The organism is Achromobacter sp. T5-5, assembly GCF_055397965.1.
In genome coordinates this window covers 5,866,419-6,086,439 of record NZ_AP027919.1, presented here as the reverse complement: position 1 = coordinate 6,086,439, position 220,021 = coordinate 5,866,419, and the positions used below count along the sequence as shown (strand labels likewise).

Below are 220,021 nucleotides of genomic sequence, written 5' to 3'. Positions count from 1 at the left end.
CTGCCGGAACGTGTATCTGTCGCGCGGCGCGCCGTCGCGCGGCGGATCCGCCCGACGGCGCGCCGCGTGAACCCGTTACAGGAATTCCCCCACATGCCCCAGCCGCTAGAGGTCATCGCCACCATTCTGTTCGCCGTGGCGGTCCTCCACACCTTCTCGGTTCCCTTCTTCGCGCGGCTCGCGCATCGTGGCGGACCGCATGCGGGCTTCTGGCATCTGTTCTCCGAAGTCGAGGCCGTCTTCGGCGTCTGGGCCTTCGCGCTGATCGTGACGATGGCGTCGCTGGGCGGGCCCGCCAGCGCCATCGCGTACATGGACACCCGCAACTTCACGGAGCCGTTGTTCGTCTTCGTCATCATGGTCGTGGCCGCCAGCCGGCCGATTCTGGAGCTGGTGGGCCTGCTGGTCCGCGTCGTGGCCCGGGCCCTGCCCCTGCCGCGCGAACTGTCCACCTTCTTCGTGGTGATGGCGATGGTGCCGCTGGGCGGCTCGTTCATCACCGAACCGGCCGCCATGACCCTGGCCGCCATCCTGTTGCGCGATGCCTACTTCCGCACCAGCGGCCGGGCCGGCTTCAAGTACCTGACCCTGGGCGTGCTGTTCGTGAACGTGTCCATCGGCGGGGTGCTGACTTCATACGCCGCGCCGCCCGTGCTGATGGTCGCGGGCACGTTCGGGTGGGATTCCACCTTCATGCTGCAGCATTTCGGCTGGCGCGCCGCGGTCGCGGTGTGCCTGAACGCCGGCCTGCTGACGTTCATCTGCCGCAAGGCGCTGATGGAGCACTCGGTGGGCACCGGCGGCGGCGTGGACGCGCCGCAGGGCGCGGGCAAGCGTGCGCCGGTGCCGGCCATCGTGATCCTGGTGCACCTGGTCTTCCTGATCGCCGTCGTGCTGACGGCGCATCATCCCGCGATTTTTATGGGCCTGCTCATGATGTTCATCGGCTTCTCGGAGGCCTACAAGCGGCACCAGGACCGCCTGATGATCAAAGAGGGCCTGATGGTGGGCTTTTTCCTGGCGGGGCTGGTGGTGCTGGGCGGCCTGCAGAAATGGTGGCTGCAGGACCTGTTGGGCGGGCTGGAGCCGTTCCTGCTGTTCTGGGGGGCCACCGCGCTTACCGCCATCACCGACAATGCGGCCCTGACGTATCTGGGGTCGCTGGTGGAAGGCACCAACGAGACGTGGCGCTACATGCTGGTGGCCGGCGCCGTGACCGGCGGCGGCCTGACGGTGATCGCCAACGCCCCGAATCCCGCGGGCTTCGCCATCCTGAAGAACCATTTCCCCGACGGCAGCATTTCCTCCGGGCGCCTCTTCCTGTGCGCCCTGGCGCCCACCCTGGTGGCCGCCGCGCTGTTCCTGCTGCCGGTGTAGGGCCGGGGCCGCCGGGCCCCGGGGCCGCGCCCGGGGCGGCGGCTTCCGGCCGGCAGGCCGGGCAGGCCTGCGATGCTTTATGAAAAACCGCTAAAATTCAACACTTTCCCGTATTTTTCCGGCCTAGCCCTGCCGCCGAACCCTGCACCCGCGCAGGGCGGACCGGCGGAATTTGATATGCCCGGCTTGCGCCTGGGAGCCCTCGATGCCCATCTACGCCTATAAGTGCAGCGCCTGCGGCCACGCCAAAGACGTCTTGCAGAAGATTTCCGATGCGCCGCTTTCGGATTGCCCCGAATGCGGCCAAAGCACATTCTCCAAGCAGGTGACCGCGGCTGGATTCCAGCTCAAGGGCTCCGGCTGGTATGTCACGGATTTCCGTGGCAATGGCAGCGGCAGCGGCCAGGGCGCCGCGCCGGCCGGTGCGCCGGCGGCGTCCGCCGAAAGCGCCGCGCCCGCCGCGGCGCCGGCTGCAACGCCCGCCCCGGCGGCGCCCGCTGCCGGCGGCACCGCCGCCTAGAGCCCGCGCGATGCGGATGCGCGTCTTCAAGAAGTACTTCATCACCGGCCTGCTGATCTGGGTTCCCCTGGTCATCACGGTGTGGGTACTGGGACTGCTGGTCGCCACCCTGGAAGGGTTCGTGCCCGGTTTCCTGTCGTCCGAATCGCTTTTCGGCGTCGACATTCCCGGTTTCCGCTTCGTCCTGGTCATCGTGGTGGTGCTTCTGACGGGCGTGTTTGCAGCCAACCTGATCGGCCGCACCATGGTGGACCAGTGGGAAAACCTGCTGGGCCGCATCCCGCTGGTGCGCTCCATCTACAACTCGGTCAAGCAGGTCAGCGATACCGTGCTTGCCCCCAACGGACAGGCGTTTCGCCGCGCGGTGCTGGTGCAGTACCCGCGCGCGGGGGCCTGGACCATCGCCTTCGTCACCGGCTCGCCCAGCGGGGAAGTGGCCGCCAGCCTGCCTGGCGACCACATCAGCGTGTACGTGCCGACGACGCCGAACCCCACGTCCGGCTTTTTCCTGATGGTGCCTCGCGAAGAGGCGATCGACCTTCAGATGAGCGTGGACGCGGCATTGAAGTACATCGTTTCCATGGGCGTGGTCGCCCCGGCCCCGGCGGCGACGCCCGCGGTCCGGCCGGCTGCGCTCTCTCCGGCGCCGGGCGTGCACGACGCACCCCGCGCAGATTCGTAACCCTTACGCTCAAACCAAGCACACAACGGAGTCATCCCGCATGCGTACCTGCTACACCGGCCAGGTTTGCCGTGACCATCTCGGCCAGACCGTCACCCTGTACGGCTGGGTGAACCGCCGCCGCGACCACGGCGGGGTCATCTTCATCGACCTGCGCGACCGCGCGGGCCTGGCCCAGATCGTGTTCGATCCGGACAACGCCGCCTTCGCCACCGCCGAGCGCCTGCGCAACGAATTCTGCATCCGCGTCACGGGCCTGGTGCGCGAGCGTCCGGCCGGCACGGCCAACGCCGAACTGGCCTCGGGCGAGGTCGAAGTGCTCTGCAAGGAAGTCGAAATCCTGAACGCGTCGGTCACGCCGCCGTTCCAGCTCGATGACGACAACCTGTCCGAGACCACCCGCCTGACGCACCGCGTGCTGGACCTGCGCCGCCCGCAGATGCAGCGCAACCTGATGCTGCGCTATCGCGTGTCCATCGAGACCCGCAAGTTCCTGGACGAGCTGGGCTTCATCGACATCGAAACCCCCATGCTGGCCAAGAGCACGCCCGAAGGCGCGCGCGACTACCTGGTGCCCTCGCGTGTGAACGCCGGCCACTTCTTCGCGCTGCCGCAGTCGCCGCAGCTCTTCAAGCAGATGCTGATGGTCTCGGGCTTTGACCGTTACTACCAGATCACCAAGTGCTTCCGCGACGAAGACCTGCGCGCCGACCGCCAGCCTGAATTCACCCAGATCGACTGCGAAACCTCGTTCCTGAACGAATTCGAAATCCGCGAGATCTTCGAGAACCTGATCCGCCACGTCTTCAAGGTGGTGCAGGGCGTCGACCTGCCGTCGCCGTTCCCCATCATGCCCTGGACCGAGGCGATGCGCCGCTACGGCTCGGACAAGCCGGACCTGCGCGTGCAGCTCGAATTCACCGATATCACCGACGTGATGCGCGACGTGGACTTCAAGGTGTTCGCCGCCGCCGCCACGGCGCCCGGCAGCCGCGTGGTCGCCCTGCGCGTGCCGGGCGGGGCCGAGATGTCGCGCAGCGAGATCGACGCCTACACCCAGTTCGTCGGCATCTACGGCGCCAAGGGCCTGGCCTACATCAAGGTCAACGACGTGGCCAAGGGCCGCGACGGCCTGCAATCGCCCATCGTCAAGAACCTGCATGACGCCGCGCTGGCCGAGCTGGTCAAGCGCACGGGCGCCCAGGACGGCGACATCATCTTCTTTGGCGCGGACCGCGAGAAGGTCGTCAACGACGCCATCGGCGCGTTGCGCGTGAAGATCGGCCACAGCGAATTCGGCAAGAAGACGGGTCTATTCACGGCCGGCTGGAAGCCGCTGTGGGTGGTCGACTTCCCGATGTTCGAGTACGACGAGGAAGATGGCCGCTACACCGCCGCCCACCACCCGTTCACCAGCCCCAAGGACGGCCACGAAGACTTCCTGGAGTCCGATCCCAGCAAGGCGTTCGCCAAGGCCTACGACATGGTGCTGAACGGCTGGGAAATCGGCGGCGGCTCGGTCCGTATCCATCGCGAGGAAGTGCAGAGCAAGGTGTTCCGCGCGCTGAAGATCGGCGCCGAGGAAGCCCGCGAGAAGTTCGGCTACCTGCTGGACGCGCTGCAGTATGGCGCGCCTCCGCACGGCGGCATCGCCTTCGGCCTGGACCGCATCGTCACGATGATGACCGGCGCCGAATCGATCCGCGACGTGATCGCCTTCCCGAAGACGCAGCGCGCCCAGGACCTCCTGACGCAAGCGCCGTCGGAAGTCGACGAGAAGCAACTGCGCGAGCTGCACATCCGCCTGCGCAACGTCGAGAAGTAGCCCCCCGAAGCGCCTGCGGCGCCTCCCCCCGGGGGGCCCGCTGGCGGACCGGCGGAGCCGGATCCGCGGCGGTGCGCTTGCGGTGCGCTCGCGCACCGGCACCGCAAAGGTGGGAACGGCCGGCTGAAATGGAGTAATCTGGCTGACGCCGCCCGACGTGGCGGCGCCTGGCCAGAGGACCTTCCGGGACCCGGCCGGCGGTTCCCCAGATTTGAAAGGCGCCATTGCTTCCATGTCGCTCATCCGAGTCGTCAGCTACAACATACACAAGGGCCGTTCGGCACTGGGCCGGCGCGACTCCCTGAATGAACTTCGCCTGGGCCTGTACGGCCTGCGCCCCGACCTGGTCTTCCTGCAGGAGGTCCAGGGCCGCAACGAGCAGAAGTCGCTGCTCGATGCCCAGCACGAATCCCTGGCCGCCGCATTGCGGCTGGATGTGGCCTACGGCCGCAATGCGGTCCGCCACGCCACCGACCACGGCAACGCGTTGCTGTCGCGCTATCCGATCATCGAACATGAGAACCTGGACATCTCCGACCACCGGCTGGAGCAGCGCGGGCTGCTGCATGCCCGCATCGACGTCGGGGATCGCGCGGTGCATTGCTTCGTGGTGCACCTGGGACTGTTCGCCGGCAGCCGCAGCCGCCAGATCCTGGCGCTGACCGAGCGCATCAAGCGCATGGTGCCGGACGGCGAGCCCATCCTGATCGCCGGGGACTTCAACGACTGGAACGACCGCCTGGCGCCCCTGTTCGTGCAGCAGCTGGGGCTGTACGAGGTGTTTTCGCACGCCCCGCGCAGCCATGGCGGCGACCTGCCGCGCCTGCGCGACTCGGTCAAGCGGCTGAGCAACGCTCTGCGCGGGCTGCCCAACAGCGGCGTCTCCGTCATGGAGCGCACCAACCAGCTCGGCATGGGAGGCAGTGCGCCCCTGCTGCTGCCGCCGCCGCGCACGTTCCCGGCCGTGTTTCCGTGGTTCCGCCTGGACCGCATCTACCAGCGCGGCTTTGCCGTGCGCAGCGCGCGCGTGCTGCGCGGCCGCGAATGGGCCAAGCTGTCCGACCACTCTCCCTTGCTGGCGGAGCTTGAACTGCCGTGAAGGATGAGCAGGACAAGCTGGAATGGGCGCAGGGCAACGATATCCGTTTGCTTCAGAACGGCGCCGACTTTTTTCCTGCCCTGTGCGCGGCGATCGACGCCGCCAAGGTCAGCGTGCACCTCGAAACCTACATCTTCATGGTCGACCGGACCGGCGCGAAAGTGCTGGAATGCCTGGCGTCGGCGGCGCGCCGCGGGGTCAAGGTGCGCGTGGTCCTGGACGGATTCGGCAGCGCCCTGCACGCCGAGCGGGTGCGCATCGCGCTGACCAACGCCGGCGCGCAGTGCCGCATCTTCCGGCCTGAACCGCGCTGGTTTGCGCGCTTCGTGCCGTCGCGCAGCCGCCTGCGACGGCTGCACCGCAAGGTCACGGTCGTCGACGGCCGCATCGCTTTCATCGGCGGCATCAACATCGTCGATGACTATGACGACCTGGACCCCACGGACGGCCTTACCGGCCCGCGGTTCGACTTCGCCGTGCAGGTGCAAGGCCCGCTGGTTGCGCAGGCCGCCTATGCGCAGGAACTGCTGTGGGTGCGCCTGAACTGGGCGCGGCTGCGGCGCCACCCGCGCGACTGGAACCGCATGCAGCTGCTCAAGCCGCGCGACGTGCCGGTGGAGCCGGGCGGCGTGCTGCGCGCGGCCCTGGTGCTGCGCGACAATCTGCGCTTTCGCCGGACGTTCGAGCGCGCGTACCTGTTGGGCATCTCGCGCGCGCGCCGCGACATCCTGATCGCGAACGCGTACTTCTTTCCCGGCGTGCGCTTTCGCCGCGCGCTGGCCAAGGCCGCGGCCCGCGGCGTGCGCGTGCGGCTGCTGCTGCAGGGCAAGGTCGAATACCGGATGCAGTACCACGCCACGCGCTCGCTGTATGACAAGCTGCTGCGCGACGGCATCGAAATCTACGAGTACATGCCGAGCTACCTGCATGCCAAGGTGGCGGTGATCGACAACGTGGCCACCGTCGGCTCGTCCAACCTGGATCCCTTCAGCCTGCTGCTGGCGCGCGAGGCCAATGTCGTGGTCGACAGCCAGCCGTTTGCCTGGGACCTGCAGGAACGCCTGGAAACCGCCATCCGCGAGGGCGGCCGCTTCATCCGGCCGCTGGACTACCAGCGCCGGGGCTTCCTGCGGCGCTGGATCGACGCGATGTCCTACACGCTGCTGCGGATCGGCGTGGCGTTCACGGGCACGTCGGACAAATACTGAGCGCGCGCGTTCAGCGGCGCGGTTTGAGCAGACCCAGCGCCAGCGCGGTTCCCACCAGGATGATGGCGGCGCCGATCGCGATGGACGGCGTGACGGCCTCGTCCAGCAGCGTCGCGCCCCACACCACGCCGAAGATCGGCACCAGAAAGGTCACGCTCACCGCCGCGGTGGGGCCGACATTCGCGATCAGGCGAAAGAAGATGATGTAGGCCGCGCCGGTGCAGACGACCGCCAGCAGAATCGTGGCGATCCAGGCCGTGGCCGATGCCGGTGTGTCGGGCCAGGCCGGAATGGCGAACGGCAGCAGCACCAGCGACGCGGCGATCATGCTGCCGGTGGCGCTGGCCAGCGCGTCCACGCCGGACAGGAATCGTTTGGTCCAGTTGGCCGCGATGCCGTAGAAGACCGGCGCCGAAATGGCGGCCAGCACGGCCGGCCCGGTGCCGCCGGCGCCGAAGTCCAGCTTGTTCCACACCAGCACCACGATGCCGACCAGGCCGATCAGCAGCCCCAGCGACCGCATCCAGGGCAGCTTGTCCTTGAGCCACAACCATCCCACCACCGCGCCCCAGACGGGCGTCACCGCATTGGCCACCGACAGGAACCCGGCGCCGAGCGACTGGGCGGCGTAGGCATACAGCAGGAACGGCACCGCGGCATTGAGCGTGCCCACCACCAGCAGCGCCTTCCAGTGGCGTGCGATCACGCGCAACTTGCCGCGCCACAGCGCGGCCGGCAGCAGGAACAGCGCGGCCAGGCCCACCCGCAGCTCGATCAGCGCGATGGGGCCGAACTCGGGCACCGCCACGCGCATGAACAGGAAAGAACCGCCCCAGACAGCGGCCAGGAGCAGCAGGTCCATCAGATTGCGTTGACGCATGAGTTGTCTCGGAGGAGCGCCTTATTTCCGGTTCGTGACCAGATTCTTCATCTTGACCCGGTGCGCCAGCAGCGCGCAGGTCAGGGACAGGACGACGCACAGGACCAGGCCGGTGCGCACGCCGTTCAGCACCGTGCTGTGGGAAATCAGGATGCCGACCACGGCGGTGCCCAGGGCGCTGCCGATGGCGCGCGTGGTCTGCACCAGCGCCGAGGCGACGCCGACATCGCGCCGTTCGCTCAGCATCTGCATGAAGAGCGTCAGGTTGGGCAACAAAAAGCCCAGCGCGCAGCCGTTGACGAAGAACGCGCTCAGGATCCACCAGGCCGACGTGCCCGGCGAAATCAGCAGCACCATCAGCGAGCCGGCCGCGAGCAGCCCGCCGCCGAACACCATCAGCCGCTGCGGCTCGGTCCGCTTGGGAAACATGCGGCCGTTGATGATGCTGCCGACCGAGATGGCCGCGACCAGTGGCGTCAGCAGCAGGCCCGCCTGGCTGGGCGTGTAGCCCAGCACCTGTTGCAGCAGCAGCGGGCTGTAGAAGATCAGGATGAACATCACCGCGCCCACCATCATGGCCGCCAGGTTCAACAGGCGCGGTTCGCGCCCGGACAGCACCCGCAGCGGGAAGATCGGCGACTGCACCCGGCGTTCCGTCGGGATCAGGATGGCGATGGCGGCCGCGCCAACCAGCGCCAGCGTCAGGCCCAGCACCGGCTGCGCGTGATCGCCGCTGGCAAAGGCCAGTTCCAGCGCGGCGAGCGGCGCGCCCACCGCCAGCACCAGCAGGATGGCGCCCACCCAGTCGATCTTGCGGTTGCCGTCGTGGATGGGGCGGATGCGCGGGAAGTATCGCGCCAGCAGGAAAAACGCGCCCGCGGCCGCGATCGGCGAAATGAAGAACGCCGCGCGCCAGCCCAGCGCCTGCGTGGCCGCGCCGCCCAGCACCGGACCGATGCCGCTGGCCATCGCGAAGGCTGCCGACACCAGCGCCATCCATCTCACCCGCTGCTTGGCGTCGGGAAAGAGGTCGGCCGGCGCCGCAAACGCGGTGGCGATCATCATGCCCCCGCCGATCCCCTGCAGGGTGCGGAACACGATCAGTTGCGTCATGGACTGCGCCAGCCCACAGGCGATGGAGCCGAGCGCGATGATGAGGACCGACACCAGCATGAGGGGCTTGCGCCCGAACATGTCGCCCAGCCGGCCGAAGATGAGGATGGAGGCGGCGGTGGCGAGCAGGTAGCCGGTGCCGACCCACGCATAGAGCGCCATGCCGTTGAGCGCTTCGGCCACGCGCGGCAGCGTGGTGCTGATGATGGTGGAATCGAACGCCGCCAGCACCACGGTCGCCGATACGCCGGCCATCGCCATCAGCAGGTCCCGCCGTGAACGTGCGGGATCGGCGGCGGGCTGGGGCGGTGAGGGCGGCGGCGTCATGCCGCCAAGGATATCACCGGCACCCTAGGGTTATCACTTGTAAAACGTGTGGTATCCCCAGAAAACCGCGATCACCAGCACCACCAGCATCCACGACCAGCGCGAATTCGCCAGGCCGCGCGGCTCGGGTTCGGGGGGAGGAGGGGGAGGGGCCATGCGCGGCTGCGCCGCCATGTGGTCGATGAAGGCGGTGAAGAACTTGTCGATGATTTTTTCGGCGGCCTTCAGCAGCACGCTTTCCCCGCACTCGGCCAGCTTGCCGCCCGCCATGCCGGCCACCGTGTAGGCCACGCGCGTGCCTTCGTCCTTGGTGGACAGGTTGACCTGGGCGGTGCCGATCGCCAGGCAGGCGGCGCGGCCCTTGCCTTCGAACACCAGGGTGCAGCTATCGGGGGCGTTGACGTCCGACAGCAGGATCTCGCCCTCGTAGTCGGTGTCGATTCCGGCGATCTTGGCGCGCAGCGTGACGGCATATTCGGTCGGGCTGCGCATCGCGACTTCCACGCAGCCCGGAATGCACTTCTGCAGCACTCGCGGGTCGGTCAACGCATCCCAGGTCTGGTGCTGCGTCGAAGGAATCCATTGGGCATCGGCAATGCGCATGGCTGTCTCCTTGTAGGAAGCGTTATGCGTACATTCTCTGCCCAAAAAGCGGGTTTGGCTATCGGGGGGCCGGCGCCAGGCCGGATCAGCGTCCCTGCCTGTCGCCCGCCAGCAGCGAGATCCAGTGCCGGGTGGACTGGTCGTGCGATGGGGCTTGCGGTTCGCCATGCAGTTCGCGCAGGATGCCGCTGGCCATCTTCTTGCCGGCCTCCACGCCCCATTGGTCGAACGGATTGATGCCCCAGATCAGGCCCTGCACGAAGACCTTGTGCTCGTAGAGCGCCAGCAGGGCGCCCAGCGCCTCGGGCGTCAGGCGCGGCAGCACGATCAGCGTCGACGGCCGGCCGCCCTGGTGGTGGCGATGGCGGGCCAGCCATTGCGCGTTGGCCTGCGGCATTCCCTGAGCCAGCAGCGCGGCCTCGTCCGTATCGATGGAGGTGCCGCGCAGCAGGGTCTGGCGCTGGGCCAGGCAATTGGCCAGCAGCATGGCGTGTTCCTCGACCCACTGGTGATCGGCTTCGCGGCACATGATGAAATCCACCGCGGCGCCGTCGGTGCCCTGGTGCAGCCATTGGAAGAACGTATGCTGCCCGTCCGTGCCCGGCATGCCCCAGACCGAAGGCCCGGTCGGCACGCCCACGGGCCTGCCGGCGATATCCACCGACTTGCCCAGCGATTCCATGTCGAGCTGCTGCAGATAGGGCGCCAGGAACTGCAGGCGGGCGTCATAGGCGGCGATGCTCAGCGAGCCATAACCCAGCACACTGCGGTTGGCGACCCCGGCCAGCGCGAGCTGCGCGGGCGCGTTGTCGGCGATGGGGGCCTGCGCAAAGTGGTCGTCCATGGCGGCCGCCCCGGCGCGGATGCCTTCGATCACGTCCAGCCCGACCGCCAGCGCCACGGGCAGACCGACCGCCGACCAGAGCGAGTAGCGCCCGCCCACCCAGTCCCAGAACCGGAAGATCTGGCTGTCGGGAACCCCGAGCTGGGCGGCGGCGGCCGGCCGGGCCGTGATGGCGACGACCTGCCGGTAGGGGTCTGCGATGCCCGCGTCCGCCAGCCATTGCACCGCGCGGCGCAGGTTGGCAAGAGTCTCGGCCGTGGTGAAGGACTTGGACGTCACCACCACCAGCGTTTCGTGGGGGTCGATGTCCTGGACCGCATCCTCGATGGCGTGTCCGTCGATGTTGGCGACGAACTTCAAGGTCCGGCGGCAACCATAGCCGCCACAGGCGTCCGTCGCCAGTCGCACGCCCCAGTCGCTGCCGCCGATCCCGATGTGGATGATGGACTTCCACTGGCCCCGTGCGTCGGCGTCCAGCACGAATTCGCGCACCCGCTGGTGTTCGCGGGCCACCTCCTCGATGGGGGCGGGCGCGCGCAGCATGGTGTGCCAGGCGGCGCGGTCCTCGGTCATGTTCACGGGTTCGCCCGCCATCAGCGCCTTGCGCGCGGCGTCAAAGCCGCGGGCCTCCAGCAGCGCCTCGCCCGCCCGGCGAGCTGCGGGGGAATCCACGTGCGCGCTCAGGTCGATCGTCAGGCCGGCTGCCTGCACGAGGTGCAGCGCGTCGGGGCGAAACGACGCTTCCAGCACGGCTTCGGAATATGCCTTCCATTCGGACAGGTGCAACAGGCTTGCGTGTTCAGCGGGTTTGAAAGGATGCATATATTCGAGAATACGTCTTGATACTGGAATGGTCGGATCTGCCGGCGGCCGGGAGCGCCGGCGGACGGCCTTTCGCCATCTTGCAGATGCGGGAGTTTAGCCGCTCGCCCGACCCTGATGCAGGCCCCTTTTATTTTGCAAGCCTCGTTGCTATTCGTTTGCAAAACTGTGGGTTTTGCTTTCATGGCTTGTCCGCGTCTGACGCTACAATCCGCCCTATTCCAAAAGGCACCCTTCCATGCTGTACGTCCTCGTAGCGTTCCTGGTTTCGCTCATCTCGACCTTGCTGATCGTTCGCTACCGCTCCTGGCATGACGGCCTGACGGCCGACCATGATATGGAAGGGGTGCAGAAGTATCATGCGGCCCCCGTTCCGCGGATCGGGGGGCTGTCTCTGCTGATCGCCAGCGGAGTGACCTGCGCCCTGGTGGCCGTGCGCGAACCCGACGTGCTGCCCAGCATGGTGCTGCTGCTCGCCGCGGGCATGCCGGCGTTCCTGGGGGGATTCGCGGAAGACCTTACCAAGCAGGTCCGCGTGCTGGTCCGGCTGGGCCTGGCGATTTTGTCGGGCGTGGCGGCTTATTATCTGCTGGGTGCGGCGGTCACGCGTGTGGACATTATCGGGATCGACTGGCTGCTGCAGTTCTGGGTGGTTTCGCTGGTATTTACTTCCGTCGCCATCGGGGGCGCGGCCAATGCCATAAACATAATCGATGGATATAACGGCCTTGCCGCCGTGGTTTCCGCGATGATATTGGCCGGATTCGCGTATGTCTCGTTTTACCTGGGTGACCGGTTTTTATTGATCGTCGCGCTGAGCACGCTGGGCGGGGTGATCGGTTTCCTGGTCTGGAATTACCCGCACGGCCATATATTCCTTGGCGACGGCGGGGCGTATTTCCTGGGTTTCATCATCGGAGAACTGTCCGTGCTGATGCTGGCAAGGCACCCCTATGTGTCGGCCTGGTTTCCGCTGCTGCTGTGCATCTATCCGGTGTTCGAAACGCTGTTCTCCATCTACCGCAAGAAGTGGCTGCGCGGCCGTTCGCCCGGCGCGCCGGATGGGGTGCACCTGCACATGCTGATTTACAAGCGCCTGGTCCGCTGGGCCATCGGCTCGCGTGAAATGCGGCATCAGACGCAGCGCAATTCGATGACGTCGCCCTACCTGTGGCTGCTGTCGTCGCTGGCGGTCATTCCGGCGGTGCTGTTCTGGCAGGAGCCCTGGCTGCTGATGCTGTTTACGGGCATATTCTCGACCACCTATGTCGTGCTGTATCGCAAGCTGGTTTTGTTCCGCATGCCGAAATGGATGATCGTGAAGAAAAAGAAGCGGCAATAATCCCCCGCCGCCGGGCCCCGGGGGCCGCCGCCAGGGCTGGCCGAAACCGCGCGCCGGTTTGCGCAGCAATCGCCATTGTTGATGTACAGTTCGGGCTGCGTTGAACGGTGTCCGCCCACATCGGGTCGAGGGCGGCTCCAAGCACCAATCCTTGCCCATGCCCACACGAATTCTCATTGTTCGCACGTCCTCTTTGGGCGACCTCGTCCACATGCTGCCGGCGATCACGGATATCGCCCGGCATGTGCCAGACGCACAGATCGACTGGGTCGTCGAAGAGGCGTTTGCCGAGATCCCCTCGTGGCATCCCGCCGTCAATGAAATCATCAAGGTCGCGCACCGCCGCTGGCGCAAGTCCTGGTGGTCCGCGCAGGTGCGGGCCGAGCGCCGCGCGCTGCGCGAGCGCCTGCGCGCCGTGCGCTACGACGTCGTCCTGGACATGCAGGCCCTGCTGAAATCGGCGTGGCTGGTGCGCCAGACGCAGGGCGTCAAGCACGGCCTGGACTGGCGGTCGGCGCGCGAACCCCTGGCCTCGCTGTTCTACAACGTGCGCCATCGCGTCGAGTTCTGGCAGCCCGCCGTGATCCGCCAGCGCAAGCTGGCCGGGCTGACCTTCGGCTACCAGCACGCCGGCCTGCCGGATTTCGGATTGCAGTCCTTCGCCCGCCAGGCCACGCAGGCGCCCGAGCCGGTCCTGGAAGTGGGCAGCGGCGGCCTGAACACCACCGAACTTCCCCGGCTGCACCACCTGGACACCGACCGCGGCTACGCGGTGATCATGCCGTCGGCCAGCCGCGACGACAAACTGTGGCCCGAAGAGGACTGGCGCGCGGTGTTCCGCCGCCTGCGCGAGGCCGGCTGCATGTTGAAGCTGCTTGCCGGCAATGACCAGGAGGCCGAGCGCGCCCGCCTGCTGGTGGCCGGCATGGACGGCGCCGAGGTCATGCCCCGCATGGATCTGTCCGCGGTGGCCAAGCTGCTGGCCGGCGCGCGCCTCATGGTGGGACTGGACAGCGGCCTGACGCACCTTTCCGCCGCGCTGGGCCGCCCGACCATCGGCATCTACCGCGCCTCCACGCCCGTGCGCACTCCCCTGGTCGGCTCCAACTACACCGCCAGCCTGGGCGACCGCGGCGCCTCGCCGTCGCGCGAGGCCGTCATGGCCTCGGTCGAGCAGGCGCTGGCCGCGCAGTGACATGAACCGCGGCGTCTATACGCTCGCGCTCCGGGCCCTCGCGCCCCTGATCTGGCTGTGGATGGCCCATCGCGCCCGGCGCGCGGGCGGGCGCTGGGATATCTTTTCTCCCGAGCGGTTCGGCCGTGTTGGGCCGTCGTCCGAGCCGTCTCCCCAGCCGTCCCAAGTTGCGTCCCCGATTCCTTCGGAAAATCCTTCCGCGTTGCCCTACGCCGCGCCTGTCTGGGTGCATGCCGTCAGCCTGGGCGAGACCCGGGCCGCGCTGCCGCTCCTGAACGCGCTGCTGGAACGCGGCCTGCCGGTGCTGCTGACGCACATGACGGCCACGGGCCGCGCCGAGGGCGAGCGCCTGTTCCAGGACGCCATCGCGCGCGGCCAATTGCGCCAGGCCTGGCTTCCGTACGACTTTCCGGGCGCCACGCGCCGCTTCATGGCGGCCCACCGGCCGCGCTGCGGCCTGCTGATGGAGCGCGAGATCTGGCCCAATCTGCTGGCCGCGGCGCGCCAGGCGCGGGTGCCGATGGCGCTGGTCAGCGCCCGTTATTCCGAGTCGTCCCTGCGGCAGGCGCGCAGGATGGGCGGCGTGATGCGCGAGGCGCTGGCGGGGCTGGACGTCGTGCTGGCGCAGACCGCCGAGGACGCCGGCCGGCTGGCCCAGGCGGGCGCGCCGCCGGCCCAGGTGACCGGCAATCTCAAGTTCGACCTCGTCCTGCCGCCCGCGCAGGTGCAGGCGGGACGGGCGTGGCGCGCCCAACTGGGCCGGCGTGTCGTCGCCGTGGCCAGCACCCGCGAGGGCGAGGATGCCCCGTTCCTTGACGCGATCAAGCGCCACGCCGCCGCGCCGGACGCGCCGCTCTTCCTGCTGATTCCGCGCCATCCCCAGCGCTTTGACGAAGCGGCCCGGCTGCTGACGGACGCAAAGCTGGCGTTCGTGCGCCGCTCGGCGGGCACGGCCCCCGCGCCGCAGGCCGCCGTGCTGCTGGGCGACACGCTGGGCGAGATGGCCTTTTATTACGCCGCGTCGGACGTGGCGATCGTGGCGGGCAGCTTTGCGCCGCTGGGCGGCCAGAACCTCATCGAGGCCTGCGCCGCAGGCGTGCCCGTCATCGTCGGGCCGCACACGTTCAACTTCAAGCAGGCTGCCGAGGACGCCGTCGCGGCGGGCGCGGCGTGCCGCGCCGAGCGCGAAGGCGCGGCGGTGGACGCCGCCATGGCGTTGCTGGCCGATGAGGCGCGGCGCGAGGCCATGGGCGCGGCGGCGGCGCGATGGTTCCGCAGCCATGCCGGCGCCACGGCGCGCACGATGCAGGCGCTGGACGGGCTGTTGCGCTGAAGCGATCCCTTCAGGATTCGTCGTGGCGGCCGGGGCGGAACACCAGCCATGCCGACAGCACGTACATTGCGCCGCTGTAGGTGGCCGCCGCCGCCAGCTGCGCAAGTACCGGTCTCACGTCGTAGGCCAGCAGGATCTTCAGGATCGCCAGGTTCAATAGAAAACAGACGGCGAAGGTGTAGAAAAAGCGGACGCCCTCGCTGGCCAACCCGCCCTCGCTGCGGAACACGAACTTCTTGGAAAAGAAGAAGCTCTGAATGAACCCGACGGTGTAGCCGATGATGTTTGCCAGGACGGCCGAGACGCCCAGGGCCATCAGGACGAAGATGACGCCAAAGCCGACCAGGGTGTTCAAACCACCGCCCAGCGCAAATCTCGCCAGGCGATGCGCTTCGTTCTTCAATCTAGACATGATGCTCGGGGTTGCTCGCGCTCGAACGGTTTTGCGGCGGCATACCGAACGTCGTGCCTGCGATGACGAATTGCGGCTTGCGATTGACCTTGAGATACGCTCGGCCCAGGTATTCGCCGATCAGGCCCAGGCAAAGAGTTTGAATGCCGCCCACCATCAGAATGGTGGCAATGAGCGAGGTCCAGCCTCTGGGATAGTCCGTATGCAGGAACTCCTGGACGGTGATCACCAGGATCATGATCAGGCTGAAAACAGACATGCAGAAGCCGATACCCGTGGCCAGGCGCAGGGGTAGGATCGAAAAGCTGGTCAGCATCTTGAGCCACAGCGATAGCGACAGCCGCAGGTTGTAGTTGCCTTCCCCGTCGGCCCGCGCCTGATGTTCGATGTCCACCGAGGTGATCGACGCAGTGACGTCCAGGATGAGCCCGTCCACGTACGCGTACGGCCCGTCGTAACGGATCACTTCCTGCACCACTTCCTGGCGCAGCCCCTTGAAAGAGGATAGGTATAGTCCCTTGGGTTTGCGCAGCGCGTACGTGGCGACCATGTCGTTGAACCTGCTGCCCAGCCGCTTCCACAGCGCGTGTTGACGACCGACATACCTCGTATAACAGACGTCGTAGCCGCTGCGCAGCGCTTCGAGCAGTTTTCCGATGGACTCCGGAGGGTGCTGCAGGTCATCGTCCATCAGGATGACATAGCGACCCCTGGCGTAATGCAGGCCGGCCATCACGGCGTTGTGCTGGCCGAAATTCCTGCGCAATGTAATGCCTTTGACAAAGGGGTGGAGGCGGGCGTTGTCGGTAATGGCTTTCCAGCTGTCGTCCGGGCTGCAATCGTTGACCAGCACCAGCTCGAAACGGTTGGACAGGTGCAGCGTGTGCATGGCGTCGGCCACTTTGGCCACGAGCTTGGGCACGATGGTCTCGCTGCGATACACAGGAATGACGATCGACACTTCAAGGCCCTCGCTCTCGGATCGAGCGTCGGCGTCGAATGAGTCAGGATCTTGTCGAGTCGAGCTTGTCATTTCCGAAGTGTTGACTTCTTCCTGTGCTGCTTGTCGTTCGTTATCCAAAGTACCAAGCCGGTGAGCGCCATCAGGGTCGCGTACAGCTTGCCGAAATAAAAGTACCGGACCTCATACTGGTGGACCATGAATATGAGGTAGTAAGCCGATAGGACGGTGACATTGAGCCAGTTGAGCAACGGTGCGAAAACCGACCCCCGCCGCGCCAACGCAATACCCAAGAGGATGGCACCGATGATCGAGGCCAGGAAGTAAATGTTCGTGACGTAATCCGTCACGCTCCGCGGTGATCCCGCCTGGTCCATATCTTGCTGACTGGCGAAGAAATACTTACCGATGATTCCGAACTTCATCGCATGCCACTGGATGGGATGCGTCAGCAGCGTACGGATGAACAGCTTGGCTGCCTCGTCGACCCGTCCGCACGTGCTGGGGTCGATGCGGCATGTCAGGCCTCCGCCCCCCTCGACAATGAATCCCCCTCCCTTGCTCAGCAACTCCTCACGGGTCGTTACCGACGTGGAAAAAGACAATTGCTCGGTATAGACCCACTTGGGACTGCCCATCGTCACCTGGTGGTAGACACGCCACGGCAGCATCAGCACGTGAGCGGAAAGGACGATGACCAGCGCGACGCCCATCCAGCGCGCGCTTGCCGGCTCCTGCTTGCGACGCATCAGATGCCAGAGCCATGCTATCAGCAACCAAAACGTCAAACCGAGCACAAACAATTCGAACTGCGACCGAAAATACGCGGCGAATCCCAGGCTCATGCCCGCCAGGATGGCGAGCTTTCGGGGACGAATCGCGCCGAACGCTTGCAGGGCATACAGCACGCCCAGAAAGAAGAAGGCGATGGAAAACGTTTCCCCGAAGATGACGCGACCGGGCTCCAGGAGGAATGAGCGCGCCACGGGCGGGACGAAGAGCGCCAGGGGCAACAGCCAGGCGAGGGGCGCTGATACCCAGTCGCGCAGCGTCCGATTGAACTGGCACAGGACCAGGGCCCACGCCGCACAGGCCAGTAACTGGATGGCATAGACGAAATGGGGGGTATCCAGCCCCATTACCTTGATCAGGCCCGCTTCGATCAGCAGGAAACCGGGCGGCCAGAAACTGATGATCCAGTTGTTGCTCGGCGCAATCCATCCCTTGTCTGCGATGTCCATGGCCCCCGTGATAAAGCTGCCCGGATCGGAAGGAACGAATTTGAGCAGGTCGCGGGCGGTAGTGTTAAAGGCGTCGATCTGTCCTGCGGGCTGGTGCACTAAGGTGGCGTAGGCGCCGAGAATCAGGAAGTAGCACAGGTACACGAGCAGGATGTGCGGAGCTTGCTCCTGGCTGACCGGGGTGGCTTGGTTCATTTCACTCCTTGATGGCGGCCTGCTTGGCGACCCTGCAACGCAGGCACGCGGGCCGTGGGCTCCTCGGGCGAGCGCAAGCTTGGAGAGGGCGCGTATAAGGCGCAGAAAAGCGCACCGTCACGGATCGTTCCGGGCGGGGCTTTCCAACGCAACGTACAGCAATCTTAGGGGTTCTGCTTGGGCGTCAACGTGACCGCGCCAGGATTCAATTCCTGGCTGAAGCGCCTTGGGTCCCGGCCTTCGTCTTCGGGCCTGGCGCCCAGCCAGCCCTGTCCCAGCGCATAGACGCCCAGGTTCGCAAGCAGAATCAGGATCAATAGCACGCGCATGCCGGGCCTGCGTCAGGGATGAGGGGTCAGCGTGGCGCGCGCGACGGCGGCCAGCCCGTCGAGCACGGGGTGGTCCAGGTAGACCGGCACCGGCGCCGCGCCGAAGGCGCCGCCCGCGTCGGCGAGCAACCGTTCGATCTCCTGGTGGACCTCGGGCCATCCGCCGCCGGCCGCGTAGATCTGCGGGGTCTGGCCGTAGCGCTGGCGGCCCGCCAGCCATTGGCGCACCACGGCGCCGGCCTGGGCGGCGGCGATGCCGGATGCGATGGCCTCGTGCGTGTCCGTGGGGTAGGGCACGACCTGGCCGTTGGCGATGGGCAGGTTGGCCGTGCCATGGGCCAGCGAGGTGCGCATCATGGCCGGGCCCGGCAGGATCAGGCCGCCCGCGAAGACGTTGTCGGGTCCGACGGTGTCGATGGTGGTCGCGGTGCCGAAGCTGGCCAGCACGAAGGGCGGGTGGGTGCCCGGCAGGCGCGACAGCACGCCCAGCAGCGAGGCCCAGCGGTCCGCGCCCAACTGGGTGGGGTTGCGATAGCTGTTGACCAGGCCCAGCGTCGTGGCCTGTGATGGCGACCACGTCACCGCGCAGCCGCGTTTTTGCAGGATGGCCGCGATGGCATCGCCGCGCGCCGCGCCGGCCACGTTCACGCCCAGCGCGCGCCGCGGCGCTTGAGGCAAGCCCGCCACCCAGCTGTCCAGCGCGTCCAGGTCCAGGCCGTCGAACGCGACGACCGCGGGTTCGCGCGGCATGTCCGGATTGCTGGCGTCCAGCCAACCCACTTTGAGGCGGCTGTTGCCGGAGTCGATGAGAATAATCATGCTTGGCGTCGAATCGAAATTTCACCGACCGAGATCGGTGTGGCGCCTTCGGGCGTCTGCACCAGCAGGCGGCCTTGCTCGTCCACGCCACAGGCGGTTCCGCTGAGAAGAATAGCGTCCTTGTCCAGCACGTTCACCTTGCGGCCCGCCAGCGCGTCCACCTGGTCGAAACGCTGCCGGAAGGCGCCGAAGCCTTCGCGCTCGAGCGTGCGCACCGCGTCGTGCCACGCCGTGGCGCTGGCGCAGACCAGGTCGGCGGCGGCCGCGGCGTGCGCGGAAGCGGCCTGCACCTGGGTCCAATCGGCGACCTCGCGGCCCAGCGCGCGCGACAGTTCGGGGGCATCGACGAGATTGACGCCCATGCCGATCACCACGGTGTAGCCGGCGTCGCGGCCGCCGGGGTTGCGGGTGGTCTCGACCAGGATGCCCGCCAGCTTGGCGTCGTGCCATTGCACGTCGTTGGGCCATTTCATGCACAGCGCGCGCGCATCGCGGCCGGCAACGGCGCGCAGGGCTTCGCACGCGGCCACGCCGGCCAGCGGCGACAGCGCCGCCAGTTGCATGGCGGGCAGGTGCACGTCGAACGCGCACGAGAACATGAGCGTGGAGCCCGAGCGGTTCTGCCAGGGACGGCCGGCGCGGCCGCGGCCGGTTTCCTGCAGGTGCGTGCCCAGCAGCCATGGCTTGCCCGGCCCGGCCCCCGACCGCGCGCGGGCAAGCAGGTCGGCGTTGGTCGATCCGGTGCTGGCGGTCCAGGCGATGTCCTGGAAGGCGGGCAGGCGGTCGCCCAGCGTCCGGGCGAGGATTTCCGGGGCGGGCAGGTCGATGGGGCGGACTTGGTCGAGCATGGCGGCGATTGTAGGGCACGCGGGCCGCGCTCGCGGCCGCGCAGCCCCTGCGTATATGATTGACGACACATTTTGCATCGATAACCGGACGACATGCCGCATTCCGCCTTGCTTGCGACCGCCGCCGCGCCTTTTCGCCACGAGGGCGGGGTTTGCCACGTCGGCGGCGACTGGAGCGTGCTGGCGCTGGCCGAGCCGGGCGAGGTCGACCGTCGGCGCGCGGCGCTGGGCCGGGCGGCCCAGGCCGGCGCGCGCTGGGACATGCACGGCATCGACCGGCTGGATACGATCGGCGCGCTGATCATCTGGCAGGCCTGGGGCGAGAAACTGCCCGAGCGCGTGCGCTGGGGCGCCGGACAGCAGGACGTCTTCAACGCCCTGGCGATGAACAAGGGCGAGGCGCTGACCGCGGCGCCCAGGCCCGAGACCTGGGCGTGGGTGCGCGCCATGGGCGGCGGAATCCTGCGGGCGGCCGAAAACGGCAAGGCCCTGCTCATCATGCTGGGCCAGCTGGTGCTGGACGTGGGCGCGATGCTGCGCCGGCCGCGGCTGGGGCCGTGGCGCGAGATCTCGGCGCAGGTGTACCGCACCGGCGCGCAGGCGCTGGGCATCACCGCGCTGGTGGGTTTTCTGATCGGCGTGGTGCTGTCCTACCTGTCTGCGCAGCAACTCCAGATGTTCGGCGCGGACCGCTTCATCGTGCGCCTGCTGGGCGTATCCATCGTGCGCGAACTGGGCCCGGTGCTGGCGGCCATCCTGGTGGCGGGCCGCTCCGGTTCGGCCATCACGGCGCAGATCGGCGTCATGCGGGTCACGCAGGAGCTGGACGCCATGCTGGTCATGGGCATCTCGCACGGGCAGCGCCTGATCCTGCCGCGCGTGGTGGCGCTGGCGGTCACTATGCCCCTGCTGGTGCTGTGGACCAGCGCCATGGCGCTGCTGGGCGGCATGCTGGCCGCGCAGGCGCAGCTTGGCGTGTCCGCGCAGTGGTTCCTGCAGTCGCTGCCCGACGCCATCACCCTGACCAATTACTGGATCGGCATGCTCAAGGGCGTGACCTTCGGCATCCTGATCGCGCTCATCGCCTGCCACTTCGGCCTGCGCATCCAGCCCAACACCGAGAGCCTGGGCCGCGGCACCACCACCTCGGTGGTCACCTCGATCACCGGCGTCATCCTGCTCGACGCGGTGTACGCGGTCATCTTCAGCACGGTGGGCATCTGATGAACAACGCCACCCAGAATCGGCTGTTCACCGAAGAAGGCGTCACCGTCGAGCCGGTCATCACCGTGCGGGGCCTGCGCACCGCCTTCGGCGACCACGTCGTGCACGACAACCTGGACCTGACCGTGTTCCCCGGAGAAATCCTGGTGCTGGTTGGCGGCTCGGGCACGGGCAAGACGGTGCTGCTGCGCCAGATCATCGGGCTGGACGTGCCGGCGGCGGGCACCGTGAAGGTGCTGGGCCACACGCTGTCCGAACTGACGCCCGGCGAACGCCGCCGGCTGTCATACCGGTGGGGCATGCTGTTCCAGGCCGGCGCGCTTTTCTCCGCGCTGTCGGTATTCGACAATGTGGCCTTGCCCCTGCGGGAACTGCGCACGGTGCCCGAGGACCTGGTGCGCGACGTCGTCATGTGCCGGCTGGCCATGGTGGGCCTGTCGTCGCGCGACGCCGACAAGCGCCCGTCCGACCTGTCCGGCGGCATGGTCAAGCGCGTGGCGCTCGCGCGCGCGCTGTCGCTGGACCCGGAATTGCTGTTCCTGGACGAGCCCACGGCCGGGCTCGATCCGCTGCGATCCGACGAGTTCGTGGACCTGGTGCGCAGCCTGCACCGGCAGCTCGGCTTTACCGTCGTCATGGTGACGCACGACCTGGACACGCTGCTGGCGCTGGCCACGCGCGTCGCGGTGCTGGCGGAAAAGCGGGTGATCATTTGCGACACGGTGCCTGAAGTGCTGAAGTTCGATCACCCGTTCATTCATACGTTCTTCCTGGGCGAGCGCGGCCTGCGCGCGCTGGGGGACTTGGCACCGAAGGGAATGCAACATGGAAAACCGTAGTCATGCGCTCATGGCCGGCATCTTCACGCTGGTCCTGCTGGCCGCAGCGGTATTGACGGCCATCCTGATCGGCCGCGACCGGACGCAGTTGCAGCCATACGAGATCATCTCGGCCACGGCCGTCAGCGGCCTGAATCCGCAATCGGCCGTGCGCTACCAGGGGGTGCCCGTGGGCCGGGTGCAGTCGCTCGCGCTCAATCCCAACAAGCCGGGCCAGGTGCGCATCCGCATCGGCGTGGCTCCCAATACGCCGATCACCGAATCGACGTGGGCCGAACTGGGCGTGCAGGGGGTGACCGGCATGGCCAACGTGGATCTGCGCGACGACGGCTCCTCGCTCAAGCGCCTGACCTCCACCGCCGAGAATCCGGCCGCCATTCCGCTGCGGCCCGGCTTCCTGGACCGCGTGGAGCAGCGCGGCGACAAGCTGATTTCCAACGTCGAGGTCGCCACCGAGCAATTGAAGCGCGTGCTCAGCGAACAGAACGTGCAGGCGCTCACCGCCAGCCTGCAGAACGCCACCGATATCTCGCAATCCCTGAAAGAGGCCAGCCGCACCCTGACGCCGACGCTGGCCAAGCTCGGGCCGCTCATGGAGTCGCTGGACCGCACCTCGCGCCAGGCCGACCGCGCCGCCCGCGAAATCGGCGACCTGGCCCAGCAGGCCCGCCAGTCGCTGGCGCGCCTGAATGCGCCGGACGGCCCGCTGGCTGTGGCCACGCGCAGCCTCAACGACATCGCCCTGGCCGCCGCGCGCCTGGATGGCGAGACCCTGCCGGCGATCACCGGCATGGCGACGGACGTCGGCGCGGCCGCGCGCGGCGCCACCAATACCCTGCGCCGTGTGGACAGCACGCCGCAATCGTTCCTGTTTGGTCCCGCGCCCATGGCGCCGGGACCCGGCGAACCCGGCTTTGCCGGATTCGGGAGATAGCCGAAATGAAGATGCGCAGCGCCCTCCTTATCCTGACCCTGACCCTGGCGGGCTGCGGTATCGGCCGCGTCGACGCGCCGCCCAAGGTGTTCGACCTGGGGCTGGACGCCAGGCCCGTGCCCGCCTTGCCGGCGCGCGACCCGATTGCGCTGACGTTCCAGTCCGCGCCCGGCCTGTCGGACACCGGCATGATCTGGCGCGTGGGCGACAGCGCCGCGCCGCGGTCCTACGCGACGTATCGCTGGGCCGCGTCGCCCGCCGACCTGGTGCGCCAGCGCATCGTTGACCGTCTGTCGCGCCAGGGCCCGGTGCTCAATGATCGCGTCACCTTGCAGACGCCGCAGTTGCAGCTATCGCTGGCGCAGTTCGAACAGGTCTTCACCGAAGACGGGCAGTCCAGCCAGGGGCGCATCCTGTTGCAGGCCGTGCTGCTGAATGGACGCGCCGTGGTGGACCAGAAGCGCATCCTGGTGACGGCGCCCGCGCCCACACAGGACGCCGAAGGCGGCGTCGCGGCCCTGCGCGAGGCCACCGACCAGGCCAGCGACCAGCTCGCGCAATGGCTCGGCGCCACGCTGGGGGCGCCGGCGCAGGCGCCCCGCACGAGATGAGCGGTTAACATCGTTCCTTTTTCCGCACGCTGAGTCACGCCATGTCCGCACGCACTGAAACCCACGCTTTCGTCGGCGCCGCCGGCCGCATCGACTGCGCCATCGACTGGCCCGCCGGATCGCCGCGCGGATGGGCGCTGGTGCTGCATCCGCATCCGTTGCAGGGCGGCGCGCGCGAGAACAAGGTGGTCACGACGCTGTCGCGCGCGTGCGTGCAGCACGGGCTGGTGGCGGTGCGGCCCAACTTCCGTGGCGTGGGCCAGTCCGAAGGCGAGTTCGACAAATCCGTGGGCGAAACCCAGGACATGCTGGCCGTCGTGGCGCAGATGCGTGAACGCCATCCCGAACTGGCGCAGGCGCCTTGGGTGCTCGCGGGCTTTTCGTTCGGCACGGCCGTGGCGGCGCAGACTTACGCCGCGCTGGCCGAGCAGGGCGAGCCCGTCCTGCCATCGGCCCTGATGCTCATGGGCCCTGCCGTCAACCGCTTTCAGTCGCACGAAGTGCAAGTCCCCGACGACACGCTCATGGTGCACGGCGAAGAGGACGAGGTGGTGCCGCTGTCCGAGGCCATGGACTGGGCGCGTCCGCGCTCGATCCCTGTCGTGGTGGTGCCGGGCGCCTCGCACTTCTTTCACGGAAAGCTGCTCGTGCTGCGCCAATTGGTGCAGGCTCGCCTGAAGGTCGCGCTGGACTGAACGGTCCGCGCGGCACGCCGCAGGTTGCATCAGGTTGCATGTTTTAGGCGCGCGGGGAACCCCGCGTGGCCGGGATGGGTCTGATCGACTGCCTATAATTGTCAGCCACTTGCCCCGCGCCGGCGGGCGTCATTCCTGGACCCACGTTGCCGATGAAGAAATTGCCTCACTCCGCTCAATCCCCCGTTGTCTTTACCCGCCGCCTCGTTTCAGGCGCCGTGTTGTCGGCGATGCTGGCGGCCTCCATGCCGGCTTGGGCGCAGCAGGCGCCCACCGCTCCCGCCGCCGCGCCGGCCGCGACGGCCCCGGCCCCCACGCCTGCGGGCGCGATCCCTGTCGGCGACGTGTCGGCCGTCCCGGCGCCCACGATCGCGGCCAAGGCCTGGATCGTCGTCGATGTGAACAGCGGCCAGACGCTGGCCGCTTCCAATCCCGACATGAAGGTCGAGCCGGCTTCGCTCACCAAGATCATGACGGCCTATGTGGTCTTCAACGCGCTGGAAGAAAAGCGCCTGACGCTGGAACAGACGGTCCCGGTGTCCGAACACGCCTGGCGCACCGGCGGTTCGCGCATGTTCATCGAGCCGCGCAAGCCGGTCACCGTGGACGAACTGAACCAGGGCATGATCGTGCAGTCCGGCAACGATGCGTCCGTGGCGCTGGCCGAGGCCGTGGGCGGCAGCGAGTCCGCCTTCGCCGCCCTGATGAACCAGGAGGCCGAGCGCCTGGGCATGAAGAACACGCACTTCATGAACGCCACCGGCCTGCCCGACCCGCAGCACATGACGTCCGTGCGCGACCTCGCCACGATGTCCGCCCACCTGATCACCGATCACCCGGACTACTTCCACTACTACAAGCAGAAAAGCTACACGTACAACAAGATCACGCAGCCCAACCGCAACCGCCTGCTGTGGGCCGATCCCTCGGTCGACGGCATGAAGACCGGCCACACCGAATCGGCCGGCTACTGCCTGGTGTCGACGGCCGTGCGCGGCGACCGCCGCATCCTCGTGGTCGTGGTGGGCACCGACAGCGAAGCCACGCGCGCCGAAGAAAGCCTGAAGCTCCTGAACTGGAGCTTCCAGAACTTCGACACGGTCAAGCTGTTCGACAAGAGCCAGCCCGGCATCGACGCCCGCGTCTGGGAAGGCACCGCCGAAAACGTCAAGCTCGGCCCGCCCAACCCCGTCTCCATCGCCGTGCCGCGCGGCAAGGCCGGCGAACTCAAGCCGGTCGCGCAGCGCACCGATCCGCTGATTGCGCCGCTGGCCAAGGGCCAGCAGGTCGGCACGCTGCAATTCACGCTGGACGGCAAGGTGCTGCGCACCGAACCGCTGGTGGTGCAGGACGCCGTCGAGCGCGCCGGCTTCTTCGGCCGCATGGTCGATACCGTCAAGCGCTGGTTCCAGTAAATCTGGCACCGCGGCCCCTGCCGCGGGTGTAAGCTAGCAGCGGGCGTTTCGTGCGCGAAACGCCCGTTTTGCATTCTTCGGGGGCGGGCCGGGCGGCTCGTCCCTGTTCCATTTCAAATTCAGGAGTGCCTCATGATTCCGGGCGTGCCGGGCGAAAGCCAGGTGTATCTCAACGGTGAATTCCTGCGCGTGGACGAGGCCAAGGTCTCCGTCCTGGACCGCGGCTTCATTTTCGGCGACGGCATCTACGAAGTCGTCCCCGTGTACCAAGGCAATGCATTCCGCATGGCCGAACACCTCGACCGTCTCGACCGCAGCCTGGCCGCCTTGCGCATCGCGCAGCCGTTCGACCGCAGCGGGTGGATCGACCTGATCCAGCAATTGCTGGACCGTTCCAACCTGGAAACCTGCATCGTGTACCTGCAGGTGACCCGCGGCGTGGCCAAGCGCGACCACCAGTTCCCGTCGCCCGCCGTGCCCCCGACGGTGTTCGGCATGATCTCGGCCTGGTCGCCGCCGGCGGCCGCGCAGCGCGCCCAGGGCCTGTCCGCGATCAGCATCCCCGACGAGCGCTGGCTGCATTGCGAAATCAAGTCCGTGTCGCTGCTGGGCAATGTGCTGGCCAAGCAGCAGGCGGTGGACGCCCACGTCGACGAAGTCCTGCAGTTCCGCGACGGCTACCTGACCGAAGGTTCCTCCACCAATATCTGGGTCGTCTCGGGCGGCAAGCTGCTGGCCCCGCCCAAGAACAACCTGATCCTCGAGGGCATCCGCTACGGGCTGATGGGTGAACTGGCCGCCGAGGCCGGCATCCCGTTCGAAGCACGCCGCATCTCGCAGCAAGAGGTGGAGCAGGCCGACGAACTGATGCTGTCGTCCGCCACCAAGGAAGTGCTGGCCATCGTCTCGCTGGACGGCAAACCCGTGGGAACCGGCAAGCCCGGCCCTGTTTTTGAGCAATTGCGTGCGGGTTATGATGCCCGCATCGCCGCGCTGTAGTCCCGGCGCGGGGCGGCCCCGGGGCCGCCCGCCCGGCGCCCGCCGGCCCTTGCCGGCGCGCCGCTTGCCCCCATATAAGAACATTCAGGGGCAACTCTTTTTAGGCACATCATGCACATTCCGCCCGAAGATTCTTTGATCGAATATCCCAGCGACTTTCCCATCAAGGTCATGGGCAAGCATCATCCCGAATTCGCGCAGACGCTGACCGAGGTCGTGCTGCAGTTCGATCCGGGATTCGACGCCGCGACCGTGGAAATGCGCCCCAGCAAGGGGGGCAACTACCTGGGACTGACCTTCACCGTGCGCGCGACCTCCCGCGAGCAGCTCGACGCCCTGTATCGGGCGCTGCATGGCCACCCCATGGTGTCCATCGTCCTGTAAGGCAAGATCGCCGTGATCAAGTGGCTCGCGCGGCCGGTGGACTACCTGCCGGTCTGGCAGGACATGCAGGCCTACACCAGCCAGCGCGACGCCGACACGCCGGATGAGATCTGGCTGTGCGAGCACACGCCGGTCTATACGCTGGGCCAGGCCGGCCTGCCCCAGCATGTGCTCAACCCCGGCAACATCCCCATCGTCCATTGCGACCGAGGCGGCCAGGTGACCTACCACGGCCCAGGCCAGGTCATGGCCTATGCGCTGTTCGACCTGCGCCGCGCCGACATGTACGTCAAGGAATACGTCGCCTTGCTGGAATCCGCCGTCATCGACACGCTGGCTCGGTTCGGCGTGAGCGGCGCCTGTCGCAAGCCGGGCGCGCCCGGCGTCTACGTGCCCGACCCCGCCGGCGGCGAACTCGCCAAGATCGCGGCCCTGGGCATCAAGATCCGCAATGGCAGGGCTTATCACGGCGTGTCGCTGAACGTCGAGATGGATCTTGCGCCATTCCTCGGCATCAACCCCTGCGGCTACGAAGGGCTGCGCACCGTCGACATGGCGGCCTGTGGCGCGCGCTGCTCGCCCACCGAGGCGGGCGACGCGCTGGCCCAGAACCTGGCGCAGGCATGGCGTCGTCGAAGGAACCCGAATTGAAGACCTACACCGCGGCCGAGGTCGCCGCCACCACGCCCGAACAGCTCGCGCGCCTGCGCGAATCCGGCCCGCCCGAGGAATACGCCGCGTGGATCCGCACCGCGGCCGAATTGGGGCTGACCGAGGCCCAGACGATCTACGGGCAGATGCTGCTGGACGGCATGGGCGTCGAACGCCAGCCCGCGGAGGGACTGGCGTGGTTCAAGCGCGCCGCCCATGCCGATCACCCCATGGCCATCAACATGGTGGGACGCTGCTACGAAAACGGATGGGGCGTGCCGGCCGACGACACCGTCGCGGCGTACTGGTTTCGCCGGGCCGCCGATGCGGGGCTCGACTGGGGCCTGTACAACTATGCCCACATGCTGCGCAGCGGGCGCGGCGGCGTCACGCAGAACCCCGCCGCGGCGCTGGCCCTGTACCAGCAGGCCGCGCAGGCGGGCCACGTGAAGTCCATCGGTGTGGTCGGCCGCTACTACGAGGCGGGCGACGTGATCCCGCAGGACATGGCGCGCGCGTTCGACTGCTACCAGCGCTGCGCCGAAGGCGGCGACTTTCGGGGCATGTTCCACCTGGGCCGCCTGCTGCTCCTGCAAGGCAAAAAGGAAGAAGCCGTCCAATGGCTCGTCCGCGTGCCCGAAACCGCCACGCCGGCCTTCCTGAAGGAAGCCAACGGCATGCTGCAGGACTGCGGCTTTCCGGCGCTGTATGAGACCGGCGCGTAGCGCGGCTCAGGTGCTCAGCCGGGCCTCGAACACCACTTCCAGCATGTCGCGCTGGCCAGGGCCGCGCTCGCCGTCCAGCCGGTCCAGCAGCAACTGACCCGCGCGCCGGCCCAGGTCGGCGGCGTCCACGCCCAGCGTCGTCAGCCCCTGCACCCATTGCACGGCGCTGCCGTCGTCCGTGAATCCCAGCACCGCCAGGTCCTGCGGCACATGCAGGTCGCGATTGTGGGCCTCCGACACGGCGGCGGCGGCCAGCAGGTCGGACGTGCAGAACACGGCATCGAAGATCGTATTGGTGGCCAGCAGGCGCAAAAAGGCCATGCGGCCGTCGTTCATGTGCTGGACCTCGGGCTGCACGATGTCCGCGACCAGTTCCAGTCCCAGCGCGGCGGCGCCGTGGATGAAGCCCTCGCGCCGGGCGCGTTCCCACGGATTGTCAGCGCTGACGCAGGCGACCCTGGGGTGGCGCTTGTCGGCCAAGTGCCGGGCGGCCAGGCGGCCGGCCTCGGCGTTGTCGATCGCCACGGCGCTGTCCAGCGTCTGCGGGGACGCGCTCCAGGTCTCGACGACCGGAATCTCCATCGCGGTGAGCGCGGCGCGCAGCGCGGCGTCCTCCAGCGGCCCGATGACCAGGGCCGCGGCGGGGCGCAAGGCCTCCAGCAGGGGCAGCGTCCCGGCGTCCTGCCAGGGCGCCGCCGCCAGGAAATAGCCGGCGGGAGCGAGCCGTTCGCCGCAGGCCTGGAGGGCGCGGGCGGCCGGGCCGGCATCCAGACGGGGGGCAATCACGGCGACGGGGGCGGGCGAGGGCAGGGCGGGCATGGAAAAGTCGGGAAATACGCCAGGCCAGACGATAACCCAGGCCCGCGGGCTGCCGGGGGGGCGATCGGGCGGGCAATCGGGCGGCGGATCGGGCCGCGAAGGGTAAAATGCCCTTTTTCTCCCAGACCCGGCCGTCCTGCGCGCCGGTCATGAAGGTGTCCCATGTCTACGCTCGCCGAGTCTCCTGTGCCCTCGAACGAATCCGCCGCCGCGCCCGCGGACGCGGTCTACGATCCGACGCAAAAGCAGAAATCGCAGGCCAAGACGGCGCGCATCCCCATCAAGATCATTCCGGCCGAACGCCTGAAGAAGCCCGAATGGATCCGCGTGAAGGCCGCCGCGCCCGGTTCGCGCTTCTACGACATCAAGCGCATCCTGCGCGAGCACAACCTGCACACGGTCTGCGAAGAGGCGTCCTGCCCGAACATCGGCGAATGCTTCGGCAAGGGCACGGCCACCTTTATGATCATGGGCGACAAGTGCACCCGCCGCTGCCCGTTCTGTGACGTGGGCCACGGCCGGCCCGACCCCCTGGACACCAAAGAACCCGAGAACCTGGCGCGCACCATTGCCGCCATGAAGCTGTCGTACGTGGTGATCACCTCGGTCGACCGCGACGACCTGCGCGATGGCGGCGCCGGCCACTTCGTGGATTGCATCACCCATATCCGCGAGCTGTCCCCCACCACGCGCATCGAGGTGCTGGTGCCCGACTTCCGCGGCCGCCTGGACCGCGCGCTGACCATCCTGAACGCCGGCCCCCCTGACGTCATGAACCACAACCTGGAAACCGTGCCGCGCCTGTACAAGCAGGCGCGTCCGGGTTCGGACTACATGCACTCATTGAAGCTGCTGGCCGAGTTCAAGAAGCTGCATCCGGAAGTGCCCACCAAGTCCGGCCTCATGCTGGGCCTGGGCGAGACCGACGAAGAAATCCTGCAGGTGATGCGCGACATGCGCGAGCACAACGTCGACATGATCACCATCGGCCAGTACCTGCAGCCGTCGGAGCATCATTTGCCGGTGCTGCGCTACGTGCACCCGGACACCTTCGCAATGTTCGAACGCGAGGCGTATGCCATGGGGTTCTCGCATGCGGCGGTGGGCGCGATGGTGCGGTCTTCGTACCATGCGGATGAACAGGCGCATGCGGCTGGGGTGAATTGATCCCACGCAGGACAGCCTGGCGGGCAGGGGTTTCGCACCCTTGCCCATGAACGCGCCGGAACCCGAGTTCCGGCGTGTCGTTTGGCGCGCGTGCGGACGCCGCCGCGCAACATGAACCTATCAACGAGGCGCGACCCAGAGTGGATATGCAAAGTCCGGTTCCCCAGATAGCCGTTGTCATACCGAGCTACAAGGTGTGCGCGCACATTCTGGGCGTCATCGACAGCATCGGGCCCGAAGTCGGACGCATCTATGTGGTCGACGACTGCTGCCCGGAAGGCTCCGGCGACTTCGTGGCGCAGCATTGCACCGACCCGCGCGTCAAGGTGGTCCGCAACGAGGTCAACCGGGGCGTGGGCGGGGCCGTGATGCGGGGCTATCGCGCGGCCCTGGAGGAAGGCGTGGAGGTCATCGTCAAGATCGACGGCGACGGCCAGATGGATCCCGCGCTGATCTCCGAGTTCGTCCTGCCCATCCAGGCCGGCGAGGCTGATTACACCAAGGGCAACCGGTTCTTCGACCTGGAGAAGATCCGCGACATGCCCAGGATCCGCTCCTTCGGCAACGCCGCGCTCTCCTTCATGACCAAGGTGTCCTCGGGCTATTGGGATGTGTTCGATCCCACCAATGGCTACACCGCCATTCACCGGGACGTGGCCAAGCACCTGCCCTTCGACAAGATCAGCAACCGCTATTTCTTCGAGACGGACATGCTGTTCCGCCTGAACATCCTGCGCGCCGTGGTGGTCGACATCCCCATGGACGCCAAGTACGGCGACGAAGTCAGCAACCTGAAGATCTCGAAGATCATCGGCGAGTTTGCCGCCAAGCACGTGCGCAATTTCTGGAAGCGCGTGTTCTACAACTACTACCTGCGCGACATGTCGCTGGCCTCGCTGGAACTGCCGCTGGGCGTGGCCATGCTGGCCTGGGGCCTCGGTTACGGGCTGGTGCAGTGGAGCTCGTCGGCGCATGCCGGCGTGGCTACCCCGGCCGGCACGGTCATGCTGGCGGCCCTGCCCATCATCCTGGGCGTGCAGTTCATTCTTGCGTTCATCGGGTACGACATTGCGTCCGTGCCCAAGCGGCCTTTTCACCGGCGCGTGAGGAGCCTGATGAAGAAAAACAGAAAACCGGTGGATGTCCAATGACTTACCTCGTCGCCATCATCTGCGTGATCGGCATTGCCGTCGGGCAGATTCTTTTCAAGCTCAGCGCGCAGTCGCTGCACAGGACAGGCAGCTTCTTCGACCTGGGCACGCTCACCTTGCTGTTCTCCGCTTTCGCGCTGTATGGCCTGACCACGATCGCGTGGGTCTGGGTCTTGCAGAAGGCGGAACTGGGCCGGGTGTACCCGCTGATGGCGATGGCGTTCGTGCTGGTGCCCATCGGTAGCTACTATTTCCTGGGCGAACGCTTCAATCCGCAATATTTCGTCGGCGTCGCGTTGATCGCCGCGGGCATCGTGATCGCGGTCCGCTCCTGATCATGGGAATGGACCGAACCGATTTGTCCCTGATCCAGGATCTGCACGCAGGGCGCTGCAGCCGGCGGTGGCTGGTCGCCCTGTTCGTGCTGGTGTGCATCACGATGGCCAAGCTCATCCCGTCGATGCAGTCGCCGGACGAGTTCGATCACGTTAAGCGGGCCTACCTGCTGGGCAAGGGCGTCTTCACGCTGCAGAGCTTCGAAGAGCAGGGATCTGGCGGCCTGGTCGACACTGGCCTGATGACGTATTTCAAGGCCTACGGCGTGCTTCCCTACCGGCCGCACCGCAAGCTGTCGCTGGAAGAGAACTACGCCGCCGAGGCCGCCCGCTGGACCGGACAGCGCGAATTCAGCGCCGCGCCGGGAACCGGCTATTACCTGCCCGCCATCTACGTGCCGCAGGCGCTGGGGCTGGCCATCGGCGAGGCCGCCGGCCTGACCATCGGCAATTCCTACGACCTTGCCGTGCTGCTCACCATCCTGAGCTGCGCGGCGCTGCTGTGGGCCGCGTTCGCCATCTATCCAGCGAACCCCGTGGTCCTGGCGCTGCTCATCCTGCCGATGAGCCTTTTCCAGTTTGCCTCGGCCACCATCGACGGCCTGTCGATGGCGCTGACGGTGCTGGCGGTGTCCCTGTTCCTGCGCATCGCCCACGATCGCCGCGCCGCGGCCGCGTGGCTGACGCCGGTCCTGGCGCTGGTGCTGGTCGTCCTGATCGGAAGCCGCATCCATATGCTGCCGGCGCTGCTGTTGCTCGGCATGGCCTGCTTCCATGTGCGCCGCAGATCCGCCTACGTCCTGTTCGCGCTGTCGATCGTCATCATCGCGGCCTGGCTGCTCCACGCCATCGGCAGCACCGTCGACAAGCGCGTCCTGGTGGGGGCGAGCACGTCCGAGGTCGCCCTGCACTACCTGAAGCATCCCTTTGCCTTCCTGCGCGTGCTGCACGCGACGCTGGACCGGCCGGATCTCATGGGCTTCTACATGTCGTCCTTCGTCGGGGTGCTCGGCTGGTTGGACGCGAGCTTCAGGCCGGAGGTGTACCGGCTGGCGTTGGCGGCGCTGGCCGTCATCGGCGTGCTGTCGCTGTCGCTGCGGCGGCTGCGGACGGAATGGCCGCCGCGCGCCATGCTGCTGTTCTGCGCCGTGGCCTCCGTGCTCATGACCTTTTTTGCGCTGCTGGTGACGTGGAACAAGCATCCGGCTGACGTGATCCTGGGCGTGCAGGGGCGGTATTTCACGCTGCCGATGATCCTGCTGGCCTACGCCATCGCGGCGGGCAAGGGCGCCTTTGAAGGCGTGGCGAGGAAGGGCGCGGCCGTCGTGCTGGCCGCCCTGGCGTACCTGTCCGTCACGGCGACGGTCTCGCTGATGCTGGGCCGCTACTATCAGTCCTTCGCGCCCATCGAGTCGGCGTCGGTGTCCGTCAGCCCCACGCCGCCGCTTTCGCCGGACAATCCGATCACGGTCGCCATGAGCCCGCGCTACCTTGCGCACCAGCGCGAGATCACCCGCCTGGGCATCAACTTCGGCACCCACATGCGCACCAACCGCGGCGCCGCGGAACTCCAGTTGTCCACGCCCGACGGCGCAACCGTCCGGGTGCCCATCGACCTGCCGGCGCTCAAGGACAATGAATACGCATTGCTCGACGTGCCCAAGGGCAGCTATGTCGCCGGCAAGATCGTCTCGGTGACGGGCGGCGGCGTCAGCGCCTGGCAGGCCACGCCCGCCACGGGCGGCGCGTCGTCGACCTGCATGGTGTATCTGTACGCCGACGGGACGTCGCAGTTCACGGAAGGCTGCCCGGTTCCCAATTTGCGGTGAGCATTGGCCCGGCCAGGGCCAATCAGCCGCCCTGCCGCGCAAATTTGATCGCGGCGTTGAGGTCTTCCGCCGTGTCGACCTCGGCGAGGTCGAGTGCATAGCCCTTCAAGGGCAAGTGCTCTTCAAGCCGCTCGTATACATAGCCGCTGGCGTTGTGCAGCAGGTCGCTGGGGCCGGATACGATGTTCGCCCATTCGAACTGGCCGGGCACTTTGCGCGTGAAGCCCGATATCCGGACAGCGTCTCCTTCGGGCTCACTCTCCACATACACGGCATTCTCGCTTTTTGCGTCAGTGACGCCGACCAGGATGTCCTCGGACTTCGCCGCCGCCAGAAAGCCGGCCAGGCTTGATGGGGTGATCAGCAGATCGCCATCGATGTAGACGACCTTGCCCTTCAGATGCTCGGCGCCCTTGGCGAAGCTGTAAGCAGTGTTGGTCGATCGGTAATCCGGGTTTCTGACCAACACGACATCGCGATGATGCATCGAGCAATACTCGATGACCATGTCTTCGCGGTAGCCCACGACAAGGTGGATGGTAGCCACGTGCGGCCGGATTGCATTCAACAGCCGAGTCAGGATCGTGACACCATCAATCTCGATCATGCACTTCGGCATACCGAGTCCGATGCGGGACCCCAGGCCGGCGGCTGCGATTACAGCGCTTTCAACAACCTGCATAGCGCAGCTCCTTCGTGAATGATGTAGTCGGATGACGAGACGGCTGGTGGAACCGGCCGGTGAACGCCGCCAAACGCGATGGAGACGTCCGCCGCGGCCAGCATCGGCACGTCGTTGGCGCCGTCTCCCACCGCCACGACGCGGTCATAGCCTTGGGCCCTGATCTTCGTAATCGCGGTCGCCTTGTTCAGCACCTTGCCCAGCGCCAGCTTGCCGTTCTCATAGTCGCCTTGCGACGCGTAGAGATGGCAGCCGCACTTTTCAGCGATCGGCTGAACCCAGATATCGAGGTTGCCCGTCACCAGGAAGCAGTCTGACTGGTTGGCGCTGATGAAGGAAAAGATCGCCGGGTCCAGCGGGATATTGGAAACGATGGACCGAACCAAGTCGGGGGCGACCTGCCCCAGGATCAGGCAGCGCAATCGAAAGGAAGGCTCGAATTCGATGTGGCCGTCCATGGTGGCGCGCGTCAGCGTGGCGATCTCGTCCGACACGCCCAGTTCGGAGGCAATGCAGGGCAGGATCTCCGTGGTGGTGAGCGTCCCGTCGACGTCGAAACAGAAAGCGGTTTTCATCGCTTCAACGCTCAAACAGGAAATAGCGCTGCCGGGTGTCGGCACGGTTGTTGAGCGCCGAGTCCTGGTACACGTCGCCGCTTTCAATCATCCGGAATCCTGCCGGGAGCAACGTGCTGTCGAACATGGCCATGAGTTCCGGCTCGGTGCGATAGATGGCGTTGTAATACTGGTCCATGTCGTCCGAAAAGTGCTCTTTCAGCGTCAGGCGCATGTCCAGGCCGACGGGCTCGCGGAACAGGATGCGGCAGTCGGCGGCGGCGACATCGGCCAATTGCCGAAGCGCCTGCCGGACCTCGTCGTCATTGAGGTAGATATAGACGCCGAACGATACGATCCTGGAGAAAGGGTCCGACGCGCCAATTGCGTCCAGTGATATTGCGTCGATCGAGCAGACCGTAAAGCGCGCGCCCTGGGTCGTGTCGAAGTGGCGCTTCGCAACGTCGATCAGTCCCGGGCTCACGTCGACGCCGTGGTATTCGGCGCCACTGGACAGCAGAAGGCCGGCCCAACGGCCCGTACCGCAGCCTGCGTCGAGCACCCGGTCTTGCGCTCGCAAATCCAGCTTTGGATAGAGAAACGCCTTCTCCGCCGCATCCCGGCGTTCGGCAAGATCCAAGTTCTTGTCTTGGTAGATGACAGCGCGGGTCGCGCCGATCTCACCAACCTTTGCGGCGCGCTGTTCAAAAAAATCCAGGACCGCCTTGCGGTCGATTTCGGGGCTTTGATCGCCGGGCCGGGAGAATGTTCGTGACATGTTCGGATCCTGATAGGGGCGTAGACGCGAGAATCATGCGCGGCCAGGCTGAGCGCCATGATCGTTGGCGAGTTCAAAGATGAAGAGCTTGTTCACCAGATGCTTGTCTTGCGCTTCCGAGATGAGGGCCTCGCTTTTCAGGACGAACCCCTTGCGCAGGATTACCGTCCTGAAATCTTCAACGGATCGGAACTTGCGACAACCTTCCAGCTCCGCGCTCTGCTGCGGGTCATGACGCGTTGAGAGCACTTCGGTCAGCAACAAGGTGCCGCCGGGGCGCGTCATCAGCCTGAGCTTTTCTATGATGTACAGGAATGCGACCTCATCGGCAATAAGGGATGTCGCGTCCACACCGCATATCAAGTCGTACTTCTCGGTGGGGGCAAGGAGCCGCAACTCCTGAGCCAGGATGTGGACGTTGACGAGGCGACTGTCGGCAGCGGCGACTCTAATGGCTTCGCTCGACGCGTAGTCTTGCGCGGTGACGGTCAGGTGCCCCGCGTGCGCAGCGAGACGCGACAGGAGTGCCCCGTCATCGCTTCCAATGAGCAATGCGCGTTTGAAGGTGGGAAACGCGGCAAGGGCCGACTCCAGGGCAGTCATCCGCCGCGACTCATGAGCAGGCGCAAATAGAGACTGGACGGCGAGTTCTCCTTGCGCAGGGAGCGTCTGGCCACGCCCTGCCTGCACACCCGTCGGTTGGCACACCCAGTCGCTTTCGGCGCTCAGCGCCTCGTGGATGTGGTCGCAGATTCTTTCGCCCGCAGTCGACTGCAGGCCCAGACCAAACAGGAAGTCGGGCATCACGGCTTCGCGGTCTTGCTTGCGGGGGTCTTCACCGCGAGCCACCATATCGATGAAAGCGGTGATGTCCGTCTGGTTGTATGCGGCGTACAGCGATTGCACGATCTCGCCGTCGTCGTTCATGCCCAGGCCGCCGTCGCAATGGAGGTATAGAAGCGGCTTGCCAGTCGGCAGGAATTCGAGCACGAACGAACCGACGTCCGCCATCAGTGCATCGGCGAGGGAGAACGCCGTACGGTAGTCGGCGGTTTCGTCCAGGGCAAAATTCTCGGTGGCATTGAGCTTCTGCCGGAAATCCTGTTCCTGTTCGGCATTCCATTCGTTGTGCTCACGCATGGCCTTGAAGAACAGCGGATGCGGGCGCATGAGCAGGAACAGGTCGGTCCGCCGCTGCATTTCTGAAAGGATGAAGTTGCCGTACGTCTTGAAGGTCGCCCACGTAGGAGGATCGCCGACCGAGAAGTGCGGCGTCCACAGTATGACCTTGCGTCCGGCGATGCGGTCGACCAGCGCGCGTGGCGCCGTTTCCGTCAGGGTATCCGTGTTGTCGAACTTGGGATGCCCCGTCACCACTACGTGGCTATTGCCGGCAAGGCAATACTTGCCGAACATCTTTCTGCCTCGTTCCGAGCGAACGAATACACGCCACGCCGAGCGGTGCAGCGCCGTGTCGAACTGCGCGCCAATATTCCAGACGCCACCGCCCAGCTCCAGGCCATACGGGATGTAGGCAACGCGGGCGCCGGCTGCCTTCAACCGTTCGATCCGCAGGTGCGCTGGCCGGGTGTCTTCGTAGGGATTCTGTAGGAAGACGACGTGGGGCTGGGACGATGCCGGGTCGAAATAATCGGCGGTGCAGAAGGGAACGCCTTCGTTGAGCAGGCATTGCTTCATTTCGTCGTAAGTGATTGCTTCCGACGAAAACGGGTGGATGAAGGGCGTGAGGACGACGCGGACGGAAAAGCGAGGATCCGTGCCGGCGGCCTTCCATACGCTGCGCCAGCTCGGCCAGATGGAAGGGTGCTGCACGATGAATGCGATCCGTATGGCCTGGTTCGGCCGGTACTGCGTCGGGGGCGGGTTCGCCAAGGTGGCCGCAGCCTCCTGAGCGGCCCTCGCTTGCGCTTCCATTGCCGCTTGGGCGGCCAGATCGGCCAGCGACGCGTCCAGCCGGGCCTGAACCTCTCTCAGGACTTCGATATCGGCCATGAGGTTGGGCAGTGGCAAGGCGTCCAGCGCTTCGCTCAGTTCGGCCTGCTGGCGCAGCAGGTCCGCGGAGCGCGACGCAATGTCCGAGCGCAGGGACGCGCCCTGGGCATCCAGCCGGTTCTGGATGTCGTCAAGCCGCGCGTTCGTGACGTTCAGTCCCAGTGCGCGCGCTCGAAGCGATTTGATGCGGTCAATCAATGAACTCACTCCGTATCCCGTATTTTTGGCCAAGATGAATCGCATGCGGGTTTGCGGGCGGCTTGCAGCATGTTCATCATCCGCTGGCTGCATCGGGCCGTCATGCACGGCCTTGGCCGGCGGCATATAGGTACCGAAACAGGTCGATTCCCTTGATCGGCCCCTGGCCCGCTCCGGGTTGGTCGAGCAAGGAAATGGCGCGCTCCATCCCCGCCAGCTTCACCTCCTCGCGCTGGTGGGCGAGCAGCAGCACGCTCAGTTCAAAATCCGACAGCGGCTGTGCGGGATCGGCCACCGGGCTCAACAGCCCGGGAAACAGCGGCCGGATCACCTCCGGCCGCGCCAGGTTCAATGCCCGCTTCAGCACCACGGGGATCTCGGCGCGCGCCGCGAAATCGCGCCGGACGGCGGACAGGTTGCCGACGTGGCGCCGGTACTTCACGACCCGGTGATCGAACAGCCCGATGCGAAAGCCCTGGCCCGTGGCGCGCAGCCAGTAGTCGTAATCCTGGAGCTGGATCAGCCCCTCGTGGAAGCCGCCGAGCGTGTCGGTGACGCGCCGGTGCATCGTGGCGGACGGCGCGCAGAAGTAGTTGTCGTCGAAGAACAGGCTCACGAACACGGAATCGTGCCGGCGCGGGTTGAAAAACACGGGGTAGCCCGCGTCGTCCAACGGCTGGCCGTCGTCGTCGATCAGATCCGGACGCGAGAAGACGATGTCCCACTCGCCCGATGACAGGATCGACACTTGGTGGGCAAGTCGGTCCGGCGTGCACACGTCGTCGCCGCCCATCAGGGCGATGATCTCGCCTTGCGCCACGCGCAGCGCCGCATTGGAAGCGGCGCTGGGCCCCTGGTTCTGCTGGCGGATGAGCAGGACGCGTTCGCCGAAGCGGCTTGCGACCAGATCGGCGGTGCCGTCCGTGGAGCCGTCGTCCACGACGATGGCTTGCACGTTGGGATAGCGTTGCGACAGCACGCTGTCGATCGCCTGCACGGCAAGCTCTCCCTGGTTGTAGACAGGGATGATTACCGAGACGAGAGGGGCTTGCATGGCGAAACGTTTCAGCGCATGAACTGCTTGATGTGCGCGATGACTTCGTCCACCTGGGACAAGGGCATCTGCGGCCAGATCGGCAGCGACAGGGTCTGCGCGGCGGCCTGGTTGGCCAGCGGCAGGCTGTCGGCGGCGATCTTCAGGTCTGCGTACGCGCCTTGCTGGTGCGGGGCGATCGGGTAGTGGATGAGGCACGTGACGCCCTGCGCGGCCAGGTGGGCGGCCAGCTCGTCGCGCTTGCTCGTGCGGATCACGTACAGGTGATAGACCGGCGTGGCGCCGTCGACCGATTGCGGCGTGTGCAGGTCGGCGATGCCTTGCAGGGCGGCGGTGTAGCGCTCGGCGATGGCGCGGCGGCGTTCATTGCCATGGTCCAGCGCGGGCAGCTTGACGCGCAGGATGGCGGCCTGCAGTTCGTCCAGGCGCGAGTTTACGCCCGCCACCTCGTGCACGTATTTCTTGTTCGAGCCGTAGTTGCGCAGGCGGCGCATGTCGGCGGCCAGCTGGTCGTCGTCGGTGACGATCGCGCCGCCGTCGCCCAGGGCGCCGAGGTTCTTGCTGGGATAGAAGCTGAAGCCGGCCGCGTGACCGAGCGAGCCGGCGCGCTTGCCCTTGTAGTAGGCGCCGTGCGCCTGGGCCGCGTCTTCCAGCACGAAGAGGTCGAATTCGCGCGCGATGGCGTTGATGGCGTCCATGTCGGCCGGCGACCCGTACAGATGCACCGGCATGATGGCCTTGGTGCGCGGGGTCACGTGATCGCGCAGGCGCTTGGCGTCGATGCCGTAGGTGGCCAGGTCGATCTCGACGGGCACCGGCGTGGCGCCGGTCATGGAGACGGCCAGCCAGCTTGCGATGAACGTCTGCGACGGGACCAGGACTTCGTCGCCGGGACCGATGCCGCGCGCGCGCAGCGCCAGCGCCAGGGCGTCCAGGCCGTTGCCGACGCCGATGCAGTGCTTGACGCCGCAATAGGCGGCGAATTCTTCTTCAAACGCCTGCAGCTCGGGGCCCATGATGATGCTGCCGCTTGCCAGCACGCGCGCGAAGGCGTCTTGCAGGCCGTTGCCCAGTTCGGCGTGGCCGGCGTTGATGTCAAAAAAGGAGATCATGATGGGTTCTTCTCGGCAACGGCTTTCAGGAAATCCGCATAGTTGCGGATGTAGTCGGATTCTTCGTAATGCATGGACGCCAGCACCAGGCAGACGGCGCCGGACGAAAAATTATTGAGCTCACGCCACACCAGCGACTTCATGAGCACGCCCTGGAACGGACGATTGCACGTAATCGTGCGCTTCTCGTAGCCGTTGTCCAGCAGCAGGTCGAAACTGCCGGAGATGCCGATGACGAGCTGCTGCAGGTTGTGGTGCGCATGGCCGGCGCGCATTTCCCCGCTGGGCACGTCGTACAGGTAGTAGACGCGCTGGATATCGAACGGAATGTGCTTGTTGCCTTCGATGAAGGTCAGGTTGCCGCGCGGATCCGTAATCTTCGTGAGATCGATGAGCTGGATGGCGTCATCGAGCGACTGCGAGGGTTTGGAGTTCATGTCGTTTCTCATTTTCTATAGCATCCATTGCTGCGTTGCTGCGTTGCTGCGTTGCCATGGGATGGGTCTAAATCTGATCCAGTATTTTCTGGACGTCAATCGAATAATCGTCGTGCACGCTGTACTTGTCGTCGCGTACAAAGGCCCGCGGGCCCAGCACGCAGGACACGCGCGCCTGCGACACGCGGCCCAGCAGTTCCCACAGGTACAGCTGGTGGCTGGGATGATCCGACGCCAGCACGATGACCTGCGCGCCCGGCTCGGCCCACACCATGTTCGTGAGCTGGGCGCCCGTGGGCGCGACGATGACTTCCGCTTCGCGGAAAATCGCGATCTGCGTCGGGATGTCCAGGTTCTCCGTGCGCATGATCTCGAATCCGCGCGCCGCCAGGGCAGCCTCCAGCTCCTGCTGGTTCGTGAGCTGCCGCAAACCGCCGCTGCGACCAACGTAGATCCTGCGCCCGCGCCCGCCCGGCTGGGCCGGAAAGTGCGCCTTGCAACGTTCGACCGCGGCACGGATGCGGGGTACGTCCAGGACCGACAACCGGTTCGCCTCGCCAGCTTCGTAGGAGTCGACCACCGACGAGACGTCCGATGGGTAAAAAAGCGTACCGACCCGATACATGGTTTCCGATTCCATGGGCAGGATCGGACGGCCCGGCGTGTTGGCCAGTTCCAGCAACTGCAACATATTATTGTGCAATGTGCGCTCGACCAGATAGGGCACGCTGGCAGGCAGTTGCGCTTCCTCGGCCAATATCATCCGGGGCAGCGTTTCCACGACGAAGTGGAAGTAGTTGTTGGAGTACTCGTGCATGAGGTCGATGCCGGCCTCGACCCAGTTCGCGGGCTTGAGCAGGAAATCCAGCATCACCTTGCCGTCCGCATCCAGATGCGCATGGCGGTATTTGACGGCGGCGTCCTTCACGTCGCGGAACGCGGCCATTTCGTCGTGCCGGATGTGTCCGCGCGAGGCGAGGTACCGCGTGCCGCCCAGCGCCAGGGCGTTTTCCACCTTGGCGACATAGGGCAGTCCCGGGTAGGGCGCGAGCGGGGTGGTTACGCCCTGTGCGCTGCGTTCGGCGGCCTGGAACACGCGCTGCCCGCCTTCGGGCGTGGCAACGAGCGACTCGACGCTGGCCAGCGGCAGTTCCAGCGTGCCGGCGACGCTTTCCTGCGAGACCACGGGCGCGGCAAGCAGGCGCGCCAGGGCTTGCTCGTCCGCGAAATCATAGGGGCCGCGCACGGCGGTGCGTTCCTCGCGCGCGCCGGCAAGCACGTAATGCGTGAAGGGCGTACCCGGCCATTTGGCCACGTCCGGATTGCGCAGCAGATACCACTTCGGGTCGAATCCCGGCCCCGGGCGATAGCCCGCGGCTTCGCCGATCTGCACGAAGTGGGTGAGCGGATCGCGCGGATAGTCCGCGACTTCCGGATAGGTCTTCAGATACCAGACCGTGTCGAAATAGGGGTTGGGGTTGCAGCCCTGGCGAAAACCCGTCGTCATGTAATGGCGCAGCGCCCCGCCGTCCTGGACGCGGACGATCGGGTACTTGTGCACGTACCACGGCGCGCTGAAGTAGGCGCATGGGCTGCGCCCTTCCATGGCGCCCGCGCTGACGTAATGCAGTAGCGGATTCGTGCCCGCGGCCGCCACGTCCGGGTTGTGTTCCAGATACCAGGTGGTGTGGAACAGCGGATGCGGGTTCAGGCCCTGGTCGGCGCCCTCGGACAGGTAATGGGCAATCGGGTTTTCCACGCTGGCCAGGTCAGGCCGTTGCGTGCGGTACCAGTCGGCATCGAAGAAGTCCGCGAGCGCGGGCCCCTGCGCGGCCGGCCGGCGGGACAGGCGCGCGAGCGCCCGCTTCAATAGTCTGGGTAGTGCCTTGATCATCGGGTAGCGCCAGGGGGCCGGACAGGGGTCATGGTGATGGCTTCAGGGTTCAATGGCCGAAATAGGCCTGGCTGACTTCCTGGGGCGAGCCGTCCATCTTGATGCGGCCATGCTCCAGCCACAGCACACGGTTGCAGGTGTGCAGGATCAGGTCCTTGGAATGGCTGGCGATGACCAGGATGCGAGTGGAGGCCACCAGTTCGTTCAGGCGCTGCTCGGCGCGGGCCTTGAAGCCTTCGTCGCCGACCGACAGCCATTCGTCCATCAGCAGGATCTGGGGGCGGATGACCGTGGAGACGGAAAACGCCAGGCGCAAATGCATGCCCGCGGAATAGGTGCGAATGGGCATGTCGATGAAGTCGCCCAGTTCCGAGAATTCGATGATCTCTTCGACCTTGTCCTTGATCTCGTTGCGGTTCAGGCCCAGGAGCGCGCCGCGCAGGAAGATGTTCTCGCGGCCGGTGGATTCGGCGTCGATGCCAAAGCCGATGTCGATCAGCGATCCGATCTCGCCGTCGATCGTGGCGGTGCCGCTGGACGGCGCATACACGCCGCTCAACACGCGCAGCAGCGTGCTCTTGCCCGCGCCGTTGTGGCCGAGCAGCCCGACGCGGTCGCCGTCGTTGAGCTGGAAGGTCAGGTTCTCCAGTGCGCGGATCACGACGCGGCCGGATTGGTCGGCGCTGATCTGGCCGCCGGTGGCGACCTGGAACAGGCGCTTTTTCAGCGAGCGCGCACTGGCGTTATAGATGGGAAAGTCGACGCAAACCTGGTCGAATTTGATGGATGCCATGGTAGCCAGAATCTGTGAAGTGAATGCTTAGAGCCAGTAGGCGATGCGGCGGCGATAGCGGCCATACAGGGCCAGCGTGACCAGCCAGCCGACGGCGGCGAAACCCAGGGAAGCCAGCCAGTTCACGGCCTCGGGCGCATAGCCCAGCAAGGGATCGCGGACGATCTCGAGCAGGTGATAGAAGGGGTTGAGCGTCAGCATGTACGTGCCGGCGCGCTCGGGCAGCAGGCTGGGCAGCCACATGATCGGGGTCAGGTAGAAGATGACCTGCATCGCGCTGGCGATGATCTGGGGAATGTCGCGATAGCGGGCGCAGACCACGCCGAGCAGCAGCGAAATCCAGGTCAGGTTCAACAGCAGCAGCAGAAAGCCAGGCACGGCCAGGAACGCGTCCCAGGTGACCGGCTTTTGCACGGCGAGCAGGACCAGCGGGAAGATCACGATGTTGTGCGCCAGGATGATCATGTTGCGCCACAGCAGGCGGAACACGTGCACCGCCAGCGGGATGGGAAGCTGCTTGATGACGGCGTCCGCCGCGATGAAGCTGGTGCAGCCTTCGGTGATCGCGGTGGAAATGAAACCCCACAGGATCAGGCCGATCGCCAGGAACGGCAGGAACTCGTCGATAGGGGACTTGAAGATCTGGCCGAACACGATGCCGATGGTGCCGATCATCACGCCCATGCTGATCGTGAGCCAGAAAGGACCCAGGGCCGAGCGCCGGTAGCGTTGGCGCACGTCCTGCCAGCCCAGCGTTCCGACCAGCGGGTAACGCTTGAGGGCAGTGGCGATGTCTGCGATTGCGTGGGTGATAAACATAATGGGATCAGGAACGGTGAGTAACGCGGGAGCAGGTCAAGGGGGTTGGGCGAAACACGGCGCGCGGCCGGGCGCCGCGGTTCAGGACAAGAGCGGCCTGTACACGCGCGCCATGCCCGACGGGATGTCGGCGGGGGTGTTCACCGGGATCAGCGTGTCAGGCAGGGGGTAAAGGGCGCGCACCGACACCTTGGCCCATTGGTAGCCGCTGGCCTCCACCGAATACAGAAAAGCGCGTTCCACGGCGTGCGCCAGCGTGCCGTCGATCTGTCCCGCTTCGTCGTCGAAGTCGGCGAACGACAGGTCCAGGTTGCGCAGGCCGCGCAGCGCATCGGTGCGGCACCAGAACATCGAGCCGGTGGGAAATTCCAGGAAAATGCCTTCGTGGATCTCCACGCCCATCTTGGTGAGAAGCGCGCGGCTGGAGGCGTAGTTCGCGCCCCAGCCCATGATCGGGCGCAGATAAAAGAGGTGCTGCGGAAACACCATGCCCACGCGGTCGTGCTTGAGCAGTTCGAAAATGGAGGCCACGATCTGCGGCGAGCCCAGCAGGTGCTCGTACAGGTAGTGGCGCCAATCGGCGAGCGGCGTGCCGCCGTGCGGCGATTTTTTGGTGTGCAGGCTGAGGGCCAGGTCATACCGGTCGTAGACATCCGCAAACCCGTACAGCTTGGGCGCGATGTCGCGGCCGCGGTTCTCGAACACGCGGACTTCGACGGAGCCTTTGTCATAGCCCGCGAAAGCGGCTTCGATGGCCTGGCGTTTTTCGTCGGAGGTCGTCGAGATGTACAGGTCGAGCTGTCCGGGAACGTTTTCAAGGTAGCCGCGCATTTCCGCGCACAGCTCCGGGTAAAACGCATGGATGATGGCGCACGCCCGGCGTCCGTCGCGCGCGGCGGGCGCGCGGAACGGCACTTCGAAGGCGTAATCCTCGTTGTCCGCGGGCCGGTTGGACGGCGCCGGCGCGGCCGGGGCGGGGGGGCGCAAGGCCTGTTTGATGCCCTGTACGCCGCCCTGGCGGAACAGCCGCAGCGCCTTGGCGGCGGCCGGCAACAGCCCGCCTTCCGCCCGCGCCAGCTGGCGGGCGCGCCGTAGCGCTGAGAAATACTTGCTGAAAGCCATGGTCAGGGAGCGGTTCCTTCTTGTTGCTGCGCGATGGTCCACGCCCACGTGCGGCGCATGCCTTCGTCGAAAGACGTCTGCGGCTGCCAGCCCAGCTCTTCGCGGGCGAGCGAGATGTCCAGCACGCTGCGGGGAATGTCGACGGACCGGCCTGGCGAGAACTGGACCTCGGGCGACAGGGCGGACACCTGCTTGATGGCGTCCAGGATTTCGAGCAGGCTGCGGCCCTGGCCGGCGCCGATGTTGAACACTCGCGAAGCGCCCTCGTGCTCGGCGGCGCACAGCAGCGCGTCGATCACGTCGGTGACGTACACATAGTCGCGCACGGTCTGGCCATCGCCCCAGATGTGGATTGGTTCATGCGCGGCGCATTGATGCATGAAGGCCGCGATGACGCCCTGGCCTTTGAGGGACGTCTGGTAGGGCCCGAAGGGGTTTGCCACGCGCAGCACGCGGTACTGCAGGCCGTGCAGGTATTCATACAGGCCCAGGTATTTCTCGATGGCGAGCTTGGAGATGCCGTAGGCCGTGACCGGATCCGTCGGGGCGGTCTCCGGGGTGGGCACCTGCTGGGGCATGCCATAGATGGTGCCGCCCGAGGACACGAAGACGATCCGCGTCACGCCGGCCTCGCGGCACGCTTCCAGCAGGCGCAGCGTGGGCGCCACGTTCGATTGCAGGTCGGCGAGCTTGTCGATGTTGGCGCTGGCCGGCGTGGTGGCGTTGACCAGGTGAAAGACGGTGTCGCAGCCCGAGATCGCCGCGGCCACGCTGGTGGGATCGGCGAAGTCGCCCGATATCCATTCAATCCCGTGCAGGGCCGACGGAAAGGACTGGCGGCGGCCGAAGGCGCGCAGGGACGCGACCCGGGGCCGCAAGGCCAGGCAGAGATTGGTGCCGAGAAAGCCGCCGGCGCCGAGCACCGCGCACCGCATGTTGTTCAGGTGGGGCAACGGTCTGTCCTCGTGGTGGGAGACGCAGGCGCCGTGCCTGGCAGGCTGGAAAGAATGGCGCCCAGCCGACGGCCTTCAACGGCCCAGTCGGTTGCCGAGCAGGTGGCAAACCCGCCGACCTTCAGGCGCTGGGCCTGTTCAGGGTGCCGGAGCAGATCGCAGATGGCGCCGGCCAACGCCGGCACGGTCGGCCTTTCCAGGCGGGAATTCTCATCGGTCAGCAGCCATTCCGTGTACGGCGCGCGGTTGCTGACTACCGGCACGCCGCAGGCCATCAGCTCCAGCGGCAGCAGCGACAGGTTCGAGAACGACAGCACCAGCGCCGCATCGCATTGGCAGTAGAGTTCGGGCAGATCGGCCAGATCGACGATGCCGGGATTCTCGTAAGCGAAGGGAATGGCGAATTCGGAGAGGTCCGCGCCCGCCAGCACAACCTGCGTGCCCGGCAGTTCGCGCACCACTTCGGCCAGCACCATGATGCCCAGTTCGAAGGAGCGCCGCGGCGTATTGGGCCGCGCGTAGAAAAACACGCGCTTGAGCTCAGGATTACGGCGCGGCAGCGGCTTGTAGAGATCGCGGTCGTAGGAGAACCCGATCGCGTGGGTCGTCATGCCGTAGTCGCGGTTGAGCACCGAGGCCAGCCAGGTGCCGGCGGTGACGCCCGTGAAGCCAAAGCGGTAAGTTTCTTCGGCGAACGTGCTGGACGAGCCCGAAGGGAAGAACCAGGGCTCGAAGTCCTGCACGAAGTAGCACTTGTGCCGCGTGGACTGGAAATTGCGGACGTCGTAGGCGGTGTGCCAGGCGGTCGCGAAAGTGATGTGCGCGGGCGGGGCCTTGTCGGCGCCGATGTAGACGCGCGCCTTCAGCGGGAAGAACCACGCGGCGATCTCGCGCTCGACCATGGCGGGATCCTGTCCGGGCGCATTGGTGATGACGATCCTGCAGTCGAACCCCTGCTCTTCCAGATAGCGGACGAAACGGAAGATGTTCAGGTGTCCGCCCGAGCCGCGGCCCACCGCCGGGATGAACCAGTTGACGGTGTTGGCCGCCGCGTCGCCGTCCCGATAGGGCTGGCCGACCGGCTTTTCCAGCACGAACGAGAACTGGCTGAAGATGTCGCTTTGGCCGAGCGCGCGGCGGCGCGCCCGCTGCATGGCGTACCGGCACGTCGCCACCAGGCCATGCTGGGCCCGGTATCGGTTCGCGCTCCTGACCAGCTTTGGGATTTTCGACAGTTTCATCGCTGCTTGGCTCCCCCTCCGGCCATGGGCAGGCCGAGCAATAGACGGCGGTCGCGGGACAGCCAGTTCCGCAACCGGACGGGCAGTCGGTCCGCGCGCGAACCGAGGTAATGGCCGAGCGCGCGGGCCAGGTTGTCGAACGGCATCCTGGCCACGGTCCTGCGGTGCGTGCGCAGCATGCCCGTGTGCTTCGCATAGCGCAGGTCATTGACCGTATGGCCGATGCAGCTCTTGAGCATGTGCAGGATGCCGGGCGACAGCACGTAGCCGAACAGGCGGTGCAGGGCGTAGGACTCATCGAAGCTGCGTTGCAGCTTCTCGAACAGCGCGTAATCGTGCGAGTGGTAGACGACGCCGTCCGCGCAATAGGCCTTTTTCCAGCCGGCCTCGATGATCTGCTTGGCCCAGATCTGGTCCTCGGCAAAATCCACGTCCGGGTACGGATGCGCTTCCCACACCGAACGGCGCAGCAGCGCGTTGTTGTCGGAGAAGAAATGCAGGCGCTGCCGGTAGGTTTCGTCGCGGTCGTAGCGCTCCCGGTCGTCCAGCGCGACGACGGGCTCGGCCGAGAAGTTGTTGAAGTGGCCCACCAGGTCCCGCTGGGTGTAGGGGCTGGCACTGGGATACGCGATGTGCCGTCCGAACACGCCCGCGATCCGCGGATCGGCGTCGGCGGTCTGAACCATCGCGCGCAGCCAGTGGGCGTCGGCGGGCAGCGCGTCGTGCGTGATGACCGCCGCATATTCGCCCGTGGTGCTTGCCACGGCGAGGTTGCGCGTCTTGCCGTGGCCGAACTCGGTGGGCGGGATCTGCAGCAGCCGCACGCGCGGATCCGCGAAGTCGCGCACGAATTCCACGCTGCCATCCGTCGATCCGGAGTCCACGACCAGGACGTCGTAGTCGAACGGGGTGTCCTGGCTGCAGACGGCCGTGAGCACCTGCCTGAAGATCGGGCCGGGGTTCTTGGTCGGGATCACCACCGAGGCCTTCAGGGCGCCGGTGGCCGCGGAGGGCGCAGCGCTCTGCTCAGGCGTAGACATGCGCCTCCGTCAGGGATTGGCCCTGGCTGTCCTTGGCCGACAGCGTGGGCTCGCCGTCCAGGGGCCAGTCGATCTTGAGCGTGGGATCGTTCCAGGCGATGCAGCGCTCATGCTCGGGCGCGTAGTAGTCGGTCGTCTTGTAGAGGAACTCGGCGGTGTCGCTCAGGACCAGGAAGCCGTGGGCAAAGCCCGCCGGCACCCAGAGCTGGTGCTTGTTGTCCTCGGAGAGGATGGCGCCGACCCATTGGCCGAAGGTGGGCGACGATTTGCGGATATCCACCGCCACGTCGAACACGCTGCCCTGGACGACGCGCACGAGCTTGCCCTGCGCCTGTTCGATCTGGTAGTGCAGGCCGCGCAGGACGCCCTTCACGGAGCGCGAGTGATTGTCCTGTACGAAATCGAGCCCCATGCCAATGGCGTCCTCGAAGGCTTTCTGGTTGTAGCTTTCGTAGAAAAAGCCACGCGCATCCCCGAACACCTTGGGTTCGATGAGTACGACGTCGGGGATGGCAAGTGGGGTGGCTTTCATCAATAGACCTTCTCGACCAGCAGTCGCTGCAGATACTTGCCGTAGCCGTTCTTGGACAGCGGCACGGCCAATGCTTCAAGTTGTTCGGCGGAGATCCATTTCCGGCGGAACGCGATCTCCTCGGGGCAGGCCACTTTCAGGCCCTGGCGGTTTTCCAGCGTGGCGATGAACTGGCTGGCTTCCAGCAGCGATTCGTGCGTGCCGGTGTCCAGCCAGGCGTAGCCGCGGCCCATGATTTCAACGGACAGCTTGCCCTGTTCGAGGTAGGCGCGGTTCACGTCGGTGATTTCGAGCTCGCCGCGGGCCGAGGGCTTGATGTTCTTGGCGATGTCCACGACCTGGCGGTCGTAGAAGTACAGGCCGGTGACGGCGTAGTTGGACTTGGGCGCCTTGGGCTTTTCCTCGAGCGACAGCACGCGTCCGTCCTGGTCGAATTCGGCGACGCCGTAGCGTTCCGGATCATGCACGTGGTAGGCGAACACGCTGGCGCCGTCGGTGCGCGCGTTGGCGTTGTCCAGCAACTGGTGGAAGTCGTGGCCGTAGTAGATGTTGTCGCCCAGCACCAGCGCCGACACGTCGTTGCCGATGAACTGTTCGCCGATGATGAAGGCCTGCGCCAGGCCGTCCGGCGAGGGCTGGACGGCGTACTGCAGATTCAGGCCCCATTGCGCGCCGTCGCCCAGCAACTGCTGGAAGCGCGGGGTGTCCTGCGGCGTGGAAATGATCAGGATGTCCTGGATGCCCGCCAGCATCAGCGTGCTGAGCGGGTAATAGATCATCGGCTTGTCGAAAACCGGCAAGAGCTGCTTGCTGATGGCGAGCGTGGCGGGGTGCAGGCGGGTGCCGGAACCCCCGGCCAGGATGATGCCTTTGCGTTTCATTTAAGCGTTTCCAGTTTCGTCAATTGATCAATCACGCGGTCGGCGTGGACGCGCCAGTCCGGCAGTTGCAGGCCAAGCGCCTGCGACAGCGCCGTCGCGTCGAGCGTGGAATTTCGGGGCCGCCGGGCCGCCGTCGGGTAGTCCGCCGTGCCGATGGCGTGGACGTCATCGGCCGTCAGCTTGAGTTGCGCGCCATTGTGCAGGGCGCGGCCGATGATGTGACGCGCGAAGGCATGCCACGACGTGGAGCCGCTGGCGGTCAGGTGGTAGATGCCGCTGGGCAGATCGCCCTTGCGGTGCGCGGCGATGGCCAGCAGCGTCACGTCGGCGATGAGTTCGGCGCCGGTCGGCGTGCCGTGCTGGTCAGCCACGACGTTCAGGGTGTCGCGCTCGCGCGCCAGGCGCAGCATGGTTTTCAGGAAATTGCCGCCATGGGTGGAATACACCCAGCTCGTCCGGAAAACCAGGGCCGGGCAGCCGGACTTGATAATCGCGGATTCGCCGGCGAGCTTGGTGGCGCCATAAACGCTTTGGGGATTGGGCGCGTCGCTTTCGATATAGGCGTTCGATTTTTCTCCATCGAACACATAATCGGTCGAATAATGCACCAGCAGTGCGCCGGTGCTGGCGCAATAATCGGCCAGCACGCCGACCGCGTCGGCATTGACCAGGCGGGCGGTGTCCTGGTCGCTTTCGGCCTTGTCGACGGCGGTGTAGGCCGCGGCGTTGACGATGACCTGCGGCGCGGCGTCGCGCAGCACGGTTTCCAGGCTGGCGGGGCTGGCCAGGTCGCATTCGTCGCGGCCGAACGCCAGCACTTCGCCCAGCGGCAGCAATGCGCGCTGCAGCTCGTGGCCTACCTGTCCATTCTTGCCTAATAGAACTATCCGCATGATGGCTATATTTTGTTGAAGACGGCTGCGGCGAGCAGGCCTAGGTTGCCCAGCATGGTCTGGCGATAGATTCCCGACGTGGCAACGCCGAAGACGCGGCCGAACAGGCCTTTTTTCCGGGCTGACGCAAAGCGATTGAACGTCTCACGGTTCTTTTCTGTCAACTGCGCCTGCAGCGGGGAAAGCATCTGTATGTTACGGTCATTCCAGTCCCGCAAATGGCCCTGCAGCAGCATGCGGATCCGCTCCACGCGCGCGCTCATGCTGGCGTTGGCCCCGATCAGGTTGCCGCCATGCTGGCGATACAGCAGCGAAGGGCGCGGATCATAATGGATCTGGCCGCCGCAGCCGCTGATCAGCAAATATACCCACCAATCGTGCGCGACCGCTTTGGGCTGCGGGCCCGCATTGAGCAGCAACTGGCGCGCGGCGTCGTTGAACACCATGGTGTTGCCCCCGCCCACGTTCTGCGTCAAGGCGTTGGCGAAGGACGGCGGGCGCGTGAAGAGCGGCGAATAGCCGATGGGCGCGCCGGCGCCGTCCACCAGTTCGGTGCGCGTACAGTACAGGGCCGGGGTCCCCGGCGCCACGCCGGCATGCCATTGGACGGCGCGTTCCAGTTTTTCAGGATGCCAGATGTCGTCCTGGTCGGAATAGGCGTACAGGTCGGCCTGGACCTGCGGATTGCAGGTCAGCGAAAGAAAGTTCGCGACGAATCCCTTGCGGGGGCCTTCCACCACCTTGAGCTGGCCGGGCGCCCACTTGTCCGCGTAGCGCGCAAGAATGGCGCGCGTGTCGTCCTTGGACCCGTCGTCCGATGCGCACACGATCCAATCGTTGTAGGTTTGCGCTTCGAAGGAATCCAGCTGTTCAGGCAGATATTGCTGGCCCTCATAAGTGCACAAGAGAATGGCGACTTTCTGGCTCACTGGGCCACCTGTACTGATAATGATTGCAAGCCTTTGCGAGGCTGGGGCGGCGTGATGATTTCAGGGATGGAACTGCCTGAAATCCGATGCGTTGCGGGCAGGCTCCGAAACCGGATTCGGGTTGCAGCGTTGATAAGTCAAGCGCGGCAGCGCGCTTTTCCTTATCAACGCTGCAACCCGGCCCGGCTTATATCACGAGGAATATTGGGTATCGACCCAGTTGCGGTACGAACCGCTGGTCACGTTGGCGACCCAGGCGGCATTGTCCAGATACCACTGGACCGTCTTGCGGATGCCGCTTTCAAAGGTTTCGGCCGGGCGCCAGCCCAGTTCGCGTTCCAGTTTGCCGGCGTCGATCGCGTAGCGGCGGTCGTGGCCGGGGCGGTCCTTCACGAAGGTGATCTGCTGCTTGTAGGACTGGCCGTCAGCGCGCGGGCTGAGCTCGTCGAGCAGCTCGCACAGCGTATTCACGACGTCCAGGTTGGCCTTTTCGTTCCAGCCGCCCACGTTGTAGGTTTCGCCCAGCACGCCCTTGTCCAGCACGCGGCGGATGGCGCTGCAATGGTCCTTCACGTAGAGCCAATCGCGGATCTGCTGGCCGTCGCCGTAGATGGGCAGCGGCTTGCCGGCCAGGGCATTGTGGATGACCAGCGGGATGAGCTTTTCGGGGAAGTGGTACGGCCCGTAGTTGTTCGAGCAGTTGGTCGTGAGCACCGGCAGGCCGTACGTGTGGTGGTACGCGCGGACCAGGTGGTCGCTGGCGGCCTTGCTGGCGGAATAGGGGCTGTTGGGCTCGTAGGGGTTCGTTTCGCGGAAGGCCGGGTCGTCCTTGGCGAGCGAACCGTAGACTTCGTCGGTCGAGACGTGCAGGAAGCGGAAGTCCTGCTTTTCCTGCGCGGGCAATTCGGACCAGTAGGCGCGCACGGCTTCCAGCAGGTGGAAGGTGCCGACGATGTTGGTCTGGATGAATTCGCCGGGGCCGTGGATGGAGCGGTCCACGTGCGATTCGGCGGCGAAGTTCAGCACGGCGCGCGGTTTGTGCTTGGCGAGCAGCTCGGCGACGAGCTTGGTGTCGCCGATGTCGCCCACCACCAATTGGTGATTGGGATTGCCGGCCAGGGATGCCAGGTTTTCGGGGTTGCCCGCGTAGGTGAGCTTGTCGAGCGTGATGACGGGCTCGCTGCTTTCGCCGAACCAGTCCAGGACAAAATTCGAACCGATGAAGCCGGCGCCGCCGGTGACAATAATACTCATTCTTTATTGGATCCTTGAGCCGTGAGCGCGTTGCGCAAACCCGCTCGTTAACCCGCAATTATGCCGGAACTGGGCCTCGGCGAGCTTATAAATGAAACAGAGTGTCGGTAGCAATATTTTGAATCCCGACCTGCTTGCGGCCCCCCGGCTTGCAATTCCTCTCAGGGGTTACGTGGCCTTACGGGCGTTCGGGCTGGTCCAGAACGTGTCCCCGATATCGAGCGTCTTGTTCAGATGGCGCGCCAGCACGAACATCAGGTCCGACAGCCGGTTCAGGTACTGGCGCACGGGCGCACGCACGGCCTCTTCGCGCGCCAGGGCCACCACCGCGCGCTCGGCGCGCCGGGCCACCGTGCGCGCCATGTGCGCCACCGCCGCGGGGCGCGAGCCGCCGGGCAGGATGAATTCGCGCAGGGGCGGCAGCGCGGCGTTGTAGTGCGCCAGGCGCGCATCCAGGCGGGCGACCTGCTCGTCCGTGATGGCGGCATGGCCGGGAATGCACAGCTCCGCGCCCATGTCGAACAGGTCGTGCTGGATGGCGAGCAGGTCCGCCGCCACGTCGCCGGGCAGGGTCTCGGTCAGCAGCAGGCCGATGACGCTGTTCAGTTCGTCCACATCGCCTAGCGCGGCGATGCGCGGCGCGTCCTTGGGCAGGCGCGATCCGTCCCCGAGTCCGGTGGTGCCGTCGTCGCCGGTGCGGGTGGCGATGACGGATAAGCGGTTGGCCATGGATGTCCCGATCTGGTGAGTCAAAGAAGTAAGAGCCAGGAACCTGGAGCCAGGAGGCTTGCGTCCGGTGGTAAGCGCCTGCGGCCGGCGCGGCGCGGTCGGCAAACAACCGTCAGGATTGTTGCGCTCTGGCCCAGGAACTGTTGCATTCGCGCAGTATCCTAGCACTGTAGAAAGTGGAAGGGGCCTGGCCTGATTCCGGCTTACCCCACAGATGGAGGTTACATATGGGTTTTAACCGCAAGTACGCAGCGCCCGTGGCCATTGCCACGGCGATGGCCGTGGTGACGCTGGCGGCGCCGTTGGCGTTCGCGCAGCAGGCGGACGCCACCGGCGAGGTGCGGCGCGTGGATGCCGCCGCGGGCAAGGTCACGATCAAGCACGATGCCATCAAGGCGCTGGACCTGCCGGCCATGTCGCTGGTCTATCAGGCCGATCCGGCGCTGCTGGCCAATATCAAGGCGGGGGACAAGGTCCGTTTCACCGCCACCCGCAAGGACGGCAAGTATGTGGTGACGGCAATTACGAATTGACGCCGGACCCGGAAGAAAAAGCCCTGCCGCAAGCGATTGCGGCAGGGCTTTTTTGCGTCTGGGGCGGGGCCGGAGCCCCGGGCCGTCAGAGCACGTAGCGGGCCAGGTCCTGGCTGCTGGCCGCTTCGGCCAACTGCGCATTGACGTAGGCGGCGTCGATCTTCACATGCTTGTCCTGGCTGGAGGTGGCGTCGAAGGACAGTTCGTCCAGCAGCTTTTCCATCACCGTATACAGGCGGCGGGCGCCGATGTTTTCGGTGGTCTCGTTGACCTCGAAGGCCAGTTCGGCCAGGCGGCGCACGCCTTCGTCGGTGAATTCCAGCGCGACGTCTTCGGTGGCCATCAGCGCCGTGTACTGCTTGGTCAGCGAGGCGTCCGTGTCGGACAGGATGCGCACGAAGTCTTCGGCGGTGAGCGATTCGAGTTCGACGCGGATGGGGAAGCGGCCTTGCAGTTCCGGGATCAGGTCGGACGGACGCGACAGGTGGAAGGCGCCCGATGCGATGAACAGGATGTGGTCGGTGCGGACCATGCCGTAGCGCGTGTTGACGGTGGTGCCTTCGACCAGCGGCAGCAGGTCGCGCTGCACGCCCTGGCGGGACACATCCGCGCCGCCGGATTCCTGGCGCGCGGCGATCTTGTCGATTTCGTCCAGGAAGACGATGCCGTTCTGCTCGACGTTGGTGATCGCCACGGCGCGCAGGTCTTCTTCGTTGACGCGCTTGGCGGCTTCTTCGTCGACGATCAGCTTGAAGGCCTCGCGGACCTTCATCTTCTTGGGCTTTTTCTTGTCGCGGGCCAGGCCGGCGAACATGCCGCGCAGTTGTTCGGCCATTTCTTCCATGCCGGGCGGCGTCATGACGTCCATCTGGGGCGCGGCCTGGGCGACTTCGATCTCGATTTCAAGATCGTCGATCTTGCCTTCGCGCAGGCGCTTCCTGAAGGTCTGGCGGGCGCTGTTGTCTTCGCCGCGCAGCGGTTCGCCGGAGGCGCCGCGGGGGGGCGGGACCAGGGCGTCCAGGATGCGGTCCTCGGCGGCGTCCTCGGCCTGGGTGCGCACGCGGCGCATTTCCAGCTCGCGCGTCTGCTTGATGGAGTATTCCGTCAGGTCGCGGATGATGGTGTCCACGTCGCGGCCCACGTAGCCGACTTCGGTGAACTTGGTGGCTTCGATCTTGATGAACGGGGCGTTGGCCAGCTTGGCCAGGCGGCGCGCGATTTCGGTCTTGCCGACGCCGGTCGGGCCGATCATCAGGATGTTCTTGGGGTGGATTTCGTGGCGCAGGGGTTCCGCGACCTGCTGGCGGCGCCAGCGGTTGCGCAGGGCCACCGCGACGGCGCGCTTGGCGCGGTTCTGGCCGACGATGTACTTGTCGAGTTCGGAGACGATCTCTCCGGGCGTCATGTTGGATGCGGACATGAGGGCGGATCCTTGGAGCTAAGGCGGGCTGGGAGGGCGCCGCGGCGCAGGCTGCGCCGCGCGGCGGGCGTCAGTCGCCCAGCGTTTCGATGACGTGGTTCTGGTTGGTGTAGATGCACAGGTCGCCGGCGATCTCGAGCGATTGCTTGATGATCGTTTCGGGCGGCAGATCGGTGTTGCGCAAGAGCGCCAGCGCGGCCGACTGGGCATAGGCGCCGCCGGAGCCGATGGCGGCCAGGCCGTGTTCGGGCTCCAGGACGTCGCCGTTGCCGGTGAGCACCAGCGTGTGCTCGGCGTCGGCCACGATCAGCATGGCTTCCAGCCGGCGCAGGACGCGGTCGGTGCGCCAGTCGCGGGTCAGCTCGACGGCCGCGCGCATCAGGTTGCCCTGGTGCTTTTCGAGTTTGGCTTCGAAGCGTTCCTGCAGGGTGAACGCGTCGGCGGTGGCGCCGGCAAAGCCAGCGAGGATCTTGTCGTGGTAGAGGCGGCGGATCTTGCGGGCCGTGCCCTTGATGACGATGTTGCCCAGGGTGACCTGGCCATCGCCGCCGAGCGCGACGCGGTTGCCGCGGCGCACACACACGATGGTGGTGGCGTGAAATTGTTCCATGCGTTCCTTCCTTTGAAAGGATTAGCTGGGGGCGGTCGCAGGGATATCAAGGTCTGGCCAGCGCGACAAAAAAGGCCATGCTGAACCAGCATGGCCTTGCAGTGGCGGTGCGAATGCGGGACGGGTCAGTCGCCGTACAGCTTTTGGCGCATCTCGCGGCGTTCCTGCGCTTCCAGCGACAGGGTGGCCGTGGGGCGGGCGAGCAGGCGGGGGATGCCGATGGGCTCGCCGGTTTCTTCACACCAGCCGTATTCGCCGCTGTCGATGCGGGCGATGGACTGCTGCACCTTCTTGAGCAGCTTGCGCTCACGGTCGCGGGTGCGCAGTTCCAGGGCGTGCTCTTCCTCGATGGTGGCGCGGTCGGCGGGATCCGGCACGAATTGCGTTTCACGCAGGTGCTCGGTGGTTTCGCCGGCGTTGGCCAGGATGTCCTGCTCGAGTTGTTTGAGCCGTTCCTTGAAGAACGCCAGTTGGCGGTCGTTCATGTAGTCGGACTCGGGCATGGCCAGCAATTCCTTTTCGCTGGGCAGATCAATCGCCGTATCGCTCGTCGACTTGCTTGATTTTTTGGTTGCTGCCTTGGTAGCCATGTAAACACTCCACTATGAATCGATCCTGGCGCGGGCGTCCATTCCCGGTCCGTGTTACTTGTTGCCTACGCTATCCGTACCTCACAGTACTGCCTTCGTCGCATCACGTCACGCAGGAATGGGGATTACCCCGCCAGGCACTGCTCCAAGCCCCGGGTGAAAATCTCCTGGGGCAGCTTACGTCCGATGAACACCATCTTGGTGGACGGTTTCTCGGCCGCGGTCCACGGCTTGCCGGGTTCGGCGCCCATCATCATGTGCACACCCTGGAACAACATGCGGCGGTTGATGCCCTTCATGTACAGGATGCCCTTGTAGCGCATCAGGTCGGGGCCGTAGACCTGCACGACGCCGCCCAGGAATTCCTCGAGGCGCGCGGGGTCGAACGGCTTGTTCGAACGGAACACGAAGGCGCCGATTTCGTCGTCGTGCTTCGGGTGGTGATGATGGGCATGATTGCAGTGCGCGCCGCATTCGCCATCGTGGTCGTGATCATGGTCATGGTCGTGACCGTGGTCATGGCCGTGATCGTGCCCATGGTCGTGATCGTGGGCATGGCTGTGGGCGGCGTCCGGATGCTCATCGGCCAGGAATTCCGGGTCGATGTCCAGAATGGAATTCAGGTTGAAGCCGCTGATGTCGATGATGGACTTGAGGTCGACGTCGCCGAAGTTGACGGCGGTGATGGGCGCGCGCGGGTTCATGTGAACCAGGCGGTGGCGCAGCGCTTCGTAGTCGACGTCGTTGACCAGGTCTTTCTTCGAGATCAGGATGCGGTCGGCGAAACCGACCTGCTTCTGGGCTTCGGGCTGGTTGTCGAGGGTGGCCATGCCGTGCTTGGCATCGACCACGGTGACCACCGCGTCCAGGCGGTAGTACTCGGCGATGTCGTCATCCATGAAGAACGTCTGGCAGACGGGGCCAGGGTTGGCCATGCCGGTCGTTTCGAGGATGACGCGTTCGAAAGTCAGTTCGCCCGCTTCGCGCTTGGCGCGCAGGTCGGACAGCGTGCGCATCAGGTCGCCGCGCACCGTGCAGCAGACGCAGCCGTTGGACAGTTCGATGATTTCTTCGTCGCTGTCCTGCACGAGCAGGTCGTTGTCGATGCTTTCCGGTCCGAATTCGTTTTCGATGACCGCGACGCGGCGGCCATGGAATTCGGTCAGGATGCGTTTGAGCAGGGTGGTCTTGCCCGCACCGAGAAAGCCGGTGAGGATGGTGACGGGAACCATTTTGTCCAAACTGCGCGGGGTATTCATGGCGAAGCTGCTAGCGTGAAGTCAGGGCGTGGAATACAGCGCCTGACGGGGTTTTCAGTCCCTGCCGATTGATGTCTGCCACAGGCTGCGAAGGCCGCCGATGGCGGCCGGACGCAGGATTACAGCACAGTCGGGGGCAGGGGGCAAACCCCGGGCCAACCCGGGGGGCCGAGGCCGCCAGATGGCAGCCGTACGCCGTCAAGATATCAGGCGATACCTCTATTTGGGGGCGGTTTGCCGGCTTTCAAGTGCGGCTTGCGCGGCGGACGTGGATGGCCCGCCCGTCGGGACGGATCCAAAGGATGAGCGGGGCGGCGCGGGGTCAGCCGTTCAGTGGTGGTGGTGATGGTGTCCGGCGTCGGCCGGCTGCTTCTTTTGGCACTGCGGGCACAGCGCGCGGATTTCGGTTTCGTGCGTGGCCAGCGCAAAGCCCGTCTGGGCGACGCGTTCGGCCAGTTGCCGGCTCATGGCCGGATCGGAGACTTCGGCCACCGCGCCGCAACCGGTACAGACCACCAGCAGGTCGTGGGGCGCGCCGCCGGCGTCGTGGCAGGCGCTCCAGGCATTCACGGCGTCCAGGCGGTGGATCAGGCCTTCGTCCATCAGGAAATCCAGGGCGCGGTACACCGTGGGGGGCGCGGCGCCGGGGTGGACGGCGCGCATCGCGTCCAGCAGTTCGTAGGCTTTCAGGCTGCGGCCGTGGCGCAGCAGGAGTTCAAGCACCTTGCGGCGGATGGGCGTGAGGCGGCGTCCGCGCTGCGCGCAGAGCGTTTCGGCGACGCTGAGCTGAGCGCCTACGGTATCGCTGCGGGGTGGACGGGACGGAGCGGACATGGCGGGCTTTATCTGAATGGAAAACGCGCGCGACGCGCGCGTGAGATGCCTGGAAGGTAGCAGAAAACCCCGGGGTGCGGGAGCCGGCGCCAGCGTCCGGATAGTTTAGTTATGATATAACATAATAAAACTGTCATTGCCGCGTTCCCTGTCGTCCCCCATGTCCCATTTCACGCTCCTGCCCCCGCGGCCCGGCGCCGCGCCCGGCCGGGGCACGCCGCCCCGATCCGCGTTTCTCGTTTCCGCCTGGCGGCGCATGGCCTGGGCGCTGGCCGCGTCGGTCCTGCTGTGGGGCCTGACCGGCTGGGCGCTGGACTGGTGGCCGCGATGAATGCGGCGCCCATCACGGTGGAGCTGGCCGACGCATCGTTCGGCTGGCACGGGCGCGCGGCGCTGCGTTCGGTGTCGGGCAGCTTCGCGCCCGGCGGCATGACGGCCGTGGTCGGACCCAACGGCGCGGGTAAGTCGACGCTCATCAAGGGCATCATGGGCGTGCTGCGCCCGATGACGGGCAGCGTGCGCATACGCGGCGCGGGACGCTCCGCGCTGGCCTGGCTGCCGCAGGCGGCGGAGCTGGACCGGTCGTTTCCCACCACCGTGCTCGACCTGGTTGCGATGGGCGCGTGGCGCCGCGTGGGCGGATGGCGCGGTTTCGGCCGCGAGGAGCTGGACCGCTGCATGCAGGCGCTGGAAACGGTCAACCTGGCCGATGCCGCGGACCGGGGCGTGGATACGCTGTCGGGCGGGCAGATGCAGCGCACGCTGTTTGCCCGGATGCTGGTGCAGGATGCGCCGGTGCTGCTGCTGGACGAACCCTTCGCCGCAGTGGACAGCCACACGGCCGAGGAACTGATGGCGCTGCTTTGCGGCCTGCATGGCCAGGGCCGGACCGTGATCGCGGTCCTGCACGACCTGGACCTGGTGCGCGACCATTTCCCGGAATGCCTGCTCCTGTCCGGGTCGGTGGTGGCCTGGGGCGATACGTGCACGACGCTGAGCGACGCGCACCTGAAAGCCGCGCGGCAGCGGCAGGCGGGGGCCTGGGCATGACGCTGGCGCAGTGGGTGGTGTCGCCATTCGTGGATTTCGGCTTCATGCGTCGCGCGCTGGCGGGCGCCTGCGCGCTGTCGCTGGGCGCCGCGCCGCTGGGCGTCTTTCTGGTGCTGCGGCGCATGAGCCTGATGGGCGATGCGATGTCGCACGCCATCCTGCCCGGCGTGGCCGTCGGCTTCCTGATGGCGGGCCTGTCGCTGGGGGCGATGATGCTGGGAGGCATCGTCACCGGTCTGGCCGTGGCGTTGCTGGCCGGGCTGGTGGCGCGGTTGACGCCGCTGCGCGAAGACGCGAGCTTTGCCGCGTTCTACCTGATATCGCTGGGGCTGGGCGTGCTGCTGGTATCGCTGCGCGGCTCCAACATGGACCTGCTGCATGTCCTGTTCGGGACGGTGCTGGGGCTGGACGACGCGGCGCTGCTGCTCGTGACGGCCACGGCCAGCGTGACCCTGCTGGCGCTGGCCGCGATCTACCGCCTGCTGGTGGCCGAGTGCCTGGATCCCGGTTTCCTGCGCGCGAGCGGCGGGCGCGGCGGCGTGGTGCACATGGGCTTTCTGGTGCTGGTCGTGGTGAACCTGGTGGCGGGCTTCCAGGTGCTGGGCACGCTGATGGTGGTGGGCATCATGATGCTGCCCGCGGCCGCGGCGCGCTTCTGGGTGCGCAGCGCGGCCCGCCAGATTCCGCTGTCGGCGGCGATCGGGGTGGCCGCGTCGGTGGCCGGCCTGCTGGTCTCCTATCACTTCGACGTGCCGGCCTCGCCCGCCATCATCCTGGCGGCCGGCGCCTGCTATCTGTTTTCCATCGTGGGCGGTCCGCAAGGCGGCCTGCTGCGGGCGGCGCGACGCGCGCGGCCTGCCTGAAACTACTTAAGGAGATTCGCTATGCGTTCGAATTCGCCGGCCCGCCGCCGGGCGTTGCTGGCCATGGCCGGCGTGTGCCTGTCGGCCATCCTGGGGACCGCACAGGCGGCCGAGCCGCTGAAGGTGGTGGCCAGCTTTTCCATCCTGGGCGACATCGTGCGCGAGGTCGGGGGCGCCGACGTCAGCGTGACCACGCTGGTCGGGCCGGACGGCGACGCCCACGGCTACGAGCCCACGCCTGGCGACGCCAGGAAGCTGGCCGAGGCGCGCGTGCTGATCGTGAATGGCCTGGATTTCGAGACCTGGCTGCCCCGGCTGACCAAGGCGTCCGGATTCTCCGGGCATACGGTGACGGCTTCGAAGGGCGTCAAGCCGCGCGCGTTCGGGAGCCAGGGCGAGGGCCATGGCGGCACCGACGGCCACGATGACCACGATCACGATCATGATCATGATCATGGTCATGATCATGACCACGACCACGATGACGATCACAAGCATGGCCATCATCATCACCATGGCGCCGATCCGCACGCCTGGCAGAACCTGGCGAACGGCGTGATCTACGCGCGCAATGTGGCCGATGGCCTGGCCGCGGCCGATCCGGCGCACGCGCAGGCCTACCGCCAGCGCGCCGACGCGTACATCGCGCGGCTCAATGCGCTGGACGCCAGCGTGCGCAAGGCCTTCGACGCCATCGCCGCCGATCGCCGCAAGGTCGTCACTTCGCACGACGCGTTCGGCTATTTTGGCGATGCCTACGGCGTGACGTTCATTCCCGCGATGGGCGTGTCGACCGACGCCGAGCCGTCGGCGCGCGAGGTGGCCGCCATCATCGAGCAGGTGCGGCGCGAGAAGGTGCCCGCGGTGTTCGTCGAGAACATCAGCAGCCCCAAGCTCGTCCAGCAGATCGCGCGCGAGACCGGCGCCAAGGTGGGTGGTACGCTTTACTCCGATGCCCTGTCCAAGCCCGGACAGCCGGGCGCCACCTACCTGGAAATGTTTGAATGGAACGCACGTCAGCTTGCCACGGCATTGCAGCCCTGAGCGCCGTGGCGGCGCTGCTGGCGGCGGGCGCCGCCAGCGCGCATCCGCACATGTGGATCGACGCCCGCGCGCAGATCGAGATCGATGCCGGGCAGCGCATCACCGCCGTCCGCCAGGTCTGGCGGTTCGACGAGATGTTCGGGGCCTATGCCACGCAGGGGCTGAAAAAGGGCAAGGACGGTTCGCTGCCCGCCGAGACGCTGAAAGGCATGGCGCAGGACTGGATGAAGGCGCTGGGCGAGCCGATCTCCCATTACTTCACTCGGGTGACGGTGGACGGCAAAAGCGCCGCCTTCGCCGCGCCGCGCGATGCCCGCGTCGACTGGAATCCCAAGGCCTCGCGGCTGACGCTGACGTTCACTTTGCCGCTGGCCCAGCCCGTTGCGCCGGGCGCGGGCGGCGCGCAGGTGGATATCTACGACCCCACCTATTTCGTGGCCTACGCTTTTGACGAGAAGGGCGCGGTGTCGCTGGGCGGTCCGCGGAGCGCGGCCTGCACCGCCGACTATCGCAAGCCCAAGGAACTGGATTGGAAAACCATGCAGCAGCTGGCCGCGATCCCGGCCGACCCGGACGCGTTGCCGGACGAACTCTTTGCCATCACCAAGGGACTCACGCACCGGATCGACGTGCGGTGCCCCTAGGCCGTCGCGCGGCGGCGCTGGCGCTCCTGCTTGCGATGCTGGGCGGGATGTCCGCCGCGTTCGCGCAGGGCGCGCATCCCTTCGGGGTGCCGGAAAGCGGAACGGGACTTGCCGGCCCCGGCTGGCTCTCCAGCTTCTTCGGCAGCGTGTCCGTCTGGCAGTCGCATTTCTACCGGCAGTTGACGGGCGCGGTGCGCGCCTGGCAGGCAGACGGAGGCGCGGCGTGGGCGTTGGTGGGCCTGTCTTTCGCCTATGGCGTCTTTCATGCGCTGGGGCCCGGTCATGGCAAGGCGGTGATTTCCTCGTACGTGCTGGCCAACCGGCAGACCGCGCGCAATGGCGCGCTGCTGGCGCTGGCGTCCTCGCTGATCCAGGCGCTGGTGGCGATCCTGCTGGTGGCCGTCCTGGCCATGGTGTTCAACGCGACCGCAGCGACGATGAACGAGGCCACGCGCTGGCTGGAACTGGCGTCTTATGGGCTGGTGACGCTGCTGGGGGCCTGGCTGGTGTGGATCAAGGCGGTGCGGCCGCTGGTGCGGCGGGCGGCGGGCGCGATGGGCGGGCGGGACCACGGCCACGATCATGACCACAGCCACAGCCACAGCCACAGCCACAGCCACAGCCACGACCACGACCACGACCACGCGCACGGTCACTCGCATGGCCGCTCGGCCAGCCACATCCCCGCCCACTCCCATTCCCACCACGGCCTCGATTGCGGCTGCGGCCATGCGCATGTGCCGGCGCCGGAGCAGGTTGCCGGGCCGCTGGACTGGCGCCGCGCGGGGTCGGCCATCCTGGCGGTGGGCCTGCGGCCCTGCAGCGGGGCGCTGATCGTGCTGGTGTTCGCGCTGTCGCAGGGGTTTTTCGCGGCGGGCGTGGCCTCGGCGTTGGCGATGGGCCTGGGCACCGGGTTGACGGTGGCGGCGCTGGCCTGCCTGGCCGTGGCGGCGGGCGGCGTGGCCACGCGCCTGGGCGGCCGCCTGTCCGGCGCGGGCGCGGCGCGGCTGCGCTATGCCATCGAGGCGCTGGCGGCGCTGGCGGTGCTGTTGCTGGGGGTGATGCTGCTGGGCGGCATGGTGGCCGCCGGCGGCTGAGCGCGGTACGTCGCGGCCCCGTCCGTTCGTACACAAGGTTCGCGCGGGTCCCAGCCGCGCCGCCGGGCGGCCGTCAGCCTTTCAGGACTTGCGGCCGGCGCGCGGATGCGCCTGGTCGTAGGCCTTGGCCAGATGCTGGAAATCGAGCCGCGTGTAGATCTGCGTCGTCGAGATATTGGCGTGGCCAAGCATCTCCTGCACCGCGCGCAGGTCCTGCGCCGACTGCAGCACGTGGCTGGCAAAGCTGTGGCGCAGCACATGCGGATGCACGTGGGTGGGCACGCCGGCCGTCTGGGCGATGCGCGCGAGCTGCAGCTGCACCACGCGCGGCGAAATCCGGCGTCCGCGCGCGCCCAGGAACAGCGCGGCCGCATCCTCGGGCGGCGGCGCCGGCAGGGCAAGCTGCGGGCGGGCTTCGATCCACTTGCGCAGGGCCGCCAGGGCCTGTTGGCCGACCGGCACCGACCGGCGCTTGCCGCCCTTGCCCAGCACCACGACCTCGGCCTCATCCAGGTTGAGCCAGCCCCGCGATTCGTAGCCGGCGGCGCGTTCATAGCGCAGGTCCAGGCCCACCAGTTCCGACAGCCGCAGCCCGCTGGAATACAGCAGTTCGAGCATGGCCTGGTCGCGCAGCGCGGCCGGTTCGGTGGCGACCTGCGCCGGCGCGCGGTCCAGCAGGGCCTGGGTCTGCTCCACGGACAGGGCCTTGGGCAGGCCGCGGGGCGCCTTGGGGGCGCGCACGCCCGCGACGGGGTTGCCGGCAAGTTCCGCCGCTGGCGCCCACCATTGGTAAAAGCCGCGCCAGGCCGCCAGGGTGCGCGCCAGGCTGCGCGGGCCGCGGCCCTGCGCGTGCAGGCGCGCCACGAACTGGCGGATATGGCCGTTGCTGAGCTTGTCCAGCGGCAGGCCGGACTTGTCGGCCAGTTCGCGCAGGAATTGCAGCTCGCGCCGGTAGCCGTCCAGCGTATGGGGCGAATAGCGGCGGTGGGTTTCCAGATGGCGCAGCCAGGCGCGCATCGGGTCGGGCAGGGCGACGGGGGGCGAGTGGGCGTCGTGCGCGTCGCTGGGCATGGCGTGGTCCTTGTCCGCCCCGTCCGGCCTAGACCTTGGGCGAGGCCGGATTCAGCCGGTGCAGGGCCGCGGACGCGAGCTGGCCGACGGACTCCAGGAACGTCGTGCCCATTTCGGGCGTGAAACGTTCGGGGTCGTCGGAACCCAGCACCAGCAGGCCCACGGCCGGACCGTCGGCCTCCAGGCGCAGGGGCACCAGCGCCAGCGACTTGGGTTTGGCGTCCAGCCAGGACACCGCCTCGAAAGCCGTGTCGGTGCCGCAGTACGGCGTCTTCAGGCTGTCGGTGAAGGTGCGCACGTCTTCGGACACGGGTTCGCCGTAGCCGTGGTCGGGCAGGTCGGACAGGTTCCAGAGGCGCAGCGCCACGTGGTTGAGCTCGAACTGTTCGGCCAGGCCCAGCGCGATTTCGCCCGGCACCAGTTGCGGATCGCATTCGGACAGCAGGCGGCAGCACCACTTGGCCACATGCGAGCCGATGGTCTCGTTGGCGGTGGCGTTGCGCACCAGTTCGTTCAGGCGCCATTCGAGTTCGCGGGTGCGTTCGCGCAGCGTGAGGATCTGGCGTTCGCCCAGCGAAATGGCGCGCGACCCGTGCGGATGCGGCACCTGCAGGGTGGCGAAGACGTCGGCGTGCTCATCGAAGAAGCCGGGGTTCTCTTGCAGGAAGGCTGCGATGTCCTGGGCGGTGAAAGCGGTATCGGTCATAGGGTTATCGGTTCAGCGCCATGGAGAAGACGAGCTTGTCGATGTCGACCTGGCCCGTGAAGACGGATTCGGCGGGGCCGGTCATGCGGAGCTGTTCGCCGTTCCAGGCGACGGTCAGGACGCCGCCGCGGGTTTGCACGCGCACGGGCGAATCGAGCAGGCCGCGGCGGATGCCGGCCGCGACGGCGGCGCAGGCGCCCGTGCCGCAGGCCAGGGTTTCGCCGGCGCCGCGTTCGAAGACGCGCAGGCGGATGTTGTGGCGGTCGACGACCTGCATGAAGCCGGCGTTGACGCGGCGCGCAAAGCGCGGGTGGTGCTCGATGAGTGGACCCAGCACGGCGACGGGCGCGGTGTCGACGTCATCGACGACCTGAACCGCGTGCGGATTGGAGATGGCGACGGCGGAGATGGCAACCGTGCGGGGCATGCCGGCGGGCGCGTCCAGGTCCAGTTCCCAGATCGTGTCCTGGCCCTGCGTGCGCGAAGGCAGGCCGGCCGGATCGAAGGGCAGGGCGGCGGGGTCGAAGCGGGTGCTGCCCATTTCCACGGTGACCTGCTCGTCGTCGCCTTCGTCCAGGACCAGGATGCCCGTGGCGATCTCGGCGCGCAGCGGGTTGCGGTCGGACAGGCCCTGTTCGTGCACGAACCGCACGAAGCAGCGGGCGCCGTTGCCGCAGTGTTCGACCTCGCTGCCATCGGAATTGAAAATGCGGTAGCGGAAGTCCGCGTCCGGCCGCGTGGCGCGTTCGACCAGCAGGATCTGGTCGGCGCCGATGCCGAAATGGCGGTCGCCCAGCGCGCGCGCGCGTTCGGGCGTCATGTCGATGGCCTGGCGGACCCCGTCGAGCACAACGAAATCGTTGCCCGCGCCATGCATTTTGGTGAAGTTCCAGTTCATCACGGGATTATCGCCCATTATCGTGGCGCGGCGGGCGCGCGCCCGGCGTCAGTAAAGCTTGGCTTCGCCTTGCGGCCGCGTCTTGAAGCGGCGGTGGACCCAGTAGTACTGGCTGGGGCAGCGCCGCACCCAGGCTTCCAGTTCGCGGTTCAGGCGGGCGGTGGCGGCTTCCAGGCCGTCGTCGCCCGGGAAGTCCTCGAGCGGCGGCAGGACGTCGACGTGGTACTTGCCGGTGTCCGGATTCCAGAAACCCACGATCGGCAGCACGGCGGCGTTCCACTTCTGCGCGAGCTGGGCGGTGGCGAGCAGCGTGGCGGCCGGGACGCCGAAGAACGGCACGAAGACCGAGCCCTGGCGGCCGAAGTCCATGTCGGGCAGGTAGTAGACCGGGCGGGGCGCGCGCAGGTGGCGGATCAGCTCGCGCACGCCATCCTTGCGGCTGACCAGGAAGACTTCGTTGAAGCGCGCGCGGCCGGCGGCCACGACGGCGTCGATGTGCGGATCGCTCTGCGGGGTGTACATGGTGGCCGCGCTGGGCACTTCCATGGTGAGGCGGGTGGCGGCGGCGTCCAGCGCGATGAAGTGCGGCGCCAGCAGGATCACGGAACGGCCCTCGGCCGTCAGGGCATTGATGCGCTCGGCGCCCGTCTGCGTAACCATCTCCCGGATGGCCTCGGGCGTGCCGTACCAGAGGACGCCGCGGTCGACGATGGATTGCGCCAGCGCGCGGAAGTGGTCGGCCACCCATTGTTCGCGCACGGCCGCCGGCTGGTCGGGAAAGCACAGTTCCAGGTTGCGGCGCACGATGCGCGCGCGCGACTTGGCCAGGCGGGGCGCCAGCCAGCCCAGGCAGGCGCCGATGCGCAGGCGCGTCGCCGGCTTGATGCGGCCGAACCATTTCAACAGGGAGACCAGCGTGCGCGTTTTTCTATCGTTCATGGATGTGGAATGAGACCGGGCGGCGGGATCGGCGGGGCGTCAGGCGGCCGGGGGCGCCGGTTCGGCGTCGGGCGCCGGGGGGGCGCCGCGCGGGGTCTTGTAGCGGTTGTAGCTCCAGAGGTACTGCTCGGGGCAGCGGCGGATCAGCGTTTCCATCGCGGCGTTGATGAGGGCGGCCTGGCCCTCCGGATCGGCGGGCAGCGGCTCGGGGACCCGGACGTAGTGGATGCGCCAGCCGCGGCCCTTGGGCAGGCGCTCGCCGGCGGTCAGGATGATGGGCACGTTCGTCTGGGTCGCCAGCTTGCCCGGCAGGGTCATGGTGTACGCCAGGCGGCCGAAGAACGGCACCCAGACGCCGTCGCCCACGCTGGGCGCCTGGTCGGGCAGCATGCCGACGGATTCGCCGCGGCGCAGGGCGCGCACGAATTCCCGCACGCCCTGCATGGTGGCGGGCACGGCATTGACCGCCGAGCTGTTGCGCGCCGTTTCCAGCAAGGGCGCCAGCACGTCCTTGCGCGGGGGGCGGAACATCACCGTCATGGGCATCTGCCGCGCCAGGTAGCGCGCCGTGATCTCGAAGCAGCCCAGGTGCGGGGTGAGGAACAGGATGCCGCGGTTTTCGGCGCGCGCGGCCGCGACCACGTGGTCATCGTCGGACACCACCTGCGCCAGGCTTTCCTGGTTGCGGAACCAGACGCGCGGATTCTCCAGGATCATGGCGCCGGCTTCGGCCGCCGCGCGGCGCGCGAACGCCGCGCCGGGATAGCCGGCCTGGGCCGCGTTGGCCTGCAGGCGGCGCCGGTACTTGCCCGGCCAGGCATAGACGGCGCGCCCGGCAAGCCGCCCGACGGCATGCGCGACGGGGAGCGGCAGGGCGGCAAATAGTCGAAACAGAGGCAGCAGCATGCGTCAAAAGGAGGAAATCGGGCCGGGTCGTGCCGCTGCTCGGGGTATATGCATACACCCTCGCCGCAAGCATAAGAACGGCATTTTCGCTTAAAATCCGACCAGTCGCCGAGTTAACCGACAACTTGCGGGGCGACGGCAAAGGTGCGGCGTTCTGCGCGGCCATTGCCAAATCCGCTAAAGCGTCGCGCCCAGTTGGCATTCGCAGTGCAGACCGGGGTGCAGCGCGCCTCGTGAACCTATGTGCCGGGAATCCCGGACAAGCAAGGACGCATCTGTGGCCAACAACGATTTTCTCTTCACTTCCGAATCCGTCTCTGAAGGGCACCCCGACAAGGTTGCCGATCAGATCTCCGATTCGATCCTCGACGCCATCTTCACGCAAGACCCGAACGCGCGTGTCGCAGCCGAAACGCTGTGCAACACGGGCCTGGTCGTGCTGGCTGGCGAAATCACCACCACCGCCAACGTCGACTACATCCAGGTCGCGCGCGACACGATCCGCCGTATCGGCTACGACAACACCGAATACGGCATCGACTACAAGGGTTGCGCGGTGCTCGTCGCCTACGACAAGCAATCGCCCGACATCGCGCAGGGCGTGGACCGCAGCTCGGAAGACTACCTGAACCAGGGCGCGGGCGACCAGGGCCTGATGTTCGGCTACGCCTGCGACGAAACCCCCGACCTGATGCCGGCCCCGATCTGGTACGCGCACCGCCTGGTGCAGCGCCAGAGCGAGCTGCGCAAGGATGGCCGCCTCGCGTGGCTGCGTCCCGACGCCAAGTCGCAGGTGACGTTCCGCTACATCGACGGCCGTCCCGCCGAAGTCGACACCGTCGTGCTGTCGACCCAGCATTCGCCCGAGGTTTCGCAAGAGACCATCCGCGAAGCGGTCATCGAAGACATCATCAAGCCCAGCTTCCCCGAAGGCCTGATCACGCCCAAGACCAAGTTCCTGGTCAACCCGACCGGCCGCTTCGTCATCGGCGGCCCGCAAGGCGATTGCGGCCTGACCGGCCGCAAGATCATCGTCGACACCTACGGCGGCGCATGCCCGCACGGCGGCGGCGCGTTCTCGGGCAAGGATCCGTCCAAGGTCGACCGATCGGCGGCCTACGCCGCCCGCTACGTGGCCAAGAACATCGTGGCCGCGGGCCTGGCGCGCCAGTGCCAGGTGCAGGTCAGCTACGCCATCGGCGTGGCCGAGCCCATCAATATCACCGTGTACACCGAAGGCACGGGCGTCATCCCCGACGACCAGATCGCCAAGCTGGTGCGCGAGCACTTCGACCTGCGTCCGAAGGGCATCGTGAACATGCTGGACCTGCTGCGCCCGATCTACACCAAGACCGCCGCGTACGGCCACTTTGGCCGCTCGGAGCCGGAGTTCTCGTGGGAAGCCACGGACAAGGTGCAGGAACTGAAGAAGTCCGCCTGACGCCGGATCTTCCCTGCCCGGTTCAACAAAAAGCGCCCCGACGGGGCGCTTTTTTTTCGTACGGATGCAGGGTGTCAGGTGAGGCGTGCGCGCAGGGCGCGCGGTTCAGGGGCACGCGATTCAAAGACCCCAGGCCGACAGGTCAGGGCGATGCGCAACCGGAGACAGCACGCTTTCCAACGCCGCCGCGCAGTCCAGCAACGCCGCGTCGCCGCCCGCGGGCGACAGCAACTGCACGGCGCACGGCATGCCATCCGCATCCCGGCCCGCCGGCAGCGCAATCGCCGCCGCGCCCAGGAAATTGGCCGGCCGCAACAGCTTGCCCAGGCCGGCGTGGCGCGTGTCCTGCGGGTCCAGCGCCTGCGCGGCCTGGTCGCAGGCGGGCATGAGCAGGGCGTCCACGCCCCGCATGGCCTGCGCGAAGTTCGCCATGTCGGCATGGCGGCGCCGCAGCGCGGCCTCGTAGCTCGCCTGCGTGATCCGGCCGCCCGCGGCGATGCGCGCGCGCACGACGTCCCACAGCGGTTGCGCGGGGTCGTCGGCCAGGGCGCCGTAGTAGCGGAAAGCCTCGTACGCCAGCACCACCGAATTGTCGTCGGCCATGCGGGCAAAGGACAGGGACGCGGGCGGGTGCCAGGCGGTGGGCGTGTAGCCGGCCTGCGCGAGCCGGCCCTGCGCTTCATGCCAGGCCTGCAGCGCCTCGTCGGTGAGCGGGGCGGGCCAGGCTTGCGGCGCCAGCACGGCGACGGCGCCCGGCTTGCGCGTCTGCGCGTCGCGCAGGGCCGTGACGCAGGCGGCGGGCAGGCCGAGCGTGGCCGGGTCGTCGACGTCGGGCCCGGCCAGCAGTTGGGTCAAGAGGCGGGCGTCGGCGACGGTGCGCGTGATCGGGCCCAGCACGTCCAGCGTGTCGGACAGCGGCAGGCAGCCCGCGCGGCTGATGAGGCCGGACGACGGCTTGTAGCCGACCACGCCGTTCAGCGCCGCGGGGGCGCGCACGGAGCCGCCGGTGTCGCCGCCCAGCGCCAGCGGTGCGAGGCCCGCCGCGACGGCGACGCCCGAGCCGCTGGACGAGCCGCCCGGCGCGCGCGCCGTGCTGGCGTCCCAGGGATTGCGCGCGGTGCCCTGGGTCGGGTTCTGGCCCGACAGGCCGAACGCGAACTCCGTCATGCGCGTCTTGCCCAGGATCACCATGCCCTGCGCCGTGAGCCGCTGCGTCGCGGCCGCGGTCTGCGCGCTGACAACCTCCGCGCGCGTCTGCGAGCCGCCGGTGGCCAGCGTGCCCGCCCATTGGATGCTGTCCTTCATCGCCACCGGCACGCCATGCAGCGGTCCCAGGCAGATGCCCGCGTCCAGCAGCCGGTCCGCCGCGTCGGCCTGCGCCAGCGCGCGTTCGGCGGTGACCACGCTGTAGGCGGCCAGCGCCCCGCTGCGCTCGATGCGGTCCAGGAAATGCAGGGTGAGCGCGCGCGAGCAGATCTTGCGTTCGCGGATGGCGCGGGCCAACTGGCCGGCGTCTTGGAAGTGCAGGGGGGTGTCTTGGGCGGGCATGGCGTCTTCTCGAAATGAAAAAGCCTTCCGGTCCATTGCGGGACCGGAAAGCGTTCGGGGCGGGGTGCGTCCTGCGATGGCTATTTCAGGACCTGGCCCCGGGTTTCGGGCATGCGGATGAAGGTGACCAGCGTGATGACGGCGCCCGCCAGCACGTAATAGAAGAACCAGCGCTCCATGCCCTTGCTTTGCAGCCAGGTCAGCAGATAGGGCGTGGTGCCGCCCAGCAGCGCGACGACCAGGTTGTAGGGCGTGCCGATGCCGACGGCGCGCACGCTGGTGGGGAATTGCTCGGACATGATGGCCGGCGCGATCGAGGTGTACATCGCGTACAGCACCAGCCCGAAGAGCTCCACCGCCAGGATCGACCCGAACGACGGACCCAGCGTGGTCATGAGCGGATAGAAAAAGAGCAGGTAGCCGGCCGCAAAGAAGATGAGCTGCGGCTTGCGGCCGATGCGGTCGGACAGCATGCCGAAAAGGGGCTGCACCAGCATGAAGACGACCAGCGCGACGGTATTGGCGGCGAACGCGGTCTTGGGATCGGCGCCGACCTGGCGGATGGCGTAGGTGGGCACGTAGGCCACGAAGATGTAGAACGCGAAGGTCGTCAGGACCGAAAAGCCCACGATGCGCAGCACTTCGCGCGGATGGTCGCGCAGCAGGGTGCGCAGGGGCTGCTTTTCGACGCCGGCCTTCTTGGCGTGCGAGAAGGCTTCGGTCTCCGGGATGGCGCGGCGGATCCACATGCCGGCCAGGCCGCCCAGCGCGCCCAGCAGGAAGGGAATGCGCCAGCCCCACGCCGCCATGTCGGCCTTGGTCAGGACGGTGGTCAGGACCCAGCCGACGGCGGAGGCGGCCAGGATGCCGACCGCGGCGCTGAAGAACACGAAGCTGGAATAGAAGCCGCGCTTGTTGGGCGGCGCCATTTCCGCCAGGAAGGTCGTGGCCGAGGCATACTCTCCGCCCAGCGACAGGCCTTGCAGGAGGCGCGCCGCGGTCAGCAGCAGGGGCGCGGCAATGCCGATGGCGGCGTAGGTGGGCGTGATCGCGATGATGAGCGAACCGCCCGCCATCATCAGGATCGTCAGGCCCAGCGCGGCTTTGCGGCCATAGCGGTCGGAGAAGATGCCCAGCACCCATCCGCCCACCGGACGCATGAAAAAGCCCACCGCGAAAATGCCGAAGGACGCCAGCAGCGCGGTAGTCTCGTTGCCCGGGGGAAAGAACTGGCTGGAAAAGAAGATGGCGAACGACGCGTAGATGGTCCAATCGAACCATTCCACCGCATTGCCTACACTACCGGCCAGAATCGTGCGACCGCGCGAGACGGGCGGGGCGCTTGCCCCTTGCGCCTGGCGCAAGGTTGCGGATGTGCTGCTCATGACGTCCTCAAAGTGGTTTTATTTTTGGTCAAATAGACCAAGTAAATTTGTGTTTTTATCAATGCGCGAACGTTAGATTAATGGATATGGTCACGTCAAGTAAGGGTAACCCCCTAATCGCCGAGCTCGACGACACGGATCTCGCGTGCCTGGTCGCGCTGCAGGCCCAGCCCCGCGCCTCGTGGCGCGAACTGGGGGCGGCAACGGGCATCGCCGAGCGGACCGTGGCGCGGCGCATCAAGCGCCTGATGGACGCGGACGCGCTGCGCGTCATTGCCGAACCGGACCCGCTGGCCACCGGCCGCGGGGTGGTGCTGCATGCGTGGGTGCGCTGCCGGTCGGGCCGGGTGCCGGACGTGGCCGAACGGCTGGCGCGGCTGGACATCAGCCAGCTCATCGTGACGCTGGCCGGGTCGGCCGACCTGATGGCCGAGCTGACGCTGGCGGACGCCGCGGATATGCCGGACGTCGTGACGCGGGTGCTGCCGTCGATCGATGGCGTGGAACACGTGGAGGCGCGGCTGGTGCTGCGGCCGTTCCGGCGCGCGGGCCAGTGGCGCATCCAGCCCCAGCTCGGCGGCGGTGCGGACGCGCCGGCGCTGCCGCCGCCGTCGGCGCTGTCGGATGCCGAACAGCGCATGGTCGCCCATCTGATGCGGGATGGGCGCGCCAGCCTGGCCGAGCTGGCCGAACGGGCCGGCGTGAGCGAGCCCACGGCGCATCGGCTGCTGCAGAACCTGGTGGAGCGCCGGGCGCTGAGCTTTCGGGTGGAAGTCGAGCCGGCGCTGGTCGGCTTTCCGGTGGAGGCGGTGATTTCGGTGCAGGTGCGGCCGCAGGCGGTGGACGCGCTGGCCGCGCACCTGGCGCTCGATCCGCACACGCGCTGCCTGTTCGGCACGAGCGGCGCGTCGCAGCTCTTCTGGCACGTGCTGTGCCGCGACAGCCTGCATCTATGGGAAGTGGTGACGCGGCGCCTGGGCGAGCTGGACGGCGTGCTGAATAGCGACGTCGGCGTGGTGATGCGCGCGCACAAGCGTTGCGGCATCGTGCGCGCCGGGACGCGGCTGGGACCCGAAGCCGACTCGGGTCCGTCAGGCACGTGATGTCAGGCAAGAAATGTCAGGCAAGAAATGCCGGGCAAGAAATGTCAGGCAAGTAATGCCAGTCCCATAACGCACAAGAAGGCCGCCCCGGCCGCGCCGGCCGCTACGCGGCCGGAGCGCGCAGGCTAGGCCCCCAGGTACGCGCGCGCCAGCGCCCCATCCTGCGCAATGTCGGCCGCCGCGCCATGCGCCGCGACCCGGCCGGATTCCAGCACGTACGCCCGGTCGGCCAGCGACAGCGCCAGCGCCGCCATCTGGTCCACGAGCAGGATGGTCATCGATTCCTGGCGCAGCCGGTCCAGGGCCTCGAACAGTTCGTCGATGATCTTGGGCGCGAGGCCCAGCGACGGCTCGTCCAGGAGCAGGATCACGGGCCTGGACATCAGGCCGCGCGCAATCGCCAGCATCTGCTGTTCGCCGCCCGACAACAGGCCGGCGCGCTGGTGCAGCCGTTCGCGCAGCCGCGGAAACCGCGTGAGCATTTCCTCGACCCGCGCCTCGCGGTCTTGCGGATGCAGGAAGGCGCCCAGCCGGATGTTGTCCAGCACGCTCAACCCGGGAAACACCTGGCGGCCTTCGGGCACCAGCACCAGGCCGCGCGCCACGATCCGGTCGGCGGACAGGCCCTGCAGTTCCTGGCCCTGCAGATGCATGCCGCCCTGCGCGGGCCGGTGCAGCCCGGCCAGCGTGCGCATCAGCGTGGACTTGCCCGCGCCGTTCGCGCCCAGGAGCGCCACCATCTCGCCCTGGCGGACCTGCAGGTCGATGCCATGCAGCACCGGATTGGCGCCGTATCCCGTCGTCAGACTGCCCACGCCCAGCACTTCGGGCGGCAGGGTCTCGCCCGCCGGCCGGCGCCGCGCGGCGGGCGCCCGGCGGGCCGCCTCGTCGCCCAGGTAGGCCTGGCGCACTTCCGGGGACTGCTGGATCTCGGCGACGCTGCCCTGCGCCAGCTCGCGCCCGGCGTCGATCGCCACGATGTGGTCGGACACGCCCATTACCAGCGTCATGTCGTGCTCGACCAGCAGCACGCCCGCGCCTGCTTCGGCAATGCGGCGCAGCAATCCGGCCAGCCGCGTCTTGTCTTCGCGCGAGAGTCCCGCCGCCGGTTCGTCCATCAAGAGGATGTCGGCGTCGGTGGCGAGCGCGCGGGCGATCTCCACCAGCCGGCGGTCCACGTGGGGCAGGTCGGCCGCCGCGATGTCCAGCGCCCCTTCGTAGCCGCAGAACGCCAGCAGGGCGCGGGCGCGTTCGCGCGCGTCGGCGGCCAGGTAGCGGCGCGAGGCCAGCAGCCCGCCCAGGCGCCCGCGCAGCAGGCCCAGCGCGACGTTGTCCTCGACGCTCAGCGTGTCAAAGAGCTGCGAGGTCTGGTAGGTGCGCGCGATGCCGCTGCGCGCCACGCGATGGGCGGCCAGCGCGGCCAGCGGCGCGTCGCCCAGCGCCACGGCACCGCCGGTCGGCTGGTAATAGCCGCTCAGCATGTTGATGACGGTGGACTTGCCCGCGCCGTTGGGCCCGATCAGCGCGGTCACGGCGCCGGGCGGGACGGTGAAGGACACGCCCTGCACGGCGCGCACGCCGCCGAAGGTCATGGTGAGGGCGTCGGCGCGCAGCGTGCGGCGAGCGCGCGCGGACGTCGGCATGGCCCCGTGGCGAGGCGCCAGCCCGTGCGTCGGCGCGCCGCGCCGCCAGCGGGCCAGCAGGCCGGCGGCGCCTTCGGGCGCGGCCCACAGCACCACCAGCAGGAACACGCCGAAAAAGAGCAGGCGGTATTCCTCCAGGCTGGACAGCATCTCGGGCAGCAGGCCCACCACCACGGCGCCCAGCAGCGGACCGGCAAGCGATCCCGCGCCGCCGATCGTCACGGCCAGCACGAAAAGAATCGACTGCATGAAGTTGAAATTGTGCGGCGTGATCATGCCGGTCAGCGGTGCGTAGAGCCCGCCCGCCAGGCCGACCAGCGCGGCCGACACCATGAACGCGACCGCCTTGACCGCCAGCGGATTGATGCCGATGGACTCGCTGGCCGTCTCGCTGTCCTTGACCGCGCGCATGGCGGCGCCCCAGGCGCCGCGCGACAGCAACGCATAGGCGGCCAGCGCCACGAATACGGCCACGATGGCCAGCATGGCCACGCCGCGGTCGCCGCCCAGGCTGCCGATGGCGGGCTGCACGATGCCCATCAGGCCATTCTGGCCGCCCGTCAGCGAACCGCCCTCGATCAGGGCGTGCTCCACGATGAAGCCGAAGGCGATGGTGATCATCGCCAGGTACGGCCCTTTCACGCGCAGCGCCGGCACGGCCAGCAGCAGGCCGAAGGCGCTGCAGACCAGCGCGGCGGCCGGCCAGGCCAGCCAGAAGCTCCACCCCGCCTGCCCGGTCAGGATTGCGACTGTGTAGGCGCCGATGGCGTAAAAGCCCGCATGCCCGAACGACATCTGGCCGGTCAGGCCCAGCAGCACATTCAGGCCGATGCCGGCCAGCGCCAGCAGCGCGACGTTGCCCAGCACGAAAACGTAGTAGCCGTTGACGGTGGCCGCCAGCGCCAGGGCCGCGGCCGCCAGCAGGGCATAGATCGCCGGCTGCAGCCAGCGCGTTGCGGATTGCTTGTTCATCAGACCTTCCTCACATCGGCGCGCCCGAACAGGCCATTGGGCAGCACGGCCAACATGATGATCACCAGCGTGAAACTGATGATCTGCGTGTACCCCGAGCCCAGCGCCACGGTGATCAGCGCTTCGACCACGCCGAACAGCAGGCCCGCGATCATCACGCCCCAGGCGCTGGTGATGCCGCCCAGGATCGCAACCACATAGGCTTTCAAGCCGAACAGCGTGCCCATGTCGGCCTGCACGTTAAAGAGCGGCGCGACCAGCGCGCCGGCCACGCCCGCGAACAGCGTGGACACGGCGAAGGCGGCCATGATGGCGCGGCGCACGGGTATGCCCATCAGCCGCGCGGCGTTCTGGTTCTGCACCACCGCCAGCAGCGCCACGCCCCACCGGGTGCGGCGCGACAGCGTGTGCAGCGCGGCCGCCAGCGTCAGTCCCACCACCGGGATCAGGAGCTGCAGCGGGTAGATGCCCAGGCCCAGCCCGCCGATCTCCAGCGGCGCCTGGGCCAGCGGCGAAGGCAGGCTGCGCGGCTCTTTGCCGAACGTGAACATGACCACGTTGTCCAGCACGATGCCCAGCGCCACCGTGGACATGAGCCAGGCGTTGGAACCGCGGCTGGCGAATGGCCTGACCGCCAGCCGCTCCACGACCAGGCCATAGAGCGCGCAAAGCGCCAGCGCCAGCGCCAGGGCGGCCGCCAGCGGCCAGCCCAGCGTCTGGGCGAACGTATAGGTCAGCACGGCGCCCAGCATCATGGAACTGCCCTGGGCGAAGTTCACCGTGCCGGACACGGCGTAGGTCAGGTAAAAGCCCAGGGCCATCAGGCCGTACATGCTACCCAGGCCCAGGCCGCTGACGATGGCGGACATCAACAACATGCGCGTCTCCCGCGGGGTCCGGCCGCTTTACTGCACGCCCTTGACGGGCAGGATGCGGTTGTCGATGAAATGCGTCCACACGTAGTCGTCCTCGCGCAGCGCGTCGTGCGAGGCGGGCGTGAAGGGCTGCTCGTAGGTCTTGATCAGGCCGTCGTACTTGCCGATCTTGTAGAAGCCCTCGCGCACCGCGTCGCCGTCGGTGGAACCGGCCTGCGCGATGGCCAGCGCGGCAAGCTGCATGCCGTCATAGGCGTTGGCCACGCCCACCGCGGGCGTGATGTCCTGCGGCCCCTTGATGTCGGAATACTTGGTCTTGAGCGCCTGCATGACCTTCTCGCCCACCGGGCCCTGCTTGCCGAAGAAGCTGTAGGTCTGCACGAAGTGCACGTTCTTGGCGTTGGGGCCGGCCAGCTCCGTGAAGCGGCCGCCGGCGGGACCCCAGTGCGACACCACGGGCACCTTCCAGCCCATGCGGTCCAGCGACTTCACGACCTGCGCCGAGGGACCCACGTTGCCGACCAGGAACAGCGTGTCGGCGCCCGCGGCCTTCAGGCGGCTGAGCTGGGGCACGATGTCCAGATCGTTGGGCTGGAACTTCTCGACGCCGGCGGGCGTGACCTTGGCCGCGGCCAGCGCGGCGTTCAAGCCCTTCTCGTTGGATTCGCCCCAGGGGTTGTTCACCAGGATCATGCCGGGCTTGGCGCTTTGGAAAGTCTTCTGCGCGTACTTCACCATCGCGCTGTCGACGATCTCGTCCATGGCGGACACGCGGAACACGAAGTTGGGATTGCCCTTGTTGTGCGTGATGGCGGTGCCCGCCGCCCAGGGTCCCACGAAAGGCACTTTCTCCTGGTTGACGATCGGCACGATGGCCATGGAGACCGGCGTGTCCAGGCCGCCGAACAGCACGGCGACCTTCTCCTTGTAGATGAGCTCGCGCGCGGCGGCCATGCCCTTGGCGGGATTGCCCTCGTCGTCGCGGCGCACCAGCACGATCTGGCGGCCGCCCAGCAGGCCGCCGCGCGCATTGATCTCGTCGATGGCCACGGTCATGCCGCGCGTGAGCGCCTCGCCGGCGCGCGCCGACTCCCCGGACAGGGCGGTGATCAGGCCGATCTTGATCGGGTCCGCTGCCAGCGCCGGCTGCATGGCCTGGCCCGCGGCGAAGAGGGCGGCGGCGGTCGCGCGGAGCATGAAGGAACGACGGGTCGGGGTCATCGGGCACTCCTGGAAAAAGTGGAATGAATCTTGCATGGGGTTAAGTGCTGCGCCGTTCCCTCATGCAAGATCCATGCCACCTGCTTCGCGCCCGGTGTTCGCCGCCGCCAACGCCCTGCCGCCACGGGGCAGGCGGGACCCCAGGGACGGGAATTGCGCACATAGAACCGAGTTTTTGTCGCCAAAAGATCAGCAGTTTTGTTCACAATCATGCATCAGGATTTGCACCAAAATGAATCCATCTTCGCTACAAGGCACTAATCCGGGGCGCGGCGGCCAGGCCGCGTGGACGCCGGAGCCGCTCGCCTGCCACGGCCGATTTCCTTACCGGGCCATCGCTGGCCGGCCCGACTACGTCTGGCCCAACGGCGCCCGCCTGGCCGTCTACCTGGGGTTCAACATCGAGCACTTCGCTTTCGGGGAAGGGCTGGGCGCGGAACTGGGGCCGGCGTCGCCCCATCCGGACGTGCTCAATTACGCGTGGCGCGAATATGGCAACCGCGTGGGCGCCTGGCGCTGCCTGGAACTCTTCGACGCCCTGCGCCTGCCGGCCGGCGTGCTGATCAACACCGCGCTGTATGACCATTGCCCCGACCTGGTGGATGCTTTCCTCGCGCGGGGCGACGAACTGATCGGACATGGCTACAGCAACGCGCACCGGCAGGGCGGGATGCCCGAAAGCGAGGAAAAGGCGCTGCTGGCGCACTGCCGCGAGCGCATCCTGCGGCACGCCGGCAGCGAGCCGGCCGGCTGGCTGTCGCCGTGGATCTCGGAAAGCCACGCCACGCCCGACCTGCTGGCCGAGGCGGGCTACCGCTACACGCTGAACTGGTGCCACGACGACCAGCCGATGCGCATGCGCACGCGCGCCGGCGACCTGTGGGCGATCCCCTATCCGCAGGAACTCAACGACATCCCGATGATCATGGGCCGCAAGATGGACGCGCGCGATTTTGCCGATATGATCCTTGACCAGTTCGAGGAAATGCGCGCGCAGGCGGTCCGCCAGCCGCTGGTCATGGGCATTGCGCTGCACCCCTACATCGTCGGCCAGCCGTATCGGCTGCGGCACCTGCGGCGCGCGCTGGCGCCGCTGGCTGCGGCCCGCGACCGCGGCGAGATCTGGTTCACCACGCCCGGCGAGATCTGCCGGCACGTGGACGGCCTGCCCCCGGGCGTCATCGCCTAGCGTCCGCGCGGCGCGCGGCCCCGCGTGAACCCAGGCCGCCGCCGTCCCGATGAACCCTTCTTTTTGTTGAACCGAGTCACGCATGTCCACCCGAAGCCCCGCCAAGCCCCGCAGCCCCGGCACCGCCCGGCCCAAGACCGCCAAGCCGTCCGCGGCCCGCGCCCGCCACGACAGGGTCAACGCCCTGCTGGACGAGGGCACGCCCGCCCCGCCGTCCGAAGGCAGCCCCGACGCCGACATGGAGCGGCGCATCTGCGAAGCCGTGTACGAAAGCGTGATGAGCCAGCGCCTGACGCCGGGCACCAAGCTCCCCGAGGCGGCGATCTGCGAGCTGTTCGGCGTGTCGCGGTCGGTGGCGCGCAAGGCGTTGCAGCGGCTGGCGCACGAGCATGTGGTGGACCTGCACCACAACCGGGGCGCCGTCGTGGCCGAGCCCACGCCCGAGGACACGCGCCAGATCTTCCAGGCGCGCCGCGCGCTGGAGGCGGCGCTGGTGCCCCTGGCCGCGGCCCGCGCCACCAAGGCGGACTACGCGTCGCTGCGCAAGCAGCTGCGCGACGAACACGCGCTGCTGCACCACGCCGGCCAGCCCGCGTGGGCGCGGCAGGCCAGCGCCTTCCACGTCCGCCTGGGCGAGCTGTCCGGCAACACCATCCTGCACGGCTACCTGGCCGAGTTGGTGTCGCGCTGTTCGCTCATCGTGGCCCTGTACGAGCCGCCCGGCAATGCGGCCTGCGAGCACGGCGAACACGTGCTGATCGTGGACACGATGGAACGCGGCGACGTCGCCGAGGCCGTGCGGATCAACGACAACCACCTGGCGGACCTGGAGCGGCGCATCAGCCTTGAGCGCCCGCAGCCCGCGCAAACCCTTGCCCAGATGCTGGGACTGGCCTGACATGGAAATCGACTTCGACGCTATCACCGAATACCAGCGCTACAAGCTGATGGCCAGCCTGATCGTGCCCCGGCCGATCGCGCTGATCACCACCCTGTCCGCGACCGGCGTGGTGAACGCCGCGCCGTTCAGCATGTTCAACATGCTCGGCGAGGACCCGCCCATCGTGATGGTCAGCATCAACCGCCTGGAAGACGGCGGCTTGAAGGACACGGCGGTCAACATCGTGCGCGACAAGGAATTCGTGGTCCACCTGACCGACGAGGCCATGGCGGAAAAGATGCACCGCTGCGGCGACCGCCTGCCGTCCGACGTCAGCGAGCTGGCGCACGCGGGGCTGGACGCCGCGCCGAGCCATCGCGTGGCGCCGCCGCGCATCGTGCAGGCGCCGGTCGCGTTCGAATGCACGCTGTTCGAGACGCTGGAGACCGCCAGCCGCCAGATCTTCATCGGCCAGGTGCGCTGGCTGCATGCGCGCGACGGCCTGATCGACACCGACACCTGGCGCGTGCGCCTGCAGGACTATTTTCCGGTGGGCCGCTTCGGGGCGAGCTTCTACGTCAGGACGCGGGACCGCTACGCCATCGACGCCGGCAGCGCGCCGGCGGGCGCGGCGGCCAGCACGCCCATCGACGAAATCTGACGCCTCACCACACCGCGGCGTCGGACCCCGGCGCCCGCACGTGGCGCGAGAATCGCCGCGACAGGAAGTCGACGAAGGCCAGCGTCTTGGCGGGCAGGTTCAACCGCTCCGGATACAGCGCGTGGATATCGGCGGGCGGGGTGCGCCAATCGGCCAGCACTTCGCGCAGCCGGCCGGCGCGCAGGTGCGCCGCGGTTTCCCATTCGGACCGCATCACGATGCCGTGCCCGTCCAGCGCCCATTCCAGCGCGCTCTGCCCATCGTTCGAGCTGACCGGCCCGCGCACCTTCACGGTTTCCGCGCGCGCGCCGGATTCCAGCCGCCAGGTGCCATAGGCCACGTCGTTCTCGCGCACGACGATGCAGCGATGGCGCTGCAGATCGCCGGGCGTGCGCGGCTCCCCGTGGGTGTCCAGATAGCGCGGCGAGGCGCAGAGCAGGCGCCGGTTGGATGCGATCTTGCGCGCGGTCAGGCGCGCGTCCGGCAGGTCGCCGAACCGCACGGCCACGTCGAAGCCCTCCTCGATGAGGTTCAGCGGCCTGTCGGTCAGCCGCATCTGCACTTCGACGTCGGGGTACTGGCGGCAGAAGTCGGACACGGCCGGCACGATGTGGGCGCGCCCGAACCCGAACGTCGCGTTCAGGCGCAGCAGGCCCTGCGGCTGCGCGCGCGCGCTGGATACCGAGCGCTCCAGCGCCTGCAGGTCGGCCAGGATGCGCGTGCCTTCGGCGAGGTACAGCTCGCCCTCCTGCGTGACGCTGACGCGGCGGGTGGTGCGGTTCAGCAAACGAACGCCCAGGCGCTGCTCCAGCTTGGCCAGCCGCGTGCTGACCGCCGGGGGCGTCAGGCCCAGTTCGCGCGCGGTGGCCGACAGGTTGCCGTGCTTGACCACCAGCGAAAAGAAGGCGAGATCCGAGAGCGCGTCCATGGCTATTTATAAATTGAATTTAATAAAGCTTTATAAATCCGAAGAATTATAAGAGCCACTACGGTCTATACACTGGGTTCACCGATACAGAGCCGCACAACGCGGCCAACCGAGGAGACCAGGAAATGAAGATAGCCAGAATGGCCGGCGCATTGTGCGCGGCCCTCGCCGCATCCTGTTGGGCCCCTTCCGCCGCAGCGGCCAACGCCTTTCCCGAACGGGCGGTGACGCTGATCGTCCCCTTCGCGCCCGGCGGCAGCGTGGACATCGCCGCGCGCCTCATCGCGGATGCCTGGGCGCGGGAACTGGGGCAGAGCGTGATCGTGGAAAACCGCGCCGGCGCTTCCGGCAACATCGGCATGACGGCCGTGGCGCGCGCCGAGCCCAACGGCTACACGCTGGGCATCAACACCATGTCGCTGGCCATCAACCCGGCGCTCTTCAAGACCATGCCCTTCGACACCGCGAAGGACCTGCGCTCGGTGGGCACGGTGGGCACGTCCCAGCACGTGCTGACGGTCACCAACTCGCTGCCCGTGGCCTCGGTGAGCGAGCTCCTGGCCTATGTGCGCGCCCGTCCCGCCAATGACCTGAGTTTCGGCTCGGCCGGCACCGGCAGCACCTTCCACATGGCCGCGGAGCTGTTCAAGTCCGTGTCCAAGACGCAGATCATGCACGTGCCCTACAAGGGCGGCGGCCCGGCCATGCTGGACACCATCAGCGGTCAGGTGCAGATGAGCTTTCCGGTGCTGTCCGCGGCCAAACCGCAAGTCGATGGCAAGAAGCTGCGCGCGCTGGGCGTAACGGGCACGACGCGTTCGCCGCTGCTGCCGGACGTGCCCACCATCGCCGAATCCGGCCTGCCGGGCTACGAATTCAACACCTGGTTCGTCGTCAGCGCGCCCGCCGGCACGCCGCAGGCGGTGATCGACACCTTGAACGCGAAGCTGACGCAGGCCCTGCAATCGGCCGCGCTCACGCAACGCATGCAGAAAGAGGGATATGAACCCCTCATCTCCACGCCTGCCAAGACGGACGCCATGGTCGCCGCCGAGATGGCGCGCTGGGCCGGCATCGTGAAGGATGCGGGAATCCAGGCGAACTGAGCGGCTGCCATCCGCCCATCGACGCCCATGCATTACCCGGAAACCGCCCGCGCGCGCCGCGGGCGGCGCCCACACACCAAGGAAGCACAGACATGCCCGGCATGACGCTATACGACAAACTGGTGGCCAGCCATGAGGTGGCCCGGATCGACGCCGAGCATGTGCTGCTCTACGTCGACCTGCACATCATGAACGAATACACCAGCCCGCAGGCCTTCAGCGGCCTGGCCGCGCGCGGCCGCGACGTCTTGCGCCCCGGTCAGCAGATGGCGGTGGTGGACCACATCATCCCCACGCATCCGGTCCCGGCGGCGTTGCGCGTGATTGCCGACGATGCGTCATCGCGGCAGGCCCTGAACCTGAAGCGCAATTGCGACGCGCAGCGCATCGCGCTTTTCGACACCACCGACCCGCTGCAGGGCATCGAGCACGTCATCGCGCCGGAACACGGCATGATCTTGCCGGGCATGGTGGTGCTGTGCGGCGACAGCCACACCACCACCTATGGCGCGCTGGGGGCGCTGGGCTTTGGCATCGGAACGAGCGAGGTCGAGCACATCCTGGCCACGCAGACGCTGGTGTACCGCGTGGCGCGCAACATGCGGATCCGCATCGACGGAGCGCTGCCCGCCCATGTGTCGGCCAAGGACCTGGTCATCTACGTCGTGCATCGCATCGGCGCGCAGGGCGCGCGCGGGCATGCGGTGGAGTTCTGCGGCGAGGCGGTGGCCGCGCTGTCCGCCGAGGCCCGCATGACCTTGTGCAACATGACTGTCGAGGCCGGCGCGCGCGCGGCGCTGATCGCCCCGGACGCCGTCACCGACGCCTATGTGGTGGCGCACGCGCCGCAACTGCGCGGCGACGCGCTGGAAGACGCCCGCGCCTGGTGGGCCACGCTGCGCACCGACGATGACGCGCGTTTCGACGTCGAGCACGTCTTTGACGCGGGCCGGATCGCGCCCTTCGTGACCTGGGGCACCAGTCCGGACCAGGCCATGCCGATCGACGGCGCGGTGCCCGATCCGCGCGACGAACCCGACGCGCTGGCCCGGCTGGCGCTGGAAAAGGCCATGGACTACATCGGCCTGGCCGCGGGCGCGCCGATTGCCGGGCTGCCCATCGATCGCGTGTTCATCGGTTCCTGTACCAACGGCCGCATCGAGGATCTGCGCGTGGTGGCGGCGCTGGCGCGCGGCAGGAAGGTCGCGCCCGGCGTGCGGGCCATGGTCGTGCCGGGTTCCGGCGCGGTGCGCGCGCAGGCCGAAGCCGAGGGGCTGGCCGCGCAGCTCATCGAGGCGGGATTCGAATGGCGCCAGCCCGGCTGTTCGATGTGCCTGGCCATGAACGACGACGTGCTGCGCCCGGGCGAGCGCTGCGCGTCCACGACCAACCGGAATTTCGAGGGACGCCAGGGGCGGGCGGGGCGCACGCACCTGATGAGCCCGGCCATGGCCGCGGCCGCCGCGCTGGCGGGCCGCATCGTCGACGTGCGCGCATGGGGAGACGCCAAATGACTGCAATGATCGAAGGCGTCGCCGCGCCGCTGCCTTATTCCAACCTGGACACCGACCAGATCATGCCCAAGCAGTTCCTGCGCATCATCGACAAGGCGGGCCTGGACCAGGGCCTGCTGTACGACCTGCGCTTTGACGAGCATGGCGCGCCCCGGCCCGACTGCGTGCTGAACCAGCCCGCTTACGCGGGCGCTTCCATCCTGGTGGCCGGTCCCAACTTCGGCTGCGGCTCCAGCCGCGAACATGCCGTGTGGGGCCTGCAGCAGTTCGGCATCCGCGCCGTGATCGCCTCCAGCTTCGGGGAGATCTTCTACTTCAATGCGCTCAACAACGGCCTCTTGCTGGTCACCCTGCCGCCCGAGGCGGTCGACGCCTTGCTCGCGCGGGTGTCCAATACGGCGGTGGCGCAGGGCAACCGGGTCGGCATCGACGTGATGGCGGGCCAGGTGCGCGCCGCGGATGGTTGGTGTGCGGGCTTTGACCTGCCCGACCGGCATCGCCGCATGTTCGCCCAGGGACAGGACATGGTGGGCGCGACGCTGCAGCACCTGTCCGACGTGGAGCGTTTCGAGGCCCGGCATTGGGCGCGCTTTCCGTGGATGAAGGACGTGGCGCGCCAGGTGCGCGACCGGCTGGACGCCGCCTGATCCCGGCAGTGCGGCGCGACGACTTCAGGAGACCATGCAGATGACCGACTTTTTCGACCTGCCCGTGCGCCGCTTCCAGGCCAACGGCATGGACATCGCCGCCCGCATCGACGGCGCGGGGCCGCCCCTGCTGCTGATCCACGGGCATCCGCAGACCCACGCCATCTGGCATCGGGTGTGGCCGGAACTGACGCGGCATCGCACCTGCGTGGCCGCCGACCTGCGCGGTTATGGAGACAGTGGCAAGCCCGCCGCCAGCGCCGATCACTCGGCGCATTCCAAGCGCACGATGGCCGCGGACATGGTGGACCTGATGCGCGGGCTGGGATATGCGCGCTTCGAGGTGCTGGCGCATGACCGGGGCGCCCGGGTGGCGCATCGCCTGGCGCTGGATCATCCCGCCGCCGTGAGCCGCATGATGCTGCTGGACATCGCGCCCACGCTGGACATGTACGAGGGCACGACGCGCGCCTTCGCGCAGGCCTATTTCCATTGGTTCTGGCTGATCCAGCCCGCGCCGGTGCCCGAGACCATGATCGAGCACGACCCGGTTTTCTACCTGCGGTCGGTGATGGGCGGACGCCCCGGCGGGCTGGCGCATTTCTCCGCCGAGGCCATGGCCGAATACGAGCGCGCAGCGCGCCAGCCCGGCTGGGCCACCGGCCTTTGCGAGGACTATCGCGCCTCCGCCACGATCGACCTGGAGCACGACCGGTCGGGACGCGCCGCGGGCGAACGCCTGCGCATGCCGGTGCGCGTGCTGTGGGGCGAACGCGGGGCCGTGGGCCGCAACTTCGACGTGCTGGCGTTGTGGCGCGCGGTGACCGACGAGGTGACGGGCGGTCCGCTGCCCGGGGCGCACTATCTGGCGGAGGAAACGCCTGACGCGCTGCTGGCCGACGCAGGAACGTTCTTCGGCTGGCGCTGAGGGCGGCGGCCGGTGACAGGGGGCCAAGCCTGGGCTGGCGCCAGGGATATGCAAAAAGGGACGCAACCCCGGTGTTAACCTTCGGCCCATGAATCGTTACTTCGCCGACCTTTCCGAATTGCCCGATGCCGAGGACGCGCAACGCGCCTTCAAGGCCTCGGATTCCCCCTGCGTGGCCGTGTGCTCCACGCTGTTCGACGACATCTGCCGCGGCTGCGGCCGCACGGCCATGGAAGTCGCCAACTGGGTGTTCATGACGGAAGCGGAAAAGCGCGAGGTCTGGATCCGCATCAAGGCGCAGGGGTACCCGCGGCGCAACAACTGAACGCCCGGCATCGCGCATTTCCCGCCGCGCGGAAAGCGGACCCCGTCCCCGTCTTGGTCGTGTCACATGGCGCAGGCTGAATAGCGCCATCGCCCACTTCCGGGTCCACCTTCCGGGCTCCCTCATGCGCATCGTTCTGGTCACGGATGCCTGGCATCCGCAAGTCAACGGCGTCGTCCGCACCTGGACGACCATGCAGCAGATCCTCGGCGAATGGGGCCACGAGCTGATCGTGGTCAGCCCCCAGGGCAGCCGGACCATTCCCGCGCCCTCCGAGCCCGACCTGCGGCTGTGCCTGCAACCCGGCCGCCAGCTGCGCCGCATCCTGGGCGACACCATTCCCGATGCGCTGCACATCGCGACGGAAGGCCCCTTGGGCCTGGCCGCGCGCCGGATGGCGCTGCGGCGGGGCTGGCGCTTCACCACGTCCTTCCACACCATGTTCCCGGACTACCTGCAGGCGCGCATGGGCATTCCCGCCGCGCTGCCGTGGCGCTACCTGCGCTGGTTCCACCGGCCCTCGCAGTGCGTGCTGGTGCCCACGCCCACGGTCCGCGACGTCCTGGTGCAGCGCGGGCTGCAGAACCTGCGCGTCTGGTCGCGCGGGGTCGATCCTCGCAAGTTCCAGCCCGGTCCCGGCCTGGCGTTCCAGGACCTGCCGCGGCCCGTCTGGCTGAGCGTGGGCCGCGTGGCCAAGGAAAAGAACCTGGACGCCTTCCTGTCCCTGGACCTGCCGGGCAGCAAGGTGGTGGTGGGCGCGGGGCCCGACGAGGCCCGCCTGAAAAAGCGCTTCCCGGACGCGGTGTTCCTGGGCATGCAGCAGGACGGCGCTTTGCCCGGCTTTTATGCGGCGGCCGACGTGTTCGTGTTTCCCAGCCTGACCGACACCTTCGGCCTGGTCATGCTGGAGGCCATGGCCTGCGGCACGCCCGTGGCGGCCTTTCGCAGCGAGGCGCCGCTGGCGGTGGTCGAGGAGGGCGTGACGGGGTTCCTGGACAACGACCTGGGACGCGCCTGCCGGGCGGCGCTGGCGCTGGACCGCGACGCCGTGCGCGCCCGGGCGCTGACGCGCAGCTGGGACTCGGTGGCGGCTGACCTGCTGGATTCACTGGTGCCGCTGACCCAGGGCGACCCGCAAGGCGCGGCGCGCGTTTGGGCTCCCACCCCCTGATACCGTCGGAAGCCCTGTTTTCGCTACCCCCGGCGCACGCCAACCTTGTACAATGCCCGGCAATCCTGAGGAGCGTTGCGACGACCCTGCGGTCCCCCCATGTGGCTACCCCATGCGGACCCCGGCTCGCCAGGCTCAGGAATCCTTGTTCAAGCGCCGCGCCCCGCGCGTCGCTACAGCAACGGCGCTCACCTTTGTCGCGTATGGCGGGAAAGGCGAGCACTCGACTGTCGTGGTGTATTCGCGTTGTCCGGCCATATCGTGCGCCGTTCGATATTCACGTGGAGCCTACACACCATGAACGCTGTGACCGATAAATCTTTTTCCGACTACCTCGTCGCCGACATGTCGCTGGCCGGCTGGGGCCGCCGCGAGCTCGCCATCGCCGAAACCGAAATGCCCGGCCTGATGGCCATCCGCGAGGAATTCGCCGCGTCGCAGCCGCTCAAGGGCGCGCGCATCGCCGGCAGCCTGCACATGACCATCCAGACCGGCGTGCTGATCGAGACGCTGGTGGCCCTGGGCGCCGAAGTGCGCTGGGCCTCGTGCAACATCTTCTCCACGCAGGACCACGCCGCCGCCGCCATCGCCGCGTCCGGCACGCCGGTCTTCGCCGTCAAGGGTGAAACCCTGGCAGAGTACTGGCAGTACACCCACAAGATCTTCGAATGGCCCAATGGCCAGAACGCCAACATGATCCTCGACGACGGCGGCGACGCCACGTTGATGCTGCACCTGGGCACCAAGGCCGAAAAGGACATCTCGGTCCTGGCCAACCCGGGCAGCGAAGAAGAGCGCGTCCTGTTCGCCGCCATCAAGGAAACCCTCAAGCGCGATCCCAAGTGGTACTCGACCCGCCTGGCGCTGATCAAGGGCGTGACCGAAGAAACCACGACCGGCGTGCATCGCCTCTACCAGATGTCGCAGAAGGGCGAGCTGGCGTTTGCCGCCATCAACGTCAACGACTCGGTCACCAAGTCCAAGTTCGACAACCTGTACGGCTGCCGCGAATCGCTGGTGGACGGCATCAAGCGCGCCACCGACGTGATGGTCGCCGGCAAGATCGCCGTCGTGGCCGGCTACGGCGACGTGGGCAAGGGCTGCGCCCAGGCGCTGGTCGCGCTGCGCGCCCAGGTGTGGGTCACCGAAATCGATCCGATCTGCGCGCTGCAGGCCGCCATGGAAGGCTTCAAGGTCGTGACCATGGAAGAAGCCGCCGCCCACGGCGACATCTTCGTCACCGCCACCGGCAACTACCATGTGATCACCCGCGAGCACATGAACGCCATGAAGGACCAGGCCATCGTCTGCAACATCGGCCACTTCGACAACGAAATCGACGTCGCCAGCCTGGCCGATTGCCAGTGGGAAGAGATCAAGCCGCAGGTCGACCACGTCATTTTCCCGGACGGCAAGCGCATCATCCTGCTGGCCCAGGGCCGTCTCGTGAACCTGGGTTGCGCCACCGGCCACCCCTCGTTCGTGATGTCGTCCTCGTTCGCCAACCAGACGATCGCCCAGATCGAACTGTTCACGCGCAACGACGCCTACCAGTCCGGCCAGGTCTACGTGCTGCCCAAGCACCTGGACGAGAAGGTCGCGCGCCTGCACCTGAAGAAGCTGGGCGTGAAGCTCACGACCCTGCGCCAGGATCAGGCCGACTACATCAGCGTGCCGGTCGAAGGCCCCTACAAGCCCAACCACTACCGCTATTGATCGATGTAGCACAATAGGGAAATGCCGCGCCATGTCGGCGCGGGTTTTCCGGTCCGCGGGGCACGCCCGTCCTTGCCTGTTGGCGACGGGTCCGCGGAGCGTCAATACAGGAGTTCGAACATGGTGACACTGATACTCGTCTGGATCCTGAACGCAGTGGCCCTGCTGGCCGTTGCCTACCTGCTGCCGGGCATCACGGTGGCCAGCTTCGGGTCGGCGCTCATCGCCGCGCTGGTGCTGGGGCTGGTGAACATGCTGGTCAAGCCGGTCCTGGTGCTGCTGACGCTGCCCATCACGATTGTCACCCTGGGTCTGTTCCTCATCGTCATCAATGCCTTGTTGTTCTGGTTCGTGGGCTCCGTGCTCAAGGGCTTCCAGGTCAACGGGTTCTGGTGGGCCGTGGGCGGCGCAGTCCTGTACAGCATCATCTCCGGCCTTCTGACCAAACTCATCCCCTGATGGGACCCACCCCCGAAGCGCTTCGCGCTTCCCCCTCAAGGGGGCGTGCCTGCGGACCGGCAAAGCCGGCTCCGCGGCACCCCGAGGGGTGAGACGCCTGTTGCTTGCGGCGCGTAGCGTCATCGATTACTGATATGTCCGAATCCAACTCTCCTGCTTTCAGCCTGGAATTCTTCCCCCCGCGCGACCTGGCCGGTCAAGAGCGGCTGGTGCGCGCGGCCAAGCAGATGCTGGCCATCCAGCCCAAGTACGTCAGCGTGACGTTCGGCGCGGGCGGTTCCACGCGCGCCGGCACGGCGGACGCCGTGCGCACGCTGCGCAACCTGGGCTGCGACGCGGCGCCGCACCTGTCGTGCGTGGGCGCGTCGCGCCAGGATCTGCGCGACATCCTCCAGGCCTACAAGAACGATGGCGTGCGGCGCGTCGTGGCCCTGCGCGGCGACCTGCCCTCGGGCATGGGCGGCGACGCCGGCGAACTGCGTTACGCCAAGGAACTGGTGTCGTTCATCCGCGAGGAGACCGGCGACTGGTTCCACATCGAAGTCGCCGCCTATCCCGAAATGCATCCCCAGGCCGCCAATCCTTCGGCCGACCTGGACCATTTCGTGGCCAAGGTGAAGGCGGGCGCCGACGCCGCCATCACGCAGTATTTCTTCAACGCCGACGCCTATTTCGACTTCGTCGACCGGGCGCGGGCCAAGGGCGTGGACGTGCCGATCGTGCCGGGCATCATGCCCATCACGAACCACACGCAACTGCTGCGCTTCTCGGAAATGTGCGGCGCGGAAGTGCCGCGCTGGATCCGCCTGCGCCTGGCCGAATTCGGCGACGACAAGGCGTCCATCCGCGCGTTCGGCGTGGACGTCGTGACCGAGCTGTGCCAGACGCTGCTGGACAACGGCGCGCCGGGCCTGCACTTCTACACCCTGAACCACGCCGAGGCGCCGCTGGCGATCTGGAAGGAACTGACGGTGTAAAGGGCGGCGGCGTTGGGCGCCGCGCACCGCATACCGCAAGCAGAAATGGCAAGGCCGGCGACGTCGCCGGCCTTGTTTTTTTGCGCGTGAAACTCAGTCGGCGTACACGCCCGCCTTGCGGATGACGCCGCCCCATTTGTCGACTTCGGATTGGAGCCACGTCTGCAGGCCCTGCGGCGTCTGCTTGGACTCGGGCACGATCTCGGCGCCCAGCTCGGCCATCTTCTGCGTGAAGGCCGGGTCCTTGAGCGCCGCGCGCAGCGCGGCATTGAACTTGTCGATGGCCTCGGGGGGCGTGCCCTTGGGCGCATAGACGCCGTGCCACACCTTGACCTCGAAGTCCTTCAGGCCGCCTTCCCGCAGCGTGGGCACGTCGGGCAGGGCCTTGATGCGTTCCTGCGTGGTGACGCCATAGAGCTTGACGCGCTCGGCCTTGATCTGGGGGATGGTCTGCGTGGTCTGGTCGCACAGCACGTCCACCTGTCCGCCCAGCAGCGCGGTCATGGCGGGGGCGGTGCCGGCGTAGGGCACGGTCGTGAACTGCACCCCCAGCGACTCCTGCAGCAGCATGCCGCAAAGCTGGGACACGGCGCCCAGGCCGGCGTTGGCCAGGTTGATCTTGTTGCCGTTGTCCTTGGCGTACTTGATGAAGGCCGCCATGCCGTCGGCCGGCAGGTCCTTGCGGCCCAGCAGGGTCATGGGCACGTCCGCGACCTGGCCGACATAGGCAAAATCGGTCAGCGGGTTGAACGGCAGCTTGCGGTACAGCGCGGGGGCGGTCGCCATGCCGTTGTGGTGGATCAGGAAGGTGTAGCCGTCCGGCGCGGCGCGCGCCACGTGTTGCGAGGCCAGCGTGCCGCCCGCGCCGGTGCGGTTTTCGATGACGATGCTCTGGCCCAGCGTCTTGGCCATGGACGCGCCCAGGCTGCGGGCCACGACGTCGGTCGGACCGCCTGCCGCAAACGGCACCACCAGGGAAATCGGATGATTCGGGTAGGCCCCTTGCGCGCTGGCGTTGCCAACCGCCAGGCAGGACAGGGCCAGCATGGGCCAGGCTGCGCGCTTGAACGCGCGCGCGTATCGGTGGGACATGTCTCGCTCCTTGTTGTCTTTTCGGCCCGCGATGCCGCGCAGGGCGGGCAGGCATCAGCAGTGTGGCGCGAGACGGGCGAGGAGGGGAATTCGCGGTTTCGCAAGCCGGGCTTCGGCGCGCGAAAATGCGGGTTTACGCGGACTTGCCAACAGAAGCGCTACAAATCGTGCATGTAGGGCCCGGGATGGGTCCTTGCCCGGTCCTCGGCCATCACGGCTCCGGAATGTTTTCCCGGAAGATCACCTGCAGCCGTGGCAGGTAGCTGGGTTCGGGCGCGCCCTTCACGGCGGCCACCAGCAGTTTGACGATCTCGCGCGCCTCGACGCGCGGGTTCTGGTCGATCACGGCGTCCATGGTGCGATCGAGCAACAGGCGGCGCGTGGCTTCGGTGAGGTCGTGGCCCACGAAGACAATGCGTGGGGCGAAGGCGCCCTGGCTTGAGCGCGCCTCGGCCGGCCGCGCCTCTTTCAGCGCCCGAGCGATGCCCTGATTGCCGGCCCCGATGTTGTAGATCGCGTGCGGCGGGTCTTTGCGCAGCAGATCCTGCGTGACGGCAAAGGCGCGGTCGCGGTCGTCGCCGATCTCCAGAATGTGGGCGATGCGCAGGTGCGGAAACTCTTCGCTCAACAGCGAGCGAAAACCCATCTCCCGCTCTTCGTGGCCGCGATAGGCCAATGACCCCACAAACACCGCGACCTTGCGTTCGGTGTGCTGCGGCAGAAACCGGCCCAGCAACAGCGCGGCCAGGCGGCCCGCGGCGCGGTTGTCGATGCCCACGTACCCCAGGCGCGCCGAGATCGGAATGTCCGACACCAGGGTGCTCACATGCACGCCGCTGTCGCGCAGCGCCATGATGGCGTCGCGCACTTGGGGATGGTCCAGCCCGACCAGGCCAACGGCCTGCGTCTGCTCGCGCAGCTCGTAGAGCTTTTTCGCGAGCTTATTGGCGTCGAATCCCTCGATCAGATGCAGGCGGGCCTGCACGTCGGGGCGGGCGGCGGCTTCTTCGAGCAGGTGCCGGCCCAACGCGGTCATGAAGCTGTTGGTGCCGGCGGGCAAAACGAAATCGACCCGCACGTCCTGCCGGGCGGCATCGGCGCCCTGGACGAAGTAGCCCAGGCGGTTGGCAATCGCCAGCACGCGGTCGCGCGTCTTGCCGCGCACGCCGTCGCGGTCGTTCAGCACCCGGTCCACGGTGGCGGTGGACATGCCGGCTTCTCGGGCAATGAGGGAAATGGTGGGGCGCATGCGGGAACAGGCTCTCAAGACACCATCAGGGCGATGGCAGCGCGGCCATCATAAACCATCATTTGCAATCATTCAGGATCAAAAAGGTAACGCCGCCGTCCTATGACCGCCAATCGCCTTTACCCCTGATTGTTTTGATGTGATTATCGCGGCTCAATTACATCAAACACCGCACGGCAGGATGCCAGGCAGTCGACAGTGCATACCGAGCCGGCAGGAGGAGCACATGTCGCACCCTACCCTGGTGCCCGACCCACCCGTCCGGGAACGGCGCTTTCGCATCGGCTGCATCGGCGCTGGCATGATCGTGGCCGAGTGCCATCTGGCGGCTTACCAGCAGGCCGGCTTCACGGTGGCGGCGATTGCGTCGCGCACCCGCGGCAAGGCGGCCCAGGTCGCCGAACGCTACGGCATCCCGCGTGTGCATGAGGATCCTCTGGCCCTGATCGCCGATCCGCAGATCGAGATCGTGGACATCGCGTATCCGCCCGACCTGCAGCCCGCGCTGATCCGCGCCGCATTGGCCGCCCCGCACGTGCGCGGCGTGCTGGCGCAGAAGCCCCTGGCCCTCTCGCTGGATGAAGCCCGCGCCTTGCGCGACGAGGCGCGGGCCGCCGGCAAGATCCTGTCGGTCAACCAGAACATGCGCTACGACCAATCGATGCGCGCGCTCAAGCAGTTGCTCGACCAGGGCGTGCTGGGCACGCCGGTGTTCGCGCAGATCGACATGCACGCGATCCCGCACTGGCAGGACTTCTTGCGCGGCTATGACCGGCTGACGCTCTCGAACATGAGCGTGCATCACCTCGATGTCCTGCGCTATCTGTTTGGCGAGCCGACCGAGATCACCAGCATCACCCGCCCGGATCCGCGCACCGAGTTCGCGCATCAGGATGGGCTGGTGACGACCACGCTGCGCTTTGGCAACGGCCTGCTCGCGCTGTCGCTCGAAGATGTGTGGTCGGGCCCGCGGGCCGAGGGATACCCCGATGACCAGCACATCCGCTGGCGCGTGGAAGGCACCGAGGGCGTCGCGCGCGGCACCATCGGCTGGCCCACCGGCGAGCCGTCGACCCTGAGCTACGCCTCGCGCGCGGCCCAGGGCCATACCGACGGGCGCTGGGTGACGCCCACGTGGGACACGATGTGGTTTCCGCATGCCTTCATCGGCGTGATGGAGCAGTTGCAGTACGCGCTGGCCAGCGGCACCGAGCCTGCGTTGAGCGTGACCGACAACGTACGCACGATGGCGCTGGTCGAGGCCGCGTATACGTCCATCGCCGAAGGCCGCACGGTACGGCTGCCGGCAGTCGAATAACCAGATCGATAAAACAGACGGAGACAACCATCATGATCCAGACCGGAATCTTCTCGGGCTACTTTCCCTATGAGCTGGAGCGCACCGCCAAGGTGATCCGCTCGCACGGCTTTAACACCGTGCAGCTGGACCTGCATTTCAAGGACATGGAGCTCGGCCCCGGGCAGCTGACCGCGCAGAAATGCACGCAGATCCGCGACACCTTCCGCAACTACGACCTGCCGGTCTCCTGCATCTCGGCCTATACCAATATCGTTCATCCCGACCCCGCCGAGCGCCAACGCCGCAACGGCTATCTCAAAGAGATCCTCACGCACGCGCGCCAGTTGGGTTCGCCCTACGTGATCTCGGAAACCGGCACGTTCGCCACCGACAGCGACTGGGTGCATCACCCCAGGAACAAGACCGAGGAAGGCTGGGACCAGTGCCGCGCGGTGATCGCCGAGCTGTCGCAACATGCCTATGACCATGGCGCGGTATTCCTGCTTGAGACTTACGTGAACAACGTGGTGGGATCGGTCGAGGAAACGCTGCGCATGTTCGCCGAAGTGGATCATCCCGGCCTGGGCCTCCTGATGGATCCGACGAACTACTTCGAAGCGCACAACATCGACCAGATGGACCGCACGCTCAACCAGGTGTTCGACGCGCTCTCCGACAAGATCTGCATCGCGCATGCCAAGGACGTGAAGCGGTCGGGCGATGACAAGTCCGAAAAGCACAGCGACATCGGTGACGAGGGCGCGGCCGAAAGCCATACCTTCCGCGGGGTGGGCGAGATCGAGTTGCCGGCGCCGGGCCTGGGCGCGCTCAATTACGACCTGTATTTGCAGCGCCTGGCAAAGAAGCACCCCAACATTCCCATCATCATCGAGCACCTGACCGAAGACGACGTGCCGCGCGCCAAGCGGTTCCTTGACGAGCGGCTGCGCGCGAACGGTCTGTAGGCCGGCGCCGCACGCGATTGCACGCGCACCGCGAAGCCGTCATCGAACACGGCCCGCGGCGCGCCTCTCGAACACGATTCTGAACACCGACACCGGCAGATGCGCGCCCGCGCATCCGCCAGGGAGAACTCATGCCTGACATTTACGGGACCTGGATGACGCGCCGCGACGTAGAGGCGCGCACCGGACAGCTTGCGCAGTTTGCCGGCGTACGCCTGATGACGCTGGACGACGGGCTGGAGCGCGGTATCCGCATGCTGGAGTTCCGCAGCGGCACGGGCCTGCGTTTCACGGTGCTGGTGGATCGCGCGATGGACATCGCCGACTGCGAATACCGCGGCTACGCCATGGGATGGCAATCGCCCTCGGGCTTTCGCCATCCCGGACTGCATGACTACGAAGGCGAAGGCGGACTGGGCTGGATGCGCTCGTTTTCTGGCCTCATGATCACCTGCGGGCTGGACCACATCCTGTTCATGTACGACGCGCCGGCCGACAACTATGTGTACGGCCCGCGCAAGACGGCAAAGCAGTCCATCCATGGCCGCGTCGGCACCATTCCCGCGCGGCTCACAGGCTACGGCGAACGCTGGGATGGCGATCGCTGCGTGCTGTGGGCCGAAGGCGTGGTGAGCCAGGGCACCGTGTTCGGCGAGCATCTCGAGCTGCACCGCCGCATCGAGATCGAGGTGGGCAGCAACGACATCAAGCTGTCGGATCGCGTCGTGAATCGGGGCTTTTACCGCACGCCGCATATGCTCTGCTATCACATCAACCTGGGCTATCCGGTGCTGGACGCAGGCTCGCGCTATCTGGCGCCGATCCGCGATGTGGTGTGGGCTGCGCACGAGCAGGACTACCGCAAGCAGGGCGTGGGCTACCGCCGCATGCCGGCGCCGCAGCTGGGCTTTCATGAGCAGGTGTGGCAGCACGAGATGGCGGCCGCGGCCGACGGCAGCGTGCCGGTCGCCCTGGTGAACGATGCGCTGGGTCTGGGCATGCAGGTCAGCACCTACAAGCATCAATTCCCCTGCCAGTACCAGTGGCAGAACCTGCAATCGGGCCAGTATGCGATGGGCATCGAGCCCTCCACCAACCACGTGCTGGGCCAGGGCGCGGCGCGCGAGCGCAACGAGCTCATCTGGCTCGAGCACGGCGACGAGCGCCGCTACGACACCACGTTCAGCGTGCTGGGCTCGGCCGGCGACATCGCGGCCTGCGAAGCGCGCATCCGCGCGATCGCGGAGCAGCCAGAGACCGACTATCCGCCGTTGTCGGGGCGCTTTTCGCCCATCGCGGGGCGCTCATGAGCGCGCGCTTTTCATTACAAGGCCGCCGCGTGCTGTACACGGGCGCGGCGGGCGGATTTGGCGTGGACACCACGCTTGCGCTGCTGGATGCGGGCGCAAGCGTGATCGCGCTCGACAACCATGCCGGGCATATCGACCGCCTGCGCAGCACCGTGCCGGCGCAGTTTGCCGGCCAGCTTCAGATTCTGCAGGCCGACCTCGCCGACGCCGGCGCGCTGCAATCGCACCTTGAGCGGCTGACCGCCGAGGGCGCGATCGACGTGGTCATCAACAACGCGGCGATCTATCCCTCGCGCCCGTTCGAGGAATACAGCGATGCCGAGCTGGCGCGCGTGCACCGCGTCAACGTGGAGGCGGCCGTGCAGATCGTGCGCGCGGCGCTGCCGGGCATGCGCGAACAGCAATGGGGCCGCGTGATCAACATCTCGTCGATCACGCTGTCGGGCGGTTGGGAAAACCTGCTGCCCTACGTGCAGTCCAAGGGCGCGATGGTGGGCGCCACGCGCGCCTTTGCCCGCGAGTTCGGCAAGTGGGGAATCACGGTCAACGCCATCTCGCCGGGCGCGTTCCCGACCGACGCCGAGAAGATCCATCCCGATCCCGAGGGCTACAACCGCATGGTGCTCGAACGCCAGTCGGTCAAGCGCCGCGGGCACGCCGGCGACATCGCCGCGGCCATCTTGTTCCTGGCCTCGGATGAGGCGGGTTTCATTTCCGGACAGACGCTGGCGGTGGACGGCGGCTGGGTCATGCATTGAGGCGCATCGGCGCACGATAGAGGGTAGAAGCAATGAGCATTCTTTCTGGCTACAAGGTTCTGGACTGCTCCATCGCCATGGCGGGGCCGTTCGCGGCGCAACGCCTGGGCGACCTGGGCGCCGACGTGATCAAGATCGAGCCGCCCACCGGCGAATGGCAGCGGCACGCGCCCGCCGGCGGCATCACGGGCAACAAGATCAACGTGTCCTTTCTTTCGCTGAACCGCAACAAGCGCTCGCTCGCGATCGATCTGAAGAGCGCCGGCGGCAAGGAGATCATCCAGAAGCTCGCGGCGCAGGCCGATGTGTTCATCCAGAACTACCGGCCGGGCGTCGCCGGCCGCCTGGGCGTGGACTACGAGACCCTGTCGGCCCTGAACCCGCGCCTCATCTATGTGTCCATGTCGGGCTTCGGCGAAGACGGCCCCTATGCCACCCGCCCGGGTCAGGACCTGCTGTTGCAGGCGATGTCGGGCGCGATGCTGTCGTCGGGCCGGGCCGGCGAAGCGCCCCGCGCGGCGGGCCAGTATGTGGTCGACGCCGTCACCGCGTATTGCGCCTTCGAAGGCGTGCTGGCCGCGCTGCTGCACCGCGAGCGCACCGGCGAAGGCCAGAAGGTCGAGGTCAACATGCTGGATGCGATCACCACGATCCAGATGCAGGAGCTCTCGGTGTATACCGTGGGGCACAAGCCGCAGGTGCGCAGTGCCGAGCCGCATGCCCACGTGTACATCCGTGCCCCCTATGGCACCTTCGCGACGAGCGACGGCTATCTGGCGCTGGCCATGCCCGACATGAACGTGCTGGCGCGCGTGACCGAAGAGCCGCGACTGGCCGATTACACCGGCGAGCGCGACGGTTGGGAAAAGCGCGACGAGATCTACGCGCTCGTGCGCGACACGTTGGCAAAGGCCTCGACCGCCGACTGGTTCGCCAAACTCGATGCCGCCGGCATCTGGTGCAGCCCCGTGTATGGCTACGCCGATCTGGTCGACGATCCGCAGATCGCGCACAACGGCACGTTTGTCGAATACGACCATCCAACCGAAGGCCGCATCAAGACGCCGGGCTTTCCGATCCGCTTCTCCAAGACCCCCAGCCAGGTGGTGCGCGGCGCGCCGCTCACCGGGCAGCACACCGACGAAGTGCTGCGCGATTTTGGCTTCAGCGCCGACGAGATCGCCGCGCATGCGGCCTCGGGCGCGGTGCTGCGCGGGGCCTCGGAATGAGCGAACGCACGCTGCCCTATCGCGGCCTCACCTGGGATCATCCGCGCGGCTTCAACGCCTTGCACGCGGCTGCCGCCCACACGCCGCTGGTGCACTGGGACAAGCAATCGCTCGAGGGCTTCGAGTCGGCGCCCATTGCCGAACTCTGCGCCCGCTATGACCTGGTGGTGCTGGATCACCCCCATCTGGGCGAAGCCCTGGCGCACGATTGCCTGCAGGCGCTGGACACCGTGTTCGCGCCCGACGAGCTGGCGCGGATCGCACGGGACAGTATCGGGCTGTCGTACGACAGCTATCGCATGGCCGGTCGCCAATGGGCGCTGCCGCTGGATGCGGCCACGCAGGTGATGGCCACGCGCGCGGATCGATTGGACGGTCCCGTTCCGCGCACCTGGCACGAGGTGCTGACGCTGTCGCAACAGAGCGGCTCGGTCGCGCTCAGTTGGGGCGGGCCGCACCCGCTTCTGTCGCTGCTGTCGATCGCCGCCGCCATCGCGCCCGATACCGACCTGCGGCCGCACGGCGCCTGGCACGACGAGGCGACGCTCGCCGGCGCGTGCGACGTGCTTGCCGAACTGGCGCGGCGCACGCCCGCGCAAGCCCTGGCCTACAACCCGATCGCGCTGCTTGGCCACATGAGCTCGCGCGACGACATCACGCTCTGCCCGCTGGTCTATGGTTACGTGAACTACGCCACGTCCGCGGTCGCCAAGCCGCTTACGTTCCGCGACGCGCCCCAGGCCGATGCCGGCCGGCCGGGCTCGATCCTTGGCGGCACCGGCATTGCGATATCGCGGCGCTGCACCGTGGGGCCGGAGCTGCGGGCGCATCTATTGTGGTTGCTGGCCGCCGATACCCAAAGCCGCTTCATCCCGCAGCACGAAGGCCAGCCCAGCCATCGCGGCAGCTGGGCCGATGCGGACGTGAATGCGGCAAGCGGCAACTTCTATGCCCACACGGCCCGCACGCTCGAAGCCGCCTCGATCCGGCCGCGGCACGATGGCTACATCGCCTTCCAGACCGAGGCCTCGCAGTTCCTGCGCGATGGCGTTGCCGCCCGCGCCTCCTCCCACGCATTGGCGCGCGGCCTGACCCAGCGTTTCGAGGCCAGCCTGGCCGCCGCTCCCCAGCACACCACCCCATAAGGACTTCGTCGTGAGCGCACTCGTCAATCTCAGTATCGATGGCCATGTCGCCATCATCGAACTCAATCGTCCCGAGAAGCTGAACGCGATGACGCCCGAGATGGCCGACCTGCTGATCGCGGCGGTGGAGCAATGCAATACCGACCCGCAGGTGCGCGCGGTGATCCTGACCGGCGCGGGCCCCAAGGCCTTCTGCGCCGGCTCGGACATCACCGAGCTTGACCGCTACGCCACGCCCTGGGATTTCCGCAACCGGCTCGACTACTGCGACTGCGTGCGCATGTTGAAGAAACCCACGGTGGCGGCGATCAACGGCTATACCTTCGGCGGCGGCCTGGAGATGGCATTGGCCTGCGATATCCGCATCGCCGCCGACAACGCGCGCCTGGGCGCGCCCGAAATCAAGCTGGGCTGGATCGGGGGCGGCGGCATGACGGCGCAGCTCGTCCACTCGATCGGCCCGAGCAACGCCGCGATGATGGTGATGACCGGCGACCCCATCCGCGCCGAGCAGGCGCTGGCCTGGGGCCTGGTGAGCGAGGTGGTGCCGCAGGACCAGTTGCGCGAGCGCGCGCAGGCGCTTGCCGCCACCATCGCCTCGCGCGCGCCCATCGCGGCGGAGACGGCACGCGTCAATCTGCGCGCCGCGCTGTCGATGCCGCTGGAGAAGGCCGTGGAATACGAGCGCGATCTGCAGGCGATCTGCTTTGCCACGGCCGATGCCAAAGAAGGCCGCAAGGCATTTGAAGAAAAGCGCGCGCCGAAGTTCGAGCGGCGCTGACGGGGGGAGGAGCGGCCCGCCCCGCGCCGCACCTGACGCGCGCCCGTTCGGGTCGGTTGCCGGGCTCGCGATCACCCAACCTTGCGTTCCTCATCAGCCCAGAATGCATCCCGCATCTGCTTTCTGGCGACCTTGCCGTTGGCGTTTTTCGGCAGTTCGGCCAGCAGTTCGACGCTCCGTGGTTTTTTGAAGTCGGCCAGTTGCTTGCGGCAATGCTCGATGAGGTCGGCCGGGGTGGCCGTTTCACCCGGCTTGAGGACGATCATCGCCTTGACGGATTCGCCCCACAGTTTGTCGGGCACACCGAACACGCAGGCTTCGTAAACGGCGGGGTGCTGGTAGAGCGCCTGCTCGACCTCGGTCGGGTAGATGTTGAAGCCGCCCGAGATGATCATGTCCTTCTTCCGGTCGACGATGTACATGAAGCCTTCGTCGTCGGTGCGCGCCAGGTCGCCCGTATGCAGCCAGCCGTCGCGCAGCGCCTGCGCCGACAGTTCCGGCTCTTGCCAGTAGCCGGCAAAGACGTCCGGACCGCTGACGGTAATTTCGCCGATTTCGCCGGGCGCCACTTCCTGGCCATTTTCATCGACCAGCCGGACTTCACTTTCGCCGAAGGGCCGGCCGCAGGACAAGAGGCGCTCCGGATGGCCCGCCATCGCGTCGGCGTGATCCAACGCGCTTAGCAGAACCAGGCCGCCCGTTGTCTCGCCGGCGCCGTAGCCCTGGCTGAGCTTGGGTCCCAACGCTTCCCAGGCCTCGCGGATGCGGGCGGGAGCCATGGGCGCGCCGCCATAGGAGATCTGCCGCAGCGCAGACAGATCATGGCGATGCAGGTTCGGATGCGCGATCAGCATGTTGACCATCGTGGGCACCATGAAGCTGAAGGCCGCGCGGTGGCGGGCGGCTGACGCAAGAAAGGCCTCGGGCTCGAAGCGGTCGTGCAGCAGGATCGTGCCGCCCTGAAACAGGAACGGTTGCATGAACATGCCGCTGGCGTGCGTGATCGGCCCGGCCAGCGCCAGGATTTCGCCAGGATTCGCGCGCATGCGGCCCATGACGACCTTGCGCAGCGATGCCAAGCGGTTGCCGACCGTCTGCATGGCGGCCTTCAGCTTGCCGGTTGAACCCGACGTGAAATGCAGAACCGCCAGGTCTTGCGGCTGCATGGGCACATCCGGGTTGCGGTCGGCGGCAGCCTCCAGCAGGCGTTCGTAGGACCGCCATTCGCCTGTGTCCCGGCTTCCGGTCACCACGTGATGGCGAATGGTTTCGAAGGCGTTGCGGTGCGACTCGGCCTCCTCCAGATGCGCGGGGTCTACGATAAACACGGAGGCCTGCGCGTTGTTGACCGAGTCCACCATCTCCTGCGGGGACAAGCGGGCGTTCAAGGCCACCTTGACCAGTCCCGCCTTGTACAGGGCGCATTCCAGTTCGATGATTTCGGGGCAATTCCAGGCCTGGATGGCGACGCGGTCGCCTTTGGTCAGGCCCAGCCCGAGCAGGGCATTGGCCAGTCGATTGGAACGGGTCTCCAACTGACCGAAGGTTATGGTGCGGTCGCCAAAAATGATGGCGGGACGGTCGCGCCAGTAGCGCGCATTGCGGGTGGTGTATCGGCCTTGGTTCATGACGGCTCCGTTTCGAATTTGGCTTGCCGCTATGCTGCGCGGCGCGGAGCACGGCCGCATAACCGGGACGCAAAACCTCATGCCGCTGCGTTATCGCGTCGGCGCGATTCCTGTACGTTATGAAGATCACCGGGTGTGGCATGACGCGGCGTCTGGCGCTGGGTTACCTCTATGCCAAAGGGGAGGCGACGGTCCGACCCCGACAAGAAACAGGAGACAGCAGTGGACAAACGAAATTTTCGGCTGGGAGTGAGGGTGGTTCGTCGCCTGGCAGAGGCGACACTTGCCTTGGCAGGCCTGGCCGCCATCGCGCCGGCGCAGGCCGCGGACGCGGCGGCGAAGTATCCCGAAAAGCCCATACGCCTGATCGTTCCGTTCACGGCGGGCGGGCAGTTCGACTACATCGCCCGGCTGGTGTCAGTGCCGCTGGGCAAGGAGCTGGGGCAGACCATCATTGTCGAGAACGTGGGGGGCGGAGGAGGAAATCTGGGCGGCGGCAAGGTCGCCAGCGCGGCGGCTGATGGCTACACCCTGCTTGAATATGGCGGCAACTTTGCCATCGCGAAGCATTTGTCGCCCAAGCTGACGTTCGATCCGATCGCCGACCTGGCGCCGGTGTCGGGCCTGAGCATTGCGCCCCACGTGGTCCTGGTCAACAGCGCGTTGCCGATCAAGACGTTCGCCGAACTGCAGGCGTACGCCAAGGCCCATCCGGGCAAGCTCAGCTATGGCAGCCCGGGCGTGGGCTCGTCCATGCACCTGACGTTCGAAACCATCAAGCAGCACTTCGGCCTGGATGCCATCCACGTGCCATACCGCGGCGGCAGCAACGCGTTGAACGACTTGGCAGGCGGACAGATCGACATGGGCATCGTGGCCGTCGCGCCCGCCATGCCCTTTATTTCGTCGGGGAAAATCCGCGCGCTGGCCGTCACCAGCGAACAGCGCGCGGCGTCCCTGCCTGACGTGCCGTCGATTGCCGAACTGGGCTACGCGGGCTTCGACAGCGGAAGCTGGGCGGGCATTGCCGTGCCGAAGGGCACGCCGCCCGCCGTGGTGGACCGGCTGAACGCGGCGATCCGCCGGGTCATGGCCGACCCGCAGGTCTTGCAAGCCCTGGAGTCGCAGTCGTTCAAATCCATCGCCGGGTCGCCGGCCGACATGGGCAAGCTCATCGACCAGGAGTCGGCGCGCTATGGACCGCTCATCCAGCGCCTAGGCCTGACGGCCGAATAGCGGATGCCGCCCGGCGTTATTTCACCTGCGCGCGTCGCTGCGCGTGCTGGCGCAGGATCTCCAGCAGCCGCTCGGTCAGCGGCGACTGGTAGCTGTTGCGCCGCGTCAGCACGCCGATCTGGCGATGCCAGGTCAGGTCTTCCAGCGGCACGATGGCAAGGTCATGGCCGGCGTGCGCCGACAGGGTCATTTCACTGACCAGCGTCAGCAGGTCGGTGCCGTGCAGGATGCTCAGCAGGTTCGACACGGACGCATTGGATTCGATGGTCACTTCGGGCGGGGGCGAGCCGTGCTGCTCGAATCGGGTTTCCAGCCAGCGCCGGGAGGCGGCCTGCGGGCCGGGCAGCATCCACTTGTAGGGAGCAAGGTCGGCAAAGCGGACCTTGCGGCCGCTCAGCAAGGGATGGCCCGGCCGCGCCGCGGCATACAGCCGGTCGGCAAACAGCGGCTCGCAATCGAATTCGGCCGCGGTGGCGGATTCAAACAGCGAGCTGATCGCAAAGTCCAGGTCTCCCTGGCGCAGGGCGGGGATCAAGGCGTCGTTCAGGCTGACCATGACCTGCACCTTGGCCGCCGGCCGCTGCGACAGCAATTCGATGCAGGCGGGATTGAAGAACGGCTCGGCCAGCAGCGGGGTGACCCCCGCGCGCAGTTGCCCGATGCTGCCCCGATGCAGATCACCGGCTTCCTGCATCGCGTCGTCAAGCTCGCGCCGGGCCTGCACCGACCGTTGATAGAACGCGCGTCCGGGGATGGTCAGCTCCATGCCTTTGGGCGTGCGCAGGAACAACTGCAGCTTCAGTTCGTCTTCCAGGCGGCGGATTCCCTTGGTCAGCGCGGGCTGGCTGATGCCGATGCTGTCCGCGGCGCGGCCCACGTGCCCCAGGCGGGCAACGGCCAGGAAATAGTCCAGATCTTCCAGTCTCATGATTCCGCACGGTTATCAAGATCGAAGAAAAGATAATCACGAGGATGGTTGGCGCTGTCAAGCTGGGCACTACCATGACAGGAGACATCATGCCCAACGACATACCGCTTACCCTGGCCGAGCTGCGCGAGCGGCTGCGGCAGTATCTGCAGGACGAACTGCTGCCGCTGGAGCGGTCGCTCAACCTGGGATACGAAGACACGTTCGAGCGCAGCCTGGTGCAATCCATCTGGAAACGGTGCCGGACCCTCGGACTGTATGGCCCGCAGCTACCGGTGGCGCTGGGCGGGCAGGGCTTGTCCTATCGGGATCTGTGCGTGCTGAAGGACGACGTCGCCGCTTCCGGCGCCATCCTGTTTCCGCATGTGCTGGGCGACTGGGGCGGCCCGTCGCGCATCGGCAATCTGGTGCGCCATGCGACCCCGTATCAGCTGGAACGCTACATCATGCCCGTGATCCACGCCGAGCGCGGGGCCTGCTTTGCCATGACGGAACCGCAGTCGGGTTCCGATGCGACCCGGCTGCAGACCACCGCGGTCGAGGACGGCGACGACTACATCGTCACGGGCACCAAGCACTACATCACGGCGTCGATGTTCGCGGACTTCGCCATCACGATGTGCGTCACCGACCCAGAGGCAGGGACCGACGGCATCTCGGCGATATTCATCGACCTGGACAGCCCCGGCGTGCGGCTTGTGCACGACTGCGTGCCGATGACGGGCCAATACGTGGACGCGGACATCGTGTTCGACCAGGTCCGCGTGCCGAAGAAGAACCTGATCGGAGCGCCCGGGCAGGGCTTCAAGATCGCCATGAACCGCATCAGCGTAAACCGGTTGCTGCATTGTCCGACGATGATCGGCCTGGCGCGCCAGGCCTTCAGGCTGGCGGTGGACTACGCCAAGCACCGTCAGCAATTCGGCGGCCCGATCAGCCGCTTCCAGGCCATTCAGCACATGCTGGCCGACATGGCGACTGCGCTGTACGCTTGCGAACACATGGTGCTGGCCACGGCGGCAAAGGCCGACGCGGGCGAAGACGTGCGGGACGAGGCCGCCATGTGCAAGCTGTTCGTGTCCGAACGCTGCTTCGACATTGCCGACAAGGCCATGCAGATCCACGGAAACGTGGGCGTGACGAAGAACCATCCCGTGGAGTTCATATTCCGCCGCCTGCGCCTTTACCGCATTGTCACCGGCACCAGCGAAATCCAGCGCAATACGATCGCCAAGGGAATCCTGGCATGACACGCGGCGGCGGCTATCTCAGCGGATTGACGGTGCTGGACCTGGGCCAGTTGCACCCGGGCCCGTACACGGCGATGCTGCTCGGCCAGCTTGGCGCCACCGTGATCAAGGTGGAAAAGCCGCAGGGCGACACGGCGCGCCAGCTGGGCGCGGAGACGTTTGCCAAGTACAACCGCGGCAAGCAATCCATCTGCCTGGACTTCACGCGCGAGGAAGACCGGCGCACGCTCTTGCAGTTGGCGGCGCGCAGCGACGTGCTGGTCGAAGGCTTCCGGCCCGGCGTCATGGCCAGGATGGGGTTGGACTACACCCGCCTGGCGCAAGCCAATCCACGCATCGTGATGTGTTCGATCTCGGGCTTTGGCCAGACAGGCCCCTACGCGCAGCGACCCGGCCACGATGTGAACTATCTGGCCCTGTCCGGCTATTGGGCCGTCCCATCGCAGGTGCGCGACGTGATGGGGCGCCCGCGTTTGCGCCTGTCGGACTATTGCGCGGCCATGCACGCCGCCCTGGCGATCCTGGCCGCTGTCGACGACGCGCGCGTCTCGGGCGTGGGCCAGCATCTGGACGTGTCCATCCACGATGCGCTGACCGCCTGGATGGCGCCGGCCCTGCAGGCGATGAACGGGCCCGCCGGCGCGGCCATCGAGAACCTGCCGCATGTCATGCCCGACAACGACGTGTTCGAGACGGCCGATGGACGGCATCTTGCCCTGGGCATCCTGGAAGAGGCCTTCTGGCAAAACCTCTGCGAGGCGCTCGCGGCGGACTGTCCCGAATTGACCGCCGAGACATACCGAACGCGGGCGGGACGGCTGGGCGACAAGCGGGCGCTGAACGACCGGCTGCGGGCATTGTTTGCCAGCCGCAGCCTGGATTATTGGGAAGGGGTGTTCCGCGGCCGCGACATTCCGTGGGCGCCGGTGCTTCGGCGTGACGAGGTCTTCGACGATCCGCACGTCCGGAATCGGGGCGTGGTTGCCGAAACGCCGGACGGGCTTCGCGTGGCGTTTCCGGTCAAGTTCTCCAAGCCGCTGCCGGTACCGCCGGCGGCGGTGCCTGAACTGGACGGGAACCGGGATGAGATCCTGGCCTGGGCAAGCGGACGCGGGCCGACATAGGCGGGACGCCATGACCCGGAGGCTTCATGCGCGACAGATCGCGCGACAAGCGCCTCAGTTGGGCTGGTCCTTGCCCGGCTCCTCGGCCAGCACCTGCGGCGTGTTGTACGCGGCGTTGGGCGCGTCGACGGGCTCCATGCGCAGCGGCTGATGCACCCGCGACGGCGGTACCAGCGATGCGGGGTCGTGCGGGTTGGTCCACAGCGGGTCCGGGATTTCCGCGAAGACCTGGCGCAGGCGTTCGCCCCAGGTGCCGCGGATCATGCGGAAGTACTCGTTGTGTTCGTCGATGCTGGCAAAGTGCGTGACGCGCAGCGAATTGGCGTCGTACACCAGCAGATCCAGCGGCAGGCCGACCGAGATGTTCGAGCGCAGCGTGGAGTCCATGGAGATCAGCGCGCACTTGGCGGCCTCGTCCAGCGAGGTGTCGGGCCGCAGCACGCGGTCCAGGATGGGTTTGCCGTACTTGGCTTCGCCGATCTGGAAATACGGGCATTCCTGGCCGGCTTCGATGAAGTTGCCCGCCGAATACACCTGGAACAGGCGGCATTGCTCGGCGCCGATCTGCCCGCCGAAGATCATGCTGACGTTGAAGTCCACGCCCTGCTCGTGCAGCGCGTCGGCCTCGCTGCGGTAGACCTCGCGCACCGCGGCGCCGACCAGGCGCGCGGCCGCGAACATGTCGGGCACGTTCCAGAGGGTGTCGGCGCCTTCCTCGCGCTGGCGGGTCAGCACGTTCAGCACGGCCTGGCTGACCGCCAGGTTGCCGGAGGTCATGAGGACCATGACGCGCTCGCCCGGCCGTTCAAAGACGGTCATCTTGCGAAAGACGCTGATCTGGTCGACGCCGGCGTTGGTGCGGGAGTCGGAAAGAAAAACCAGGCCGGATTCGAGGCGGGCCGCTACGCAGTAGGTCATGATCGAAAATTGGGGAAAACCACCACGCATTGTATTGCGGCGCGGCGGGCCGGATGTCAAGGCCCGGATTTACCGTCCGGACGTCGGCGCCCGGCCGTCACTGCTGCGCGCCGGCCTGGACCTGGACGGTGATTTCCATGGACTCCTCGCCGCCGCCGGTGCGCACGCCGCGCACCGGCGAGGCCGAGTCGTAATCCCGTCCCACCGCCAGCCGGCAATGGCACTCGGAGGCGAACTGGCTGTTGGTGATGTCCACGCTGGTCCACCCCACGTCGGATAGCCACACGTCGGCCCAGGCGTGGCTGGCCGCGTGTTCCGCGGTGGTGTACAGATAGCCGCTGACGTAGCGGGCGGGCACGTTCAGGCCCCGCACGCACGCCAGGAACAGGTGGGCGTGGTCCTGGCACACGCCGTGTCCCAGGGCGAGCACCTGGTTGGCGGCGGTGGTCACGTCCGTGGTGCCGGGCTCGTAGGCGACGCGCTCGTGGATCGCGGCGGCCAGGGTCAGGATGTCGTCCGACGTGGTCAGCCCGTTCGGCAGCACCGCGCGCGCAAATTGCTGGATGGTCTCGTCCGCCTGCGTCAGCGGCGTTGGCACGCAATAGGCGTGCACCGGCAGGCGGCTGTCTTCGCTGCCCAGGACGCCGCGCGTCAGGGGCGCCACCAGCACCTGGCCGGAAACGCGCAGCGCGATATCGGTATGCGGCTGGTTCAGGGTCAGTGTGTGCGTAATGTTGCCGTAGGCGTCGACCTGCTTGTCCAGGTGGCCCGGCGCCTCGATGTTCCAGCGCAGCACGCGCTGGTGTTCGTCGTCGCGCGGCGTCAGGCGCAGGGTCTGGATGCTGTAGTTCACCGGCGCGGTGTAGCGGTAATGCGTGACGTGCGTGATGATCTGCTTCATTGCTGCCTCCTTGTTATGCCGACAGGGGCACCAGGAAATCCTGGCTGATCCGGTTGCCCAGGTCGTTGATGCGGTCCAGGAAGCGGTCCAGGTATTGATGCAGCCCGCTGGCCAGAATGTCTTCGACGCGGCCGTACTGCAGCTCGGCGCACAGCATGCCGGCGCGCCGCTCGGTCTCGGTCGAGCGCTGGTTCGCGACGCGCGCCAGGTCGTCGGCCACGGCTTGCATCGAGGCCAGCAGCGACCGCGGCATGTCCCCGTGCAGGATCAGCAGGTCGGCCACGCGGTCGGGCGTGATGACGTCGCGGTAGACCTTGCGGTAGATCTCCAGGCCCGACACGGAACTGAGCAGGGCCGACCAGCGGTAGAACTCGCTCTGCACGCCCGCGGCGTTGACCGGGTCGGCGCGGCCGTCCTGCGTGCTGGCGCCGCCGCGCTCATGGAACTTGACGTCCAGCATCCGCGCCGTGTTGTCGGCGCGTTCCAGGTGCATGCCGATGCGCATGAAGTACAGCGCCTCGTCTTCCAGCATGGTCCCGATCGTGACGCCGCGCGCCAGGTGCGAGCGGAACTTCACCCATTCGAAGAATTCGCCCGGATTGCGCTCCAGCAGGCCGGTATGCAGGTGCTTGAGCAGCTCCAGCCAGGTGGTGTTGTAGGTTTCCCAGACCTCTGTCGTGAGGCTGCCGCGCACGGCGCGCGCGTTCTCGCGGGCGGCGCGCATGCAGGAATAGATCGACGAGGGATTCTCGGGATCGCGCACCATGTATTCCAGCACGTCGCGCGGCGAGATCGACGCGTATCTGCTCTGGTACAGGCCCTGCAGCTCGGAAATGCGCAGCACGCCCAGCCAGGAGCCTTCGCGGGTGCGCGTGTCCTGCGGCAGCAGCGACATCTGCAGGTTCACGTCCAGCATGCGGGCGGTGTTCTCGGCGCGTTCGGTATAGCGGCACATCCAGAACAGGTTGTCGGCGGTTCGGCTCAGCATGGTCAGTCCTCCAGCACCCAGGTGTCCTTGGTGCCGCCGCCCTGGCTGCTGTTGACCACCAGCGAGCCCTCGGTCAGCGCGACGCGGCACAGGCCGCCCGGCACGGTGCGGATCTCCTTGCCGCACAGCACGTAGGGACGCAGGTCCACGTGGCGCGGCGCGACCCCCGATTCCACGTAGGTGGGCGTGGTCGACAGCGCCAGCGTGGGCTGCGCGATGTAATTGGCGGGATTGGCCCGCACGCGGTCCCTGAACGCATCGACCTCGGCGCGCGAGGCCGACGGCCCGACCAGCATGCCGTAGCCGCCGGCGCCGTGCACTTCCTTGACCACCAGGTCATGCATGTTGGCCAGCACGTGGGACAGCTCGTCCGGCCGGCCGCAGCGCCAGGTCGGCACGTTCGACAGGATGGGCTCTTCGCCCAGGTAGAAGCGGATCATGTCGGGCACGTACAGATAGGTGGACTTGTCGTCGGCGATGCCGGTGCCGATCGCATTGGCCAGCGTGACGCGGCCGGCGCGGTAGACCGACAGCAGTCCCGGCACGCCCAGCGCGGAATCGGCGCGAAACGCCAGCGGATCCAGGAAATCGTCGTCCAGCCGCCGGTAGATCACATCCACCTTGCGGGGGCCGCGCGTGGTGCGCATGTAGACGGTGTTCTGCTCGACGAACAGGTCCTGGCCTTCCACCAGTTCCACGCCCATCTGCTGCGCCAGGAAGGCGTGTTCGAAGTAGGCCGAGTTGTACATGCCGGGCGTCAGCACCACCACGGTGGGGTCGTCGCCGCCATGCGGCGCGACTTCGCGCAGGTTGTCCAGCAGCAGGTCGGGGTAGTGCGCGACCGGCTCGACCTTGATGCGGCCAAAGGCGTCCGGCATGAGCCGCATCGACATCTTGCGGTTTTCCAGCATGTAGGAAACCCCGGACGGCACGCGCAGGTTGTCCTCCAGCACGTAGAACTCGCCCGCGCCGGCTCGCACGATGTCCACGCCCGCGATGTGGCAATAGATGTCCTCGGCCACGTCGACGTCCTGCATCTCGGGGCGGTACTGGGCATTCAGGAACACCTGCTGGGCCGGCACTATGCCGGCGCGCACGATGTCGTGGCCGTGGTAGATGTCGCGGATGAACAGGTTCAGGGCGCGCACGCGCTGCTTCAGGCCGGCTTCCAGGTGCCGCCATTCCTCGGCCGGGATGATGCGGGGGATGAGGTCGAACGGGATGAGGCGCTCGGTGCCGGCGGCGTCGCCCGCGACCGAAAACGTGATGCCGACGCGGCGAAAGCTCAGGTCGGCTTCCAGCCGGCGCACGGCCATGGCCTCGTCCGATTGCTCGTTGTGCCAGCGCTCGAAGGCCTGGTAATGGGAGCGTATGCGATTCTCGCCATCGCGCATTTCGTCATACGCGGGGGGACGGGCGGGTCGGTCCTTCATGGCTCCTCCGATGCAGATGCTTGCGGCCGCTTGCGCGCGGCCGTCGTCCGGCCGTTGCCGGCTGGTCCTGAGTTACAAGCAACCCTCATGCCAGCTTTTGCGGCAGACGGGGGATTTCAAGACCAATATGCGCTGAAGGCGGAGGAATTGCCATCCCCAGGGCGGGCGATCGTGCAAATCCGGGGACGGGCCGCGACGGGCGGCCTCGCAGCGCCGTGACGCCGTGCACCGTCCTGGTGCGCGGCGCCGGCCGAAACTGGTGCGTCAGTTCAGCCGGTAGGAATGCAGGGTGGTGCCGCCCGTGCCGCCTTGCTCCAGCGGTGCCTGCGGCACCCAGCCGTCCTGGGTCAGCACCGCGTCCAGCCGGACGTCATGCGCGGCGGGGACGTATCCCGCATCGAGCTCGCCGCAGCTCCAGGCGATGCCGATGGCGATAAAGGGGTGGCCGCGCTGGCGCAGGGCGGCGAGCGTGCGGTCGTAGTAGCCGCCGCCATAGCCCAGCCGGTCGCCCTGTTCCGTATAGCCCAGGGTGGGCACCAGCACCACGTCGGGCAGCAGTTCCGGGCCCGCCACGGGTTCCTGGATCCCGTACGGGCCGGCGCGCAGCTCGGCCTCGGGCGTCCACGGCAGGAATGCCAGGGGAGCGTTGCGCTCGCGCACGACGGGCAGCGCGACCGTCATGCCGGCTTCGGCCCACTGCGTCAGCAGGGGGCGCAGGTCGGGTTCGTCGGCCATGGGCCAGAAGGCGGCGACGGTGGTGGGGGCCGGATTGCCCGCCTGCACGGCCTGGTCGCGGGCCACGTTCAGCCAGGTGAAGAGCCGTGCGCGCATGAGCAATCCGCCGCGGCTGCGCTGATCTTCCGGCAATTCGGCGCGCAATTTGCGCAATCGCGTGCGGTGGACTGCGGTATCCTCTGGAGTATTTTGCGTAGTCATGCGGTGGCTGTAACCGGGGGGTTGAAGATGAAGGCAAACATGCTGAAGACGAACTTGCGTATCGTCGGCGCGCGGATCGGCACCCGTGTCAGCATGCGGCTCGGCATGCGGGAGCGTCCCACGACGGACACCCGACAGCCCTCACGGTATCAGAATTCTCCGCCGCAAGCCGCCGCCGACGCCCGTGCGAGCCTGCGCCGCTGGTTGCCCCTGCTGGCGCTCTTTACCGCCGCCTGTGCCCCGGTGGACGCGCAGCAACGCAGCGCCGCCATCAATACCCAGCCCCAGCCCGCCCCGCAGGCGGCCCAGCCGATGATCGCCGTGCCCCCCGCGGTGCTGGCGGGCCTGCCCCCCACGGCGGAAACGCCCGCGCTGGCCGCCGTCGTGGCCGCCCGCGAGGCCATGAATCGCAAGCAATGGTCCGTGCTGGGCGCGCTCGTGCCGCAGGCCAAGGGCGATCCGTTGGGCATGTACCCCGAATACTGGCTGCTGCGCTATCAGCTCTGGAGCCCGCCCGCCACCGGCCGTCCCACCGCAGCCCTGCAGACGTTCATCAGCAGCAACGGCGACGCCTATCTGGCGGACCGCCTGCGCGGCGACTGGCTGCTGGCCGCCGCCCGCAGCGGCGACTTCGAAACCGTGCGCAAGCTCGCGCCCGTCAAGAACAGCAATTCGCAGATCGAATGCGCCATCCTGGACGGCAAGCACATGACCGGCCAGCGCGCCACCGCCGAGCAGGCCATGGCCGTGTTCGCGCCGGGCAGCGCCTGCTGGGCGCTGTACGACCAGCTCGTGGCGGACGGCATCCTGGGCTGGGAGCAGCTCGAACCGCAACTGCGTGACGCCATCGAGGCCAACAAGACCACGGACGCGCGCAAGTTCGTGCAGTACATGTTCGAGCCGCGCGACGTGAAGACCTACGATGTCCTCATGAAGGACCCCATGAAGTGGCTGACCCGCCAGGACCGCATGCCGGTGGGCCGCAACGAAAAGGAACTGGTCACCATCGCGCTGGCCCGCCTGGCGCGTTCGGACGTCGGCGTGGCCGATTCCTACCTGCGCCGCGAGTGGGCCAAGTCCATGTCCAAGTCCAACCTGGCATGGGTGCGCGGCCAGTACGCGCTGGCGGCGGCGCTCGATCTGGACAGCCGGGCGAACGACTGGTATCGCGAGGCCGGCCACATTCGCATGACGGAATACAACGCGGCCTGGAAGGTGCGCGCCGCCTTGCGTCAGCCCAAGATCGACTGGAAGTGGGTCGTCGAATCCATCGACGAAATGCCGCCCTCGCAACAGGCGGAGACGGCCTGGGTGTACTGGAAGGCGCGCGGCCAGGCCGCGCTGGGGCACAAGGACAAGGCGCAGGCCGCCTACGCCAGCATCGCGGACCGCTTCGACTTCTACGGCCAGCTCGCGGCCGAAGAGCTGGGCCGCCGCATCGACGTGCCCCCGCGCCCCGCGCCCATCAGCGACCGTGAGATCGCCGAGGCGCGCGCCAATCCGGGCCTGCAGCGGGCCGTCCTGCTGTTCCGCCTGGGCTGGCGCGGCGAAGCGGTGCCGGAATGGAACTACTCGCTGCGCGGCATGAACGACCGCCAGCTCATGGCGGCGGCCGAACTGGCCCGCGCCGAGAACATCTATGACCGCGTGGTCAACACCTCGGACCGCACCGAGAAGGAGTTCGACTTCAGTCAGCGCTTCATCGCGCCCTTCGAGGGGCGGGTGACGGCCAAGGCCAACGCCATCGCCCTCGATCCGGCGTGGGTCTACGGGCTGATCCGCCAGGAATCGCGCTTCATCATGAATGCGCGCTCGCATGTGGGCGCCTCCGGCCTGATGCAGCTCATGCCGGCCACGGCCAAGTGGGTCGCCGGCAAGATCGGCATGAGCGATTTCACGCCCGCGAGCGTCAATGATTTCGACACCAACACCGAACTGGGCACCAACTACCTGAACATCGTGTTGCGCGACCTGAACGGGTCGCAGATGCTGGCCAGCGCGGGTTACAACGCCGGCCCGGGCCGGCCGCGCAACTGGCGCTCGACCTTCTCGCATCCTGTCGAAGGCGCCATCTTCGCCGAGACCATCCCCTTCACCGAAACGCGCATCTACGTGAAGAACGTGATGTCCAACGCCACGTATTACGCGGCGATGTTCAGTGGACAACCCCAATCGCTGAAGGAACGCCTGGGCAACGTCGTGCCGGTGGGCACCGAAACCGCCGCCGCGCGATGACGAGGGACCCGGCCACCGAGGGCCTGCGCGCCTATGTCGTGGGCGGGGCGGTGCGCGATGCGCTGCTCGGCCTGTCCCCCGGCGACCACGACTGGGTCGTGGTGGGCGCCACGCCCGAAGACATGACGCGCCGCGGCTTCATTCCGGTCGGCGGCGACTTCCCCGTCTTCCTGCACCCCCGCACGAAAGAGGAATACGCCCTGGCGCGCACCGAGCGCAAGTCGGGGCGCGGCTACAAGGGCTTCACCTTCTACACGGGCGCGGACGTCACGCTCGAAGACGACCTACGCCGGCGCGACCTGACGGTCAACGCCATCGCGCAGACCGAGGACGGCGACCTCGTGGATCCGCTGGGCGGCGCGGACGACCTGCGCGCCCGCATCTTTCGCCATGTGGGCGACGCCTTCGAGGAAGACCCCGTGCGCATCCTGCGCCTGGGCCGCTTCGCCGCGCGCTTTGCCGACTTCAGCGTGGCGCCCGAAACGATGGAACTGTGCCGCCGCATGGTGCAGGCCGGCGAGGCCGATGCGCTGGTGGCCGAGCGGGTCTGGAAGGAGCTGTCGCGCGGCCTGATGGCCGATGCGCCGTCGCGCATGCTGGACGTATTGCAGGCATCCGGCGCGCTGGCGCGCGTGATGCCGGAACTGCGCGGCGCCGATGAGGTCGGCCCGCAGCTGGATCGCGCCGCCGGACTGGGCCTGCCGCTGGCAAGCCGCTACGCTCTGATGTGCAGGCTGACGCCCGAGCGCGAGGCCCTGGGCCGGCGCATGCGCGTGCCTACCGAATGCAATGACTATGCGCGCCTGCTGCCGGAAGTGCTCAGCGCGCTGGACGCCTTGGACGGCATGCCGGAAGGGCCGGAGCGTGCCGACGCGCAGCTGGCGCTGATGGAGCGCGCCGACGCCTTGCGCAAGCCCGGCCGCTTTTTCGATCTGCTGGATGCCGCCGCGATCTTGCGGACGGTGGACAAGCCCGCCTGGGAGTCGCGGGTGGCGGCGGTGCGCGGCGTGGATGCCGGCGCCATCGCCAAGTCCTGCGCCGGCGAGCCGGCGCGCATCAAGGAAAGCGTGCGCCAGGCGCGGCTGGCGCGGTTGCAGGCGGGCTGAGGCCGATTTTCCCTGGCGGGCGCGTCGCCGGCCCGCCCGGCGCCCGGCTTACAGCTTGCCCAGCCGGTCGCCGCGCGAGAAGCCCGACAGGGGCGCGGTCATGCCGCGCCCGACCGCCAGCACCTTGAACAACTCGCCCATCTCGGCTTCGGACAGCAGCTTCTGCACAGGCGCGACCGCTTGCGCATAGGCCTGCGCATCCGACGGGTCCAGGCCGGCCAGCAGCTCCATCAGGCCGGCATTCATGAGAAAGCGCGCCTGGGACGTGTAGCCCAGCACCTGCAGCCCGGCCGCGAGCGCGGCATCGGCCATCGCCGTGAAATCCACGTGGGCGGTGATGTCCTGCAGGCCGGGCGCGGTGAAGGGATCGCCGTGCGCGTGGTGGCGCAGATGGCACATCAGCGTGCCGCCGGCGCGTTGCGGATGGTAGTACTCGCTGCGCGGGAACCCATAGTCCACCAGCAGGGCCGCGCCGCGTTCGAGCCAACTGCCCATGGCGGAGATCCAGGCTTCGCCCTGCAGATTGATTTCCGACACGTAGCCGGGCAGCGCCGGCATGCGCGCCGCGACGGCGGCCGCCAGCGCCGCGGGCGCCGGGCGGTCTTCCCAGATGAAGGCGCCGTCGGCATCCAGGGCCACGCCGCGCTCCAGCACGTCGCCCGCGCCGCTCCAGGCAAAGAGCGACACCGGCATCGCGTCCAGCACTTCGTTGGCCAGCACGCAGCCCGAGAACGCGCGGGGCAGGGCGTCCAGCCATTGCACCCGGTCGCCAAAGGGCGCGAGCCGTTCGGCCTGGCGGGCGCGCAGGTCCGCCGACACTTCCAGGATCAGGTAACGCGTGTCCGTCAGGCCCAGCGCATCGAGCTCGCGCAATACGCCCTCGGCAAGGGCGCCGGTGCCGGCGCCGAACTCCAGCACGGTGTGCGTGCCGGTCTGGCGCAGCACCTCGGCCGCCTGCCGCGCCAGCGTGCGCGCAAACAGGGGCGTGAGCTGCGGCGCCGTCACGAAGTCGCCGGCGGGCGTTTTACCGCCATCGTCCGCATCGGCCAGCTTGACGTTGCCCGCCGCGTAGTAACCCAGTCCGGGCGCATACAGGGCTTCGGCCATCCAGTGATCGAACGGCAGCCAGCCGCCATTGGCCGTGATCGCGGCGCGCAGGTGCGCGGCGGCGGCATTGCTGTGTTGCTGCGCGGCGGGGGAGAGCGAGGGCAGATTGGCGGGGGCAGGGCGTTGCATGGGGAATTCAGGCGTGGGTAATACGGCATTTTCCCAAAAAAAAGCCCGCGGCATTTGCCGCGGGCTTTTGGGATCAGTCGGGCTGCTTAGCCGCGGCGATCGTTCGACTTGACGAAGCGCTTGGCGGGACCGCCGGGACGCTTGTCGAACGAGGGCTTGGCACGGAAGCCGCCTTCGGGACGGTCACCGCCGCGAAAACCGCCTTCGCGTTGCGGACGGTCGCCGAAGCTGGGGCGATCGCCGAAGCTGGGGCGCGAATCGCGGTCGCCGCCACGGAAGCCGCCTTCACGCGGGCCGCGCTCGCTGAACGGGCGCGCATCGCGCTGGGGGCGGTCGCCGAAGCTGGGACGGTCGCCAAAGCTGGGACGCGAATCGCGATCGCCGCCGCGGAAGCCGCCTTCACGCTGGGGACGGTCGCCGTAGGGACGATTGCCCTGGTAGCCGCCTTCGCGCTGGGGACGATCGCCGAAGCTGGGACGGTCACCGAAGGAACGCTGGGGACGGTCGCCGAACGGGCGGTCGCCTTGGTAGCCACCCTCGCGCGGCTTGAACTCGCCACGCGGACCGCCGAACGAACGGCCTTCGCGGGGCGCGCCGTCGCGGTTGCCCTGGTAGCCGCCGCCATGGCGCGAGCCGCCGAAGCCGCCGGGACGCTTGCCGAAGGGCTTGCCGCCACGCGGCGCGGCGCCGGTCGAAGGACGCGGGGTGCGCTTGGGCTCCAGGCCGGCAATCACTTCAGGGGTGATCGACTGGCCGATGTAGTGCTCGATGCGGCGGACCTTGTGGCGCTCGGAGTGCGTGGCCAGCGTGAAGGCCAGGCCGTTGCGGCCGGCGCGGCCGGTGCGGCCGATGCGGTGCACGTAGTCTTCGGCCTGCATCGGCAGGTCGAAGTTCACGGCGTGGCTGATGCCTTGCACGTCGATGCCGCGGGCGGCCACGTCGGTGGCCACCAGGATACGCAGTTGGCCGCGTTGCAGTTGCGACAGCGTGCGGGTGCGTTGGCGCTGGTTCATGTCGCCGTGCAGGGCGGCGGCGGCAAAGCCCTGGTCGGCCAGGCGGTCGGCCAGGTCGTCCGCGCCGCGCTTGGTCGACGTGAACACGATGGCCTGGTCCAGCGAGGCGTCGCGCAGCACGTGATCCAGCAGTTGCATCTTGTGGCTGGCGTCGTCCGCGTACAGCAGGCTTTGCGTGATGTTGGTGTGCTTTTCCTTGCTGCCGGCCATCTCGATGCGCTGCGGATCGCGCATCATGCGCGCCGCCAGCTTGGCGATCGTGCCGTCCAGCGTGGCCGAGAACAGCAGCGTCTGGCGGTCTTCGGGCAGGCGGCCGACGATGGTTTCGATGTCTTCGATGAAGCCCATGTCCAGCATGCGGTCGGCTTCGTCCAGCACCAGCGTGTGCACGGTGTTGAGCTTGACGCGGCCCGATTGCAGGTGGTCGATCAGGCGGCCGGGGGTGGCGACCAGCACGTCCACGCGGCGCGACAGCGCCTTCAGTTGCGCGCCGTAGGGCATGCCGCCCACGACGGTGGCGGTGCGCAGGTCGGCCAGCTTGCGGCCGTAGGTGGCGGTGGCTTCGGTGACCTGCAGGGCCAGTTCGCGCGTCGGGGTCAGCACCAGCACCTGGACGCCAACGCCCTTGTTGGCGGGCATCTGAGCAATGCGATGCAGGGCGGGCAGCATGAAGGCGGCGGTCTTGCCGCTGCCGGTCTGCGAGGAGACCATCAGGTCATGGCCGGCCAGTGCTTGCGGAATGGCGGCAGCCTGAACGGGGGTGGGGGTGGCGAAGCCAGCTTCTTGAACGGCCGACAACAGAGCGGGCGCGAGGCCCAGGGTATCAAAAGACATTACTTTCCCTTGCCGCAATCAATGCGACGCAGTGCTTGGTCGGGCCAGGGGATTAGGCGGCCGGATCCAGGCGACGGTTGATGGAGCATCGTGCCGACCGGATCAACCATGCGCGTGGCGCGTTCTCTTGTACAGATTGGAACGCAGGGCGAAAGGAAAGGGGTCAGGAATCGATGATAGTTCGGCATGGGGCCGGGGTCTTGGACTTCCCGGCGGACTGCAAAAAATTCCGCTAAATCAAGGCGGTAAATGCCGAACTCGTTTTGTGCAGTGCGGCGATCATAACCCGAATTCGCCTTGCAGGGGAATTATTTTTTTGTCCAATGCCCAATCAATAGGGTTTTTCCCTTGGTCCCGCAGCCATTCATTGGTGGTCCGGAAATGGCCGCATCCCAGGAAGGGCACGGGCGGCCGCCGAGCCGACAGCGGGGAAGGGTGATTGGCCATCAGCACGAGGTGGCCGTTGTCGGGCGGAAGCAACAGCCGCTTGGCCTGCGCGTGCGCGCCCCACAGCATGAACACCTTGGGCGAGGGATCGAGCGCGACGTGTTTGATCAAGGCGTCCGTCACCGTTTCCCAGCCGCGCCTGGCGTGCGACGCGGGCAGGCCGTCCTCGACCGTCAGTGCGGTATTGAGCAATAGCACTCCCTGGTCTGCCCAGGCGCTCAGGTCGTTTCCGGCCGGAACGCCGGCTTGCGGGTAGTCGCGCGCGATCTCGTTGAAGATGTTGCGCAGGCTCGGCGGGCGCTTGCAGTCGTCCGGCACGGAGAAGGCCAATCCCTGCGCCTGGCCGGGGCCATGGTAGGGGTCTTGTCCCAGGATCACGACGCGGACGTCCGAAGGCGCCAGGCCGTGCAGGGCCCGGAAGGGCGTGGCGGGGTACACCACCGCGCCCTGCGCGAGGCGCGTTTCGACGTGCGCGGCGGCCGCGGCGAGCGCGGCGGCGACGGCGGGGTCGGCGGATAGCGCGGCCTGCCAGGCGGCGGGAAGTTGCGCTATCTGGGTGGCGAGGGCGTTGGGCGTGAGGCGGTTGTCGATCGGCATGGACGCGATTTTGGCACAGGCGACCGCACCCATTGCCCGGATATCTCGGCCATATCGGCCGATGTCAGCCCACATCAGCCCCACATCAGCCCTGCGTCAGACCGGCCAGCCGGCCTGGCGGTGCGCCGAATCCCAGAACATCCATTCGAGCTGGGCCGCGTGCGTGTAGGCCTGGTGCATCGCCTGCACGGTCTGCGGCGCGGCCGTTTCCGCGACGCGGTCGACGGTGGCGATCACGGCGCGCACCAACGCGTGGAATTCGTCGCCCGCATAGGTGTCGATCCACGCCGCATACGGATTGGGCCGCACCGCCCGCGCATGGATGTCGCGGCCGATCTCGGCGTAGATCCAGAAGCAGGGCAGCAGGGCGGCCAGAGCGACCGGGTAGGGCGCGCTGAAGGCGGTGGCGATCAGGAAGCTGGTGTAGTGGTGGCTGGCGGGCGTGAGCGGAGTGGCCTCGAAGGTGGCCGCGTCGATGCCGAACTGCTTCATGAACCCCGCGTGCAGGCTGCGTTCGGCCACGACCGCGCCCTTGGCCGCCTCGGCGAACTGCACCACGCCATCGGCATCGTCGGCTTTGGCGGCGGCGATGGCCAGGGCGCGTCCGAACGCCACCAGATAGTGCGCGTCCTGGATCATGTAGTGCTTGAACGCGTCCTCGTCGAGCTGGCCGCTGGCCAGTTCGCGATTGAACGGCATGTCGCGGGTCTTCTCATAGAGCGCGGCGTTGCGGGTCCAGGCGTCGGAGCTGAAAGACATGGAATTCCTCGTAGGCGTGGCCGTGGGGCGCGCACCGTGCGCGCCGTGGGCGGGGCATAAGGGTAACAAGGGGGAAATAGGGAGGAAACAGGGAGGAAACAGGGAGGAAACAGGGATGAAGCAGGGGGGGAACAGCGCGCCAGCGAGCTGCGCCGGCGGGGGCGGCCCCCTCAGGGCGTTCAGGCGGCGCGCGCGCGGTGGCGGCGGGCGTAGTCGAGCAGGGCGTCGCGCAGCACGATGGCCTGGTTGTGCTCGGTATTGCGCGCGCCGTACAACAGGGTCAGGGGACGATCGCCCGCCGCGTCCAGCAGGGCCGCCATGCGCGCCTGCTGTTCGGGCACGGCCAGTTCGGCCTGGTACTTGGCGCGAAACGCGTCCCAGCGGTCCTCGGCATGGCTGAACCATTTGCACAGTTCGGCGCTGGGGGCGATGTCGCGGGCCCACTCGTCCAGCCCCAGGTCCGCCCGCCGCAGTCCGCGTGGCCACATGCGGTCGACCAGGGCAAGGTAGTGTCCTTGCGGACCGGTGCCTTCATAGACGCGCTGCACGATGATGCGGGACGATTTCATGCGGACTCCTGCGGCCGAGGTTGCAGCCAGTCTACTGCAAGCCCTCGCGCCAGGCAGTCAGCGCGCGTCCGATTCTTGATCTCGCGCACGGGCGATGCGCAACACCGCGAATCCCACCAAGGCGGACGCCAGCGACCCGGTCAGCACGCCGATCTTGGTGGCGTCGACGGTGGCGGCGTCGGTGAAGGCCAGGGCGCCGATGAACAGGCTCATGGTGAAGCCGATGCCGCACAGCAGGGCCACGCCGTAAAGCTGGGTATAGGTGGCGTGCCGCGGCAGGGCGGCGATGCCGGCCTTGATGGCAAGCCAGGCAAAGCCGAACACGCCGAGCTGCTTGCCCAGGAAGAGGCCGAGCGCCACGCCCAGCGGCACGGGCTCGGCCAGGCTTTCCAGGCCCATGCCCGCAAAGGACACGCCCGCATTGGCAAAACCGAACACCGGCACGATCAACAGGGCCACGGGCTTGTGCAGCGCATGTTCCAGTGTGTGCAGGGGCGAAGGGACGCGGGTTCCGCCCTGGTGCTGCCGCCGCAGGGGAATGGCGAGCGCGAGCGCCACGCCGGCCAGCGTCGCGTGCACGCCGGACTTCAGCACGAAATACCAGAGCACCGCGCCCAGCAGCAGGTAGGGCGTCAGGCGCAGGACGCCAGCGCGGTTCAGGACGAACAGGCCGGCCAGCAGCGCGCCCGCCATGCCGAGCGCGAACAGGTTGAGCTGTGACGTATAGAAAAGCGCAATGATGACGATGGCGCCCAGGTCGTCCAGGATGGCCAGCGCGGTCAGGAATATCTTGAGCGACGTCGGCACGCGGCTGCCGAGCAGCGCCAGGATGCCCAGCGCAAACGCGATGTCCGTCGCGGCGGGGATGGCCCATCCGCGCAGGGTGCCGGGACTGCCCAGGTTGACCGCCAGGTAGACCAGCGCCGGCACCGCCATGCCGCCCAGGGCGGCCACGCCGGGCAGGACGATGCGGCCCGCGCCGCGCAACTGCCCGTCCAGCATCTCGCGCTTGATTTCCAGGCCCACCAGCAGGAAAAAGACGGCCATCAGTCCGTCATTGATCCAGTGCAGCACCGTTTCCTTGAGCACCACCGGCCCGGCCTGAAAGCCGACCTTGGTGCCGAGCAGGTCGAAATACGCCGGCGCGACGCCGCTGTTGGCGACCATCAGGGCGGCCAGCGCGGCTGCCATCAGTACGTAGCCGCCGAGCGCTTCGGAGCGCAGGAAGGCCAGGAGGAAAGAGGCGGGCGGCTGCGGACGGGGCGCCCCGGGCGTGGCGGGAGTGTGCTGCATGGACTAGGTGCTTGGGTTTGCTGTCAGAAACCTGAATGGTACCTGAACGGTCGGCATGTTCATGCTTATTGCGGGGAATTTCGCCCAATCAGGGGGCAATTGACGCGATTTCGGGGCGCGGCGGTCCTTGCCGCGCCCACCCGGCGGCTCAATGCCAGAGCAGCGCGTTCATGGCTTCGACCAGACGGTCGCGATAACGCGGCAACTGCGCCGCGACGTGCGCCTGCCGGGCCTTCCAGGCTGCCGGCTCCGTGCCTGGCGCGATGCGCGGCGCCGCCCAGATCGGGTCGGGAAAATGGCGGTCGCCGCGCCAGCGCGGGATCACGTGCCAATGCAGGTGCGGCACCATGTTGCCCAGCGAAGCCAGGTTGATTTTGTCGGGCGTCAGGATCGATTGCTGGGTTTCCTCGACCACGTACACCGCCCGCATCAGCAGGTCGCGCCCGTGCGTGGACAGGCTGGTCATCTCGGGCAGGTGGCCGTTCCAGATGACCCGGGTGAAGCCCGGGTAGTCAGGGTCATCGACTTCGATGATGCGCAGGTGCGGCCCGCGCCACAGCAACGTGCCGCCGTCTTCCTGGCACAACGGGCAGTTGGGATCGCGCGCGCTCAAGCCAACACCTTGCGGTACTGGATGAAGCCGGACCGGTCGGCGATGTGGTCGTACAGCTGCATGGCGGTGGCGTTGGTCTCGTGCGTCAGCCAGTACACGCGCGCGCAGTTGGCGGCCGCGGCCTCGGCATAGACGTGTTCGATCAGCTTGCGGCCGGCGCCGGTGCCGCGCGCGTCCTGGTCCACATAGAGGTCTTGCAGGTAGCAGTAATCGCCGGCGGTCCAGGTCGAGCGATGGTAGATCCAGTGCACCATGCCGATGGCGCGGCCGCTTTCATAGGCCAGCGCGGCGTGGACGGGCTCGGCGGGGTCCAGGAAGCGCGCCCAGGTGTTGCGGGTCACGGCGTCGTCGATGCTGACGCGGTAGAAGTCCTGGTAGCCCTTCCATAACGGCAGCCATGCGTCGAAGTCTGCGGCGACGATGGGACGGATTTCGGCGGTACTCATGGCGCGAGGCCTCCTGGCGATGTTCAGAGTTGGTTTTCCATGGCTTCGACGATATGCCGCAGCACTTGCAGGCGAGCGTACCGCTTGTCGTTGGCCGACACCAGATGCCAGGGCGCGTGCGCCACATCGGTGCGCATCATCATCTCGTTGGCGGCGGACGCATATTCGCGCCACTTGTCGCGGTTGCGCCAGTCGTCAGGCGTGATCTTGAAATTCTTGAAGGGCGACTTCTCGCGCTCGCGGAAGCGTTCGAGCTGCACCTCGGGCGTGATCGCCAACCAGAACTTCAGCACCAGCGCGCCGCTGGCGGCAAGCTGCTCTTCGAAGTCATTGATCTCGGCGTACGCCCGGCGCCATTTGGCGGGCGGGATCAGCTTCTCGACGCGCTCGACCAGCACGCGGCCGTACCAGGAGCGGTCGAAGATGGCGATGCGGCCATGGCTGGGAAGGCGGCGCCAGAAGCGCCACAGATAGGGCCGGGCCATTTCCTCGGTGGTGGGCGCGGAGATCGGCGTGATGTCGAACTGCCGGGCGTCCAGCGCATGCGTGACGCGGCGGATCGCGCCGCCCTTGCCGGCGGCGTCCTGGCCTTCGAACACCAGGATCAGCGATCGATTGCGGAACTTGTCGGACCGGGCGGCGCAGGCCAGCCGGCCTTGCAGCAGGCCGAGTTCGGACTCGTAGTCGTCCTTGTCTTCCTTGGCGTCGTAGTCCAGTTTGCCCAGTCGGTCGACGATGCGGGTGGAACTGGAATGCGCCACGAAGGCCGGCGGCAGGCGCGGCACGCCTCGGCGGCGCATGGCAAGCAGCACCGCCTCGGCCGTGCGCACGGTGCGCAGGTTTTCGTCCGCGCTGGGGATCACCACCCAGGGCGCATGGCCGCAGTCCGTGTGGTTGAGCACCACGTGGGCGCCGGCCCGGATGCGGTCGAATTTCTTGTTGACCTTGAGATCCACCGGACTGACCTGCCAGGCGGTCTCCGGACTGGCCAAGAGGCGCTGCGTGCGCGCCTTCTGGGCCTTGGCGGACAGATGGAACCACAGCTTGACGATCTGCACGCCCTCCGAGGCCAGCATGGTCTCGAAGCGCATGATGGCGGCCGCGTGCGCCTCGATGGCGTCCGCATTGGGCTTTTTGCGCGCGGCTTCGATCAGCAGCGGCGCATACCAGGAGCCGAACACGATGCCGGTGCTGCCCTTGGGCGGTAGGTCGCGCCAGTAGCGCCAGAGCGGCGGGCGCTCCAGGTCGTCGTCTTCGCGCGGGCCGTAGGCCAGCGTGCGGATGTGGCGCGGGTCCATCCATTCATTGAGCAGATTGACCGTGGCGCCCTTGCCCGCGCCGTCGATCCCCGTCACCACGACGAGCAGGGTCTTGTCGGCCTGCTTGAGCCGTTCGTATTGCGCGTTGACCAGCGCGATCCGCAGCCGCTCTTCGAGCGCTTTGAATTCATCTTTTGACAGGGTGGGGTCGGCTTCGGCTTCGGCGAACATGGATACGTCGGATCGGGTTGCTGCGATCGGGCGATCTTGCGGGATATGGCTGCGCGGCGCAAGTGCGCCGCGCCGCGGCTCAAAGCGCGTTGACGGGAATCTTGAGATATCTCACGCCGTTGTCTTCGGCGGGCGGGAAATGACCCGCGCGGATGTTGACCTGGATCGCGGGCAGGATCAGCGTGGGCATGCCCAGCGTGGCGTCGCGCCGGGTGCGCATGGCGACGAACTCGTCCTCGCTCACGCCGTCGCGCACGTGGATGTTGGCGCGGCGCTGCTCGGCCACGGTGGTTTCCCAGGCGACCTCGCGGCTTTCCGGCGGGTAGTCGTGGCACATGAACAGCCGCGTGGCGTCCGGCAGGCTCAACAGGCGCCGGATCGACCGGTACAGCAGGTGCGCATCGCCTCCGGGAAAGTCGCAGCGCGCCGTGCCCACGTCCGGCATGAAGAGCGTGTCGCCGACAAACGCCGCGTCGCCGATCAGGTAGGCCATGTCGGCCGGGGTGTGTCCGGGCACGTGGATGGCGGTGGCGGTCAACGCGCCGATCTGGAATGTCTCGCCGTCGGCGAACAGGTGGCCGAACTGCGATCCGTCGAGCTGGAATTCGGGTTCCAGGTTCAGGATCTTCTTGAAGACGCCCTGCACGGTCCGGATGCTCTGGCCGATGGCGATGACGCCGCCCAGCTGCCGCTGCAGGTAGGGGGCGGCGGATAGATGGTCCGCGTGGGCGTGGGTTTCCAGCAGCCAGACGGTCCGCAGCCCGTGCTCGCGCACGTAGTCGGCCACGCGGTCGGCATTGGCCGTGCTGCTGCGGCCCGACTTGGGATCGTAGTCGAGCACCGAATCGATGATGGCGCAGGCGCCGCCGGGCCCGGGTTCGTGGACGACGTAGGTGACGGTGCCGGTGACGGGGTCGAAAAATGCCTGAATCTGCGGGTTCATGAGTGTTCGCGTGAGGGACTGGCGCGGGGCCTAAGCGGGGCTTGAGCGGGGTGCAAGGGCGGCCCGGCAGGATCACTTTACGACATTAAATAATATTTGCATATAGTTTATTCGCAAATATAATGACATGGCCATTTTCGCTATTCAAAGCAACCGCCCCGCCCATCATGAATGCTCCCCTGACCGACTGCGAACTCGCCGCCCTGCGCGAATCCGCCACCCAGGCTTGCGCCTTGCTCAAGGCCCTGGCCAATGAAGACCGCCTGCTGCTGCTGTGCCAATTGGTCCAGAGCGAACGCAACGTGGGCGAGCTCGAATCGTTGACCGGCATCCGCCAGCCGACGCTCTCGCAACAGCTAGGCGTGCTGCGCGACGAAGGGCTGGTCGCGACGCGTCGCGAGGGCAAGTACATCTACTACCAGATGGCCAGCTTCGAGGTCAGCCAGGTCATGAAGACGCTCTCCAGTTTGTACTGCGGGCGCGCCATGGAGTCACTCAAATGAACGTGGACTGGTCCGCCTTCACCCCGGGCGCCGGCACGGCGGGCGGCCTGCTCATCGGCGCCGGTGCGGTGCTGCTGATGCTGGGCGCGGGACGCATCGCCGGCATCAGCGGCATCCTGGGCGGGTTGCTGACGCCCGAACGCGGCGGGAGCTGGCGGCTGGCCTTCCTGCTGGGGCTGTGCGCCGCGCCCTGGATGTTTCGCGCATTCTCCGAATTGCCGGCCATCACCGTCGATGCCAGCACGCCGCGCCTGATCGTGGCGGGCCTGCTGGTCGGCCTGGGCACCCGCTACGGCTCCGGATGCACCAGCGGACACGGCGTGTGCGGCCTGTCGCGGGGATCGCGACGCTCGATCGCCGCCACGGCCATCTTCATGGCCGCGGGCTTTGCAACGGTCTACGTGCTGCGGCACGTCGTGGGAGCCTGACATGGCCGCACTCTACGCTTTCGCCGCCGGTCTCGTCTTTGGCCTGGGCCTGCTCGTGTCGGGGCTAGCCGATCCCGCGCGCGTGCTGGGTTTTCTGGACCTGGCCGGACTGTGGAATCCCACGCTTGCCTTCGTGATGGGCGGCGCCGTGCTGGCCACCAGCATCGGCTACGCGCTCCTGCGGCGGCGCACGCACAGCCTGTCGGGCGAACCCCTGCGCTGGCCGCAGGCCACGCGGATCGATTGGCGCCTGGCCGGCGGCAGCCTGGCGTTCGGCGTGGGCTGGGGGCTGGCGGGCTTCTGCCCGGGGCCGGCGCTGGTCGCCGCGGCGGCGGGCATTAGCGAAGCCGCGATCTTCGCGGCGGCCATGATCGCCGGCATGCTGATCCACGCGGTCATCGAGCGCGCGCGGCGCCGCGCCAGTGACGCGGCCACCCCCCGCGCCTAGCCCCGCTACTCGTACGTCCGGATGTCGTCGATGACCTTGCCATCGTTCGGCAGGCCGCCCTCGGCCACCCACTCGACGTCGGCGCGCAGCTTGGTCACGTCGCGCGCCGAGTCGGCGATGCGCCGGGCCAGCGCGTCGCTCTGGTCCCGCGTTTCCACCTTCAGCACCATGCGGTCCGAGCCGGTGGTGCCGCTGATGACGAGCCGGGCCCGCAGGATCTCCGGGTGCCGCCGCGCCACATCGGCCACTTGCGACGGATGCACGAACATGCCGCGCACCTTGGTGGTCTGGTCGGCGCGTCCCATCCAGCCCCGGATGCGCGTGTTGGTGCGTCCGCAGGGCGAGATGCCGGGCATGACCGCGGACAGATCGCCGGTGCCGAAGCGCACCAGCGGGTAATCGGGGTTCAGCGTGGTCACGACCACTTCGCCGACTTCGCCCTCGGGCACGGGTTCGCCGGTGCCCGGACGCACGATTTCCACGATGATGTCCTCGCCCACCACCAGTCCCTCGCGGGCGGGCGTCTCGAACGCGATCATGCCCAGGTCCGCGCTGCCGTAGGCCTGGTAGCCGTCGATCCCGCGCGCGGCCAGCCAGTCGCGCAGCGACGGAGGAAAGGCCTCGCCCGAGACCAGCGCGCGGCGCAGCGAATCGAGCTTCACGCCCAGTTCGTCCGACTTTTCCAGGATGATCTTCAGGAAGCTCGGCGTGCCGGTGTAACCGCTTGGCGCCAGGTCCTGGATCGCGCGCACCTGCTGTTCGGTCTGGCCGGTGCCGCCCGGGAACACCGTGCAGCCCACGGCATGGGCCGCGGTTTCCATCATCGAGCCGGCCGGCGTGAAGTGATAGGAAAAGCAGTTGTAGGCCAGTTCGCCAGCGCGAAAGCCCGCGGCGTACAGGGCGCGGGCAAAGCGCCAGTAATCCGACCGCGCGCTTTCCGGTTCGTAGATCGGGCCGGGTGAGGCGAACACGCGCATGGCCTGGCCCCAGCCGATGGCGGAAAAGCCGCCGAAGGCCTTTTCGGGGCCCGCGGCACGGCTTGCGTCGTCGCGGCTGAGCTGCTGGCGCTCCAGCAGTTCGTGCTTGCGCAGCACGGGCAGCCGGGCCAGGGCCTCGCGCGAGGTGATCATGGCGGGGTCGACGCCGCGCAGTTGCTCGGCAATGGCCGGCGCGCGCGCGACCGCCCGCGCAATCGCCCCAGGCAGGGCGGCCATCAGATCGCGCTCGCGTTGCTCGGGCGCGCGGGTTTCGAGGTCATCGAAAAACTCGGACATGGGATCGCACCTTCTCGTGTGCCGGTTTGCGGCGCCGTTGCCAGCGCCATGCGGCAAGCGCTGGCTTGCGCGCGTCGGGAATCAGGCCAGCCAGCGTTTGCGGCGGCGATAGAACTTGTTGTCTCGGAAACTCTTGCGTTCCCCGCTGGAAATGCCCAGGTAGAACTCCTTGACGTCCTCGTTTTGCGCCAGGTCGGAAGCGGCGCCGTCCATCATCACGCGCCCGTTTTCCAGGATGTAGCCGTAATCGGCGTACCGGAGCGCGATGTTGGTGTTCTGTTCCGCCAGCAGGAAGCTCACGCGCTCGCGCTGGTTCAGATCGCGCACGATCTCGAAGATCTCTTCGACGATCTGCGGCGCCAGGCCCATGGACGGCTCGTCCAGCAGGATCATGTTGGGATTGGCCATCAACGCGCGTCCGATCGCGGTCATCTGCTGCTCGCCGCCCGAGGTGTATCCGGATTGGCTGGTGCGGCGTTGCTTCAGGCGCGGGAAGTACTGATAGACCCGTTCCAGCGCCGCGCTGGTGTCGGCGCGGCTCATGCTGCGGGTGTAGGCCCCGGTCAGCAGGTTCTCCTCGATGGTGAGGTGGGCAAAGCAATGCCGGCCCTCCATCACCTGCACGACGCCGCGCTTGACCAGCTCGGCGGGCGTCAGCCTTTCGATGCGCTGGCCGCGGTACTGGATGTGGCCCTTGGTGACGTCCCCGCGCTCGCCCTTGAGCAGGTTCGAGATCGCGCGCAGCGTGGTGGTCTTGCCCGCGCCGTTCGCGCCCAGCAGCGCCACGATGCGGCCTTCCGGCACCTGCAGGGATACCCCCTTGAGCACCAGGATCACGTGGTTGTAGATCACCTCGATGCCGTTCACATCGAGCAGCACCTTGGGCGCGTCGGCGGCGGCGATATTGGCGTCGTTCATAAACATTCCTGCAGCGTGGCGGCGGCCGGCCGTCAAGGCGGCCGCCGGTTCATATCAACATGCATTGCGCGCCCGCCGCGTTGTCGCGACGGGCGCTCCAGGGGCATCACTCACACTTGCGGGGGGTAATGTTCTTTTCCTTGGCGTACTTGGCGGCCGATTCCTTGACCATGGGGTCCAGGATCGACTTGTCCGACTGATACCAGTCGGAAACGACCTTGAACTTGGAACCGTCCCACTGCACGATGCGGGCCCAGTCGTCGCCCATGTGGTTGGCGCACGAGGTCTTGACCGGACGCATGATCTGGCCAAAGCCCAGCTTGTCGAGCTTTTCCTGGGTCAGGTCCAGGTTCTCGAAGCCCCAGCGCACCTGTTCCGGCGTCAGCGCCTTGCCCTTGCCGAACTTCTCCTGCGCGGCGCGGATGGCTTCCACCTGCAGCATCGAGATCATCATGCCGCGCGTATGGGCGATGGTGCCCAGCGTGGTGTTGCCGGTCTTGTCCGAGCCCTGGCCCTTGTCGTAGACGTACTTCTTCAAGTCGTCGTAGACCTTGTCGGTGTCGGCGCCGCTGTTGTGGACCGTGATGGCGTTGTAGCCCTTGGCGACATCGCCCAGGTCCTTGACGTCGCCTTCGGAGCCGGCCCACCAGATCGCGTACATCTTGTCGCGCGGATAGCCGCTGGCCTGCGCCTCGCGGATGGCGGTGGGCGTCATGATGCCGGCGCTCCACAGCAGCACGTAGTTGGGGCGGGCCTGGCGGATTTGCAGCCAGGTGGACTTTTGCTCCACGCCGGGGGCGGTCACGGGGTACAGCAGCAGTTCGAAGCCTTCCTTGGCCGCGCGCTTCTGCAGCAGCGGGATCGGCTCCTTACCGTAGGGCGAATCGTGGTAGACCAGGGCGATCTTCTTGCCCTTGAGCTTGTTCATGCCGCCTTCTTTCTTGGCGATGTCCTGGATCATCACGTCGGCCGCGGTCCAGTACGTGCCCAGCAGCGGGAAGTTCCACTGGAACACGCTGCCGTCCACGGACTGCGACAGGCCGTAGCCCATCGTTTCGACCGGCACCTTGTCGATGATCGCCTTGTCGCTGACCGCGAAGGTGATGCCGGTGGATTGGGTGTCGAAGCCCGACGCGCCGGTGCCCTTGCCCTTCAGGCGTTCGTAGCACTCCACGCCGCGGTCCGTGGCGTAGGAGGTTTCGCATTCTTCGTACGTGATCTTGACGCCGTTCACGCCGCCATCGCGCTCGTTGATGAGCTTCAGGTAGTCCAGCTTGCCGTCGGCCCAGGGAATGCCCAGCGGCGCGAACGAGCCCGTGCGATACACCAGCAACGGAACGAACTGCTCTTCGGCCGCCATCGCCGGCGTGACCACGGCGCTTGCGGCGCCGGCTGCGGCCATTAGGGCTGCCGCCAACTTCAGGTTAAGACGCTTCATCTCCATTTACCTCCTGCGTGGTGCTTGGGTAGTAGACCCTGGGACACCGGGATTGGCCCGGTCTGGAGCCGGGTATTCGGGACGCAGATCCGGGGCGGTCGTGCCGCGACGGATCCACGGAAGTCAAAACGAAACGTGATCAGTGGGGGAACGGCCAGATCCTCAGCTTTTCCTTGCCGATGCTCCACAGGCGCGCCAGGCCGTGCGGCTCGGCGATCAGGAAGAACACGATCAGCGCGCCGAACACCATGTGTTCGATGTGGGCCGCGGTGTCCACCGCCAGCGGCAGTCCCAGCATGTGCGGAATGTTGGACAAGGCCACGGGAACCAGCACGATGAACGCGGCGCCGAAAAAGCTGCCGATGATCGAGCCCAGGCCGCCGATGATGACCATGAACAGGAGCTGGAACGAGCGCCCGAGGTCGAATGCCAGTGGCTCCCACGAACCGAGGTGGATGTAGCCCCACAACGCCCCGGCCACGCCGACGATGAACGAGCTGACCGCGAACGCCGTCAGCTTGGCGTACATGGGACGGATGCCGATGACCGAGGCGGCCACGTCCATGTCGCGGATCGCCATCCACTGCCGGCCGATCGCGCCGCGCACCAGGTTCTTGGCCAGCAGGCTGAATACCACCACCAGGATCAGCACGAACAGGTACTTCTCCATGGCGCTCTGCACCGGCAGCCCGAAGGCCGTCAGCGGCGGCACCGACACGCTGCCCGAGGACGAGTAGTTGGTAAAGAACGGAATGCGCAGGAACGCCCAATCCACGAAGAATTGTGCGGCCAGCGTCGCGACCGCCAGGTACAGGCCGCGGATGCGCAGGCTGGGTATGCCGAAGATCACGCCGACGACGGTGGCAAAGCACCCGCCCAGCAGGATCTGCAGGATGAGCGGCATGCCCGGAAAGCGCACGCCGAAGTTCCAGGCGGCATAGGCGCCCACCGCCATGAATGCGCCGGTCCCCAACGAGATCTGGCCGCAGTAGCCGACCAGGATATTCAGGCCCACGGCGGCCAGCGCCAGGATCAGGAACGGGATCAGGATGGCGCGCAGCAGGTAGTCGCTGGCCAGCGCCGGGACGGCGATGAACGCCACCGCCATCAGCAGCCCGATGAAGACGCGATCCTGGCGGATCGGGAAGATCTGCTGGTCAGCGCGATAGCTGGTCTTGAATTGGCCGTTTTCGCGATAGAACATGTTTTATCCTTGGTGAGCCGCGGGCTTAGACGCGGTCGATGATCTTCTCGCCGAACAGTCCTTGCGGACGGAACAGCAGGAACACCAGCGCCAGCACGTAGGCGAACCAGATTTCGATGCCGCCTCCCACGAGCGACCCCAGATAGACCTCGGACAGCTTTTCTCCCACGCCGATGATCAGGCCGCCCAGGATGGCGCCCGGCACCGACGTCAGGCCGCCCAGGATGACGACCGGCAGCGCGCGCAGCGCAGCGGTGGACAACGTGAACTGCACGCCGAACTTCGAGCCCCAGATGATCCCGGCCACCAGGGCGACCAGCCCCGCCACGCTCCAGACGATGACCCAGATGCGGTTCAGGGGAATGCCGATGGACTGCGCGGCCTGGTGGTCGTCGGCCACGGCGCGCAGCGCGCGGCCGGTGGAGGTGTACTGGAAGAACAGGGCGAGCGTCGCCACCAGGAGCGCCGCGATGACGGCGGCCGTCAGGTCCTCCAGGTTGATCAGCAGGCCGCCCTCGAACACCGAGTCCAGGACCAACAGGGGATCCTTGGGCATGCCCACGCTGATGGAATACACCGAGCTGCCGAACGTGATCTGGCCCAGGCCGTCCAGGAAGTAGCTGATGCCCAGCGTGGCCATCAGCAGTGTCGTGGCCTCCTGGTTGACCAGGTGGCGCAGCACGAAGCGTTCGATCGCCACCGCCAGCAGGAACATCACGAAGGCGCTGACGATGAATGCCAGCACGTTGGCCAGGATCATGTTGTCAAAGCCCAGCCACTGCGGCAGCCATTCCGAGAAGCGCGCCATGGACAGGGCGGCCACCAGCACCATCGCGCCCTGCGCGAAGTTGAAGACGCCGGACGCCTTGAAGATCAGCACGAAGCCCAGGCCGATCAGCGCGTACAGCATGCCGCTCATCAGGCCGCCGAGGAAGGTCTCTAGAAAAAATCCCATGTCTGTCCGCCTTAATGCGACACGCCGAGGTAGGCGCGGATCACGTCTTCGTTGGCACGGACCTCGTCCGGCTTGCCGTCGCCGATCTTTTTGCCGTAGTCCAGCACCACCACCCGGTCGGAGATGTCCATGACCACGCCCATGTCGTGTTCGATCAGCACGATGGTGGTGCCGAACTCGTCGTTCACGTCCAGGATGAAGCGGCTCATGTCCTGCTTTTCTTCGATGTTCATGCCGGCCATCGGCTCATCGAGCAGCAACAGGCGCGGCTCCATCGCCAGCGCGCGGCCCAGGTCGACGCGCTTTTGCAGGCCGTAGGGCAGGCGGCCGACCGGCGTCTTGCGGTAGGCCTGGATCTCGAGGAAGTCGACGATGTTCTCGACGAACTCGCGGTGCTGGATTTCCTCGCGCTCGGCCGGCCCCAGGCGCAGCGCCTGCGCCAGCAGGCCGCTCTTCATGCGCAGGTTGCGGCCCGTCATGATGTTGTCCAGCACGCTCATGCCCTTGAAGAGCGCCAGGTTCTGGAACGTGCGCGCGATGCCCATTTCGGCGGCGCGCCTCGGGTTCATCTTCGAAAACCGCTCGCCACGGAACTGGATGCCGCCCTGCTGCGGTGTGTAGACCCCGTTGATGACGTTGAGCATGGAGCTCTTGCCGGCGCCGTTGGGACCGATGATGGCGCGGATTTCATGTTCGCGCACGTTGAAGGAGATGTCCGTCAGCGCCTTGACGCCGCCGAAGGACAGGGAGATGTTCTGCATGTCCAGCATGACATCGCCGATACGCTGGTCGCGGTCGTTGTTGCTCATGGTCTCTACGCGGCTCGGGCGGTGATGGCGGGAAACGTCTTGACCGGGCGGATTTTCAGGTCCGCTGCAATCTTGCCGGTGCGTCCGTCTTCGAATTTCACTTCGGTCTCGATGAACTGCGACTGCTTGCCGCCAAAGAGCGCATCGATCAGCACGCCGTACTTCTGCGCGATGAAGGCGCGGCGCACCTTGCGCGTGCGGGTCAGCTCGTCGTCGTCGGGGTCGAGCTCTTTGTGCAGGATCAGGAACCGGCTCACCTGCGACGCCGCCAGCTTGGGATCGGTGGCCAGGTCTGCGTTGACCTGTTCCACGCATTCCGCGATGAGCTGGTAGACCTCGTCCTTGCCTGCCAGGTCGGTGTAGCCGGCGTAGGGCAGGCCGCGGCGCTCGGCCCAGTTGCCCACGGCTTCCAGGTCGATGTTGATGAAGGCGCACACGTCTTCGCGCCCCGCGCCGAACGCGACCGCTTCCTTGATGTGCTGGAAGAACTTGAGCTTGTTCTCGATGTACTTGGGCGCGAACAGGCTGCCGTTGGCGAGCTTGCCCACGTCCTTGGCGCGGTCGATGATCTTCAGTTGCCCATCGGTGTCCAGATAGCCCGCGTCGCCCGTGTGGAACCAGCCGTCGGCGCTGCGCGCCTCGGCGGTGGCGTCCGGGTTGCGGTAGTACTCCTTGAAGAGGCCGGGGCTCTTGACCAGGATCTCGCCGTTGTCGGCGACGCGGATTTCCACGCCCGCGACGGGCGGGCCGACCGTGTCGTCGCGCACGTGGCCGTCCGGCTGCACGCAGACGAACACCGAGGTCTCGGTGGACCCGTACAGCTGCTTGAGGTTGATGCCGATGGAGCGGTAGAAGACGAAGAGGTCGGGGCCGATGGCCTCGCCGGCCGTGTAGGCCACGCGCACACGGCTCATGCCCAGCGCGTTGCGCAGCGGGCCATAGATCAGCACGTTGCCGACCGCGTAGCGCATGCGGTCCCAGGCGTTCACGGATTCGCCGTCCAGGATCTTCGCGCCCACGCGGCGCGCGAGCTTCATGCAGGCGGCGAACAGCTTGCGCTTGAGCCAGCCGGCGTCCTCCATGCGGATCATCACATGCGTCAGCAGCCCTTCCAGCACGCGCGGCGGCGCAAAATAATAGGTGGGGCCGATGTCGCGCATGTCGATCGACACGGTGTCGGGCGACTCGGGATGGTTCACCGTGAATCCGGTCACCAGCAGCTGCGTGTACGAGAACATGTTCTGGCCGATCCACGCGGGCGGCAGGTACGCCAGAACGTCTTCCTGGTCGGTCAGATTTTCCATGTCGGAGACGGCGCGCGCGCGGTCGATCAGCGCATGGTGGGTCAGCACCACGCCCTTGGGCTTGCCCGTCGTGCCCGACGTGTAGAACATCGCCGCGGCATCGTGCGGCTGCACGGCGGCCACGGCGCGCGCATAGAAATCAGGGTGTTGCGCGGCGAATTCGCGGCCCAGCTCTTCCAGGCGCTCATAAGAGAGCAGCATGGGGTCGGCGTAATGGCGCAGGCCGCGCGGATCGTCGAACACGACGTGCTTGAGGGCGGGGCATTGCTCGCGCACCTCGATCATCTTGTCGACCTGTTCCTGGTCTTCGACGACCGCGACGCTGACCTCCGCGTCCTGCAGCACGTAGACCATCTCTTGCGCGACCGCATCCTGATAGAGCGGCACGGGGATCGCGCCCAGCGACTGCGCGGCCATCATGGCCATGTACAGGCGGGGACGGTTTTCACCGATGACGGCCACGTGCATGCCGGGCTGGATGCCAAGCGATGCGAGACCGTTCGCGACGTGACGGACGTGCTCCGCCACTTCGGACCAGGTCAGGGTTTGCCAGATACCCAGGTCTTTCTCTCGTATCGCGGGCCGCGACCCGCGAACGTTGGCATGCGCGAGCAGCAGCGCCGGAAAGGTGTCCGGCGCCGCCGGCATCTGTGCAGATGCGGGCGATGAATGTGCCACGTTGTCTCCTCCGGTTTGGGCGCATCGCGCCTGGCGCCCGTAATGAAACGGCGGTGGCGTCGGCGAGCTTGACCAGTTGGTTTTAGATTTACGGCAGCAGTTAAGGTATAAGGTTGGGTTGCTACCAACTGTCACCATCGCGACATTCAAGGACCTTTTAGGGTATTCCCGATGCAGCTATCCGACTCCCTGCAACTCGCCGCCGCCTGGTTTCGCGTGCTCAACGCCGAACAGCAAGCGCGCGTGGAGCGGGACCTATCCGTGCAGCAGGTGGTTGCCGGGTCGATCATAGAGCGCAAAGGCGAACTCGCACAGGCTTGGATCGGCGTACTCGCGGGGTTGGTCAAGGTGTCGGTCGGCAATTCCGAAGGCAAGGTCGCTTCGCTGACCGGCGTGCCCGCCGGCGGCTGGATCGGCGAGGGGTCGCTGCTCAAGCGCGAGGTCCGCAAGTACGACATCGTTGCGCTGCGCGATTCGGTCGTGGCCCGCCTGCCCGGCACGACCTTCGACTGGTTGCTGGATACCAGTATTCCCTTCAACCGCTATCTGCTCCACCAATTGAACGAGCGCGTCGCGCAGTTCATCGGCAAGGCGGAGTACGACCGCCTGCTGGACCCCGATGCGCGCGTCGCCCGCTGCCTGGCCGAGCTCTTCAACCCTTTGCTGTATCCCGGGATGGGCATGCGCCTGACCATTACGCAGGAAGAAGTCGGCTATCTGGCCCGGGTTTCGCGTCAGCGCGCCAATCAGGCGCTGCGCAAGCTCGAGGAAGCCGGCCTGCTGAACGTGGAATATGGGGCGGTGCGGGTGCTGGACCTGGACGGCCTGAAGCTCTACGGCTCGGACCGCGGCGGGGCGGAAGGAGAGCAGGCGGCCTGAGCCGCGCGGATTGCCCGAAAAAAGGCTTGACGATAAATCGCGCGCTATTTAATATTGCGCCATGAAATCCAGAACCAAGACCAAAGGCGCTTTCAACCCGCTGCTGCTGGACAGCCAGTTGTGCTTCGCCCTGTACTCGACCTCGCTGGCGATGAACAAGGTGTACCGCAAGCTGTTGCGCGGGCTGGATCTGACCTACCCGCAGTACCTGGTGATGCTGGTGCTGTGGGAGGGCGACGAGATCACGGTGACGGATATCGGCGACCGCCTGTTCCTGGACTCCGCCACGCTCACGCCGCTGCTCAAGCGCCTGGAGGCCGCGGGCCTGGTGACGCGCCAGCGCGCCGTGGACGACGAACGCCAGGTGATAGTAGGCCTGACCAGACAGGGCCGCGACCTGCGGGAAAAGGCTGAAGCCGTGCCCCATTCGGTCGCCGCGGCCGCGCAGTGCTCGCTGGACGAGGCGCAGGGCATGATGAAGACGTTGCATGCGCTGCGGGAGAAGCTGGTCGAAAGTCTTTGAGAAGCCAGGACGATGCCTGTCATCGTCCGGTCTAATAAGTAGTGCACGATATGATCGTGCGATATTGAAATGGCAGTATTGCAATGGCAAGTCAGCGGTAACCGCCGAACCGGGAATGGGTCCCGAGAAGGCAAGCAGTCCCACTTTTCATCCAAAAGGAAACGCACCATGTCCATCGAAAAAGTCCTCTACCGTGCCAGCGCCACCGCAACCGGAGGCCGTGAAGGCCGTGGCGTCAGCGACGACGGCAACCTGGACGTCAAGCTGACCACGCCGCGCGAACTGGGCGGCGCCGGCGCCGCGGGCACCAACCCGGAGCAACTGTTCGCCGTTGGATACGCGGCCTGCTTCCTGGGCGCCATGAAGTTCGTCGCCAACCGCGACAAGATCGCGATCCCCGCGGACGTCTCGGTCAACGGCAACGTCGGCATCGGCGCGATCCCCACCGGTTTCGGCATCGAAGTCGAGCTGAAGATCTCGCTGCCGGGCCTGGACCGCGAGCAAGCGGAAAAGCTGGTGGCGGCGGCGCACATCGTCTGCCCGTATTCCAATGCGACGCGCGGCAATATCGATGTGACGCTGACGATCGTCTGAGGCCCACGTCGCCCCGTGGCGCGCCGCCCGCGCTGGCTCTCCTGCCAGGCGGCCGCGCCGCGGGAACCGGCGATTCGAAGACATAGCCCGGCATCAGCCGGGCTTTTTTGCGTCCCGCCCGTGCGGGCGAGGGCGGCGACGAGCAGGGGGGTGAGAGAGTCAGACGCCCTTGATGGCCAGGCTGAGCGCCAGGCCGGCCATGACCACGGCGATGACGCCGTCCAGCACGCGCCAGGCCGTGGCGCTGGCAAAGAAAGGGGCAAAGAGCCGCGAGCCGATGCCCAGCACCGCCAACCACAGCAGGCTGGCCGTGAAGGCGCCCGCGGCGAAGGCCATGCGCGCATCCTCGAAACCGTGTGCCAGCGAACCGACCACCACCATGTCCAGCCAGAAGTGCGGATTGAGCAGCGAAAAGCCCAGGGCGCCCAGCACGGCGGCACGGCGCGAAGGGACTACGTCGCGGGCCGCGGCCAGGCCGCCCGTCGCGGTCCATGCGCGGCGCGCGGATTGGGCCGCGTACCAGGTCAGGAAGGCCACGCCGAACCACAATACGGCAGTCGTCAGCCAGGGAAACGAGGCCGTCAGGGCTTGCAGGCCGGACACGCTGGCAAAAATGAAGACGGCGTCGATCAGCGCGCAGATGGCGACGACGCTCAGGAGGTGCGCGCGCATCAACCCCTGGCGCAGGATGAACGCGCTTTGCGCGCCCACCACGGCGAACAGGCCCAGGCCGGTGGCGGTGCCGCTGACCCAGGCGGTGAGGAATGCGGGGGATGACAAGGTGGCGAACATGATGCGATTACCTGTGACTGCAACGCCTGTGGCGGCGCTTTGATGGCTGGCCGGACGCGGGGAGCGTTCGGCAATGCGTCATTTTCCCTTGCCATGTGTATGAAATACAGCTAATTTTCCTTCACTATATTAAGTATTTCTAATCCAATGAAAATCGACCACGGGAACCTGCGCGCGTTGGCGGCGGTGGTGCGCGAAGGCAGCTTCGAACGGGCGGCGTTGTCCCTGAGCGTGACGCCGTCGGCGGTGTCGCAGCGCATCAAGGCGCTGGAAGACCGGATGGGCCGGCTGCTGGTCCAGCGCACCGTGCCCGCCGCAGCCACCGCGGACGGCCAGGTGCTGGTCCAGCTGGCCGAACAGACCGCGCTGCTGGAGCACGACGCGCTGAACCGGCTGGGCGTGGCCGACGACGACGTGCCGCACGCCAGCATTCCCATCGCGGTCAATCACGACAGCCTGGAAACCTGGTTCGTCGATGCGGCCCTGCAGTTCTCGACACGCACCCGCGCCACGCTGGACATGCTGTCCGAAGACCAGGACCACACCGCCGCGCTGCTGCGCAACGGGTCGGTGCTGGGCGCCGTGACCACGCTGGCCGATCCGGTGCAGGGTTGCCGCATCCACGCGCTGGGCAGCATGCGCTACGTGGCCACGTGCACGCCCGACTTCCACAAGCGCTACTTTTCCTCGGGCGTCAATGCGCAGACCCTGGCGCAGGCGCCGGTGCTGGTGTTCAACCGCAAGGACGCCCTGCAGGCGCGCTTTGCCCACAAGATCGCGGACCCCGCGCCGTGGGAGCCGCCGGTGTGGTGGGTCCCCTCGACGCGGGCCTTCGTGCAGGCCACGCTGGGCGGATTGGGCTGGACGATGAACCCGCTGCCGCTCGTGCAGGAGCACCTTGACGCCGGTCAACTGGTCCTGCTGCGCGGCCGCGCCTGGGAGGACGTGCCGCTCTACTGGCAGCATTGGCGGGTAAACTCCGAGGCGATGGAAGCCTTGACCGACTCGGTTCTGTCAGCCGCGCGCAGCCTGGTCAGGCGTCGTTAACGTCTCAGGAGGACACCAATGCACTTCCGCAAGTTTGTCGCCATTGCCGCTATTGGCCTGTGCACCGCCGGCACGGCGTGGGCCAAGGACTACAAGGTTGGACAGATCGAGGTCGATGACCTCTGGGTTCGCGCCTCCGCGCCGGGCCAGGCCAACGGCGCGGGGTACATGGATATCGACAACGACGCCAAGGCGCCGGACCGCCTGGTGTCGGTGACCTCGGACGCCGCGGAACGCGTGGAACTGCACACCGTGCAGACCGAAAACGGCGTGTCCCGGATGCGCCAGGTCGACGGCGGCATCCCGCTGCCCGCTGACGGCGGGGTCAAGCTCAGCCCGGGCGGTTATCACGTCATGTTCATCAAGCTGAAGGCCCCGTTCAAGGATGGCGCCACCGTGCCGGCCACGCTCAAGTTCGAAAAGGCGGGCGAAGTCGCCGTGGAGTTCAAGGTCAAGCCGGCTTCGCACAATCCCGGCATGAGCCACGACCATGGCGCCATGAAGCACTGATCTGCGCGGGCGGGCAAGGCCGCGCAGTGGGGTGCGGATGCCGGCGCGGATGCGGGCGTTGAAGCGGGCGCAAGGCCCCCTTGCTCCCGCCGTCTCAGGCAAAAAGAAGGCCGACTCAGCGAGTCGGCCTTTCCTTATGTACCGCCCGGGAAGCCGGGATGGGCCGTCGGGCGGTGCGGGCTCCGCGGGCGCGGATGAATGGGCCTGGATCAACAGGCCCGGATCAACGGGCGCGGATCAACGGGCCCGGCTCAATACAGGCCTTGCTGGCGCATCGCGTCCGCGACCTTGACGAAGCCGGCGATGTTGGCGCCGTCCAGATAGTTGACGTACTCGCGCTCGGTGTGGCCGTGGCGCACGCAGTTTTCGTGGATGTCGCGCATGATGGCGTGCAGGCGGGCGTCGACTTCGTCGCGGGTCCACGACAGGCGGGCCGAGTTCTGGGCCATTTCCAGGCCCGATACGGCCACGCCGCCGGCGTTGCTGGCCTTGCCCGGCGCATACAGCACGCGCGCGGCGATGAAGGCCTTGGCGGCGTCCAGCGTGGCGGGCATGTTGGCGCCTTCGGCGACGCACAGCACGCCGTTCTTGATGAGCGTCTGCGCATCGGCCAGTTCCAGCTCATTCTGCGTGGCGCAGGGCAGGGCGACATCGACGGGCACGTGCCACGGACGCTTGCCGGCTTCGTACTGCAGTCCGAACTGGCGGGCGTAGGTGTCCAGGCGGCCGCGCAGGTCATTCTTGATGTGCATCAGCGCCACGAGCTTTTCGTGATTGAAGCCCGCCTCGTCCACGACCGTGCCGCTCGAATCCGACACCGTGACCACGCGTGCGCCCAGCGACATCGCCTTCTCGATGGCGTATTGCGCCACATTGCCGGAGCCCGACACCGATACGCGCAGCCCGTCGAAGGACTTGCCCACACGCTTGAGCATTTCCTCGGCAAAGTAGACGGTGCCGTAGCCCGTGGCTTCGGGGCGGATCAGGCTGCCGCCGAAGGTCAGGCCCTTGCCGGTGAAGACGCTGGCGGTCGAATTGGACAGCTTCTTCATCATGCCGGCCATGAAACCGACCTCACGCGCGCCCACGCCGATATCGCCGGCGGGAACGTCGGTGTCCGGACCCAGGTGGCGGTACAGCTCGATCATCAGCGCCTGGCAGAAACGCATGACTTCGGCGTCGGACTTGCCCTTGGGATCGAAATCCGAGCCGCCCTTGCCGCCGCCCATGGGCAGCGTGGTCAGCGAGTTCTTCAAGGTCTGTTCAAAGGCCAGGAACTTCAGGATCGACAGGTTCACCGAGGGATGAAAACGCATGCCGCCCTTGAAGGGGCCGATCGCGGAGCTGTGCTGGATGCGGAAGGCGCGGTTGACCTGGGCGCGGCCCTGGTCGTCGGTCCAGCAAACGCGGAACTGGATGACGCGTTCCGGCTCGACCAGGCGCTCCAGCAAGGCGTGTTCGGCATAGTGGGGATGCTTTTCGACGAAAGGCCACAGACTGAGCATCACCTCCTGGACGGCTTGCATGTACTCGGGTTGCTGCGGGTCGCGCGCGGCGACGCCACGCAGGAAGTCGTCCAGACTCTGCACTTTCACCATGATCTCCTCGGGGGCGCTTCGAATAGGTGCGGAAATTGCGCCAGATTGGGGCGCTATCAGTTTGTTTTGGTGCAAGACTGCACCTGATTGGTGCGGCGATTGTAGGGGCAAAATGTTGCCCTGCGCAAAGCGGAAAATCGCGCCATCGCATTGATATCAAACGGATTTTTGCAAGCCAATAAATGGGGACGCAATAATGCGGGAGTATCCCCGGATATCGGCGGATAGCGGCCGCCGATGCTTGTCAGGCTTGAATTTTCAGGGGAAATTAATATGTCCCCATTTAAATGCCCGATACGCTCATAGGAGAGCGTCCGATGTTTTGCCGAGGCGGCATGCCGCCGGCGAGCCCGCACGGGCGGCATTGCGGCGAACGGGAACGCATTGCGTCCCCATTAATTTATTGAGAAAAATCAGGCTCGCAAGGTCGTGTCGTAATCGATCGTCAGGGGCGCATGATCCGAGAAGCGTTCGTCCTTGTAGATGGCGACGCTGCGTGCCTTGGCGGCGATGCCCGGCGTGGCGATCTGGTAATCGATACGCCACCCGACGTTCTTTGCCCAGGCCTGGCCCCGGTTGCTCCACCAGGTGTACTGGTCGGGCCGGTCGTCGATGGTGCGAAACACGTCCACGAAACCGCGCTTGTCGAAGACGTCAGTCAGCCAGGCGCGTTCTTCGGGCAGAAAGCCCGAATTCTTCATGTTGCCCTTCCAGTTCTTCAGGTCGATTTCCTTGTGGGCGATGTTCCAGTCGCCGCAAATGACGAATTCGCGGCCGGTCGTCTTGTGTTCGTGCATCAGGGCGTCGATCCACGGGCCGAACCGGTCCAGGAAGCGGTACTTCGCCTGCTGGCGTTCGTCGCCGCTGGAGCCCGAGGGCAGGTACGCGCTGATGATCGACAGGTCCTTCCAGTCGGCGCGGATGATGCGGCCTTCAGGGTCGAATTCCTCGCAGCCCAGGCCGTGGTTCACGCGCTCGGCGGCATCGCGCAGGTAGATGCCCACCCCGCTGTAGCCCTTTTTCACGGCATGGTGAAAGTGGCCGGTATAACCAGGCGGATGGCGCAGGTCGTCAGTCAGGTCCTCGTGGGAAACCTTGATCTCCTGCAGGCACAGCACGTCGGCGGCGTGCTTTTCCATCCACGGTTGCAGGCCCTTTTTGAAGGCGGACCGGATGCCATTGAGGTTGATCGACGTGATGCGCAGCAAAGCGAAACTCCTGTAATGCGGCCGCCGGTGGCGGACAATGCCAGGAATTTAACCGACTCGGCGGCGATGGTCCGGATGAGCCCCGACAGCGGATAAAATGCGGGGTCTTCCCTTTACCGGATCTACTTGCATGCCCGCCGCCCCGTCCTCCGTCACCGCCCTGGATTTCGTCCGCTTCGCCTTGAACGAGGGTGTGCTGCGCTTTGGCAGCTTCAAGGTCAAGTCCGGCCGGATGAGTCCCTATTTTTTCAACGCCGGCCTTTTCAATAGCGGCCGCTCGGTTGGCAAGCTGGCGCAGTTCTATGCGCAGGCGCTGCTGGACGCCGGTGTGGCGTTCGACATGCTTTTCGGGCCCGCCTACAAGGGCATCCCCCTGTCGACCGCGACGGCCGTGGCGCTGGCCAGCCATCCGGACCTGCAGGGCCGAAACGACGTGCCCTTTGCCTATAACCGCAAGGAAGCCAAGGACCACGGCGAAGGTGGCACGCTGGTCGGCGCCCCGCTCAAGGGCAAGGTCGTCATCATCGATGACGTGATCACGGCAGGGACCTCGGTGCGCGAGTCGGTTGAAATCATCCGCGCGGCTGGCGCGGAGCCGGCCGCGGTGCTGATCGCCATGGACCGCATGGAACGCGCGGGCCCGGACGACGCGCTGTCGCCGCATTCGGCCGTGCAGGACGTGGCCAAGACCTACGGCATTCCGGTGGTGGCGATTGCGTCGCTGGCGGACATCATGGCGCTGCTGCAGGACGACGCGGCGTTTGCCGAGCACCGCGATGCCGTGCAGGCTTATCGGGCGAAGTACGGGGTGAAGTAAGGCGGGGCCGGCGACTTGCCTGCCGGCTTTCGTAGTGAGTGACCGGGGATTCGAGCCGGTTGGCCGGCTTGTCCATTCCGATCACGACCACATCGCAGGCATGCGCCGCCTGCGCCAGCCGCTTGTCGAAAGTGGCCAACGCGGCGCCTTGCCACAGGGCGAGTTCCAGGTAGGACGCGTCGTACACCGTGAGCGCGTGTTGCCGCGCAAGCGATATGCTGCGGGACAGCCAGGCGGTGGCGTGGCGCGACTCATGGATCACCGGCGCCTTGTTCAATCGAGCGAAGAACGCAGCCAGCATGTCTGGCGTGGATTGTTGCTGCCGCTCGATGCGCAGTGCACCCTGCGCGACTTCCAGCGCCCAAATCAATGGGACGAGCGCGGGTTCGTCTGTCAGGTCTTCCAGGATGGCGAGCGCTTGAGCGCTGCATGTCTGGCTGGGCAGTTGCAGCCAACTCAGGGCGACCGACGCATCGAGCACGAGCTTCATTCGTGTATCCCCTTGACGGCATACCACCAGGTGGCTTCGTCCACGTAAGGGATCCCTTTGGTCTGCTTGAGGCCTTCGAGCGCGCGGTGCGCCTCTTCGGTCAGCAACGGATTGACTTGCCGAAGCTGGGCATAGGCCATGCCGTCCCGTGTGATGACGACACGGGTGCCGGTGTGGGCGGCTTCGATGAGTTCATCCAGTCGCTGCGCGACTTGTTCGTGCGGAATGGACAGGTATGGAGGTGTCATGGCCAAATCCCTGGGGCAATATCGACCAGACCATTCTTGGCCAAACAAAAGGCCGCGACAAGATGCCGCGGCCTTCGGATTGGTCTGATATTGCGCCGGCCCCGTGATGACGGGCTGGCCCGTCGATCAGCTATCCAGCTTCTGCTTGAGCAAATCGTTGACCTGCTGCGGGTTCGCCTTGCCGCGGGCGGCCTTCATGATCTGGCCGACCAGCGAGTTGAACGCCTTCTGCTTGCCCGCGCGGTACTCATCGACAATGGCCGGGTTGGCGGCCAGCACCTCGTCGATCATGGCGCCGATGGCGCCCGTGTCGCTGATCTGCTTCAGGCCGCGGGCCTCGATGATGGCGTCCGCGTCGCCGCCGTTTTCGCCGGCCCACATGGCGCCAAAGACTTCGCGCGCGATCTTGTTGGAGATCGTGCCGTCGATGATGCGGCCGATCAGGGCCGCCAGCGCCGGCGCCGCGACGGGCGATTCGGCGATGGTCTTTTCTTCCTTGTTGAGCGCGGCGGCGACTTCGCCCATGACCCAGTTGGACGCGAGCTTGGCCTGGCCGGCCGGCAGCGCGTTCGCGACGGCCTGGAAGTAGGCGGCCAGGTCGCGGCTGACGGTCAGTTGGGCGGCGTCGTAGGCGGGCAGGCCGTACTCGGACTCGAAGCGGGCGCGCTGGGCGGCCGGCAGCTCGGGCATGGCGGCGCGGACCTCGTCGACCCATTCGCTGGAGATCACCAGCGTGGGCAGGTCGGGATCGGGGAAGTAGCGGTAGTCGTGCGCGTCTTCCTTGCTGCGCATGCTGCGGGTTTCGTCGCGGTCGGCGTCGTACAGGCGGGTTTCCTGGACGACCGTGCCGCCGTCCTCGATCAGCTCGATCTGGCGGCGCGCTTCATAGATGATGGCGCGTTCCAGGAAGCGGAACGAGTTGACGTTCTTGATCTCGGTGCGGGTGCCGAATTCCTTCTGGCCCACGGGGCGCACCGACACGTTGGCGTCGCAGCGGAACGAGCCTTCCTGCATGTTGCCGTCGCAGATGCCCAGCCAGACGACCAGGCTGTGCAGCGCGCGGGCGTAGGCCACGGCCTCGGCCGCGGAGCGCATTTCGGGCTCGGTCACGATCTCCAGCAGCGGGGTGCCGGCGCGGTTCAGGTCGATGCCGCTGGCCGGGCCGCCATTGGACAGGCTGAAGTCGTCGTGCAGGGACTTGCCCGCGTCTTCTTCCAGGTGGGCGCGCGTCAGGTTGACGGTCTTTTCCTCTTCGCCGACAAAGAACGACAGCGAACCGCCCACCACCACCGGCAGCTCGTACTGGCTGATCTGGTAGCCCTTGGGCAGGTCGGGGTAGAAGTAGTTCTTGCGCGCAAAGACCGAGCGCGGCGCGATCTTGGCGCCCACGGCCAGGCCGAAGCGGATGGCGCGTTCGGCCGCGCCGCGGTTCATGACCGGCAGGCTGCCCGGCAGGGCCAGGTCGACTTCATTGGCCTGCGTGTTGGGCGCGGCGCCGAATCGCGTGCTGCTGCCCGAAAAAATCTTGGAGTCCGTGGAAAGCTGCGTGTGCGTTTCCAGGCCGATGACGATTTCCCAGTTCATGTTCTCAGCCTTGCTGGACAGGGGCACGCTGATGCCAGTCCGTCACGTGTTGGTAGCGGTCGGCGATGGCCAGCAGGCGGCCTTCGTCGAAGTAGTTGCCGATGATCTGCAGGCCGATGGGGCGCAAACCGCGCTCTCCGCCGAAGCCGCAAGGAATCGACATGGCGGGCAGGCCCGCCAGGCTGACGCCCAGCGTGTAGACGTCGGCCAGCCAGTCGGCGGTCGGGTCGTCGCGGTTGTCGCCGATGTTCTTGGCGACCGTGGGCGTGACCGGGCCCATGATGACGTCGCACTGGCCGGCAAAGGCGCGCTGGAAGTCCTGCGCGATCAGGCGGCGCAGGCGCTGGGCCTGCAGGTAGTAGGCGTCGTAGTAGCCATGGGACAGCACGTAGGTGCCGATCAGGATGCGGCGCTTGACCTCGTCGCCGAAGCCTTCGGCGCGCGAGCGGCTGATCATTTCGTTCAGGTCGCCGTACTGCTTGGCGCGATGGCCGTAGCGCACGCCGTCGTAGCGGGCCAGGTTGCTGGACGCTTCGGCGGGGGCGATCACGTAATAGGCGGGGATAGCCAGTTCGGTGCGCGGCAGCGAGACCGGCACGCGCACGGCGCCCAGCGCCTCGAACTGCGCCAGCGCGGCCTGCACGGCGGCCGCCACGTCGGGGGCGAGGCCCGCGCCGAAATATTCTTCCGGCACGCCGATGCGCAGGCCCTTCAGGGGCTGGCTGCCGGCCGCGTCGAAACGGCCTTGGGCCGCGTCGAAGTCGCGGCGCACGCGGCCGGGCGCATTGACCGCGCCGTCGCATTTTTCCAGGCTGGTGGCGTCGCGCGGGTCAAACCCGCTGATGACGTCCAGCAGCTCGAGCAGGTCGCGGCTGCTGGGGGCCAGCGGGCCGGCCTGGTCCAGGCTGGAGCCGAAGGCCACCATGCCGTAGCGCGAGACGGTGCCGTACGTGGGCTTGATGCCGCTCACGCCGCACAGGGCGGCGGGTTGGCGCACCGAGCCGCCGGTGTCCGTGCCGGTGGCCGCCGCCACCAGGCGCGCAGCCACGGCGGCGGCGGAACCGCCCGAGGAGCCGCCGGGCACGGCCGCGGGGTCCCAGGGGTTCTTGACTGCGCCGTAGGCGGAGTTCTCGTTGCCGGACCCCATGGCGAATTCATCGCAGTTCAGCTTGCCCAGCGACACGGCGCCAGCCGCGCCCAGGCGTTCCACGACGGTGGCGTCGAACGGGCTGACGTAGCCTTCGAGCATCTTGCTGCCCGCGGTGGTGCGCCAGCCGCGCGTGACGAACGCGTCCTTGTGGGCGATCGGGATACCGGCCAGCGGACCCGCGGTGCCGGCCGCCAGGGCGGCATCGGCCGCGCGCGCCTGGGCGAGCGTCAATTCGGCGTCAATATGTAAAAAGGTATTCAGGCCGCTGGCCGCTTCGGCGGCCGACAGGGCGCTTTGCGCCAGGTCGACGGCGCTGACTTCGCGCTGGGCGAGGGCCGCGCGCAGGCCGGCGATCCCCTCGAATTGGGTGTGCAGGGCAGGTTTCGTCATGACTTATTCCAGGACCTTGGGAACCAGGAACAGGCCGTCCTGGGCGTCGGGCGCGTTGGCCAGCAGTTCCTGGCGGCGGGCTTCCGAACCGGCTTCGGTCACGGCGTCTTCACGCAGGCGCAATACGATGTCCTCGTGGGCGGACAAGGGATGCGCCAGGGGTTCGACGCCTTGGGTATCGACGGACTGGAGCCGTTCGATCAGGTGGAGGATGCCGTTGAGTTCGGCCTGCGCGACGGTGCGCTGGTCGGGGGTCAGTTCGATTCTGGCCAGCCGGGCAATGCGGGCCACTTCTGTGTCATTGAGCGCCATGGGGGATTGCAAAATCGATAAGCGAAGGCCGAGGGGCGGGACTGGGCAGTATGCATACGCCGAACCCGTTACAAAGCTTGAATAGCCTGCATTTATGCGCTATTTCCGGGGAAATTATAAGTTATGATTCACGGTTTAATCGCCGTGATGACAGGCGGACCCGTTGTTTTGCGGGCCAGACGCCCCGCGGCATGACCCCAATTCCCCCCAGAATTTAGCTGAGCTCCCATGTTCGGATTCCTGCGCAGTTATTTTTCCAGCGATATGGCGATTGACCTCGGTACCGCCAATACGCTGATTTACGTCCGCGGCAAGGGCATCGTGCTCGATGAACCGTCCGTGGTCGCAATCCGTCATGAAGGCGGCCCCCACGGCAAGAAGATCATCCAGGCCGTCGGGCACGAAGCCAAGCAGATGCTCGGCCGAGTTCCCGGCAACATCGAGGCCATCCGGCCCATGAAGGACGGCGTGATCGCCGACTTCACGGTGACCGAGCAGATGCTCAAGCAGTTCATTCGCATGGTGCACCCCCGCAACATGCTGGCCCCCAGCCCGCGGATCATCGTCTGCGTGCCTTGCGGCTCCACCCAGGTCGAACGCCGCGCCATCCGTGAATCGGCGCTGGGCGCCGGCGCTTCGCACGTCTTCCTGATCGAAGAACCCATGGCCGCCGCCATCGGCGCCGGCCTGGCCGTGTCCGACGCCAGCGGTTCGATGGTCGTCGACATCGGCGGCGGCACCACCGAAGTGGCCGTCATCTCGCTGGGCGGCATGGTCTACAAGGGTTCCGTGCGCGTCGGCGGCGACAAGTTCGACGAAGCCATCGTCAACTACATCCGCCGCAACTACGGCATGCTGATCGGCGAACCCACGGCCGAACTGATCAAGAAGGAAATCGGCTCGGCGTTCCCGGGTTCCGAAGTCCGCGAAATCGAAGTCAAGGGCCGCAACCTGGCCGAAGGCGTGCCGCGCAGCTTCACGGTGTCGTCCAACGAGATCCTGGAATCGCTGACCGATCCGCTCAACCAGATCGTGTCCGCCGTCAAGATCGCCCTGGAACAGACGCCGCCCGAGCTGGGCGCCGACATCACCGACAAGGGTATCGCCCTGACCGGCGGCGGCGCATTGCTGCGCGACCTGGACCGACTGCTCCAGGAAGAAACCGGCCTGCCGGTCGTGGTGGCCGACGATCCCCTGACCTGCGTCGTGCGCGGTTGCGGCGAGGCGCTCGAACACCTTGAGAAACTGGGCGCCATCTTCATCAACGACTAATATTGCCCGCCAGCCCGGAGCCCCGCTTTTTTCTGGCTCCGGCCGCTGCGGGGGCCTCGGACGCGGGCGCCCGGGCTGAGATTCATGCAACGACAAGGGACTCCCCCCCTATTCAGGCGCGGCCCACCAGCCGAGGTGCGGCTCGTTGTTCTGGTCGTCCTGGCCCTGGCTCTGATCGTCATGGATTCGCAATGGCGCATGCTGGAACCGGCGCGCCGGGCGATTTCCGTGGCGCTTTATCCTTTCCAGCGCGCCGTCATGGCGCCGCGCGACCTGGTCCAGCAAGTCAATGAGTGGGTCAACGCGGCCAATCTCATCCGCAGCGAAAACGAGGCCCTGCAGCGCCAGCGCATCGAACTGGCGCAGGTGGCCTCCCATGCGGCCCAACTGGCCGCCGAAAACTCCCAACTGCGTCGCCTGCTGGGCGTGACGGACACCGTGGCGCAGTCCGCCGTGGTGGTCGAAGTCATGTACGAGCCCACCAACGCCTTCACCCAGCGCCTGGTCTTCAACAAGGGCAGCAAGGACGGGCTCGCACCGGGCATGCCCGTGATCGACGAAGGCGGGGTGGTCGGCCAGATCGTGCGCGTGACGCCCATGACCGCCGAGGCGGCGCTCGTCACCGACGAGCAGGTCTCCATTCCCGTGCAACTGCTGCGCAACGGACTGCGCCTCATCGCGTTCGGCGGCAATTCGCCCGGCAAGATGGAAGTGCGCTACCTGGCGGCCAATGCCGACATCAAGGAAGGGGATACTATTGTCACCAGCGGCGTCGGCGGCCTGTTCCCCGCCGGCCTGCCCGTGGCCAAGGTGACCTCGGTGGAACGCGATACCGCATCGGGCTTCGCGCGCGCCGTGTGTGAACCGCTGGCCCACCCCGAACGCTATCGCCACTTCCTGGTTCTACAGGTGGATGTGGATCGCGCCGAATCCAACCGTCAGGAGGTCGATTCCGGTGGATCGGAGTAACCAACAAGCTGCTGGCCAGTCCGCGCGCCGGCTGGGCACGCCCAGCAACGTGCATCCCGACAGGCTGTCCGGCCCGGCGCACGCCGTGTTCGTGTGGGGCACCGTGCTCCTCGCATGGCTGGTGTCGTTGCTGCCGTGGCGCCTGTGGCAGGGCGCGCCCGACGTGCTGCTGCTCATCATCGCCTTCTGGTGCGTCCACGAGCCGCGCCGCGTCGGCCTGTTCACGGCCTTCTTCTTCGGCCTGCTGATGGACGTGCACGATGCCGGCCTGCTGGGCGAGCATGCCTTGTCCTACACGCTCGTGGCCTACGGCGCCGTCGTCCTGCATCGCCGCCTGCAGCGGTTCGATCTCTGGAGCCAGGCGATGCACATGCTGCCTGTGTTCTTCATCGCCCGTTTCCTGACCCAGATCATCCACGCGTGGCTGGCCGGAAAATGGCCGGGCTGGGAGTGGGGCATCAGCGTGTTGCTGACGACCGCCCTGTGGCCGTTGGCGGGCTGGGTGCTGCACCTGCCGCAACGCGGTGTCGACGACGCCGAATCTTCCTCCGCCTGACCGCGGCGTTGCGTCATGTTTGAATTCAAGAAAACCGGCCAGCAGCAGAAGCAGCGCTTCCGCCTGCGCGCCTGGGTGGGTGGCGCCTTTGCGCTGGTCTGCTTTGGAGTGCTGGTGGGCCGGTTCTGGTACCTGCAGGTCGACCGCTACGAAGGCCTGTCCGAACGCGCTGACCGCAACCGCATCGCGGTCGTGCCGATCCCGCCCCGCCGCGGCGAGATCCTGGACCGCAACGGCGAGGTCCTGGCCCGCAACTATCGCACCTACACCCTCGAAGTCGTGCCCGCGCAGGCGGGCAACATGAACGAACTCTTCGAGCGCCTGACCCAGGTCGTCTACATCAGCCCGTCCGACCAGCGCCGCTTCAAGCGCCGCGCGGCCGAGTCCAGCCGCTACGCCAGCCTGCAATTGCGCAACAACCTGAACGACACCGAGGCGGCCTGGTTCGCCGCGCACGCGTTCCAGTTCCCTGGCGTGGAATTGCGCGCCCGCTGGGTGCGCGAGTACCCGCAAGGCGTGTCCGCCGCGCACGTGGTGGGCTACATCGGCCGCATCGCCGACAACGACATCGAAGAGCTGGACCGCGCCGGACAGCTCGGCAACTATCGCGGCACCGAGGTCATCGGCAAGAAGGGCATCGAAAAGACCTGGGAAGAACAACTGCACGGACGCACGGGCCTGGAAGAAGTCGAAGTCACCGCCGGCGGCCGCCCCATGCGCACGTTGCGCCGCATCGATCCGGTGCCGGGCTCGGACATCATGCTGTCCATCGACATGGGCCTGCAGAAGGTGGCCGAAGAGGCGTTCGCGGGACAGCGCGGCGCGCTGGTCGCCATCGATCCGGACACGGGCGAGGTCCTGGCCTTCGTGTCGCAGCCGTCCTTCGACCCCAACCTGTTCGTGGACGGCATCGACGTGGACAACTGGCGCATGCTGAACGAATCGCCGGACCATCCGCTGATCAACCGTCCCCTGTACGGCACATATCCCATCGGATCCACATACAAGCCGTTCGTGGGCCTGGCCGCGCTGGAGCTGGGCAAGCGCCGCGCGACCGACCGCATCTCGGACCCCGGCTATTACGAATTCGGCGGACAGAAATTCCGCAACGCGGGGGGCGCCGCCTACGGCATGACGGACATGCACAAGGCCATTGTCGTGTCCTCCGACACTTATTTCTACTCGCTCGGCCCCGAGATCGGCGTGAACGCGCTGCACGACTTCACCAAGCAGTTCGGATTCGGCCAGATCACCGGCATCGACCTGGAAGGCGAGAAACGCGGCGTGCTGCCGTCCACCGACTGGAAGCGCGCGGCCTACAAGGACAAGGAGCGCCAGCGCTGGTACGCGGGCGAAACGATCTCCGTGGCGGTCGGGCAGGGCTACAACGCCTTCACGCTGCTGCAGCTGGCGCAGGGCACGTCCACGCTGGCCAACGACGGCCTGTACCGCCGTCCGCACCTGGTGCACGCGGTGCGCGACTCGCGCACGGGCGTGGCCAAGCCCACCGAGGCGCCGCCCGACTACCGCATTCCGCTCAAGCAGGCCAACGTGGACGTGATCAAGAACGCCATGGCCGACGTGGTGAAGGCCGGCACGGCGCGCCGCGCGTTCGCCAACACCCCCTACCAGGCCGCCGGCAAGACCGGCACCGCGCAGGTGTTCAGCCTGCGCGGCGGCCACTACCGCGCCAGCGCCATCGATGAGCGCCTGCGCGACCACGCGCTCTTCATGGGCTTCGCCCCGTTGGAACACCCGCGCATCGCCGTGGCGCTGATCGTCGAGAACGCGGGCTGGGGCGCCAGCGTGGCAGCCCCCGTCGCGCGCAAGGTGTTCGACTACTGGCTGGCCAAGGACCGCCAGGACAAGATCGTGCGGCCCGAGGCCGCGGACGCCATGGCGACCGTCGACACCATCACCTCCGATCTGGTGCGCCAACAATGAAGCGTCTTGGCCTCATCCTGCTGCGCGTCTTCACGGCCTTCGACTGGCCGCTGCTCGCCATCCTGCTGATGTTCGCGGCGCTGGGCCTGACGGTGATGCATTCGGCCGTCGGCGGCACCGACTGGCGCTTCGCGGAACAGTCGCGCAACTTCATCATCGCCTTCTTCGCGATGTGGACGATGGCGCTGATACCGCCCAAGCTCCTGATGAAGCTGGCCTTGCCCTTCTATGTGGTGGGCGTCGTGCTGCTGCTGGGCGTCGAATTCTTCGGCGAGACCAGCAAGGGCGCGACCCGCTGGCTGAACCTGGGCGTCACGCGCATCCAGCCTTCGGAAATGATGAAAATCGCGGTGCCCATGATGCTGGCCTGGTACTTCCAGCGCCACGAAGGCGCCGTGCGCGTACGCGACTTCCTGGCCGCCGCCGCGATGCTGGCCGCGCCCTTCGGCCTGATCGTGCTGCAGCCCGACCTGGGCACGGCGCTGCTCGTCTTCGGCGCCGGCTTCTTCGTGATCTATTTCGCCGGGCTGTCGTTCAAGCTGCTGGTGCCGGTCTTGCTGGCCGGCGTCATCGGCATCGGCACGCTGGTCTATTACGAAGATCAGCTCTGCGAACCCGATGTGGACTGGGTCGTGCTGCACGACTACCAGAAGCACCGCGTCTGCACGCTGCTCAACCCCAGCTCGGACCCGCTGGGCAAGGGCTTCCACACGATCCAGTCGATGATCGCGGTGGGTTCGGGCGGCATGTATGGCAAGGGCTATATGAAAGGGACGCAGACGCACCTGGATTTCATTCCCGAACGCACGACCGACTTCATCTTTGCCGTGTACGCCGAGGAATTCGGCCTTTATGGCGGCATCGCGATCCTGGTGCTGTACGGCCTGATGATGGCCCGCGGCCTGACGATCGCTTCCCGGGCCTCATCCCAGTTCGGCCGCCTGCTGGCCGGGGCGCTGACGATGATGATGTTCATCTATGTGTTCGTGAACATCGGGATGGTGACGGGGATCCTGCCGGTGGTGGGCGTGCCGTTACCGTTCATGAGCTACGGGGGGACGGCGCTGTTCACGATGGGAATCGCGTTCGGGATCATGATGAGTATCAGCCGGCATCGGTCAGTGAAGACGTGATGGCGGCGTTGATGCTGTCTTCGTAGGTCACATCAGATCTTCGTAGGTCGCCCGACGCGGCGGAACCCCAACAAAAGCCCAGGCACAGCGCCACCACACGCGAAGCGTCATCACGCCGACGCAAGACCCCGCGTAAGCCCCCAAAGGCCGCCCGCGCGGCCGGCCGGGGGCGGGCCCCGCAAGACGCTCCAACACCCAACCAGCGCAGGCAAGAACCTAAAGAACCCAATTCGCCCCAGCGCCCGTAAAGCTGAAACCACCCGAGCCCGGTGTGGCGTGGGCCTGGGGTGGGCGGGGCGTTCAGGTGCGCCCGACGGAATCCGAAGGAGTCGCCGAAGGCGAGGACGAGGATGAGGATGGGGCAGTCCGGAGCGAAGGCTCCGGACCGCAACCGGAGCCCCGCCCGCCCCAGGCCCACGCCGCGCCGGGCGTCTCAAGAACCCACCTCAACGCCAGCAGCAACAACCCCATCCACGAAAACCCCAGCAAAACCTAAGCCGGCAACGCCTCCGGCACTCCCAATTCCGTAGCCAGCTTCGTCAGCCCATCCCAGATTCGGCTATCAAACTCCACCGAATCCGCATTGACCGCCCGGTTCCGCGCCTCGTATTCACCCGGATACTGCACGGATTCGACCCCCGGCTGCGGCTTGCAGGCATGCAGGTAGTCGATGAATGCGCCCACCTCCATCGACCGCCAGTCCGTGTTGAAGTCGACTTGCGGATCCAGCAGCAGCGCGAACATGTTGTTCGTCGCCACGCCGATGCGCGGATGTTCGGGCTGGATCGTGCCGCCGCCGGACAGCACGCCGGCCAGCAGTTCGGCCACCAGGCCCAGTGCATACCCCTTGTGCCCGCCGAACGGCAGCAGCGCGCCCGGCGGATCGGTGAACAGCGCGCCCGGGTCGGTGGTCGGGTTGCCGTCGGCGTCGATCAGCGACCCCGGCGGGGCCTGTTCGCCCTTTGCGGCCAGCACGCGGGCCTTGTTCACGGCGATCGAGCTGGTGGCCATGTCCACGATAAAGGGCGGACGGCCGCCCGGCAGCGGTCCGGCGAAGCACAGCGGATTGGTGGTCAGGCACGCCTGCGCGCCGCCGAAAGGCGCGACGGTCGGCGAGCGGTTGATCACATTGGTGAACGCCAGCAGGATCAGCCCCTTGGCCGCCACCATCTCGCCGAAATGGCCCATGCGGCCCAGGTGATGGCTGTGGCGCAGCGTCAGGATGCACTGCCCGTGTTCCTGCGTGCGCTCGATCGCCTTCTCGATGACGACCTTGCCCACGTACTGCCCGAGTCCATGGTGGCCGTCGTAGGCCAGCATCGCGCCGCGGTCGTTGACCAGCTCGGGGCGGCCATCGGGCTGCGCCAGCCCCTCGGACAGCACGCGGCGGTAATTCGTCAGGATGGACAGCCCGTGGCTGGTGTAGCCCACCCGGTCGGACTCGACCAGATGTTCGGCCACGTCCCGCGCGATATCCTCGGGCACGCCTTGGGCCATCAAGATCCGGCGGCCGTATTCGTTGGCTTGGGCGATGGTGATTCTCATGGCAACTCCTTACAGCCAGCCCAGCCAGCGCCAGTAGGTCATGCCCATCAGCAGCATCAGCAGATAGCCCACGATGGTGACGATGATCCCGACCTTTGCGAACTGCTTGGCATTGAAAGTCTCCGTGCCCAGGCACACCATGTTCTGCGGCGCGTTGATCGGCAGGATGAAGCCATAGCTGACCACGAAGCCCAGCAGCATCGTCATGCCGAGTCGGCTGAAATCGCCCGGCAGCGTCGCCAGCACCGAAATCAGGATGGGCAGCATGGCCGAGGTCAACGCGGTCGCGCTGGCAAAACCCAGGTGGATGACGATGAGGAAGGCCGCCAGGATGGCGAAGATCGCGAGCGGTCCCAGATGGTCCAGACCGGTGTGCTGCACCACCTGGTTGCCCAGCCATTGGCCGGCCTGCGTCGTCAGGAGGGCGGTGCCCAGGCTGATGCCCACGCCGAACACGATCACCGTGCCCCATGGAATGCGCGATTGCACGTCCTTCCACGTCATCACGCCAAAGCGCGGCAGCATCAGCAGCACCAGGCCGAAGTAAGTGGTCGACGTGGTGTCGAACTTGTGCAGCTTGCCTTCCGTCGACCAGAACAGCAGCAGCATGATCGACACCGCCATCAGGCGCTTCTGCGCGCCGGTCATGGGGCCAAGGTCAAGCAGCGACTTCTCGACGGCTTCCTTGCCGCCGGCGATGCTGTTGCTTTCGGGCGGCAGCAGCTTGAGCACGATGACGATCAGCACCGCCGACATGATCAGCGACCAGGGGGCGCCGGCGATCAGCCAGTCCGACCACGCCACGCGTTCGCCCAGCATCTTTTCCATGAAGCCGACCGTCAGCAGGTTCTGCGCGGCGGCGGTCTGGATGCCGACGTTCCAGATGCTCGTGGCCTGCGCCACGATGATCATGATGCCGGCTGCGATGTTCGAGCGCTTGTCCACGCCGAAGGCCGCGATCACGCCCATCATGATGGGCACCACGGCCGCGCTGCGCGCGGTGGCGCTGGGCACGACCAGGCTGAGCACGATGGTGACCGCGATACATCCGATGAGGATGCGCCGGGTGCTGGTGCCCACTTTGGACAGCGTCACCAGCGCGATGCGCCGGTCCAGCCCCGTGAAGGTCATGGCGGCGGCAATGAACAAGGCGCCGGTGACGAGCGCCAGCGCCGAGTTTGCAAAGCCGGTCAGCGCCATGCTGATGGCGGCCGAGGTGCCGTAGAGGACGTTAGGGTCTTTGATGGTGGGCGCCGTGCCCAGCAGGAACGCCATCAGCGTCGTGATCATGATGGCGCTGGCTTCGTAAGAAACCGCTTCGGTGATCCAGACCACCACGGCAAATGCCAGGATTGCCAGCATGCGATGCCCGGCCACGGGCAGGTCTGCGGGCAGGGGCATCATCAACACGCCGATCATCACAAGGATGCCGGCGATCAGGCCGATGGGAACTTTGGCTTTCTTTGGGGCTTGCGAGGCGGGGACAGCGGTTTCCGCGGCCATATCCTTCTCCGGTTGTGGTCAAACTGACGAAACACCGCCCGCGAGCACGGGAGTCAATCAAATCGGTGTGTCGACGCTACAGGATGATCGTGACGGCATTGAGGAAAACCCGTATTGATGTTGCGCAAACGGATTGGGATCAGCGCTTGTGGAAAACTTGTCATGGGCATTATGCTCGTCGCCCTTCGGGCGCCGCAAGCGCAAGACTGTTGCATTCGCGCAAACGAATCAGGGCGCGACGCGTCCATCAAGCCGCTGGAGCGGCGCCGATTGATGCGCGAAACGGCGCGAAACGGCAAGAATGCGGGCGATTCAGCCCAGGGCCAGACGCAGCTGTTCGTCCAGATGCAGCGTCGGGGCGACGCGCCAGCCGCTCTGGGCATAGCGCAGCCAGCGGCCCAGGACCAGGTGCGTCAGCAGGCTGGCGTGCGCGGCGACATTGGCTTCCTGGGGCAGGCCGCCGTCGGTGATGGCGATGCGCAGGGACTGCTTGAGCGACGCTTCGATCCGGTCGTTGATGTGATTGATGCGTTCCTGCAGCCGGTTGTCTTCCGTGACCAGCGCGTCGCCGGTCAGCACCCGCGTCATGCCCTTGTTGCGTTCCGAAAAGGTCAGCAGCATCGCGACGGTCTTGTGGGCCTGGGGCACGCCATAGGGTTCGGCGGTGGCGATCTGGTTCACCAGCGTGAAGATGCTGGTCTCGATGAATTCGATCAGCCCTTCGAACATCTGCGCCTTGCTCGCGAAATGCCGGTAGAGCGCCGCTTCCGAGACCTCCAGGCGCGCGGCCAGGGCGGCCGTCGTGATGCGGGAAGCGTGCGGCTGCTCCAGCATCTCGGCCAGGGTCTGCAGAATCTGGGTCTTGCGCTCGCCGGGTTTGCTCGCCATGGAAGGGACTGCTTCGCGCAGGATGACGGGTGGGAAGGGGGGGTGGAGCGCGCCGTCAGCCCCGCAGGGGGCGTCGGCGTAACAATAAATCACTGACGCAGTTTACCCGCAAGTCGACGTAGGCCGGGCGGTGCGATCGTCCGCGGCCGAAGGGGGTGCCGGGATGGTAGACGTGAACCGTGCGCAGCCCCGCGAGGCGGGCGCCGCGCAGGTTGGCCAGCGTGTCTTCCACCAGCACGGCGCGGTGGGCGGGGACGCCCTCGCGCGCCAGCACGTAGCGCAGCAGGGCAGCCGAAGGCTTGGGCCGGTATTCGCCGTGCAGGCGCATGTGCTCGATGGCCCACAGGCTGTCGAACTGGCGCAGGATGCCCAGGTGCGACAGCACCGAGCGCGCGTAATGCAGCGGCGCGTTGGTCAGCAGCACCTTGCGGCCGGGCAGGCGGCGCAGCTTGTAGGCCAGCGCCTTTTCCGACCGCACCAGCGGCTTGACGTCGAAGTCGTGGCTGCGATGCAGGAATTCGTGGGCGTCCACGCCGTGATGGCGCACCATGCCGATCATGGTGGCGCCGTAGCGCTTCCAGTACTGCGAACGCACCACGTTGGCGGCATCCACGTCCACGTTGAGCGCTTCGGCCACGGCCATTGTCATGCCGTGGTCGATCCTGGAAAAGATGGCGTGCGACGTGTCGTGAAGCGTGTTGTCCAGGTCGAACAGCCACAGGCGTTCGGAATCGCCCGTGGCGAGGCTGCGCGAGCGGCGCAGGCGCACCGCCGGCCGCAGCAATTGTCGATGGATTCGCATCGGAAGCGCCGCGGACGCGGCCTCCATCAGTGCGAGCTGATCATCGTGCCGACGCCCTGGTCGGTCAGGATTTCCAGCAGCAGGCAGTGCGGCACCCGGCCGTCGACGATGTGCACCGAGTTCACGCCGTTCTTGGCGGCATCCAGCGCGGACGAGATCTTGGGCAGCATGCCGCCGGAAATCGTACCGTCGGCGAAGAGCTCGTCGATGGTCTGCGCGGACAGGCTGCGCAGCAGCTTGCCGCTCTTGTCCAGCACGCCCGGGGTGTTGGTCAGCATCAGCAGCTTTTCGGCGCCCAGGACTTCGGCCATCTTGCCGGCGACCACGTCGGCATTGATGTTGTAGGCCGTGCCGTCGTCGCCATAGCCGATGGGCGAAATGACGGGGATGAACTGGTCGTCCTGCAGCGCCTTCACGACGGCCGGCTCGACCATGGTGATGTCGCCGACGAAGCCGATGTCGATGGGCTCGGACGGATTGTCCTTGTTGGCCATCAGCTTCTTCTGGGCCTGGATCAGTCCACCGTCCTTGCCGGTCAGGCCGACGGCCTTGCCGCCGACCTCGTTGATCATCATGACGATGTCCTGCTGGACCTGGCCGCCCAGCACCCATTCCACGACTTCCATGGTTTCGGCGTCGGTGACGCGCATGCCCTGGATGAAGGTGCCTTGCTTGCCGATGCGGCGCAGGGCGTCATCGATCTGCGGACCGCCGCCGTGCACCACCACCGGGTTCAGACCCACCAGCTTGAGCAGCACGACATCGTGCGCGAAGCTGCGCTGCAAGCGCTCTTCCGTCATGGCGTTGCCGCCGTACTTGACCACGATGGTCTTGCCGTGAAATCGTCGGATATACGGCAGAGCCTCGGACAGCACGGCGGCTTTGACGGCAGGAGACGAAACGGCGGCAGGGTCGGGGGTGTCGGTCATGGCAGCTAAGTCGGCAGATAAATAACAGATAAGTTAGCGGGCGTTGAAAAGCGGGCGTTAAAAAAATGCCTGCACAAAATCGCGGTTGGGACGCGCTGGCGCAAGCATACGACGGATTGTAGTCCCCACAGGTTTCTTATGCTGCAAACCCATGTCCATATGCCCGACAAATAACAGGCATTCAGGTAAATTGGGGGCGTTTTCACAACGGCGCGCCCCGCAAAAGGGGGCCCGCACGACCCCGCGGGGCATCGATCCCCGTTTTTTACCCATAAAAGAGGCAAGACATGCGTTTGAACTTCGTCCGTTCCGTCCTGGCGGCGTCGGTGGTGCTGGCCGCCGCCAACGCGGCCCACGCCGAGAAAGTGGTGGTGGGCGCCACGCAGGTGCCCCACGCCGAGATCCTGGAAGTGGTCAAGCCCGGGCTGGCCAAGCAAGGCGTGGAGCTCGACATCAAGGTGTTCAGCGACTACGTGCAGCCCAACCTGCAACTGGCGGACAAGCAGCTCGACGCCAACTTCTTCCAGCACAAGCCGTACCTGGAGACCTTCAACAAGGACCGCAAGGCCACGCTGGTGCCGGTGGCGCTGGTCCACGTCGAGCCCTTCGGCGGCTACTCCAAGAAGATCAAGAGCCTGTCCGAGCTCAAGGATGGCGCGACGGTGGCCATTCCCAACGACCCGTCCAACGGCGGCCGGGCGCTGGTCCTGATGCAGAAGCAGGGCCTGCTCAAGCTCAAGGACCCGTCCAACATCCTGGCGACCGCCGCGGACGTCGTTGAAAATCCCAAGAAGCTGAAGTTCCGCGAACTGGAAGCCGCCATGCTGCCGCGCGCGCTCGACGACGTGGACCTGGCGCTGATCAACACCAACTATGCGCTGGAAGCCGGCCTGGTGCCGACCAAGGACGCGCTCTTCATCGAAGGCGCCGATTCGCCCTATGCCAACGTCCTCGTGACCCGCAGCGACAACAAGGACGCGCCGGGGATCAAGAAGCTGGTCCAGGCGCTGCACTCGCCGGAAGTCAAGACGTTCATCCAGGAAAAGTACAAGGGCGCGGTCGTTCCGGCCTTCTGAGGCACGGGCCGCGGGCGGCTTGCCTGCCGCCCGCGGCCGGGCGCAAAAAAAACCGCCCTGTGAACTGCCGGGCGGTTGTTCGAGGCGGTTGGCCTGGCCGGTTCAGCCGGCGGCCAGCGCCTTTTCGACGGTGGCGTGGAATTCCGCCTTGTCGTATTCGCCGAGATAGCGCTTGATGATGTGCCCCTCTTTGTCGATGAGGAACGCCGTGGGCGTGAGGCGGATGTCGCCGAAGGCGCGGGCGATGTCGCCCTTGGTGTCCAGGGCGACGGGGAAGGGCAGCTTGCGCGTTTCGGCGAAGTTCAGCACGAAGTTGGGCGGGTCGTAGTTCATGGCGACCGCGATGGCTTCGTAGCCCTTGCCGGCGTACTCGTTGTAGGCCGAGATGGTGTCGGGCATCTGCTTGACGCAGGTGACGCAGCTGGTTGCCCAGAACTTGACCAGCACGACCTTGCCGCGCAGGTCCTGCATCGAGAAAGTCTTGCCTTCCAGGGTGGTGAAGGTGACGTCGGGGGCGGTCTGGGCCGGACGCAGTACGAACCAGGCGCCGATGCCGACGGCCACGAGGACTGCGAGGGCTACGATGGCTTTTTTCATTTGATGGGCATCGCCTCGACGCCGCTGCCGGTGCCGGTCGGGGCGTCGCCGCCCGCGCCGGCGCCGCTTTCGATGGGCGCCTTGGTTTCCGTGGTGGTGGGTTTGGTGCCGCTGCCCGACAGGCGGATGGCTTCTTCGCGGCTGATGGTTTCAAAGAGTTTGACCACCTTGGCCACGCCGCTGACATCCGCGGTGGCGTTGGCGGCGTATTCGCCCTCGGTCTGCGTGACCTTGCCCATCAGGTAGACGACGCTGCGGTCGGTCGTGACGGCGATGGTGCCCGAGGGCACATACTTGGTGTTGAGGAGGGCGGTCTTGACCTTGGAGGTCAGCCAGGTGTCGTTGGAGCGCACGCCAAACGAGGCGATCGGGCCGACGTAAAGCTGGTTGATGACCTGCTTCACGTTTTCCACGCTCTGGGCGATGGCCGTGGCCTGGTTCTTGGCTTCTTCGGTGGGCACGTCGCCGGTCAGGAGCAGATGGCCGCCGTAGGCCATGGCATTGACACGCGCCGTCTCGCCCAGTTTCTGGGAGATCTGGTTCTGCGCCTTGAACGCCATGTTCTGGTCTTCGAGCTGGACGCCGGACGTGCGGCGGTCGGTCACCACGACCGCCGTGGTGGCGGCGGCGCCGCCCACGATCAAAGGCGCGCAGGCCGACAGCGACAGCGCCGCGGTGGACAGCGCGGCGGCGAGCATCAGCGGGCGGACTGCGGGTCTGGCGTCAAGAATCATTCGGTGTCTCCAAGCAGAAGAGCGTCGATGCCGTCGCACAGCGCGTGCAGCAGCAGAATATGGACTTCCTGGATGCGCATGGTGCGATCGCTGGGAACACATAGATGGACGTCCATCGGGGTAATGAGTTCCCCCATGACGCCGCCACCCTTGCCCGTCAGGGCCAGGACATGCATTTCGCGCGCGCTGGCGGCTTCCATGGCGCGGACCACATTGGGCGAATTGCCGCTGGTGGAGATGGCCACGAGCACGTCGCCGGCCTGGCCGAAGGCGTTGACCTGCCGTTCGAAGACCTCGTCGAAGCCGTAGTCATTGCCGACCGCCGTGAGGATCGAGGTATCGGTGTTAAGCGCGATGCCCGCGAGCGGCAGGCGTTCGCGTTCGAAGCGGCCCACCAGTTCCGCGATGAAATGCTGCGCGTCGGCGGCCGAGCCGCCATTGCCGCAAGCCAGAATCTTGCCGTTGTTCGCCAGGGCGCCGAACAGCACGTCCACCGCCACGGCCAGCGGTTCGGCCAGGACGTTCATGCTTTGTTCGTGAGCGGCCATGGCGTCGCGAAAGTGCGACGTCATACGAGAGGTCATATCCATGGCCGCGATTATCTCACGGGGCAAGGCCGCCGTTCTGTCTTCGCGCGGCGATGGCAGGCCGGGCGGATCCGGGCGGCATCGCGGCGGATTCCGGCACGTCTGAACACGTCACGACCCGTCACGACACCTCACGGTACCCAGAACGCGCCGCGCAACCAGGTCGGCCGGCCGTCGTCGAAGACCACGGCATCGAAGCGCGCGGCCGGGAGCGCGCCCTGCCAGTGCCGCCGGGCCAGTTCGGGGAGCCAATGCGCCGCCGTCCGGGCGAGCCGGGCCTGCTTGTCGCGTCCGATGCTGGCGGCGGCGTCGCCGAAGCGGCTGCGGGCGCGCGCCCGGACCTCGACGAAGACGAGGGTATCGCCCTCGCGCATGGCCAGATCGATCTCGCCGGCGCGGCACGCCAGGTTGCGCGCCAGCAGGGCCAGTCCATGTTCCTGCAACAGGCGCAGCGCGGCGGCCTCGTGAAGGTCGCCGCGGCGCTGCGTGGGCGAGCGGCGCGGGGGCGGCCGGTCGGCGGCCGCGCGGCTGGTCCGTCGCCGGCGCTGTGCGGCGCGGCGGCGGGCGGCAAGGGCGAGTTCGCAGGCCAGGCGCAGGGTGTCGTCCGTCATGGGAGTCCAAAAGGCAGCGGGCGTAGGCGGCTACACTGACATGGTTTCTCCGTGTCAGCAGGCTGCAATGAATCAAAACGTCTCACCCCCCATGGCCGGCGATGCCTGGTCCCGCGTTGCCGAACGCGTGGCGGGGCAGCATTGGCCCGCCTCGACGCTGTACGTGGTGGCCACGCCCATCGGCAACCTGGGCGACCTGGGCCTGCGCGCGTGGCACGCCTTGCAGCGGGCCGACGTGATCGCTGCCGAAGACACGCGCGCCAGCCGCACCCTGCTGGACGCCTGGGGCGTCGGCACGCCGCTCATGGCCGCCCATCGGCACAACGAGGCCGCGGCGGCGCAGGCCATCTGCGAGCGCCTGGCACAAGGCCAGCGCGTGGCCCTGGTGTCCGATGCCGGCGCGCCCGCGGTCAGCGATCCTGGCGCGCGCGTGGTCCGCGCGGTGCGCGCCGCCGGCTACGCGGTGGTGCCGGTGCCCGGCCCCAGCGCCGTGATCGCGGCCCTGATGGGCAGCGGCGTGACGACGGACGAGAACCCCGCCTACGCCTTCGCGGGGTTTGCGCCGTCCAAGGCGGTGGCCCGGCAGCGTTGGCTGCGCCAGTGGTGCGCCTTGCCCGCGCCCGTCGTGATGTTCGAGTCGCCTCACCGGCTGGCGGCTGCTTTTGCCGACCTGCTCGCGGTCTGCGGGCCGGATCGCGAGCTCACGGTGGCGCGCGAGCTGACCAAGCGCTTCGAAGAGATCGCCACCGTCAAGCTGGGCGAGGCGGCGGCCTGGCTGGCCGCGGATGCGCACCGCGAACAGGGTGAATTCGTGCTGATCGTCCATGCCGAAGTCCAGGAGGCGCCGGACGACGAGGCGGATCCGGCCCACGACGTGCTGCTCGATGCGTTATTGGAATCGCTGTCGGTGCGCGATGCCGCGCGCGTCGCGGCCAAGGTCACCGGCCAGCCGCGCGACGTGCTGTACAACCGGGCGCTGTCGCGCAAGAAGGCGCAGGACTGAGCCATGGCGTATTCGACCGTCGTGGCCCGCAAGCCGGCCGATCCGCAGGCGCCCCTGACCTACCGCGACATCTCCACGCCGCTGGGCGAGATGCGCCTGGTGGCCAGCCCGGCGGGGCTGCGCGGCGCGTGGTTCATCGATCAGGCGCTGCTGCCGCCGCCGCAAGACTGGACGCTGACGGACCGCGATCCCATCCTGGAGCAGGCGCGGCGCGAGTTGGACGCGTGGTTTGCCGGCGGGCGCCGTGCGTTCGACGTGGCGCTCGACCCGGTGGGCACGCCGTTCCAGCACGAGGTCTGGCGTGCGCTGTGCGCGCTGGACTTCGGCACGCTCACCAGCTATGGCGAGCTGGCTCGCGTGGTGAACCGGCCCAAGGGCGCGCAGGCGGTGGGCGGCGCCGTGGGCCGCAATCCAATCAGCATCATCATTCCCTGCCACCGCGTGATCGGCGCGGACACGTCGCTGACCGGCTTTGGCGGCGGGCTGCCGCGCAAGCAGGCGCTGCTGGCGCACGAAGGCAATCGCTACCTTAGCCGCAGCCCGCGCGCCCGCCGGGTGTGCGACGGGCAGGCCGAACTGCCCTGGTAGCGCCTTAGCCGTTCATTGCGACGCGATGGTCGGCAGGATGCCGATGCGGTCCGACACGAGCGGCACCGCATTCAGCGCGCTCTGGCGGTCGGGGTACGGGCCGATCCGCACGCGGTATAGATTGTTGGCCTGTTCGACGGATGCCGGCGGCGCGCCTTCGGCCCCCAGCTGGGTATTGATGCGGCTGACGAGCGACTGCGCATTGGCCGGCTGGCTGAACGCGCCCACCTGCAGGTAGACGCTGCCGCTGGCGATACCCGGCGCCGGACGCATCGGGGCGGGGCCGGGCGCCGCGGGCGTCAGCGGCGTGGGCGTCAGCGCGACGGGCGTCGCGGCCACGGGGGCCAGCACGGGCGTCGAGCCCGTCGCGGACGCCGGTTCCGGCGCGGACGCGGCCGGCGTGCCTTGCGAGGCAAGGCGGCGGATCTCGTCGGCCTGGATGGCTTCCACGATCACCTGGCCGCTGCCCGGGCCGATGATGCCCAGCTTATAGGCCGCGACGTAGGAAAGATCCATGATGCGGTCGCTGTGGAAGGGGCCGCGATCGTTCACCCGCACGATGATCGTCTTGCCGTTGACCAGGCTGGTCACGCGCGCGTAGCTGGGGATCGGCAACGTGGTGTGCGCGGCGGTCATGGCGTACATGTCGTAGGTCTCGCCGATCGACGTGGAGTTGCCGTGGAATTTCTTGCCGTACCACGAGGCGATGCCGCGCTTCTTGTAGGGCTGTCCGCTGGTGTCCGGCACGTAGCGCTGGCCGAACACGACGTAGGGCCGGTTGGCGCCGCTGGCGTAGGGCTCCAGTTTGGGCACCGCGTCCGGGATCTGGTCCAGGTTGGACGGCGGGTTGGCGTCGGGACCGTCGTCCTTGTAGTACCCGCCCTTCTTGCGCCCGCCGCTGGTGGAGCAGCCTGCCACGGCGATGGCCAGCAGCAGCACGAAAATCAGATGCAGGGGGCGGGAAAGCGTCATGCGGATTCGTCGGGCAGTTGGGTGCGGTGGCGCACCAGCAGGGGATCGTGGTCGGCGAAGCGCTGCGCCAGTTGCTCCACCACGTAGACCGAGCGGTGCTGGCCGCCGGTGCAGCCGATGGCCACGGTCAGGTAGTTGCGGGTGTCCTGGGTATACATGGGCAGCCAGCGGTTCAGGAAGCCGGCGATGTCGTCGATCATCTGGCCCACCTGCGCGTACCCGGCCAGCCACGTGGCCACGGGTTCGTCGCGGCCCGTCAGCGGACGCAGGTTGCGGTCATAGTGGGGGTTGGGCAGGCAGCGCACGTCGAACACCAGGTCCGCGTCGCCCGGCACGCCGCGCTTGTAGGCGAACGATTCGAACGTCAGCACCAGCGGCGCGCGGTCGGCCTTGATCAGGTCGCGTATCCAGGCGCGGAGCTGGCCGGGCGTCAGGTCCGACGTGTCGATGACGTGTTCCTGTTCGCGCAGCGGCGCCAGCAGTTCTCTTTCGAGGGCGATGCACTCGGTCAGCGACGGGGCTGTCCCGCCGCGCTGCAGGCGGTCGGTCAGCGGATGGCGGCGGCGCGATTCCGAATAGCGCTGCACCAGCGTGGCCGTGTTGGCATCCAGGAAGACCACGCGCAGGCTGGTGCCCATGGCGCGCAGCGCGGTGACCACGTCGGGCAGTTCGGCCAGCTCGCCCGGAGAGCGCACGTCGATGGCGACTGCCACGCGTTCCATGCCGTCGTCACGCGCCTGGGCAATGAATTCGGTCAGGAAGCGGACGGGAAGGTTGTCGACACAGGTGTAGCTGGCGTCTTCGAGCATGCGCAGCGCGACGGATTTGCCGGAGCCGGAAATGCCGGTGACGAGGACGACTTTCAACATGGACATGATTGTGGCACGCTTTTCCAGGACGATGCCGGCGGGATAGCATCTGATATGGCCATAAACTCGAGATCTGCGCCTGTTGCCCCCCGCGCGCCCTGACGTAAGCTTGGGGCCGGAGATTCAGCAGTTCCACCGCAGTTCCACCGCAGTTCTACTTTACGCGCCCCGCCGTCACGATTCGGGGATTGGAATTCGACCTAGATGTTAGCCCTCATTTCCTCTCGTCGTGTTTCACTGCCGCGGTTTTGGGCGTTCCACCGGGCTCTGGCAGCCGCGTTTGTTGTCTTTATGGCTACGCCCGCGTCGGCGCAGGAGGCCGCGCAGCCAAGCCTGCAGCCGGACACCATGGCGGCGCGCGTCGCGGCCTGTACGGCCTGTCACGGCGCGCAGGGCAGGGCGGGGGCCGATGGCTACTATCCGCGGCTGGCGGGCAAACCGCAGGACTATCTCTATCACCAGCTCCTGAATTTCCGCGATGGGCGGCGGCAGTACCGGCCAATGACGCATTTGCTGGCCGGTCTGCCCGACGACTACCTGCGCGAAATGGCCGCCTATTTTTCCGAGCAGCACGTGCCGTATCCGGCGCCCGCGCGCGCGGACGTGTCCGCCGCTACGCTGGAGGCCGGCCGCCGGCTCGCCATGGATGGCGACGCGGCGCGCGGCCTGCCCGCCTGCGCGTCCTGTCACGGCGCGGCCCTGAGCGGCATGCTGCCAGCCATTCCCGGCCTGCTGGGACTGCCGCGCGACTATATCGGCGCGCAGATCGGCGGCTGGAAGAACGGCCTGCGCCGCGCCGCGTCGCCGGACTGCATGGCCGACATTTCCCGCACGCTCACCCCCACCGACATCGGCGCCCTGGCGGCGTGGCTGTCGTCGCAACCCGTCGTCGAGCCCTACGTGCCCGACGCCGCGGACTCGGTCCGGCTTCCCGCGCAATGCGGCAGCCAGGCGCAGCGCTGAGACGGGGGCGCACATGAAGCTGATGAAAAGACTCCTCGCCGTCCTGTTGCTGGCTGCCGTCGCGGCGGCCGGCGGGCTGTACTGGCTGGGCACGCGCGATGACGGCAGCACCGGCCCCGCCGCGGCGGCGGCCGACGGCACGGCCCTCATCGAGCGCGGCCGCTATCTGGCGCTGGCCGGCAACTGCATGGCCTGCCACACCAGCCGCGGCGGCAAGGTGTATGCCGGCGGCACGCCCATTCCCACGCCGTTCGGCACGGTCTACGGCCCCAACATCACGCCGGACCCCGAGACGGGCATCGGCGCCTGGTCGGCCGACGACTTCTGGCAGGCGCTGCACAACGGCAAATCCAAAGATGGCACGCTGCTGTATCCGGCGTTTCCGTACACCGAATACACGCGCGTCACGCGCAGCGATTCCGACGCCCTGTATGCCTATCTGCGCAGCGTCACGCCCGTCAAACAGGCCAGCCGGCCGGCCGAACTGGACTTCCCCTACGACCAGCGCGTGCTGCTGGCCGCCTGGCGCGCGCTGTACTTCAAGCCCGGCGTGCAAGAACCCGATCCCGTTCAGTCGGTCCAGTGGAATCGCGGTCGCTACCTGGTCGACGGCCTGGGCCATTGCGCCGCCTGCCACACGCCGCGCAACAGCCTGGGCGCCTCGCGCGCGGGCGACGCGCTGGCGGGCGGCGTGATCCCGGTGCTGGACTGGTATGCGCCGCCGCTCACGAACGATATGCAGACCGGCATGGGGCGCTGGACGGCGCAGGATATCGCCACGCTGCTCAAGACCGGCATGTCCGCGCATTCGACCGTCAGCGGGCCGATGGCGGAGGTCGTGCTGGGCAGCACCCAGCATCTGAGCGATGAGGACGCCCTGGCCATCGGCGTGTACCTCAAATCGTTGCCCGCCACGCCACCGGCCTCGACGGCACGGACCGCCAGCGCGGCGCCCGCGGCGATGGAACTGGGCGGCAAGCGCTATCGCCAGCAATGCGCGCAATGCCACCAGCCGGATGGCACGGGCAGCGGCACGGCATGGCCAGCGCTGGCGGGCAATCCGACGGTCACCGCGCCTTCGCCGGTCAACGCCATCCGCATGGTGCTCGACGGCGGCTTTGCGCCCGCCACGGCCGCGAACCCGCGTCCCCACGGCATGCCGCCGTTCGGACAGATGCTCAACGACGACGACATCGCGATGGTGGTGACCTACATCCGCAATAGCTGGGGCAATGAGGCGGGCGCGGTGAGCGCCCTGGACGTCAAGCGCGCGCGGGCGGCGTCGACCTTGAACTAGCGCACGCCGCGTGCGCCAGGTCGCCCAGCGTGCGGATCGCGGCGTCGATGCCCGCGTCCCAGGGATGCCCATAGTTCAGGCGCAGCGCGCTGCCGAACTGTCCGCTGGCCGAGAAGATCGGGCCCGGCGCGACGCTGATGCCGCGGGCCAGCGCCTGGTGGTGCAGCGCCAGCGCGTCCACGGCGGCGGGCAGCTCCAGCCACAGAAAGAATCCGCCCTGCGGCCGCGTCACGCGCGTGCCCGCGGGGAAGGCCTGCGCAATGGCGTCGGCCATGCGTTCCTGCTGCGCCTGCAGGGTCTGGCGCAGCCGGCGCAGGTGGCGGTCGTAGCCGCCCTGTTCCAGGTATTCGGCGATGGCGCCTTGCGCGGGACCGGACGCCGACAGCGTCGACGACAGCTTCAGGCGTTGCACGCGCTGCGTGTAGCGCCCCGCGCTGGCCCAGCCGATGCGGTAGCCCGGCGCCAGGCATTTCGAGAACGACGAGCAATGCAGCACCAGCCCGCGCGTATCGTAGGCCTTCGCGGGCACGGGCCGCGCCGCGCCGAAATACAGTTCGCCGTAGACGTCGTCTTCGATCAGCGGGATGTCGTGCCGCGCGAGCAGTTCGACGAGCTGGCGTTTCCTGTCGTCGGGCATCAGGCAACCCAGCGGATTCTGGAATTGCGTCATCAGCCAGCAGGCGCGCGGCGAATGGCGCAGGATGGCGGCCTGCATCGCGTCCAGGTCGATGCCGGTTCGCGGATGCGTGGGCACTTCCAGCGCCTTGAGGCCGAGGCGTTCCAGGGCCTGCAGCGCGCCGTAGAAGGTCGGCGCCTCGACCATGACGGTGTCGCCCGGCTGCGTGACCGCCTGCAGGCAGAGATTGAGCGCCTCGAGCGCGCCATTGGTGACCACGATGTCGCTGGCGGGCAGGTTGATGCCGCCGATCAGATAGCGCAGCGCGATCTGCCGGCGCAGGCGCGGGTTGCCAGGCGCCAGGTCGTCCACGGTGTCGCGCGGATCCTGGCGTTTCAGGTGCGCGGCCATGGCGTGCGCCAGGCGCGGCAGCGGAAACAGCAGCGGGGAGGGGAACGCGGAGCCCAGCGGCGTGACGTCGCGGTTGCGCACCGAGCCCAGGATGTCGAAGATCCGTTCGCTGATGGCCAGCGCCGTCGATTCGCCGTCGGGACAGGAGGCGCCGGGTTCGGGCGGCAGCGATTCGGCCGGCGCGTTGACGTAATAGCCCGAGCGCGGCTGGGCGCGGATGAGGCCGCGCGCTTCAAGCAGGTAATAGGCCTGGAATACCGTGGAGGGACTGACGCCCCGCGCGGAACAGGCATCGCGCACCGAGGGCAGCCTGTCGCCGGCGCGCAGCACGCCGCTGGCGATCGACGTGGCGATCTCGTCGGCCAGGGTCTCGTAAAGACTCACGATGCCGCAGGGCGACGACGCGGGCTCATTTGCTGCTTTGGAGGATCGCCATGGCCTGGCGTTCCATGAACTCGCCCAGCGTGTCGATGCCGCGCAGCTTCAGGATGGTGTTGCGCACCGCGGCCTCGACCAGCACGGCCAGGTTGCGGCCCGCGGCCACCTGCAGCATCACCTTGCGCACGGGCAGACCCAGCATGTCCTGCGTGATGTCCTGCAGCGGCAGGCGTTCGAACTTGTCCTGCGCGGTGGCGCGCACCAGGTGCACGATGAGCTTGAGCCGCATCTTGCGGCGCACGGACGTTTCGCCAAAGATGGTGCGGATGTCGAGCAGGCCCAGGCCACGGACTTCCAGCAGGTTCTGGAGCAGTTGCGGACAGTGGCCTTCGATCATGTTGGGGGCGGTGCGCGAGAACTCGACCGCGTCGTCGGCAACCAGGCCGTGCCCGCGCGAGATCAGTTCCAGGGCCAGTTCGCTCTTGCCCAGGCCCGATTCGCCGGTGATCAGCACGCCCAGTCCCAGCACGTCCAGGAAGACGCCATGCACCGTGGTGGTGGGCGCCAGCTTCTTGCCGAGGTAGATGCGCAGCAGGTCGATGAGCTGCGCGGCGGCGACCGGCGTGGACAGGAGCGGCACCTGGTGCTGATCGCACTGGTCGACCAGGTCTTGCGGCGGCGTCAGTCCGTCGGCCAGCAGGATGGCGGGCACGCCGCCGATCAGCAGCTCGTCCATGTGGTGCATGCGACGGCGCAGGTCGAAGCGCGTGTAATACGCCAGCTCTTCCTGGCCGAACACCTGGATGCGCGACGGGTGGATGAGGTTCAGGTGGCCGACGAGGTCGGCGGCCGCCATGCCGTCATCGGGAATCGCGCGGTCCGCCGCGCCCTGGCCCGAGATCCAGTTGAAGGGGATTTTGTCGGCGTTGTCGTCGACGAGTTCCTGCACCGTGAGCATGGCAGCGACTTTCGCGTGGGATCAGAGTTGGCCGGTCGTGAGCATCTTGTGGACGATCGCCGGATCGGGCTCGGTGGCCAGCGCCTCGCGCAATGCCTTGTTGGACATGAGCTGGGCGAGTTCGGCGAGGATGTCCAGGTGCTGCTGCGTGGCCGTTTCCGGCACCAGGAGGCACAACAGCATCGAAACGGGTTGCCCGTCGGGCGCGTCGAAGGTGATGGGCTGGGCCAGGCGGATGAACGCCGCCAGCGCCTGTTCCAGGCCTTTCACGCGGCCGTGCGGCACGGCCACGCCCTGGCCAAGCGCCGTGGACCCCAGGCGCTCGCGGGCGAACAGGCTGTCGAACACGAGCGCGCGTGCCAGGCCATTGTTGTTTTCAAAAAGCAGGCCGGCCTGTTCGAACGCGCGCTTCTTGCTGGTGGCGAGCAGATCGAGCACGACGTTGCCGGCGGGTAGGATGCGCGACAAATGATTCATCGGGTCATTATAGGGTGATATGACGCACTGCAACAATCAACGGCCCGGCGTGTCGGACGACGCGACGCCCGGGCCACAAGAGCGACAGCATAGACCGATCGCGGGGCGTTGTGGGCATTCCGGGCCGCTCGGCGGTCCCGTCGCGGCAAAGCCAGGGAAAACGCTGATCCGCCTGCGCACGCAGGAACGCGGGATGGAACGAAAAAAGGGGGAGGGGGTAATGCAGGGGGGGAGTTTGCCGATGCCCCGGCTGGACGCGAAGTCGAGCGGGACACCGGGACTTAGGCAGGATCCTTGGATCGCTGTACTGCTAATCGCTCAGGTGAGCGGTCGTGAGGCGCGTTACTGCTGGGGTGGCGAGAGGCTCGCCGCTTGCCGCTTCACGGACTCTGCTGAATGACTTCTGACCTTGTCCTTGTGCTTGATGACCTGACGGTCGACTTTGTCGGCAAGAAGATCGATGGCCGCATAGAGGTTTTCATCGGTTGCTTCACAATGAATGTCCTTGCCGCTCAGGCGCATGGTGATTTCGGCTCTATGCCGCAGGGGCTCTACTGAGAGCATGACCTGGGTATCGATGACGTGATCGAAATGCCGCAGCACTCGCGCCAGTTTGTTCATGACATATTCCCGGATGGCCGGGGTGACGTCGAGGTGACGACCGCAGATGCTCAGGTTCATAGTGTGCTCTCCTTCTGAAAGAGGAAAAAAGGTGCGCAAAAGGCGCGGTGAGGTCGTTAGGCGTTCTCCTTCAATAAGCAGGTTCGTTTAGTACTAGTGTATAGACTCGGGCCGATAAAACAAGCTGACCTACCGCAAGACCATGGCATTTTTATGGCTGAACCCCTAGGGCGTATGGCCCCGGTTCTGCGGGGCGCCGGGCGTGCGTTACGGGGTCTTTCATGGGCGGTTACATACGGAAGTGTTCGCCCAGGTACACGCGGCGAACCGCGGGATCGCCCACGATTTCCTCGGGATGTCCATCGGTGAGCACCTTGCCCTCGCTGATGATGTAGGCGCGGTCGCAGATGCCCAGCGTTTCGCGCACGTTGTGGTCGGTGATCAGCACGCCGATGCCGCGGCCCTTGAGGAAGCGCACGATGCGCTGGATCTCGATGACAGCAATGGGGTCCACGCCGGCAAAGGGCTCGTCCAGCAGGATGAAGCGCGGACTGGTGGCCAGGGCACGCGCGATTTCCACGCGGCGTCGTTCACCGCCCGACAGCGAGATCGCGGCGTTGCTGCGGATGTGCCCGATCTGCAGCTCTTCCAGCAGGGACTCCATCTGCTCGTTGATCTTTGCGGTCGACAGGGGGCGGCCATCGGGGCCGACTTGCAGCTCGAGCACCGCGCGGATGTTCTGTTCCACCGTCAGGCGGCGGAATACCGAGGCGTCCTGCGGCAGGTACGAAAGGCCCATGCGCGCGCGCTTGTGGATCGGCATCGCGGTGATGACGGCGCCGTCGATTTCGATCCGGCCGGCGTCGGCCGGCACCAGGCCCACGATCATGTAGAAACTGGTGGTCTTGCCCGCGCCGTTGGGACCCAGCAGGCCGACGACTTCGCCGCTGACCACGGACAGGGACACGTCCTGCACGACGGTGCGGCCGTTATAGGTCTTGCGCAGTCCGGTTGCGCGCAGGCTGCCCTGCTTGACGCCCGAAGGGGCGGAGGTCACGGGGGTCGGCACTGAAGGTTGGTTCATCGTGGCTGCGATTGGTGTTGCATGGGAAGCGCTTCAGCGCCCTTTCTTGGCTGCCTGCTGCTTGCGGCATTCGGCGACGGCGGCGTCCAGCTTGGCGCGAGGTTCGGCCAGGGATCGCACCCGTCCGCCCGCCGCGGCGGAGTTGGGACCGCCCTGCGCTTCATAGGTGCCGCTTTTCTCGTTGTAGCGTACCCGCTCGCCCCGAATGGTATCGAACGGTTTCCCACAGACGTAGCGGATCACCACCGCCTGGCCGATGAGGTCGAAAGTGCTTTTGGTGCCGTCGTATTCGGCGCGCAAGCCCTTGCCTTCGATGAGCTCGAAGTTCTCCGGCCGTTCCTGGCGGATGGTGACCACCTTGCCCTTGTTGGCGGTGGCCGTGCCGTACTGGTTGCCCTGCGCATCTTCGTTCATCTGCAACGTGTCGGACGTCAGCGTCATCAGGCCGCGCGTCATGTTGACGTTGCCGGTGAAGACGCTTTGCTTCTTCACGTCGTCGTAGTGCAGCGTGTCCGACAGGATGAGCGTGCTGGGCTCTTCGGCCGGCGTGGCCGCCTTCGGTTCCGCCGCGTATGCGGGCGCAAGCGCGCCGGCCGTCAACAGCACGGCGCCCATCAGGCGGGTCGTCGGGGCAAGGAGGGTCCGGAGGTCGGTCATGGTTTTTTCTGGTCAGTGTTGTTGGCTGGAATCTCGGTGCGGCGCTGCTGTCTGCCTTCCGAACCGGCGATTTCCACATCGGTCGATGCCGAAACCTGCAATTGGCGCGTCTTGTTGTTGTAGTGCATGCCCGTGCCCGTCATCCGTGAACGGCCCTTCAGGACCACCGCCGGCAGGTCGGTATAGACGACGTCGTCATCGGGCAGGATGATGAGCTGCTGGCTGCGCACGTCCAGCATGTCGTTTTCGGCATCGGGCTGGCGCAGCACATGGGCATCGCCGTCCATGACGATGCGCTTGCCGCCTTGCTCCATCACGGCCGTCTTGGAGACGGCCACGGTGATCGGGTTGGTTTCGCGCTGGCCCACGGCGCGCGGCGTCGTGACGTGATACGAATCGTCGTCGGGGAAGTGCTCCATGTACTCGCCTTCCAGGCGGTTGATGGGCTTGCCCGTGGGATCGGTGCGCAGCATCACGAAATTGCGCGACCAGGAGTCCATTTCATGGGTGACACGGCGCGGCGGGTCGACCTGGATGGCCCGTTGCGCGTAATCGGCCGCCCACCACGAACTGGTGACCAGCACCAGCAGCAGGAACAGCGCAATCAGGGAGGGAAAACGTTCTTTCATCGGGTGCGCCGCGAAGGCGTAGTCCTGGTGGGTGCGATCACTGGATGGCCCCGGGGCCCAGCAGTCCGGGCGAGGCCAGGAACGCGCCAAGGCGTCCTTGCGAGGCCAGCAGGAGATCGCAGCATTCACGAACGGCCCCGCTTCCGCCCGGCAGGGTCGAGACCCAGTGGGCTGCCTGGCTGACGTAGCCGGGGGCGTTCGGCACGCTGGCCGCAAAGCCCGCGCGCTGCAAGGCCGGCAGGTCGATGATGTCATCGCCCATGTAGCCGGTTTGATTCAGTTGGACACCCGAACGCTGCGCAAGTTCGGTCAGGGCGGTTCCCTTGTCGCGCACCCCCTGCATGACCTCGGCGATGCCGAGTTCGGCCGCGCGCCGCGCGACAATGGGGCCGGAGCGGCCCGTGATCAGCGCCACCTTCAGGCCGCTTTCCATCAGCAGCCGCATCCCGTGGCCGTCCAGCGCGTGAAAACGTTTTTGCAGTTCGCCGCCTTCGCCGTAATACAGGCTGCCGTCGGTCAGGACGCCATCCACGTCGAACACCATCAGGCGCACGGCCGCGGCGCGTTCGCGCACGATGGCGGGGATACGGGCAAGCACCAGCGCTTCGGCCGGGTGATTCACGGAAGCAGAGAGGTTCATAGTCATACCACTTTAGCGGCCATCAGATCATGCATGTGCAACGCGCCGACCAGCGCGCCGTCATTGTCCATCACCAGCATGTGATTGAGCCGTAGTTCGTCCATCTGCCGGGCGGCTTCGACGGCCAGCGCCTCGGGATTGATGCTGCGCGGCGAGCGCGTCATGCCCGACTCGACGGTCAGGCTGCGGATGTCGCCATGCCGCGCGATGAGACGGCGCAGGTCGCCGTCGGTGAAGATGCCCAGGGGATGGTGCTGCGCGTCGGTCACGACCGTCATGCCCATGCCCTTGGCCGACATGACTTCCAGCGCCTGCGACACCGGGGTGCCGGCCAGGACGATGGGCAGCGCATTGCCCTGGCGCATGACGTCGCGCACGTGGGTGAGCAAACGGCGGCCGAGCGCGCCGCCCGGGTGCGAGCGGGCAAAATCCTGCGGCCCGAAACCGCGCGCCTCCAGGCAGGCGACGGCCAGGGCGTCGCCCAGGGCGAGCGCGGCCGTGGTGCTTGCGGTGGGCGCCAGGTTCAGCGGGCACGCCTCCTGGGCCACGCTGGCGTCCAGATGGATGTCGGCCTGGCGCGCCAGTTCGGACTGCGGGTTGCCGGTGATCGCCACCAGCCCGGCGCCCATGCGGCGCACCACCGGCAGGATGGTAAGGAGTTCCTCGCCCGAGCCGGAGTACGAAATCGCGATCAGCACGTCGTCGCGGGTGATCATGCCCAGGTCGCCATGCACGGCTTCGGCGGCGTGCACGAAGAAGGCCGGGGTGCCCGTGGAGGCCAGCGTCGCGGCGATCTTGCGGGCGATGTGTCCCGTTTTTCCGATGCCGCTCACCACCACGCGGCCGCGGCACGCGAGCAGCATGTCCACGACCTGCGTGAAGCTGTCATCCAGCCTGGCGGACAGGTCCTGCAGGCCCTGGCTTTCAATTTGGAGCGTTCTGCGCGCAGATGCCAGCGCGGTGGCGGACGATGGGGTGGGATGGTCGGTCATGGGCGGATTTTAATCGCAGTATGCTAGTTTGCCCCGGCCAGGGGCGTATGGCATGCTGGCGAGTCTTTCAACGGCTTTCAAACTTTCTTTCCAGGCCCGCTCCATGTCCAGCATTCCCAGTCCCGTCCTTGGCACGCCACTGTCCCCCCTGGCTACCCGCGTCATGTTGCTGGGTTCCGGAGAATTGGGCAAAGAGGTCATCATCGCCCTGCAGCGGCTGGGCGTGGAGGTCATTGCGGTGGATCGGTATGCCGACGCCCCTGGCCACCAGGTGGCGCATCGGGCGCATGTGGTCTCGATGACGGACCCGCAGGCCCTGCGGCAGATCATCGAGCAGGAGCAGCCGCACGTTATTGTCCCCGAAATCGAAGCCATTGCCACCAGCCTGCTGGTGGAACTGGAAGCGGCCGGCGTGGCGCGGGTCACCCCGACCGCCCGCGCGGCCCAGCTCACCATGAACCGCGAGGGCATCCGCCGGCTGGCGGCCGAGACCCTGGGCCTGCCGACCTCGCCGTACCGTTTCGTGGATACCGAGGAAGAACTGCGCCAGGCCACCGAAGGCGGCATCGGCTATCCCTGCGTCATCAAGCCGGTCATGTCGTCCTCGGGCAAGGGCCAGTCCGTCATCAAGAGCGCCGACGACGTGGCGTCCGCCTGGCGCTATGCCCAGGAAGGGGGCCGGGTCGGGGGCGGCCGCGCCATCGTCGAGGGCTTCATCCGCTTCGACTACGAAATCACGCTCCTGACCGTGCGCGCCCGGGGCGCCGACGGCCAGGTCGAGACCCGCTATTGCGAGCCCATCGGCCACAAGCAGGTCGACGGCGATTACGTCGAAAGCTGGCAGCCGCACCCCATGTCGCCCGCGGCGCTCCAGCGTGCCCGGGAAATCGCGCTGGCCGTGACGTCCGAACTGGGCGGGCTGGGCATTTTTGGCGTGGAGCTCTTCGTGGCCGGCGACCAGGTCTGGTTCTCCGAGGTCAGCCCCCGTCCGCACGACACCGGCATGGTCACCATGATCACCCAGGTGCAGAACGAATTCGAGCTGCACGCCCGCGCCCTGCTTGGGCTGCCGGTGGATACCAGCCTGCGCCAGCCGGGCGCCAGCAGCGTCATCTACGGGGGCGTGGAGGCCGCCGCCGTCTCGTTCCACAACGTGGCCGAAGCCCTGGCCGAGCCGGGCACCGACATCCGGCTCTTCGGCAAGCCCGAATCCTTCGTCAAGCGCCGCATGGGCGTGGGCCTGGCCGTGGCCGAAGACGTCGCCGCCGCCCGCGCCAAGGCCAAGCGCGTGTCCGCCGCCGTGACCGTCGAGGCCGGCTGAACCCCAGTCCGCACCCGCCGGGAGGGGGGCAAAAGCCCGCCCTCATCCCGCGATAACGCCACCCGCCCGCCGGCCGGTGGCGTTTTTGTTGCGTCCGTTCCCCCCGGATTGTGTTGTAAGCCTGTCACGTTCGACGGCTAATTTGGGCTGCCTGCCGCCTGAATCGCCGTCGCTTGCGTGCTTGCCCCTACGCGCAGTGTGGTTTGCGCTTTCTCATCGTTTGTTCGATAATTTCAGAAATTCCTGAAATCAACGTAACGGCATGTGTCGTTTCGCGATTCATCGTGTTACAGGTTGACCCTCATGGCGCTTTCCCCCCAGATCGAACGTTTTGTCCTGCACTTCGGTGAAATGGGCAGCCGCTGGGGCGTGAATCGCACGGTCGGCCAGATCTACGCCCTGCTGTTCCTGGCGCCCAAGCCGCTCAACGCCGACGACATCGCCGAGGGCCTGGGCTTCTCGCGCTCGAACGTCAGCCTCGGATTGAAAGAGCTGCAATCCTGGCGCCTGGTCAAACTGATCCACCAGGTGGGCGACCGCCGCGACTACTTCGAGACTCCCAAGGACGTCTGGGAGATCTTCCGCATCCTGATGGAAGAAAAGCGCAAGCGCGAAGTCGATCCCACCCTCACGCTGCTGCGCGACACCCTGCTGGAGTCGCCGTCCGGCCCGGACGAGGCTTACGCGCAACAACGAATGACCGAAATGCTGGAGCTCATCGAACTGTCCACCGGGTGGTTCGACGAGGTTCAACGGCTGCCGCCAGAAACCCTCCAAAGCCTGATGAAACTTGGTTCCAAGGTGCAGAAGGTGCTGGGCTTTGCCGGCAAATTGCGAGGCAAGGGCTGACCCGCCACCCCTCGATTTTTCAGGAAACCCCTATGAAGTTGTATGCATCGCCCCTAACATGGCGCGGTAGACGGCCTGGGAACCATGCCGGTTGCCGCAGCGCGTCGACGCTTTGGGAGCAGCCTCATGATTGATCTCGATGTCGTGAACCTATCGCGGTTCCAGTTCGCCGCGACCGCGCTCTACCATTTCATCTTCGTCCCCCTCACGCTTGGCCTGTCGTTCATGCTGGCCATCATGGAAAGCGTGTATGTCATGACCGGTCGCGCCATCTGGAAAAAGATGACGATGTTCTGGGGCACGCTGTTCGGCATCAACTTCGCGTTGGGCGTGGCGACCGGCGTGGTGATGGAGTTCCAGTTCGGCATGAACTGGTCCTACTACAGCCACTACGTGGGCGACATCTTCGGCGCGCCGCTGGCGCTCGAAGGGCTGATGGCGTTCTTCCTGGAAGCCACCTTCGTCGGCCTGTTTTTCTTTGGCTGGAACCGCATGTCCAAGGTCAGTCACCTGGTGGTGACCTGGCTGGTGGCCTTCGGCACCAACTTCTCCGCGCTGTGGATCCTGATCGCCAACGGCTGGATGCAGAACCCGGTCGGCGCCGTCTTCAATCCCGACACCATGCGGATGGAAATGACCGATTTCGCCGCGGTCATCTTCAACCCCGTCGCGCAGGCCAAGTTCGTGCACACGGTCAGCGCCGGGTATGTGGCGGGCGCCATGTTCGTCATGTCGATCAGCGCGTGGTATCTGCTGCGCGGCCGGCATATCGACCTGGCCAAGCGCTCCATGGCGGTGGCCGCCAGCTTCGGCCTGGCCGGCGCGCTGTCGGTGGTCGTGCTGGGCGACGAAAGCGGCTACCTCACCACCGAGCACCAGAAGATGAAGATCGCGGCCATGGAATCCATGTGGCACACCGAGCCCGCGCCCGCGTCCTTCAACCTGATCGCGATCCCGAACCAGGCCGAACGCCGCAACGACTTCGCCATCGAGATTCCCTACGTGATGGGCATCATCGGCACCCGTTCGCTGACCACGCCGCTCCTGGGCATCAATGACCTGATCCTGCGCGCCGAGAATCGCATCCGCGACGGCATCGTTGCCTACGAGGCCCTGCAGAAGATCCGCGCCAATCCCAAGGACATCGATGCGCGCATGGTGTTCGACCGGACCTGGCCGGACCTGGGCTACGCGCTGCTCGTCAAGCGCCACCAGCCTGACATCAGCAAGGTCACCGAGGCGGACATCAAGCAGGCCGCCATCGATACCGTGCCGACCGTGGCGCCGCTGTTCTGGGCGTTCCGCATCATGGTCGCGGTGGGCATGTACCTGATCCTGTTCTTCGGCGTGGCGTTCTGGCTCGCCTCGCGCGGCCGCCTGGACAGCCGGCCCGGCCTGCTGAAGGTGGCGCTGTGGAGCCTGCCGCTGCCCTGGATCGCCATCGAAAGCGGCTGGTTCGTCGCCGAGTATGGCCGCCAGCCCTGGGTGATCGAAGGCGTGTTGCCGACCTACTACGCGGCGTCTGGTCTCACGATGACCGACCTGGTGGTCAGCCTGTCGATCTTCCTGGTGCTGTACACCGTGCTGCTGATCATCGGCGTCAAGGTGATGCTGCATGCCATCAAGGCCGGACCCAAATCCGACGGACCGGCGCCTGGCGCCGCCGCCGCCGATCCTGTCCACGCCGCCGTGCGCGCCTGAAGGGAGAGACGCAAATGGATACCCTTATTCCTATCGACTACGGCACGCTGCGCGTCGTGTGGTGGGTGCTGCTGGGCGCCTTGCTCATCGGCTTTGCCGTCATGGACGGCTTTGACCTGGGCGTGGCCGCGCTGCTGCCGGTGGTCGCCAAGACCGACGCCGAGCGCCGCATCGTGATCAACGTGGTGGGGCCGGTCTGGGAAGGCAACCAGGTCTGGCTGATCACCGCGGGCGGCGCCATCTTCGCCGCCTGGCCCTTGCTGTATGCCGCGTCGTTCTCCGGCTTCTACCTGGCGATGATGCTGGTGCTCATTGCGCTGATCCTGCGGCCGGTGGGCTTCAAGTACCGCAGCAAGATGGAAGGCACCCGCTGGCGCAACCGCTGGGACGCCGTGCTGTGCTTCTCGGGCGTGGTGGCGTCGCTGGTGTTCGGCGTCGCCATGGGCAACATCATCCTGGGCGTGCCGTTCACATTCGAGGCGCTGACCCTGCGCCCCGTCTATGAAGGCCACTTCTTCCAGTTGTTCATGCCCTTTGCGCTGCTCGCTGGCGTGCTGAGCGTGGTCATGCTGGCGATGCACGGCGCGGTGCTGCTCGCCTGGCGCACGGACGATCCCGTTTCGTCGCGGGCCCGCAATTGGGGGCGCCTGTGCGCCTTGCTGACCGCCGCGCTCTTCGTGGCCGGCGGCTTCTGGGTGGCGGGCGGCGTGCCGGGCCATGCGATCACCAGCGCGGTCGACATGGCCGCGCCGTCCGATCCCATGCTCAAGACGGTGTCGGTCCAGACCGGCGCCTGGATGGCCAACTACGCGAAGTGGCCGTGGATGTGGATCGCGCCCGTCCTGGGCGTGGCCGGCGCGGTGCTTGCGGCCCTGCTGCTGACCGTGCGCGCCAACGTGCTGGCGTTCCTGTCGTCGTCGGCCTCGATCGCCGGCGTGATCCTGACGGTGGGCTTCTCGCTGTTTCCGTTCATCATGCCCTCGTCGACCAATCCGAAGGCCGGCCTGACGATCTGGGACGGATCCTCCAGCCACCTGACGCTGTGGATCATGGTGATCGCCGTCGCCGTCTTCCTGCCCATCGTGACCGTCTACACCGGCTGGGTGTATCGCGTCATGCGCGGCAAGGTCACCCATGATTCGGTGGGCGACACGCCCAACTCGTACTGATAAAGGAGCCTCCACCATGTGGTATTTCTCGTGGATTCTCGGCCTGGGCCTGGCGTGCGCATTCGCCATCCTCAATGCAATGTGGTTCGAGCTGCGCGAGGGTCATACGCATGACCCGCGTGCCAGCCGCGACGACGAGTGAGCGGCGGCGCAAGCAGCCTCGAGCACGATCCGTCCGCGTCCCTGCAGAAGCCGCCGCGCGAGCAGTCGCGGTGGCTGATGGGACTGGCCAGGACAGCGCGCTTTCCGCTGATCCTGGCCGGCGCCGCGCCGCTGGTCGGCGGGGCCCTGCTGGTCGTCCAGGCATGGCTGCTGGCCAGCGTGCTCGATTCGGCGATCGTCGGCCAGGTGCCGAGGCATGAACTGCTGGGCGGCATCCTCGGCATTGCCGCGCTGATGCTGCTGCGCGCCTGCATCGCCTGGGCGGGCGAGCGCGCCGGCGCCGAAGCGTCCGAACGGATCAAGCGCCATGTGCGCCAATCGCTGTTCCAGCGGCTGGTGCGCAGCGGACCGTACTGGAGCCGGGGCAAGGCGTCGGGCGAGCTGGCGAGCGCGGTGGTTGACCAGGTCGAGGCGCTGGACGGTTTCTTCGCCAAGTATCTCCCCGCCATGGCCGCTGCCGCCATGCTGCCGGTGGCGTTCTCCGTGGTGCTGCTGCCCATGGATGTCGTCGCCGGCCTGGTCCTGCTGATCACGGCGCCGCTGATTCCGCTGTTCATGGCGCTGGTGGGGTGGGGCGCGCAAGGCGCCAGCCGCCGTCACCTGCGCGCCTTCGCGCGCCTGTCGGGCTTTTTCGCGGACCGGCTGCGCGGGCTGTCCACGCTCAAACTGTATGGACGCGCCCAGGTCGAGGCCCAGTCCGTCGTGGCCGCCAGCGATGCGCTGCGCCAGCGCACGATGTCGGTGCTGCGCATCGCGTTCCTGTCGTCGGCCGTGCTGGAATTCTTTGCCGCCCTGGGCGTGGCGGGCGTTGCTGTCTACATCGGCCTGACCTACCTGGGATTCCTGGACGTGCGCTGGTCGCCACTGACCTTGCAGGCCGGGCTGTTCTGCCTGCTGATGGCGCCGGAGGTCTACGCGCCGCTGCGCCAGTTCGCGGCCCATTATCACGACCGCCAGACGGCGCTTGCCGCCGTCACGCAGATCGCCGTGCTGTTCGACGGCCTGCCCCAGGACGCCGGCGATGAGGCCGCCAAGGCGGCCGCGCCCACCGCCGCGCCCGTGCACGCCAGCCAGGGCGCCGGCCTTGCCATGACCGGCCTGCGCGTCGAGGCGCCGGGCCGCGGCCACGCGTTGCTGTCGGACGCCGCATTCACGCTGGCGCCGGGCGAGCACGTGGCGTTGATGGGGCCCAGCGGCGCCGGCAAGACCACGCTCATCGAAGCCATCGCGCGCCTGCGGCCGGCCGGCGGCGATATCCGCATCGACGGCCTGCCCCTGGCGCAGTGGGAAGAAGGCGCCTTGCGCCAGCGCGTGGCGCTGATCGGCCAGCGGCCCCAACTGCTGGCCGGATCCATCGCCGACAACATCCGCTTGGGCCGTCCCGGCGCCACGGACTTGCAGGTGCAGGACGCCGCGCGCCGCGCCTGTGTGCTTGAATTCGCGCAAGACCTGCCGCAAGGGCTGGACACCCCGCTCGGCAGCCGCGGCCATGGCCTGTCCGGCGGACAGGCGCAGCGCGTGGCGCTGGCCCGCCTGTTCCTGCGCGACCCTGGCCTGATCCTGCTGGACGAGCCCACCGCGCACCTGGACGAAGCCACGCAGGCTCGCGTCCTGGACGAAATCCTGGAATTTGCCGCCGGCCGCACCTTGCTGCTGGCCACGCACGCGCCGGCAGTCGCCGCCCGGTTTGGCCGGGTGGCGCGCGTTGCGCACGGCGCTGTGGAAGACGCATGAAAAACCTGTTGCTGCTCCTGCCCCTGTATGCGCGCCGTAAAAGCGGGCTTTTGCTCGCATTGTTCTGCGCGCTGGCCACGGTGGCCGCGGGCGTGGGCCTGCTGGGGGTGTCGGGCTGGTTCCTGACGGGCGCGTTCCTGGCCGGCGCCGGCAGTGTCTTCAATCTGTTCGCGCCCTCGGCGCTGGTGCGCGGGCTCTCCTTCCTGCGGATCGTGTCGCGCTATGCGGATCGGGTGGTCGGGCATTCGGCCACGCTGCGCCTCTTGGCCGATCTGCGCGCCATGGTGTTCGCGGCGCTGATCCGGCTGACACCGCGCCAGCTCGCGCGCTATCGCAGCGGCGACCTGGTCGCCCGCATGACGAACGACGTCGACGCGCTGGACACGGTGTTCCTGTTCGTGCTGGCGCCGCTGGCGACGGCGGTCCTCGCGGGCGCCGTGCTGACGGCCGTGCTGGGGCAATGGCTGCCCGCCGCCGCGCTGGTGTTCGCGTTGGCGCTGCTGACGGCGTGCGTGTTTGTGCCCCTGTGGCTGGTGCGCGCGGCGCGCAAGCCGGGCGGGGCGGCGCAGGAGAGCGCGGCGGGGCTGCGCGCCGCCACGCTGGACGCCGTGGACGGCCATGCGGACATGGTGGCGATGCATGCGCAGGATCAGACACTGGCGCATTTCAATGGCCTTTGCGAGGCGAGCGCCCGGGCGCGGCGCAGCCAGGCGCGGGTGGCGGTGCGCGGGCAATGGTTCCTGCAGGTGTGCGCGGGCATTGCGGTGCTGGCGCTGCTGTGGTTCGGCCTGGCCGCGCACGAGGCGGGCCGCATCGAGGGGCCGATCCTGGCCGGCCTGCTGCTGGCCGTCATCGGCATCTTCGAGGTGGCCGGTCCCATCATGCGCGGTGCTTCCCGCATGGGGTCGGCGATGTCGGCGGCCGCGCGCATCCGCGAGATCACGCAGTGCCTGCCCGACATGCAGGATCCGGCCGTGCCGCGTCCGCTGCCCGCCCGCGGCGCGCTGGAACTGGACGGTGTGCGCTTTGCCTACCCGGCGCGCACGCCGGGCGACAAACCCCCCGTGCTGCATGACATCAGCCTGCGCATCGAGCCGGGCGAACGCGTGGCCATTCTGGGGGCCAGCGGCGCGGGCAAGTCCACGCTGCTGCATCTGATCCTGCGGCTCGAGGATCCGCAGGCCGGGCAGGTCAGGTTCGGTGGCTGCGATGCGCGCGAATGCGCGCAGGCGGACTGGCATCGACGGATCGCCCTGCTGTCGCAGGATTCGCCGCTGTTCCTGGGCACGCTGCGCACCAACCTGCTGATCGGCGACCCGGATGCCGACGATGCCACGCTGTGGCGCGCCCTGGACGCGGCCAGGCTGGGCGACTTCGTGCGCGGCCTGCCTGACGGCCTGGATACCTGGGCGGGCGAAACCGGTTCGCAGCTGTCGGCCGGACAGGCGCGCCGGCTGTGCCTGGCAAGGGCGCTGCTGGCGCCGGCCGCCATCCTCGTGCTGGACGAGCCGACCGCGGGGCTGGACGCCGCAGCCGAGTCCGCGTTCTTCGCCGACCTTGAACATGCGGTGCGCGGACGCACCGTGGTGCTGGCGACGCACGCGGCCCTGCCCGACGGCGCGGTGCATCGTCGCCATGTTCTGCGCGATGGAACGTTGCATGTCATGTCATCGCAAGCGGCAATCCTGGCTTAAGCGGGGCGGCGCGGTTATAGTTCGCCTTGCTTCAATTCTCTTCAGGGACGCACTTCATGCAGACCGACAACGCCGAGTTCATCCGGCGCACCATCCGCAGCGTTCCGGATTGGCCTCAACCCGGTGTCACCTTCCGCGACATTACGCCGGTGCTGCAGGATCCCCGTGCGTTCCGGGTCCTGATCGATCTCTTCGTCTATCGCTACATGCGCCAACGCCTGGATCTGGTGGCGGGCGTGGATGCGCGCGGTTTCATCGTCGGCAGCGTGCTGGCCTATGAGTTGAATCTGGGCTTCGTGCCCGTGCGCAAGAAGGGCAAGCTGCCGTATCGCACGGTGGCCGAGGAATATTCGCTGGAATACGGCAACGCGGCCGTCGAGATGCACACGGATTCGGTGCGCACGGGCCAGCGCGTCCTGCTGGTGGACGACCTGATCGCCACGGGCGGAACCATGCTCGCGGCCATCAAGCTGCTGCAGCGCCTGGGCGCCAACGTGGTGGAAGCCGCCGCCATCATCGACCTGCCGGATCTGGGTGGTTCCGCCAAGGTGGCCGCCACCGGCACGCCGCTCTACACGGTCTGTCAGTACGGCGCGGACACGACGCCGTAGCGCGTAGCGCACGGGGTGCGTCCCCGCGCCGGCGCGCGCATGTGCATGGCTTAAGCGTCTGACAGCCGGGGCTGGATGAAATCCAGGAAAGCCTTGGTCTTGGCGGGCAGCATGCGCGAGGGCAGCAGCGCAAAGAGGGGCAGGGGAGTCAGGCTCCATTCGGGCAGGACGCGCACCAGGCCCGCCTGCTTGATGGCGCGCTCCATCGCATCGAACACCAGCAGCGGCGTGATGCCCAGCCCATGGCCGGCCAGACGCCCCAGCATGCCCACGTTGTTGGCCGACAGGCGGCCCGATACCTGCACGCGTTCCACCTTGTCGCCTGAATGGAGCATCCAGAAGGATGAGTCTTCGCGCATCGTCGGCCGCAGGCATTCGTGGTGCGACAGATCCGCCGGCACCCGCGGTTCGCCGTGGCGGGCCAGGTAATCGGGGGAGGCGTAGAGCTGGTGCGCCATCAGCACGATCTTGCGCGAGATCAGGCTGGAATCGGGCTGCTGCCCAAAACGCAGGATCAGGTCGAACGGATTGCTGATGGGGTCGATCGGGCGCATGCTCAGATCGAAGTCGCACTCGATGTCGGGATGCTGTTCGCGGAACTCGCGGATCACGGCGGGCAGGAACAACTGCGCCAGGCTGCTGGGCAGCGAGATGCGCAGGCGGCCCTTGGGCTGCACCGCCATGTCGAGCAACTGGTCGTGCGCGATGCGCGCTTCTTCAACGATGTGCCGGCAGCGCTCGAAATAAATGGCGCCCGCCTCGGTGAGATCGATCTTGCGCGTGCTGCGATTGAGCAGGCGCATGCCCACGCTGCGTTCCAGTTCGCTCACGCGGCGCGAGAGCGTGGACGTCGGGATATTCAGGGCCTCGGCGGCGTGGCTGAAGTTCTTGCGCTTGGCGACCTCGACGAATAGCGCGATGTCGTTAAGCTGAATGTCCATGGGGCCCTCGAGACTCAAAATTCCATTGCTGGCAGATTTGTATGATAAATGGAATTATTGTCCCGCCAGCAGAAATGTCTATTTCTCCACACTGCATGACGGTTGCATCGCGTGGCGGCGTCATCTTCCGTTACGCAGATTGCGGAAAACTGAACGCCGGCAAGGCTTGCCGCCACGGGGCGCCAGGCGGGAGCGCCCGGGAAGTGCGCAGGAAGTGCGCAGCAAGTGCGCAAGTCGGGACGGATACGACTTGAAATTGTCCCATCCGTGCAAATATGTTCACCAAAATAAGGGTTTTTACTAGGCCCGGATCGCCAGATACTTCGTCCCAGCAATCAAATTGTCACATCGGCGCTGTCAGCCTGGCAGATGGCGATGCGCACGTTTAGGATGGAGTCATCTCAATGAAAGTGAAAGCCCTAGCTACCGCACTCATGGTTACCGCCGCCCTCGCAGGCATGTCCGCCGCTCACGCCGATGGCAAGACGCGTGAACAGGTGCAGCAGGAATTGCAGGCCGCCAAGGCGGCAGGCACCGTCACGTTTGGCGAACTGGACTACCCGCCGGCCGTGGCCCAGACCACCAGCCTGTCGCGCGAACAGGTCCAGCAGGAGCTGCAAAGCGCCAAGGCCGCGGGCCAGGTGACGTCCGCCGAACTGGACTATCCGCCCAAGACCGTGGCGCCGGCCGGTGGCAAGAGCCGCGAGCAGGTCCGCCAGGAATTGGCCGACGCCAAGGCGCGCGGCGAATACACGTTCGGCGAACTGGACTACCCGCCCCAAGGACGCTGATTCACGCGCCGGCAGTCCATACGCCCGGAGAGGTCACCGCACGAACCCCTTGTGACGCCAAGGGGTTTTTTGTTCCCGCGAGTTCGCCCCGTCCACGATAGTGTGGCTTTTACGCCGCACAAACTGTTCCGCAGGCTGCACTACTCTTGTCGGCCAGAACGATCCCGGCGCATCCTTGCAGGCAAGGCTTCGGGTTTTGTGAGTAAAAATTCGTATTCGTTATCAACGCGTTAGCTGGATTCTTCAAATGCGGGGCGCGTTCAGCACCCCGTCATTATCCCAACCGTGGAAAGTAGTTCGTCGAAATGCTGGTTACTGCGGCGCGCTGCAAGCTGGACACTAGCTTCAGTGCATGCGCCGCTCGATCGATTGCAGCGGCATGCAGGATCGCGCCGTGGGTCGCGGCGCCCTGCAAAGTGCCTTTCATCTCGCCATTTTGGGGATTCAAATGAAGAAGACGTTTTTGGCCGTCGCGTTGCTGACAGGCTTTGCCGGCGCCGCGCAAGCCGCCGATTCCGTGACGCTGTACGGCTTGATCGACGCCGGTGTCGGTTACGAAAAAGTGAAGTTCAAGGGCGATTCGCAGAGCCGCTTCGGCGGCGTGCAGGGCGTGAGCAGCGGCTCGCGCTTTGGCCTGCGCGGTACGGAAGACCTGGGCGACGGCCTGCGCGCCGTGTTCACCCTGGAAGGCGGCTTCGGACCCATGAACGGCAAGTCGCTGCAAAGCAACCGCCTGTTCGGCCGGCAGGCCACCGTGGGCCTGGACAGCGATTCCTGGGGTCGCCTGGAATTCGGCCGCCAGACCAACCTGGCCTCCAAGTACTTCGGCTCGATCGATCCGTTCTCGACCAGCTACAACACCGCCAACATGGGCACCACGTTCGGCAGCGCCAACACGATGCGCCTGGACAACATGGTGCTGTACCAGACCCCCAGCCTGAGCGGCTTCAAGGCGGGCATCGGCTATTCGTTCAGCGCCGACGACACCGTCAGCGACACGACGCAAACCGGCTTCGCCACGGGCAACAACAACCGGGTGATCACCGCCGGCGTGCAATACGTCAACGGCCCGCTGAACCTGGCCGCGTCGTATGACCGCTTCAATCCGTCCAACAACCGCGTCGGAGGCAAGGATGCGGCGCGCATCCAGGAATACATCGTCGGCGGCACGTACGACTTTGAAGTGGTGAAGCTCGCGGCCGCCTTCGGCCAGACGCGCGACGGCTGGTTCGTCGGCCAGAACATGGGCACCACCCCCGACGGCATGAACACCCTGGGCTCGTTCAAGCTGGCTGATGGCTTCCGCGCCAATTCGTACATGATCGGCGCGACCGTGCCGATGGGCCGCCATGCCGTGTTCGGTTCGTGGCAGCGCGCGACCGCCAGCAACGACAAGCTGACGGGCGACGATGCGACGTTCAACGTCTACAGCCTGGGCTACACCTACGACTTCACCAAGCGCACCAACCTGTACGCGTACGCCTCCTACGGCGACAACTACGCGTTCCAGCACGACGCCACCGACACCGCTGTCGCCGTCGGCGTGCGCCACCGTTTCTAAGCGACGGAACGTCCGGCTGGACCTTGCTGAATGCGCGGCCCATTCTCCGTGGGCCGCCGAGTGACAGCGAACCCCCCCCTGATTGGGTTCGGCCGGGCGTGACTTGAGCACAGAAGGGAAGGGCCTCCGCAAGGAGGCCCTCTCGCTTTCTGGCGCCGGCGCTACAGGAACAGCTTGTAGGCCGGGTTGTCGGTCTCGTTCCAGTGCGGATAGCCCAGTTCCGCCACGAAGCTGCGGAACTGCTTCTTGTCCGCGGGCGGCACCTGGATGCCGATCAGGATGCGGCCATAGTCCGCGCCCTGGTTGCGGTAATGGAAGAGGCTGATGTTCCAGTCGGGATTCATCGCGTTCAGGAAGCGCATCAGCGCGCCCGGACGCTCGGGGAATTCAAAGCGGTACAGCAGTTCGTTGCGCGCCAGCGCCGACCGCCCGCCCACCATGTGGCGCAGGTGGGTCTTGGCCATTTCGTCGTGGGTCAGGTCCAGCGTGTCGAAGCCGTGGCGGCGGAAGTTCGCCGCAATCTTGTCCGGTTCGGACGCGGACGAGACCTGGATGCCAACGAACACATGGGCGCGGTCCGCGTCCGAGATGCGGTAGTTGAACTCGGTGACGCTGCGTTCGCCCACCAGTTCGCAGAAGCGGCGAAAGCTCCCGCGCTGCTCGGGCATGGTGACCGCGAAGACGGCCTCGCGCATTTCGCCGACCTCCGCGCGTTCGGAGACGAAGCGCAGGCGGTCGAAGTTCATGTTGGCGCCGCAGGCAATGGCGACCAGCGTCTTGTTCTTCAGGTGGTGTTCGGCCGCGTACTGCTTGGCGCCGGCCACGGCCATCGCGCCGGCCGGCTCCAGCACGCTGCGCGTGTCCTGGAAGACGTCCTTGATGGCGGCGCAGATCGCATCCGTGTTGACCACCACGTAATCGTCCACGTACTTGCGCGCCAGCTTGAAGGTTTCGGCGCCCACCATCTTGACCGCCGTGCCGTCCGAGAACAGGCCCACGTCGTTCAACTGCACCCGCCGGCCCGCGCGTACGCTGCGCAGCATGGCGTCGGAGTCCTCGGTCTGCACCCCGATGATCTTGATCTCGGGACGAAGCTGCTTGATGTACGTCGCCACGCCGGCGATCAGGCCGCCGCCGCCGATTGCCACGAAGATCGCGTCGATGGGGCCCGGGTGCTGGCGCAGGATCTCCATCCCCACCGTGCCCTGGCCCGCGATCACGTCGGGATCGTCGAAGGGGTGGACGAAGGTCAGTTTCTCTTTCTTTTCCAGCACCTGCGCATGCGCGTAGGCGTCCGAGAAGCTCTCGCCCGCCAGCACGACCTCGCCGCCCAGCCGGCGCACCGCGTCGATCTTGACCTGCGGGCTGGTCGTGGGCATGACGATCACGGCGCGGCAGCCCAGGCGGCTGGCCGCCAGGGCGACGCCCTGGGCGTGGTTGCCGGCCGAGGCCGCGATGACGCCGCGATTGCGCGCCGCCGGGCTCAGGTTGGCCATCTTGTTGTAGGCGCCGCGCAGCTTGAAGCTGAACACCGCCTGCGTATCCTCGCGCTTGAGCAGCATCGTGTTCGACATCCGCTGGGACAGCAGCGGCGCCACCTCCAGCGGCGATTCGACCGCGACGTCATAAACCTTGGAAGTCAGAATGCGTTTCAGATAATCAGTGGACATGGGCCGCGCGACTGGGCAAGAGTGAGGACTGGCCGAGATTATTGCAGGGAATGCGTGTCGCCTTCCCGGTTTCCCGCGGCTACACTGCCGCCACCATGGAAGAAAGTCTCCTATCCGCAGTCAATTGGCTCCTCGGCGTGCTGGCCTTGCCCTCGGTGGGCCTGCCGGCCATCTTCACCGTCTCGCTCGTGTCCGCGACGCTGCTGCCGCTGGGCTCCGAGCCGGCGGTGTTCGGGTACATCAAGCTTTCGCCGGACATGTTCTGGCCCGCCATCCTCGTGGCGACCCTGGGCAACACCGTGGGCGGGGCCATCAGCTACGCCATGGGGCTGGGCGCGGAAAAGGCGGTCGAGCGCTGGAAGGAAAAGCACCCCCATCCGCATCCCAAGGCGACCGAAGGCGGGCGCATGCGCGGCCGCTGGCACGAGCGCGCCCACGACTTGCTGCATCGCATGGGGCCCCCCGCCCTGTTGCTGTCCTGGCTGCCCGCCGTGGGCGATCCCTTGTGCGCGGTCGCCGGCTGGCTGCGCCTGTCCTTCTGGCCTTGCGTGCTTTACATGACGATCGGCAAATTCATGCGCTATCTGTTCATGACGGCCGGACTGCTCTGGTTCTTTCCCGGAAAAATCTAGCGCTGACGCCGTGCTTAAAAAGGGACGGTGCACGCCGTTCCGATAGCGCCTTTGGACGGCTTGGCAGGGATATTAGGGGTCAAGTCGGGACAATGGCATAAAATACTTTTTTAAGGGCCCCCTCTTGCCGCCATGAACGCCCCTCTCGCCAGCCACATCTTGAACGGGGCGATGCCGCCCGCAACACCCGCGCGCTTGCGCGAAATCCCCTACAACTACACGTCGTTTTCCGACCGCGAAATCGTGGGCCGGCTGCTGGGCGAAGACGCCTGGAGCCTGCTGACCGACCTGCGCGGCGAACGCCGCACCGGCCGTTCGGCCCGGATGCTGTACGAAGTGCTGGGCGATATCTGGGTCGTGCGTCGCAACCCCTATCTGCAGGATGACCTGCTCGACAACCCCAAGCGCCGCAAGCAGCTCATCGAAGCCTTGCATCACCGCCTGGGCGAAATCGACAAGCGCCGCGAGCCCGGCGCGCCCGCCGAAGCCGGCCACGATCCGCATCGCGACGAAAAGGTCGTCGGGCTGCTGGCCCGCGCCCGCTCCGCCATCGCCGCCTTCGAAGGCGAGTTCGACCAGACCGCCATGATGCGCAAGCAGGCGCAGAAGGTGCTGGGGCGCATCACGGCGCGCGACAACATCAAGTTCGACGGCCTGTCGCGGGTGTCGCACGTGACGGACGCGACGGACTGGCGCGTGGAGTACCCCTTCGTGGTGCTGACGCCGGACAGCGAAGACGAAATCGCCGCGCTGGTCACCGCCTGTATCGAACTGGGCCTGACGATCGTGCCGCGCGGCGGCGGCACCGGCTATACCGGGGGCGCCATTCCGCTGACCTGGAAGTCGGCGGTCATCAACACCGAGAAATTCGACAAGCTGGGCAAGGTCGAGTCCTGTATCCTGCCCGGCCTCACCGAGCCCGTGGCCGTCATCCACGCCGGCGCCGGCGTGGTCACCAAGCGCGTCTCCGAAGCGGCCGAGGCGGCCGGTTTCGTTTTCGCCGTGGACCCGACCTCGGCCGAGGCCTCCTGCGTGGGCGGCAACATCGCCATGAACGCCGGCGGCAAGAAGGCCGTGCTTTGGGGCACCGCGCTGGACAACCTGGCCTGGTGGCGCATGGTCGATCCGGACGGCAACTGGCTGGAAGTCACGCGCCTGGACCACAACATGGGCAAGATCCATGACGTGGAAGTGGCCCGTTTCGAGCTCAAGTGGTTCGACGGCAAGGGCAAGCCCGGCGAACGCCTGCTCAAGACCGAGACGCTGGAGATCCATGGCCGCGTCTTCCGCAAGGAAGGCCTGGGCAAGGACGTCACCGACAAATTCCTGGCCGGCCTGCCCGGCATCCAGAAGGAAGGTTGCGACGGCCTCATCACCTCGGCGCGCTGGGTGCTGCACCGCATGCCGCGCCACACGCGCACGGTCTGCATGGAGTTCTTCGGGCAGGCGCGCGACGCCATCCCGTCGATCGTCGAGGTCAAGGGCTACCTGGACGGCGAAGGCAAGGCGCGCGGCGCCATCCTGGCCGGCCTGGAGCATCTGGACGAACGCTACCTGCGCGCCGTGGGCTATGCCACCAAGAGCAAGCGCGGCGTCCTGCCCAAGATGGTGCTGATCGGCGACATCGTCGGCGACGACGAAGACGCGGTCGCCGTGGCCGCCAGCGAGGTCGTGCGCCTGGCCAACACGCGCCACGGCGAAGGCTTCGTGGCCGTCAGCCCCGAGGCGCGCAAGAAGTTCTGGCTGGACCGCTCGCGCACCGCCGCGATCGCCCGCCACACCAACGCCTTCAAGATCAACGAAGACGTCGTGATCCCGCTGCCCCGCATGGGCGAATACACGGATCACATCGAGCGCATCAACATCGAGCTGTCCACCCGCAACAAGCTCAAGCTCCTGGGCGAGCTGGACGCCTACCTGTGCGCGCCCCTGCCCGTGGGCAAGGTGGACGACACCGACATCGAGGCCACCCGCGCCGAAGCGCTGGCCGAGCGGACGCGCCAGGCGATGGAACTGCTGGCCGCCACGCGCCAGCGCTGGCAGTGGCTGCTGGACAACCTTGACCTGCCGCTGGGCGACGCGCTGCCGCAGCTCGACGGCCTGGGCCTGGGCGACCTGCGTGACACGCTGACCGCGCGCCTGGCGGCGCAACCGGAGGCCCGCGTCTTCGAAGTGGTGCAGGACCGCACGATCCGCGTCTCCTGGAAGACCGAGGTGCTGGCCGGCCTGCAGCGCGCCTATTCGGGCGCCACCTACAAGCAGATCGTCGACGAGCTCGTCGCCATCCATGGCCGCGTGCTCAAGAGCCGGGTATTCGTCGCGCTGCACATGCATGCCGGCGACGGCAACGTGCACACCAACATCCCGGTCAACTCGGACGACTACGAAATGCTGCGCGAGGCCCACGCGGCCGTCGAGCGCATCATGCAGATCGCCCGCGACCTGGACGGCGTGATCTCGGGCGAGCACGGCATCGGCCTGACCAAGTACGAGTTCCTGACCGAGGCCGAGCTGGCGCCGTTCCAGGACTACAAGCGGCGCGTGGACCCCAACGGCCACTTCAACGCCGGCAAGCTCATGCCCGGCGCCGACCTGCGCCACGCCTGGACGCCCAGCTTCAACCTGATGGGCCACGAGTCGCTCATCATGCAGCAGAGCGACATCGGCGCCATCTCGGAGTCGATCAAGGACTGCCTGCGCTGCGGCAAGTGCAAGCCCGTGTGCGCCACCCACGTGCCACGCGCGAACCTGCTGTATTCGCCGCGCAACAAGATCCTGGCGACGTCCCTGCTGGTGGAAGCCTTCCTGTACGAAGAGCAGACCCGCCGCGGTGTCAGCCTGAAGCACTGGGAAGAATTCGAGGACGTGGCCGATCACTGCACCGTCTGCCACAAGTGCTACAACCCCTGTCCGGTCGATATCGACTTCGGCGACGTGTCGATGAACATGCGCGCCGTGCTGCGCCGCATGGGCCGCAAGTCGTTCAACCCGGGCACGGCCAGCGCCATGTTCTTCCTGAACGCCAAGGATCCGGCCACCATCAACGCCACCCGCAAGGCCATGGTGGGCGTGGGCTACAAGGTCCAGCGCGCCGCGCACGATCTGTTCTCGGGCCTGGTGAAAAAGCAGACCGCCAAGCCGCCGGCCACCGTGGGCAAGCCGCCGCTGCGCGAGCAGGTGGTGCACTTCGTGAACAAGAAGATGCCCGGCGGGCTGCCCAAGCAGGCCGCGCGCAAGCTGCTGGACATCGAAGACGCGAACTACGTGCCGATCATCCGCGATCCCAAGGCCACCACGGCCGATACGGAAGCGGTGTTCTATTTCCCCGGTTGCGGCTCCGAGCGCCTGTTCTCGCAGGTGGGCCTGGCTACGCAGGCCATGCTGTGGCATGCGGGCGTGCAGACCGTGCTGCCGCCGGGTTACCTGTGCTGCGGCTATCCCCAGCGCGGCAACGGCATGACGGACAAGGCCGAGCAGATCATCACCGATAACCGGGTCCTGTTCCACCGCGTGGCCAACACGCTGAACTACCTGGACATCAAGACCGTGGTGGTCAGTTGCGGCACCTGCTATGACCAGTTGGCGGGCTATGAATTCGAGAAGATCTTCCCGGGTTGCCGGCTGATCGACATCCACGAATACCTGCTGGAAAAGGGCATCAAGCTGGAAGGGGCCAAGGGCGTGCGCTACATGTACCACGACCCCTGCCACACCCCCATGAAGCTGCAGGAGCCCATGAAGACCGTGCGCGCGCTGGTGGGCGACGGCGCGGTCAAGAGCGACCGCTGCTGCGGCGAATCGGGCACCCTGGCGGTCAGCCGGCCCGATATCTCCACGCAGGTGCGCTTCCGCAAGCAGGAAGAGCTGCTCAAGGGCGACGCCGCGATCCGCAGCGACGGCTTCACGGGCGACGTGAAGGTCCTGACCTCGTGCCCGTCGTGCCTGCAGGGCCTGTCGCGCTATGAAGGCGACACCGGCATGGAAGCCGACTACATCGTGGTCGAGATGGCGCGCCACATCCTTGGCGAAGGCTGGATGGAAGACTACGTGCGCCGCGCCAATGCGGGCGGGATCGAACGGGTCCTGGTCTAAACCCGACACGTCTTTCGTGCGAATGAAGCCGCGGCCAGCGATGGCCGCGGTTTTTTTTCGCCCTTCCGCGGCCCTCTTGAAACCCAAAAAACCGATCCCATACTGGGATTGAAGCGATCAGACCTGCGGTCGTGATTGTGGCGATTGCCTAGTGTCTGTATCGGTCCCTTTTTTCATTCGAGGAGACCCTTATGAGCAATTTTCCATTCAGCGACAGCGGCTTTGCGACCGCGTTCGACGCCATCCAGGAACACATGGGCCGCGTGCTGCGCGGCGCGGGCGTGCCCGCTGCCTTGCGCGCCACGCCGCAGGCCTACTTTCCGCCGGTCAACGTCGGCGTGTCGGGCGATTCCATCGAGGTCGTCGCCTTCGTGCCCGGCATGGAGCCTGACGCCCTGAACGTATCGATCGAAAAAAGCCTGCTCACCATCAGCGGCGAACGCAAGCCGCAGGAGCTGCCCGAGGGCGCCCGTTACTACGCGCGGGAACGCGCGCAGGGCCGTTATACGCGGGTGATCGAACTGCCCGCCGATGCGGACCCCGACAACGTGCAGGCGCGCTACACCGACGGCTGCCTGGCCATTTCCATCAAGCGCAAGGAATCGGCCAAGCCCCGTACCGTGACCGTGCAGTGAACCAGCCCGCAACCGCAAAGGAGTATCGATCATGAATGAACGCAAAGACCTGACCGTGCCCGCGGAAGGGGCGGTTTCCGAAAAGCGCGACGCGCGCGGCGTGACCGTGCCGGCCGTGGATATCTACGAAGACAAGGAAGGCATCACCCTGCTGGCGGATCTGCCCGGCGTATCCAAGGAGAGACTGCGCATCAACGTCGAAGCCGACGTGCTGCAGATCGAGGGCGAAGCGTCGGTGGAGACGCCCAGCGATCTGCGGCTGGTGTTGGGCGAAATGCGCGCGCCGCTCTTTCGCCGGGCGTTCCGCCTGGGGCAGGAGTTCGATCGCGCGCAGATCAGCGCCAGCCTGAAGCAGGGCCTGCTCACGCTGCGCATCCCGCGCGTGCGCGAGGCGCAGCCGCGGCAGATTCCCGTCGTGGCGGGTTGAGCCCGGAGCGGGGCGCCGCGCGGCGCCCCTGCAAAAAAAGCCGCGGTCGTCGGACCGCGGCTTTTGCGCGAAAGGCAGGGTGACGCCGGGGGCGTCACTCCAGCTTGATGTTCGCCTTCTTGATGACGTCCGCCCAGGCGGCGCGCTCCTGTTCGGAATAGGCCTTGAAGTCCTGGGCCGACATCGGCATGGGAATGACGCCCATGTCCAGCATCTTCTGCGACACCGCCGACGACTTGAGCGTGGCGTCCAGGTCGGCCGACAGTTTTTTCACCACCGCTTCAGGCAGGCCGGCGGGGCCCACCAGGCCTTGCCAGGCGTACGCCGTGAAGTTGGGCACGCCCTGTTCGGCCATGGTCGGGACGTCCGGCAGCACCGGCACGCGATCCGGCGTGGCGGCAGCCAGCACGCGCAGTTTGCCGGCCTTGACGTTGGGCAGGCCCGAGCCCAGGTCGATGAACATCATGTCCACCTGGCCGCCCAGCAAGTCCTGGATGGCGGGCGCGGCGCCCTTGTACGGCACGTGCAGCACGTTGGCGCCCGTGCGCTGCTTGAAGAGTTCCAGCGCCAGGTGATGCGGCGAGCCCGCGCCGGCCGAAGCCGACGTCAGTTTGCCTGGATCTTTCTTGGCCGCGGCGATCACCTCTTCGACCGTCTTGTACGGCGAGTTGACGTTCACGGCCAAGAGCAACGGGAACTTGGCGATCCCGCCGATATAGGTGAACTTGGCCGGATCGTAGGACAGCTTGGCGTACAGCGACGAATTGAAGGCCAGCGTGCCCGAGTCGGCCGTGCCGACCAGGTAGCCGTTGGGCTCCGCCTGGGCGATGGCCGTGGCGCCGATGATGGTGCCCGCGCCGGGGCGGTTCTCGACCACGATGGTCTGGCCCAGCGTCTTTTCCAGGCTGCTGGCCACCGTGCGCGCCACCACGTCGGTGCCGCCGCCGGCGGGATAGGGAACGATCCAGCGGATCGGTTGCGTGGGCCAGGATTGGGCGCAGGCCGCGGTGGCGGCCAGCGACAGGGCGGCAAGCGCCAGCAGGCGCTTTGCATGCTTGTGCATGGAGTGTCTCCTCGTGCGGGGTGTCATGAGCGCGGCGCCCGCGTCGTTGATCGACGTCAACTTTGCGCCGCATTTTTTTGCGTCGCTATTATGCCTTGCGCCTACGCAAAAAGGGGGCCGCGCTTTGGGCCCCGTCAAATGCCCATGCCCGCGCCAGCCGCTTATTGCGGGTCCGGATAGCTGCGTGCGCCGAAAATGGCCGAGCCGATACGCACTTCGGTCGAGCCTTCTTCGATGGCAAGTTCGAAGTCCCCGCTCATGCCCATGGACAGGCGGTCCAGCGAAACGCCGGCAATGCGCTCCTGCGCCAGGCGATCGCGCAGTTCGCGCAGCGCGCGAAAGCACGCGCGCACCTGGGCCGGATCGGGCGAATTGACGGCCAGCGTCATCAGGCCCCGCACGCGCAGCGTGGGAAAGTCCGCGGCGATGCGCCGCAGGAAGGGGGCAACGTCTTCGGGCGCCATGCCGTATTTGCTGGGTTCCGGAGAGGTCTTGACCTGCACCAGCACGTCCAGGGTCCGGCCCTCGTTTTGCAGGCGTCGGTGCAGGGCCTCGGCCAGTTCGACGCGGTCCAGGGACTGCACCTCCGCGGCGTCGCGGGCGGCGTCCTTGGCCTTGTTGGTCTGCAGGTGGCCGATCAGCACCCATTTCAGCCCGTGTCCCGCCAGCGCGTCGGCCTTCTGGCGGATCTCCTGCGTCTTGTTCTCGCCGAAACGGGTCAGGCCCAGCGCCATGGCCTCGCGCAGGGCGTCCTCGCCGAACGTCTTGCTGACGGGCAGCAGGGTCACGCTGTCGGGGCGGCGGCCGGCGCGCTCGCAGGCCTCGCGGATGCGTTGCTGGATCCGGGCGAGGCGCCCGGCCATGGTGTCTTCGGCGATCATGCAGCTCTCTGGCAAAAACGGGATGTCCCATAGTGTAGGACGTGCTCCGGACCTCCCGCCACGCGGGCGGTTTCAGGCGCTGGCCGCGCCCTTGACCCTGTCGTTGACCCTGCCAGAGCGGCAGGCTTAGAATTTGCGGAGATTTGTTTATATTTCAAAGTTCTATGCCGTCCGGCGCCGCCCATTCGGGCGACACGTTCTCCCCTCCCTACTCAGCCCTTCCGCCATGTCCAGTGCAGCGCCCGAATACGCCTTTGCCACGCCGTTCCTGAATCCCCCCGCCTCGCCCATCCGATCGCTCATGCCCTACGCCATGCGTCCGGGCACCATTTCACTGGCCGGCGGATATCCGGCGCAGGAGCTGTTCGACGTCGACGGCCTGTCGATCGCGTCCACCCAGGTCATGGCCCGGCTGGGCACGTGCCTGCAGTACTCCAACATCGACGGCCAGGCCAGCCTGCGGCATGAGCTGGCGCGGCTGTCCGCGGCCCGCGGCCTGGTTTGCAACGCCGACACGGAACTCGCCGTGACGGGCGGATCGCAGCAGGCGCTGGCGCTGCTCACGCGCGTGATGCTGCAGCCCGGCGACCACGCCATCATCGAATCGCCGGCTTTCCCGAATTCCGTGCAGGCCTTGCGCTACACGGGCGCCACGGTGCACACCGTGCCTTCGGGCCCCGACGGCATCGACGTGGATGCGCTGGACGAGCTGGCTGCGCGCGTGAAGCCCAAGATGGTCTGCGTCGTCGCTTCGTTCTCCAATCCCTGCGGCGCCACCATCTCGCGCCAGCGACGCCTGCGCCTGCTGGAACTGGCCGTCAAGCACCGCTTCCTCCTCGTGGAGGACGATCCCTACAGCGAGCTGCGCTTTGCCGGCGAAGCCGTGCCGCCCATCGCGGCGCTGGCCGAAGGCGAGGCGCGCCACTGGGCCGTGTACCTGGCCAGCATGTCCAAGACCATGGCCCCGGCGCTGCGCATCGGCTGGCTGGTCGCCCCGCCCGAGATCCGCCGCCGCTGCGTCGGCGCCAAGGCCGCCGACGACATGGCGTCCTCGGCCTGGATCCAGGAAATCGTGGCGCAGTACCTGGCCAATGGCCGATACGACGAACACGTGCCGCGCATCCGCGCCGCCTATGGGCTGCGCTGCACGGCCATGGCCGAGGCCCTGGCGCGCGAACTCGACGGCCGCATCACGTTCAGCAAGCCCGAGGGCGGCATGTTCTTCTGGGCGCGCCTGACGGGCGACGTGGACGCCACGCGCCTGCTGCCGTATGCCATCGAGCATGAAGTGGTCTACGTGCCCGGCAAGGCGTTCTACGCCGATGCGGCGCAGGCGGACCTCTACGCCATGCGCATGTCGTTCGCGACCATGAACGAAAGCCAGATCGCGCAGGGCATGGTCCGCCTGGGCCGCGCGCTGGACGCGTGCCAGGCCAACGAGCCGGTGTCCATTTCGCTGGCGGCTTGACCCCGCGCAGCGTCGCGCCTGCCTCGCATTGCTATCCTTTCCGCACTTGCCCGCCGGCGCGAGCCGGCGGCAAGTCCCGGCATGCCGGGCATACCCAAATAAGCGCCCGTTATTTGGCGGGGGCGCTTCATGTCGATAAGCTTCTTGCCTCGGCGCGCGTTCGCGCCCGGTAGCGGAACAGGAATCCAGGTCATGAACATTGCAAAAGGGTGGGTAGGCGCGGCGCTGTTGTTGGCGGCGGCGCAGGGAGCTCAGGCGGCGACGCTGGACGTCGTGAAGCAGCGCGGCGCCGTGGCTTGCGGCACGACCACGGGCTTCGCGGGATTCTCCGCGCCCGACGCGCAAGGCAAGTGGCAGGGCCTGGACGTGGACCTGTGCCGCGCGGTGGCCGCGGCGGTCTTCGGCGACGCGGACAAGATCAAGGTGGTGCCGCTCAATTCGCAGCAGCGCTTTACCGCGCTGCAATCCGGCGAGATCGACGTGCTGACGCGCAACACCACCGTGACGCAGCAGCGCGACACGGCGCTGGGCATCATCCACGCCGGCATCAATTTCTACGACGGCCAGGGCTTCCTGGTGCCGAAGTCGCTGGGCGTGAAGAGCGCCAAGGAGATCAACGGCGCCACGATCTGCCTGCAGACCGGCACGTCCAACGAAAACACCCTTGCCGACTGGGCGCGCGCCAACAACGTGACGTACAAGCCCGTCGTCATCGAGACCTTCAACGAAGTGGTCAATGCCTTCGCCTCCGGGCGCTGCGACGTGTTCTCGACGGACGCCTCGGGCCTGGCGTCGATCCGCATCTCCAAGCTGCAGAATCCGGACGACTATGTGGTGCTGCCCGAGATCATCTCCAAGGAGCCGCTGGGCCCCTTCGTGCGCCAGGGCGACGACGCCTGGCTCAACATCGTCCGCTGGTCGCTGTCGGCCATGATCGAAGCCGAAGAGTACGGCGTGACGTCCAGGAACGTGGATGAACAGACCCGAAGCGCCAACCCCAACATCAAGCGCATCCTGGGCGTGACGCCCGGCAGCGGCGCCAACCTGGGGCTGGATGAAAAATGGGCCTACAACATCGTCAAGCAGGTGGGCAACTACGGCGAAAGCTTCGAGCGCAACGTGGGCGAGGGCAGTCCGCTCAAGATCAAGCGCGGCCTGAATGCGCAATGGACGCAGGGCGGATTGATGTACGCGCTGCCGATCCGCTGACGAACCCAGGGCGTTTCGTTTTGCCTATCCGCGCCGATAAACCTGCGCGATCTTCACGAAGGCGGCGCGCAGTTCCCGCGTGCCGCCCTGGAAGATCACCGGTTTGCCGCGGCGCGTGAACACCACCAGCCGCTTTGAAAACACCATGGGCACGAAGCGCGCGTAACGCACGTCTTCCCATGCCACCTCGCGCCGCGTGAACCAGGTCTGGCGCAGGCCGTGTTCGTCGATGGTGGTGATGGACGTCTGCATGTGCCAGGACACGAACAGCAGCGCCACAAAGCACAGCACCACCGCCACCGCCAGCAGCGTATCGAAGGGCTGTGCGGGCGCGCGGATCGCGGTGGTCACGACCTGCACGCCCAGGATCGCCAGCAGCACCCAGGTCAGGATGCGCACCCAGTCCGGCCAGGCCTGGCCCGACAGGGGCAGCGGGCCGATGGCGCGGAGCAGCGCCGGGAGGTCTTCAGGCGCGGGGTCGGCATTGGGCGTGGTCATGCGGACCGGATCAGGCGGCACGCTTGGCGGCGATGGCGTTGCCGGCGCGGCTGGAACCCTTGCGGTTCAGGTGTCCCGACATCCATTGCCCGATGTCGACCACGGCGTCGAAGTCCACGCCCGTGTCGATGTCCAGGCCGCGCAGCATGTACAGCACGTCTTCGGTCGCGACGTTGCCCGTGGCGCCCTTTGCGTAGGGGCAGCCGCCCAGGCCGGCCACCGAGGTGTGGAAGATGGAAATGTCCGTTTCCAGCGCCGCAAGGATGTTGGCCAGCGCCTGGCCGTAGGTGTCGTGGAAATGGCCGGACACGCGCGCCGGGTCGACCACGCGGGTCACGGCGGCCATCACTTCGCGCACGCGCTTGGGCGTGCCCACGCCGATGGTGTCGGCCACGTCGATCTCGTCGACCTGCATTGCCAGGTAGCGTTGCGCCACGTCCACCACGGCTTCGACGGGAACTTCGCCCTGGTAGGGGCAGCCCAGCGCGCAGCTGATGCTGCCGCGCACGCGGATGCCGGCCTCGCGGGCGGCCTGGACCACGGGTTCGAAACGCGCGATGGATTCGGCGATGGAACAGTTGATGTTCTTCTGGGAGAAGGCTTCGGACGCCGCGCCGAAGATCACGATTTCGTCCGCGCGGGCGGCCAATGCGCCTTCGAAGCCCTTCATGTTGGGGGTCAGCACCGAGTAGATGGTGCCGGGGCGGCGCTCGATGCGTGCCATCACGTCTGCGCCGTCGGCCATCTGCGGCACCCATTTGGGCGAGACGAACGAGGCGGCTTCCACATTGGGAAAGCCCGCGGCGCTCAGGCGGTTGACCAGTTCAACCTTGATGTCGGTGGGGACGAATTCCTTTTCGTTCTGCAGGCCGTCGCGAGGCGACACCTCGACGATCTTTACGCGGGAGGGCAATGCCATGTCTCTTCCTGTTTCGGTATGGGATGACCGGCGCGGCGAGGCCGCGGCGCCATCGCCCATATTAGCGCCATCGCATGCGGCGCCGCTGCGGCCCTAGTGCAAACGCTGGTAGCGGCCATCGTCCAGCCGGGCGATGCGGCCCTGCAATTCCAGGTCGAGCAGTTGCGCCTGCAGCACGGCGGTATCGAGCCCGCATCGCGCCTGGATGGCATCCAGGTGCAGCGGGTCGTAGCCCAGCGCATCCAGCACCGGATGGGCGGCGCGCGCGGGGGAGGGCTCGGTGCGCGGGGCCTGCGCCGGCGTCGGCCCGCCGCCCAGTTCGTCGGTGATGTCGGCGGCGGTCTCCACCAGCTTGGCGCCCTGGCGGATCAGCGCATGGCAGCCGCGCGACAGTGGCGAATGGATCGAGCCCGGGATGGCGAAGACTTCGCGGCCGCTCTCGCCCGCCAGCCGGGCGGTGATGAGCGACCCGCTTTGCTTGGCGGCCTCGACCACCAGGACGCCGCGCGCCAGGCCCGCGACGATGCGGTTGCGCTTGGGAAAGTGCTGGGGCCGCGCGCCGGTGCCCAGGGGCAGTTCGGACACCAGCGCCCCATGCGCCGCGATGCGATGCGCCAGGTCGCGGTGGCTGGCCGGGTAGACGCGATCGATGCCCGTGCCCATGACCGCCACGGTGCCGGCGCCGTCGGGGCCGGCATCCAGCGCGCCTTCATGCGCGGCGGCGTCGATGCCCAGCGCCAGGCCGCTGACGACGCGCCAGCCGTTCGCCGCAAGGTGTCGGGCAAAGGCACGCGCGTTTTCCTGTCCGCCCGGCGTCGCATTGCGCGCGCCCACGACCGCCAGCGACGGCCCCTGCAGGAACGCGGGATCACCCGCCACGTAGAGCAGGATCGGCGGATCGGCGATCGTCAGCAGGCTTTGCGGATAGGTGGGATCGGCCAGGGTCAGGATGTGGCGGCCGGGGGCCTGCACCCATTCCAGCGCCCGCGCCACCTGCTCGGCCATGTCTGCCGGCATGGGCGCCGCCAATTGCCGCGCCAGCGCGTCGGGCACATGGCGCGCAAGCGCCGTGGCGCGTTGCGCGTAGATCTGCTCGGGCAGGCCCAGCGCGCTCAGAAGCATGCAGGCGGTGGCGGAACCGATATTCGGTTCGAGGGACAGCCGCAGCCAGGCGGACAGTTCGTTGGAGGATTGCGTAAGCGGCATGGAACGGGCGCGAGAAAGGCGTCGTGGGTCCGAGAGTGTCGCACGCGCCGGGCAGGCCGGCGGCGGCGGGGTGGATCGATACGCGCGGGACCGGCAAGGCAAGGGCGCCGCCTGTGAAAAAAAGCGTGCCGGGGCAATGTCCGCAATCCCCGAATTAGCCGAAAACTATTAGAAATCAATACTCTAATGAATTAAACTCTCGTGTACGCATCACTCTGGCGATCCCCTTTCAATGGCTTTACTTCCCATCCTTCGCTACCCGGACCCGCGCTTGCACAAAAAGGCCAAGCCGGTCGCCGAGGTCGATGACCGCATCCGGCAGCTCGTGCGCGACATGGCGGAAACCATGTACGACGCGCCTGGCGTCGGCCTGGCCGCAACCCAGGTCGACGTGCATGAACGCGTCGTCGTGATCGATGTGTCCGAGGACAGCAATCAACTGCTGACCCTGATCAACCCCGAGATCACCTGGCGCAGCGACGACTACAAGATCTACGAAGAAGGCTGCCTGTCCGTTCCCGGCATCTACGACGAAGTCGAGCGCGCCTCGCGCATCCGCTGCAAGGCGCTGGACATCGACGGCAAGCCGTTCGAGTTCGAGGCCGATGGCCTGCTGGCCGTGTGCGTGCAGCACGAGCTGGATCACCTGGAAGGCAAGGTGTTCGTGGAATACCTGTCGAACCTCAAGCAGAACCGCATCAAAACCAAGCTCAAGAAGGCCGAGCGCGAAGCCTTGCGCGCGTAGGTCGGCCCTTAACCCCATGCGCATCGTCTTTGCCGGTACCCCGGAATTCGCCCGTATCGCGTTCGACGCCCTGCGGGCGGCCGGCCACGAAATCCCCCTCGTCATGACGCAGCCGGACCGCCCCGCGGGGCGGGGCCTGAAGCTCACGCCCAGCCCGGTCAAGCAGGCGGCCGTGGAGGCGGGCATCCCCGTCGCCCAACCGCGCAGCCTGCGGCTGGACGGCCGCTATCCCGACGAGGCCGCCGAGGCCCGCCAACTGCTGGAAAGCGTGGCGCCGGACGTGATGGTGGTGGCCGCCTACGGGTTGATCCTGCCGCAATGGGTGCTGGAACTGCCGCGCCTGGGCTGCCTGAACATCCACGCCAGCCTGCTGCCGCGCTGGCGCGGCGCGGCGCCGATCCAGCGCGCCATCGAAGCCGGCGACGCGCGCACCGGCGTCACCATCATGCAGATGGACCAGGGGCTGGATACGGGGGATATGCTGCTCGAACGCATCGTGCCGATTTCGGACGAGACCAACGCGGCGCAGTTGCATGACGCGCTGGCGGTGGCGGGGGGCGAAGCCATCGTCGAGGCGCTGGCCGCGCTGGCCGAAGGTGGCCGTGGCCTGACCCCGCGCAAGCAGCCCGAAGCGGGCGTGACCTACGCGGCCAAGCTGGACAAGGCCGAAGCCGCGCTCGATTGCAGCCAGCCGGCCGCGTTGCTGGCGCGCCGCGTGCGGGCCTTCAACCCCGTGCCCGGCGCCAGCATCCGCCTGCCCGGCCTGCCCGATGCCGTGAAGGTCTGGCGCGCCCAGGCGCTGGACGAGACCACCACGGCCGCGCCGGGCAGCGTCCTGCGCGCGGACGCGGCAGGGATCGACATCGCCACGGGCCAGGGCGTGCTGCGCCTGCTGGAGCTGCAGAAGGCCGGCGGCAAGCGCCAGCCCGTGGATGTGTTCGTGCGCGGCTGGCAGCCGGCCTGAGCGTTGCCGCCCGCCCGGCTCACCCTTGGCGGGTAGCCGCCAGCAGATCCACGTAGGCGCCCGACAGCAACTGTTCGGGCGCGACGCCCAGCCCGGCCATCAGCGTGCGGGCTTCTTCCATTCCTGCCTCGACGGTTTCGTCTTCGCGCAGCACCACCTCCAGCTCCAGGAATTCGCCCAGGCCTTCGACCCGGTCCAGGTGGATGCGCGTGCGTCCGGCCATGAATACCGTCCGGTGCTTCTTGACGCGGCCGGTCACGCCATAGGCGTGCGAAAGCGTGTCGCGCAGGGCGTCGGGGGCGTCCGTGGGCGCTATCACGTAGAAACTTTCCTTGGGGCCGGTATCGTCGGCGCGTTGGTAGAAGATCAGCTCGCCCGTGCCGTTCGAAAAAGCGCGCAGCTTCAGCCGCCCGGTCGAGCATGCGAAGAACGTGTCGTCCTGGTCGATACGGGCGGGCTCCTTGCCGGACAACGCCGCAGCCAGGGGGACGATGGCCTCCAGGCTATCGACCCGGGCCTTGATTTCGACATTGCGCGCCATGCAGGTTTCCTGGTCAGTAGAGTGAACCGGCGACGCGGGCTGGCAGGTCGCGATCGTAGGCGACGCCGTCGAAGGTGCCGGCGGTGAGGTCGGAGAGGATCCGGCCCACGCTGGGCAGCGCGGTGCGCGCGATCTGCGTCTGCGGATCCCACAGGCGCGAGCGCAGCAGCGCCCGGGAACACTGGAAATACACGGTGTGCACGTCGACGACCAGCACGGAACGCGGCAGCTTGCCGTCCATCTCGAAGCGCGCCAGCAACGCCGGGTCCACGCTGATGCGCGCCGTACCATTGACGCGCAGCGTCTCGCCGACGCCCGGCACCAGGAACAGCAGCGCTATGCGCGGATCGGCGATGACGTTGAGCAGGCTGTCCACGCGGTTGTTGCCGCGGCGGTCGGGCAGCAGCAGCGTCTTTTCGTCCTGCACCACCACGAACCCGGCGGGGTCGCCGCGCGGCGAGGCGTCCAGCCCGTCCGGTCCCGCGGTGGCCAGCAGCGCGAAAGGCGCGGCCTCGATGAACGCGCGGTAGTGCGGGTGCACATGGTCCACTTCCTTTTTCAGGGAGGCTTCGCCGGGCGAACCGTAGAGCGCTTGCAGCGCGAGGGCGTCGGTAATCAGATGGGCGGGGTCGATGTGCATGGGTACGGGACGTTATGCCAGGGCGTTGGAAAGGTCTGCGACGGTCAGGAACAGTTCGTCCGGGCCACGGCCGCGCAGGGCGTCGACATGGTTATAGCCCCAGGCAACCGATCCGACCCGCACGCCGGCCTTGCGGGCGGCGTCGATATCGCGCATTTCGTCGCCCACCAGCAGGAAGCGCTCGGGCGCCGTGCCATGCTGCCTGAGCAGGCGGTCGATCTTGGCGGCCTTGCCGAAGAGGTCGGTGCCGCATTCGTAGTCGTCAAACAGCGCCGCGGTTTCCTCGCCCAGCACGCGCTTGACGTTCTCGACGGAATTGGAGCTGACGATCGCCAGCCGCAGGCCGCTCGCCTTCAGGCGGGCGAGCGCTTGCGGAATGCCGTCGAACAGCTGGACGCTGGGATCGATCTCCTGCATCAGCGTGCGCACGTGCGTCATGATCGCCGGCAGCTTCCACAGCGGGATGTTCAGGTACTTCAGGATTTCGCCGGCATCGCGGCTGCGCAGGGCTTCGCGTTCCGAGGCGTCGATCTTGCGGAAGTGGTATTTGTCCGCGACAGTGTTCAGGATGGCGTTGAACCACGGCATGGTGTCCGCCAAAGTCCCGTCGAAGTCGAATGCAGCAATGTCGTATTTCAATTCTTGGAATCCAGTGCCGGCAGGCGGGGCAGGGGCCATGCACGCTGGCAGGCGCCCTGCGCCGTCCCTAAACGCCGTGCGGGTGAAGGAGATAGTGCACGACCGGCGCCAGCCCTTCAAGCGGCGGCGCGCCGGCCACCACGCGCGCGGCGTTCGTCCACGGGTAGTCCAGGGCCAGCAACCAGCCGAACACGGCCGCCGCGTCGCCGGGGGGCAGGTTCACCATGGTTTCGATCGTGATGGTCAGCCGCTTGGCGCGGTACGGGTCGGGCTGGAAGACCCAGTCGTAGCGGCCACAGCCCACGCGCACGTTGCCGGTGGCCTTCTCCGTCATGCCCACCAGCCAGTCGCACTGGTAATCGGGCAGGCGCGCGTCCGCCTCGGGGCGCGACAGAAAGAAGGTGTAGACGTTGTCGTAGGTCTGGCCGAATTTGCGCACCAGCGTGTCGGTGATGGCGGCCAGGCCATGCGACTCGGGCGGAAAGGCGATGGCCTGCGTGCGCAGCGCCATCTTCAACACGGCGTCCGGCGCGAAGGCGCGGGCCATGTAATGGGGGCGGTTCTCGTCCTTGGCGTGAAAATAGTCGCGCAATACGGACTCGGTGCAGGCGGGGATCAACGAATCGGTGGGCATTGCGAGGGGCTTCCGTTCAGGTGTCGGGAGTAGGGGTCAGGGCTTTCTGACCGGATCGAACCATTTCGTGATGTTGGGCGGCTCGTAAATGGCATAGCGATCCAGCAGCAAGGCGGGGTCTTCCTCAACCACCAGCATGTCGCGATGCTGGGGACGGATAAATGCTTCTTCCACGGAGTGGTTGATGAATTGCATCAGCGCATCGTAATACCCCGCGATGTTGAGCAATCCGCAGGGCTTCTGGTGCATGTTGAGCTGCGCCCAGGTCCACACCTCGAAAAACTCTTCCAGCGTGCCGGCGCCGCCTGGCAGGGCGACGAAGCCGTCGGCCTTCTCCATCATCATCGCCTTGCGTTCGTGCATGTTCTGCACCATGTGCAGCTCCGTCAGCCCCAGGTGCGCCTGTTCTTTCTTGAGCAGCAGTTCCGGGATCACGCCGATCACGCGGCCGCCGGCGGCCAGCACCTCGTTGGCCACCACGCCCATGATGCCGACCACCGAGCCGCCGTACACCAGGCCCAGGTCGCGCTTGACGAGTTCACGGGCCAGCACACGCGCCTGCTCGACGTAGTCCGGCCGGGTGCCGGGGTTGGAACCGCAATACACGCAGATATTCTTGAGATTCATAAACAAGGGGTCAGAGGGCCGGCCGCGTTACAGATTGCGTCACGCCGCCTTTTCGCGAAGCCGATAGTTTACGCAAGGTTGAGAGGGACCCTTGCCCGGGCGCGGCGCCGTCGGACTCGCGATGCGGGCAATGTTTGGACACAGCATGTTCCGGCACGGCCGGTAGACTGGGGATTGCTAATACGACTGGAAGTCCAGCGTCGTGCTGCTTTCACGGACTATGAGGAGCCTACGATATGGAACAAGCAACCCGCACCCCGCAGCAGGCCAAGCGTCCTTTCGATATGGATGTGCAGGCGATCCGCGCCAAGGCGCGCAAGGACATCGAGTCCGGCGCCATCACCGATACCTATCGGGCTGATCGCGAAACCGTGCTGAAGCTGCTGAACGAAGCGCTGGCCACGGAGGTGGTCTGTGTGCTGCGCTACAAGCGCCACCACTTCATGGCTCGCGGCTTGAACGCCGAGCCCGTCGCCGCGGAATTCGCCGAGCACGCGGCGCAGGAACAGGAACATGCCGACAAGCTGGCCGAGCGCATCGTGCAGCTCGGCGGCGAGCCGAACCTGTCGCCCAAGGGCCTGCTGGAGCGAAGCCACTCGGAATACGTCGAAGGCAATTCGCTGGAAGAGATGATCAAGGAAAACCTGATCGCCGAGCGCATCGCCATCGACAGCTATCGCCAGATGATCGAATACATCGGTGAACAGGATTCCACCACGCGCCGCCTGCTGGAGGAGATCCTGGCGGTGGAAGAGGAACACGCCGACGACCTGTCGGACTTCCTGGCCAAGTCGTGATGGGGCAGTGACCGTCCGCGCGGCTGCTTGAGCCGCCGGTCAAAACGCCGGCCGGCGCGTGTTGACGCGCCGGCCGGCGTTTTTTTTGAAGTCAGATCGCGTCGGCCCAGAGATCGTATTCGTCGGAATCGGTGACGCGCACGCGCACCATGTCGCCCGCCTTCAGGGGCTGGTCCGAACTGACGTAGACGCAGCCATCGATTTCCGGCGCGTCGCCCGCGCTGCGGCCCACGGCGCCGTCCTCGTCGACTTCGTCGATCAGCACGTCGATCTCGCGGCCGACCTTGCGCGCCAGGCGCTGCGTCGAGATGGTCTGCTGCAACGCCATGAAGCGTTCCCAGCGGTCCTGCTTGACGTCATCCGGCACCGGATCGTCCAGCAGATTGGCGGGCGCACCCTCAACCGGCGAATACTGGAAACAGCCCACGCGGTCGAGCTGCGCCTCCTGCATCCAGTCCAGCAGGTACTGGAAGTCTTCCTCGGTTTCGCCGGGAAAACCCACGATGAACGTCGAGCGGATCGTCAGGTCCGGACAGATCTCGCGCCAGCGCTTGATGCGCGCGAGCGTCTTGTCTTCGAAGGCCGGGCGCTTCATGGCCTTCAGGATGCGCGGGCTGGCGTGCTGGAAGGGGATGTCCAGGTAGGGCAGGATCTTGCCCTCGGCCATCAGCGGGATCACCTCGTCCACGTGCGGGTACGGGTACACATAGTGCAGCCGCGTCCAGACGCCCATTTCGGACAGGGCCACACAGAGCTCGGTCATGCGCGTCTTGACCGGGCGGCCGTTCCAGAAGCCGCTGCGGTACTTCATGTCCACGCCATACGCGCTGGTGTCCTGCGAGATCACCAGCAGTTCCTTCACGCCTGCCTTCACCAGGCGCTCGGCTTCGTTCAGCACGTCGCCCACCGGACGGCTGACCAGGTCGCCGCGCATCGAGGGGATGATGCAGAAACTGCAACGATGGTTGCAGCCTTCCGAGATCTTCAGATAGGCATAGTGGCGCGGCGTGAGCTTCACGCCCTGCGGCGGCACCAGGTCCACGTACGGATTGTGGTCCTTGTTGGGCGGCGCGGCGCTGTGCACGGCGCGCACCACCTCTTCATATTGCTGGGGACCGGTCACCGACAGCACGCTGGGATGCACGTCGCGGATCACCGATTCCTCGACGCCCATGCAGCCGGTCACGATGACCTTGCCGTTCTCGGCGATGGCCTCGCCGATGGCTTCCAGCGATTCGGCCTTGGCGCTGTCGATGAAACCACAGGTGTTGACGACCACGACGTCCGCGTCGTTGTATTCGGGCGTGACTTCGTACCCTTCGGTGCGCAGCTGGGTCAGGATGCGCTCGGAGTCGACCAGGGCCTTGGGACAGCCGAGGGACACGAAGCCCACGCGCGGCGCGCGGCCGGGAGCCGCTCCTTGCGCCGCCGTCGCGATCGCGTCCAGGGTCGAGCTGTTGCCGTTGCTGGCGGCGCTGCCGGCGCCTTTGCCGGGCCGGGATCGTTCAAGAATTTCCAATCTGGTTCACCGTAGGTTCGCGCACGGGCATAGGCGGTGCGGCGGGGTAATCGTCAAAGGGTCGGGATCAGGCAGTCGCGTCCTGCGAGGTCAGGTCGCGCAGCGTTTCCGGATACAGCATGGCCACCCGCAGCAATGTCTGCGCGGCGCCCGAGGGGTTGCGCCGGCCTTGCTCCCAATCCTGCAAGGTGCGCACGCTCACGCCCAGCAACGCCGCGAAATCCGCCTGCGGCAGGCCGACGCGATTGCGCGCTTCGCTGATATGCGACGCCTGCCACCGGACGGACCGGGCAGGCTGGACAGCCTTATTCATGACTCAATCAATGGGATGGACGGCGCGAGACGTCCCGCCAATCGAATTCAGGTTGGAGGCCGCACCGTGGGCGATGGCGGAATAGCGCGAAATTATACGGCATTGCCGTATGTGGTGGGGCAGCAGCCCGTGATCATCCGAGGCGGGATCGGAAGGAGCGCGGGCAGACCGGGGAGGCGCCTGGTCTGGCGTTTGACGGGGCGTTCTTGGTAGCGAGCGCTCGCGTTTGGCCTGCGGCCGGCACCCGGAGCGATGCAAGAAAACGCGGTTGCCGGATTGGCTTTTCTGCATCGGCGACGCCGCAAATACACGATGGAATTTTGATCTGCCGCTATTTCTAGTAGGCATTCGATAGAATTATCGGGAAATTTGGTGTAATTAGGCAGATCAAGTGCTTGAGAAAGCCGGTTGCGCGCGCGGGAGGATATTCGTTTGAATTCGTATGCCGTGGAGCTTTTACCATTCCAGATCCGCTCGATTGGAAATGAATACATCGCGGTAAGCGGTACGGGAGATCACGTTTTTCTTACCCCTGAGCATGCTGAATCGCTGATAAATGGCCAGACGTCCGAGTTGCCACTGGCATTGCAGGCGGACTTGAAGGCGGGATTCTTCCTAGGTAGCCACCATAGTCCCGGCAATCGCCGCTTACTGGTTTCGCGAATATCCGCCAGGCGCGAGACGGTCACCGGAGGGCCGAGCCTGCACATACTGGTTCCCACTTTGCAATGCGAGCATTCGTGCCAATACTGTCAAGTCAGCCGTTCCCTGTCGGATTCGGGCTACAGTTTGAGCCTGTCCAACCTGTTTGCAGCCTGCGATAGCGTATTTGAAAGCGACGCGCCGGTCTTGACGGTTGAGTTTCAAGGCGGCGACCCCTTGTTGCGATTCGACTTGGTGCAAGCGGCCATAGATCGAATTCAAATCCGAAACAAACAAGAAGGCCGGACGGTCCGATTCGTGATCTCGTCCTCTTTGCACCAGTTGACCCCAGAAATGTGCGATTTCTTCGGTCAGCATGATGTTCTGTTGTCGACCAGCATTGACGGTCCGGCAGCACTTCATAATCGCAATCGACCCAGCCTGGGCCGCAATGCCTATGAACGAACGGTCGCTGGTATCGAATTGGCGCGTACCAGACTGGGACATGATGCGGTATCTGCCTTGATGACAACCACTCGAGCATCATTGGCCTGTCCCGAAGCGATTGTCGATGAATACGTGAAGCTGGGTCTACGCGAAATATTTGTTCGACCCCTGAGTAGTTATGGTTTTGCCAAGCGCAATCTAACCCTTTTGGGATATCGGCCGGAACAGTTCTACGCGTTCTATTCGCGGGCTTTTGATCGCGTCTTGTATTGGAATCGCCAAGGTAAAGCGCTGCGGGAAGTCTATGCTTCCATAATCCTCAACAAAATATTGTCGCCGTTTGACGCGGGTTACGTCGACCTGCAAAGCCCCACAGGCGCAGGCCAAAGCGTGCTGGTCTACAACTACGATGGATATGTGTATCCCAGCGACGAAGCTCGTATGCTGGCGGAAACTGGCGATACATCACTGCGGTTAGGACCGATAGGTGCAAAGCTGGAGGCGTTACGGCAGACGCCCTTGCAGCAGCGCTTGGTCAATGCCAGTCTCGTGAACCGTATGGAAGGCTGCCGAACCTGTGCCTACCAAAATTTCTGTGCGCCTAATCCGGTGGATGCCCAGGCCCAGTTCGGAAATATGGATACTCCGTCGCTTGAAACTGAACACTGCCAGCGGCATCAGTGGCTTTTTGATTATTTTTTCTCCTGTCTGAAGAACGCGGCTCCCGATCAGTTGGACCTTTTTCATGACTGGGCCCAGCCTGGAGCCAATTCGGAGCTCAAACATGCGTCGGCTGAAAGCCAGGTTTGGCAAGGCAATTGAATGCAGTCGTGTATGCCGGGTGGTCGATGTCGATTCGCTGGCGACGCAATGGCAACCGGACCTGCAATTTCTCGCTTTGATCCGCACGCCGTCCCAACGTGCGTTGGTGGAACGTTACCAAGCCGCAGGTTTGTCCAATGTTGATTGGGTGGACGCGCCGAATCTGGAATACGGTGACGTCGTTGCAGCCGTTCCCGCGCGTTCAGAGGTCTCGGTGCTTCATCGCGAGTCGGATCTTCATCACAGTCTTCAGCTTACGAACCGCTGCAATAGCAATTGTCTGATGTGCTCGCAGCCCCCGACGTTGCAAGATGACGCCTGGATGGTCGAAGAGACATTGGATGTCGTTCGTCATCTGCGATGCGCTCCTCGTGTACTGGGCTTGAGCGGCGGAGAGCCTTTGTTGCTGGGCCCGCAACTTAGGGCGGTGTTTGATGTTTTGAGCAATAGATTTCCCGAGACCCGCTTGGAGTTGTTGACGAACGGGCGTCTATTGGCTCACGCAGAACTGAGTCGGCAATTGCTGGAAGGCCTGGGCGCATCGGTTACCTGGCTAGTACCTCTTTATGGGCATGCCGATTTCCTGCACGACTTCGTGGTTCAGGCGCCCGGTGCTTTTGATGAAACTATTTTGGGACTGCTAAATCTGCAATCCCGGCGCCAGCCGGTGCAACTGCGGGTAGTTCTCATTCGGCCTGTACTGGAAATACTCCCTGCGCTGTGCACGTTCATCGGAAGAAATCTTCCCTTTGTCAAGGAGGTCGCCCTTATGGCGTGCGAACCGGTTGGTTTTGCTCTGGCCAACCCTGAGCTCTGCGAAGTGGACCTGCTTGACTGGAAAGACTCCCTGCAACTTGCCGCTCGCATCCTGGCTCGCCACAAAGTGCCCTATCTTTTTATGAATGCGCCCCTTTGTGCGCTACCGGAGGAGCTTCGAAGCTATGCACATCGCAGTATCTCGGACTGGAAGAACGTGTATGTAGCGTCCTGTGATGGCTGTGAGGTGAAGCCCGATTGTTCTGGATTTTTCGCGTGGCATGACCGCGGCTGGAAGCCGACAAGGATTATTCAAATTTTGAAGAAGGAAAAATCTGAATGAGCCGATTCATAAAAAACATAAGCGTATTCATGGCGGGACTTTCCGTGTTCGGAGGTAAAGTCGCAAGCGCTGCTACGCCTTCTGAGCAGCTCGTACTGGATGCTCTCAATGAGCCCAATGCAGTGCCTCTTCGGCCGCTGAATTACGGCTATGAAAATTTGTTCGCGGGCCACAGATCGCATTCGAGCCATCGATCGCACTCTAGCCACAGGTCTCACTACTCGGGTTCGAGTAGTCGGGGGCCCACGTACTCTGCTCCGAATCGAACTTCTCCAACATCGAGTCCGCTGTATTCGGCCCCGGTCTCGCCAGATGCGAAAAGCGATTCTTCCAATTCGTCGGCGCGACCGGCCGTTCCATCCTCGTCATCATCGAAAAATCCTTCCATGAATGCCGCGCCCCAAAAGGCTGATCCCGCCTCCGAAAATGTGGAACTAAGCCGCGCCGAGAAATTGAAATTGCAGATCATGCGGGTGCAGATCAAATTGACGTCGCTTCGGTTGTACGAGGGACCGATTAATGGCGTATTGGGGCCGGCGACGACGGCGGCGCTCAAGCATTTCCAAACGCTCAAGTCATTGCCCCCCAGTGGCCAGATGACCACCGATACGATGAATGCGCTGGGGATCGTGGCCGTCCGTTGATCGGGTGGGAGGCACCGCCAGCAACCTATCAAGCCGCCCGCCGGTACAGCGCCAGCGTTCCCGCCAATCCGATCAGCAGCCCCCCGCAGACCCGGTTCAGCCAGCGCAGGCCGCCCGTCTGGAAGGCGCGCACCATCTGCGCGCCGAGCGCCGCGTAGGCCAGCATCGCAGCGATGTTCATCAGCGCCATGACGGCGGCCAGGAGGGCGTACTGGGCGGGTAGGGGCGCGGCGGGATTGATGAATTGGGGCAGGAAGGCCGACATGAAGAGCAGGGCCTTGGGGTTGGTCAGGGCGACGACGAAGCTGCGCAGGCCCAGCGCCAGGCCTGCCGGGCGGGCGTCTCGGGGCTTCTCGGAAGGCAGCGTGAGCGCCGCGTCCGACCGCAGGAGCTTCCAGCCCAGCCACGCCAGATAGGCCGCGCCGGCCCATTTGACGATCTGGAAGGCGACCTCCGAGGCGGCCAGCACCACGCCCAGGCCGCAGGCCACCGCGCCGATCAGGACCAGGTCGGCCAGCACCGCGCCGCCCATGCCCCAGCAGGCCGCCCGCACGCCGTGGCGCGAGCCGTTGCTCATGGCAAGCAGCACGGTGGGGCCGGGCGTGATGATGGTGACGGCCGAAGCCAGGACGAACAGCAGCAGGGTGGCGAGGGTCATGGGGGGCCTCCGGGACAGGGAGCCAGTGTGCCGCGACCACTGCCGTCCGTCCAGGTCCGGGCTACCATAGCGGTCTTACTCTTTGATTTCGCACCAATGTCCACGCGTTCCGATACTCCCCATCTGGCTCCTCCGCTTTCATCCGTCCTTCTTGCCAGCGCGGGGGTGGTCGAGGGCGTGCTGGATGGCCGCTCGCTCACGGAGGCGCTGGCCGACGTCGATTCGGCCTTGCGGCCGGCCACGCAGGCCGTGTCGTTCCATGCGATGCGCTATCTGGGCTGGGCCGATGCGGTCGGCCGCGAAATGGTGCAGCGCTATCCCAGCGTGTTTTTCGAATCCCTGCTGCTCGTGTCGCTGACGCTGCTGAAGGAAGCGGGCGACGCGGCCGAAAGCCTGCCCGGCATGCCGGTCTACGCGCCGCATACGGTCGTGGACCAGGCGGTGACCGCGGCGGCCGGCTCGCGCAGCCTTGCGTCCTATAAAGGCATGCTCAATGCCTGCCTGCGTCGGTTCCTGCGCGAACGCGCCGCGCTGGAGGCCGCGGTGGCCGACAGCCCCGAAGCGCAATGGAACCATCCCGGCTGGTGGGTCAAGCTGCTTGCCGTGGCCTATCCGCGCGAATGGCGCGAGATCCTGGCGGCCGCCAACGTCCCGGCCCCGCTGACCCTGCGGGTCAACCGCCGGCGCGCGACCCGCGAACAGGTGCTGGCCGCGTTCGAGGATGCCGGCCTGGCGGCCCAGCCCGTGGGCCAGTCGGGCGTGGTGCTCGCCACCCCCAAGCCCGTGGTGCAGCTTCCTGGCTTTGCCGAGGGCTGGTGGTCGGTGCAGGACGCGGGCGCGCAGCTCGCGGCCGAACTGCTGGCGCCCGCCGACGGCATGCGGGTCCTGGACGCCTGCTCGGCGCCCGGCGGCAAGACCGCGCACCTGCTGGAGCTCGCCGACATCGACCTGCTGGCCCTGGACGCCGATGCCGACCGCCTGGTTCGCGTGGAACAGAACCTGGCGCGGCTGGGCCTGGCCGGCGAGCATGTCCGGCTGAAGGCCGCCGATGCCGCCGACCTGGACGCCTGGTGGGACGGCAAGCCCTTTGACGCGGTGCTGGCCGACGTGCCGTGCACGGCGTCGGGCATCGTGCGCCGCCACCCCGACATCCGCTGGCTGCGCCGCGAAAGCGACCTGCGCCGCACTGCCAGCCTGCAGACCCGGATCCTGGATGCGCTGTGGACCACCGTGGCCCCCGGTGGCCGCCTGCTCTACGTCACCTGCTCGGTTTTCCCCATCGAAGGCACCCGCCAGGCCCTGGAGTTCCTGCAGCGCCACCCGGATGCGACGCGGCTCGATGCCCCCGGCCAATTGCTGCCTGTTGCTGTCGATGCAACACCCGCGGCGCAACACGACGGATTTTTCTACGCCTTGTTTGCCAAGCAGTCCTGAATCCCCAAGAATAGGGGCATGACGTAGTTCCGGTGCCGTATGTCCATTATTTCGCGCTTATTTCTTGGGTTGTTGCTGGTAACTGCCTTGCTTTCCTCCGCGCCGGGTGGATTGGCTCATGCATCGGAAGCCCGTGTGACGCGGGTGGATCCGATGGTGCGCGACGGCAACCTCGAAATCGATGCGGATATTGAGTTCGAACTCAACCAGCAGTTGCGGGATGCCGCCCAGCGCGGCGTCGCCCTGTATTTCACGGCCGACCTCACCATCACCCAGGAGCGCTGGTACTGGTTCGACAAGTCGCTGGTGGACACCTCCCGCACCTGGCGCGTGGTCTATAACGCGCTGACCCGCCAGTGGCGCGCGGGCGTGGGCGAGCTGTCCTTTCCGGTGGCCTCGCTGGACGACGCCATGAGCCTCATCCGCCACATCCGCAATTGGCGGGTCGCGGACGCCGGCGATTTCGACGTGGGTGTGCAATACGATGGGCAGCTGCGCCTGCGGCTGGACACGTCGCTCTTGCCCAGGCCGTTCCAGGTGAACGCCTTGAACAGCAGTTCCTGGGCCCAGGCGACCCCGTGGATGGACTTCTCGTTCATGCTGGGCGACAAGGAGAAAGACCCCTCATGAGGCTTTTGCTTCGGCTGGCGCTGATGGTGGGCGCCGTGAGCGGACTGGCGCTGCTGGGCCTGCTGGCCTGGTCCACCGGAAACGCCTCGCGCTTTGCGCGCTACTACGACACGCTGCTGGTCCTGAACGGCATTTTCGCGCTGGCGCTTTTCGTCTGGGTGGTCGCGCTGACGGTGCGGCTGGCGCGGCAGATCCGGCGCCGGCAATTCGGCGCGCGGCTCACCGCGCGCTTTTCGCTGGCGTTCGCGCTGATCGGCGTGGTGCCGGGCGCGCTCATCTACACCGTGTCGGTGCAGTTCATGTCGCGCTCGATCGAGTCCTGGTTCAACGTCCGTGTGGACACCGCGCTGGAGGCCGGGCTGAACCTGGGCCGCGCCGCGCTGGACTCGCTGCTGGCGGACCTGGACGCGCGCGCCCGCTCGATGGCGATGGAACTGAACCGCAGCACGGACAGCGGCGTGACGCTGGCGCTGACGCGGCTGCGCGAGGCCAATGGGGTGCAGGAGGCCATGGTGTTCACGGGCAGCGGGCGCATGGTGGCGTTCTCGACCAGCCAGTACGGCCAGCTTTTGCCCGCCGCGCCGCCGCCCACCGTGATGAACCAGCTACGGCTGGCGCGCGGCTATTCCGCGGCGGAAGCCGACGATCCGGTCACGCCCGGCGCGGAGGGCGGCCTGCACCTGCGCGTGGTGATTCCGCTGAACGGCCCGGACCGCTACGACAACCTGCTCGGCCCGGCCTCCGAGCCGCGCTGGCTGCAACTGTTGCAGCCGGTGCCCGAACAGATCGCGCACAACGCCAACCTGGTTCAGCAGGGCTTTCGCGATTACCAGGAACTGGCGCTGTCGCGGCTGGGCCTGCGCAAGCTTTACGGCATTACGCTGACGCTGGCGCTGCTGCTGGCAGCCTTTGGCGCCATCGCGGTGGCGCTGTCCCTGTCCAAGCGCCTGGTGCGCCCGCTGCTCAGCCTGGCGGGCGGCACGCAGGCGGTGGGCGTGGGCGATTACCGGCCCCTGCCCGAGCCCCCCGAACGCGACGAAGTCGGCCAGCTCACCCGTTCGTTCAATGCCATGACGCGCCAGCTCGACGAGGCGCGCCGCATGGTCGAAAGCAACCGCCAGCAGCTCGAGCGCTCCAACGTCTACCTGGAAAGCGTGCTGTCCAACCTGTCTTCCGGCGTGTTGGTGTTTGACGAAGCGTTCCGCGTCACCACGGTCAACCAGGGCGCCCAGACCATCCTGGGCGCGGACCTGCGTTCGGTCATCGGCCGCCCGCTGGAGACCGCGGACGGCATGCTGGAATTCGCCAACATCGTGCGGCAGGCCTTTTCCACCCACGCCGCGGTCGGCTCCGAGCGCCAGCACTGGCAGCAGCAGTTCGAGATCGCGCCTGCGCAGGTCGAGGGGGCGGCGCCCTCCCAGCCGCTCACCTTGCTCGCGCGGGGCACGCATCTGCGCGTGGACGGGCGCGGCAACGGCTATCTGGTGGTGTTCGACGACATCACCGAAGTGATTTCCGCCAACCGGACGGTGGCGTGGGGCGAGGTGGCGCGCCGCCTGGCCCACGAGATCAAGAATCCCCTGACGCCCATCCAGCTGTCGGCCGAGCGCCTCGCCATGAAGCTGGAGGGCAAGCTGCCCCCCGCCGAGGCGCAGATCGTCGAGCGTTCCACCAATACCATCGTCAATCAGGTGGCTTCGCTCAAGCAGATGGTGGACGACTTCCGCGAGTACGCCCGCACGCCGCCCGCCGTCATGCAGCGCATCGACTTCAACGCGCTGGTGGCGGACGTGCTGTCGCTCTACGGCTGGGAGCCCGACGGCGCCTCGCCGCGCCTGACCGGAAAGGCCCTGAATCTGGATGTGAGCCTGGGCGCGGACCTGCCGGACATCGAAGGCGATCCGACCCAGCTTCGCCAGGTGATCCACAACCTGCTTTCCAACGCCCGCGACGCGATCGCGGAAATGGGCGGGCAGGGCCGCGTCAGCGTCACGACCCAGCTCATGCGCAGCGAGCAGCCCGATCGCGTGGCCCACCAGGCGCTACGTTTCACGGTGGCGGACACCGGCCCGGGCTTCCCGCCGCAGGTGATGCAGCGCGCGTTCGAGCCCTACGTAACCACAAAGTCCCACGGGACTGGGTTAGGATTGGCAATCGTCCGCAAGATCGTGGAAGAGCATGGCGGGCGTATCGACCTTGCAAACCGCAAGGAAGGAGGGGCGCGGATTTCCATCCTGTTGACCCGGCTGGCGCCGGGGGCCGACACTATGGACGCGACCGCGCAAGAAAAGGATAATGCGGCTACGCAATAGGTGGATGCTTTATGGCCAGAATTCTGGTGGTTGACGACGAAGTCGGTATACGCGAGCTTTTGTCGGAAATCCTTTACGACGAGGGACACACGGTCGAGCTGGCCGAAAACGCGGCGCAAGCGCGCGCTGCCCGCCTTCGCATGCGTCCTGATCTGGTGTTGCTGGACATCTGGATGCCCGACACCGACGGCGTGAGCCTGCTCAAGGAGTGGGGTTCGCAGGGCCTCCTGGACATGCCCGTCATCATGATGAGCGGCCATGCCACCATCGACACGGCGGTCGAAGCCACGCGCATCGGCGCCATGGATTTCCTGGAAAAGCCCATCACGCTACAGCGTCTGCTAAAGACCGTTGCCGCGGGCCTGGCGCGCGGCCGCCTGCCGCATCCCGCGCCGGCCGCCGCCAACCCGGCCGCGCCCAGTCCGGTGGTGGCCCTGGAAGACGAACTGGATCCGCCCGCCGCCCTGGCTGCCGTGTCCGCCTCGGATGCGCCGGCCACCTCGAACGGCCAGTTGGGCAGCATCTCGCTGGACCAGCCGCTGCGCGAGGCGCGCGACGAATTCGAACGCATCTACTTTGAATACCATCTGGTCAGGGAAAGCCACAGCATGACGCGCGTGTCCGAGCGGACCGGACTGGAGCGCACCCACCTCTATCGCAAGCTCAAGCAATTGGGCATCGAGTCCGCGCGCAAGCGCAGCACATGAAGATC

218 protein-coding genes and 1 riboswitch (1 of these 219 running past the window's edge) are annotated in these 220,021 nt (G+C 66.8%); of the genes, 102 read left to right on the top strand and 116 right to left on the bottom strand.

Features of this window, described 5'->3' with window-relative positions:
- The first annotated feature begins 93 nt into the window (after positions 1–93).
- The 6 genes from ACZ50Q_RS27580 to clsB all read left to right on the top strand — a co-directional run bounded on the left by ACZ50Q_RS27580 (position 94) and on the right by clsB (position 6,711).
- Positions 94–1,377, top strand: coding sequence for a putative Na+/H+ antiporter (locus ACZ50Q_RS27580; protein WP_464080100.1), 1,284 nt, complete (start codon positions 94–96; stop codon positions 1,375–1,377).
- A gap of 205 nt (positions 1,378–1,582) precedes the next feature.
- The gene (locus ACZ50Q_RS27575; RefSeq protein WP_464080099.1) at positions 1,583–1,897 is read left to right on the top strand and encodes an FmdB family zinc ribbon protein; all 315 of its coding nucleotides are present in this window, start codon (positions 1,583–1,585) and stop codon (positions 1,895–1,897) included.
- A 16-nt stretch (positions 1,898–1,913) separates the two neighbouring features.
- Entirely contained in the window at positions 1,914–2,579 is a 666-nt protein-coding gene (locus ACZ50Q_RS27570; RefSeq protein ID WP_464082046.1) for a DUF502 domain-containing protein, read from the top strand.
- 40 nt (positions 2,580–2,619) lie between these two features.
- Entirely contained in the window at positions 2,620–4,404 is a 1,785-nt protein-coding gene (gene aspS, locus ACZ50Q_RS27565; RefSeq protein ID WP_076518376.1) for an aspartate--tRNA ligase, read from the top strand.
- Between the two features lie 232 nt (positions 4,405–4,636).
- The gene (locus tag ACZ50Q_RS27560) at positions 4,637–5,503 is read left to right on the top strand and encodes an endonuclease/exonuclease/phosphatase family protein (RefSeq protein ID WP_464080098.1); all 867 of its coding nucleotides are present in this window, start codon (positions 4,637–4,639) and stop codon (positions 5,501–5,503) included.
- Entirely contained in the window at positions 5,500–6,711 is a 1,212-nt protein-coding gene (clsB, locus tag ACZ50Q_RS27555) for a cardiolipin synthase ClsB (RefSeq protein WP_464080097.1), read from the top strand. Before ACZ50Q_RS27560 ends, clsB begins: the two co-directional genes overlap by 4 nt.
- Positions 6,712–6,721: 10 nt before the next feature.
- Here the strand turns inward: clsB and ACZ50Q_RS27550 are convergent, their stop codons facing one another.
- The 4 genes from ACZ50Q_RS27550 to pgi all read right to left on the bottom strand — a co-directional run bounded on the left by ACZ50Q_RS27550 (position 6,722) and on the right by pgi (position 11,300).
- Positions 6,722–7,591, bottom strand: a complete 870-nt coding sequence (locus tag ACZ50Q_RS27550; protein ID WP_076518379.1) for a DMT family transporter — start codon at positions 7,589–7,591, stop codon at positions 6,722–6,724.
- 21 nt (positions 7,592–7,612) lie between these two features.
- Complete coding sequence (locus tag ACZ50Q_RS27545; protein ID WP_464082045.1) at positions 7,613–8,965, bottom strand: MFS transporter; 1,353 nt, start codon at positions 8,963–8,965, stop codon at positions 7,613–7,615.
- 99 nt (positions 8,966–9,064) lie between these two features.
- Positions 9,065–9,634: an SRPBCC family protein gene (locus ACZ50Q_RS27540; protein WP_076518381.1), complete on the bottom strand. Its 570-nt coding sequence runs from the start codon at positions 9,632–9,634 to the stop codon at positions 9,065–9,067.
- Positions 9,635–9,719: 85 nt separating this feature from the next.
- Positions 9,720–11,300 carry a glucose-6-phosphate isomerase gene (pgi, locus tag ACZ50Q_RS27535; protein WP_464080096.1) on the bottom strand — a complete coding sequence of 527 codons (1,581 nt, stop codon included), beginning with the start codon at positions 11,298–11,300 and terminating at the stop codon, positions 9,720–9,722.
- Positions 11,301–11,538: 238 nt separating this feature from the next.
- Between pgi and ACZ50Q_RS27530 the strand changes: the two genes are divergently transcribed.
- The 3 genes from ACZ50Q_RS27530 to ACZ50Q_RS27520 all read left to right on the top strand — a co-directional run bounded on the left by ACZ50Q_RS27530 (position 11,539) and on the right by ACZ50Q_RS27520 (position 15,170).
- Positions 11,539–12,642, top strand: coding sequence for an MraY family glycosyltransferase (locus ACZ50Q_RS27530; RefSeq protein WP_076518383.1), 1,104 nt, complete (start codon positions 11,539–11,541; stop codon positions 12,640–12,642).
- A 157-nt stretch (positions 12,643–12,799) separates the two neighbouring features.
- The gene (gene waaC, locus ACZ50Q_RS27525; RefSeq protein WP_464080095.1) at positions 12,800–13,837 is read left to right on the top strand and encodes a lipopolysaccharide heptosyltransferase I; all 1,038 of its coding nucleotides are present in this window, start codon (positions 12,800–12,802) and stop codon (positions 13,835–13,837) included.
- Position 13,838: 1 nt separating this feature from the next.
- Positions 13,839–15,170 (top strand): 3-deoxy-D-manno-octulosonic acid transferase, encoded by a 1,332-nt coding sequence (locus ACZ50Q_RS27520; protein ID WP_464080094.1) that lies wholly within the window; start codon positions 13,839–13,841, stop codon positions 15,168–15,170.
- A 10-nt stretch (positions 15,171–15,180) separates the two neighbouring features.
- On the opposite strand, the gene ACZ50Q_RS27515 is transcribed toward ACZ50Q_RS27520, so the two are convergent.
- The 6 genes from ACZ50Q_RS27515 to ACZ50Q_RS27490 form a co-directional block, all read right to left on the bottom strand.
- Positions 15,181–15,582: a GtrA family protein gene (locus ACZ50Q_RS27515; protein ID WP_464080093.1), complete on the bottom strand. Its 402-nt coding sequence runs from the start codon at positions 15,580–15,582 to the stop codon at positions 15,181–15,183.
- Entirely contained in the window at positions 15,575–16,543 is a 969-nt protein-coding gene (locus tag ACZ50Q_RS27510) for a glycosyltransferase family 2 protein (protein ID WP_464080092.1), read from the bottom strand. Before ACZ50Q_RS27510 ends, ACZ50Q_RS27515 begins: the two co-directional genes overlap by 8 nt.
- Positions 16,544–16,611: 68 nt before the next feature.
- Positions 16,612–17,979, bottom strand: coding sequence for a hypothetical protein (locus ACZ50Q_RS27505; protein ID WP_464080091.1), 1,368 nt, complete (start codon positions 17,977–17,979; stop codon positions 16,612–16,614).
- A 164-nt stretch (positions 17,980–18,143) separates the two neighbouring features.
- Positions 18,144–18,308 carry a hypothetical protein gene (locus ACZ50Q_RS27500; protein WP_464080090.1) on the bottom strand — a complete coding sequence of 55 codons (165 nt, stop codon included), beginning with the start codon at positions 18,306–18,308 and terminating at the stop codon, positions 18,144–18,146.
- A 12-nt stretch (positions 18,309–18,320) separates the two neighbouring features.
- Positions 18,321–19,127 (bottom strand): type III pantothenate kinase, encoded by an 807-nt coding sequence (locus tag ACZ50Q_RS27495; protein WP_092579446.1) that lies wholly within the window; start codon positions 19,125–19,127, stop codon positions 18,321–18,323.
- Positions 19,124–19,975 carry a biotin--[acetyl-CoA-carboxylase] ligase gene (locus ACZ50Q_RS27490; RefSeq protein ID WP_076518390.1) on the bottom strand — a complete coding sequence of 284 codons (852 nt, stop codon included), beginning with the start codon at positions 19,973–19,975 and terminating at the stop codon, positions 19,124–19,126. The genes ACZ50Q_RS27495 and ACZ50Q_RS27490 overlap by 4 nt, the downstream gene beginning before the upstream one ends.
- Before the next feature lie 93 nt (positions 19,976–20,068).
- Here ACZ50Q_RS27490 and ACZ50Q_RS27485 point away from each other — a divergent pair, with 93 nt between their 5' ends.
- The 10 genes from ACZ50Q_RS27485 (at position 20,069) to ACZ50Q_RS27440 (ending at position 28,452) form a co-directional block, all read left to right on the top strand.
- Positions 20,069–21,199, top strand: a complete 1,131-nt coding sequence (locus ACZ50Q_RS27485) for an MlaE family ABC transporter permease (protein WP_076518391.1) — start codon at positions 20,069–20,071, stop codon at positions 21,197–21,199.
- Positions 21,199–22,038 carry an ABC transporter ATP-binding protein gene (locus ACZ50Q_RS27480; protein WP_092579440.1) on the top strand — a complete coding sequence of 280 codons (840 nt, stop codon included), beginning with the start codon at positions 21,199–21,201 and terminating at the stop codon, positions 22,036–22,038. The genes ACZ50Q_RS27485 and ACZ50Q_RS27480 overlap by 1 nt, the downstream gene beginning before the upstream one ends.
- Positions 22,025–22,972 carry an MlaD family protein gene (locus tag ACZ50Q_RS27475; protein ID WP_175493151.1) on the top strand — a complete coding sequence of 316 codons (948 nt, stop codon included), beginning with the start codon at positions 22,025–22,027 and terminating at the stop codon, positions 22,970–22,972. Before ACZ50Q_RS27480 ends, ACZ50Q_RS27475 begins: the two co-directional genes overlap by 14 nt.
- Before the next feature lie 5 nt (positions 22,973–22,977).
- Positions 22,978–23,583, top strand: coding sequence for an ABC-type transport auxiliary lipoprotein family protein (locus tag ACZ50Q_RS27470; RefSeq protein ID WP_464080089.1), 606 nt, complete (start codon positions 22,978–22,980; stop codon positions 23,581–23,583).
- Between the two features lie 41 nt (positions 23,584–23,624).
- Positions 23,625–24,278 (top strand): alpha/beta hydrolase, encoded by a 654-nt coding sequence (locus ACZ50Q_RS27465; RefSeq protein WP_076518395.1) that lies wholly within the window; start codon positions 23,625–23,627, stop codon positions 24,276–24,278.
- 152 nt (positions 24,279–24,430) lie between these two features.
- Positions 24,431–25,693 (top strand): D-alanyl-D-alanine carboxypeptidase family protein, encoded by a 1,263-nt coding sequence (locus ACZ50Q_RS27460; protein ID WP_464080088.1) that lies wholly within the window; start codon positions 24,431–24,433, stop codon positions 25,691–25,693.
- Between the two features lie 132 nt (positions 25,694–25,825).
- Positions 25,826–26,692, top strand: a complete 867-nt coding sequence (locus tag ACZ50Q_RS27455) for a D-amino acid aminotransferase (protein WP_464080087.1) — start codon at positions 25,826–25,828, stop codon at positions 26,690–26,692.
- Between the two features lie 111 nt (positions 26,693–26,803).
- Positions 26,804–27,076 (top strand): YbeD family protein, encoded by a 273-nt coding sequence (locus tag ACZ50Q_RS27450; RefSeq protein ID WP_076518397.1) that lies wholly within the window; start codon positions 26,804–26,806, stop codon positions 27,074–27,076.
- Positions 27,077–27,088: 12 nt separating this feature from the next.
- Entirely contained in the window at positions 27,089–27,727 is a 639-nt protein-coding gene (lipB, locus tag ACZ50Q_RS27445; protein WP_092579430.1) for a lipoyl(octanoyl) transferase LipB, read from the top strand.
- Entirely contained in the window at positions 27,724–28,452 is a 729-nt protein-coding gene (locus ACZ50Q_RS27440) for a tetratricopeptide repeat protein (RefSeq protein WP_464082044.1), read from the top strand. The genes lipB and ACZ50Q_RS27440 overlap by 4 nt, the downstream gene beginning before the upstream one ends.
- A gap of 6 nt (positions 28,453–28,458) precedes the next feature.
- Here ACZ50Q_RS27440 and ACZ50Q_RS27435 read toward each other — a convergent pair whose 3' ends face one another.
- Positions 28,459–29,271 (bottom strand): substrate-binding domain-containing protein, encoded by an 813-nt coding sequence (locus ACZ50Q_RS27435; RefSeq protein ID WP_464080086.1) that lies wholly within the window; start codon positions 29,269–29,271, stop codon positions 28,459–28,461.
- A 162-nt stretch (positions 29,272–29,433) separates the two neighbouring features.
- Here ACZ50Q_RS27435 and lipA point away from each other — a divergent pair, with 162 nt between their 5' ends.
- From lipA to ACZ50Q_RS27415, 4 genes are all read left to right on the top strand, one after another.
- Positions 29,434–30,438, top strand: a complete 1,005-nt coding sequence (lipA, locus tag ACZ50Q_RS27430; RefSeq protein WP_076518402.1) for a lipoyl synthase — start codon at positions 29,434–29,436, stop codon at positions 30,436–30,438.
- Between the two features lie 146 nt (positions 30,439–30,584).
- Positions 30,585–31,589, top strand: coding sequence for a glycosyltransferase (locus ACZ50Q_RS27425; protein WP_076518403.1), 1,005 nt, complete (start codon positions 30,585–30,587; stop codon positions 31,587–31,589).
- Positions 31,586–31,924, top strand: coding sequence for an EamA family transporter (locus ACZ50Q_RS27420; RefSeq protein ID WP_076518404.1), 339 nt, complete (start codon positions 31,586–31,588; stop codon positions 31,922–31,924). Before ACZ50Q_RS27425 ends, ACZ50Q_RS27420 begins: the two co-directional genes overlap by 4 nt.
- Before the next feature lie 8 nt (positions 31,925–31,932).
- A complete protein-coding gene (locus tag ACZ50Q_RS27415) occupies positions 31,933–33,753 on the top strand; it encodes a DUF2142 domain-containing protein (protein WP_464080085.1) in 1,821 nt (606 codons plus the stop codon).
- A 22-nt stretch (positions 33,754–33,775) separates the two neighbouring features.
- On the opposite strand, the gene ACZ50Q_RS27410 is transcribed toward ACZ50Q_RS27415, so the two are convergent.
- The 20 genes from ACZ50Q_RS27410 to ACZ50Q_RS27315 all read right to left on the bottom strand — a co-directional run bounded on the left by ACZ50Q_RS27410 (position 33,776) and on the right by ACZ50Q_RS27315 (position 53,661).
- On the bottom strand, positions 33,776–34,435 hold the full coding sequence (locus ACZ50Q_RS27410; protein ID WP_464080084.1) for an NTP transferase domain-containing protein: 660 nt from the start codon (positions 34,433–34,435) through the stop codon (positions 33,776–33,778).
- Positions 34,411–35,010: an HAD-IB family phosphatase gene (locus ACZ50Q_RS27405; protein WP_464080083.1), complete on the bottom strand. Its 600-nt coding sequence runs from the start codon at positions 35,008–35,010 to the stop codon at positions 34,411–34,413. The genes ACZ50Q_RS27410 and ACZ50Q_RS27405 overlap by 25 nt, the downstream gene beginning before the upstream one ends.
- 4 nt (positions 35,011–35,014) lie before the next feature.
- A complete protein-coding gene (locus ACZ50Q_RS27400; RefSeq protein ID WP_464080082.1) occupies positions 35,015–35,767 on the bottom strand; it encodes a class I SAM-dependent methyltransferase in 753 nt (250 codons plus the stop codon).
- 33 nt (positions 35,768–35,800) lie between these two features.
- Positions 35,801–37,978 (bottom strand): hypothetical protein, encoded by a 2,178-nt coding sequence (locus ACZ50Q_RS27395; protein WP_464080081.1) that lies wholly within the window; start codon positions 37,976–37,978, stop codon positions 35,801–35,803.
- A 100-nt stretch (positions 37,979–38,078) separates the two neighbouring features.
- Positions 38,079–39,032: a glycosyltransferase family 2 protein gene (locus ACZ50Q_RS27390; protein ID WP_464080080.1), complete on the bottom strand. Its 954-nt coding sequence runs from the start codon at positions 39,030–39,032 to the stop codon at positions 38,079–38,081.
- An 11-nt stretch (positions 39,033–39,043) separates the two neighbouring features.
- Positions 39,044–40,144 (bottom strand): DegT/DnrJ/EryC1/StrS family aminotransferase, encoded by a 1,101-nt coding sequence (locus ACZ50Q_RS27385; RefSeq protein WP_464080079.1) that lies wholly within the window; start codon positions 40,142–40,144, stop codon positions 39,044–39,046.
- Positions 40,141–40,581: a sugar 3,4-ketoisomerase gene (locus ACZ50Q_RS27380; RefSeq protein ID WP_076518414.1), complete on the bottom strand. Its 441-nt coding sequence runs from the start codon at positions 40,579–40,581 to the stop codon at positions 40,141–40,143. Before ACZ50Q_RS27380 ends, ACZ50Q_RS27385 begins: the two co-directional genes overlap by 4 nt.
- Before the next feature lie 67 nt (positions 40,582–40,648).
- Positions 40,649–42,475: a glycosyltransferase family 61 protein gene (locus tag ACZ50Q_RS27375; RefSeq protein ID WP_464080078.1), complete on the bottom strand. Its 1,827-nt coding sequence runs from the start codon at positions 42,473–42,475 to the stop codon at positions 40,649–40,651.
- A 49-nt stretch (positions 42,476–42,524) separates the two neighbouring features.
- Positions 42,525–43,268: an ABC transporter ATP-binding protein gene (locus ACZ50Q_RS27370; protein WP_076518416.1), complete on the bottom strand. Its 744-nt coding sequence runs from the start codon at positions 43,266–43,268 to the stop codon at positions 42,525–42,527.
- A gap of 27 nt (positions 43,269–43,295) precedes the next feature.
- The gene (locus ACZ50Q_RS27365) at positions 43,296–44,087 is read right to left on the bottom strand and encodes an ABC transporter permease (RefSeq protein ID WP_076518417.1); all 792 of its coding nucleotides are present in this window, start codon (positions 44,085–44,087) and stop codon (positions 43,296–43,298) included.
- An 81-nt stretch (positions 44,088–44,168) separates the two neighbouring features.
- Positions 44,169–45,209 (bottom strand): rhamnan synthesis F family protein, encoded by a 1,041-nt coding sequence (locus ACZ50Q_RS27360; RefSeq protein ID WP_464080077.1) that lies wholly within the window; start codon positions 45,207–45,209, stop codon positions 44,169–44,171.
- 2 nt (positions 45,210–45,211) lie between these two features.
- Positions 45,212–46,162, bottom strand: a complete 951-nt coding sequence (locus tag ACZ50Q_RS27355; protein WP_464080076.1) for an NAD-dependent epimerase/dehydratase family protein — start codon at positions 46,160–46,162, stop codon at positions 45,212–45,214.
- Positions 46,150–47,403, bottom strand: a complete 1,254-nt coding sequence (locus ACZ50Q_RS27350; protein ID WP_464080075.1) for a glycosyltransferase family 4 protein — start codon at positions 47,401–47,403, stop codon at positions 46,150–46,152. Before ACZ50Q_RS27350 ends, ACZ50Q_RS27355 begins: the two co-directional genes overlap by 13 nt.
- Positions 47,400–48,443 carry a glycosyltransferase family 2 protein gene (locus tag ACZ50Q_RS27345; protein WP_464080074.1) on the bottom strand — a complete coding sequence of 348 codons (1,044 nt, stop codon included), beginning with the start codon at positions 48,441–48,443 and terminating at the stop codon, positions 47,400–47,402. Before ACZ50Q_RS27345 ends, ACZ50Q_RS27350 begins: the two co-directional genes overlap by 4 nt.
- Entirely contained in the window at positions 48,430–48,975 is a 546-nt protein-coding gene (gene rfbC, locus ACZ50Q_RS27340) for a dTDP-4-dehydrorhamnose 3,5-epimerase (protein ID WP_076518421.1), read from the bottom strand. The genes ACZ50Q_RS27345 and rfbC overlap by 14 nt, the downstream gene beginning before the upstream one ends.
- Positions 48,975–49,856, bottom strand: a complete 882-nt coding sequence (gene rfbA, locus ACZ50Q_RS27335; RefSeq protein ID WP_076518422.1) for a glucose-1-phosphate thymidylyltransferase RfbA — start codon at positions 49,854–49,856, stop codon at positions 48,975–48,977. Before rfbA ends, rfbC begins: the two co-directional genes overlap by 1 nt.
- A complete protein-coding gene (gene rfbD, locus ACZ50Q_RS27330) occupies positions 49,853–50,749 on the bottom strand; it encodes a dTDP-4-dehydrorhamnose reductase (RefSeq protein WP_464080073.1) in 897 nt (298 codons plus the stop codon). The genes rfbA and rfbD overlap by 4 nt, the downstream gene beginning before the upstream one ends.
- Before the next feature lie 5 nt (positions 50,750–50,754).
- Entirely contained in the window at positions 50,755–51,678 is a 924-nt protein-coding gene (locus ACZ50Q_RS27325) for a glycosyltransferase family 2 protein (RefSeq protein WP_464080072.1), read from the bottom strand.
- 192 nt (positions 51,679–51,870) lie between these two features.
- Complete coding sequence (gene rfbB / locus ACZ50Q_RS27320) at positions 51,871–52,932, bottom strand: dTDP-glucose 4,6-dehydratase (protein WP_076518425.1); 1,062 nt, start codon at positions 52,930–52,932, stop codon at positions 51,871–51,873.
- A gap of 168 nt (positions 52,933–53,100) precedes the next feature.
- On the bottom strand, positions 53,101–53,661 hold the full coding sequence (locus ACZ50Q_RS27315; protein WP_092579390.1) for a cob(I)yrinic acid a,c-diamide adenosyltransferase: 561 nt from the start codon (positions 53,659–53,661) through the stop codon (positions 53,101–53,103).
- Between the two features lie 227 nt (positions 53,662–53,888).
- On the opposite strand from ACZ50Q_RS27315, the gene ACZ50Q_RS27310 reads away from it, so the two are divergent.
- A complete protein-coding gene (locus ACZ50Q_RS27310; protein ID WP_092579388.1) occupies positions 53,889–54,194 on the top strand; it encodes a copper-binding protein in 306 nt (101 codons plus the stop codon).
- A gap of 85 nt (positions 54,195–54,279) precedes the next feature.
- On the opposite strand, the gene hslU is transcribed toward ACZ50Q_RS27310, so the two are convergent.
- The 5 genes from hslU to ACZ50Q_RS27285 form a co-directional block, all read right to left on the bottom strand.
- Positions 54,280–55,614 (bottom strand): ATP-dependent protease ATPase subunit HslU, encoded by a 1,335-nt coding sequence (gene hslU / locus ACZ50Q_RS27305; protein WP_076518428.1) that lies wholly within the window; start codon positions 55,612–55,614, stop codon positions 54,280–54,282.
- Positions 55,615–55,684: 70 nt separating this feature from the next.
- Complete coding sequence (hslV, locus tag ACZ50Q_RS27300) at positions 55,685–56,224, bottom strand: ATP-dependent protease subunit HslV (protein WP_056327243.1); 540 nt, start codon at positions 56,222–56,224, stop codon at positions 55,685–55,687.
- Positions 56,225–56,349: 125 nt separating this feature from the next.
- Complete coding sequence (gene dksA / locus ACZ50Q_RS27295) at positions 56,350–56,814, bottom strand: RNA polymerase-binding protein DksA (RefSeq protein WP_056327244.1); 465 nt, start codon at positions 56,812–56,814, stop codon at positions 56,350–56,352.
- Positions 56,815–56,939: 125 nt separating this feature from the next.
- Complete coding sequence (locus ACZ50Q_RS27290) at positions 56,940–58,073, bottom strand: CobW family GTP-binding protein (protein ID WP_092579386.1); 1,134 nt, start codon at positions 58,071–58,073, stop codon at positions 56,940–56,942.
- A gap of 330 nt (positions 58,074–58,403) precedes the next feature.
- Positions 58,404–58,907 carry a Fur family transcriptional regulator gene (locus tag ACZ50Q_RS27285; protein ID WP_076518430.1) on the bottom strand — a complete coding sequence of 168 codons (504 nt, stop codon included), beginning with the start codon at positions 58,905–58,907 and terminating at the stop codon, positions 58,404–58,406.
- 160 nt (positions 58,908–59,067) lie between these two features.
- Here ACZ50Q_RS27285 and ACZ50Q_RS27280 point away from each other — a divergent pair, with 160 nt between their 5' ends.
- The 6 genes from ACZ50Q_RS27280 to ACZ50Q_RS27255 are packed head-to-tail and all read left to right on the top strand — an operon-like array spanning position 59,068 to position 63,605.
- On the top strand, positions 59,068–59,238 hold the full coding sequence (locus ACZ50Q_RS27280) for a hypothetical protein (protein WP_172805870.1): 171 nt from the start codon (positions 59,068–59,070) through the stop codon (positions 59,236–59,238).
- Positions 59,235–59,957, top strand: a complete 723-nt coding sequence (locus tag ACZ50Q_RS27275; protein ID WP_076518431.1) for a metal ABC transporter ATP-binding protein — start codon at positions 59,235–59,237, stop codon at positions 59,955–59,957. Before ACZ50Q_RS27280 ends, ACZ50Q_RS27275 begins: the two co-directional genes overlap by 4 nt.
- Positions 59,954–60,820, top strand: a complete 867-nt coding sequence (locus tag ACZ50Q_RS27270) for a metal ABC transporter permease (RefSeq protein WP_076518432.1) — start codon at positions 59,954–59,956, stop codon at positions 60,818–60,820. The genes ACZ50Q_RS27275 and ACZ50Q_RS27270 overlap by 4 nt, the downstream gene beginning before the upstream one ends.
- 21 nt (positions 60,821–60,841) lie before the next feature.
- Positions 60,842–61,864 (top strand): metal ABC transporter substrate-binding protein, encoded by a 1,023-nt coding sequence (locus ACZ50Q_RS27265; RefSeq protein WP_464080071.1) that lies wholly within the window; start codon positions 60,842–60,844, stop codon positions 61,862–61,864.
- A 50-nt stretch (positions 61,865–61,914) separates the two neighbouring features.
- The gene (locus ACZ50Q_RS27260) at positions 61,915–62,508 is read left to right on the top strand and encodes a DUF1007 family protein (RefSeq protein ID WP_464082043.1); all 594 of its coding nucleotides are present in this window, start codon (positions 61,915–61,917) and stop codon (positions 62,506–62,508) included.
- Positions 62,499–63,605 carry a nickel/cobalt transporter gene (locus ACZ50Q_RS27255; protein ID WP_464080070.1) on the top strand — a complete coding sequence of 369 codons (1,107 nt, stop codon included), beginning with the start codon at positions 62,499–62,501 and terminating at the stop codon, positions 63,603–63,605. The genes ACZ50Q_RS27260 and ACZ50Q_RS27255 overlap by 10 nt, the downstream gene beginning before the upstream one ends.
- Before the next feature lie 81 nt (positions 63,606–63,686).
- On the opposite strand, the gene xerC is transcribed toward ACZ50Q_RS27255, so the two are convergent.
- Genes xerC through ACZ50Q_RS27230 form a run of 5 tightly spaced genes read right to left on the bottom strand, consistent with a single transcriptional unit; the run spans position 63,687 to position 68,125 of the window.
- Positions 63,687–64,676, bottom strand: coding sequence for a tyrosine recombinase XerC (gene xerC, locus ACZ50Q_RS27250; protein WP_464080069.1), 990 nt, complete (start codon positions 64,674–64,676; stop codon positions 63,687–63,689).
- Between the two features lie 28 nt (positions 64,677–64,704).
- On the bottom strand, positions 64,705–65,382 hold the full coding sequence (locus ACZ50Q_RS27245) for a DUF484 family protein (protein ID WP_076518437.1): 678 nt from the start codon (positions 65,380–65,382) through the stop codon (positions 64,705–64,707).
- A gap of 4 nt (positions 65,383–65,386) precedes the next feature.
- Positions 65,387–66,298, bottom strand: coding sequence for a diaminopimelate epimerase (gene dapF / locus ACZ50Q_RS27240; protein ID WP_092579374.1), 912 nt, complete (start codon positions 66,296–66,298; stop codon positions 65,387–65,389).
- 30 nt (positions 66,299–66,328) lie between these two features.
- A complete protein-coding gene (locus ACZ50Q_RS27235; RefSeq protein ID WP_464080068.1) occupies positions 66,329–67,219 on the bottom strand; it encodes a lysophospholipid acyltransferase family protein in 891 nt (296 codons plus the stop codon).
- A gap of 39 nt (positions 67,220–67,258) precedes the next feature.
- Positions 67,259–68,125: a lysophospholipid acyltransferase family protein gene (locus ACZ50Q_RS27230; protein WP_076518440.1), complete on the bottom strand. Its 867-nt coding sequence runs from the start codon at positions 68,123–68,125 to the stop codon at positions 67,259–67,261.
- 277 nt (positions 68,126–68,402) lie between these two features.
- On the opposite strand from ACZ50Q_RS27230, the gene metK reads away from it, so the two are divergent.
- Positions 68,403–69,566 (top strand): methionine adenosyltransferase, encoded by a 1,164-nt coding sequence (gene metK / locus ACZ50Q_RS27225; RefSeq protein WP_076518441.1) that lies wholly within the window; start codon positions 68,403–68,405, stop codon positions 69,564–69,566.
- A gap of 120 nt (positions 69,567–69,686) precedes the next feature.
- Here metK and ACZ50Q_RS27220 read toward each other — a convergent pair whose 3' ends face one another.
- Positions 69,687–71,114: an amidase gene (locus ACZ50Q_RS27220; RefSeq protein WP_464080067.1), complete on the bottom strand. Its 1,428-nt coding sequence runs from the start codon at positions 71,112–71,114 to the stop codon at positions 69,687–69,689.
- A gap of 80 nt (positions 71,115–71,194) precedes the next feature.
- A complete protein-coding gene (locus ACZ50Q_RS27215; protein ID WP_092579368.1) occupies positions 71,195–72,499 on the bottom strand; it encodes an MFS transporter in 1,305 nt (434 codons plus the stop codon).
- Between the two features lie 80 nt (positions 72,500–72,579).
- On the opposite strand from ACZ50Q_RS27215, the gene ACZ50Q_RS27210 reads away from it, so the two are divergent.
- On the top strand, positions 72,580–73,602 hold the full coding sequence (locus tag ACZ50Q_RS27210) for an Lrp/AsnC family transcriptional regulator (protein ID WP_464080066.1): 1,023 nt from the start codon (positions 72,580–72,582) through the stop codon (positions 73,600–73,602).
- 125 nt (positions 73,603–73,727) lie between these two features.
- On the opposite strand, the gene ACZ50Q_RS27205 is transcribed toward ACZ50Q_RS27210, so the two are convergent.
- Genes ACZ50Q_RS27205 through ACZ50Q_RS27195 form a run of 3 tightly spaced genes read right to left on the bottom strand, consistent with a single transcriptional unit; the run spans position 73,728 to position 78,313 of the window.
- Complete coding sequence (locus tag ACZ50Q_RS27205; protein WP_464080065.1) at positions 73,728–76,217, bottom strand: branched-chain amino acid ABC transporter ATP-binding protein/permease; 2,490 nt, start codon at positions 76,215–76,217, stop codon at positions 73,728–73,730.
- The gene (locus ACZ50Q_RS27200) at positions 76,217–77,095 is read right to left on the bottom strand and encodes a branched-chain amino acid ABC transporter permease (protein ID WP_076518446.1); all 879 of its coding nucleotides are present in this window, start codon (positions 77,093–77,095) and stop codon (positions 76,217–76,219) included. Before ACZ50Q_RS27200 ends, ACZ50Q_RS27205 begins: the two co-directional genes overlap by 1 nt.
- A gap of 27 nt (positions 77,096–77,122) precedes the next feature.
- A complete protein-coding gene (locus ACZ50Q_RS27195; protein WP_464080064.1) occupies positions 77,123–78,313 on the bottom strand; it encodes an ABC transporter substrate-binding protein in 1,191 nt (396 codons plus the stop codon).
- A gap of 232 nt (positions 78,314–78,545) precedes the next feature.
- Between ACZ50Q_RS27195 and ACZ50Q_RS27190 the strand changes: the two genes are divergently transcribed.
- From ACZ50Q_RS27190 to ACZ50Q_RS27180, 3 genes are all read left to right on the top strand, one after another.
- Positions 78,546–79,502 carry a polysaccharide deacetylase family protein gene (locus ACZ50Q_RS27190; RefSeq protein WP_139208524.1) on the top strand — a complete coding sequence of 319 codons (957 nt, stop codon included), beginning with the start codon at positions 78,546–78,548 and terminating at the stop codon, positions 79,500–79,502.
- 82 nt (positions 79,503–79,584) lie between these two features.
- A complete protein-coding gene (locus ACZ50Q_RS27185) occupies positions 79,585–80,400 on the top strand; it encodes a GntR family transcriptional regulator (RefSeq protein WP_092579358.1) in 816 nt (271 codons plus the stop codon).
- A gap of 1 nt (position 80,401) precedes the next feature.
- The gene (locus tag ACZ50Q_RS27180; RefSeq protein ID WP_076518450.1) at positions 80,402–81,043 is read left to right on the top strand and encodes a flavin reductase family protein; all 642 of its coding nucleotides are present in this window, start codon (positions 80,402–80,404) and stop codon (positions 81,041–81,043) included.
- Positions 81,044–81,047: 4 nt separating this feature from the next.
- Here ACZ50Q_RS27180 and ACZ50Q_RS27175 read toward each other — a convergent pair whose 3' ends face one another.
- Positions 81,048–81,971, bottom strand: coding sequence for a LysR family transcriptional regulator (locus tag ACZ50Q_RS27175; protein WP_092579356.1), 924 nt, complete (start codon positions 81,969–81,971; stop codon positions 81,048–81,050).
- A 125-nt stretch (positions 81,972–82,096) separates the two neighbouring features.
- Between ACZ50Q_RS27175 and ACZ50Q_RS27170 the strand changes: the two genes are divergently transcribed.
- The 9 genes from ACZ50Q_RS27170 (at position 82,097) to metF (ending at position 90,814) form a co-directional block, all read left to right on the top strand.
- Positions 82,097–83,077: a tripartite tricarboxylate transporter substrate binding protein gene (locus tag ACZ50Q_RS27170; RefSeq protein ID WP_464080063.1), complete on the top strand. Its 981-nt coding sequence runs from the start codon at positions 82,097–82,099 to the stop codon at positions 83,075–83,077.
- A gap of 92 nt (positions 83,078–83,169) precedes the next feature.
- Positions 83,170–84,591, top strand: coding sequence for a 3-isopropylmalate dehydratase large subunit (gene leuC, locus ACZ50Q_RS27165; protein WP_464080062.1), 1,422 nt, complete (start codon positions 83,170–83,172; stop codon positions 84,589–84,591).
- Positions 84,588–85,238, top strand: coding sequence for a 3-isopropylmalate dehydratase small subunit (leuD, locus tag ACZ50Q_RS27160; protein ID WP_092579350.1), 651 nt, complete (start codon positions 84,588–84,590; stop codon positions 85,236–85,238). Before leuC ends, leuD begins: the two co-directional genes overlap by 4 nt.
- Before the next feature lie 40 nt (positions 85,239–85,278).
- A complete protein-coding gene (locus ACZ50Q_RS27155; RefSeq protein ID WP_464080061.1) occupies positions 85,279–86,166 on the top strand; it encodes an alpha/beta fold hydrolase in 888 nt (295 codons plus the stop codon).
- Between the two features lie 88 nt (positions 86,167–86,254).
- The gene (locus ACZ50Q_RS27150) at positions 86,255–86,491 is read left to right on the top strand and encodes a DUF1289 domain-containing protein (RefSeq protein WP_076518455.1); all 237 of its coding nucleotides are present in this window, start codon (positions 86,255–86,257) and stop codon (positions 86,489–86,491) included.
- A gap of 124 nt (positions 86,492–86,615) precedes the next feature.
- A complete protein-coding gene (locus ACZ50Q_RS27145) occupies positions 86,616–87,662 on the top strand; it encodes a glycosyltransferase family 4 protein (RefSeq protein ID WP_464080060.1) in 1,047 nt (348 codons plus the stop codon).
- A gap of 61 nt (positions 87,663–87,723) precedes the next feature.
- Positions 87,724–87,859: riboswitch (S-adenosyl-L-homocysteine riboswitch) on the top strand.
- Between the two features lie 100 nt (positions 87,860–87,959).
- Positions 87,960–89,378, top strand: coding sequence for an adenosylhomocysteinase (ahcY, locus tag ACZ50Q_RS27140; protein ID WP_092579346.1), 1,419 nt, complete (start codon positions 87,960–87,962; stop codon positions 89,376–89,378).
- Between the two features lie 123 nt (positions 89,379–89,501).
- Positions 89,502–89,837 carry a phage holin family protein gene (locus ACZ50Q_RS27135; protein ID WP_076521895.1) on the top strand — a complete coding sequence of 112 codons (336 nt, stop codon included), beginning with the start codon at positions 89,502–89,504 and terminating at the stop codon, positions 89,835–89,837.
- A 134-nt stretch (positions 89,838–89,971) separates the two neighbouring features.
- A complete protein-coding gene (gene metF / locus ACZ50Q_RS27130; protein ID WP_464080059.1) occupies positions 89,972–90,814 on the top strand; it encodes a methylenetetrahydrofolate reductase [NAD(P)H] in 843 nt (280 codons plus the stop codon).
- 93 nt (positions 90,815–90,907) lie between these two features.
- Here metF and ACZ50Q_RS27125 read toward each other — a convergent pair whose 3' ends face one another.
- Together ACZ50Q_RS27125 and ACZ50Q_RS27120 are read right to left on the bottom strand one after the other, a co-directional pair.
- Positions 90,908–91,906, bottom strand: coding sequence for a tripartite tricarboxylate transporter substrate-binding protein (locus tag ACZ50Q_RS27125; RefSeq protein ID WP_076518459.1), 999 nt, complete (start codon positions 91,904–91,906; stop codon positions 90,908–90,910).
- Positions 91,907–92,117: 211 nt separating this feature from the next.
- Entirely contained in the window at positions 92,118–93,116 is a 999-nt protein-coding gene (locus ACZ50Q_RS27120) for a LacI family DNA-binding transcriptional regulator (protein ID WP_217646945.1), read from the bottom strand.
- A gap of 265 nt (positions 93,117–93,381) precedes the next feature.
- Here ACZ50Q_RS27120 and ACZ50Q_RS27115 point away from each other — a divergent pair, with 265 nt between their 5' ends.
- From ACZ50Q_RS27115 to ACZ50Q_RS27085, 7 genes are all read left to right on the top strand, one after another.
- Positions 93,382–94,473, top strand: a complete 1,092-nt coding sequence (locus tag ACZ50Q_RS27115; protein ID WP_464080058.1) for a Gfo/Idh/MocA family protein — start codon at positions 93,382–93,384, stop codon at positions 94,471–94,473.
- 32 nt (positions 94,474–94,505) lie between these two features.
- Positions 94,506–95,420 (top strand): sugar phosphate isomerase/epimerase family protein, encoded by a 915-nt coding sequence (locus ACZ50Q_RS27110; RefSeq protein WP_076518462.1) that lies wholly within the window; start codon positions 94,506–94,508, stop codon positions 95,418–95,420.
- A 131-nt stretch (positions 95,421–95,551) separates the two neighbouring features.
- Complete coding sequence (locus tag ACZ50Q_RS27105; protein ID WP_464080057.1) at positions 95,552–96,730, top strand: aldose 1-epimerase family protein; 1,179 nt, start codon at positions 95,552–95,554, stop codon at positions 96,728–96,730.
- A complete protein-coding gene (locus ACZ50Q_RS27100) occupies positions 96,727–97,488 on the top strand; it encodes an SDR family NAD(P)-dependent oxidoreductase (RefSeq protein ID WP_464080056.1) in 762 nt (253 codons plus the stop codon). Before ACZ50Q_RS27105 ends, ACZ50Q_RS27100 begins: the two co-directional genes overlap by 4 nt.
- 32 nt (positions 97,489–97,520) lie before the next feature.
- Positions 97,521–98,717 carry a CaiB/BaiF CoA transferase family protein gene (locus tag ACZ50Q_RS27095; protein ID WP_464080055.1) on the top strand — a complete coding sequence of 399 codons (1,197 nt, stop codon included), beginning with the start codon at positions 97,521–97,523 and terminating at the stop codon, positions 98,715–98,717.
- Positions 98,714–99,862: a hypothetical protein gene (locus ACZ50Q_RS27090; RefSeq protein WP_464080054.1), complete on the top strand. Its 1,149-nt coding sequence runs from the start codon at positions 98,714–98,716 to the stop codon at positions 99,860–99,862. Before ACZ50Q_RS27095 ends, ACZ50Q_RS27090 begins: the two co-directional genes overlap by 4 nt.
- A gap of 10 nt (positions 99,863–99,872) precedes the next feature.
- On the top strand, positions 99,873–100,643 hold the full coding sequence (locus tag ACZ50Q_RS27085; RefSeq protein ID WP_464080053.1) for an enoyl-CoA hydratase/isomerase family protein: 771 nt from the start codon (positions 99,873–99,875) through the stop codon (positions 100,641–100,643).
- 71 nt (positions 100,644–100,714) lie between these two features.
- Here ACZ50Q_RS27085 and ACZ50Q_RS27080 read toward each other — a convergent pair whose 3' ends face one another.
- Entirely contained in the window at positions 100,715–102,271 is a 1,557-nt protein-coding gene (locus ACZ50Q_RS27080) for an AMP-binding protein (protein WP_464080052.1), read from the bottom strand.
- 288 nt (positions 102,272–102,559) lie between these two features.
- On the opposite strand from ACZ50Q_RS27080, the gene ACZ50Q_RS27075 reads away from it, so the two are divergent.
- Positions 102,560–103,507 carry a Bug family tripartite tricarboxylate transporter substrate binding protein gene (locus ACZ50Q_RS27075; RefSeq protein ID WP_175493148.1) on the top strand — a complete coding sequence of 316 codons (948 nt, stop codon included), beginning with the start codon at positions 102,560–102,562 and terminating at the stop codon, positions 103,505–103,507.
- Positions 103,508–103,523: 16 nt separating this feature from the next.
- Here the strand turns inward: ACZ50Q_RS27075 and ACZ50Q_RS27070 are convergent, their stop codons facing one another.
- Entirely contained in the window at positions 103,524–104,435 is a 912-nt protein-coding gene (locus tag ACZ50Q_RS27070) for a LysR family transcriptional regulator (RefSeq protein ID WP_092579324.1), read from the bottom strand.
- A gap of 89 nt (positions 104,436–104,524) precedes the next feature.
- Here ACZ50Q_RS27070 and ACZ50Q_RS27065 point away from each other — a divergent pair, with 89 nt between their 5' ends.
- The gene (locus ACZ50Q_RS27065) at positions 104,525–105,685 is read left to right on the top strand and encodes an acyl-CoA dehydrogenase family protein (RefSeq protein WP_464080051.1); all 1,161 of its coding nucleotides are present in this window, start codon (positions 104,525–104,527) and stop codon (positions 105,683–105,685) included.
- Positions 105,682–106,809, top strand: a complete 1,128-nt coding sequence (locus ACZ50Q_RS27060; protein WP_464080050.1) for a CaiB/BaiF CoA transferase family protein — start codon at positions 105,682–105,684, stop codon at positions 106,807–106,809. Before ACZ50Q_RS27065 ends, ACZ50Q_RS27060 begins: the two co-directional genes overlap by 4 nt.
- Before the next feature lie 54 nt (positions 106,810–106,863).
- Here ACZ50Q_RS27060 and ACZ50Q_RS27055 read toward each other — a convergent pair whose 3' ends face one another.
- The 5 genes from ACZ50Q_RS27055 to ACZ50Q_RS27035 form a co-directional block, all read right to left on the bottom strand.
- Positions 106,864–107,727: a proteasome-type protease gene (locus ACZ50Q_RS27055; protein ID WP_076518472.1), complete on the bottom strand. Its 864-nt coding sequence runs from the start codon at positions 107,725–107,727 to the stop codon at positions 106,864–106,866.
- Between the two features lie 97 nt (positions 107,728–107,824).
- A complete protein-coding gene (locus ACZ50Q_RS27050) occupies positions 107,825–108,628 on the bottom strand; it encodes a transglutaminase family protein (RefSeq protein ID WP_464080049.1) in 804 nt (267 codons plus the stop codon).
- A gap of 13 nt (positions 108,629–108,641) precedes the next feature.
- On the bottom strand, positions 108,642–109,616 hold the full coding sequence (locus ACZ50Q_RS27045; protein WP_464080048.1) for an alpha-E domain-containing protein: 975 nt from the start codon (positions 109,614–109,616) through the stop codon (positions 108,642–108,644).
- Between the two features lie 2 nt (positions 109,617–109,618).
- A complete protein-coding gene (locus ACZ50Q_RS27040; RefSeq protein WP_076518475.1) occupies positions 109,619–111,049 on the bottom strand; it encodes a circularly permuted type 2 ATP-grasp protein in 1,431 nt (476 codons plus the stop codon).
- Between the two features lie 264 nt (positions 111,050–111,313).
- Positions 111,314–111,985, bottom strand: coding sequence for a 5-formyltetrahydrofolate cyclo-ligase (locus tag ACZ50Q_RS27035; RefSeq protein WP_076518476.1), 672 nt, complete (start codon positions 111,983–111,985; stop codon positions 111,314–111,316).
- Between the two features lie 192 nt (positions 111,986–112,177).
- Between ACZ50Q_RS27035 and ACZ50Q_RS27030 the strand changes: the two genes are divergently transcribed.
- Both ACZ50Q_RS27030 and ACZ50Q_RS27025 read left to right on the top strand, forming a co-directional pair.
- Positions 112,178–114,220, top strand: coding sequence for a lytic transglycosylase domain-containing protein (locus tag ACZ50Q_RS27030; protein WP_464082042.1), 2,043 nt, complete (start codon positions 112,178–112,180; stop codon positions 114,218–114,220).
- Positions 114,217–115,326, top strand: a complete 1,110-nt coding sequence (locus tag ACZ50Q_RS27025) for a CCA tRNA nucleotidyltransferase (protein ID WP_464080047.1) — start codon at positions 114,217–114,219, stop codon at positions 115,324–115,326. Before ACZ50Q_RS27030 ends, ACZ50Q_RS27025 begins: the two co-directional genes overlap by 4 nt.
- Before the next feature lie 48 nt (positions 115,327–115,374).
- Here the strand turns inward: ACZ50Q_RS27025 and ACZ50Q_RS27020 are convergent, their stop codons facing one another.
- The 10 genes from ACZ50Q_RS27020 to ACZ50Q_RS26975 all read right to left on the bottom strand — a co-directional run bounded on the left by ACZ50Q_RS27020 (position 115,375) and on the right by ACZ50Q_RS26975 (position 125,566).
- The gene (locus tag ACZ50Q_RS27020) at positions 115,375–116,562 is read right to left on the bottom strand and encodes a class I SAM-dependent methyltransferase (RefSeq protein ID WP_464080046.1); all 1,188 of its coding nucleotides are present in this window, start codon (positions 116,560–116,562) and stop codon (positions 115,375–115,377) included.
- Between the two features lie 86 nt (positions 116,563–116,648).
- Positions 116,649–118,409: a DEAD/DEAH box helicase gene (locus ACZ50Q_RS27015; RefSeq protein WP_092579305.1), complete on the bottom strand. Its 1,761-nt coding sequence runs from the start codon at positions 118,407–118,409 to the stop codon at positions 116,649–116,651.
- Between the two features lie 279 nt (positions 118,410–118,688).
- Complete coding sequence (locus tag ACZ50Q_RS27010; protein WP_464082041.1) at positions 118,689–119,453, bottom strand: uracil-DNA glycosylase; 765 nt, start codon at positions 119,451–119,453, stop codon at positions 118,689–118,691.
- A 96-nt stretch (positions 119,454–119,549) separates the two neighbouring features.
- Positions 119,550–120,212 carry a thiaminase II gene (gene tenA / locus ACZ50Q_RS27005; RefSeq protein WP_464080045.1) on the bottom strand — a complete coding sequence of 221 codons (663 nt, stop codon included), beginning with the start codon at positions 120,210–120,212 and terminating at the stop codon, positions 119,550–119,552.
- 179 nt (positions 120,213–120,391) lie between these two features.
- Complete coding sequence (locus ACZ50Q_RS27000; protein WP_464080044.1) at positions 120,392–120,781, bottom strand: DUF488 domain-containing protein; 390 nt, start codon at positions 120,779–120,781, stop codon at positions 120,392–120,394.
- A gap of 57 nt (positions 120,782–120,838) precedes the next feature.
- On the bottom strand, positions 120,839–122,074 hold the full coding sequence (gene nhaA / locus ACZ50Q_RS26995; RefSeq protein WP_464080043.1) for a Na+/H+ antiporter NhaA: 1,236 nt from the start codon (positions 122,072–122,074) through the stop codon (positions 120,839–120,841).
- Between the two features lie 148 nt (positions 122,075–122,222).
- Positions 122,223–122,687: an HIT family protein gene (locus tag ACZ50Q_RS26990; protein WP_464080042.1), complete on the bottom strand. Its 465-nt coding sequence runs from the start codon at positions 122,685–122,687 to the stop codon at positions 122,223–122,225.
- Positions 122,684–123,133, bottom strand: a complete 450-nt coding sequence (locus ACZ50Q_RS26985) for a GNAT family N-acetyltransferase (protein WP_076518484.1) — start codon at positions 123,131–123,133, stop codon at positions 122,684–122,686. The genes ACZ50Q_RS26990 and ACZ50Q_RS26985 overlap by 4 nt, the downstream gene beginning before the upstream one ends.
- A 23-nt stretch (positions 123,134–123,156) precedes the next feature.
- On the bottom strand, positions 123,157–124,623 hold the full coding sequence (gene pap, locus ACZ50Q_RS26980) for a polyphosphate:AMP phosphotransferase (protein WP_464080041.1): 1,467 nt from the start codon (positions 124,621–124,623) through the stop codon (positions 123,157–123,159).
- A 79-nt stretch (positions 124,624–124,702) separates the two neighbouring features.
- On the bottom strand, positions 124,703–125,566 hold the full coding sequence (locus ACZ50Q_RS26975) for an MBL fold metallo-hydrolase (protein WP_464080040.1): 864 nt from the start codon (positions 125,564–125,566) through the stop codon (positions 124,703–124,705).
- A 167-nt stretch (positions 125,567–125,733) separates the two neighbouring features.
- Here ACZ50Q_RS26975 and ACZ50Q_RS26970 point away from each other — a divergent pair, with 167 nt between their 5' ends.
- The 3 genes from ACZ50Q_RS26970 to ACZ50Q_RS26960 are packed head-to-tail and all read left to right on the top strand — an operon-like array spanning position 125,734 to position 126,945.
- Positions 125,734–126,069, top strand: a complete 336-nt coding sequence (locus ACZ50Q_RS26970) for an ArsR/SmtB family transcription factor (protein ID WP_076521899.1) — start codon at positions 125,734–125,736, stop codon at positions 126,067–126,069.
- On the top strand, positions 126,066–126,497 hold the full coding sequence (locus ACZ50Q_RS26965) for a YeeE/YedE family protein (RefSeq protein ID WP_092579291.1): 432 nt from the start codon (positions 126,066–126,068) through the stop codon (positions 126,495–126,497). Before ACZ50Q_RS26970 ends, ACZ50Q_RS26965 begins: the two co-directional genes overlap by 4 nt.
- 1 nt (position 126,498) lies before the next feature.
- Positions 126,499–126,945 carry a DUF6691 family protein gene (locus tag ACZ50Q_RS26960; RefSeq protein ID WP_464080039.1) on the top strand — a complete coding sequence of 149 codons (447 nt, stop codon included), beginning with the start codon at positions 126,499–126,501 and terminating at the stop codon, positions 126,943–126,945.
- A gap of 5 nt (positions 126,946–126,950) precedes the next feature.
- On the opposite strand, the gene ACZ50Q_RS26955 is transcribed toward ACZ50Q_RS26960, so the two are convergent.
- The 7 genes from ACZ50Q_RS26955 to ACZ50Q_RS26925 form a co-directional block, all read right to left on the bottom strand.
- On the bottom strand, positions 126,951–128,219 hold the full coding sequence (locus ACZ50Q_RS26955) for a phenylacetate--CoA ligase family protein (protein ID WP_092579287.1): 1,269 nt from the start codon (positions 128,217–128,219) through the stop codon (positions 126,951–126,953).
- Between the two features lie 81 nt (positions 128,220–128,300).
- Positions 128,301–129,137 carry an ABC transporter ATP-binding protein gene (locus ACZ50Q_RS26950; protein WP_092579285.1) on the bottom strand — a complete coding sequence of 279 codons (837 nt, stop codon included), beginning with the start codon at positions 129,135–129,137 and terminating at the stop codon, positions 128,301–128,303.
- 106 nt (positions 129,138–129,243) lie between these two features.
- Positions 129,244–130,581, bottom strand: a complete 1,338-nt coding sequence (locus ACZ50Q_RS26945; RefSeq protein WP_092579283.1) for an ABC transporter substrate-binding protein — start codon at positions 130,579–130,581, stop codon at positions 129,244–129,246.
- Positions 130,582–130,714: 133 nt separating this feature from the next.
- Positions 130,715–131,779: a branched-chain amino acid ABC transporter permease gene (locus tag ACZ50Q_RS26940; RefSeq protein ID WP_092579281.1), complete on the bottom strand. Its 1,065-nt coding sequence runs from the start codon at positions 131,777–131,779 to the stop codon at positions 130,715–130,717.
- A 25-nt stretch (positions 131,780–131,804) separates the two neighbouring features.
- Positions 131,805–132,734, bottom strand: coding sequence for a branched-chain amino acid ABC transporter permease (locus ACZ50Q_RS26935; protein ID WP_092579279.1), 930 nt, complete (start codon positions 132,732–132,734; stop codon positions 131,805–131,807).
- Between the two features lie 11 nt (positions 132,735–132,745).
- Positions 132,746–133,543, bottom strand: a complete 798-nt coding sequence (locus tag ACZ50Q_RS26930) for an ABC transporter ATP-binding protein (protein WP_092579277.1) — start codon at positions 133,541–133,543, stop codon at positions 132,746–132,748.
- Between the two features lie 5 nt (positions 133,544–133,548).
- Positions 133,549–135,525 (bottom strand): AMP-dependent synthetase/ligase, encoded by a 1,977-nt coding sequence (locus ACZ50Q_RS26925; protein WP_464080038.1) that lies wholly within the window; start codon positions 135,523–135,525, stop codon positions 133,549–133,551.
- Positions 135,526–135,696: 171 nt separating this feature from the next.
- Between ACZ50Q_RS26925 and ACZ50Q_RS26920 the strand changes: the two genes are divergently transcribed.
- The 3 genes from ACZ50Q_RS26920 (at position 135,697) to ACZ50Q_RS26910 (ending at position 137,521) form a co-directional block, all read left to right on the top strand.
- Positions 135,697–136,404 carry a Crp/Fnr family transcriptional regulator gene (locus ACZ50Q_RS26920; protein ID WP_076518495.1) on the top strand — a complete coding sequence of 236 codons (708 nt, stop codon included), beginning with the start codon at positions 135,697–135,699 and terminating at the stop codon, positions 136,402–136,404.
- Positions 136,405–136,465: 61 nt separating this feature from the next.
- Positions 136,466–136,927: a MarR family winged helix-turn-helix transcriptional regulator gene (locus ACZ50Q_RS26915; protein ID WP_076518496.1), complete on the top strand. Its 462-nt coding sequence runs from the start codon at positions 136,466–136,468 to the stop codon at positions 136,925–136,927.
- 168 nt (positions 136,928–137,095) lie between these two features.
- The gene (locus ACZ50Q_RS26910; RefSeq protein ID WP_092579271.1) at positions 137,096–137,521 is read left to right on the top strand and encodes an organic hydroperoxide resistance protein; all 426 of its coding nucleotides are present in this window, start codon (positions 137,096–137,098) and stop codon (positions 137,519–137,521) included.
- 159 nt (positions 137,522–137,680) lie between these two features.
- Here ACZ50Q_RS26910 and ACZ50Q_RS26905 read toward each other — a convergent pair whose 3' ends face one another.
- On the bottom strand, positions 137,681–138,313 hold the full coding sequence (locus ACZ50Q_RS26905; RefSeq protein WP_464080037.1) for a LysE/ArgO family amino acid transporter: 633 nt from the start codon (positions 138,311–138,313) through the stop codon (positions 137,681–137,683).
- A gap of 147 nt (positions 138,314–138,460) precedes the next feature.
- Here ACZ50Q_RS26905 and ACZ50Q_RS26900 point away from each other — a divergent pair, with 147 nt between their 5' ends.
- Positions 138,461–139,360: a LysR family transcriptional regulator ArgP gene (locus ACZ50Q_RS26900; protein WP_076518499.1), complete on the top strand. Its 900-nt coding sequence runs from the start codon at positions 138,461–138,463 to the stop codon at positions 139,358–139,360.
- An 18-nt stretch (positions 139,361–139,378) separates the two neighbouring features.
- A complete protein-coding gene (locus ACZ50Q_RS26895; RefSeq protein ID WP_092579267.1) occupies positions 139,379–139,870 on the top strand; it encodes a copper chaperone PCu(A)C in 492 nt (163 codons plus the stop codon).
- A 251-nt stretch (positions 139,871–140,121) separates the two neighbouring features.
- Here ACZ50Q_RS26895 and gdhA read toward each other — a convergent pair whose 3' ends face one another.
- A complete protein-coding gene (gene gdhA / locus ACZ50Q_RS26890; RefSeq protein WP_092579265.1) occupies positions 140,122–141,468 on the bottom strand; it encodes an NADP-specific glutamate dehydrogenase in 1,347 nt (448 codons plus the stop codon).
- Positions 141,469–141,881: 413 nt separating this feature from the next.
- Positions 141,882–142,676 (bottom strand): exodeoxyribonuclease III, encoded by a 795-nt coding sequence (locus ACZ50Q_RS26885; protein WP_076518502.1) that lies wholly within the window; start codon positions 142,674–142,676, stop codon positions 141,882–141,884.
- Positions 142,677–142,806: 130 nt separating this feature from the next.
- Here ACZ50Q_RS26885 and pyrE point away from each other — a divergent pair, with 130 nt between their 5' ends.
- The gene (gene pyrE, locus ACZ50Q_RS26880) at positions 142,807–143,493 is read left to right on the top strand and encodes an orotate phosphoribosyltransferase (RefSeq protein WP_464080036.1); all 687 of its coding nucleotides are present in this window, start codon (positions 142,807–142,809) and stop codon (positions 143,491–143,493) included.
- Here pyrE and ACZ50Q_RS26875 read toward each other — a convergent pair.
- From ACZ50Q_RS26875 to gatC, 5 genes are all read right to left on the bottom strand, one after another.
- The gene (locus tag ACZ50Q_RS26875; RefSeq protein WP_464080035.1) at positions 143,408–143,983 is read right to left on the bottom strand and encodes a type II toxin-antitoxin system VapC family toxin; all 576 of its coding nucleotides are present in this window, start codon (positions 143,981–143,983) and stop codon (positions 143,408–143,410) included. The two genes, pyrE and ACZ50Q_RS26875, sit on opposite strands and share 86 nt — an antisense overlap.
- Complete coding sequence (locus ACZ50Q_RS26870; protein ID WP_092579261.1) at positions 143,980–144,231, bottom strand: hypothetical protein; 252 nt, start codon at positions 144,229–144,231, stop codon at positions 143,980–143,982. Before ACZ50Q_RS26870 ends, ACZ50Q_RS26875 begins: the two co-directional genes overlap by 4 nt.
- A 126-nt stretch (positions 144,232–144,357) precedes the next feature.
- Positions 144,358–145,815, bottom strand: coding sequence for an Asp-tRNA(Asn)/Glu-tRNA(Gln) amidotransferase subunit GatB (gene gatB, locus ACZ50Q_RS26865; RefSeq protein ID WP_076521903.1), 1,458 nt, complete (start codon positions 145,813–145,815; stop codon positions 144,358–144,360).
- A 4-nt stretch (positions 145,816–145,819) separates the two neighbouring features.
- Positions 145,820–147,355, bottom strand: a complete 1,536-nt coding sequence (gatA, locus tag ACZ50Q_RS26860) for an Asp-tRNA(Asn)/Glu-tRNA(Gln) amidotransferase subunit GatA (RefSeq protein WP_092579259.1) — start codon at positions 147,353–147,355, stop codon at positions 145,820–145,822.
- Between the two features lie 3 nt (positions 147,356–147,358).
- Entirely contained in the window at positions 147,359–147,667 is a 309-nt protein-coding gene (gene gatC, locus ACZ50Q_RS26855; protein WP_464080034.1) for an Asp-tRNA(Asn)/Glu-tRNA(Gln) amidotransferase subunit GatC, read from the bottom strand.
- Between the two features lie 228 nt (positions 147,668–147,895).
- On the opposite strand from gatC, the gene ACZ50Q_RS26850 reads away from it, so the two are divergent.
- The 5 genes from ACZ50Q_RS26850 (at position 147,896) to rodA (ending at position 153,541) form a co-directional block, all read left to right on the top strand.
- A complete protein-coding gene (locus ACZ50Q_RS26850) occupies positions 147,896–148,939 on the top strand; it encodes a rod shape-determining protein (RefSeq protein ID WP_006216320.1) in 1,044 nt (347 codons plus the stop codon).
- An 84-nt stretch (positions 148,940–149,023) separates the two neighbouring features.
- Positions 149,024–149,908 (top strand): rod shape-determining protein MreC, encoded by an 885-nt coding sequence (gene mreC, locus ACZ50Q_RS26845; RefSeq protein WP_076518506.1) that lies wholly within the window; start codon positions 149,024–149,026, stop codon positions 149,906–149,908.
- Positions 149,909–149,957: 49 nt separating this feature from the next.
- Complete coding sequence (gene mreD / locus ACZ50Q_RS26840; RefSeq protein ID WP_156902912.1) at positions 149,958–150,464, top strand: rod shape-determining protein MreD; 507 nt, start codon at positions 149,958–149,960, stop codon at positions 150,462–150,464.
- 15 nt (positions 150,465–150,479) lie between these two features.
- Positions 150,480–152,408, top strand: a complete 1,929-nt coding sequence (gene mrdA, locus ACZ50Q_RS26835) for a penicillin-binding protein 2 (RefSeq protein WP_464080033.1) — start codon at positions 150,480–150,482, stop codon at positions 152,406–152,408.
- A complete protein-coding gene (gene rodA / locus ACZ50Q_RS26830) occupies positions 152,405–153,541 on the top strand; it encodes a rod shape-determining protein RodA (protein WP_092579257.1) in 1,137 nt (378 codons plus the stop codon). Before mrdA ends, rodA begins: the two co-directional genes overlap by 4 nt.
- A gap of 492 nt (positions 153,542–154,033) precedes the next feature.
- Here rodA and ACZ50Q_RS26825 read toward each other — a convergent pair whose 3' ends face one another.
- The 5 genes from ACZ50Q_RS26825 to argB form a co-directional block, all read right to left on the bottom strand.
- Entirely contained in the window at positions 154,034–155,086 is a 1,053-nt protein-coding gene (locus ACZ50Q_RS26825; RefSeq protein WP_464080032.1) for an Ldh family oxidoreductase, read from the bottom strand.
- Positions 155,087–155,095: 9 nt separating this feature from the next.
- On the bottom strand, positions 155,096–156,589 hold the full coding sequence (locus ACZ50Q_RS26820) for a DASS family sodium-coupled anion symporter (RefSeq protein ID WP_076518511.1): 1,494 nt from the start codon (positions 156,587–156,589) through the stop codon (positions 155,096–155,098).
- A 312-nt stretch (positions 156,590–156,901) separates the two neighbouring features.
- The gene (gene slmA, locus ACZ50Q_RS26815) at positions 156,902–157,477 is read right to left on the bottom strand and encodes a nucleoid occlusion factor SlmA (RefSeq protein WP_076518512.1); all 576 of its coding nucleotides are present in this window, start codon (positions 157,475–157,477) and stop codon (positions 156,902–156,904) included.
- A 55-nt stretch (positions 157,478–157,532) separates the two neighbouring features.
- Positions 157,533–158,279, bottom strand: a complete 747-nt coding sequence (locus ACZ50Q_RS26810; protein WP_076521904.1) for a pyrimidine 5'-nucleotidase — start codon at positions 158,277–158,279, stop codon at positions 157,533–157,535.
- Between the two features lie 26 nt (positions 158,280–158,305).
- Positions 158,306–159,208 carry an acetylglutamate kinase gene (argB, locus tag ACZ50Q_RS26805; protein WP_076518513.1) on the bottom strand — a complete coding sequence of 301 codons (903 nt, stop codon included), beginning with the start codon at positions 159,206–159,208 and terminating at the stop codon, positions 158,306–158,308.
- A gap of 287 nt (positions 159,209–159,495) precedes the next feature.
- On the opposite strand from argB, the gene ACZ50Q_RS26800 reads away from it, so the two are divergent.
- Positions 159,496–160,284, top strand: a complete 789-nt coding sequence (locus ACZ50Q_RS26800; RefSeq protein ID WP_092579253.1) for a MetQ/NlpA family ABC transporter substrate-binding protein — start codon at positions 159,496–159,498, stop codon at positions 160,282–160,284.
- Positions 160,285–160,386: 102 nt separating this feature from the next.
- On the opposite strand, the gene ACZ50Q_RS26795 is transcribed toward ACZ50Q_RS26800, so the two are convergent.
- The 4 genes from ACZ50Q_RS26795 to ACZ50Q_RS26780 form a co-directional block, all read right to left on the bottom strand.
- Positions 160,387–160,881 (bottom strand): peroxiredoxin family protein, encoded by a 495-nt coding sequence (locus ACZ50Q_RS26795; RefSeq protein WP_092579251.1) that lies wholly within the window; start codon positions 160,879–160,881, stop codon positions 160,387–160,389.
- Complete coding sequence (locus ACZ50Q_RS26790; protein WP_464080031.1) at positions 160,878–161,615, bottom strand: BON domain-containing protein; 738 nt, start codon at positions 161,613–161,615, stop codon at positions 160,878–160,880. The genes ACZ50Q_RS26795 and ACZ50Q_RS26790 overlap by 4 nt, the downstream gene beginning before the upstream one ends.
- On the bottom strand, positions 161,612–162,205 hold the full coding sequence (locus tag ACZ50Q_RS26785; protein ID WP_056319572.1) for a phosphoheptose isomerase: 594 nt from the start codon (positions 162,203–162,205) through the stop codon (positions 161,612–161,614). Before ACZ50Q_RS26785 ends, ACZ50Q_RS26790 begins: the two co-directional genes overlap by 4 nt.
- A 128-nt stretch (positions 162,206–162,333) precedes the next feature.
- A complete protein-coding gene (locus ACZ50Q_RS26780; RefSeq protein WP_464080030.1) occupies positions 162,334–162,813 on the bottom strand; it encodes a YraN family protein in 480 nt (159 codons plus the stop codon).
- Between the two features lie 67 nt (positions 162,814–162,880).
- On the opposite strand from ACZ50Q_RS26780, the gene rsmI reads away from it, so the two are divergent.
- Together rsmI and ACZ50Q_RS26770 are read left to right on the top strand one after the other, a co-directional pair.
- Positions 162,881–163,816, top strand: a complete 936-nt coding sequence (gene rsmI, locus ACZ50Q_RS26775) for a 16S rRNA (cytidine(1402)-2'-O)-methyltransferase (protein ID WP_464080029.1) — start codon at positions 162,881–162,883, stop codon at positions 163,814–163,816.
- Positions 163,817–163,819: 3 nt separating this feature from the next.
- A complete protein-coding gene (locus ACZ50Q_RS26770; RefSeq protein WP_464080028.1) occupies positions 163,820–164,404 on the top strand; it encodes a methylated-DNA--[protein]-cysteine S-methyltransferase in 585 nt (194 codons plus the stop codon).
- A 12-nt stretch (positions 164,405–164,416) separates the two neighbouring features.
- Here ACZ50Q_RS26770 and ACZ50Q_RS26765 read toward each other — a convergent pair whose 3' ends face one another.
- Both ACZ50Q_RS26765 and rapZ read right to left on the bottom strand, forming a co-directional pair.
- Positions 164,417–165,376 carry a septal ring lytic transglycosylase RlpA family protein gene (locus ACZ50Q_RS26765; RefSeq protein ID WP_464080027.1) on the bottom strand — a complete coding sequence of 320 codons (960 nt, stop codon included), beginning with the start codon at positions 165,374–165,376 and terminating at the stop codon, positions 164,417–164,419.
- Entirely contained in the window at positions 165,373–166,245 is an 873-nt protein-coding gene (gene rapZ / locus ACZ50Q_RS26760) for an RNase adapter RapZ (RefSeq protein ID WP_076521905.1), read from the bottom strand. Before rapZ ends, ACZ50Q_RS26765 begins: the two co-directional genes overlap by 4 nt.
- A gap of 204 nt (positions 166,246–166,449) precedes the next feature.
- Here rapZ and ACZ50Q_RS26755 point away from each other — a divergent pair, with 204 nt between their 5' ends.
- Together ACZ50Q_RS26755 and ACZ50Q_RS26750 are read left to right on the top strand one after the other, a co-directional pair.
- Positions 166,450–167,208, top strand: coding sequence for a c-type cytochrome (locus ACZ50Q_RS26755; protein ID WP_464080026.1), 759 nt, complete (start codon positions 166,450–166,452; stop codon positions 167,206–167,208).
- A gap of 13 nt (positions 167,209–167,221) precedes the next feature.
- Positions 167,222–168,505 carry a c-type cytochrome gene (locus ACZ50Q_RS26750; RefSeq protein WP_464080025.1) on the top strand — a complete coding sequence of 428 codons (1,284 nt, stop codon included), beginning with the start codon at positions 167,222–167,224 and terminating at the stop codon, positions 168,503–168,505.
- Here ACZ50Q_RS26750 and ACZ50Q_RS26745 read toward each other — a convergent pair.
- From ACZ50Q_RS26745 to ACZ50Q_RS26705, 9 genes are all read right to left on the bottom strand, one after another.
- The gene (locus ACZ50Q_RS26745; RefSeq protein WP_464080024.1) at positions 168,471–169,916 is read right to left on the bottom strand and encodes an aminotransferase-like domain-containing protein; all 1,446 of its coding nucleotides are present in this window, start codon (positions 169,914–169,916) and stop codon (positions 168,471–168,473) included. The two genes, ACZ50Q_RS26750 and ACZ50Q_RS26745, sit on opposite strands and share 35 nt — an antisense overlap.
- 25 nt (positions 169,917–169,941) lie before the next feature.
- Complete coding sequence (gene hprK / locus ACZ50Q_RS26740) at positions 169,942–170,868, bottom strand: HPr(Ser) kinase/phosphatase (RefSeq protein ID WP_006216298.1); 927 nt, start codon at positions 170,866–170,868, stop codon at positions 169,942–169,944.
- A gap of 21 nt (positions 170,869–170,889) precedes the next feature.
- Positions 170,890–171,345, bottom strand: coding sequence for a PTS sugar transporter subunit IIA (locus ACZ50Q_RS26735; protein WP_076518524.1), 456 nt, complete (start codon positions 171,343–171,345; stop codon positions 170,890–170,892).
- Positions 171,346–171,687: 342 nt separating this feature from the next.
- Positions 171,688–172,026 (bottom strand): ribosome hibernation-promoting factor, HPF/YfiA family, encoded by a 339-nt coding sequence (hpf, locus tag ACZ50Q_RS26730; RefSeq protein ID WP_006216296.1) that lies wholly within the window; start codon positions 172,024–172,026, stop codon positions 171,688–171,690.
- Positions 172,027–172,255: 229 nt separating this feature from the next.
- The gene (lptB, locus tag ACZ50Q_RS26725; protein WP_076518525.1) at positions 172,256–173,050 is read right to left on the bottom strand and encodes an LPS export ABC transporter ATP-binding protein; all 795 of its coding nucleotides are present in this window, start codon (positions 173,048–173,050) and stop codon (positions 172,256–172,258) included.
- Between the two features lie 33 nt (positions 173,051–173,083).
- Positions 173,084–173,707 carry a lipopolysaccharide transport periplasmic protein LptA gene (lptA, locus tag ACZ50Q_RS26720; protein WP_076518526.1) on the bottom strand — a complete coding sequence of 208 codons (624 nt, stop codon included), beginning with the start codon at positions 173,705–173,707 and terminating at the stop codon, positions 173,084–173,086.
- Positions 173,704–174,336 (bottom strand): LPS export ABC transporter periplasmic protein LptC, encoded by a 633-nt coding sequence (gene lptC / locus ACZ50Q_RS26715; RefSeq protein ID WP_076518527.1) that lies wholly within the window; start codon positions 174,334–174,336, stop codon positions 173,704–173,706. Before lptC ends, lptA begins: the two co-directional genes overlap by 4 nt.
- Before the next feature lie 37 nt (positions 174,337–174,373).
- A complete protein-coding gene (locus ACZ50Q_RS26710) occupies positions 174,374–174,982 on the bottom strand; it encodes a KdsC family phosphatase (protein WP_083714241.1) in 609 nt (202 codons plus the stop codon).
- Positions 174,979–175,968: a KpsF/GutQ family sugar-phosphate isomerase gene (locus tag ACZ50Q_RS26705; protein ID WP_092579237.1), complete on the bottom strand. Its 990-nt coding sequence runs from the start codon at positions 175,966–175,968 to the stop codon at positions 174,979–174,981. The genes ACZ50Q_RS26710 and ACZ50Q_RS26705 overlap by 4 nt, the downstream gene beginning before the upstream one ends.
- A gap of 103 nt (positions 175,969–176,071) precedes the next feature.
- Between ACZ50Q_RS26705 and purT the strand changes: the two genes are divergently transcribed.
- The 8 genes from purT (at position 176,072) to ACZ50Q_RS26665 (ending at position 185,209) form a co-directional block, all read left to right on the top strand.
- Positions 176,072–177,289 carry a formate-dependent phosphoribosylglycinamide formyltransferase gene (gene purT / locus ACZ50Q_RS26700; RefSeq protein WP_464080023.1) on the top strand — a complete coding sequence of 406 codons (1,218 nt, stop codon included), beginning with the start codon at positions 176,072–176,074 and terminating at the stop codon, positions 177,287–177,289.
- Between the two features lie 303 nt (positions 177,290–177,592).
- Positions 177,593–178,138 (top strand): GbsR/MarR family transcriptional regulator, encoded by a 546-nt coding sequence (locus ACZ50Q_RS26695; protein ID WP_092579547.1) that lies wholly within the window; start codon positions 177,593–177,595, stop codon positions 178,136–178,138.
- Between the two features lie 126 nt (positions 178,139–178,264).
- On the top strand, positions 178,265–179,839 hold the full coding sequence (locus ACZ50Q_RS26690; RefSeq protein ID WP_076518532.1) for a cytochrome ubiquinol oxidase subunit I: 1,575 nt from the start codon (positions 178,265–178,267) through the stop codon (positions 179,837–179,839).
- A 14-nt stretch (positions 179,840–179,853) separates the two neighbouring features.
- Complete coding sequence (gene cydB / locus ACZ50Q_RS26685) at positions 179,854–181,008, top strand: cytochrome d ubiquinol oxidase subunit II (RefSeq protein ID WP_076518533.1); 1,155 nt, start codon at positions 179,854–179,856, stop codon at positions 181,006–181,008.
- Between the two features lie 16 nt (positions 181,009–181,024).
- Entirely contained in the window at positions 181,025–181,150 is a 126-nt protein-coding gene (gene cydX / locus ACZ50Q_RS26680) for a cytochrome bd-I oxidase subunit CydX (RefSeq protein ID WP_043546919.1), read from the top strand.
- A complete protein-coding gene (gene cydD / locus ACZ50Q_RS26675; protein ID WP_464080022.1) occupies positions 181,147–182,904 on the top strand; it encodes a thiol reductant ABC exporter subunit CydD in 1,758 nt (585 codons plus the stop codon). The genes cydX and cydD overlap by 4 nt, the downstream gene beginning before the upstream one ends.
- Positions 182,901–184,598 carry a thiol reductant ABC exporter subunit CydC gene (gene cydC, locus ACZ50Q_RS26670; protein WP_464080021.1) on the top strand — a complete coding sequence of 566 codons (1,698 nt, stop codon included), beginning with the start codon at positions 182,901–182,903 and terminating at the stop codon, positions 184,596–184,598. The genes cydD and cydC overlap by 4 nt, the downstream gene beginning before the upstream one ends.
- Positions 184,599–184,654: 56 nt before the next feature.
- Positions 184,655–185,209: an adenine phosphoribosyltransferase gene (locus tag ACZ50Q_RS26665; RefSeq protein ID WP_056319625.1), complete on the top strand. Its 555-nt coding sequence runs from the start codon at positions 184,655–184,657 to the stop codon at positions 185,207–185,209.
- 50 nt (positions 185,210–185,259) lie between these two features.
- Here the strand turns inward: ACZ50Q_RS26665 and ACZ50Q_RS26660 are convergent, their stop codons facing one another.
- Positions 185,260–186,150, bottom strand: a complete 891-nt coding sequence (locus tag ACZ50Q_RS26660; protein ID WP_076518536.1) for a LysR family transcriptional regulator — start codon at positions 186,148–186,150, stop codon at positions 185,260–185,262.
- A 404-nt stretch (positions 186,151–186,554) separates the two neighbouring features.
- Here ACZ50Q_RS26660 and ACZ50Q_RS26655 point away from each other — a divergent pair, with 404 nt between their 5' ends.
- Together ACZ50Q_RS26655 and ACZ50Q_RS26650 are read left to right on the top strand one after the other, a co-directional pair.
- The gene (locus ACZ50Q_RS26655; RefSeq protein ID WP_092579227.1) at positions 186,555–186,941 is read left to right on the top strand and encodes a DUF4148 domain-containing protein; all 387 of its coding nucleotides are present in this window, start codon (positions 186,555–186,557) and stop codon (positions 186,939–186,941) included.
- Positions 186,942–187,389: 448 nt separating this feature from the next.
- On the top strand, positions 187,390–188,502 hold the full coding sequence (locus tag ACZ50Q_RS26650; protein ID WP_076521906.1) for a porin: 1,113 nt from the start codon (positions 187,390–187,392) through the stop codon (positions 188,500–188,502).
- Between the two features lie 161 nt (positions 188,503–188,663).
- Here ACZ50Q_RS26650 and ilvA read toward each other — a convergent pair whose 3' ends face one another.
- Positions 188,664–190,172 carry a threonine ammonia-lyase, biosynthetic gene (gene ilvA / locus ACZ50Q_RS26645; RefSeq protein ID WP_464080020.1) on the bottom strand — a complete coding sequence of 503 codons (1,509 nt, stop codon included), beginning with the start codon at positions 190,170–190,172 and terminating at the stop codon, positions 188,664–188,666.
- A gap of 95 nt (positions 190,173–190,267) precedes the next feature.
- Here ilvA and ACZ50Q_RS26640 point away from each other — a divergent pair, with 95 nt between their 5' ends.
- From ACZ50Q_RS26640 to ACZ50Q_RS26625, 4 genes are all read left to right on the top strand, one after another.
- Positions 190,268–190,804 carry a YqaA family protein gene (locus ACZ50Q_RS26640; RefSeq protein ID WP_076521907.1) on the top strand — a complete coding sequence of 179 codons (537 nt, stop codon included), beginning with the start codon at positions 190,268–190,270 and terminating at the stop codon, positions 190,802–190,804.
- A 132-nt stretch (positions 190,805–190,936) separates the two neighbouring features.
- A complete protein-coding gene (locus tag ACZ50Q_RS26635) occupies positions 190,937–194,896 on the top strand; it encodes a DUF3683 domain-containing protein (protein ID WP_464080019.1) in 3,960 nt (1,319 codons plus the stop codon).
- Positions 194,897–195,087: 191 nt separating this feature from the next.
- Complete coding sequence (locus tag ACZ50Q_RS26630) at positions 195,088–195,531, top strand: Hsp20/alpha crystallin family protein (protein ID WP_092579223.1); 444 nt, start codon at positions 195,088–195,090, stop codon at positions 195,529–195,531.
- A gap of 31 nt (positions 195,532–195,562) precedes the next feature.
- Positions 195,563–195,958, top strand: a complete 396-nt coding sequence (locus tag ACZ50Q_RS26625) for an Hsp20/alpha crystallin family protein (protein WP_076518541.1) — start codon at positions 195,563–195,565, stop codon at positions 195,956–195,958.
- Between the two features lie 94 nt (positions 195,959–196,052).
- Here ACZ50Q_RS26625 and ACZ50Q_RS26620 read toward each other — a convergent pair whose 3' ends face one another.
- Positions 196,053–197,021: a Bug family tripartite tricarboxylate transporter substrate binding protein gene (locus ACZ50Q_RS26620; protein WP_464080018.1), complete on the bottom strand. Its 969-nt coding sequence runs from the start codon at positions 197,019–197,021 to the stop codon at positions 196,053–196,055.
- Positions 197,022–197,182: 161 nt separating this feature from the next.
- Positions 197,183–197,902, bottom strand: coding sequence for a YggS family pyridoxal phosphate-dependent enzyme (locus ACZ50Q_RS26615; RefSeq protein ID WP_464080017.1), 720 nt, complete (start codon positions 197,900–197,902; stop codon positions 197,183–197,185).
- Positions 197,903–198,128: 226 nt separating this feature from the next.
- Here ACZ50Q_RS26615 and ACZ50Q_RS26610 point away from each other — a divergent pair, with 226 nt between their 5' ends.
- Positions 198,129–199,370, top strand: coding sequence for an aminotransferase-like domain-containing protein (locus ACZ50Q_RS26610; protein ID WP_464080016.1), 1,242 nt, complete (start codon positions 198,129–198,131; stop codon positions 199,368–199,370).
- A 192-nt stretch (positions 199,371–199,562) separates the two neighbouring features.
- On the top strand, positions 199,563–200,579 hold the full coding sequence (locus ACZ50Q_RS26605) for an amino acid ABC transporter substrate-binding protein (RefSeq protein WP_076518545.1): 1,017 nt from the start codon (positions 199,563–199,565) through the stop codon (positions 200,577–200,579).
- A 24-nt stretch (positions 200,580–200,603) separates the two neighbouring features.
- Here the strand turns inward: ACZ50Q_RS26605 and ACZ50Q_RS26600 are convergent, their stop codons facing one another.
- From ACZ50Q_RS26600 to dprA, 3 genes are all read right to left on the bottom strand, one after another.
- Positions 200,604–201,077: a hypothetical protein gene (locus tag ACZ50Q_RS26600; protein ID WP_464080015.1), complete on the bottom strand. Its 474-nt coding sequence runs from the start codon at positions 201,075–201,077 to the stop codon at positions 200,604–200,606.
- A 10-nt stretch (positions 201,078–201,087) separates the two neighbouring features.
- Positions 201,088–201,996 carry a hydroxymethylglutaryl-CoA lyase gene (locus ACZ50Q_RS26595; RefSeq protein ID WP_092579215.1) on the bottom strand — a complete coding sequence of 303 codons (909 nt, stop codon included), beginning with the start codon at positions 201,994–201,996 and terminating at the stop codon, positions 201,088–201,090.
- A gap of 93 nt (positions 201,997–202,089) precedes the next feature.
- The gene (dprA, locus tag ACZ50Q_RS26590; protein WP_464080014.1) at positions 202,090–203,202 is read right to left on the bottom strand and encodes a DNA-processing protein DprA; all 1,113 of its coding nucleotides are present in this window, start codon (positions 203,200–203,202) and stop codon (positions 202,090–202,092) included.
- A 232-nt stretch (positions 203,203–203,434) separates the two neighbouring features.
- Here dprA and def point away from each other — a divergent pair, with 232 nt between their 5' ends.
- Entirely contained in the window at positions 203,435–203,947 is a 513-nt protein-coding gene (gene def, locus ACZ50Q_RS26585) for a peptide deformylase (RefSeq protein ID WP_076518549.1), read from the top strand.
- A 16-nt stretch (positions 203,948–203,963) separates the two neighbouring features.
- Complete coding sequence (gene fmt, locus ACZ50Q_RS26580) at positions 203,964–204,911, top strand: methionyl-tRNA formyltransferase (RefSeq protein WP_464080013.1); 948 nt, start codon at positions 203,964–203,966, stop codon at positions 204,909–204,911.
- 19 nt (positions 204,912–204,930) lie between these two features.
- Here fmt and ACZ50Q_RS26575 read toward each other — a convergent pair whose 3' ends face one another.
- The 5 genes from ACZ50Q_RS26575 to ACZ50Q_RS26555 all read right to left on the bottom strand — a co-directional run bounded on the left by ACZ50Q_RS26575 (position 204,931) and on the right by ACZ50Q_RS26555 (position 207,992).
- Positions 204,931–205,452, bottom strand: a complete 522-nt coding sequence (locus ACZ50Q_RS26575; protein ID WP_464080012.1) for a class IV adenylate cyclase — start codon at positions 205,450–205,452, stop codon at positions 204,931–204,933.
- A gap of 13 nt (positions 205,453–205,465) precedes the next feature.
- Positions 205,466–206,092, bottom strand: coding sequence for a pyridoxamine 5'-phosphate oxidase family protein (locus tag ACZ50Q_RS26570; RefSeq protein ID WP_464080011.1), 627 nt, complete (start codon positions 206,090–206,092; stop codon positions 205,466–205,468).
- Between the two features lie 12 nt (positions 206,093–206,104).
- Positions 206,105–206,731, bottom strand: a complete 627-nt coding sequence (locus tag ACZ50Q_RS26565; protein WP_092579209.1) for an HAD-IA family hydrolase — start codon at positions 206,729–206,731, stop codon at positions 206,105–206,107.
- A 67-nt stretch (positions 206,732–206,798) separates the two neighbouring features.
- Positions 206,799–207,365, bottom strand: a complete 567-nt coding sequence (locus ACZ50Q_RS26560) for a hypothetical protein (RefSeq protein ID WP_464080010.1) — start codon at positions 207,363–207,365, stop codon at positions 206,799–206,801.
- Between the two features lie 36 nt (positions 207,366–207,401).
- Positions 207,402–207,992 (bottom strand): LOG family protein, encoded by a 591-nt coding sequence (locus ACZ50Q_RS26555; protein WP_076518555.1) that lies wholly within the window; start codon positions 207,990–207,992, stop codon positions 207,402–207,404.
- 236 nt (positions 207,993–208,228) lie between these two features.
- Between ACZ50Q_RS26555 and ACZ50Q_RS26550 the strand changes: the two genes are divergently transcribed.
- Positions 208,229–208,789 (top strand): ferritin-like domain-containing protein, encoded by a 561-nt coding sequence (locus ACZ50Q_RS26550; RefSeq protein ID WP_076518556.1) that lies wholly within the window; start codon positions 208,229–208,231, stop codon positions 208,787–208,789.
- 91 nt (positions 208,790–208,880) lie between these two features.
- Here ACZ50Q_RS26550 and rimO read toward each other — a convergent pair whose 3' ends face one another.
- Together rimO and ACZ50Q_RS26540 are read right to left on the bottom strand one after the other, a co-directional pair.
- Positions 208,881–210,227 (bottom strand): 30S ribosomal protein S12 methylthiotransferase RimO, encoded by a 1,347-nt coding sequence (rimO, locus tag ACZ50Q_RS26545; RefSeq protein ID WP_076521908.1) that lies wholly within the window; start codon positions 210,225–210,227, stop codon positions 208,881–208,883.
- Positions 210,228–210,375: 148 nt separating this feature from the next.
- A complete protein-coding gene (locus ACZ50Q_RS26540) occupies positions 210,376–210,621 on the bottom strand; it encodes a helix-turn-helix domain-containing protein (RefSeq protein WP_076518557.1) in 246 nt (81 codons plus the stop codon).
- A gap of 432 nt (positions 210,622–211,053) precedes the next feature.
- Here ACZ50Q_RS26540 and hxsB point away from each other — a divergent pair, with 432 nt between their 5' ends.
- The 3 genes from hxsB to hxsA are packed head-to-tail and all read left to right on the top strand — an operon-like array spanning position 211,054 to position 214,275.
- Entirely contained in the window at positions 211,054–212,532 is a 1,479-nt protein-coding gene (hxsB, locus tag ACZ50Q_RS26535; protein WP_464080009.1) for a His-Xaa-Ser system radical SAM maturase HxsB, read from the top strand.
- Complete coding sequence (gene hxsC, locus ACZ50Q_RS26530) at positions 212,495–213,631, top strand: His-Xaa-Ser system radical SAM maturase HxsC (RefSeq protein ID WP_464080008.1); 1,137 nt, start codon at positions 212,495–212,497, stop codon at positions 213,629–213,631. The genes hxsB and hxsC overlap by 38 nt, the downstream gene beginning before the upstream one ends.
- Positions 213,628–214,275 (top strand): His-Xaa-Ser repeat protein HxsA, encoded by a 648-nt coding sequence (gene hxsA / locus ACZ50Q_RS26525; RefSeq protein ID WP_464080007.1) that lies wholly within the window; start codon positions 213,628–213,630, stop codon positions 214,273–214,275. Before hxsC ends, hxsA begins: the two co-directional genes overlap by 4 nt.
- Before the next feature lie 28 nt (positions 214,276–214,303).
- On the opposite strand, the gene ACZ50Q_RS26520 is transcribed toward hxsA, so the two are convergent.
- Entirely contained in the window at positions 214,304–214,933 is a 630-nt protein-coding gene (locus tag ACZ50Q_RS26520) for a LysE family translocator (RefSeq protein ID WP_464080006.1), read from the bottom strand.
- Positions 214,934–215,029: 96 nt separating this feature from the next.
- Here ACZ50Q_RS26520 and rsmB point away from each other — a divergent pair, with 96 nt between their 5' ends.
- The 5 genes in view from rsmB to trkA are tightly spaced (at most 39 nt apart) and all read left to right on the top strand, a layout consistent with a single transcriptional unit that may run on beyond the window.
- Positions 215,030–216,367, top strand: coding sequence for a 16S rRNA (cytosine(967)-C(5))-methyltransferase RsmB (gene rsmB / locus ACZ50Q_RS26515; RefSeq protein ID WP_464080005.1), 1,338 nt, complete (start codon positions 215,030–215,032; stop codon positions 216,365–216,367).
- Between the two features lie 39 nt (positions 216,368–216,406).
- Positions 216,407–216,997, top strand: coding sequence for a DUF4390 domain-containing protein (locus ACZ50Q_RS26510; protein ID WP_083714243.1), 591 nt, complete (start codon positions 216,407–216,409; stop codon positions 216,995–216,997).
- Positions 216,994–219,309 (top strand): sensor histidine kinase, encoded by a 2,316-nt coding sequence (locus ACZ50Q_RS26505; RefSeq protein WP_464080004.1) that lies wholly within the window; start codon positions 216,994–216,996, stop codon positions 219,307–219,309. Before ACZ50Q_RS26510 ends, ACZ50Q_RS26505 begins: the two co-directional genes overlap by 4 nt.
- Before the next feature lie 11 nt (positions 219,310–219,320).
- Positions 219,321–220,016, top strand: coding sequence for a response regulator (locus tag ACZ50Q_RS26500; protein WP_092579194.1), 696 nt, complete (start codon positions 219,321–219,323; stop codon positions 220,014–220,016).
- On the top strand, positions 220,013–220,021 hold the 5' end (the start) of the coding sequence (gene trkA / locus ACZ50Q_RS26495) for a Trk system potassium transporter TrkA (RefSeq protein ID WP_076518564.1). Its footprint extends 1,371 nt past the window's final position; 9 of the gene's 1,380 nt are visible here — the first part of the coding sequence; it begins with the start codon at positions 220,013–220,015; its stop codon lies off the right edge, out of view. The genes ACZ50Q_RS26500 and trkA overlap by 4 nt, the downstream gene beginning before the upstream one ends.

What these genes read in the sequence shown, in the direction of transcription:
- gatA (WP_092579259.1), bottom strand. Translation starts at nt 147,355, where the DNA reads ATGACGAAACCTGCCCTGCACACCCAATTCGAGGGGATCGCCGGCCTG.
- ACZ50Q_RS27105 (WP_464080057.1), top strand. Translation starts at nt 95,552, where the DNA reads ATGCCTGACATTTACGGGACCTGGATGACGCGCCGCGACGTAGAGGCG.
- ACZ50Q_RS27350 (WP_464080075.1), bottom strand. Translation starts at nt 47,403, where the DNA reads ATGAAACTGTCGAAAATCCCAAAGCTGGTCAGGAGCGCGAACCGATAC.
- ACZ50Q_RS27180 (WP_076518450.1), top strand. Translation starts at nt 80,402, where the DNA reads ATGGAAATCGACTTCGACGCTATCACCGAATACCAGCGCTACAAGCTG.
- ACZ50Q_RS26965 (WP_092579291.1), top strand. Translation starts at nt 126,066, where the DNA reads ATGAACGTGGACTGGTCCGCCTTCACCCCGGGCGCCGGCACGGCGGGC.
- ACZ50Q_RS26975 (WP_464080040.1), bottom strand. Translation starts at nt 125,566, where the DNA reads ATGAACCCGCAGATTCAGGCATTTTTCGACCCCGTCACCGGCACCGTC.
- ACZ50Q_RS27365 (WP_076518417.1), bottom strand. Translation starts at nt 44,087, where the DNA reads ATGTTTATCACCCACGCAATCGCAGACATCGCCACTGCCCTCAAGCGT.
- ACZ50Q_RS27230 (WP_076518440.1), bottom strand. Translation starts at nt 68,125, where the DNA reads ATGCTGCTGCCTCTGTTTCGACTATTTGCCGCCCTGCCGCTCCCCGTC.
- ACZ50Q_RS27520 (WP_464080094.1), top strand. Translation starts at nt 13,839, where the DNA reads ATGAACCGCGGCGTCTATACGCTCGCGCTCCGGGCCCTCGCGCCCCTG.
- pyrE (WP_464080036.1), top strand. Translation starts at nt 142,807, where the DNA reads ATGCCCGCCGCCCCGTCCTCCGTCACCGCCCTGGATTTCGTCCGCTTC.
- ACZ50Q_RS26575 (WP_464080012.1), bottom strand. Translation starts at nt 205,452, where the DNA reads ATGGCGCGCAATGTCGAAATCAAGGCCCGGGTCGATAGCCTGGAGGCC.
- ACZ50Q_RS27540 (WP_076518381.1), bottom strand. Translation starts at nt 9,634, where the DNA reads ATGCGCATTGCCGATGCCCAATGGATTCCTTCGACGCAGCACCAGACC.
- ACZ50Q_RS27385 (WP_464080079.1), bottom strand. Translation starts at nt 40,144, where the DNA reads ATGATCTCCTTTTTTGACATCAACGCCGGCCACGCCGAACTGGGCAAC.
- hpf (WP_006216296.1), bottom strand. Translation starts at nt 172,026, where the DNA reads ATGAACCTGAGCATCTGCGGTCGTCACCTCGACGTCACCCCGGCCATC.
- argB (WP_076518513.1), bottom strand. Translation starts at nt 159,208, where the DNA reads ATGACCGACACCCCCGACCCTGCCGCCGTTTCGTCTCCTGCCGTCAAA.
- slmA (WP_076518512.1), bottom strand. Translation starts at nt 157,477, where the DNA reads ATGGCGAGCAAACCCGGCGAGCGCAAGACCCAGATTCTGCAGACCCTG.
- lipA (WP_076518402.1), top strand. Translation starts at nt 29,434, where the DNA reads ATGTCTACGCTCGCCGAGTCTCCTGTGCCCTCGAACGAATCCGCCGCC.
- ACZ50Q_RS27490 (WP_076518390.1), bottom strand. Translation starts at nt 19,975, where the DNA reads ATGCTCGACCAAGTCCGCCCCATCGACCTGCCCGCCCCGGAAATCCTC.
- mreC (WP_076518506.1), top strand. Translation starts at nt 149,024, where the DNA reads ATGCAACGACAAGGGACTCCCCCCCTATTCAGGCGCGGCCCACCAGCC.
- ACZ50Q_RS27505 (WP_464080091.1), bottom strand. Translation starts at nt 17,979, where the DNA reads ATGAACCAAGCCACCCCGGTCAGCCAGGAGCAAGCTCCGCACATCCTG.
- ACZ50Q_RS26665 (WP_056319625.1), top strand. Translation starts at nt 184,655, where the DNA reads ATGCAGACCGACAACGCCGAGTTCATCCGGCGCACCATCCGCAGCGTT.
- ACZ50Q_RS26505 (WP_464080004.1), top strand. Translation starts at nt 216,994, where the DNA reads ATGAGGCTTTTGCTTCGGCTGGCGCTGATGGTGGGCGCCGTGAGCGGA.
- ACZ50Q_RS27290 (WP_092579386.1), bottom strand. Translation starts at nt 58,073, where the DNA reads ATGAATACCCCGCGCAGTTTGGACAAAATGGTTCCCGTCACCATCCTC.
- gatC (WP_464080034.1), bottom strand. Translation starts at nt 147,667, where the DNA reads ATGGCGCTCAATGACACAGAAGTGGCCCGCATTGCCCGGCTGGCCAGA.
- ACZ50Q_RS27000 (WP_464080044.1), bottom strand. Translation starts at nt 120,781, where the DNA reads ATGAAATCGTCCCGCATCATCGTGCAGCGCGTCTATGAAGGCACCGGT.
- rfbA (WP_076518422.1), bottom strand. Translation starts at nt 49,856, where the DNA reads ATGAAACGCAAAGGCATCATCCTGGCCGGGGGTTCCGGCACCCGCCTG.
- ACZ50Q_RS26635 (WP_464080019.1), top strand. Translation starts at nt 190,937, where the DNA reads ATGAACGCCCCTCTCGCCAGCCACATCTTGAACGGGGCGATGCCGCCC.
- ACZ50Q_RS27285 (WP_076518430.1), bottom strand. Translation starts at nt 58,907, where the DNA reads ATGTCCGCTCCGTCCCGTCCACCCCGCAGCGATACCGTAGGCGCTCAG.
- ACZ50Q_RS26970 (WP_076521899.1), top strand. Translation starts at nt 125,734, where the DNA reads ATGAATGCTCCCCTGACCGACTGCGAACTCGCCGCCCTGCGCGAATCC.
- ACZ50Q_RS26630 (WP_092579223.1), top strand. Translation starts at nt 195,088, where the DNA reads ATGAGCAATTTTCCATTCAGCGACAGCGGCTTTGCGACCGCGTTCGAC.
- ACZ50Q_RS27170 (WP_464080063.1), top strand. Translation starts at nt 82,097, where the DNA reads ATGAAGATAGCCAGAATGGCCGGCGCATTGTGCGCGGCCCTCGCCGCA.
- ACZ50Q_RS26785 (WP_056319572.1), bottom strand. Translation starts at nt 162,205, where the DNA reads ATGGATATGACCTCTCGTATGACGTCGCACTTTCGCGACGCCATGGCC.
- ilvA (WP_464080020.1), bottom strand. Translation starts at nt 190,172, where the DNA reads ATGTCCACTGATTATCTGAAACGCATTCTGACTTCCAAGGTTTATGAC.
- ACZ50Q_RS27245 (WP_076518437.1), bottom strand. Translation starts at nt 65,382, where the DNA reads ATGACCGATACCGCTTTCACCGCCCAGGACATCGCAGCCTTCCTGCAA.
- ACZ50Q_RS27275 (WP_076518431.1), top strand. Translation starts at nt 59,235, where the DNA reads ATGAATGCGGCGCCCATCACGGTGGAGCTGGCCGACGCATCGTTCGGC.
- ACZ50Q_RS27060 (WP_464080050.1), top strand. Translation starts at nt 105,682, where the DNA reads ATGACACGCGGCGGCGGCTATCTCAGCGGATTGACGGTGCTGGACCTG.
- ACZ50Q_RS26920 (WP_076518495.1), top strand. Translation starts at nt 135,697, where the DNA reads ATGCAGCTATCCGACTCCCTGCAACTCGCCGCCGCCTGGTTTCGCGTG.
- ACZ50Q_RS27280 (WP_172805870.1), top strand. Translation starts at nt 59,068, where the DNA reads ATGTCCCATTTCACGCTCCTGCCCCCGCGGCCCGGCGCCGCGCCCGGC.
- ACZ50Q_RS26735 (WP_076518524.1), bottom strand. Translation starts at nt 171,345, where the DNA reads ATGAATCATTTGTCGCGCATCCTACCCGCCGGCAACGTCGTGCTCGAT.
- ACZ50Q_RS27195 (WP_464080064.1), bottom strand. Translation starts at nt 78,313, where the DNA reads ATGACCCCGACCCGTCGTTCCTTCATGCTCCGCGCGACCGCCGCCGCC.
- purT (WP_464080023.1), top strand. Translation starts at nt 176,072, where the DNA reads ATGTCCAGCATTCCCAGTCCCGTCCTTGGCACGCCACTGTCCCCCCTG.
- ACZ50Q_RS27045 (WP_464080048.1), bottom strand. Translation starts at nt 109,616, where the DNA reads ATGCTGAGCCGAACCGCCGACAACCTGTTCTGGATGTGCCGCTATACC.
- ACZ50Q_RS26915 (WP_076518496.1), top strand. Translation starts at nt 136,466, where the DNA reads ATGAAATCCAGAACCAAGACCAAAGGCGCTTTCAACCCGCTGCTGCTG.
- pap (WP_464080041.1), bottom strand. Translation starts at nt 124,623, where the DNA reads ATGTTCGCCGAAGCCGAAGCCGACCCCACCCTGTCAAAAGATGAATTC.
- mrdA (WP_464080033.1), top strand. Translation starts at nt 150,480, where the DNA reads ATGTTTGAATTCAAGAAAACCGGCCAGCAGCAGAAGCAGCGCTTCCGC.
- fmt (WP_464080013.1), top strand. Translation starts at nt 203,964, where the DNA reads ATGCGCATCGTCTTTGCCGGTACCCCGGAATTCGCCCGTATCGCGTTC.
- ACZ50Q_RS26690 (WP_076518532.1), top strand. Translation starts at nt 178,265, where the DNA reads ATGATTGATCTCGATGTCGTGAACCTATCGCGGTTCCAGTTCGCCGCG.
- ACZ50Q_RS27470 (WP_464080089.1), top strand. Translation starts at nt 22,978, where the DNA reads ATGAAGATGCGCAGCGCCCTCCTTATCCTGACCCTGACCCTGGCGGGC.
- ACZ50Q_RS27050 (WP_464080049.1), bottom strand. Translation starts at nt 108,628, where the DNA reads ATGAAGCAGATCATCACGCACGTCACGCATTACCGCTACACCGCGCCG.
- rsmI (WP_464080029.1), top strand. Translation starts at nt 162,881, where the DNA reads ATGAATCAAAACGTCTCACCCCCCATGGCCGGCGATGCCTGGTCCCGC.
- ACZ50Q_RS26825 (WP_464080032.1), bottom strand. Translation starts at nt 155,086, where the DNA reads ATGAGAATCACCATCGCCCAAGCCAACGAATACGGCCGCCGGATCTTG.
- rfbC (WP_076518421.1), bottom strand. Translation starts at nt 48,975, where the DNA reads ATGAAAGCCACCCCACTTGCCATCCCCGACGTCGTACTCATCGAACCC.
- metF (WP_464080059.1), top strand. Translation starts at nt 89,972, where the DNA reads ATGTCCGAATCCAACTCTCCTGCTTTCAGCCTGGAATTCTTCCCCCCG.
- ACZ50Q_RS26950 (WP_092579285.1), bottom strand. Translation starts at nt 129,137, where the DNA reads ATGAACGACGCCAATATCGCCGCCGCCGACGCGCCCAAGGTGCTGCTC.
- ACZ50Q_RS26910 (WP_092579271.1), top strand. Translation starts at nt 137,096, where the DNA reads ATGTCCATCGAAAAAGTCCTCTACCGTGCCAGCGCCACCGCAACCGGA.
- ACZ50Q_RS26900 (WP_076518499.1), top strand. Translation starts at nt 138,461, where the DNA reads ATGAAAATCGACCACGGGAACCTGCGCGCGTTGGCGGCGGTGGTGCGC.
- waaC (WP_464080095.1), top strand. Translation starts at nt 12,800, where the DNA reads ATGCCCACACGAATTCTCATTGTTCGCACGTCCTCTTTGGGCGACCTC.
- ACZ50Q_RS26660 (WP_076518536.1), bottom strand. Translation starts at nt 186,150, where the DNA reads ATGGACATTCAGCTTAACGACATCGCGCTATTCGTCGAGGTCGCCAAG.
- ACZ50Q_RS27400 (WP_464080082.1), bottom strand. Translation starts at nt 35,767, where the DNA reads ATGTCACGAACATTCTCCCGGCCCGGCGATCAAAGCCCCGAAATCGAC.
- ACZ50Q_RS27480 (WP_092579440.1), top strand. Translation starts at nt 21,199, where the DNA reads ATGAACAACGCCACCCAGAATCGGCTGTTCACCGAAGAAGGCGTCACC.
- ACZ50Q_RS27435 (WP_464080086.1), bottom strand. Translation starts at nt 29,271, where the DNA reads ATGCCCGCCCTGCCCTCGCCCGCCCCCGTCGCCGTGATTGCCCCCCGT.
- ACZ50Q_RS27210 (WP_464080066.1), top strand. Translation starts at nt 72,580, where the DNA reads ATGGATATGGTCACGTCAAGTAAGGGTAACCCCCTAATCGCCGAGCTC.
- ACZ50Q_RS27455 (WP_464080087.1), top strand. Translation starts at nt 25,826, where the DNA reads ATGATTCCGGGCGTGCCGGGCGAAAGCCAGGTGTATCTCAACGGTGAA.
- ACZ50Q_RS27450 (WP_076518397.1), top strand. Translation starts at nt 26,804, where the DNA reads ATGCACATTCCGCCCGAAGATTCTTTGATCGAATATCCCAGCGACTTT.
- ACZ50Q_RS27055 (WP_076518472.1), bottom strand. Translation starts at nt 107,727, where the DNA reads ATGACCTACTGCGTAGCGGCCCGCCTCGAATCCGGCCTGGTTTTTCTT.
- dksA (WP_056327244.1), bottom strand. Translation starts at nt 56,814, where the DNA reads ATGGCTACCAAGGCAGCAACCAAAAAATCAAGCAAGTCGACGAGCGAT.
- gatB (WP_076521903.1), bottom strand. Translation starts at nt 145,815, where the DNA reads ATGAACTGGGAAATCGTCATCGGCCTGGAAACGCACACGCAGCTTTCC.
- ACZ50Q_RS27040 (WP_076518475.1), bottom strand. Translation starts at nt 111,049, where the DNA reads ATGAAGGACCGACCCGCCCGTCCCCCCGCGTATGACGAAATGCGCGAT.
- cydB (WP_076518533.1), top strand. Translation starts at nt 179,854, where the DNA reads ATGGATACCCTTATTCCTATCGACTACGGCACGCTGCGCGTCGTGTGG.
- ACZ50Q_RS26600 (WP_464080015.1), bottom strand. Translation starts at nt 201,077, where the DNA reads ATGACCACGCCCAATGCCGACCCCGCGCCTGAAGACCTCCCGGCGCTG.
- nhaA (WP_464080043.1), bottom strand. Translation starts at nt 122,074, where the DNA reads ATGCAGCACACTCCCGCCACGCCCGGGGCGCCCCGTCCGCAGCCGCCC.
- ACZ50Q_RS26625 (WP_076518541.1), top strand. Translation starts at nt 195,563, where the DNA reads ATGAATGAACGCAAAGACCTGACCGTGCCCGCGGAAGGGGCGGTTTCC.
- ACZ50Q_RS26640 (WP_076521907.1), top strand. Translation starts at nt 190,268, where the DNA reads ATGGAAGAAAGTCTCCTATCCGCAGTCAATTGGCTCCTCGGCGTGCTG.
- dapF (WP_092579374.1), bottom strand. Translation starts at nt 66,298, where the DNA reads ATGGGCGATAATCCCGTGATGAACTGGAACTTCACCAAAATGCATGGC.
- tenA (WP_464080045.1), bottom strand. Translation starts at nt 120,212, where the DNA reads ATGTCTTTCAGCTCCGACGCCTGGACCCGCAACGCCGCGCTCTATGAG.
- ACZ50Q_RS26510 (WP_083714243.1), top strand. Translation starts at nt 216,407, where the DNA reads ATGTCCATTATTTCGCGCTTATTTCTTGGGTTGTTGCTGGTAACTGCC.
- ACZ50Q_RS27475 (WP_175493151.1), top strand. Translation starts at nt 22,025, where the DNA reads ATGGAAAACCGTAGTCATGCGCTCATGGCCGGCATCTTCACGCTGGTC.
- ACZ50Q_RS26550 (WP_076518556.1), top strand. Translation starts at nt 208,229, where the DNA reads ATGGAACAAGCAACCCGCACCCCGCAGCAGGCCAAGCGTCCTTTCGAT.
- rapZ (WP_076521905.1), bottom strand. Translation starts at nt 166,245, where the DNA reads ATGTTGAAAGTCGTCCTCGTCACCGGCATTTCCGGCTCCGGCAAATCC.
- rfbD (WP_464080073.1), bottom strand. Translation starts at nt 50,749, where the DNA reads ATGCGGATAGTTCTATTAGGCAAGAATGGACAGGTAGGCCACGAGCTG.
- ACZ50Q_RS27120 (WP_217646945.1), bottom strand. Translation starts at nt 93,116, where the DNA reads ATGTCCACCGCCACCGTGGACCGGGTGCTGAACGACCGCGACGGCGTG.
- ACZ50Q_RS26800 (WP_092579253.1), top strand. Translation starts at nt 159,496, where the DNA reads ATGCGTTTGAACTTCGTCCGTTCCGTCCTGGCGGCGTCGGTGGTGCTG.
- ACZ50Q_RS27150 (WP_076518455.1), top strand. Translation starts at nt 86,255, where the DNA reads ATGAATCGTTACTTCGCCGACCTTTCCGAATTGCCCGATGCCGAGGAC.
- ACZ50Q_RS27175 (WP_092579356.1), bottom strand. Translation starts at nt 81,971, where the DNA reads ATGGACGCGCTCTCGGATCTCGCCTTCTTTTCGCTGGTGGTCAAGCAC.
- ACZ50Q_RS26795 (WP_092579251.1), bottom strand. Translation starts at nt 160,881, where the DNA reads ATGAAAAAAGCCATCGTAGCCCTCGCAGTCCTCGTGGCCGTCGGCATC.
- ACZ50Q_RS27200 (WP_076518446.1), bottom strand. Translation starts at nt 77,095, where the DNA reads ATGTTGTTGATGTCCGCCATCGTCAGCGGCCTGGGCCTGGGTAGCATG.
- ACZ50Q_RS27265 (WP_464080071.1), top strand. Translation starts at nt 60,842, where the DNA reads ATGCGTTCGAATTCGCCGGCCCGCCGCCGGGCGTTGCTGGCCATGGCC.
- ACZ50Q_RS27410 (WP_464080084.1), bottom strand. Translation starts at nt 34,435, where the DNA reads ATGCAGGTTGTTGAAAGCGCTGTAATCGCAGCCGCCGGCCTGGGGTCC.
- ACZ50Q_RS27235 (WP_464080068.1), bottom strand. Translation starts at nt 67,219, where the DNA reads ATGAACGATAGAAAAACGCGCACGCTGGTCTCCCTGTTGAAATGGTTC.
- ACZ50Q_RS26695 (WP_092579547.1), top strand. Translation starts at nt 177,593, where the DNA reads ATGGCGCTTTCCCCCCAGATCGAACGTTTTGTCCTGCACTTCGGTGAA.
- ACZ50Q_RS26620 (WP_464080018.1), bottom strand. Translation starts at nt 197,021, where the DNA reads ATGCACAAGCATGCAAAGCGCCTGCTGGCGCTTGCCGCCCTGTCGCTG.
- ACZ50Q_RS27070 (WP_092579324.1), bottom strand. Translation starts at nt 104,435, where the DNA reads ATGAGACTGGAAGATCTGGACTATTTCCTGGCCGTTGCCCGCCTGGGG.
- ACZ50Q_RS27425 (WP_076518403.1), top strand. Translation starts at nt 30,585, where the DNA reads ATGCAAAGTCCGGTTCCCCAGATAGCCGTTGTCATACCGAGCTACAAG.
- ACZ50Q_RS27460 (WP_464080088.1), top strand. Translation starts at nt 24,431, where the DNA reads ATGAAGAAATTGCCTCACTCCGCTCAATCCCCCGTTGTCTTTACCCGC.
- ACZ50Q_RS27035 (WP_076518476.1), bottom strand. Translation starts at nt 111,985, where the DNA reads ATGACTACGCAAAATACTCCAGAGGATACCGCAGTCCACCGCACGCGA.
- ACZ50Q_RS26940 (WP_092579281.1), bottom strand. Translation starts at nt 131,779, where the DNA reads ATGTTCTATCGCGAAAACGGCCAATTCAAGACCAGCTATCGCGCTGAC.
- hprK (WP_006216298.1), bottom strand. Translation starts at nt 170,868, where the DNA reads ATGCTCACGGTGCAGGAACTCGTCGACGACAACGCCGACAAAATCCCC.
- ACZ50Q_RS27360 (WP_464080077.1), bottom strand. Translation starts at nt 45,209, where the DNA reads ATGGCTTTCAGCAAGTATTTCTCAGCGCTACGGCGCGCCCGCCAGCTG.
- ACZ50Q_RS26780 (WP_464080030.1), bottom strand. Translation starts at nt 162,813, where the DNA reads ATGACGGACGACACCCTGCGCCTGGCCTGCGAACTCGCCCTTGCCGCC.
- xerC (WP_464080069.1), bottom strand. Translation starts at nt 64,676, where the DNA reads ATGCCCAGCGACGCGCACGACGCCCACTCGCCCCCCGTCGCCCTGCCC.
- ACZ50Q_RS27500 (WP_464080090.1), bottom strand. Translation starts at nt 18,308, where the DNA reads ATGCGCGTGCTATTGATCCTGATTCTGCTTGCGAACCTGGGCGTCTAT.
- leuC (WP_464080062.1), top strand. Translation starts at nt 83,170, where the DNA reads ATGCCCGGCATGACGCTATACGACAAACTGGTGGCCAGCCATGAGGTG.
- ACZ50Q_RS27090 (WP_464080054.1), top strand. Translation starts at nt 98,714, where the DNA reads ATGAGCGAACGCACGCTGCCCTATCGCGGCCTCACCTGGGATCATCCG.
- ACZ50Q_RS26870 (WP_092579261.1), bottom strand. Translation starts at nt 144,231, where the DNA reads ATGACACCTCCATACCTGTCCATTCCGCACGAACAAGTCGCGCAGCGA.
- ACZ50Q_RS26765 (WP_464080027.1), bottom strand. Translation starts at nt 165,376, where the DNA reads ATGACGCTTTCCCGCCCCCTGCATCTGATTTTCGTGCTGCTGCTGGCC.
- ACZ50Q_RS26750 (WP_464080025.1), top strand. Translation starts at nt 167,222, where the DNA reads ATGAAGCTGATGAAAAGACTCCTCGCCGTCCTGTTGCTGGCTGCCGTC.
- ACZ50Q_RS26905 (WP_464080037.1), bottom strand. Translation starts at nt 138,313, where the DNA reads ATGTTCGCCACCTTGTCATCCCCCGCATTCCTCACCGCCTGGGTCAGC.
- ACZ50Q_RS27095 (WP_464080055.1), top strand. Translation starts at nt 97,521, where the DNA reads ATGAGCATTCTTTCTGGCTACAAGGTTCTGGACTGCTCCATCGCCATG.
- ACZ50Q_RS27375 (WP_464080078.1), bottom strand. Translation starts at nt 42,475, where the DNA reads ATGATCAAGGCACTACCCAGACTATTGAAGCGGGCGCTCGCGCGCCTG.
- ACZ50Q_RS27260 (WP_464082043.1), top strand. Translation starts at nt 61,915, where the DNA reads ATGTGGATCGACGCCCGCGCGCAGATCGAGATCGATGCCGGGCAGCGC.
- ACZ50Q_RS27550 (WP_076518379.1), bottom strand. Translation starts at nt 7,591, where the DNA reads ATGCGTCAACGCAATCTGATGGACCTGCTGCTCCTGGCCGCTGTCTGG.
- ACZ50Q_RS26895 (WP_092579267.1), top strand. Translation starts at nt 139,379, where the DNA reads ATGCACTTCCGCAAGTTTGTCGCCATTGCCGCTATTGGCCTGTGCACC.
- ACZ50Q_RS26570 (WP_464080011.1), bottom strand. Translation starts at nt 206,092, where the DNA reads ATGCACATCGACCCCGCCCATCTGATTACCGACGCCCTCGCGCTGCAA.
- ACZ50Q_RS26960 (WP_464080039.1), top strand. Translation starts at nt 126,499, where the DNA reads ATGGCCGCACTCTACGCTTTCGCCGCCGGTCTCGTCTTTGGCCTGGGC.
- ahcY (WP_092579346.1), top strand. Translation starts at nt 87,960, where the DNA reads ATGAACGCTGTGACCGATAAATCTTTTTCCGACTACCTCGTCGCCGAC.
- ACZ50Q_RS26770 (WP_464080028.1), top strand. Translation starts at nt 163,820, where the DNA reads ATGGCGTATTCGACCGTCGTGGCCCGCAAGCCGGCCGATCCGCAGGCG.
- ACZ50Q_RS27380 (WP_076518414.1), bottom strand. Translation starts at nt 40,581, where the DNA reads ATGAACTCCAAACCCTCGCAGTCGCTCGATGACGCCATCCAGCTCATC.
- ACZ50Q_RS26595 (WP_092579215.1), bottom strand. Translation starts at nt 201,996, where the DNA reads ATGGCATTGCCCTCCCGCGTAAAGATCGTCGAGGTGTCGCCTCGCGAC.
- ACZ50Q_RS26610 (WP_464080016.1), top strand. Translation starts at nt 198,129, where the DNA reads ATGTCCAGTGCAGCGCCCGAATACGCCTTTGCCACGCCGTTCCTGAAT.
- ACZ50Q_RS27580 (WP_464080100.1), top strand. Translation starts at nt 94, where the DNA reads ATGCCCCAGCCGCTAGAGGTCATCGCCACCATTCTGTTCGCCGTGGCG.
- ACZ50Q_RS27190 (WP_139208524.1), top strand. Translation starts at nt 78,546, where the DNA reads ATGAATCCATCTTCGCTACAAGGCACTAATCCGGGGCGCGGCGGCCAG.
- ACZ50Q_RS27220 (WP_464080067.1), bottom strand. Translation starts at nt 71,114, where the DNA reads ATGCCCGCCCAAGACACCCCCCTGCACTTCCAAGACGCCGGCCAGTTG.
- ACZ50Q_RS26520 (WP_464080006.1), bottom strand. Translation starts at nt 214,933, where the DNA reads ATGACCCTCGCCACCCTGCTGCTGTTCGTCCTGGCTTCGGCCGTCACC.
- gdhA (WP_092579265.1), bottom strand. Translation starts at nt 141,468, where the DNA reads ATGGTGAAAGTGCAGAGTCTGGACGACTTCCTGCGTGGCGTCGCCGCG.
- ACZ50Q_RS26935 (WP_092579279.1), bottom strand. Translation starts at nt 132,734, where the DNA reads ATGGGATTTTTTCTAGAGACCTTCCTCGGCGGCCTGATGAGCGGCATG.
- ACZ50Q_RS26875 (WP_464080035.1), bottom strand. Translation starts at nt 143,983, where the DNA reads ATGAAGCTCGTGCTCGATGCGTCGGTCGCCCTGAGTTGGCTGCAACTG.
- rfbB (WP_076518425.1), bottom strand. Translation starts at nt 52,932, where the DNA reads ATGAGTATTATTGTCACCGGCGGCGCCGGCTTCATCGGTTCGAATTTT.
- ACZ50Q_RS26555 (WP_076518555.1), bottom strand. Translation starts at nt 207,992, where the DNA reads ATGAATCTCAAGAATATCTGCGTGTATTGCGGTTCCAACCCCGGCACC.
- cydX (WP_043546919.1), top strand. Translation starts at nt 181,025, where the DNA reads ATGTGGTATTTCTCGTGGATTCTCGGCCTGGGCCTGGCGTGCGCATTC.
- ACZ50Q_RS27125 (WP_076518459.1), bottom strand. Translation starts at nt 91,906, where the DNA reads ATGTCCCACCGATACGCGCGCGCGTTCAAGCGCGCAGCCTGGCCCATG.
- hslV (WP_056327243.1), bottom strand. Translation starts at nt 56,224, where the DNA reads ATGGAACAATTTCACGCCACCACCATCGTGTGTGTGCGCCGCGGCAAC.
- ACZ50Q_RS27215 (WP_092579368.1), bottom strand. Translation starts at nt 72,499, where the DNA reads ATGAGCAGCACATCCGCAACCTTGCGCCAGGCGCAAGGGGCAAGCGCC.
- ACZ50Q_RS26655 (WP_092579227.1), top strand. Translation starts at nt 186,555, where the DNA reads ATGAAAGTGAAAGCCCTAGCTACCGCACTCATGGTTACCGCCGCCCTC.
- ACZ50Q_RS27115 (WP_464080058.1), top strand. Translation starts at nt 93,382, where the DNA reads ATGTCGCACCCTACCCTGGTGCCCGACCCACCCGTCCGGGAACGGCGC.
- ACZ50Q_RS27560 (WP_464080098.1), top strand. Translation starts at nt 4,637, where the DNA reads ATGTCGCTCATCCGAGTCGTCAGCTACAACATACACAAGGGCCGTTCG.
- lptB (WP_076518525.1), bottom strand. Translation starts at nt 173,050, where the DNA reads ATGAACCAACCTTCAGTGCCGACCCCCGTGACCTCCGCCCCTTCGGGC.
- ACZ50Q_RS26820 (WP_076518511.1), bottom strand. Translation starts at nt 156,589, where the DNA reads ATGGCCGCGGAAACCGCTGTCCCCGCCTCGCAAGCCCCAAAGAAAGCC.
- ACZ50Q_RS27015 (WP_092579305.1), bottom strand. Translation starts at nt 118,409, where the DNA reads ATGTCTTTTGATACCCTGGGCCTCGCGCCCGCTCTGTTGTCGGCCGTT.
- ACZ50Q_RS26985 (WP_076518484.1), bottom strand. Translation starts at nt 123,133, where the DNA reads ATGAGTACCGCCGAAATCCGTCCCATCGTCGCCGCAGACTTCGACGCA.
- cydC (WP_464080021.1), top strand. Translation starts at nt 182,901, where the DNA reads ATGAAAAACCTGTTGCTGCTCCTGCCCCTGTATGCGCGCCGTAAAAGC.
- ACZ50Q_RS27390 (WP_464080080.1), bottom strand. Translation starts at nt 39,032, where the DNA reads ATGCAAGCCCCTCTCGTCTCGGTAATCATCCCTGTCTACAACCAGGGA.
- ACZ50Q_RS27155 (WP_464080061.1), top strand. Translation starts at nt 85,279, where the DNA reads ATGACCGACTTTTTCGACCTGCCCGTGCGCCGCTTCCAGGCCAACGGC.
- ACZ50Q_RS26810 (WP_076521904.1), bottom strand. Translation starts at nt 158,279, where the DNA reads ATGCGAATCCATCGACAATTGCTGCGGCCGGCGGTGCGCCTGCGCCGC.
- ACZ50Q_RS27545 (WP_464082045.1), bottom strand. Translation starts at nt 8,965, where the DNA reads ATGGCGATGGCCGGCGTATCGGCGACCGTGGTGCTGGCGGCGTTCGAT.
- hxsA (WP_464080007.1), top strand. Translation starts at nt 213,628, where the DNA reads ATGAGCCGATTCATAAAAAACATAAGCGTATTCATGGCGGGACTTTCC.
- ACZ50Q_RS26605 (WP_076518545.1), top strand. Translation starts at nt 199,563, where the DNA reads ATGAACATTGCAAAAGGGTGGGTAGGCGCGGCGCTGTTGTTGGCGGCG.
- ACZ50Q_RS27315 (WP_092579390.1), bottom strand. Translation starts at nt 53,661, where the DNA reads ATGGCCAACCGCTTATCCGTCATCGCCACCCGCACCGGCGACGACGGC.
- ACZ50Q_RS27370 (WP_076518416.1), bottom strand. Translation starts at nt 43,268, where the DNA reads ATGGCATCCATCAAATTCGACCAGGTTTGCGTCGACTTTCCCATCTAT.
- ACZ50Q_RS27515 (WP_464080093.1), bottom strand. Translation starts at nt 15,582, where the DNA reads ATGTCTAGATTGAAGAACGAAGCGCATCGCCTGGCGAGATTTGCGCTG.
- ACZ50Q_RS27405 (WP_464080083.1), bottom strand. Translation starts at nt 35,010, where the DNA reads ATGAAAACCGCTTTCTGTTTCGACGTCGACGGGACGCTCACCACCACG.
- ACZ50Q_RS27270 (WP_076518432.1), top strand. Translation starts at nt 59,954, where the DNA reads ATGACGCTGGCGCAGTGGGTGGTGTCGCCATTCGTGGATTTCGGCTTC.
- ACZ50Q_RS26850 (WP_006216320.1), top strand. Translation starts at nt 147,896, where the DNA reads ATGTTCGGATTCCTGCGCAGTTATTTTTCCAGCGATATGGCGATTGAC.
- lptC (WP_076518527.1), bottom strand. Translation starts at nt 174,336, where the DNA reads ATGAAAGAACGTTTTCCCTCCCTGATTGCGCTGTTCCTGCTGCTGGTG.
- pgi (WP_464080096.1), bottom strand. Translation starts at nt 11,300, where the DNA reads ATGCATCCTTTCAAACCCGCTGAACACGCAAGCCTGTTGCACCTGTCC.
- ACZ50Q_RS27530 (WP_076518383.1), top strand. Translation starts at nt 11,539, where the DNA reads ATGCTGTACGTCCTCGTAGCGTTCCTGGTTTCGCTCATCTCGACCTTG.
- ACZ50Q_RS26710 (WP_083714241.1), bottom strand. Translation starts at nt 174,982, where the DNA reads ATGACTATGAACCTCTCTGCTTCCGTGAATCACCCGGCCGAAGCGCTG.
- ACZ50Q_RS27080 (WP_464080052.1), bottom strand. Translation starts at nt 102,271, where the DNA reads ATGAACCAAGGCCGATACACCACCCGCAATGCGCGCTACTGGCGCGAC.
- rodA (WP_092579257.1), top strand. Translation starts at nt 152,405, where the DNA reads ATGAAGCGTCTTGGCCTCATCCTGCTGCGCGTCTTCACGGCCTTCGAC.
- ACZ50Q_RS27110 (WP_076518462.1), top strand. Translation starts at nt 94,506, where the DNA reads ATGATCCAGACCGGAATCTTCTCGGGCTACTTTCCCTATGAGCTGGAG.
- ACZ50Q_RS26500 (WP_092579194.1), top strand. Translation starts at nt 219,321, where the DNA reads ATGGCCAGAATTCTGGTGGTTGACGACGAAGTCGGTATACGCGAGCTT.
- ACZ50Q_RS27415 (WP_464080085.1), top strand. Translation starts at nt 31,933, where the DNA reads ATGGACCGAACCGATTTGTCCCTGATCCAGGATCTGCACGCAGGGCGC.
- ACZ50Q_RS26930 (WP_092579277.1), bottom strand. Translation starts at nt 133,543, where the DNA reads ATGAGCAACAACGACCGCGACCAGCGTATCGGCGATGTCATGCTGGAC.
- ACZ50Q_RS26945 (WP_092579283.1), bottom strand. Translation starts at nt 130,581, where the DNA reads ATGGAGATGAAGCGTCTTAACCTGAAGTTGGCGGCAGCCCTAATGGCC.
- ACZ50Q_RS26560 (WP_464080010.1), bottom strand. Translation starts at nt 207,365, where the DNA reads ATGCCCACCGATTCGTTGATCCCCGCCTGCACCGAGTCCGTATTGCGC.
- aspS (WP_076518376.1), top strand. Translation starts at nt 2,620, where the DNA reads ATGCGTACCTGCTACACCGGCCAGGTTTGCCGTGACCATCTCGGCCAG.
- ACZ50Q_RS26955 (WP_092579287.1), bottom strand. Translation starts at nt 128,219, where the DNA reads ATGTCCGAGTTTTTCGATGACCTCGAAACCCGCGCGCCCGAGCAACGC.
- dprA (WP_464080014.1), bottom strand. Translation starts at nt 203,202, where the DNA reads ATGCCGCTTACGCAATCCTCCAACGAACTGTCCGCCTGGCTGCGGCTG.
- ACZ50Q_RS27575 (WP_464080099.1), top strand. Translation starts at nt 1,583, where the DNA reads ATGCCCATCTACGCCTATAAGTGCAGCGCCTGCGGCCACGCCAAAGAC.
- ACZ50Q_RS26540 (WP_076518557.1), bottom strand. Translation starts at nt 210,621, where the DNA reads ATGAATAAGGCTGTCCAGCCTGCCCGGTCCGTCCGGTGGCAGGCGTCG.
- ACZ50Q_RS27310 (WP_092579388.1), top strand. Translation starts at nt 53,889, where the DNA reads ATGGGTTTTAACCGCAAGTACGCAGCGCCCGTGGCCATTGCCACGGCG.
- ACZ50Q_RS27495 (WP_092579446.1), bottom strand. Translation starts at nt 19,127, where the DNA reads ATGATTATTCTCATCGACTCCGGCAACAGCCGCCTCAAAGTGGGTTGG.
- ACZ50Q_RS27185 (WP_092579358.1), top strand. Translation starts at nt 79,585, where the DNA reads ATGTCCACCCGAAGCCCCGCCAAGCCCCGCAGCCCCGGCACCGCCCGG.
- lptA (WP_076518526.1), bottom strand. Translation starts at nt 173,707, where the DNA reads ATGACCGACCTCCGGACCCTCCTTGCCCCGACGACCCGCCTGATGGGC.
- def (WP_076518549.1), top strand. Translation starts at nt 203,435, where the DNA reads ATGGCTTTACTTCCCATCCTTCGCTACCCGGACCCGCGCTTGCACAAA.
- ACZ50Q_RS27010 (WP_464082041.1), bottom strand. Translation starts at nt 119,453, where the DNA reads ATGCCGATCGACAACCGCCTCACGCCCAACGCCCTCGCCACCCAGATA.
- ACZ50Q_RS27100 (WP_464080056.1), top strand. Translation starts at nt 96,727, where the DNA reads ATGAGCGCGCGCTTTTCATTACAAGGCCGCCGCGTGCTGTACACGGGC.
- ACZ50Q_RS26755 (WP_464080026.1), top strand. Translation starts at nt 166,450, where the DNA reads ATGTTAGCCCTCATTTCCTCTCGTCGTGTTTCACTGCCGCGGTTTTGG.
- ACZ50Q_RS27465 (WP_076518395.1), top strand. Translation starts at nt 23,625, where the DNA reads ATGTCCGCACGCACTGAAACCCACGCTTTCGTCGGCGCCGCCGGCCGC.
- ACZ50Q_RS26650 (WP_076521906.1), top strand. Translation starts at nt 187,390, where the DNA reads ATGAAGAAGACGTTTTTGGCCGTCGCGTTGCTGACAGGCTTTGCCGGC.
- rsmB (WP_464080005.1), top strand. Translation starts at nt 215,030, where the DNA reads ATGTCCACGCGTTCCGATACTCCCCATCTGGCTCCTCCGCTTTCATCC.
- ACZ50Q_RS27145 (WP_464080060.1), top strand. Translation starts at nt 86,616, where the DNA reads ATGCGCATCGTTCTGGTCACGGATGCCTGGCATCCGCAAGTCAACGGC.
- leuD (WP_092579350.1), top strand. Translation starts at nt 84,588, where the DNA reads ATGACTGCAATGATCGAAGGCGTCGCCGCGCCGCTGCCTTATTCCAAC.
- ACZ50Q_RS26705 (WP_092579237.1), bottom strand. Translation starts at nt 175,968, where the DNA reads ATGACCGACCATCCCACCCCATCGTCCGCCACCGCGCTGGCATCTGCG.
- ACZ50Q_RS26615 (WP_464080017.1), bottom strand. Translation starts at nt 197,902, where the DNA reads ATGATCGCCGAAGACACCATGGCCGGGCGCCTCGCCCGGATCCAGCAA.
- ACZ50Q_RS27205 (WP_464080065.1), bottom strand. Translation starts at nt 76,217, where the DNA reads ATGAACAAGCAATCCGCAACGCGCTGGCTGCAGCCGGCGATCTATGCC.
- ACZ50Q_RS27065 (WP_464080051.1), top strand. Translation starts at nt 104,525, where the DNA reads ATGCCCAACGACATACCGCTTACCCTGGCCGAGCTGCGCGAGCGGCTG.
- ACZ50Q_RS27345 (WP_464080074.1), bottom strand. Translation starts at nt 48,443, where the DNA reads ATGTCTACGCCTGAGCAGAGCGCTGCGCCCTCCGCGGCCACCGGCGCC.
- ACZ50Q_RS27025 (WP_464080047.1), top strand. Translation starts at nt 114,217, where the DNA reads ATGACGAGGGACCCGGCCACCGAGGGCCTGCGCGCCTATGTCGTGGGC.
- ACZ50Q_RS27570 (WP_464082046.1), top strand. Translation starts at nt 1,914, where the DNA reads ATGCGCGTCTTCAAGAAGTACTTCATCACCGGCCTGCTGATCTGGGTT.
- hxsC (WP_464080008.1), top strand. Translation starts at nt 212,495, where the DNA reads ATGCGTCGGCTGAAAGCCAGGTTTGGCAAGGCAATTGAATGCAGTCGT.
- hslU (WP_076518428.1), bottom strand. Translation starts at nt 55,614, where the DNA reads ATGTCCGCATCCAACATGACGCCCGGAGAGATCGTCTCCGAACTCGAC.
- ACZ50Q_RS27020 (WP_464080046.1), bottom strand. Translation starts at nt 116,562, where the DNA reads ATGCAACGCCCTGCCCCCGCCAATCTGCCCTCGCTCTCCCCCGCCGCG.
- ACZ50Q_RS27485 (WP_076518391.1), top strand. Translation starts at nt 20,069, where the DNA reads ATGCCGCATTCCGCCTTGCTTGCGACCGCCGCCGCGCCTTTTCGCCAC.
- ACZ50Q_RS26790 (WP_464080031.1), bottom strand. Translation starts at nt 161,615, where the DNA reads ATGATTCTTGACGCCAGACCCGCAGTCCGCCCGCTGATGCTCGCCGCC.
- ACZ50Q_RS27420 (WP_076518404.1), top strand. Translation starts at nt 31,586, where the DNA reads ATGACTTACCTCGTCGCCATCATCTGCGTGATCGGCATTGCCGTCGGG.